The following is a 230,044-nucleotide window of genomic DNA, read 5'->3' as shown; positions in this document are numbered from 1 at the left end:
ACCGTGGCAGAGTGTCACGAATTCGCCACCCTGGACCTCCCTGCCGGAGAGTACGAACTCGAGATCACGGCACCGATAAAGCTCTTTCTCCGCGTTTCAGGGGCTGTTAGTATTGAATCGACGAGCGACGGAATGGCGATCACGTTTGAAGGGACCGAATCGGTCGACATCGCGGCTCGTTCCTATCACGAGCGTCCGGCGACAACGGTTACGACTACCTCCACACCGGAGGATCTGATGACGGCGGTTTCGACGTTCGGGTCCGCGCTCAAAACGACCAGCCCGGAGCGGTCGTTACCGTCTCTCAGAGGCCATCCACCGACGATTCAACTCGGTGAGACGGTATCCGTCCCGGACGAAATCGAACCCCCCGAAACCGGGCTTCAAATCGAGATCCCTCGCGATCGGGAATCTGTGTACACGGTCGCGACGTTGGCCCACTATCTCGGAGCTCGCGTGATCCCGGGCGACGACGCCAAGTTGCTCGCCGACGGCGAGGTAATACGGACCCTGGACGGGCGGGATGGACTACAAGGGGCCGCGACCGAGACGCTGCAACAAACACTGCTGTTCGATTGTGCCACCAGAACGGTCGGAAAGTATCCGATGGAGCTCCACGAGGAACGAAAACTCGCCGAGCGAGTTTCGCTCCCGCTTCGGGATCTTTACGACGCACCGATCGCCGAACGCGTCACCAGATACCTCGACGTTCCGTTCGAAACGGTGGCTGATCTCGTTCCGAGGTGGTACCTCTCGACGCACCTTTCTCCGGAACCCGACTCCGCAGAACTGCTATCGTACGCGGCAAACGCGCTTTCGACCGTCCACGTCGAACACCAAGAGACGAGTGGACCGCAAGCGGACCAACCGCCGGGGTACGAGACGTTTATCAGATCGACGACAGCACCGCCGGATCCCGCCGAACGTTCATCGGATTCGACGTACGTTCGGGTTTCGGAAACCGATACCCTCGAGAGCGCGTGGTTCGGAGACGATAGAGCGGTCAACGCTAACGATCTGTCCCTGAAAGGAGTGCGAAACCGAGACAGTTCCCGATCGACCGGCGGCCCCATCGAAATCGTCGTCGTTTGTAACGACAAACGAATGACTGCCGAGTTAGACGACGGCAATCTGTACGGTAATCGTGACGAGCTTCCGTTCGACGTGACGATTCGAAGAGATCTTACGCGCGAGGAACTCCGAACGCTCCTGACGATGGATCTGGATTTCGTTCACTACATCGGCCACGTCGACCGAGGAGGGTTCGTGTGTCGCGACGGGACGCTCGACGCGAACGAACTCGAGACGGTTGGTGTTGACACGTTTTTGCTGAACGGCTGTCGGTCCTACGACCAGGGACAATCGCTGATCGACAGGGGAGGCGTCGGCGGTATCGTGACTCACGGAGCCGTCGACAACAAAAACGCAACTGCAGTCGGTCGAACAGTCGCGGGTCTCCTCGATACGGGTTACTCGCTGCGCTCCTCGCTCGGCGTTGCTAGACGACTCCGCCTCGTCAACGGAAATTATTCCGTAATCGGTGATGGTGGCATCCAACTCGCACAATCGGAGAGCGGGACCCCGAACTTGCTCGAGATCAGCAAAGCAACCGACGGGCAAGGGTACAAAGTCGAAATCACAACGTATCCGACGCTCGGAACGGCGATGGGTGCGTGTTACACACCCTACGCTCCGTCCATCGATCGGTACTTCCTCGCGGGCGGCACGTTGCCGACGATAACGCTCTCTCTGCCGGAGGTGGTCAACCTCCTTGCCCTGGAGTGCGTTCCGACAATTATCGACGAAGAATTTTGGTGGTCAGTTGATGTCTCTCCTGGCGATCTTCCCTAGGCGACGGTCCCGCCGTTAGCGGCGGCAGCGGTGCCGGCTTGGGAGAGCAGCAGGCAGATCGTGAACAGTACGCCGAGTAATCGCGGGTTATCGGTTACGAACTTCGGAATGGTTTTTGTCTCGGACATCACTACCATTCATGGTAACAACATATTATGGGCTTTTTGGAACTACTAGAAGATCTTGAATTAATAGCTAATATATACTTTCACCCGTAAAATGCTATTACGACAAACGAAAATAACGTTTTACGGCCAGCACACTGCTCCGAGCAAAATCGTCTTATACAGGTGTGCGGTAAACATATCTTACGAACATAGAGTCACGTGTTTCGGCGGTCTCATATGGTGCTAAAAAGAGATACCGGACGGTTTTGGTAACTGATTGTATCACTCACTTACGACAGTATTACGTCATCAATCCTGATTTTCTTGAGAAGCTACGTTTTAAAAGAGATGCACAAGCAAGCCAAACAGCTACCCTGAAAAAGCGAGTACGTGTGCTATGGTCAGACTGTCGACGGTCGTAATCATCCTCGCTATCGTCCTCGCAATCGGCCTCATCCCGATTCCCGTTATCCCGGGCGTCGGCCTGTTGGTTGGTCTCTCGGGAATTATACTCGGCATCATCCTTCGAGTGCTCGGTCACTAACACGAAGTGCTACGGAGATCTCCACAAGCTATTTGTGCGATACTCACCCTATTATGAGTCGAGACTGATGGAGACCTCTTCTTTCCACTGAGCCGAGTGCTGTGCCGTCTGTAGATCGACGTTGTGGGACCGCTACGACGAGTACCGTCGGTTCGCCTTTCGACGACTAGCGCCAGCGCTGGACCGTTTGATCCCGGGGCTGAGTATCACTGTGAAACCGCTATCTCACCACGAAATCACCGAGTAAATGACGCGAATACCAAACAACAGTCAACGTACAGTTGTCGCAAATCGTTCTACGACCACCCCGGTCGAAACCGGCGAAATCAGCGAACTCGTTTCCGGGGCCGGACACGAAACCGTCGCAGAAATAACCCAGGTTGGGCCCGAAGACCCTGGAACGTATTTCGGACGCGGCAAAGTCGACGAACTCGCCGAAGCGGTCATCGAACACGACGCACAGCGTGTGGTCGTCGACGGAGAACTCACCCCGAGTCAACACCACACCCTCGAGACAGCAATGCCGAACGGGACGGCTGTAACCGACCGCTATCGGCTCGTCCTCGAGGTGTTCGAGAACGGTGCTGGAACACGCAGAGCGCAGTTGCAGGTCGAACTCGCACAGCTCCGATACGATCTGCCGCGGCTAATCGAATCCGCGGACGAGGGTGCGCTCAACAAACAGACGGAGAAAGGCTCGCCCGTTTACGATGTCCGAAATCAAATCGATCGCCTCGAGCGGAAACTCGAGGAGCTTCCGAATCCAGCCGATCAATTTCGCGAACGCCGCCGCGAGGAGGGGTTCGATCTCGTGACGATTGCGGGATACACGAATGCCGGGAAATCGTCGTTACTGCACCGACTCGCGGACGAACTCTCGATAGATCGCCAGCAGCCGGATACGAGTACGTCGGCGTCACATTCGAACAAAAACGCCACGGCGGCCATCGAAGACCGACTCTTCAAAACGCTCGAGACGACGACGAGACGGGCAACTATCGCTGACCGTCCGGTCCTCGTGACGGACACGGTCGGATTCGTCGACGACCTTCCTCACGATCTCGTCGAATCCTTTAGTTCGACGCTATCAGAAGCGGCAGCAGCCGACGTCGTCCTTCTCGTCGCCGACGCGAGCGATCCGCCCGACCAATTCCGAGAGCGATTCGAGGTTGCCCTCGAGGTACTCACGGCACAAGACGTCGATCCCGGCCACATTATTCCCGTGTTGAACAAAGTCGATCTCCTCTCGAGCGACGTCCAGACACGACGGCAAGCAGTTGCAAACGACTGCCTGCCGGACGCAGCTTCGACGCCGATTCCGGTCAGCGTCCTTTCCGATACGAGCCTCGAAACCCTACGAACGGCACTCCGAGAGCTGTTGCCGTCGGAGCACATGTGCGTTACGATGCCAAATTGTGACGAGGCAATGAGCGTCATCTCGAACGCCTACGATCGAACGGCAGTGGAGTCCGTCGATTACGAGGACACGTACGTGACTCTCGAGTGTCGAGGTCGACCCTCCGTTCTCCGCCAGTTGCGAAATCGGGCCGAGTCGATCGAGAAATCGGAACAGTAGGTCCCCACCCGGATTCAGACCTCCTGTTCAAATTCGTTTTTGGAACTCCTGTGCCCCATCGACGACCAGTTGGTAAACCCCGAGGACTATCTCGCGAAGCACCGGAGCACCGTCGTAGAGCCACAGTAGCGCGGCGAACAGCCCGATCCCGAACTGTGCGAGGATATACAGCGACGGATCTCCCGAAAACAGTTCGTGATAGTACGTGCCCAAGAGCGAGAAGAAATGCTCGAAAAAGTCGACGCTCTGGTCGTGGGGCCTTGCCGAACCGAACGGCCAGAGGACGATGCCGAAATCGAGGTAGCCGTCTCTCACGACGCGATCAACGATGTCCGACGGGAGGTGTACCAGGTATCCGGCCGCGAACGCCGCTCCCGCTTGGGTGCGCCCGTACGATCTGGCGATCAGTCCGACGGCAATCGAGAGCGGGATCGCGAAGAATATCGAGTGCCCGAGCGCATACCCCGACTCGAAGACGCCGTACTGCCACGCGAGCGGTTTGTCGATGAGATCGGGCAGCACCGAAGCGAAGACGACGGCGAACGCCTCGAGGCCTCCCGGTGGAGCTCGATAATAGGCGTGACAGAACAGCGAATAGATGACGTAGCCCATGATCGCGTGCTCCCACGGCCACATATTACGTTCTCACCGTTTTATTCGACTTGCGGAGGGCGACCGGTAGATTCCGTCGCAACGCGACAGTTCCCGACGCCGAAGGAGGACCCATTGATCGAGACGTGGGTCCAACCGGCTAAAAGATTTCCGAGAGCGAGAGTGTCTATTGGTTGCTAAATTACCAAACGGTTGAACGAGGGGGTTCAAGCTGGTCCGCCGGTCCGACGCTCGCGTGCCGAAACGGCCAAACGGCTCGCCCTCGTCGGAACCCGTATGAAGTTCGCGCCAGGTGCCTGGAAGTACGCGATCGTGCCGCTCATCGTCGCGCCGTTCGCGTTTCTGGTTAGCGTCGGTGCGAGCGCTGTTTCGCTCGCTCTCGGGCTCGCGACGCTCGCGTTCTTTCGCGATCCCGACCGAACGCCACCGGTGGCGGGAACGGTCGCGCCCGCCGACGGCAATGTATCCGTGCTGCGAACCGAGGGCGACAGAACTCGGCTCGGGACCTTCATGAACGTCTGGCACGTCCACGTGGTCCGCTGCCCCTTCGACGCCACCGTGATCGACGTCGAGCACATCGACGGCGCGAACAAACCCGCCTTCTCGAAGGACTCGGATCGGAACGAACGGGTTCACGTCACCCTCGAACTCGAGGATCCCGGAGCTGTTATCGGCGACTGGGAACCGGCATCGGTCGACTCTCCGGGCGGAGAGTCGGCCGAAGGGACGGAAACTCCCTCCGAAACAGCAACGGCCGCCACGGACCCTGAAACGGAACCGACCGCCACGGTCACCTTCGTCGCCGGAGCGTTCGCCCGACGAATTCATCCCTACGTTGAACCGGGAGAGACACTCGAGCGCGGGCAACGACTCGGCCACATCGCCTTCGGCAGTCGCGTCGACGTCTTGTTCCCGCCCGGCGTCTCGAAGGGAGACATCGGCGTCGAACTCGGCGATTCAATGACTGCGGGCGAAACCGTCGTCCTCGACTCACTCGAGACAGGCGCTTGAGGAGTCAGTTCCGCTCAAATCGAGGATGTTAGGTTTACAACTGCAGGAAAAGTAGGCTGCGTATCCTCGTGTCGTCAGGCTGGACGGAATCGAGTCAAACGGGCTTGAAACGTGTCAAACGCATTTCGGCGTGGTTTCGCCGTCCGTGCTGGCCAAGCTACGACTCCGCCATCTCGAGTAACGGGGGGCCAGCGCCCGCTTATAGCGGTTGTGGAACCGTGACGACCGATCACCGCTCCGCGTCCACTTCGCTCTTTGCCGACTCGAGATGCGAGTGCTCGATAACGACGTCGCCCGCTCTCTCGTTAGCTTCGTCCGGTCCGTACTCCATCGCAACCTCCCGAATTGCCTTCATCGAGGCGTCCCGAACGAGCGCCTCGAGGTCGGCCCCAGTGTATCCCTCCAGTCCGTCCGCGAAGGCGTCGATATCCACGTCATCTGCGAAGGGCTTGCCTCGGGTATGGACCTCGAGGATCTTCCGTCTCGCTTCGGTGTCCGGTTCGGGGACGAGCACGTGCGTGTCGAGCCGTCCCGGGCGGAGCAACGCGGGGTCGATGAAGTCCCGGCGGTTGGTCGCGGCGAGCACGACGAGATTCGGGTTCTCGCTCATCCCGTCGAGCTCCGTCAGCAGCTGCGAGACGACGCGTTCGGTGACCTCGTGGCTCTCGCCTCGAGTGCCCGCGATGGCGTCGATCTCGTCGAAGAACACGATCGAGGGCGCGGCCTGTCGAGCGCGTTCGAAGACCTTTCGGATCGCCTTCTCCGACTCGCCGACGTACCGGTCGATGATTTCCGGGCCGTCAACCCTGACGAAGTTCACGTCCGTTTCACCAGCGAGTGCGCGTGCGAGAAGCGTTTTTCCCGTCCCCGGCGGGCCGTGGAGCAAGACGCCCGAGGGCGGCTCCGTGTTCGTCTCCTCGAACAGTCTATCGTAGGTCAGCGGCCACTCGACGGACTCACGAAGGGTTCGTTTGGCGTCCTCGAGCCCGCCGACGTCCGAGAAGTCCGTGGTCGGCGATTCGGCGACGTACTCGCGCATCGCGGAGGGTTCGACGGAGGCTAGCGCGGCGTCGAAGTGCGATTTCGTCACCTTCGGGTCCTGGTTCCAGGCCGTTCGGCCGTCGGCGTCGGTCGGCCTGGCCCGGATGGCGGCCATAGCAGCTTCGCTCGCTACGGCGTCTAGATCTGCACCCACGAACCCGTGCGTTCGGCTCGCGATTTTGTCGATTCGAACGTCGTCCGCGAGCGGCATTCCGCGGGTGTGAACCTGCAGAATTTCCTTTCGGCCTTCCGCGTCGGGAACACCGATCTGAATCTCGCGATCGAACCGACCGCCCCGCCTGAGCGCTGGGTCGATCGAATCCACGCGGTTGGTCGCACCGATGACGATTACCTCGCCACGGGCGTCGAGGCCGTCCATCAGCGTCAGCAGTTGCCCGACGATCCTGTTTTCGGCGTCCCCGTCGTCGTCTCGAGTGCCGGCGATCGAATCGATCTCGTCGAAGAAGATGATCGTCGGCGAATTTTCTCGGGCTTTCTCGAACGTCTCCCGGAGCTGCTCCTCGGATTCGCCCTTGTACTTCGACATGATCTCCGGGCCGGAGACGGTTTCGAAATTCGCGTCGACCTCGTTCGCGACGGCTCTGGCGATCAGGGTCTTCCCTGTTCCGGGCGGTCCGTAGAGCAACACGCCCGACGGTGGTTCGACACCCAATCGCTGGAAGAGATCGGGTTCCGAGAGCGGTAACTCGATCATCTCCCGGACGAGCTCGAGTTCCTCGTCGAGCCCACCGATATCTTCGTAGGTAACACCGGAGGGCGATTCTGGCTCGGATTCGGCGGCGGGTTCGGACTGAGACGCACCGCTCCCGGACTCGTCGATTGGGGACGGACGTGCTCTGGTGACGTCGATCGAGGTCGAACTCGTAATTCGAACGTCGCCGTCGGGATCGGTGTCGAGCACGGTGAACGGTTCGGGCGCGACGCCCTCGACTCTGATCTGTTCGCCGGCTCGGATCGGCCGGTTGCGAAGCTTCTTGGTCGCGACTCGCTCGGCCAATCGCGATTCGGCCTCCGCGAGCTCCGTCGGGGCTCCGAGCGTGACCCGCTCGGCCTGGCTGATGGCCGACGTGTCCTTCGTTCGAACGACGACGGTATCTCCTACGTGGACGCCCGCGTTGGCTCGAGTGTCGCCGTCGATCTGGATGACGGACTCGGGAATCGACGGGTCCGCCGGCCACATCTTGGCGATCGTCGTCTCCTCGCCGTCGATGACGACCGTATCGCCGCTCAACACACCGAGTTTCCGCCTGGCAAGTTCCGGGATTCGAGCCACACCGCGGCCCGCGTCGCGTTTCTCGGCGGCCCGAACGGTCAGGGAAACCTGGACGGAATCCGACTCACTCATACCTCATCGTTTCAGCCGTACCGTCTTGAGAATTGCCCCCTGGAACTGCAGTGGCACGGACGGGTACGAGGGCAATCGGCACCGGACGGTCGGTCGTGCCGGAGAAACGCCTTTGAGTTCAGGCACTCCTAGACGAGGTATGGTTGTCGAGACCGAACGCGACAACGCGACGTGGTACGAGTGTGAAACCTGCGGGTTGCTCTTTACCGACGAAACCGAAGCTGGCGAGCACGAAAAGCAGTGCGACGATACGGATCCGTCGTACATCCAGTGAACGAGCGAAGCTTCCCCCACCAAGCACTCTTCCGCCGAAGATACCCTCTCGCCGAAGCGACCCTCTCACTGTAGATACTCTCCCGAACGTTATTCGAGGCGTTCGCGGTGTTCATCGGCCAGTTCCGCGGCCTGCTCACGCGTCTGGGTTGCCGTCCATCGGACGCGATCCCCGTCATCGTAGGCGAGCGCGGTTTTGAGTTCGTCTCGGAGGATTCCGGATCCGATACTCCGCACCGTTCCGTCCTCGTCGCCGAGTTCGTAGACGCCGGGTCGGTCGGGAACGCGTCCGATCGTTTTCCGGTCTAGCTCGTGCCACTGTTTCTGGAGGGGCATCATTCCTCCCCCTCGACAAGTTCGTAGGCGTGTTCGCTCATCTCGTCCTCGGCGAACACGAACACGCGTCCGTCGACGGTCGAGGGGTCAGCGTCGACGCGGATCGAGTACGCCTCCGTCGAGACCCTGACGCCGGGGAACAGATCCTCCTCGTCTTTCCCCTCGAGCATCACGCGTCCCACGCCGGTCGTCTCGAGGATCTCGTCGTGGGTGTTCCGGTCGTTGACGTAGGTCATCACGCCCTCGATTCCGTCCGGGTCGGTGACGAGGACGTGAACTTCCTTCCCCGGCGGCGTCTTGATCGATCCCTCGACAGGCTCTGGGGGACCGTGATAGAACGCTTCGCGACCGTCGAGATAGTGAACGACGATCCCGCCGTCGACGAGGTCGACCTCTAACGTACTCGGGGCGACGTTACTTCGCATGCTCATAGCAGAACTGACGTGACGGACTCGCAAAAACGAACCGCTCTCCACCCCGTCGATCGCTTCGGCCAAAACGGCGCGGACCGCCAGCCGTAAATAGTCGCTCTGAATGGTGGTAGATATGGACGGCCGTGCTGTTGCACCCGCCGCAGGAACGGTGCTGAACGCGCTCGCAACCGGAACCGGTTCAGCCTTCGCTATCGACCTCGAGACGACGGCAACGGTCGATCTGACGAACGACGGCGGAATCGAGGCAACGATCGCCGATCAGCCCGATGCCGATACGGGACTCATCGAACACTGTGTCGAAATGACCGTAGAGCGCTACGCCGAGGACGCCGGGCTCACCCCGGAAACGGTCGGAGCGCGCGTTCACACCGAAAGCGAAATTCCGATGGCCGCCGGGTTGAAAAGCTCGAGTGCGGCGGCGAACGCGACGGTGCTTGCGACCCTCGACGCGCTCGAGATAGCCGACGCCGTCGAGCGCGTCGACGCGTGCAGGCTCGGCGTGCAGGCGGCTCGAGAGGCCGGCGTGACCGCGACGGGTGCGTTCGACGACGCGAGCGCGAGCATGCTCGGCGGCGTAACGATAACCGACAACACCGCCGACGAAGTGCGCTCGCGCGATGCCGTCGACTGGCACGCACTGGTTTATACGCCGCCCGAACAGGCCTTCAGCGCGGACGCGGATATCTCGGATTGCGAACGCGTCGCACCGATGGCGAATCTCGTCGCCGAACTCGCACACGAGGGCCGCTACGGCGAGGCGATGACCGTCAACGGATTCGCGTTCTGTGGCGCACTCGGGTTTTCCACCGACCCGATGCTCGACGTGCTTCCGGCGGTCGAGGGAGTCTCGCTGTCGGGAACCGGCTCGAGTTTCGTGGCGATCGGCGACCGCGAGCAACTCGAGGCCGTACGAGACAACTGGGAGGCTCGAGACGGATCGACGCGTTTGCTACGGACACGAAACGACGGAACACGAACTACATGACTCGAAAAACACCACCGGACGGGGAGAATCGGAAGCCAGAGGAAATGGATCTCGAAGAACTTCGCCAAGAAATTCAGACGATCGATCAAGAATTGGTCGAACTGATCGCCCAGCGAACGTACGTCGCGGATACTATCGCCGCGGTCAAAGAAGAACGGGACCTTCCGACGACCGACGAGAAACAGGAAGAACAGGTCATGGAACGAGCGGGGGAAAACGCAGAGCAGTTCGACCTCGACCGGAATCTCGTGAAAGCGACGTTCCGAATGTTGATCGAACTGAACAAGGTTCACCAGCGCGAGAATCGGTGACTGACGCGTTTTCACAGAGGAAAGCCATTTGAACTCGCTTCGATGACAACGATCCACGAGTGACAACGACCATCGAAATCGGCCACGTTCGTCGGAGTCTTCTATCTCAAGTGCCGTCTTCGTACCGAACGTCAGCCCGCACAGTCTCCTCGGGAGCCGAATCGAGCGCAGGAGGGAAGCGGATTTCGTCGACGAGACTCGTTCGAACGCACTCTTTCCACGCCGCCACCGCAGTCGTATGATACTCCTCGATAGTTTCCTCGTCGACGTTCCCATCGTGATCGTTACGAGCGATCGATCGCGACTCCTCCCTCGAGGGGGCCGGAATGAGAGTTCGGTTCGGATCGTACTCTCCGCGGACGTTGACGAAGGCCTCGGGACCGAGATCGATTGGTGCCGGCTCGCCGTCCGGCACAGCAGTTGAAGAATCCTCCAAAAAGTACGGTATAGCCTGTTTCTCCTCCGCAAAGGGAAGAGAAATCCGAAGAACGTGACGACGGCCGTCGATTTCATCTCGACCGTTTCGTTCAAACGCCGCAATGATGTCCTCGATATCGACGACGACGGTTTCGATTTGCTTCGGCGTCGTTCGGGGCTCGGTCTGTGTCATCTTGGTAGTACGTGTGCCCCACACCAGTTTATACTCACGGTCGTCTTCTGTACGTTTCGACCGGAATCACTACGATCGGTTACCCAGCTCGAGAAAACGTATTCGAGCGATACAAGCGGCCGTCAGGTGGGATGAGATCGAGACGATTTCGACGGATTTGATGGGGTATTTATCCGAGGGGCTACGAGTGGCCATCGTGCCCGTCACGAACGAACTCCTCCTCGTGTTTACCGCGGGGCTCGTTACTGGCCTCACAACGGGGTTGGGAGTTCTCCCCTTCTTCCTGGTTCGAGAGGTCACGGACCGATGGTTGGTCGTGCTGTGGGGGGTCGCAGCTGGCGTCCTGTTCTCGGCCTCAACGGTCGGCCTCTTGGCCGAGGGGATCGCCGACGGAAGTATCAGTCACGTGATCGGCGGCTGTCTCGCGGGAGCCGGGTTCGTATTCGTCGCCGACCACATAATAGCTGATTGGAATTTTCCCGCCCAGCAGGATTCGACGGTCGATTATCGGATGGTGGTATTAGCCGTCGGCGTGTTGACCCTCCACAGCATCCCCGAAGGGATCGCTGTCGGGGTCGCGTTCGCCGACATCGGCCACGAACCGGGGGTCGTGCTCGGAGATGTTGCGGTGTCGACGCTGGCAGTCTACATGACCCTCGCGATTTCGATCATCAACGTCCCCGAGGGACTGGCAATCGCGATTCCGCTCATCGCCTACGGAATGAATCGGTGGAAAGTGGTCGGGTGGGCGGTAGTCTCCGGGCTTCCACAACCCATCGGCGCCGTAATCGCGTACCAACTGGCCACCACCGTCGAGGCACTCCTCCCGGTGAGCTTCGGATTTGCGGCCGGGGCACTGCTTTACCTCGTGTTCTCGGAGTATCTCCCTGCAGGGGTGGCCAACGGAACAGCCCTTCCTCACGAGGGCCGACCCGAACTCGTCTGCGGCGTTGCCAGCGGGTTCGTCGCCATGCTTGCACTCCTCGTGATGATCGAATAACGAAATGTTGGATCCCGCGTTCGGTATCCCCCTTCAGGATGACAGGTCGCGGGCTGTCTAAACCGTCGTCGATACCGACTCGCGAACGACCAAACATGACCGTATTCGAGGAACACGCGCCATATTTCGTAACGAGCCGCGCCTGCGTCGACTACCGCCCTGACGAAGTATTCGCTCTGAACACGTGGCCGGTTCTCGAGAGGCGGAGCAACACCGGCAGTAATAGTCACGCTACTCGTTCGGATCCATTCGACGTTCATGCCAAATAGTAATCATACATACTGTCTAGATTCACATCTTATTTGGCAACCCTCTATGACGGAGGGTTGCCAATATTCAACCAGGCGCGTTACGGTGGTAGGAGAGACGATCACATAACCGTGGAGACGGCCTAAGAGCCTATTAGATGGCGTGAATGTGCGCGTTAGATGAGTCAAATTCTCGAGTAATCGAGAGAGGAACTCGATTGCCGATCAATCCCGCACTGACCGTCAACGTCGAGAAGTGCGGAACTAATTTCTCAGTGATTCCGTCCGTTCCACTTGCATCGCCCGCAGGTGTGGTCTCGTCAGCAATAATTCACGACTTTGAAGGCACAAAGTACGAGAAACACCGGTGGTACACACAAAATTTCGAGGACGAACGAGACCTACCCAAAATACGGATCACACAGTTATGTAATTCAGGATATGAAAGTTAATCGGGAGTGGATTGATAAAATTCTAGTATATATCACCTCTAAATCACTCTGATCTGGCCGTCCACCACTCAAAGTGCCGTGGAAATAGAAGTGAATTTGAGATACCGTTCGAAGTAACGTTCCGTAAGCGAACCACGTTGAAGGAAACATGGACGAGAACGAACTGTTCTCCGCCTTGAAGGGCGTTGGAAAACGGATCGGTACGAAGACGCAGTATACTTAAGACAGTTGCTATACAAATACTGTACGATGATTGAGACTGTCATGCTCGCAATTGGACCCGACGACGGTAATCGAGTTGATGACCTTGCAAAGCAAGCAATTGATCTGGCTCAACCCGCAGACGCAACGGTTATTTTGGGACATATTCTCTCTCAAAATACGCTCGAAGAGGAGAGACAAGAGTACAACGAGGCGATTGATCAGGTTGGCCAAGACGTGAGAAGAGAAGATTTGACCCCGGAGCGATTAGCCAAAAACGTCGACCCCGTCAGCAAAGCTGTCGATCAGTTAGAAGCAGCGACGGTCGAATACGAAATTCGTGCTGCTACTGGGGACAAAGCGGAAGAACTCGGCCGAATTGCCGAGAGCAATAACGTAGATAATCTGATTATTGGCGGTCAAAAACGTTCACCAGCAGGGAAAGCGATGTTTGGGAGTACCGCACAACGACTGCTGCTCAACGCGCCATGTCCGGTAACGTACGTCCGCGACCGAGACGAATAACGAAACGAACGACAGCGACGTTCTCGTAACCGACGATCGAAGTAACCCGTGACTGTCGAGAATCTCGAGGCCAATCGTGAAGTCTGTGAAATTAACCGGCGGGTCGATGACGGAAACGAATACGCTGTGGGTCGATCAGTGGAACGGGGTTATAACTTTGCAGGGTGCTCTTCGGCGCCCTCGATACCGCAAACCCCACCGGGCGAGTACGGGTGGTTTAGTTTAGACATCCACTCTGCACCGGTTTCGAGCGACTCGAGTGGATTCGGTGCTTGGTCGTACTCGTACACGAGGTAATCAACGTCCGCGGCGTTCCGGGCAGCGGTCGCGACGGCCCGCATGTTGACGTGGCCCTCGTCGACTTCCACGAAGTCACCGCTCGCGGTCATGTTCTTCATGTGTATCGACTGGACGTTATCGCTGTATTCGATTACGTAATCGATCGGATCTTCGCCGCCGACGAGAACCCAGCCTGCGTCGAGTTGAAGGTGAACGTTGTCGTTGATATTTTCGGCAAAAATATCGTACGCGGTGGTATCCCCGATTTGCTGGAATTCGTGATCGTGGTTGTGGTACCCGAACTCTAATCCTTCATCGGCGACGCGGTCTGCCATCTCGTTGCACCGTTCGGCAAATTCGATAACGGAGTCTTCGTCGCTCCAAGTGCCGTCGCCTACCATCGGTTCGACGAGCGCGGGACTGCCGAAGTCCGAGTACGTCTCTATCGTCCCGTCGAAGTCTTCCTCGAGTTCGTCGATGCCGACGTGAGCACTACCCATGTGAACGTCAGTCTCATCGAGGGCAGCTGCAATCTCGTCCGCATCGTCGATCATGAACGGTTCGACGGCGTCGTATCCAGCATCGGCGCATTCGTGAATCAGCTCTGCGGTCGAAAGACCCGCTTCGGTAAACGACCAGAATTGGGCAGAGGTTTCGATCGCATCCGATGACTGAGCTTCGGAAGTGGATCCAGATACATTGGTTCGAAATTGCGTCGATTGAGCTGCTTGCGTGGTCCCGATGGCAGCACTACCGACACCGATTGCACCGATCCCCTGTAGGACGCGTCGTCGGTTCGCATTGTAACCCGATTCAGTAGATGTCCGTTCGTGCTCCTGGTCTGTCTGTGTTGAGTCGCTCATAGTGATGTAGTTTGAAAGGCAATTGCTTTTTGTGGTCTGCTATCTCCTACCACAGCACAATTGTGGTAGCCTGTCTGTGAGTGAAAGTTAGCACACCTTAATGATTTTGGTATGGTACTTATCAAATTACCCTGCCTTTCAACACGGACCGAACGGTTACACCAAACAGCGGAAACCTGTTTCCACGGGCCTACGCCGTTAGGGCGAGTAAGATAGAAGATTGTCGCTACGCAGTAAACGGCGTCGCACAGGGAAATACCGTTCATAAATTACTTGTTGAGTGACAATAATTCCATGTCGTGTGCCCCCTACAGACCCCACTCCGGACAGCAACTTGTCCACTCCTTTGAACGCTTACCAGTTCAAATCAGTATCAGACTCTCGCCGAGAGAGTTGTTCTTTGTTTTTGCTGAAATCGAGATTTCTGTCGAGAATCGTTTCCTCTGGATGACGCCACTCCTCGTCACAGTCCTCACATTGCCACACTTCGTAGGGGCGTCCCTGGTCTGGCTCCGTTCGCCTCGAGCTCACGGGAGCGCTACAGTGGGGACAGTATTCCGGCATACTAGCATTTACTCGAGGAAACCAAATATATCTATCCCCCGCGATCACTCCGGTTTTCTTTCCGTCTCAGCGATAGAAATGACAATTGGGAAGCGTATTTTCCACCCAATCAGAACATACTTTAATGTACTTTCAATACGACTACCCGAATATGTCGATTCCGATAATTGACCCGCACATGCATATGGTTTCGCGGTCGATCAACGATTACGAACGCGCGCGGCTGGCCGGTATCGAGTGCTGTATCGAGCCGGCGTTCTGGAGCGGAACGGACAAACAACACGCCGAATCGTTTTTCGATTACTTCGAGCGACTCATCGGCTTCGAAACCAAACGCGCCGAGCGCGCCGCCGGTATCGACCACTACGCCACCATCGGCCTCGAACCGAAGGAAGCGAACTACCCGGAGATGGCTCAGCGAGTGCTGGACGAGCTTCCGGAATACCTCGAGCGCGAGCACGTCGTCGGCCTCGGCGAAATCGGGTTCGACCAGGGGACCAGCGACGAGGAGTACGCCTTCAGAGAGCAACTCCAGATGGCCGAAGAACGCGAACTCCCAGTTATCGTCCACACTCCGCACACGAACAAGCCCGACGGAACCGAGCGACTCGTCGAGATCATCCGAGACGAAGGGGTCACCCAAGAGCGGATCATCCTCGATCACAACACTGAGAACACGATCGAGATCTCGGCCCAGACCGACTGCTGGATCGGCTTTACCCTTTACCCCGGGAAGATAACCGACGAAACCGCGATCGATATCCTTGAGGAGTACGGCACCGACAAGATGTTGCTTAACAGTGCCGCCGACTGGGACCCGTCCGATCCCCTCGCCGTCCCAAAGGCTCGAGACAAGATGCTCGATCGGGGCTGGGATCGCGAGGAGGTCAAAAAGGTCGTCTTCGACAACCCCTACGAGTTTTTCGATCAGTCGCCGAACTTCACCTACGAGGCCTAATTCATGGACTTTGGCTTCTCACTCAACGCATTCCGGCAGTACGAGTTGGACGAATCGATCGAAATCCTCGCCGACATCGGCTACGACGGGATCGAAATACTGCTCGACGAACCGCACCTGTTCCCGCCGAACGCGGACGATAGCGACATCGAGCACGTACGGAACGTGCTCGCGGACAACGACGTCGCCGTCAGTAACTGTAACGCGTTCATGCTCAGCGCGATCGAACGCTCTGAAAAGAGCAAAGCTGCGGAGTACGACCGCGAAATACAGGGATTCCAGCATCCATCCTTCATCGAACCAGATCCGGCTGATCGTCGCGAACGGATCGAACACACGAAAAACGCCCTCGAGACGGCCGACGCCCTCGGGGCGGACCACATCTCGATCACGCCGGGCGGTCCGGTTCCGAACGGTACCTCGAGAGAAGACGCACTGGACACGTTCGTCGAGGGAATCCGAGATGTCACGGACACCGCAGAGGACGTCGGCGTCGACGTACTGGTCGAACCCGAACCGGATCTGTTGATCGAAACGTCCGACCAATTCCTCGAGTTCGTCGATCGGATCGACTCGCCTCGAGTCGGCTGTAACTTCGACGCCGGTCACTTCTATTGCGTCGACGAAGATCCCGTCGAACTGATCGATAAACTAGCGCCGTACTCGAATCACTACCACCTCGAGGACATTCCCGCCGACGGCACCCACGAACACACCCAACTCGGAGACGGCGGAATGGACATCGACGGCTTCCTGCAAGCAATCGAAGACAGCGAGTACGACGGGTTCGTCACGATCGAACTCTATCCGTACGAAGAAACCGCCCAGGAGACGGCCCGCGAGGCGATGGACTACTTAGTGGAACAAGGGTGGGCCTGAGCGAATGGCAAACGCACCGAATTCGTAGGCCATGTACGAAACTAGTGGAACCGGCATATCAGCCACTTCCTACGCTAAATTAGTCAGGCTTCCGAACCTGTTTACGGCGCCGCCGGATATCGTTCTCGGCGCTGCGATCGTCGCTGGTGCCGGACACTCCGTCTCGATCGATGCCGTCGTCGGTCTGTCGCTCGCTTCGATCCTGTTGTACGCGGCCGGAACGACGCTCAACGATTACTTCGACGCCGACGAAGACGCTCGTTCGCGTCCTGAACGCCCGATCCCCTCCGGCGAGGTTACGAAACAGCGAGCGCTCGCATTCGGCGCAGTCCTCCTCGGGGGCGGTGTTTTGCTCGCGCTGGTAACCGCCGGTCTCAGCGCCGGAATCGTTGCCGCCGTGCTCGCTCTCACGATCCTGCTCTACGACGGCGTGTTCAAGGGGTCGTCCATCGGCTACCTCTTCATGGGCGGAAGCCGGGGGCTGAATGTCCTCCTCGGAACGATGGTCGCAGTGTCCCCCACTGTGATTCCGTCGTGGGGGGTCGCCGTCTGTGCGATCGTCGCCCTCTATATCGCTGCCGTCACCTTTCTCGCGGAGAGCGAGACGGGAGAGACAAACTCGTTCTCGATACCGGTCGCGATAGCGGGAACGCTACTCGCTATGGTGGGAGTTGTCGGCCTCTTGCTCGTTCGGACTCCCTCTCCGATGGCCTTCGCGCTCTCGATAGCGCTTCTCGTCGGGTTTGGCGCGTGGACCGGGCGGGCACTATCGAAAGCCTACGCGGCCCCCTCACCGGCCACGATCGGACCGGCAATCGGGACGTGCGTGTTGGCGCTCATCGTGCTGAACGCGGCGTTTGCTGCGGCCATCGGCATCCAGTGGGCACTCGCTGCGTTCGTATTCCTCGTCCCTGCCAAGGGTCTCTCGCGGGTGTTCGACGTTACTTGATGGAGATGGCAAGCAAATTACTTGTGGGAATAGCAAGCGGAATGAAACTACACGGGTGTGGTACTGTAGAAAACGTTAGCCGTCGAGATCATCGATGCGGTGCTCGAAAAGTCGTTCGCCCGTCTCTTCGCAGGTGACGGCGATAACGTTCTGGGACCGACAGCACGATTCGACGAGCTCCTCGCTCATCTCCACGCCGCCGCCCGTCGTCGGACACGTCTCGAGGAACATTCTGAGCCCGTTGAGCAGTTTCCCCTTCGCCTGCGGGTCGTACGTCTCCCAGTCGGACACCCGCGAACTGAACACGCGACTGGCTGCGATGTCCGCGACGAGTGCGGGGCGGGAAGGCCACCTCCCGACCTGGGCCACCTCGGACCGGAGACGGTGCGTATCGCCGTGAACGACGAGTTCGAACGTCTCGGGGTCGTCCTCGAACCCAAACGCATCGGCGATCTGTGACGCGGAGATGTCCGAGTCAGCGATCGGTTCGATCGCCGCGAACCAATCGGCTTCGAACGTCCCGGTAAGACAGAGATCGTCTGCGTCCGAACAGGACTCGAGCACGTCGTGTTCGAGAAAATACGTCTCGAGATCGAGCGGTTCTGCGTTCGGTACATCGGCTATCGATTCGCCGCCGTCGGAATCAGCTTGACTGGTACCGGTGGGGTCCTCGTCTAACGACGATTCCGTCGCGGGATCGAGTCCGCTCGCGACGACGGCTTCGGGCCCCTTGCCGAACCACCGGAGGACGGTCGGTGGAAGATATCGTTTCGTCATCGTCGGTGTGCCGGGGACGAGATACCCCCGCAAATAAATCGCGGTGACCGATACGATGGCAACGAATAGTCCTGCGACCTTTGATTTTCGTGCGAGGAGTGCGCTGACTACCACTCCAATACCGAGGTTCAGTATCGTACACGGATTGCATCGGTTCTCGCCGGTGTATTCCGGCTGACGAAGGCTATCGAGTATCGATTTCGCCATTCTGTATTCGCCAAGACGGGTGGACGGTATCTCTCTTTTGTTTACGGTCGATTCCATGTGACGTTGGTGAGATCGCTCAGACAACGGTCTCGAACAGCAGCGACGGAGGCAGATTCTGATCAGTGATGCGAAGCTATTTCATTGTTTGAATAAATTCCCATGTATGACCCAACTCGCGTTCTCTACGAATGCATACACCAACATCGAACTTCCCGAGGCCGTTCGCCAAATTTCTGAACACGGGTATGACGGCGTCGAAATCCTGGCCGACACCCCACACGCGTTCCTCACCGAGTTCGACGAATCCGATCGCGCGGAACTCAAAACTGCACTCGACGAAACGGGACTCGAGGTGTCGAACATCAACGCGAACACAGCAACAGGGTATTACGACGACGCTCCCCCGTCGGCGTTTTTCGATCCGACGATTATCACGGCCGACGACGAGGATCGAGCTTGGCGCGTCGAGTACACGAAGCGGGCGATCGATCTCGCAGTAGCGGTCGACTCCCCGGCAGTCTGTGTCGCGACGGGCCGTCCACTGCCTGGAAACCCTCCTGAAGACGCCAGAGAATACCTTCTCGAGTCGCTCGAAGAGATCACGGCGTATGCCGAATCGGCCGATGTATCGGTCGGAATTGAATTCGAACCCGAACTTCTCATCGAGTGTACCGACGAAGTGCTTGAGCTCTGTCAAGCGGTCGACAGTGATGCACTCGGTGTCAATCTTGACCTCGGCCACGTCGCAGTCTACGGTGACGAACCAGCCGAGAGTATTCGACGATGTGCCGGCCAGATTACCGGCATTCACCTTGAGGATATTATCGGCGGTCGCCGGGGAAAGCACTACCACCGAATTCCCGGCGAGGGGGACATCGACTTCCGTGCAATTTTCGATGCGCTCGAGGACGTTGGATACGATGGATTCGCAACGATGGAGTTGTACACTTATCCCCACGCTCCCGACCGAGCGGCAGCAGTATCTTATGAGGCGTTAGAACAGTACGTTTCGTAAGGAAACGACGGTCACTTTCCGGGATTTGCATATTTCCGTGGTCGCTTTCTCGCTGTACGTTCCGTTAGGTAGACTCACGTCCTTCATGGGTCGCGACAAATCCTGGAAGACCGATGTGCGCGAATACCCGTGTGCTCATGGTGGATACTCATTAGTATAACTAACACATCGAGGACAATTTTATATCGAAGCGGACTCTCATTCTCACTTCTATCGTTGAGAACTACAGAACGGATTTATGAAGACTGTATTGTATGATTTGAGTAGTTTGTCTAATTATCCCTCCGCGATGTGTCGGGCGATACTGGAAGAGATGTAACTCGATATAGCACAAATAATAGGGTTTATATTGTGCGAGAATTCACTCACATGTGAGAAAGAAACATACATAACACCATTACGTTTGTACCTTTGTAATGATATCCTACGATTTCAGTGAAAAACCTGAAAATACCGGCAGTATATTTATTGGTCTAGTAGTAAATTTGTTTGGAAGTTTTATAGCTATCTTCTCTTCCATATAACGATCTTAAGATATTATTAGACAATTCTGTAATACACAAAATGCGATCTTTACTGGTGATTGATTTAGAACTATCACACCAAACCATGGTAGGGTTTTTATGTATGCGATTGGAGTTGCCAAATATGGTAACTGGCGTTTGGATAGTCGGTGCGAGGGGAAACGTAGCAAGCATGGCGATAGTAGGGGCCAGAGCTATCGCACGGGGTGTTGTCGATACGACGGGAATGGTGACGGCGCGGGATCCAGTAACGTCCCTCGACCTCCCCGACGTCGATCAACTGGTCTTCGGCGGCCACGACATCCGAACCCAGAGTATCGAACAAACGGCCCAAGCGGCACACGAAGCAGGGTCCGTCCCGAAACGAGAGACGCTAGAGGCGGTTCGTGAAGACCTTCGCGAGGTGGACGAACGGGTTACTATCGGAACCGCACAGCAATGTGGCCGAGTAGTCGAAGAACTTTCAGACGAGCAATCGACAGAGGAGACAACGATAAGTGACGTTATCTCGCAAATACGCGACGACTACACCGATTTTATCGAAAAACAGGACGTGGACCGATTAGTTGTCGTCAACGCCGCCTCGACCGAACCGATGATCGAGGCACCAGAGCAGTACAAAACGCTGGCGGACTTCGAAACTGCGATCGAGAACGACGACCGGAATCTCCCTGCGAGTACGCTTTATGCATACGCAGCACTGGTCGATGAACACCCGTACATAAACTTCACGCCCAGTACTGGATCAGCACTGGGCGGACTTCGAGAGTTAGCCGATAGGAAAAACGTTCCACACATGGGCCGAGACGGGAAGACCGGCGAGACGCTGGTCAAATCGGCACTCGCACCGATGTTTGCCGGCCGAAACCTTCGGGTCCTCTCGTGGGAAGGACACAACATCCTCGGCAATACTGACGGTCAGGTTCTCGAGGACGATGCGAACGCCGCCGGAAAGCTTTCGACGAAAGGCGACGTCCTCGAGTCGATCCTCCCGGAGATCGGTCACAATCGGGTCCGAATCGATTACACGCCGTCTCTCGGAGATTGGAAGACAGCCTGGGATCACATCCACTTCGAGGGCTTTCTGGAAACGGAGATGAAAATGCAGTTTACCTGGGACGGGTCCGATTCGGCGCTCGCCGCGCCGCTCGTTCTCGATCTGATTCGTCTCGCCGCCCACGCTGACGAACACGGTGAGGGCGGACTCCAACCCCACCTGGCGTCGTTCTTCAAAGCGCCGATTGGGGTTGAGGAACACGATTTCTCCCGACAGATGAGCCGATTGTACGAGTACGCTGAGCGCCATACCGAGTTGGAGTAATCGAATACGCATGACAGACACTACCCACTCAGGTTCCGATTACGAAGAGGAGACGACGAACAGCAACGACGATTCGAACAGTGCCGATCGGATGATCGTTCTCGACATCGTCGGCCTACAACCGCATCATATCGACACCGAACGAACGCCGACACTTCGCTCGCTCTTCCCCAAAGAGAACGTGACTGATCTTCGGCCGGAGTTCCCCGCCGTGACGATCCCTGCTCAGACCACACTCGCGACCGGGCAAGGGCCTCGAACGCACGGAGACGTTTCGAACGGAGAATACGACCGCGAGCGCGACGCAGCCGAACTGTGGGAACGCGACCGCGCCGATCGTAACCGGATCTGGGAGGCCGCGAGCGACGATGCCGGACTGACGACCGGCGTCTTGTTCTTCCAGCACCTGATCGGGACGAGTGCCGATGTCGCGGTCACCCCTTCACCGATCGAAGACGAGGACAACAATATCCTCGAGATGAACTGTTGGACGAACCCCGATGAGTTCTACGACGAACTTCGAGAGGAGTACAACCACTTCCCGCTGCACAACTACTGGGGTCCCGGTGCGAGCGCGGAGAGCACCGAGTGGATTCTCTCGGCCGCAACTGAAGCCATCGAACGAGCGGATCCCGACCTCCTCTGGATATACGTTCCACACCTCGATTACGCCGGCCAGAGCGACGGCCCCGGATCCGACGCGTTCGAGGAGGAACTAACAGTCGTCGACGATCTCATCGAGGAGTTCCTGTCCGGACTCACCGGGACGGATCGCTGGGATGAGACCATCGTGAACCTCGTCAGCGAGTACGGCTTTCACGACGTGGAACGGCCGATATTCCCCAACCGCGCGTTTCGCGAGGCGGGCCTCCTCGAGACGGACGCGGACGACGACGTCGATCTGTCACGATCGGACGCCTTCGCCATGGTCGATCACCAGATCGCTCACGTCTACGTCGCGGAGGAGGCGATGGACGAGGCACGCGATGTCGTCGCCGACCTCGAGGGAATCGACGTCGTCCTCGAAGAATCCGGAAAGGCCGAGTACGGAATCGATCACCCCGACTCGGGCGAGTTCGTCCTGATCGCCGATACCGACGCGTGGTTCCAGTATTACTGGTGGGACGACCGCGAGGATGCACCGCCGTACGCGGGCGACATGGACATCCACAAAAAGCCGGGATTCGACCCCTGCGAACTGTTCTTCGGCGACGAGGGGTTAGTGTCGCTCGATCCGACGAAGGTGAGCGGGTCCCACGGGCGCGTCGACGAGTCGGCGTACGGTTGCTACGGGCTCGGCGGTCCAGCAGCACCCACGCTCGAGTTGGACGAACCCGCCGATGCGTTGGATGTGACGCCGACCATTACGGATCTACTCGGGATCACCGACGCAGTTTCCATCCCGTTCGAACGGTCGTCGCTCCTCGACTAATCGACGCCGTGTAGTTGCCACCTCCTACTTCCGTATGAATTGACGTCGATGCCCGATTCAGTAGGACCGGTTTTCCGTCGATATCGATAACGACGTGTTTTCAACTGATTGAAAGACGCGACGGAAAAGAGGATGCAAATCCGGTCACAGGGCGGTTCTGATAACTAGATAGATAATTGAACTATGATGCGGTGTCTCACCACAAGGCTTTTTTAGGTTGGTTCTGCAGTAAGGGGTATATGTCTGATCAGAGGACTGGAGAAGAGAGTGCATCTAACAGCAGTAACAAACGTCGTCTCCTGCAGGGGATTGGAGGACTCGGCGCTATCGGATTAGCCGGTTGTGCGGACGAGACTGACGAGGAGGAAGACGAAAACGGGGAAACCGAACCGGATCCGGACGCCGCAACTAATTGGGATAACTACGCCGTCACCGAATTGGACGTCCACGACAACATGATGTCGATGGATATCGCCCCAGACGGACGTGTCTTCTACATTACTCGTGGAGCTACGTTCGGTGAGGAGGGAGACGGGACCGCTCGAGTCAATTACGTCGATCCGGACTCCGAGGAGACGGGAACCGCGCTCGAGCTTCCCGTTCGTATTACAGACGAAGACGGCGGACAAGGGCTCGTCTTCGATCCGGACTTCGAGGAGAACAACTACGTCTACATCTTCTACACGCCGACGGAGGACGCCACCGAGGACATCGGTGAGAGTCCGTACGCTGAATGGTACGATCCCAGCGAGGACGAAGAGCACGACGGAATCGATCACTCGTACATGCTGGTGTCCCGATTCGAGATGGAAGACAGTGAGATCGACGCCGACACTGAAGAGGAAATCATCCGAATCCCGTATCAGCGCGATCTCTGTTGTCACCTCGGTGGCTACCTCGAGTTCGGTCCGGAAGGGGAACTCTACATTTCGACCGGCGACGACTCCAACACGTTCGAATCGGACGGATTCATTCCGATCGACGATCAGGAAGCACGACACCCGGCGTTCGACGCCCAACGTACCTCCGGAAACACGGCTGACCTCCGCGGGAAGATACTCCGAATCATCCCGGAAGACGACGGTTCGTACTCGATCCCGGACGACAACTTGTTCACCGAGGATCAGGGCTACGGTGACGAAATCGAGGAAGGGGTCGTCAAACCGGAAATTTACGTGATGGGACTGCGGAACCCATACACCATTGCTGTCGACGAAGAGACCGGCTTTCTTCACGTCGCTGACTACGGACCGGACGGCGAAGACTGGGATAGCGATCGTGGACCCATGGGGCTCGTCGAGTATCGACAGATCTGCGAAGCGAGCAACGCCGGTTGGCCGTTCTTCCACGCGTACTATCCGTACCGACGGTACGATTTCGAGACGGAGGAATCCGGTCAGCCGTTCTGGCCCGACAACCTCAGAAACGACTCCGCGAACAATACGGGACTCGAAAAGCTTCCGCCGGTTACGCCGGCCGACGTCTGGTTCCCGGAGAGTTCGGACAGCTACGTCGAAGCCCCGGACTGGGTCGACATGCCGAAGCCCGGCGAAGTCTCGTGGCCTGAGTTCCCGGACGGTGGGTCCGCAAACACGGGACCACGCTACCGGCACTCCGACGAGTACGGAGAGGGTGCATTGGATCCATACTTCGACGGTAAGCAGTTCATCATGGCACCGTTCAACGACAACTGGATGGGATACCTCACGTACAACGACGACGGGAGTATCGACGTGAACGAATTCCTGCCGGACGAAGAGTTCGAGACGCCGAACGACATGGAGTACGGTCCAGACGGTCGGTTGTTCCTCCAGACGTACGGTCCGGGATTCAGCGGCGAGGACGGCCGCATATTCATGATCGAATACGAGGCCTAACCAGTTGAACGATAGCGGCAACTGAAGAGTCGGACAAACCGGACGAGAAACGCCCATAAACGGGAAAGCACCTCTTTCTCGCGGCCGAAGCGATCGTCAGCCTGATTTCGGTCGTGACAAACTAACAGCGTTCGGTGGCGACAAGAATCTCAACGAGACACAGAGCTACGGGACACGCCAAATCATCCGAGAAACCGACAGAACACAACCAAAACGCCACCAGATCCGATCGAACTCGAGCGGATCAGTAGCGAGGATTTCGAACCGCGAACTCGGTCAGGACGTCTCGATCCACTCGTTCCGTTCGTCGGCGCGTTCGATCGCATCGAGGAGTTCCTGAACGCGGTACCCTTCTTCGAACGACGGCGTATGCTCGGTCCCCTGTGCGACCGACGAGAGGAACTCGTAGTTCGTATGAACGAACGTGTGTTCCCAGCCGAGGATGTGTCCTGCGGGCCACCAGTGATCGACATACGGATCGCTTTCGTCGGTAACGAGAATCGTCTGGTACCCTCGATCGTCGACGCCCTTGTACTCGAGTTCGTTGAGGCTCTCGAGCGAGAACCGCAGACTTCCTTTCGAGCCGTTCACCTCAATGCTGAGATCGTTCTTGTGACCGCTCGCGTAGCGACTCGCTTCGATGTTCGCCGTCGCACCGTTCTCGAGTTGCGCCTGTGCGGTGAACGCGTCGTCGACGGTCACGTCCCGGACTTCTGACCCGTCAGCCGTTGGCCGCTCCGAAACGAACGTCTGTAGGTTGCCACTAATTCGTTGGAAGTCGCCGGCTTGCTCGCCGACGAGAAAGCGGACCAGATCGATCGCGTGCGATCCGAGGTCGCCGAGCACGCCGCTGCCCGCCATCTCCTCGTCCAGTCGCCAGCTCCACGGCGCGGTCGGATCGGTCAACCAGTCCTGAAGGTACGTCCCGCGGACGTGACGGATCTCACCGAGGTCGCCCGATTCGATCAGCTCTTTGGCGTACTGGATCGCGGGAATGAAGCGGTAGTTGAACGTGACGCCGGAGATTCCCGAGGATTGACTCGCCGCGTCGCGCATTCGAGTCGCGTCCTCGAACGTGTGTGCGAGCGGTTTTTCACAGAAAACCGACGTTCCGGCCTCGAGTGCTTCGATCGAGGGGTCGGCGTGAACGTGATTCGGACCGAGGTTGTAGAAGACATCGACCTCGTCGATGACCGCTCGCCAATCGGTGCTCGTTCGTGCGAACCCGAGTTGGTCAGCGGCGTCGTCCAATGCTTCCTGGTCCCGTCCGACCAGTACGTCCCGTTCGACTGTCGGTGCATCCGGAAAGAACATCGGCAGTCGTTCGAGTGCGTTCGAGTGTGCTTTTCCCATGAATCGATACCCCAGCATTCCGATGGATAGTTCGTCGGTCATTGTTGTATTACGTCCAGTAGACTTCGCCAGGTGTCGTTTCGAAGACTGTTCGGTCGAGTAGCTCGATCGCTTTCTCTAACCCTTCTCGGGAGGAGGTAAGCGAGTCCTCGTGTTCGATCGAAAGCGCACCGTCGTACTCCACCATCCGCAAGGTGGAGACGACGTCCTTCCAGAACTCCTCACCGTGGCCGTACCCGATGGATCGGAACAGCCACGACCGATCGACTTCGTCAGTGTACGGCGTCGTGTCGAGAATTCCTTTTTCGCGGACCTGTGACGCGTACGTCTTGACGTCCTTTGCGTGGAAGTGATGAATCGCATCGGCGTCGCCGAGAAGGCGAATAGCGTCGGTGGTGTCTATTCCCTGCCAAATCAGATGCGACGGATCGAAGTTCGCGCCGATCCGGTCGTTCGTCGCCTCTCGGAGCCTGAGTAAGCCGCGAGGCTCGTGGACGAGCATGTTGGGATGCATCTCGATTCCCACGTTGACTCCGTGATCGTCCGCGAACGCCGCGAGTTCCGACCAGTACGGAATCGCAACCTCGTTCCACTGGTACTCGTGGGCGTCGTGGTGTTCGTTCGGCCACGGTGCGGTAATCCAGTTCGGCACTTCGTCGTTCGGGCCGCCGGCGGGCAGGCCCGAGAACGTGTTTACGGTGTCGACACCCAACTGCGATGCGAGTCGAATCGCTTCGCGGAGTTCGTCGTCGGCCTCGGCACCCTTCTCCTCGTCCGGATGGATCGGGTTGTTATGAACTGACAACGCCGAGACGTATAGGTCGTGTTCGTCAAGCGCTGTTTGTAGCTCTCGTTGTGCTTGCTCGTCGTCGAGATACTCGTCTCGAGGGAGATGTGCGTCGCCGGGAAACCCGCCGCAACCGAGTTCCACCGCACCCACACCGTGATCGGAAAGGTACGCGAGCGCGTCTGACAGTGATTCATCGGCAAGCGCTACGGTTAGAACACCTATGTCCATAGCTACACTGTTAGGAACAACTACCTAAAATATGACGATCTAGTCATTTGCTAGCACGGTAGTAGCTGATTTGTAGCTTCCAGACGGAGTGTAACGGAACGAGCAACTAATCGAACTATCGCTTCGCAGGTCCATCGACCGCTAACAGAGCGGTGTGAAAAGTGGTGAAAGCTATCTCGAACATGAGTAATTTTATAATGTATGAAAACTACCTGGGTAGTGTAATGGTACCAAACATGGATACGCGGAACGGATCCGATGATACGCAACGCCATTCGTCGACGACTGGGGTTAGTCGACGGACGGTTCTCGCATCCGGGGCGGCCGGAATCGGAACTGCAGCGCTGGCCGGATGTATGGATGGCGCCTCCGGGGGAGGAGAAACGAACATCGCCGTCATCTCGAGTCCTGCCGGCTTCGGTGACAACGCGTTCAACGACAATGCGGTAAGCGGTCTCGAGGACGCCGAGGACGACTTCGATCTCGAATTTACGCAGGTCGAGGAGCGAAGCGAATCCAATTATCCGTCAGTGCAGGCCAACACCGCCGAGGGCGACTACGATCTCATCATCTGTATCGGTGACAACCACACGGACGCACTCGTGGAGAACGCCGACGAGTATCCGGACCAAAACTGGATGCTGATCAACAACGTTGTCGAAGGTGCCGATAACGTTTCCGGATGGATCGAGATGAACAACGAGATGTCGTTCCTGGCCGGCGTCGCAGCCGGAACGCTCACGCAGGAAGACATACAGCACGAGGATAGCTCCACCGATCCGGACGAAAGCATCGTCGGGTTCGTCGGTGGCGAAGAGATCGACTTGATCGAAGCGTACGAAGTCTCGTACATCGAAGGCGCCGAGTGGGTCGACGAAGACATCGAGGTTCTCGACGGCTACGGCGGGAGTTTCGACGACGCCTCAGCAGCGGCGAATGCGGCGGAGTCCCAGATGGACGCCGGAGCCGACATCGTTTGGCACGCCGCTTCGTCCGCCGGGCAGGGTGTTTTCTCGGCCGCACAGGACAACGATCGCTTCGCGCTGGGCGTCGACACCGATCAGTCCGAGTCGGATGATTATCAAGACGTCATCCTCGGTTCCGCGGTGAAGGCCCTCAACGAGGCGACCTACGACATGGCGGAAGCAGTCGCCGAAGACAACTTCGGAGACTTCGTCGGCGAACAGAACCTCAGCCTCGAAAACGGTGGAATCGATTTCGTCGTCGGTCGAGCCTTCGACGGCGAACTTCCCGACGCTCTCGACGAGAATATCGAAGAAGCGATTCAGGCGTTCGAAGACGACGAGATCGACCTCGAGTGCGGACCAACCGGCTGTTAACGCCGCCGTCTTTTCAGTCCATATTTATGGGTGAGTTTCCAATAACAGACCATGACTACAAGTAACGCACCTCCAGCCGTCCAACTCGAGGGAATCACCAAACGCTTCGGGGATGTCGTCGCCAACGACGAGGTCGATCTCACGCTCGAGCAGGGCTCGATTCACGCGCTGCTCGGTGAGAACGGATCGGGAAAGACGACCCTGATGAGCGTACTCTACGGATTGTACGATCAAAACGAGGGGACGATCATCGTCAACGGCGAAGAACAAACGTTCCATTCGCCGCGAGACGCGATGAGCGTCGGAGTCGGAATGATCCACCAGCACTTCCAACTCGTCGAGCCGATGACCGTTCTGCAGAACATCATTTTAGGTCACGAGCCGACTGAAAACGGATTAATCGACGAGTCCGTCGCCAGAGACGAAATCAAGGATATTTGTTCTCGATACGGATTCAGTATCGACGAGGAGTTAGATACGCAGATCCGCGATCTCGATCTCGGCGACCGACAGCGCGTCGAAATCGTCAAAACACTGTACCGGGGAGCGGAAATTCTCATTTTCGACGAACCGACGGCGGTTCTCACTCCACAGGAGGTCGAGGGGTTAATCGACCTGCTGAACGATCTCGCGGATGCCGGCCACTCGATGATATTCATCTCGCACAAACTGGATGAAGCGCTGACGGCGGCCGACGACATCACCGTTCTCCGGGATGGAGAGTCGGTCGGAACCGTCAAGGCCGCGGATACTACCGAACAAGATCTAGCGCGGATGATGGTCGGTCGAGAGGTAATGTTCGATCGACAGCCCCGGGAAGCGACCTCCGGCGAACCCGTTCTCGAGGCGAACGAGGTCCACGTTCGGGACGACCGTGATATCGAGAAGGTTGCCGGCGTCGACCTCACCGTTCGATCTGGAGAAATTCTGGGCATCGCGGGCGTCCAGGGGAACGGCCAGACCGAACTGGTCGAAGGATGTACCGGACTGCGATCGCTCGAGTCGGGATCCGTCCGGTTTGCTGGCGAAGACGTCACGAAAATGAGTCGCCGGCAACGTATCGAGGAAGGAATCGCGTACATCCCCGAGGATCGACAAACGGAAGGGCTCGTCCAGGATTACAGCCTCGTCCGAAACGCACTGCTCGGGAACCAGACCATCGAACCGTACGTCAGTGACGGCATTATCGATTGGGCGGCCGTCCGGGAGCACGCGGAAGATATAATCGAGGAGTTCAACGTTCGCCCACCGAACACCGATGCCGAAGCGGCATCTCTGTCCGGCGGCAACCAACAGAAGTTCATCGTCGGCAGAGAGATCGGCCACGATCCGGATCTCATATTCGCGTCGCATCCGACGCGCGGTGTCGACATCGGCTCGATCGAGTTCATCCACAACCGGCTACTCGAACTCCGCGAGGACGGATTGGCGATCGTCGTCGTCTCGTCGAAGCTCGAAGAAATTCAAAAACTCTCCGATAGAATTGCAGTCATGTACGAAGGCGAATTTATCGACATCGTCGATCCGGACAACGTAACGGAAGAGCAACTCGGCCTCCTGATGGCCGGCCAGCGTCTCGAAAATGAAGGAGAACTATCGGAACAAGAATCGAAGGGAGGAGCACAGGCATGAGCAGCGCTGACTCGAGCGGAGCCAGAGCGGTACTCGACCGCGCCGCAGATCGGATGCTAGACGCGGGCGTACTCGAGCGGGTCGGGATCGCGATTGCCTCGACGACCCTGGCGCTTTTGATCGGCCTGGGTATCGTCGCCCTGGCCGGGTACAATCCTGCGTTGTTCGCCAACCAGTTGATTATCGGCGCGATCGGAAGCGAGGCGGCGATGGCACGAACGTTACGGTTATCGACCCTGTTTATTCTGACCGGCGTCGCCGTGGCAGTCGCGTTCCGAGCGGGCGTGTTTAACATCGGCGTACAGGGCCAGTTCATCGTCGGCGGGATCGCCACCGTCATGCCGATCGTCTGGCTCGCACCACTACTACCGAGTGGACCACTCGCGGGTGTTGTACTGATGCTCATCGGAACGATTTCGGGCATTATCGCAGGTGGGTTGTACGCGGCACTTCCCGGCGCGTTGAAAGCCTACGCCGGGGCGAACGAGATCATCACCACCATTATGCTGAACTTCATCGCGATCGGTGTCGTCGGCTGGCTCGTTATGGGCTGGTTCCAAGATCCGAACGCGCCATCGACGAGAACGGAACAACTTCCGGAGTACGTCGGACTCCCGCAGATCGTCTTTAGCAGTTCGAGTTTCTCCATCATCGGTCTCGGTATCACGATCGCTGTGGTCATACTCGTCGCAATCGTCATCGAACGAACCGGTTTCGGATACGACATGGTGACGAGCGGTCACCAGCAGTCGGCGGCGACGTACTCCGGCGTGGACGCCAAACGAACCATCGTCGCAACCATGACCTTCTCCGGGATGATCGCCGGTCTCGCCGGAGCTATCTTCGTAATCATGATAACTGGAACATTCACTAATCCGGACGGAATTAGTACGTACGGGTTCGACGCCATCGCCGTGAGTCTCCTCGCGGCGAACAACCCGATCGGCGTCATCCCGGCAGGGCTTTTGTTCGGCGGGCTCGATTCCGCCGGATCGCACATCCAAATTCACAGCGACGTCCCGGCTCAAATGATCGACGGTATCGTCGGACTCGTCGTTCTGTTCGTCGCCGCGCCGGAACTGTTCCGTATGGCCGCTGCTCGGACGGGTCTCGGAGGTGACGACCGATGAGCGTCGCTAGTTACACCAGTCAACGACGGGTTCAGATCGGTGCCCTCGGGCTCGTTGTTCTCATCCCTCTCATCGCCATCGGCATCGAGACGTCCCTCTTTACCTACGGGTTCGTCAACCGAGCGTTAGCGGTCGCGTCTCCGATCGCGATCGCGGCTATCGGGGGACTGTACGCCGAGAAAAGCGGCGTGTTTAACATTGGTCTTGAGGGCTTCATGATCTTCGGAGCGCTGACCGCGGCGGTGACGATGTTCAGACTCGGCGGCAGTTCGCCGGGACAGGGTTATATTTGGTTCGCTCTCGTCGCTTCGGTACTGGTGACGGTGATACTGGCCGCCATTTTCGCCGTGTTGCTCATCCGGTACAAAGCGGATCAGATCGTCGCCGGGTTAGCGGTCTGGTTTATTGGCCTCGGCTTCGCGCCGGTCATTGCAAACCTAATCTGGGAGAGCAGAAGCAGTGGCGGCCTCTCGAGTATTAACAATGTCGTCGTCCCGGGACTCGCTGAGGTTCCCGTTATCGGGCCGATCTTCTTCAACCAATCGCCGCTCATCCTATTGACCTTCGTTTTCGTCGCCGTTTCCTGGCTCTTCCTTTACCGAACTCAGTACGGCTATTGGATTCAGGCTGCCGGCGAAAACCCGGAAGCGTTGGATACCGCCGGTATCGACGTCAATCGCGTCCGGTACGCGGCGACGATTTTCTCCGGCGCGATGGCGGGATTAGCAGGTGCAGTGTTGCTCGCTCACCTCGGTAGCTTCAACGCTGCCGGAGACACGACGGTTGACGGCCGCGGCTGGCTCGGTATCGTCGCGTACCTCTTCGGGAACTACAATCCGATCGGGGCAGCTCTCGCAGCGCTCCTGTTCGGTGGACTGGATATGATAAGCGTTCAACTCCAAACGCTCGGAATCAACGTCTCGAGCAGGATCGTCAACCTGTTCCCGTACGTCATCGTGGTCGTCGTGCTCACCGTCTGGGGGAAAACGCAGATGCCTTCCTCCGTCGGAGAACCTTACGAAAGCGAAGACTAGCCAGCGAACGATTTTCGCTATTGCTGAAGCAATGTTCCGGGACAGGGCCGCGGTATCGGCATTTCGATACTAAAAGAAGGCGTTGGTCGTCTTTTCGGTTGCCCAGCGACGACTAGTGGCGATCCAAGCCTGAACTGATGAGTGAACCCGATAGCGGTCGACCGGTTTTACTCATCAGTCGACGCTTGGATCGGTACTAGGGGGTTTGCTTATTCGATCTGGATTTCACCGACCATTGCACTGGAGTGAGGTTCGCACACGTATTCGCTCATCTCGTCCGTCGCTTCAATTTCGAGCGTTTGTTCGTCGCCGAGATCCCGGATGATTTCCGTTTCGTAGTCTCGGACAGTGTCACCGTCGTCATCTCGAACGACGATGTTGTGCGGACCTGCGTCGTCGTTTTCCCACGTGAGATCGTACTCGTCGTCCTCGAAGAGAATCAACGTCGGATTTTGAACGTCGGCGATCATCTCAGGCTCTACGCCGACCCAACCGGAGGCGTCACCGAGCAATTTGATCGATTCAACGTCTTCCCACTCAGCCGGGTCGAGATCTTGTTCTACTTCACCGTTATCGTCACCGTTGTCCTCGCTTTCGTTGCCGTTCTCATCATCGTCACCGTTCGCTTCGTCACCGTTTTCCTCATCAGTTTCTTCGTCGTCATTCAGACATCCTGCTAGAAACGCTACAGAAGTGATTCCTCCGGCGAGTTTCAATGCTGTACGGCGAGATGTATGCTTAGCCATCAGTAAATTACCAGCTTCCGTGGATTATAAACGTTTTGTTGTGGCTGAGCCCGGTTTAGCGATGAGAACCCGGCACCGTGAGCGCATCCGTCAGCGTCCTGTTTAGAAAAGGAAGTAACACGAATGACCGTTCAGAACCACTATTAGCGATTAATTATGATATTGGTTATTGGTATGAGATAACATGCGAAAAGAGTGTATGATATCCATATATAACTACCGTGAAGAGTATATATCTGAAAATGCTAACATAAAATATTCCCTGATCCAAGATAGACGTATCGAATAAAATTGTGTAAGAAGAATCCATAGAGAGATGCCACCATATTCGAGAACGTATTACGCCTACAATTACATTATTTATAATTATGGCAATAGCGCGCTCCCATTCGAAGGCTTGTGTCTCTTATATTGTATTACAGAGAACGTCTCTTATAACGAAGATATCACCCGAGGAATCTCTTAGACTACTTCGATTTCACCGATCATCAATCCCTCGTGAGGTGCACAGACGTACTGAGCCATCTCAGTGGTCGCGACGAACTCGAGCCACTGGTCTTCGTCGGGGTCGTTCGTCATTTCGGTGGAGAGATCGTCGACGACGGTGCCGTCTTCATCTCGCACTTCGATGTTGTGAGAGCCGCCGTCGCCCGTCGTCCAGCCGAGTTCGTACGTTTCGCCTTCGACGAGGGTGAGCGTCGGGTTCTCCTCGCCGTCGATTTCCTCGGGTTGGATACCGATCCATCCGGCCGTCTGACCGTCGAGTTCGATGGCCGTGCCCGGTTCGATCGCTTCGTCCGGAACCGTGCCCTCGTCCTCGTCGCCGTCCTCGAGTTCGTCCGATTCCTCTGGACGTACCCACGTGTTTCGGAACTCCACATCGCTTCCGTCCTCGCGAAGCCGAAGCGGCTGTTCGCCGTGGGGCTGATACGACTCGAGTTCGCCCCCACCGTTCGGTCCGTCGACCTCGAGGCGAGTCTGGACGGCTACCCCGTTCAGCAGGGCAGTCACCTGTGCCGGCTTCTCGAGCTCTCCGTCCTCGAACCTCGGGGATTGCCAGAGAATGTCGAGTTGCTGCCACTCGCCGGGTTCTCGGACCGCGTCGTGATGCGGCGCAGCCTGGTGGGTGTAGGCGCCAGCCCATTCGTCGGGCTCGACGGGGTTTTCCCACGTATCCACGATGTTGATTTCGTAGTCGCCCATCATCAGGACGCCGCTCGAGCCGCGTTGGGTTCCTTCACCGTCGACATCCTCCGGGGTGCGATATTCCACGTGGAACTGTGCGTCGCCGTACTCGTCGTCGCTCTCCCAGTCGCCTTCGCCCGACTCGAGCGTGAACGCGTCGTCGATGAGGACATCGGCGTCTTCGGGCGGCTGGCCCGTCGTTCCGAATCCGCCGGGCCCGACCTGTTCGGGCTCCTCCCAACCGCCGCCGGACGTATCGTATTCGGGAATTACGTCCGGATGCTCGGAGTCCTCGACCGGCCGCTCGGGCAGGTCGCGATACCAGATGTTCCGGAAGTGAACGTGGTCGTCCTCGCCACCGTGGTCCTGAAGGGCGAATGGGACCTCCTCGAGGAACTCGCCGTCCTCGTTCTGTGGATGTCCGAACTCGTCGTCGTCGAAGTCATAAAGCGTGTCGTACCAGACGGGACCCGGGATGTCGAGGTGCATCTGGACGGCCACGCCGTTGAAGAACACCGACGTCTGCGGATATCGAACCACTTCGCCGTCCTCGAATCGCGGGCCGCGCCAAATGATGTCGAACTCTTGCCACTCTCCCGGCGGACGAATCGGAAGATCGAGCGGGGCGCTGCCGCCGCCCTCCTCCGCCATGTAGTACGACCCGGCGTAGCCGCTCGGATAGGTCGGGTTGTCGTAACTCTGGAGGATCTGGATCTCGTAGGTTTCCATCATGAAGACGCCGCTGTTTCCTGGCCCCTGGCCCTCGCCCTCGAGACCCTCGGGAACGCGCCACTCGAGGTGGAGGTGGACGTCACCCATCTCCGCTTGCGGTCGCAGGTCGCCAGTCCCTAACTCGACTTCGAAGTAGTCGTCGTGTTCGATCCACTCGGCGTCCTCTCCGTCGGGGTAGTGCTCCCAGTCCTCGAGCGTGGCGTCGTCACCGTTCCAGAGAACCGTCGCGTCTGCCGGCGGATCGCCGCTGAGTCCGCTTGCACCGGGTTCGACGCGTTCCGGTATCTCCGCTTCCGGCGAATCGCCCAGGTATTCGACAACGTGGATTCCGGAGTACATTCCCATCGTGACGAGACGACCGTCCGGAAGAAGGTCCATGTCGTACGCGCCTTCGATGGGATTGTCGGGAAGGAATTCGTCGATTTCGAGACTCCCGTCTTCGTTGTACGTGAAGTAACGAATGACGTCCTCGTTGCTCGGGTTCATGAAGAACTGTTTGCCCTCGAAGTACGGATCGAGGGCACCATCTCCGTAGTCGTCGGAGTAGCGGTAGGCGATGCCCGCGTCAGCCGAACCGCCAGCGTCCAACTGCGGCCAAGTGGTTTCACCGGGTCGTGGCATATCCGCCCAGGGGGCGACGTCCTCGTACGTTTCGAAATCCTGGGGATGCCAAGCGAGCGCCGGTGTCACGTTCGGAATGTTCTCGATTCCGGTGTTGTTCCGCGACCGGTTGCGGAGGTTGTCGAACCAGAACGGCTGTCCCGGCTCGCCGGCCTCGAAGTCGTACTGGCGGTTCGGGTAGTACCCCTTGAAGAACGGATGCCCGGCGTTGCCCGGCTTATCGAACAGGTGGTACGTCGCCTGACCCACCGTTCCGAGGTCCGGATCCCACTCGGTGGCGTCGTTGCCGTAATCGCCGATGAACAGGAATCCGGTGTGATGGTCGACGGTGATCGTGAAGGGGTTTCGAAGCCCCATCACGTAGAGTTCCGGGAGGAATTGCTCGTCGTCGTACGCCTCGCCGGTTTCTCCTTCCCACCATTCTTTGAGGTTTCCATCCGGAATCTCGTAATCGCCGTCATCCGTGGGCGTAATCCGCAGCACGCTCCCACGTAGATCAGCCGTATTTCCGGAGGTCCGCTGGGCGTCAGAGACGGCGGCGGGCCGGCCGCCGACGTGGCCCTCGCGTTCGTCGGTCATCGACCAGTTGACCTCGTCGTCGGGCGCGCCGACGTTGTTGGAGTCGTCGCCCGTCGTGATATAGAGGTCGCCCTCGGGCCCGAACTCGAGGTAGCCGCCGATGTGACAGCACGTCTCGAGCTGGAGCGGGATCTCGATGATGACTTCCTCGGACTCCGGATCGAGAACGTCCCCGTCCATTTCGAATCTGGAAACACGCTGAAGCATCGTCGTAATATCCTCGTGATACGGATTGTCGACGAGGTCGAAATCCTCGCTGGAAGGATGGTAGTAGACGTACACGTAGCCGTTTTGCTCGAAATCCGGATCGATAGCGACGCTCTGACCACCGAGCTCGCGGGCGTTCCCGCCCGTTACCTCCTCCGAACCGACGATAACGTCGAGTTCGAGCGCGACTTCGTGCTCGCCGGTGTCGGGGTCGACGTAACAGACCTCAGCCACGTCGTTTCCGTGGTCGACGAAATCAGCACCGCGTCCGATGTACCAGATTTGGCCGTCAGGATCGACTTCCATCGCCATCGCTTCGCCGCTCGCTTCCTGACCGAGGTCGTGGACATCGTAATTAGACCAGTCGGTGGCCGCATCCGCATCGATCTCCCACTCGTGTTCGCGGTGCCAGAGAACCTCGTCGTCGACCTCCCCGACCGTCAGCGTTGCGCTCCGTTCGTCGTCTTCGGTAGCGACGGTGACGGTGTGCTCACCCGGATCGAGTTCACTCGTCTCGACACCTTCGAAGGTGACGGTATCGAACTCGCCGGACTCGAGGCAAAGATCCTGTGAGTCGACGGTCTCATCGGCGACGAGCAACGAAACTTCCTGAGATACCTCGACGTTCCCGATATTAGTGATCGTCGCGCTGATGTCGACAGATTCGCCTTGGTCGACCGTCGTCTCAGAGAGTTCGAGATCGTCCACCTCGAAGAATGCTTCTTCGGGCGCGTCGACATCGATCTCCCCCTCCATATCCTCCGGATGTGGTTCACAGAGGTACGTCGACATCGCTTCGGTCGCCGTAAACTCGACGGTCTCCGTCTCGCCCGACTCCGAAATTCCGTCGGATGCGATGATTTCCTCACCGTCGTCGTCTACGATCGCGAAGTTGTGAAAGACACCGTCGGTGTTCGTCCACTCGAGGGTGTACGCTTCGTCTGCAACCACCGAGAGGTCCGGATTCGTTTCCCCTTCTATCGCCTCCGGCGAAACCCCTACCCACGCGTACTCGAGGTCTTCGTCACCCTCCGGCGGTCCGGCGTGATCCGGCGGTCCAGCATGGTCCGGTGCGTTGGCATGGTCCGGTGGTCCGGCGTGATCCGGCGGCCCCTGTCCGTTCTCATCCTGTATGGCTACTGCTTCGAGTTCGATTGTGTTAGTGCTCATTATCTTGTATAGTTACTGACTCGAGTCTCCGATTGCGATTGCCAATTCGTTCACAGCGACGACCGGCCGTCCATCGAAAAGCGAAGTCGATGGGAGCTCGCTCTGGATAACCGGTTGCGTACTGCTATTGGTTTCCATTCCACGACTGGCTCTGTCTCTCATGGTCCCATTCCAATAGTACCATCGAGACCATATCATAAATAATTACCTACTAATATAATGGGTCCTATTGTGTTGCTTACATTAAGATATCACGTACTGATTTGACCGGTTCAGTACGAAATGTGCCGAGGTAATCGCGTGCGTCAGTGATGCCGCCAATCGGTAGGTGTCAATCGGGGCTGCCCAATTACGGCCCATCCGTGCTCGAGTACTACATCACCGGGAAATTCACTTAGACAGTCGGTGGCGATAGTCAGTCAGCGAGCTTTGCGGGGTGGGTGTCAGCAGTCGGAATACCGGGGATACCGGCGGGATCCCACGGGTGGTTGATTCTGTTGAGCCACTCGCCAGCGTACTCGAACGAGTCGTACGGCTGCGGTGAGTTGTCGTACTCGTACACGAGGTGATCAACTTGGGATGCCTTGCGTGCAGCGGTCGCAATTGCTCGTTGGTTTAGATCGCCTCTGTGGATCTCCGTGAGAGCATCGTCGGCTTCGGACCAGTTCTTCATGTGTAGCGATTTGATCTTGTCCCCGTGTTCGACGATGTAGTTGAGCGGATCAGGACGATCGACGCCCGCGTAGACCCACGCCACATCGAGTTGGAGATAGACGTGATCTTCGATGTTCTCGATGAACACGTCGTAGGCTCGTTCGTCCGCATCGTCAAGGTACTCGAATTCGAACTCGTGGTTGTGGTACCCGAACTCGAAGCCGTGTTCGGCCATCAGATCCGCGGCCCCGTTAATGCGCTGTGCGAGTTCGATAACACTTTCTTCGGTATCCCACCCATCACGAATCGCAGGCTCGATGAGCGGCGGATTGCGACCGTCGTCGGCGAATTGTTCGTAGGTTTCGGCCATCCCCTCCGGATCGGCCTCGATATCGTCAATACTCACGTGTGCGCTACTCATGTGAAGGCCCGTCTCGTTTTGGGCCTCGAGCATCGCATCCGCGTCGTCGATCATGAACGGTTCGTACGAATCGAGGCCGGCGTCGGCACTCAGGTGGATCAGATCGGCGTTCGAGTACCCCTCGAGTTCGTTGAACGAGAAGAACTGGGAGCCGGTCGGGATTTCTCGCTCCTGATCCAGTTCTTCGAGGTCGGCCTGTACTCGTCGGATGGTTCGGGAATTGGTTCCGCCGTGAACCGATCCCGTCATGACGGCGCTCGCGACACCCGTCGCGCCGATACCCTGAAGCACTTGCCTTCGTTTGACGCTAAAATCATCGTCGTCTGAACCATTCCGTTCCCGTGACTTACGTGCCATAGAATAACAATTAGCAACAGATGTCTTAATGGTTTGGGTGAATTTACGGAGCGGATTTAGATAAGATTGTTTCGCTAGGATCAAACTGCTCGCAACAGCCTTTGGCGATTTCCAGACAGTATGGCGGAGTAGCTGTCTACTCGAGTCCCTCATGTCGCAACCATTGCTTCAACGTCTCTATTCCCCCGCCATAAAGTACGATAACGCGTGCCCACTAGAACGAGTGGACATCGGGTGCTGTCGAAGACGTATCACTCACGCTCGCAATAGAGATGCGTTTGACTACTATCACCAATTATCTTCCCGTTGTCTCCACACTGAGAATCATTGCGATCACTATGAACGATCAGAACCCGTCTTCGGAAGAAAATATCACGGAAGACAACGTCGGACCAACTAAAGGACAGCTTCTGTTGTAAGTCAGTATCGCTCCAAGAGATCGGGAACGGCTAATATATACGCAAGTGAGAGAGTTTATGTCTCATGAGTGAATATCACAAACACAATAAGGAATTTCATACAATCGGCATTACAATTGTATATTTGTAATGGAAAAGAGAGCGTTCCCCTATAGACGAACAAAACTGAGAATTATATTGAGTATGTTGATAGTGAATTGTTATTCCAAGATCGGTTCGAGGAAAACCCCGCTACAGCGAAGGCGGCAGTATCGATGTGGGTGGCCCCACCTCAGCAATAGCCACAATATTGAGAGAGAAACGAATGCCCGAAAATTGGTTACTAGAGCGCTACTGACGGACATTCCCGTTGCGTGCGATTGGGTAGACACGCCGCTTCCCGTGCGAGAAAAATCGCGGCTTCGGGGAACGACCGGTGGTTCCGCCTCAATTAGTCAACCTCGATATCACCCTGCATCGATTGAGGGTGGGGCTGACAGACGTAGCTCGCCATCTCCTCGGTCGCCGTGAATTCGATGGTTTCCGATTCGCCCTCGTACGGCGTCCCTTCGGACGAGAGTATCTCCCCACCGCTGTCGTTCTCGATCGCAAAGTTGTGAAATACGTCATCGGCGTTCGTCCACTCGACGGTGTACTCCTCATCTGCGATCAACGAAAAGGTTGGATTCTCCTCGCCCTCGATTGCCTCGGGGGAGACGCCGACCCATCCGCTGGTACTCCCTTCGAGTTCGATCACATTGCCGTCACTCCCGTCCTCACCGTCGCCATCACGGATCTCTATCCCGCAGAACATCGTCGCGTCCTCGAGTGAGACCGACTCGACCGACAGGCTCTCGTCGTCGACCTCGACGCCCTCAACGGTGTGGGAAACCGCGGTTCCGGTGTCCCCTGCCTCCGCGTAGATGTCGAACGCTTCGAGGACCGTCTCACCCTGTACCAGCACGTCAAAGACGCGCTCACCTACTTCATCTTGATTGCCGATTTCGGCCCAGTGCAACGTCACGTCGTACGTTCCGTTCTCGAAGTCGAACTCGAAGGAAAGGTCCTCCGCCCACAACTCCGTCTGGTACAGCGCGTCGTAGTCGGTGTTTTCGATCGAACCGTACGAATCGGAGTTATCCTCGGCAGACGCCGGCGGGTCGAACCAGGATTCGTCGGCAAACTCACCGTCTTCGTCGTAACTCGCCGATAGCTGTGGGACATCGTCGACGTCGTCTATGGCCTCGAACTCGAGATCGTCGATGACCACCGGCGTCTCCGAACCGGGATTTGACGGGTCACCGCCCGCGTTCATCCCGTACGGTGCCGACAGCGGATCTTCGGGTTCGGGTTCGGGCTCCCCGTCGGTCATGTACTCGATGAGGTGTATTCCGCCGTCGTCACCGGTGAAGCTTCCGGGGGTGGAGTCGTAGTCCATCAGGACGAGCCGTCCGTCGGGCAACACCTCCATGTCGGTCGGCGTCCCGAAGTCGTGATCGGGGAAGAACTCTTCGATATCGAGCGTCCCGTCCTCGTTGTACGTGAAGTACCCCATCCAACTGTCGTTGTACGGTGCCAGTACGAATTGTTTCCCTTCGAAGTACGGGTCGAGAGCGCCCTCGCCGAAGGAATCGGAGTACCGATAGGACGGGCCAGCATTCGCCGAACCGAGAGCCGGAATCTCCGGCCAGGTCGTTTCCCCTCGCCGCGGCATCTCCGCCCACTCGGGGACGTCTTCGTACGTCTCGTAATCTTGGGGAACCCAGACCAGCGCCGGCGTTGCGTTCGGAACGTTTTCGATACCGGTGTTGTTCGGCGATCGATTCCGAAGGTTTCCGGGCCAGAACGGCGGCCCGGACGTCCGGATGTCGAAGTCGTAGTAGCGATTCGGGTAGAACCCTTTGAAGTACGGAAACCCAGCGTTAGCCGGTTCATCTAACAAGTGGTACGTAGCCTGTCCGATGGTTCCGAGGTTGGGATCCCAGCTCGGCGCGTCGTTTCCGTAATCGGCGACGAACAGGAATCCGGTGTGATCGTCGACGTGGACGACGTACGGATTTCGGAATCCCATCGCGTAGATCTCCGGGAGTATCTCGTCCTCTCCGTACTCTTCGTCGGTCTCCCCCTCGTACCATTCTTTGAGGTTCCCGCTGGGGATTTCGTAGCCACCGTCCTCCGTCGGAGCGATTCGTAACACCTTCCCGCGGAGATCCGCCGTGTTTTGTGACGTCCGTTGTGCGTCGGAAATCGCGGCCGGACGATCGTTTACGTACCCCTCGCGTTCGTCTCCCGTAAAGTGGTGGATCTGGGGAGTGTCCTCGGACGGAACCCCGTCCTGATTCGTGTCGTCGCCGGTCGTCACGTAGAGGTCGCCCTCGGGACCGAATTCGAGGTAGCCACCGATATGACAGCAGCCGTCGATCTGCAGGGGTATCTCGAGGATAACCTCTTCGGAGTCGGGGTCGAGGACATCACCGTCCATCTCGAACCGCGAGACGTACTGGAGCATCCGCGTGATGTCCTCGTGGTACGGACTGTCGACGATTTCCATGTCTTCGCTCGAGGGGTGGTAGTAGACGTACACGTAGCCGTTGTCCTCGAAGTCGGGATCGATCGCGACGCTCTGAGCGCCCAACTCTCGAGGCGCGGTCCCGCCGCCGTGGTCCGCCGGCGTATCATCGGTGCCGCCGACGATAACGTCGAGTTCGAGCGCGATCTGTTGTTCGTCAGTAGCGGGATCGACCCAGCCGACTTCAGCCACACCGTCACCGTCGGTCGAGAAATTCGCACCGCGAGTTACGTACCAGATACGACTATCCGGATCGACGTCGATCGCCATCAGGCTGTCAATGTTGGATCCGATTTGTCTGGTGTGGTAATTGTCCCAGTCGGTAGCTTCGGACGGGTCCGTCTCCCATTCGTGATCGCGGTGCCAGAGCACCTCCGACGCTTCCGCCTCGACGGTGAGCGTGCCCTCCTGAGAGTCGTCGTCGCTGGAGACGGCGTAAATGTACTCGCCTTCTTCGAGGTCGCTCGTGTCGAAGTCCTCGAAGGTGACGGTTTCATCGGCGCCCGCCTCGAGACAGAGCTCCTGTGAATCGACGACCTCGTCGTCGAGAAGGAGGTTGATCTCCTGCGTGTCTTTCCGGTCGTCGACGTTCGTTATCGTGGCCGAGACGTCGAGCGCATCACCCTGTTCGACGGTCGTCTCTGCGGGATCGAGGTCGCTTACCTCGAAGACGGCTTCTTCCGGAGCGTCTACGTCGAGCTCACCCTGCATGTCGTCGGAATGAGGGTCGGAGCGGTACTCGGCCATCTCCTCGGTTGCGGTAAACTCGACACTCTCAGTTTCGCCCTCCGTTGCGGTTCCCTCGGATGCGAGGACCTCGTCACCGTCGTCGTCCGCGATTGCGAAGTTGTGATACTCCCCATCGGTATTCGTCCACTCGACGGTGTACGCTTCGCCCGCAGTTAGCGAAAGGCTCGGATTCGTTTCGCCCTCGATTTCCGCCGGTGAAATGCCTACCCACGCGTACTCGACATCACCGTCGTCATCAGGCGGACCGGCGTGATCCGGCGGCCCCTGTTCGCCCGCGTGATCCGGTGGACCTTGTTCGCCCGCGTGATCCGGTGGACCGTGCCCGCTAGTGTCATCTTGTACGGTTACTGCTTCGAGTTCGATTGTGCTGTTGATCATCGTTTTGTGTAATTACTGCTTCGCGTCCGATCGTGCGGTTAAAATCGCGCGCGCTTCTACACCATCGATCGCGTTTGCGCTCGGGAGTTCAGCTCCACTACCGTCTCCCGTTTGTTTGGTGAACGAATGGATACCGTTGCTCGTTTGCGCACATTGGTTGTCTTTATCTCTCATGCTGCCGTCTCCGGTAGCACTATTGAGAGCATGTTATAAATATCTAACTAGTAATGTAATGTATATATTACATACACGCTATAGGATACGTGTTCGCGCGATATTATCTACGCTCAACGGAGCGAGGAATGTACCGCAGTTCGGAGCACCACGGTATCGGTGGACACACCCTCTTCCCGACAAACCGCTTCATCGAACAGTACTATCGTCGCTAGCGGTGCTCTCGATAGTCTGTGAGTACTCCTCGAGCGACTGCGTTGAGCTATCGAGATCCAACTAGGACGAAGGAGATGAGGGGTATTCGGCGCGTATCTCGATTCTTCGACGTAGGCGAACAGCCCTCCTCGGGAGCAGTGTGTCCCCGTGCGTATCGCTCGCGCGAAGAGAAAAACATCAATACGTGCTCGCCGTTAGTCGATGTTTGGATCGTCGACAAATCGGTGATTTGGCTGTCGTGGTGTACCACTCAGAAATCGGATGCTGTCGAACGGCCTTTCCGGATGGTAGTACACGGTCTCCATCTATTGTGGAACCGGTCCAGTTGTACCCCAGTGGTCAACGCCGTCACTTATTGCGCTTGGTTGCTTTCCACGAAGGCGACAGATACCTCCCGTATGCCACCAAAACAATTAAGATGATAGTTGTTAATTGTTATTCTATGCCACGAAAGTCAAGCAGGCAGGATAGTTCAGGTAATGGAGGGCTCAACGTAAATCGCCGCCAGGTTCTCCAGGGTATCGGCGCGACGGGTGTCGCGAGCGCTGTCATGACGGGGTCAGCATATACTCGTAGTAGCCCGCAGACCGTCCAGCAGATACAGACCGATCTCACCGACTTGAACCCTGACAGGGAAATCCCGACCGGCGCCCAGTTCTTCTCGTTCAACGAACTCGAGGGGTACTCGAACGCCGATTTAATTCACCTGAGCGCCGACGCCGGCCTCGATTCGTACGAGCCACCCTCGATCGACGACGCGGATGCAATGCTCGAGGCCCAAAACGAGACGGGCGTGTACATGAGCAGCGCCCACGTCGATATCGAGGACATCGAGGAGGACCCGGAAGGGGTCGCCGAGACCTACGAGCAGTTCGCCCACGAGGGCGACAATCCGGCCCTCATCGATCCGTACTACGGGGGCGAAGAGTTCTGGTCCGACGAGGATAACGTCCTCGAGTTCGCCGAGCGCGTCAACGCGGTCGCCGACGAAATGGCCGACCACGGCTTCGAGTTCGGCTACCACAACCACGAGTTCGAGTTCCAACTCATCGGGGACGAGTACGCCTACGACATATTCGCTCAGGAGCTCGAGGACCACGTTCACCTCCAGCTCGACGTGGCGTGGGTGTTCGCCGGTGAGGAACGGCCGGATCCAATCCAGTTCATCCTCGAGTACGGCGAGAAGATCCGCTCACTGCACATGAAAAACTGGGAGGCTGACGATTCGCGTACCCACGGCGTTGGCGAGATGGGGAACGGCTCGCTGACGGAGATCCACGAAGGAGACCTCAGCATGCGCTCGATCGCCACCGTGGCGCGCAACGCCTCGAACGTCGAGCACCTCATCTACGAGTACGATAATTCGCCACAGCCGTATGACTCGTTCGAATACGCCGGGGAGTGGCTCAACGAGGTCAACAGTCCGTGGCGGCCCGACGGTATCCCGGGCATTCCTGGCGGGACGGTTCACCCCGCGATAGCCGAAGCAGAGGGAGACGGCGACTGGATCGATCTGTTCGACGGCGAGTCTCTCGACGACTGGACACCCAAAATTCAGGGTCACGAAGCCGGCGAGGACCCTCACGATACCTTCCGGGTCGAAGACGGATTGCTCAAAGTGCGGTACGACGAGTACGACGACTTCGACAACGAGTTCGGTCACCTGTTTTACGACGACGAGTTCTCGCACTACATCCTCCACGCCGAGTGGCGATTCCCCGAGGGTGAACAACAGGTGGACGGAGGTGACGCGTGGGCCTACAAAAATAACGGGCTAATGCTTCACGGTGAACTACCGAGCGAGATGGGGATCGACCAGGACTTCCCTCGTTCCGTCGAGTACCAGCTCGTCGGACCGAACGAAGACGGGTCGGACCGACCCCTCGGCGACGTCTGTACGCCCGATATGCAAGTCGAGGACCTAGACGGTGATATCGTCGACGCGCACTGTTGGCACGAGGCGACGGGCGATGCGCTGTACGCCGAAGAGACCTACGACGGTCACGATTGGGTGAGTACAACAGCCGTCGTTCGCGGTAACGAACTCGTCCAACACATCATTCGCGATCAGGGCATCGTCTTAGAGTATCAAAATCCGCAGCTGGAAGCCGATGGCACGATTATCGACGAGGGGACAATCTCCGTCCAGTCCGAAAGCCACCCCACCGATTTCCGAACGATCGAGGTGCTCGAACTCGATCCCGACGATGAGTTCGAACCAGGCGAAATCCCTGAGGAAGCTCAACGCCTGGTCGAGTAACCCCATTCCGATCACTTCCACACTCACACTACTCAGCTTGATCAGGTTGCCTTCGCATCGCTAACCTATCGAGCGTTGTGAACACCTCGAGTCACCCGCGGTGTTCACGTGGGAGACTCAGCATTCGAATACCCCTCGAGTTCGTTGAACGAGAAGAACTGGGCGCCGATCGGGTTTTCTCGGTCCTAATCCAGTTCTTCGAGGTCGGTCTGCACTCGCCGGATATTTCGGGAACTAGTTCCGCCGTGAACCGATTCAGTCATAATAGCGCTTGCGACACCTGTCGCGCCGATACCCTGTACACCCGCCTTCGTTTGACGCTGAAATCACTACCGTCTGGACTATCCCGTTTGCGCGTCTTTCGTGCCATGAAGTAACACTACCACAGCCAACGGAATTATTTTGGTGGGTTGCCGTCATCTTCACACAAACCGGTTCGGAGCGAATGCACCACCCGTGATGGCGTTTCCTGCGCTCCGAGTGGCTAACCGGTGTTGAGACACTCAGGGGATATTCAGCTCATCACGAGCATTCGAAGTACTCGTTCCAATCCGTGTTTCAGAATAACGTCAGCCAGTTAAACGGAACGGGAGAGAGATGACAGCGAGATTGGATTTGTTTCGACATCGTAAACGCTTACTTGTTTGCCAATGTATCGAATTCGCATGAGTAAAGAAACGAAAATTGAAACGGTTGAGGCTACGAAGACATCGTTCCAAGTACTAGAAGTGTTGATTGATAGCGTCGAGCCGTTAGGAGTCACCGCTATCGCTCGGCGAACAGATGCTCATAAGAGCACCGTGTACAAACATCTAGATACGCTCCGTCAATTAGGATACGTCGAGAAAACCAACAGCACGTACACACCGTCGATTCGTTTCGTCGACTTTAGCCGTCACATCGAAGAGCAAAATCCCGTGCCCCAACCGGTTAAGACCCATCTAGATGAGCTGACTGATACCCTCGGTGAAACGACCGGATTCGTGATCGAACGGGGCGGAATCGCGGTGGATGTATACGCTACACACAACCGGTCGAGAACAGATATTCCACCCCGAAATAAGCGTTTTCTCCACTGCAGCGCCGCCGGTAAAACACTGCTCGCTGAGTGGTCTATGGATTCGGCGCGAAGGTACATCACGACCGAGAAGTTGCCGAGGATAACCGCTCACACGTTAACCGATTGCCAGACGGTGCTCGACGAAATTTCTCGTGTCCGTGATCACGGATTTGCCTTCGATCGGGAAGAACAGTACGAAGGAGTCAACAGCGTAGCGACGAGCGTCAACCACCCCGATTGGAACGCTTCAGTATACGTCTCCGGAAAAAGTGACGAACTCATCGGGAAACGATTTAAAGACGTTATTCCGGGCAGCCTTCAGAGCACTGTTCGAAAAATCGAATCCGCGCTTCGTTAGTTTTCGATTTGCAACGAACGATTCATCTGTTTACCGTATCGAAACGCATGATAGCGATGTATACCTGGCCTCTATTTACACAAGTATGTATGTAATACGTTGGGCCATTGTGAGGGGATGACAAGCAATACAGGCAGACTTGCACACCAATTGAATCGGGAACCCGTTTTTGTTTCGATTATCGAAACAAATAACCGGTGGGTAAATTCGATGTGACACGATGCCGACTGCGGGGACAGGCAACGGTCAAAAAACGATGTACACAGATCAACCACGGAGAATCAGTACCGCTCAAGTTGACCACCTCGGGTTGTTACCAATCGGTGATACTCCCATCGTCCTGTCGCCAGATTGGATTGTACCAGTCTAAGTCCTCTACTGCTTTTTTTCGGACCACCGACTCGTCGATCTCGATCCCCAGTCCTGGCCCCTCTGGAAGGTCCAGATAGCCATCCTCGAACCGGAACGTCGACGAATCAACCAGGTATTCGTCCGCCGAACTTTTCGATGCCGGCTGGCTATCGAATGCGTGATCCTGAACCAGTAAGTTCGGAGCGTACGCACCGACCTGTAGCGATGCCGCGAGCGCAATCGGGCCCAACGGGCAGTTCGGCGCAATCGCCACGTCGTGTGCTTCGGCCATCGAAGCGATTCGAACGAGTTCCGAAATCCCTCCCGCATGAGAGACATCCGGCTGGACGACATCGATTCCGCCGCTCGCGAAGAGAGGCTTGAAATCCCACCGAGAATACAGTCGCTCGCCTGCAGCCAGCGGAGTGGTCGTGTGAGCTGCGAGATTCGGGAGGTGCTCGAGGTTCTCGGGTAAGACTGGCTCTTCGATGAACAGAAGGTTACTATCGTCGAGAGCGTTCACGAGGCGTTTCGAAAGGGATTGTGAGACCCGTCCACGGAAGTCAACGCCAATATCGACAGTCTCTCCGACGATATCTCGAACGTGCTCAACGCGGTCGACGACCGTTCGAATCGTCTTCGGCGGTTCGACGTGGCAAGTCTGCGTAACAGCGTCCATCTTGATTGCCGTATAGCCGGCATCCACCAACCGTCTCGCTTCCGCTCCAACATCCTCGATTCGATCGCCTCCGACCCACTGATAGACACGGATTCGGTCCCGACTCGGCCCACCGAGGAGTTCGTAGATCGGAACACCGAGTTGTTTTCCCTTGAGATCCCACAGTGCCTGATCTACACCCGCAATTGCGCTCATTAAGACCGGTCCGCCACGATAAAAATTACCGCGGTACATAGCTTGCCAGTGGTCTTCGATCCGGCGTGCGTCCTTCCCAAGGAGATAACTATCCATAATCTCGGCGACAGCCGTACGAACCGTCTGCGCTCGTCCCTCAACCACCGGTTCCCCCCATCCGACGAGTCCACAGTCAGTCTCGATCTTCAGAAAAAGCCATCGCGGTGGGAGTTCATATAATTCGTAATTCGTAATCAGCATGGAGGATATAGACTTGTGGAAAGTAATAAACCCCGCTATAGAAAGCAGATTTCGAACAGTCAAATGACGGACTGTAGTACTTTTCGGTCATTCGGTAGCACTTTGTGACTGTTAATCTAGCTGTCCGTTCGCCGTCGAGTATGTCGGCGAACGGCTTCCCTCGAGACACGCTTCCTGCCAGTTATTAGACCGGTCTCCGAGAACGAGCAGTTTCGGTCCGTCACTCACAGCCGCGGTTTCTCAGACGTTCTACATTGTCAAATACCAGCCAGACAACTAGTCAATTTCTCTGTACTCTAGCGAATTAGATGAATGTAACGTACCGTCGGCGCTGTCAACACAGAGAAGGTGGTATCTCGAGGAAACAGGAATTGGACACTCCACTAAATTAGTAGGGTGAAGAACCGCGTGGTGTGTAGGGAGTTAAGTTGAGTCGATGGCGGAGTACTTAAGGGGAAGGACAAAGTCGTTTCGTCATTGCTAGAAATACATCAAAGGTGATAGTTAGGCGTACGTACCCATATAGAAAGCTATCAGCTAGGCAATCATTGTGGCCCGAGAACTACAATGTGAGTCTCACAATGGGATCATGTGGCGTACTATTAGATTTTATATAAGTAGACAGCTATCAATCCAAGCTCGTATTATGCCGGGGATTAGTAGAACTGATCTGGAATCTGCGCCCCAGTCTGCATTAACTGCTCGCGTTCCGCGGTCGTAAACTCATACGAGTTGGGTTTAGCAATTCCAATCGTTCCCGCAAGTTCACCGTCCGAGTCGATAATCGGAGCAGCGATAGAACCCTCCATCCCGGTGTCTCGCGCACGGGATTCCGCGACACCCGAATCGTCCGTCTGTAAGTTACAGACTTCCACCGGTTCCATACGCTCCGCCGCAATTCCTGCCATCCCTTTTCCGATCGGAATCGTTTTCGTCCGTGCAAGAACGGATTCCGGGATTCCTTTATGCGCGACCAGTTTCAAATTGTCTTCTTCCTTGCGATGAAGCGTTCCAGAAGTACAGTCGAACTCCTCGATAGTTTCGTGAAGAAAGGTCGTCAATTCCTCGTCTTCTTCCGAGACGCGGTCAGCACGAGTTTGTTCGTCATTCATCGGTGATATAGTATAAATTGGCTTCAGCTTACTTGAGTTTTGGGAGAATAGACCGGTTATACGAAGTTCGAGAGAAGACAAACGTGGTAGTTCTTTCCTTGGAACGAAATTTCCCCTCTCGATGGGGGGACCGAATTATCTATTATTACATACGATCATTTGAGTACTACCAACCTCAAAAATCGACGACGGTGAATCCGTCGCGTGTAGAAGGCATATACTATAACGATCCATCCTCAAGCGCATTATATTGTGTTAACAACACACGTTCAGTACTCAGCTGAATCAGCGATATCAAGGAATTAGAACAGGGACTAATTCAGCTGTACCGATTCAGCGTAGATTATTTAAGCGGCACGAGAGTTACACGTACAGATACTTATCGAGTAACAATCGCCACCTGCACTCATCATCGATTGATTTCGACGGGAGGATAGTAGGTACCGATGCGACGCGGAGCGACCGCTCTACACACAGCGTTCGGGCCGACCGTTTCTGCAGACCGTGAACTGAAATCGGACAAGTTTGAGATTGTATTGGTATCTTTGCACACGACCATAATAGGAAGTGTCCAATGGTTTCACCCCATGATATGTGTTTAACAGTAGTAGTTCTACAGTCGGAAATGCAACCTTCGCAAACATCTTATGTTTTAAACCCGTCATGGATTTTCCCGTGGGTATTGTTTTATCCCAACATTCGCCCAAGATCGTGCGGCTGTTTTGTATTTCAACTCAGTCTCGTCAGCGCTTACAACCTCTTCCCGAAGGGTATTTGGGGCGTTCTTCTTGTAGATTAGATATACCCGGCCGTTCGAACAAGTAGGAACAAGACGGAGGCGACAATATTCACAGTATGGCCAGGTGAGGGTTTTATCTTCCCGTCTCGGAACCGTGACTTACGCACTTGATCATCTCACAGTGGCCAGTGACAACAGCGTCTATATACGTCCCACGGAAAGAGCCACTCATGCAAACAATCTCATTGGCAGGACCGTGGGATCTCCGACTCGACCCGGAAGGCGACGGAAGTATCGAAGCCCTCTCTGAAGACGCCATCGACGGGACGATATTCCTCCCCGGAACGACCGACGAATACGGTTACGGGACCGAAATCGATGATCGGCCACGAGATCACCTCCAGCGCACGCATCGGTACGAGGGGGCCGCGTGGTACAGACGCACCGTCTCCGTCCCCGACTCCTGGGCGGACGAGCGCGTGACGGTAACGCTCGAGCGAACCCGACCGACCGAGCTCTGGGTAGACGGGGAACGAATCGGGTCACGAGAGTGTTTGAGCACCCCACACGTCTACGACCTCACGGAAACGATCGAACCCGGCGAGCACGAGATCGGTATTCGGGTGGACAACACGGACGAATCCATGGACCGCCCGGGGGTAGATCGATCACACGCGAGCACCGAACACACGCAGACGAACTGGAACGGCGTCATCGGCGACCTCCGATTGGAAGCAACGCCACGGGTTCGGATCGAGGATGTCCGGACCGATCCAGAACCGAACGAGAATGCAGTCGACCTCGAGGTTACCCTCACAAACACCACGGGGACCGAGCTCGACGGAACACTCACGGCCGCCGCTCGGTGCGTGAATACCGACGAAGTACACGTACCGAAAACGGCCACCCACCCCGTCTCGATCGACGCCGATGAGAGAACGGAGTCGAGTCAAACGACCGTCGAATTCACATATACCCTCGGTTCCGACGCGCTCACGTGGGACGAGTTCTCACCTGCGGTCTATGAGTTAACCGTCTCGCTCGAGGCAGCGAGCGATGAGAAGACCCACGGCGACGAGTTCGAGACGACGGTCGGCCTCCGAGAGTTCGAAACCGACGGTACGCAGTTTTCGATCAACGGAACAACCATCTTTCTCCGCGGTCGGACCGACTGCTGTGTCTTTCCAGACACCGCCTACCCACCGACGACGACCGCCGACTGGGTCGAACACATGGAGACCGCGAAGGAATACGGGATCAACCACTACCGCTTTCACAGCTGGTGTCCGCCGAAGGCGGCCTTCGAGGCGGCCGACCGGGTCGGGATATACATGCAACCGGAGTGTTCCCAGTGGAACTTCGGCACCTCGTTCGCCGAGGACGAGGATTTCGAATACTTCAAGCGAGAGGCCGAGCGCATTCTCGACGCCTACGGCAACCATCCCTCGTTCGTCTGCTTTACCCTCGGAAACGAAAACAAAGGCGACGAGGAGCGGATGAACGAACTCGTCCGCCACTGTCGAGCGATCGACGACCGTCGGCTGTACGCCTACGGGGCGAACAACTTCCTCACCTCGCCTCACCCCGGAGCGGCTGACGACTTCTTTATCACCGCCAACGTTCCCGAGGACCCCGAAGCCAGCCACTGGGATGTCGACCGAACACCCATCCGCGGAACCGGACACGTCAACGACTCCCCGCCGTCGACGACCGTCGACTACGAGAAGAAACTCGAGCCCTACGACCTCCCCGTCGTCGGTCACGAAATCGGCCAGTATCAGATCCATCCGAACTACGACGAGACGCGCAAGTATCGCGGGATGCTCCAGGCCCGTAATCTCAAGCGGTTCGAACGCTCGCTCGCCGATCGCTACATGGAAGGCTCGGACAAGGACTTCCAGAACGCTTCCGGAGAACTCTCGATTACCTGCTACCGCGAAGACATCGAGGCCGCGTTCCGAACGGCCGGTTTCGGCGGCTTCCAACTCCTCGGCCTCGACGATTTTCCAGGGCAGGGAACAGCCATGGTCGGCATTCTCGACTCGTTCATGGAGTCGAAAGGATTGATCGAGCCCCACGAGTGGCGGCGCTTTTGTGATGCACGCGTTGCGCTCCTCTCGTTCGACCGGTACACCTACACGGCTGACGACGACTTCGCTGCCGAAGCGACGATCGCTAACTACGGACCGGGATCGATAGCGGACGCGACAACGAACTGGTCGATCACCGAACCTGACGGGACGGAACTCGCGACTGGAGACCTAAACCACGGCGACATCGCACAGGGAGATCTGGCAACGCTCGGAACGATCGACGCCTCATTGGACGACGTCTCCGCACCCAGCCGACTCGAGGTAACGCTCGATATCAAAGGGAGAGATACCGAGGACGGTTCAGCCGTTGACTTGCGGACGTCCTACCCGATCTGGGTCTATCCCGAGGTGTTCGAATCTGCCAGCGAGACGGACGAGTTCAGTGTTTCCCGGCGTTTCGACGAGGAGACGCGGGAGCGATTAGAGGGCGGCGAGACGATTCTCATGCTCCCGGAACCGAGTGCGATCCGCTACGCTCTCGAGGGATCGTTCCAGCCGGACTTCTGGAACTACGAAATTTTCAAGCGAAACGGAAAGCCGGGAACCCTCGGAATGACGACGGATGCGGACCATCCGTTGTTCGACACCTTCCCCACCGAGGGTTACGCCGATTGGCAGTGGTGGCCCCTCCTACGGCACTCGCGGCCAATCGTTCTCGACGATGCGCCCGCCGAATTCGAACCCGTAGTACAGATCATCGACACGATCTACCGAAATCACAAGCTCGGCGTCTACTTCGAAACCGCGGTGGGCGACGGGGCGCTCGCCGTCTGTACGCTGGACCTCTCCGGAGACGAGCCCGCGGTCCGCCAGTTTCGTCGCAGTCTCGAGTCCTATCTCGCTTCCGATACGTTCGACCCTGCGAGCGAGCTTTCGACCGGCGTCCTCGATAGCCTGTTGAATTCTGGACAAGAAGACGACCGCGCGTACGGCGATAACGCCGGCGCGTGGGTCGAACACGAGTAAAGAAACGAACGAATAGCCACCGTGGTGAGGCGAGCGGCGGTGGTTAATTATCCCTCGGCTGTCACTCGAGTATCGTCACCTTCCTCGTACTTGTCCTCGAACTCCTGAATGAGCTGCCCCATCTTCGCATACCAGTCGTTCAGCTTTCGTTGCATCCCGTTTGCAATTTGGCTCGAGTCGTTCGGGTAGTAGACGTGATAGTACCCGCCCTGATCGTAGTTTATCTGTTCTTTCTGTATAAAGCCACTTTGTAGTAGTCGCTGGATGGAGCGGTAGGCAGTCGAGCGTTCGCGATCGACCAAATCGGCGACCTCGTCGATGGTGAGCGGTTCGTCACTTTCGACCATCGCTCGGAAACACTCCTTGTCGAGTTGTTTCAGTCCGTGAATGCACTCGAGTAGGCCCTCACACTCCATATCCTGTTGCAGTAGTTCAGCCATCGATCGTGCCATATTCTTGTCTCGACAGAAGTACCGTAACTGTATAAGGATTGTGTGAGTATTGTACAACTTCACTGGACGATCGTGTAACTGATAGAGGCGGAATCCCTATCGTAGCGCAATCTTTCGGTTGTTGGTTTCAGCCGGTGCTCAAAAAGCATCGAAAGGGACTCCCGCTGGTACTAAAGAATGAGATAGACCCGAGGTATATTGTTAATATCTTACAAGGTTAGACTACGGAGCAGAATCGATGAGTACTGCATATACCTTAGTGTTAGATCGGAGCTTACACAGTACCACAGATCGGCCGTAGTAGGTCAATTCATGAATACTCAAGCAGTGTGAAAGTAGTATAGGAATAGAGGCCCGTTCGGGTTAGATTGTTTTAAAATCCCACCGGTAAAATCCCACATTATAATGTATAGTGTTGGGATTTGAACACATTATGAGTAGAGTGAAAAACAGATCAATATTGTATGATATATGAAAATACAAATCGATAGCGTTCGATTCCATCACCAATCATCCAAATGACTTCATCGCGCTCTTGGAGCATCTCTATGTGGTTGATTTTCTTCGGGGAGTAACGCGATACAATGTTTGATTGAGCAGTTGTAGTGAGGCTATAAAAGAGCCCAATCGGCCAGTTATCATGGATTTTTCAAGTCGTAGCTGGAATTTCTCGAGGAGAGTGTCCCACGATGCCGGATGTCGCGCTGAAGGTCAACGCTACCGGGTGACCCACCAGAGCCACGAAAAGCGGAGAGAAGCCGGTTTCAAACGCTACGCCGCCGAAGCTACGCTGCTTGCAACCCGAGGAACGAAAAGGGGTCGGCGTCTGAGAATTCAGTCGAAACCTCACTCGAGAAGACTTCGGACTGATCTGGCCCCAACTGGAGGGTCTGAGCGTCGGCTTCGGACGAGAAATCGAGACTGTCGAGTTCGACCCAGAACACGTTAGGCGTGAGCGCCGATTCGAAGTAGTAGATTCCGTCCTTGTGATCCGCGACCGTCCGCCAGCGCGTCGAGGAAATGTGCGGCGCGTCAGGCGTGCTAATGCCGTGGGGCACAGACACGTTGCGGATCACGCTGAACACGTTGGCCGTCGCGTCCCGGCGATCCTCAACTTGGGGGATGGCGTCCGTATAGAACTGGGCTCGAACGAACCGGTCGGCCGGTCGGTTCGTTCCCGGGAGCATGACCGTGCCGCCGATCTGATTCCAGTACTCAGCCAGCGCACGCTGCTTGTCGAAGGTCGGCGAGTTCGTCATGATCTGGTAGTCGCGGTCGTGGTGGACGACCAACTCGCCATCGACGTACTCCATGATCGCGCTGTCTCCGGTAGCATCCGAGAGGGACAGATGCAGTGCAGCCAGCCGGTCTTCTCCCGGGACGTTCTGAGAGACGACCACGAAGTTTTCGTCCCGAACGGCGTCCACGGCTTCGGAAACCGTGGCAAAATTGTCGAGCATATACTGGGCCCACAGCGAGATCGACACGGCGGGTTCGTCGCCGTCCCAATCCGGATACTCCGACTCGGGGAGCCACAGCAGGTTGGCAACCAGACCGGATTCGTTCATGCCGTCGGTGGTCGCAATATCGTAAGCGGTGGCGACGACGCTTCCGTACTCTGCCGTCCACTCGATAGAATCCGGACCGACCTCGCCACTGCGGTCGATACCGCGAGGGAGTGCCCAAATATTGGTCCCGATATCTACTTTCCAGTCCATAGAACGGGCCGTGATCGTACGCCCTTCCGGTCCACGATAGACCAAACGGGTACACATTTAGGATCGACCTCCTGCGAAACGGACGAACAACGTAGTGTTAGACATCATAGCAGTGATCTCACCCCGCCAACTGGGATAAAGTCATAGCTCTCCGGTTGCGGGACACGATAGTCAATCCAGCATGAGGGTTCAATCAACGTACGAGGAAACCGCCACTCTCGAGACGAACCGACTACGCTCAGTGACTCACCTCGGGATTACTTCCGAGGCAGCAGGCTGATCCACCGGTAGTAGATACCGACACGAACGGTGCAAAGACAATTGGTGTCTCCCGAGAACCCGCGGGAGGCGTCCCTCGTTTCGGACCGACGACGACCGATCGAGTGAGAGACCCGCGAGTAACGGGACCGGGCTATCGCCGGGGTCGGGGTGGGAAACGCAGGTTATGAGAGAGTGGAGCGACCTTCTCAGGGAAACTTGCGACCGGTGACAGTCTCTGCCGGTGACGTCAGTCGTCTTCGGATCGCCCACTCGAGGCGGCCAATTCACCGGGGATGTCGGCGTCGCGCATCACCACGACGCGGCGTTCGGCGTACTCGAGGCCGTTTTTTCGCTGGCGTTTCTTTCTGATCGCGAGGCGGTTCTTCGAGAGGTCGAGCAGGGCGTCGATCATCCGCGAGACGAGTTTCTTGGCGTAGGTTTCGCTGATGCCACTCTCCTGACGGCGGATCCAGTGACGCATATCGCTCGCGGTAACGTACTCCCGAACGTCCTTACAGCCGCTTCGCCAGGGGTTGTCACCGACGCTCGAGTCGGCGCGGGCCTTCCAGAGCTTGGCGGCGAGTCTCGAGGGGAGCGAAGAGGTTGTCGCTCGGAGCATGTCGTCGTCCAGCTTCGAGAGTTGCTGGATGGGGAGGAGGTCTCCGTGGGAGAGGGAGACGTTCGCGCCTCTCTCGAGCGGGTCGTCGCTTTCGGGGAGTCGTAAGTAGCCGTTGCCGTCGTCCTTGCGAATCCGCTCGAGGCGACCGTCACCGACCTCGACGGTGCGCTCGTCCACGTTTCCCTCAAGGAGGTGCGCTCCCTTCTCGAATTCGCGGGCCTGGAGTTCGCCGACGCGGCTCTTGTTCGCCTCGAGTTTTTTCGCGTGGGCGTCGAGCCTCGCCTCCGTCGAGGAGTCGGCTCGCTCGAGCGTTTTGAAGCGCTCTTCGAGGAGCTCGTTCTCGGAGTGGAGAGACTGAAGTTGGTTCTCGAGGGACTCGAGACGATCGTCTTTGCGCTGGAGTTCTGACTCGAGGGTGTCGACGCGTTCGCGGAGCGTTTCGAGTTCGGCGGCGAGTGTCTGGACAGTCGATGCGTCGGATCGAGGGCGGGATTGGTCGGAGCTCATGTCTGATGTGAAAGTTTGGGAGTTGGATTCGGGCGATGCGGCTCGCTGGCGGGCTCGAGTGCGTTGGACTCGAGTCGAGTGTTCTCAACTCGAGTCAAACAGTGCCAACTCGAGACGAACAGGTGCATCCCCCGGAGTCAGTGGGTCCTCGAGGGATAGTGGTCACTGGAGGACGCGACATCGGTCCCGTCGAATGTAAAACCGCCGTCGGTCGCAATCCTAGGGTCGTCGTCCGCATCGACCAACAGCAGGCCGTCGCGGCCGTCGACAACCTCGAGATCGTAGACGCGGATTTCGTCACCGGGTTCGCACTCGAGCTTTTCCGTCGCGTCCTGTCCGGCGGCGATTCGAGAGCCGGTGTGGCTCTGGGTGACGCCGTAATCGGCGAAGGTGTCCTCGGCGTGGTCGCGAACGAGGGCGACACCGGACTCGTGCTCGAGGGCGTGGACCCTCGAGCCGATGATCCAGTCTCGGTCACCCAATGCGGCCGTGGAGATGGTGACCTTGCGAGTCGCGTCGACGGAATAGGTCCCGAGGTAGCCACTTCCCGTGGGAACGACGTACTTCGAGGGGGTCGTGGCTATAGGCTCCTCTGGGTCGGTGAGGTTGTCGGGATCGGTCCCATCGCCGGTCATCGCTGGTCACCTGGGATGGGTTCGAGGAGTACTGCATCCTGGCCAGCGACGATGATCTCGTCGTGGTCGGACGGGGCTACGATTTCGACACCCTCGTCGTCGAGGTGCGCTCGAATGACGGCAGAATAGCTGGGGTTCCCGTCTGGGAGCTGGTTTTGGTTGGGTGGCGATGTTCGAGGCTCGTGAACCCTACAGTTATGGGTCCGGGATGTGTTTTTTCGCATGGGTCTTACCGCTCAGGTGAAACCCAGCCCGCGTGCACTAACACGCGGGTACTCTGTCAAGAATACCCTCTAAGAGCTAGGTCCCATTCTATTCTATACAATCAGCATACATGAATTTAACTAATAGTAAAGGTCCTGTGTGAGCTGTTGTAGTAAATGTAGGTGTCGTGAGGAGGAAATAAGAGGCATGCACAAACATATAGCAACAAAATGCCTCTCAAGATAGACGATAATACTGAGAAAGTGATAGACGAATTCGTTCAGAATGGGAATCTAACCACAGGTGCACTTGTAGATTTTACCGATCTTTCTCGCCCAACAGTGACGAAACGACTCGATCGATTACATGCCGCAGAGTCTATTGAATATCTGCATGAACCGACTGCACTTTGGCGATTGATCGAAGATCCACGAGAATAACTCATTCTAAAAACTCAATCTCAGTATAGCAGTCGGCGGTGAAGTATTTGACCATCCCGAATAAAACACCCATATTACTAAACGTGTTTTAATACTATCAACAATCGTGGTACGACAACGAGCAGAGTGGATGCGCCCAGCGACGAAAAATCCTCGAGGTTCTGCGACGAGGGTAATATGACTCCGAGCGCACCCGAGCAGATGGACGTAACCGTCGCAAACTACGCGAGCAATCGTCTTTCTCTGATGGACGATTACGGACTCGTCGAGCGTGTTGCGCAAGGCCTCTATCGAATTACTGATGAGGGTAAGGGGTTCCTCGACGAAGAAGTTGATGCGGATGCACTCGAGTCTAGTGGATCGTAGTACGTGTCTAGTCGACACTGGGTTAGATGATTCTGATTGGGTAACAGCGATTCTATATCACTGATTCGGTCTGTCGTCGTACCTTTGCGCGCAACTTGGTCCGCGAAATCGCCCCACGATCGGCTTTGCTGTGGCAGTCAGGGCAGAGAGCGATCAGATTCGAGGATCTGTTTGGACCGCCTTCACTCCGAGGCTTGATGTGGTGGACCTCTGGATGATCCGTGCGGTTGTCACACCATTCGCAATGTTGGTCCGCGCGATCGAAATACAGCTCGTCTTTTAGAGATTGTGGTGTAGACGGTGTTCGCTCTGCGTTATTCGCGCTGTCACTGTCAGTATTTGATTTGGAATCGGATTCAATGTCTGTGTCAACTGTGGTGAGGAAAGCCCAGGCCTCGTCACCACCCTTTTGATTGTAAAGTGCGATCGCCCAGCCGAAGATCCCAAGGCCGCCAAGGAGCAACACCGTGCTGATGTAGAACATCGGCGTTCCAAACTCGAACGACGAAGAAAATGGGATTAGGGCCCCAACGAACAACATCGCTAGCGCAATCCCTCCTGGTGGGACGTTTTCTATCCCATCCGACTGAGTTCCATCGGACGATCCAGATGGATATCTGAGCTCGATTCCGCCATCAGCCGGCCCAGGATTTGGCAGGACAGACGCCGAATCGTTCTCGACGATATCTTCGAACACTGTTCGTGCTTCGGCCGCCGAATCGGCTTCGTACGTCGGAACTCCAGCAACCGTTCCTTCGTCGTACATGACAGGATTATACTCTGGCGTAGTGATAACCGCCTCTATTCCCTCATCATATGTGACATCATAGAGGCCAGTGTCCTGTTTTTCGAGTCTCCAGTGCCCTTCGCGGCGTACAACACCCATACGTGCGATACATAATCCAATCGAAAAATGATTTCGGCTGAAAGCAATGTCGACTGGGTGGCAGAGACGTTTAGAGACGAACATTTGATAGCGAGCCACCGAATCTCAAAAACACCTATCAAAGATAAATCGTAAATGTTGCTCTCGAGAGTAAGAACGCTGGAGGAGTTATCTACAAATACATTCGTGATGCTGACCGGCCAAGTGAACGATTTGCGTGTGGATTCGGGTTGCGAGTGTTAGCATTGTCTCCGCTCGTTTCCGTGTCGCCATACCGTCTTGATAGTACGTTTGTGCGCGATTGTCGGTCCAGAGATCATCGAGCCGAGAGGCGACTTCTTCACTAATGAAACCGACATTAGCACTTCGATTGATCGCCGTCGTGTGAGACTGTGGCGGGTTCGCTGGATCCTGATGACCCTCGTCGATCAACCAGAACAAGAATGTCTTCTCAATTGACGTAAACGCTGCTTCGATTGTCAGAGTGTAGTAGCCGTCCGCCAGTAACTGGTCTGCACCCGAAAGCGACCGACAGGCCTTCCGAAGCTGAACTAACCCAGCATCAGAAACATCGAGCCCCGCTTCCGAATTTTGACCGCCGTGACGAAACGCCGTCTCGGCATCGGTGAGCTCCGGTTCGACATCATCGAGCGTGATCGGCATTACTCGTTCCCCCCTTTGTCGCTTTGGTAGACGGCCTCTCGAGCGCTCTCGAGTGACTCAGTTCGCTCGAGAACGATACCTTCGTCGAAGATCTCTCGTAGTTTTTCTCCGTGGGAAGCGACAGATTCGATCGTCTCAGCCAGAACCTCGAACTGATAGCGTTCCCCCCGGAACGCTTGGTCTTCCAACTCTCTGGCGAGTTTCGAGGCGACGCGTCGCCCAACCGTCGGATCACCGTCAACGATAACGAGAAGATCGATATCGCTGCTCCGGTCGGCACTCCCTCGTGCGACGCTTCCGAAGAGGATCACGCCAACTAATTCGTCGACGTCGTCAGCGGCTTCGATGTCGTCGGTAAGTTCATCGAGGAATTTCTTGACCGGCTTTCGAAACTCCTGTTGGGGAATCGCAAAGAGCGGATTAGTGCCGGTGAGGTGGTCCTGATCCATTGCAATTTCTGCGGGTTTCCCCCCGCTAATAGTGAGGACGCCAAGTTGCTCGAGAAGATCGACAGACCGAGAGACTGATGAGACATCCGCCCCGGTGATCGTCGCCAACTCTTTTTGCGTGAATTCTTCGAACGGGTTGGTAACGAGGTGATGGAGGATATCCTGCATCGCCTGATACCGGAAGATCCGTTCCTCGGGAAAGGGGTAGTCGAGGAGGATACGCGTTTGTTCTTGCATAATAGGCAAGTTATTGCAGAATATGCAAAAGTGTTGTGCTACATAGTAGTTAGCACCTGTCGGCTCCGTTGAGTCATCCCCCGATGGCACACTTGAAAGCCATGCTGAATACACAGTTCCCAGTCACCAGCTGTGACCGCTCACGAATTGAATCGGAAACGAGGGGCGCGTAATCCAGACGGGTACAGCCAGTTTGATAGTACCAGCATAGGCGCTAGTTTGAACACGTCAGGCCAGAATATACATTACGACAACAAATAATATATTTGTAATGTATCTCTACACGCCGGACGAAATAGACAGAGAGCGAGGGCATCATCAGGCAGTCATTCAAGGAGCAAACGATTTGGACGTGAAACGGATTGGAAACCTCGGCGAACTCGCCTTCGAGCAATTCTGTCGCGAATACCTCCCCGTCGAGATGTGGGAATGGGAAAACGAAGCGGCTATTCGTCGCTGTAATTCCGAGAGTTTCTCCGGCCACGACTTCGAGGTCTTCGGCTACGAAATCGACGTGAAAACCTCGAGAGACGTCTCTGCGTTTCAGCCGGCGAACATCCTCGAGAACGATCCGGACGACGACATCGTCGTGATGGTCTGGCACCGCGATAACGAAGACGCGCTTATCCTCCTCGGCTGGGAGCGAACCGAAACGCTCGAGTCGAAAGTCGAGACCCAAGAGGCCTATTCCGGTGATGAGCCGGAGAAGCTCGCCCATCTCGCTGCTCGCCCCATGAACGAGTTACAGAATTTAGGCCCGAACACGGCCTACATGAATCAGAAGCCCCAGAACCCGTTCAAGCCCGGCGATCGAGTAGTAAAGACGGGCGACGACGAACCATCAGTAGCAGTTGTCGTGGAAAGCTTACCACCCGAGAAAGATGTCGACCTTTACGGGCAGACGATGGACGGTGAAGCCGTCAGCGTTGCCTTTCCGAATATGCTCGACGACGGACCCGGAAACTGGCGCGAAATCCATCCCGCAAAGCTCGCCTCCTACTGTGACGACCAGGATATCAAACTCTACACCTACAAACACACGAATCTCGAGCGCGCCGACAATCCGTTCACGCCCGGCGATTACGTCATCAAACCGGATTACGACGATCCGGATCTCGCGGTGGTCCTCGAGGCCGCAGACGATTTCGACGACCGTGAAATCACGGTCGCCTTTTGCAAACACCTCGAGAAGGAGTTCGGCAGCCAATCGTACGTGCGACCGGCAGACCTCGAGTCACGCTGTGACGAAGCCGGAATCAAATCGTACGCGTACGAATACGACGAACTCTCGTTCGAACCGCAGTACTACTGAACTGCTCGAGAGCTGCGATAGCGACTGGCCGAGTTACTGTCTCCAGCGGTCGATACCGAGAATCGCACTCCCGATACCGAATAGTCCGACTGCGATAGTCACGACCGGGGTATCGCACCGATTGACGCCTCCGTCTGGTGAATAGCCGATCCATCCGAGGTAGAAGTCATAGAACTCGAACCCTCCGGGCGGTTCATCACTGGTGTATCCAACGTCGGTGCAAGACGAAAGCGGCAACTCAGGGAAAGAGATGGCGATCAGGGCAGCTATAACCACGCCACTCAGTAGAAACGCGGCTCCAATCGCTGTCAATCGGGTTGGCATAGAGTGTGCTTATAACTCAGCAAACATATCTCTGTGGTGTCCAGTACGTATGCGACGAACCGAATCGCGTGCTTCAGTTGTTATCGACAACCGACGATCGGAATGCCTGTTTGCAGGAAGAGAATCATACGAGGAAAAACGCACTCGTTCTTGCATGATAGGCAAGTTATTGCAGTATGTGCAAAAAACTCTGCTGCATAGTGTGGACTGACTTATCGCAGGTCCGAAACCTCGAGAGGTGGCTCACCCGGCGACGATTTCTCGCGCCTGCGACCACGAGCGGGACCGAACACGCGCCAGATGACTCGAGGCCGAAACAACACCGACGGCGGTTGCTCGAGCATGAAGACAGTCCACATGAGATTCGATAACCACGTATCGGTGTGGGCACGACGGGTGAGGCGGTTCAGGTACCAGTCGAAGACGGCCGTCCGTCGAGGAAGCGAACCGTCAGTCTGTGGAAACGCGAGGTCGCCGCTGACCGATAGGTCCCACGCGATATCGATGACGTTCGAAGCATCCTCGAAAAAGCGGTGTGCCAGTCCATCGCGTTCGCCCCTCGAGAGGACGTGGTGGAGTACCAACGCCTCTAACGCGGCGACCGACATTCCCTGTCCGTTGACCGGATTGAAGCTGGCGATCGCATCGCCGATCACGACCAACCCGTCCGGAAACCGCTCCAGATCGTCGTACCGGTATCGGCGATTCGACTGGAAGGGATAGAAGGCGATGTTCTCGTCCGTCATCGGGTGCTCGTCCAAGAGGTCCGTTACCGTCGTGGTCGGCAGGCTCGTCGAGAACTCCCTGAAGCCCTCGGGGTCCGTCGGCGGGTAGTCGCCGTGTACCCCGTGAAGGTTGAACAGCCATCGATCGCCTTCGACCGGAAAGACGAACGCACCACGGGTCCGAGGTGCCTCGGCTTCCATCGAGATCCCGAGGTGATCGTCCGCGGGCCGCTCGAGAAACGTCGAAGCGTACCCGATGTCGATGGAAACCTCTTCGAGAGCTGGTGGCGGGTATCCGTGGTTCTCGAGCCAAGCGGGCGTTCGGCTCGTCCGACCCGTGGCGTCGACGACGAGGTCGGCGGTGAGGATCTCCTGTTCGGACTGTTGATTTCGAATCACCACACCTTCGACTGTCGTCGTATCCTCGTCAGCGACGTAATCGACGAATTGACATCCCGACCGCATAGCAACCTGATCGAGTGAATCGACGTGTCGGCGGACCAAGTGTTCGTAGAGGGCTCGCGTGGCGAGGTGTAACGATTGGTGGTCCGTGGTCACGAGATTGTCGCCTTGCACGTAGATCTGGAACTCCTCCCCGCTGGCCATCACGCCACCGGCAGCCAATAATTTGTCGCAAAAGCCTGGGCACAGGTCCTCTATAGTCGCCCGGCCGCCTTCCAAGAGCACGTGCACGTGGTCGCCCTGCGGGACCCCAGGCCGTGACTCGATCTCATCGGTCAGCGGATCGCGTTCGATCACCGTTACCCGGTCGAACGCATCCGCGAGGACACGTGTTGTGAACAACCCGGCCATGCTCGCGCCGATTACGATCGCGTGCTCACCCTGAGAACCGATTTGATCACCGTCGTACCTCGGGACTGTTGCTACGGTCATTGCTATCAACCAATGTATCGTCTACTCGCCCCACAATGTTAATTGTTACCAATTATCGATTCGGCGAACTCGTACTGCACGAGCACATTGGAATCGATACTCCGTCCAGTATACCACTATTCTAGATGAAACAACGGCTGGAGCGTGTCTCGAGCGGCTGATGTATTCGAAGAAGTCGGTCGGAGACGACGAAGGTTAGTCATCAAGACGGGAAAGTTCGCCGCGGCGCTCCCGGTGCATGATCCCTCCCGCAAACCGGCGAAGTTTGGTGACAAGTTCGTCCTCCGTTTCGTACGTTACGATTCGCAAGTCCCACCGGACGCGCGCCGAACGGATCATCGCACTGGTTACGTCGTCTTCGTGAGCGAAGACGAGTCGATCGCCATGCGTCTCCGAAAGCGACTCGAGGATACTCCCCGCTTCTTCTCCGACGCCGAAGTTGTGGCCGAGGAACGGAAGAACGAACGCCGTTGCATTACTACACCGGGTGTACGCTATGCTTTGCGTTGCAGCATCGATCTCTGCAATATCGACCCCGAGATCCAACGCCAAGAAAGCGTTCACACCAGGGTCAGTTCGTAATGATCCTTGCACCCTTCTCAAGAGCGCCTTGGCCTCGTCGATTTCGTCTTTGCTCCGAAAAAGCCGACGCAGTGGACCGGGCAGGTCGTCGACGTCGATCCGTTTGCGTTCCGTTTCACTCAATACGTAATTGAGGTTGAACGACTTGTACGGTCCCATCAAATAAAAGAGAAATTTATCGTATTTTACCCTCCCTAGTTGACTGCCGATAAAATTGCGCGTAATTTCAGTGGTCATACCTACTGGTAACCAACTAATATTATAAAAAGATGTGTTTTCAGTATTCTTCGGCTTGACAAAAGCTAAATAACCGGTGAGCATAGTACGACACAAGATGTCGGCCGACAGCGAACGACCAACCGAGGAGAAGGTCCCGGACAACCCGGAGGACCTCCTCCCGGAGAACAGCGTCCTTACTCTTGCGGAGTACATCCAGATGCACGCCGCTGTCGGCCACCGAACTAGGTACGAGATTTGCTATCGGCTCGTCCACGGCGGCGATATGAGTCCCAAGCAACTCGAGGAGGCCCTCGACGTGGACGACAGCACGCTCCACTATCACCTAAACGAGCTTCTCGACGTGGGTCTCGTCGAAAAACGACAGCGCACCGAACGGGACCAGGATGGGCTGTACACGTACTACCGGGCCACCGTGTTCGGCTCGGTGACCCTCACGGACGGCGTCGACGAGCTAATCCGGGGCGAACGAGAATTCGACTCGATGTACGATAGCTCGAGCGAGTCGTAGCCGTCCTCCGTCTTCGTATTCTTCGCAATAGCTAACAGGTTCATCGACTGGATTTCACGACCTTCTTAACGGTCGGGAGTAAGGAATGATCGATGAGTATTCCCTCGTTCGTCATCGCCATCGCCGGCGGAACCGGGGCCGGCAAGACGACGGTGTCCCGAGAAATCGCCGATACCGTCGGCGAGGCCGTGACGCGTATTCCGCTCGACAACTACTACAAGGATCTCTCCCACCTCGAGTACGAGGAACGAAAATCCGTCAACTACGACCATCCGTCGGCGTTCGAATGGGAGCTGCTGCGGAGTCACCTCGATTCGCTCTCGATGGGACAAGCGGTCGAGATGCCCCAGTACGATTTCGAGGATCACAACCGAAAGACGGAGACGGTTACGGTCGAGCCGACTGACGTGTTGATACTCGAGGGCATCCTCGCGCTATACAACGAGGAAATCCTCGAGATGCTCGATCTCCGCGTCTACGTGATGACCGATGCGGACGTCCGCATTCTCCGACGGATTCAGCGGGACGTCATCGAACGCGAACGGGAACTCGAGGGCGTCATCGATCAGTATCTGGGGACGGTCAAGCCGATGCACGAGCAATTCGTCGAACCGACGAAATCCGACGCCGACGTCATTATCCCGGAAGGGGCAAACCGCGTTGCGGTCGATCTCCTCACCGAGAAGGTGCAGGCGGAACTCGAGACGGAGCCCGGCGATCGAAGCGACGCCGTGTCGTTCGACGGTCTGGACGGTCGGACGGAGGCGGTCGACACCGAACCCGACCACTCCGATTGAGACTCCTACCACGGTCAACCGGGTTATGAGTGCGGTATCTTACATGTAGGGCACCATTATTCTCGCTAGGAGGAACCATTGACAGCGGACGATAGATACCTCAGCGACTGTCACTCGTTTTTCCCAAACAGACACGGATATTCGACACTCAATCGGAGTAGGTAGTTGCTACTGATGACGGTCATTAGTTTCTAAAAAATGATTGATACGCCGGCTAACGGAGAGGACTCGTATGGTAGGGTACGACCGACGGCGATTTCTCGCGGCGACAGCGTCCGCAGCAGCTCTTTCGTCGATAACCGGATCGGCGATGGCTCACGACGCATCGGAAGACACAGCGGACGCACCTGCATCGGGTTGGGAATATCTCGCTGCATCCAGTAGTCTGTACGAAAACTCCCTGCAGACCGACGACGGCTACGTGCTGGTCGGCGGGAGCGACGTTCCAGACGATTTCGGAACACAGGGATTGGCGACCAAACTCGCTCGAACGGGTGAACCGGAGTGGGAGCAAACGTACCAGTCGAGCGTTCAACAGGAGGACCGAGAGATGGAGCCACCGGTAGGGCCGATTCCCGAAGACTGGCTCACGCTCCCGCTCGAGACCAGTGACGGATTCCTCCTGGTCGGCTGGACGTATTTCGATGGGGCCGCCGTCTACGTCACTCGCATCTACGACGTGGACGAAGACGGAGCGGTTCAAAGCGAGCAATCACTCGGCGAACTCGAGGACGCCTCCGCGTTTAGCTATCTCCGAGACGGTATCGAAACCGAGGACGGCTTTCTCTGCTGTGGGGCCGAATCGCCAGGGATCATGCTCGGGAGTGCGGGTTGGCTCGTCGAACTCGAGGAGGACGGTTCAGTCGCAGGGTTTAGAAGGTATCCGGCGACGGAGCGCGATCTCGAGACCACGAGCAGGTCCGACGTGTTCAACGCCATTACGCCGGCTCCGGATGGCTACGTTCTCGCCGGCTCGTACGAACCGGATCCGGAAGAACCGCCCCGGGGATGGGTACTCGGTATCGACGACAACCGAGACGAGCGCTGGGACGACCGCTTCGCTCTCGAGGAAGACGAGCCCACGATCGTCTACGATGTCGTTCGAAGCGACGTCGACAATTACGATTTCCTCACCGTCGGTGTTAGTGGCGCGATAGACCGGTTCGGACGATCGGTGCTCGCCGACCCAGACGTAACTGGTGACGGATTCGTCGCGGCATATACGGACGACGGGACTCAACAGTGGCTCGAAACGCTCGAAGACACGCCGCTGTTCTGTGCACAACGGACTCCATCGGGCATCGTCGCCGGGGGCGCTCGGAACGGAAACGGCTGGGTCGGCACGATCGAACGAACTGATTTCGAGGCCGATCAGTCCAGTATCGTCAGCTCCCTCTCTCGAGGACCCGAGGGTGAAGTCGTCGCCGCGGGGAGACGTGTTGACGGGGAACAGCCCGCAGCCTGGGCGCGAACGATTTCAATTTTGGATGGCGATAAACCGCCGAAAGAGCCTCCGGAAGATGAAACGGTCGAGTATCTCGACTGTCAACGCGTCCGCGTCGTCGGCGATTATACGGATATTATCTTGAACATCACTTTCGACCCCGGTGACGGCCAGGTTGGGACGATTAGCGAACCGGTCGGCGGTGTCGACGGAGAACGACGTATCGACGCCGCAGCGGAGTTCGGACTCGATCCTGACAATACCGTCCTCGCGTCCGTCGAACTCTTTATCACCGACGAACCCGCAACGCCGGGGCTCGGGGAAGAGGTGGTCATAAACCCGGATATCGAGGCCTGTATCGAGGAACAACTCGGCCATCTCGATATCGATCCCGAAGCATAAGTTCGAGTTGCAGTATGCAAATCGATGTTCCTGCAACAACGTCAGACGCATAGCAGACAGGCGTCATCGAAGGATCACCGAGATTTATATGACCCAACGTGGCAGCGAATTACATGACACGCAAGGAATTGATGAGCCTTCGAGTGGTCGAGAAAATCGCGGATCGTGAAGGTGTGCCATCGTCCGAACTCTCCCCACCGATTTATAACGTGATCGACACGGACGCTCTCGACTCGCTTTACGACTCGATGTCCTCGGACCGAGTGCAGCCGACCCTCGAGTTCACGTACAAGGATTACTTCATCCGAATCGACTCGACGGGGCAGGTTCACGTCAAAGAGGCCGGACCAGTCGTCGATCCGGATACACACGGTCTGAGTTGCTAAGTAGGGTCGATTACCGAGTCCTCCGTCGTCCGTTGTGAACGCAGTTCATCGCGCCACCGGGTTTAGCCGGTCGTGAGATGTACACCAATTCTGGGATATGCACCAGTCCTGTGGTGTGCGCTGGAAACACGGTAAACAACCGATTTACTGGGTATCGATCCAGTAGTCGGGAGCCGACTACCTGAGAACCGTCACCGGAACCGGAGCGCGACGAACGACGATTTCGGCGACGCTTCCGAGGTGAAGCTGTGACGCTCCGCCGCGGCCGTAGCTACCGACGACCACGTGATCGGCGTCGGATTCCTCCGCGCACGCGACGATCGATTCTGCCGGGGAGCCAACCGACGTTTCCCGTTCGATGGGATTTGGAACATCGTGCCCCTCGAGAGCCCGGTCGAACAGTTCAGACGCGCGTCGTTGTTCGGTCTCGAGCCAGTCGTCCGTCAATGGTTCGGCGTCAACGCCATCGGGGTTCGGATCGAACGGATCGATAGCGTGGAAACAAAGGATCGTGGCTTCAGGAAACCGTTCGAGAGCGTACTCGAGACCGTGTTCGGACTGTTCGGAACCGTCGAGTGCGACCAGAACGCGTTCGTCGGTCGTCATATCCAGTCTTACGAGAACGAGTACAATAATGACCAGCCCCGATAGCGACCGGGTGAGAATGTTCGCACAAACGCGGTCGAAATCCGGCCGGCCAAACCGTTATCTTCGACCGATCGAAATGAGGGACGTGATGGACGACAACTGTCAGACCACGGTCAACGCCTTTCTCGAGGAACACAATCTCGAGAGCCCGCCCGAAAATCGCGTCCTGGATCTGTCCGCGGAAGTGGGCGAAATAGCGGGTGCGATCAATGCCTCCACGGAGTACGGCTCGGAACCCGAGCGGGCACACGTTCCGAGGGACGAACTCGGCGACGCGATGTTTTCGTTGCTCGCGGTCTGTTCGTCGTTCGATATCGATGCGACCGCCGCGCTCGAGGAGTCGATGGAGAAGTACGAGCGCCGGATCGAAGAGACGGGAGATCCGGGTTCGAATTAAGAAGGGCGAGACTGTTCAAAAGAGCCCGTTGAACACCGTAGCGAGCGATGGGCATCGATTTCCTTCGAAAAGAGAGTGCGTAACCGGTAGCGTCAGGTGCTGACGGTCAACCGGACCATCTCCGAAGGGACTAACCCGATTGCATGAATTGGTACGGGTGACAGAAACAGAGAGCCCGGTTTACCGTGAGGTATGGTGTCGAACCGGAACCGGTTTTCCCTGCCGCGTCGGGAACGTCTTTTCCGAGGGGTCGTCTAACCGTTATCGATTCCGTTGGCACGACGTATTCCGAACCCGTTTCGACAACTCATCCTGTGGATCGGGCTCGCGCTCGCCCGCCTCGGTCTCATAGACCGCAAGCGAGCGCGCCGGACAACGGATCTCGCGTGGCCCAGAATCGTCACCGGGCTCGCGCGGATGTCGAAAAACGCGGTCGATGTTGCGATGGTCGGCGTCGCCGTCGGTTCGGGTGCCATCGCCGGCGTCGGTTTTGCTGCACCCTACTGGGGACTCGCCTTCGCCCTCGGCGGCGGCGTCGCGGGCGGGACGATCGCACTGGTCTCACAGCGCTACGGAGCCGACCGGTTCGATCAGATGGGGCAAGCAGTTCGCTCGAGCGTCGTCTGCGTCCTCGCAGTTACGGTGCCGGTCGCGGCCGTGTTCTGGGCGTTTCCCGTCGAACTCATCTCGCTTATCAGCAACAACGAGGAGGCGATCGAACACGGGGCCGATTACCTGCAGATCGTGGCCCTGGGAATCCCCTTCGCGGGGCTGAACCTGATCGGTAGTCGGACGTTCGTCGGAATGGACGACTCGTGGACCCCGATGGTCGTCCGAGCGGGTGGCGCAGTCGCGAACATCGTCCTCAACGCCGTCCTCATCTTCGGCCTCGATATGGGCGTCGTCGGCGCGGCGCTGGGGACCGTCAGCGCGAACATCGTCGTGACAGTCACGTTCGGGGTCGGACTGGTCACGGGGCGGCTACCCGGGCTCGAGCCGTTTGACGTCAGCATCAGTCCCGTCGGAAGCTACCTCGACGGGGAAACGATCTGGGACCTGACCACGATCGGACTCCCCGTCCTCGGATCGAAGCTCGTCTGGACCATCGCCGAGTTCCCGATGCTCGCCATCGTCGACATCTTCGGCCAGGATACCGTCGCCGCTTACGTCATCGCCCGCCGAATCTGGGGACTGATGAACACGCCCGGCTGGGGATTCGGCCTCGCCGCCTCGAGTCTCGTCGGACAGAACCTCGGAACGGGCGACGAGTACACCGCCGAGCGCTACGGCAGGGAGATCGTCTACTTTTCTGCCTCGGTGTATCTGCTCGCGGCGGTGATCGTCTTCGCCTTCGCGGAACCGATCGCGCTGGCGTTTACCGACGATCCGGCGGAGCTATCGATACCGACGGCCGTCGGGCTCATACGGGCGGCGTGTGGGGCGATCGTCTTCAAGGGAGTGTACACGGCGGCCGCGGGAGCGCTCAACGGAAGCGGCGACACGCGGTGGCCGTTCTACAGCCAGCTGCTCGGGATGTTCGGGCTCTCGATTCCCGTCGCGTATCTCGGCGCAACGGCCGTGTCGGTCCCGGATATCGGTCCGACTCCGATCCTCGAGCTGACGCTCTCGGGCGCAACGATACCCGCACTGGGACTGACCGGGCTCTATCTCACCTTCTTCGCGGAGGCGCTTACACCCGCAGTGATCAACTACTATCGCTTCTCGACCGGCAAGTGGAAGGCGATCAGTCGAAGTTACCGGCCGGATAAAGCGCCCGCTGACGACTGATCACGAACGGCGACGCCGTGAGTTGCGAAAGTGGGAAGACGAGAACGATTACCGACCTAGAAGCCGGGAACGCCGACGGCATCGAATCCGGTCACGCCGATCGCGGCAAGCGCATAGAGCACGATCAGGACCGTCAACCACGCGAGGAGCCCGATCATCGCGGCAGCCGTCCACTCTCCCGGGTAGCGGAAATTGATGACCGCGATGTACGCGAGGAGCGCCAACAACGGACCCAGTAACGGAATCCACCCGACCAGAAAGCCGACGACGCTCCAGATTATCGCACCGATCAGCGCAGTGACGATCGCGTGATCGTAATCGCCGGCACCGACGATGACGCGGGCGCCGACGTATATTCCGGCTGCACCGATCAGGAGGCTCACGACGAAAACGATTGCTGAGGCGACTACCATAGCCGAACTGTTAACTGGGGTGCCGAAGGGGATAATGCTTGCAAACGATGGAACGATGCCATAAGCAACGTCGGCGAATCTCGAGTCGACTGTAGGGTCAGCTTACGGGACGGTTCCGAGTTGTGCAAACCACACCCGGCGAGGAGTACGTCCGATACCACTCGAAAACTCGAAATGATAGTCACGAGTTTGGAACGATGATCTCGGCCTCGAGGGAGGCGAACAACTCGAGGCGGGTACGTCGCTCTTCGGGGCTACGTTGACGTACGTGGAGCCTCGAGTGTACGTATGTTCGATACGATCTTGATCCCGACTGACGGCAGCGAATACGCCGAGGCTGCCGCCAAAAAAGGGCTCGAACTCGCACAGACACATTCTGGCCGGGTACACGTCGTTTCCGTGGCCGACACTGGACCGCTCGGGGACATTCGATTACCGGGTGACGCCTCGAGCGCCGAAGACGCGATGAGCGGAAGAGCCACGGAGTACGTCGACGGAATCGCGACGAAAGCACAGGAACAGGATCTCGAGGTGACGACTGCAGTTCGAACGGGGTCTCCGGGGAAACAGATACTCGAGGCCGCCGACGAAGTCGATGCCGACGTGATCGTCATGGGAACCCGCGGCCGGGGCGGAGTACACCGAATGGCGGTCGGGAGCGTCACGGATCACGTTATTCGATTCGGTGACGTTCCCGTCTTCGTCGCCGATTCGGGACCCGAGGCGGACCCGGAAGATTAGCCCGAAATTCGGTTGATCGCTTTCGTTCGACGACCGATCGACCACCCGAGCAGCGCGAGACCGGCGTAAATACCGATTGCAGGGATAACGAAGGCCTCGAGCACTGCGTTCAGAGTGAATCCCAACGAGTCCATAAAGAGCGCGATCAACAGTGAAACGAGAAAGAGCCCTAATCCGAGGTCTGCAGCGCGCATCGTCGGTAACTCCCCGGGCGTCGAAAAGATTCGACCGGAGAGATACCAGACGATCGTGAACGTGGCCCAGCCAGCTACCAGCGTGAGCGCGGTCATGAACACGTCACCGGGATAGTATCTCGGGAGTACCGAGAGGTGAACGAGAACCGTAACGAGCAACGCGATCCCCAAAAGCACGTACAACATCGGCGACTGACTGCTCCGGTCCATTCGTAGGTAAAAATACGAGGTGACCGGGTTAAAGCGTTCGGCTCGGCGGAAATACACGCTGGTTTGTAGTGAGACAGCTTCACCAACGGGGCGAACGTCCGATCTCGGTCCGATCGATCCTTCGACAACGCAGACCCTCGAGCAGTCGGAGTTTCGAAATTCGATCGCCGAATCGGACACTGGCTCGAAGCGACAATCCGAGAGACTGACCTGTCCCTGCAGTTTCGTAACGCCTGTAAAGCTATCTTCGTTGGCGACGAACCGCACATATGGCAAATACACCTCCCGCAATCGAGGAAGTGACGATCAACCAAATTCATCGAGCGTTCGAAGCGGGCACGCTCTCGAGCGAGGCGCTCGTCGAGGAATACCTCGAGCGGATCGACGCGTACGACCGAAACGGACCCGAGCTTAACTCGATCGTGACGGTCAACGAGAACGCGCCGGAGCGGGCCGCCGAACTCGACGACGGGTTCGCCGAGTCGGGAACGTTCGAGGGACCCCTCCACGGAATCCCGATCGTCGTAAAAGACCATATCGAAACGACGGATCTCCCAACGACGTACGGGTCGGAAGCGTTCGAGGAGTATTACCCCGAATCGGAGTCGGGCGTCACACAGCGCCTGCGAGACGCGGGAGCGATTATCCTGGCGAAGACGACCATGCCGGACTGGGCAACGTCCTGGTTCGGGTTTTCCTCGCTCACCGGCCGAACGAAAAATCCCTACGAGCTAACTCGGGATCCCGGCGGCTCGAGCAGCGGAACCGGCGCGGCCGTCGCTGCGAACCTCGGCACGGTCGGCATCGGCACGGACTGTGGCGGCTCTATTCGCGTTCCCGCATCGTTCGACAACCTCGTCGGATTCCGCGTCACGCCGGGTTTGATCAGCCGAGACGGGATGAGCCCGTTAGTTTCACAGCAAGACACCGCAGGTCCGATGACGCGAACGGTCCGCGATACGGCTACGCTCCTCGACGTACTCGTCGACTACGACGAACGCGACCCGCTCACGGGGAAGACCGAACTCGTCCCGGACCGAGGCTCGTACACCGACGCGCTCCTCGAGGACGGCCTGAACGGCGCTCGAGTCGGCGTCCTTCGGGACGGGTTCGGTGACGATGACGACGAGGCTTCCGGGCCGGTTACCGAGGTCGTCGAGCGAGCGCTGACGACGATGGAAAACGTCGGCGCGAACGTCGTCGATCCCGTGGAGATTCCGCGCCGAGAGCAGTACCTCGAGGAGACAATGTTGTACATTCTCCAGTCGAAACGCGACCTCAACGATTTCCTCGGCGACCGAGACGGCCCGGTCGACTCCGTCGACGAACTCTACGAGAACGAGCAGTACCACGACCTCCTGGACCTGTTCATCGGCTTCGCCGAAGACGGGCCGAGCGACCTCACCGATCACCTCGAGTACTGGAAGCGCCGAAACGCCCATCAGGACTTTCAGGAGGAAATCCTGAACGTCTTCGCGGCTCACGATCTCGACGCGATCGTCTATCCCGACGTGCAGGTCGTCCCGCCGACGGAGGACGAAATACGGGACGGAAAGTACGAGACGATGACGTTCGCGACCAACACGATCATCGCCTCGCAATCGCTGTGTAGTGCCGTCTCTATCCCCGCCGGATTCACCGACGACGGCTTGCCCGTCGGTATCGAATTCCTCGGGAAGCCGTTCGACGAAGCGACGCTCCTCGAGTTGGGGTACTCCTTCGAACAGGCGACTAACAACCGCCAACCGCCAGAAACTGCGCCTCCGCTGTCGGAATGACGCGATAGCGTGCGATTCGATCCTGTTGATGGTCTTTCGACTGCAGGCGGAGAGTGAAGGGAGAAACGACAGAACAGACGCGCGGTTACAGTGATTCCAACTCCGTCACTCGAGTAAACAACCCTGTTTCGATTGGACAGCGTTTTTGAGCACCGGGCCGTCTATCCCCGTATATGCATACGTATTCCGTCTGGTCCAGTGAACGCGGTCCCGAAACCACTGCCATCACCGCGAGCCTCGCTCGAGCGCAGGCCGAACGCGGTGATCGCGTGCTCGTCGTCGATTTCACACCGCCGGGCGACGGTCTGACGGAGTACTTCGGGCTCGAGAAACAAGATCGATACGAGGAGAATATCGTCTCTCACTTGCTCGAAGAGGATACCGAGCCGTTCGACGAACTCGTTCGATCGGCCGAACCCGGCGTCGACGTCGTTCCAACCCACGACTATCTCGCGGAACTCGATTCCATCCTCGAACAAAACGCCGTCCTTTCGGAACAGTCCGCACCGCGGATCGGGTACGAGTACCCGAAAACGGAACAGCTCCACCGCGTTCTCTCCGATTCCAAAGTATTCTATCAGTACGACATTATCCTCATCGATGCGGGTGTCGGAACCGACCTTCGCGTCTGCAACGGCGTGTACGCCGCCCCGAGCGTCCTTATTCCGTTCGACGCAGGCACAGCAATCGAGAGGCTCGAGAACGAATTCCAAGCCATCGATGAGACGCTCGATTCGATCGGCGTGGACGCCCTCGGAACGGTTCCTGTCGGCCTCGAGTCGGGCGAAGCGGAGGAGCGAGACAGCGCCGACAGGCCATCCGACCTCCCAGCGACGGGAATCGGAATCGAAGACTGCCCGTCGCTGTTCGAAGATGTGCGAGTCGCACACAAGAGCTTTCACGAGTTCGAATCGAACGAGGAGTATCGACAACTCGAGGACCACGAACGGGGCGTCCTGGGATCGATCGAAGAACTCGCCGAGTACGTCTCGACGAAGCTGAAGCCCCCGTATTGAGCAGGTGGCGGAATAACTGCGAGCGTACTCGATCCCTCGTTCGATTGACGGCCGTTCACGGCGAATATAATTCGTTGGTATGCACGCGTTGGCATAGCGGATATAAGTAGTACAACAGATATGAGTTGTTCGAGAAATGGTCGTATTTCGTATATAATCAGGAAACGACGCAATCGACCACAAAACGGTGAGCTATATCGGTCCCGAAGCGGGATCGAACCAGGGAGACTCAGTCCAGTTCGCTGTCCGGTTTGACGACGACCTTGCCGAACCCTTCGCGATCCTGTAACATTTCGTGGGCTCGAGCGGCCTCGCTCATCGGAAGCACGTCACGGATAGCCGGTTCGAACGTTCCGTCCCAGACGAGTTCCATCACGTCGTCGACCTCGCCGGGCGTCGCCATGGTCGAACCCAAGATATTCAGCTGGTTCCAGAAAATACGATTGATGTCCGTTTCGGGAGCACCGCCCGCAGTGCCGCCGCAGGTGACGAGCCGGCCGCCTTTGGCGAGGCTCTTGATCGAATCGCGCCAGGTCGGCTCCCCGACGTGTTCGACGACGACGTCGACGCCGCGACCGTCGGTCTCGTCGTGAATCCAGTCGGCGAAGTTCGTTTCTTCGTAGTTGCAGACATGATCTGCACCGTGTTCTCGCGCGTACGCTAACTTTTCATCGGTGCTTCCCGTCGCGTAAACCTCCGCGCCGGCGTAGTCGGCGATCTGGAGGGCCGCGTGACCGACGCCGCCGCTCGCACCGAGGACCAGCACCGTCTCGCCCGCCTTGAGTTCGGCGCGTTCGATCAGCATCCGCCAGGCCGTCTGAAAGACCAGCGTCGCCGACCCCGCCGTCTCCCAGTCGACGTGATCTGGAACCCGAATCAGGTTTTCTTCCGGAATCGTGGCGTACTCACCGTGAACGCCCGTGACGTGTTCGCCGATGATGTGAAAGGTCTCACAGAGCGAGGCCTCGCCGTCGCGACAGAACTCACAGTCGCCACAGGAAACCCCTGCCGAGAGGGCGACCCGATTACCTGGCTCGTACTGCGTGACCGTTTCTCCAACCTCCTCGACGACGCCCGCCGCGTCGCTACCCGGAACGTGAGGTAACTCGAGATCCAGTCCGGGGAGCCCGCGGCGCACCCAAACGTCGAGGTGATTGAGCGCACCCGCTTTGATGTCGACCAGTACCTCGTCGGCGGCGGGTTCCGGATCCGGAACCGTTCCGTACTCGAGTCCCTCGATACCCCCGTGCTCCGTGACTTTGACGGCGTCCATACACTGACAGTCGTGTACGCGGGGGATAGTTCTGATGAAACCGGCGACGAACGAAACGCGGTTTTCTCTACCCAACGGAAGAGAGACGCTCTCAGGCGAGACTCACGGTCTCCTGATACGAGCCGTAGGTCTCCTCGAAGACCTGCATAATTTCGCCCATCGTCGCGTAGACCTTCACGGCATCGACGATCGGCGGCATGACGTTTGCGTCTTCCTCGAGACACCGCGACAGTTCTTCGAGGGCCGCCTCGACCTCGCCGTCGTCTCGCTCGTCTTTCACGCGCTCGAGTCGCTCGAGTTGGTGCTCGCGGGTCGTCTCGTCGACGTGGAGAATATCCGGCGAAGTATCCTCCTCGATCGTGTACTCGTTGACGCCGACGACGACCTCCTCGCCGCGTTCGACGCGCTGTTGATACTCGTAACTCGACTCTTGAATCTCCCGGTGGAAGTACCCCTCTTCGATACCCTGAAGGATTCCGTCCCGGACCGATCCATCGCCGATTTCCTTGATTTCCTCGAGATAAACCATGATCTCCGATTCCACCTCGTTGGTCAGCGCCTCGATCGCGAAGCTCCCGCCCATTGGGTCGACGATATCCGCGGCACCGGATTCCTCGGCGATGATCTGCTGCGTTCGGAGCGCGACGCGAACGGCATCCTCGCTCGGCAAGGCGAGCGCCTCGTCGAAGCTGTTGGTGTGCAACGACTGCGTCCCGCCGAGGACGCCGGCGAGCGCCTGGATCGTGACTCGAACGATGTTGTTCAGCGGCTGTTGGGCCGTCAACGACTGCCCGGCGGTCTGCGTGTGGAACTTCAGGCGTTTCGATTCCGCCTTCTCGGCGTCGTACCAGTCCTCCATCACGCGGGCGTACAGGCGACGCGACGCGCGGAACTTCGCTACCTCCTCGAATATCGAGTTGTGCGAGTTAAAGAAAAAGGAGAGGAGGGGGGCGAACTCGTCGACGTCCAGGCCCCGCTCGAGACAGTCCTCGACGTACGCGAAGCCGTCGGCCAGCGTAAACGCCGCCTCCTGGGCCGCCGTCGAGCCGGCTTCTCGAATGTGATAGCCCGAGATCGAGACCGGGTGGAACTTCGGCGTTTCGTCGACGGCGAACTCGATCGTATCCGTGACGATCGAAAGCGACGGCTCGGGAGGGATCACCCACTCCTTCTGGGCGATGAACTCTTTGAACATATCGTTCTGGAGCGTTCCGCGGAGCTCCGAACGGGGAACGCCTTGCTGATCGGCGAGCGCGACGTACATCGCGTAAATGACGGCGGCCGAGGGGTTAATCGTAAACGAGGTGGATATTTCGTCGATATCGATCCCCTCGAAGAGGATTTCGAAGTCCGCAAGCGTGTCGACTGCGACGCCTTCTTTCCCGACCTCGCCCTCGCTCATCGGATCGTCGGAGTCGATTCCCATCAACGTCGGCATATCGAAGGCGACCGAGAGCCCCGTTTGCCCCTGGTCGATCAGGTATCGGAACCGCTCGTTCGTCTCTTCGGCGGTCCCGAATCCGGCGAACTGTCGCATCGTCCACGTTCTACCGCGGTACATCGTCGGATAGGGACCGCGCGTATAGGGCGGTTCGCCGGGAAAGCCGAGATCCGACTCGTACTCCGTGTCAGCAACGTCTTCGGGCGTGTAGAGGCGATCGACCTCGTGGTTCGACACCGTGGCGAATCGATCCTTTCGCTCACCACCCTCGAGTGACTGTTCGAGGGGCCCCTCCTCCCAGCGCTCGCGGCTATTGCGAACCGTCTCGAGGTCGTCCGGGTCGTACATGGTCATCAATGAGGGTGTCGATATCCTAAACTCTTGCTCCAATTTTCGGATGATTCTTCGAAGAGAATTGCTGCAAAGAGAGAGATTCTAACAGGTCCTCGAGACTGCGATTAGTCCTTCAAATTCCTCGCGATGATCTTCTTTTGAATCTCGGATGTTCCCTCGTATATCGTGGTTATCTTCGCGTCTCGATAGTACCGCTCGACATCGAAGTCCTTCGTGTATCCGTACCCGCCGTGGACCTGTATCGCGTCGTTGGCGACGTCGACGGCCGTCTCGCTCGCGAAGTACTTCGCCATACTCGCGGCCATCGAATCGACGCCGTCCTCGTTTTTGCGTGCGGCGTCTCGAGTGAGCAAGCGAGCGGCCTGAACGTCGGTCTGCATATCCGCAAGTTTCTGGCCGATCGCCTGGTGTTCGATGATGGGCTCGTCGAACTGTTCGCGCTCGTTCGCGTACTCGACCGCGTCCTCGAGGGCCGCCCGTGCGACGCCGACGGCCTGACTCGCAATCGCGATTCGGCCACCGGTGAGAATCGAAAAGGCGGCTTTGAGTCCCTCGCCAACGGGAGTGAGACGATTTTCCGCGGGAATTCGGACGTCGTCGAAAAGCAGCGTCGTCGTATCGCTGGCACGGAGTCCGAGTTTATCCTCTTTCTTGCCGACCTCCAACCCCTCGACATCTTTGGGCACGAGAAACTGGGTGATGGTTTCGGGATCGTCAGGATCCGTTTTAGCGAACAGAACGATAACACCGCTTCGCTCGCCGTTCGTGATCCACTGTTTCTTTCCGTTGATCACGTACTCCGCGTCCCGTTCCCCACTCGCTCCCGTATCGAGACGGGCCGAAGTCGACAGTGCGGCCGGGTTCGAACCGGCGTGGGGTTCGGATAACGCGAACGCGCCGACAGGACGGCCGGCGGCCATTTCCGGGAGCCACCGCTCTTTGTGTGCGTCCGAGCCAAATTTTCGAATGCAGGAGGTCGCCAGACAGTGGACGGAAAGTGCAGTCGCTACCGCGAGATGTCCCGCCGCGAGCTCCTCGTTGACGATGCTGTAGGTGAGCTGATTGACATCGATTCCACCGTGTTCCTCCGGGACGGTGAGGCCGGTAAGGTCGAGTTCTGCGAGCCCGTCCCAGACGGTTTCGGGAAACTGCTGCGTTTCGTCCGCCTCCGAAGCGCCGTCGGTGACTTCCGATTCGACGAACTCCCGGACGGTATCCCGGATAAGCTGTTGTTCGTTCGTGATATCCATACCCACACAATGGAGGTGTAGATAGTAAAATGACGGGTCAGTGCCGAACGAGTCAACCACGTAAAATGACGGGTCAACCACGGTCTTTCGCTCACGCGACACGCAAAAGTGACTTGATAGCTCCCGAGTGGCGACAGGTCGGATTCGAGTGACCGCACGAACCATTACGCACATATCGATGTAATCAAAATAGGGCCTCTAACTCACCAGGCTTCGATAGAATCCCGGAGCTATCACAAATTGGAACGATTACATCACGAAAACGCCGTTCGGTTCCCCGTCGAAACGGGACAGTGTAAGCGAGAAGAACGTTCCGAGTACCACAAACGCCAAGCAAACAGCCACCATTCGGAACATTTGTATCGCCGGAATGCAATGGTAGTCGTATGACAGTTGAGTCGGACAGTCGTCGACGAACGAAAGTCGAACGGGTGATCGACACCTACGAACTCGAAGAGTGGGGTGCCCGACTCGAGGCCGAGTGGCTCGGCGAAGGTGGAAACCGGACGAGTCTACGCGATCTCGCGACGGAGTTCAATATTGCCGTTCTGCAGGAAGCGCTCCGTGAAGCCGGTGGGACGCCAACTCAACGCGACGTAGAAAACACGTACGAGATTTTGACCGACGACGATGCGACGTCCTCCGAGCGAATTCGAAAACGACGGTCGCTCGAACGGACAGGGGTCGAAATCGACGACGTTCGCTCTGATTTCGTCACTCATCAGGCTATTCATACGTATTTGACGACGGTTCGCGAAGCGGAGCTCCCGAAAAACGACGATGACGAATCCCGACGGGAGCGAAAGAAAGAAACGATTCAGCGATTGGCGAGTCGCACGCAGGTCGTTACCGACTCGACGATAGAGGAACTGGTTCGGGCCGAACTGCTCACCGAACAGAACTACGACGTGCTCGTTTCCGTGACGGTCGTCTGTGAAAACTGCGGGACGACCTACACCGTCGGCGAACTCATCGATTCCGGCGGCTGTGACTGCTCTTCGTAACGATAGCGGTCCTCGGTGAAAGGGGTAGCGAACGAACAATATCCTCCGCTGGTGGTGGTTATTTATACAGGGAACACAAACCTCTCTGTAATGTCAACAGCGAAGTCACTCGAATCGGCAATCGATCTTACTGCGAAAAATATCGGTGGGATCGACGAAACTGCTGTCACACTCCACCCCGGTGTTAACGTCCTCACGGGACGGAACGCGACCAACCGGACATCATTTCTCCAAGCGATTATGGCCGCACTGGGAAGCGACCAATCGTCTTTAAAGGGAGATGCAAACGAAGGGGACGTCGAGTTAACGTTCGAGGACAACGAATTCACTCGTTCATTGCATCGACAGAACGGAACAGTCTCGTTCGACGGAAATCCGTACCTCGAGGACCCAGAACTCGCCGATCTCTTTGCGTTCCTTCTGGAGTCCAACGAGGCTCGACGAGCCGTCGGTCGCGGCGACGATCTTCGCGAAATCATCATGCGACCGATCGACACCGACGAAATCGAAGCCGAAATTTCGGCTCTCGAAAACGAAAAACGGGAGTTAGACGAACGAATCACAGAACTCCAGCGACTCGAAGACGAGCTCCCCGAACTCGAATCCGAGCGAGTCTCGCTCGAAGCAGAGATCGAAGACGTCTCGGCCCAAATCGACGAACTCGAAACGGAACTCGAGGAACACGAGATCAACGTCGACGAAAGCCGGACGAGAAAGGAGGAGTTAGAAGACGCCTTCGCGGAACTCCGAAGCGCGCGCAAGGAGTTCGAGTCGGTCGAATACGATCTCGATACCGAGCGGGAGAGCCTCCGGGAACTCAAACGGGAACGGGATGAACTCGAGGAAGCCATCGAGGAACACACCGCGGAAGATACCGAGTCTCCCGACCGACTCGACGGGCGCATCTCGGAACTACGAGAGCGAAAACGATCGCTCGATTCGAAACTAACTGAACTGCAAAACGTCATCCAGTTCAACGAGAACCGGCTGTCGGGTGACGGGATCGATCTCGACGGGGAGTTATCCGACGACGACTCGACGGAACTGACCGACCAGTTGGTCGAAGAATCGGACGAAATCGTTTGCTGGACGTGTGGATCGAACGTCGAACGGGACCGCATCGAATCGACGCTCGAACGCCTCCAGTCACTACACCAAGACACGCTCGCCGAGCGAAACGACGTACAGGACCAGATCGACGAACTCTCGGAGCGAAAGTCGGAGATCAAAGAAAACGCCCAACGACGAAGCCGACTCAAACGGAAACTCTCGTCCACCGAAGACGAGATCGAAATGCGAGAGGACCAGATCGACGATCTCGAAGCGCAACTGGACGAGTTAGGTGCACGCGTCGACAGTCTCGAGGCGGACGCGGAATCGTTCGAGGATACCGATTACAGCGACGTTCTCGAGACCCACCGCGAACTCAACCGCGTCGAACTCGAACTCGAGGAACTGGAATCGGATCGAAGCGATGTCGACGACCGAATCGAGGAACTCGAGGCGACGATCGACGACCGGGACGAACTCAAAGACCGCCGCGAGGAAATCGAATCGGAGCTTACCGAGCTTCGAACACGCGTCGACCGAATCGAAGAGGACGCAATCGATGCCTTCAACGACCACATGGAATCGATCCTGTCGGTCCTTCAGTACGGAAACATCGATCGGATCTGGATCGAACGCCGGGAAACGAACGTTCGGGATGGACGACAAACCGTTTCGAAAACGGCGTTCGACCTTCACGTGGTCCGAACGACCGACGAGGGGGCGACCTACGAGGACACTATTTCACACCTCTCCGAAAGTGAGCGGGAGGTAACGGGGCTTGTCTTCGCGCTCGCCGGCTACCTCGTCCACAACGTCTACGAGGACGTTCCGTTCATGCTGCTTGACTCACTCGAAGCCATCGATTCGGATCGAATCGCGTCGGTCGTCGAGTACTTCGAAGAGTACGTCGATTGCCTCGTCGTCGCCTTACTTCCGGAGGACGCCCAACCCCTCCCCGAATCGCATCACTACGTGACCGAAATCTAAACTCCGATTGGTTTTCACCGACTCGAGTACTCTCACCGACAGTGAAAGCAGACCATACCCGAAACGAGCGTTACACAGATATGTGTGTAACAGGTACACTGAAAATCCAAACTGGAGTGATAATGACGGACGAACACGAATCCATAAACGAGGAATTAGATACGAACTAGTACGAGCAGTAGACGCCTTCACAAAGGGAAAAGGACGAAACCCCAAGCAGCCAGTGAGCATTCGAATGATGAGGGAAAGTGAACGAATGTATTAGTTAGAAGGGACTTCAGCAATCAGAGAAACTGTTGAGAGCACATGTAAATCTCACAAACAGATACTAATTGAGACAATAGTTTAGCAACCGTTCTATTTCGAGAACTGTAATATGCGTGGCCTACGAAGCTTCACGAAGCCGATCGAGAAGCGAATCGAGATCGATCGTTGTGACTGCCAGGGAGATATTCTCTCCGCGAGCGAGTTCGGGAGCGAACTCCCACAGTTCGTCTTCGCTCACACCGTGGAGAACGACGGCATTTGGAGTCGGGTTGATAACTCGAAGGGCAATGAGCGCACCCTTTCCCGACGTGTTGTTCGTAAACACCAGCGCACGGTTTGTGCTCTGACCGTACAGGTTGTAAAATTCCCGGCTAGAAAGGTGGCGAATAGCCTGGACGCTGTCGACGACGGTATGTCCCGCAACAGTATCGTGGTTTCCCGCTGCCAACTCCGTCGCCTCAATGCTGTCGTAACACTCCTGAAGCGAGACGTTCGCGCGATACTCGTGAAGGTCCAGAATGATATCGCTATCCAGACCGGCCGACAACGCTCGAGCGTGTTGGCGAATGTGTTTCCCACCTCGGTATTCGTCGATATCGAGCAACGCGTTGACGGTCCGTCGGATCGTTCCGCTTCCGGGATTCTCCCTGCGGCCCGTTTCGTAATCGGAAATCACCGAGACCGAAACATCGAGTTCAGCGGCGAGATCGTTCTGGGCGATTTCGAAATCCGTTCGCCACTTCCGGAGCGTCGCCCCGGGGTTCTCGCTCAACGCGATTTCTCCTGCAATTTTTTCGGCTAGTTTGTCCCGCGCTTCGACCATCATATGTAAGTAATGTGCCAATCAGTACTTAACGATGCCGAAAGAGCAGTTCTACGACCGAGTTGCTATCCGTAGTTCTCGAGAAAGACAACTGAGAAACCAGGTGCATGTCGGGATAAAAGCCAAAACAGAGATCGTCATCTGTCCAATGAGACAAATAGTATAGATTCTCTATCAACGGCTTACCTACTGTATCGTTCCAAGCGTCGGTTGATGAGAAAAACAGACGACACCATCGATCTCACCCATCAGTTCAGACTTGGAACGTCACCAGTACAGACGACGACGTCTTTGTATCTAACGCGGTTGATTGTTGCAAGGAGTACCAATGAGCGGCGCTTCCACTTACTAATGCTAAACCCGAAACGACAGCGAAAATCCGTTTTACCTTGCAGACAAATGAAGTCATTGATCCATGTCGTAATCGTAAAACAACGAATTTATGATTATTGGGTTGAGATACTTCAATGAATGTACGACCTCACTGGATTCCAACGTGATTTGCTGTTAGTAATCGAAGGACTGGACGAACCTCACGGATTAGCGATCAAGGACGAACTCGAGAAATACTACGAAAAAGAGATCCACCACGGCCGGTTGTATCCGAATCTGGACACGCTCGTCGAGAAAGGATTAGTCGAAAAAGGGGAACTCGATCAACGGACGAACTTCTACTCGACCACCCGACGCGGTCGCCGAGAGATCGAAGCACGGCGCGAGTGGGAGAACCAGTACATCGGTTCCTAAGTTTCCGAACCGGTGAACGTTCACCACGTTCTTTTGTCGGGAGGTCACTGACAGTTGTCACAGAACGCTGTCCGACGTTTTTCTCAAAGATAGTGTGTGAAAGTACGTTTCCGCTGTCGAAGACAGCATCGGGACGATGAAAAGTACTGCACTAAACTGGGCTTTAGTGCAGTGTACTCCAAAACGGCCAAATACGGCGAATAACCGCGTACAAATGCTTGTACCGCACGTATAGTATCTTATACATCTTATGACGCTATATAGAATTTTTGTGGAGCCAATAAACCCTTATTAACGCAAAGCAGAGACGTACGCGATATATACCGGCTGAATCCGAGCCGCCACATCGAATGTCTTCGCTAAAACACGTCGTCAGTTCCACAATCACAGCACACTTACTCCAATAGTCCCTATCGAATCGATATGAATACGATAATCACGGAGAATAGTGAGAATCCGTGAAGCGAGAGTGCGCCACCCAACTCGTCCGCCGACGGCGAATCGACCACCGACAGCGAGCAGCATTCGAGAATAACCAGAAGAATGCTCATTGACGCACTCAAATACCCAACTAGAGGGACCCCATCCCTCGGCGTCGCGGGAATCGTCGTAGCCCTCGCGATCGGCTACCGCTACACCGTGGAGTTTCTCCCGTCGATAGTCGCACTTGTTCCCGGCGCCGCGACGGTGACCGTCTTCGCCGTGTTGGTTGGATACCTGTCTCGCGTCCTCGTCGATGACGACCACGCACCCCCACCCCTTGAGGTGGGGTCATCACTGCTGTCCGGTTTCAAATCGCTGGGAATCGCAGTTGCCTTTCTCGTGGTCCCTGTCGCACTGATGCTCACGACGGTGTCATCGTTCGTCGAGGCGGGAGCCGACGGCGGTGAGATACCGCCGGTGTTTATGATAAGTTCAACAGCGATGTTGTTCCTCTTCCTCGCGAGCGTCTACGCCCTCCCTGCCGCGGTGGCAGCCACAACGAAAACTCAAACGATGCGCGCTGCGTTCGATCGCGAACGAGTGTTCCCGGTTCTCAGAGAGCTGCCCTACGTCACCGCGTGGGTCACAGGCTTTACGCTGTTCGTCGTCGGACTCGTTCCAGTCTCGATTACGATCGGGTCAGCAGACGTTGCCGGACTACTCGCTTCGCTATTCGGTGCGTATCTCGTCCTCGCGGGCAGCCGTATCATCGCCACGGGGTACAGGAGATCGACGACGAACAACGAACACGGCTGAGATCGGTTTTACGGTGGCAAAAAAACGAACAGCGAGACGGTCGGAAACGTCAAACGGATCGAATTCGGTGCCTGTCTCAGAGCTGTGGTGTCTGGGATTCGGCCGTTTCGAGACGACGATTGTGCAACGCCTCACCGGTCTCATCGTCGAAGAGATGGATCGCCTCTTCAGGAATGTGTGCGGTCACCGTCTGGCCGCTTTCGAACTGGCGCATCCCGCCGATCGTCGCGATTATGGGTTCGGCTTCTACCGCCGAATCCTCGCTTTCGAACTGAAGGTACACAATGTTCTCGTCGCCCATCGGTTCGATGACATCGATGGTCGCCGAAACGTCGTGTTTGTCCGTTGGAGGGTCCTGAGAGACGCCGATATCCTCGGGACGGATCCCGAGCACCGGATTCGACGAATCCGAAACCTTGTTCGCGATCCCGTCGGAAATCGGATAATCGAAGCGATCGGCTTTCAGGACTGTTTCACCAGCATCAGTTCGACGGTCCGTATCGATGAAGTTCATCGACGGCTCTCCGACGAATCCAGCAACGAACAGATTCGATGGCCGGTGGTAACAATCGAGCGGTGTCCCAACCTGCTGAAGCGTTCCGTCGTTGAGGATCGCAACGCGATCTCCCATAGTCATCGCCTCGGTCTGATCGTGGGTCACGTAGACCGTCGTGGTATCGAGTTCCTCCTGGAGGCGCTGGAGTTCCGTTCGCATTTCCGCCCGAAGTTTCGCATCCAGATTGGACAGCGGTTCGTCCATGAGGAACACCGACGGGTCGCGAACGATCGCTCTACCGAGTGCAACTCGCTGTTGTTGACCGCCCGAGAGTTCTCCGGGTTTTCGATCCAGTAACTCTTTGATACCCATCATTCCGGCCGTCTCTTCGACGCGTTCGTCGATCTCGTCGTCGGGCATGTCCGTCGATTCCTCGAGCCCGAACGACATATTCTCTCGAACGGTCATGTGCGGGTAGAGAGCGTACGACTGGAACACCATCGCGATGTCCCTGTTCTTGGCTGGAATGTCGTTTATCACTCGGTCGTCCAGACTGATCTCACCCGAGCTAATCGACTCGAGCCCGGCGACCATCCGCAGCGTCGTCGACTTCCCGCACCCGGACGGACCGACGAGGACGAGGAACTCGCCGTCGTCGATATCGATCGATACCTCGTCGACGGCAACGATTTCGTTCCCGTCGTCTTCCGTGAATACTTTCGTAACGTCGTTGAGTTTCGTTTGAGCCATTGTTAGAACCTCCGTGTGAGTAGATCCATCTGTCTACCGATCATACGCGAACCCCCTCCGCGAATTTGTCGGCAAAGAGGAGGTACACGATCAACGTCGGGAGTGCCGTAATCAATGCTCCCGCCATTCGAAGCGGATAGTCGACACCCTCGAGTGCCTCACCGAGTCCCGACAGGATCAGTGTCGCCGATGCGGCGGGATCGTTGACGCTCCCGATGATCGTCAGCGAGAACAGGAACTCGTTCCAGATCTGGGTGAACTGGAAGATGAACACGACCGCGAACATCGGTATCGACAGCGGCAACACGATGCGTCTGTAGATGCGCCAGACTGACGCACCATCGAGTCGTGCGGCCTCGATCATCTCCCAGGACATCGTCTTGTACTGAGACCGGAACAACAACGTACAGATCGGAATCCCGTACGCGGTGTGAGTAATGATGAGCTCGATAATCGTCGCGTGGTGTGACGAGAGGATCAACCCGAGCCTGTGGTCGAGCATCGCGTACTGCGACCAGAACTGGGTGAGCGGAACGATGACGGCCTGGTACGGGATGAAGATTCCCGCGATAAAGAGGACGAAGACCGCGACCTGCCCACGCCAGTTGACGAGGGTTAGTCCGTATGCGGCCATACTTCCGAACACCGCACAGAGAATCGTTGCGGGGATGGTGAACGCGAGACTGTTCACTAATCCCATCGAGAGCGCGTTGAACGCGAACTCCCACTTTTCTATCGTCGCTCCGTCGAGTCCGGGTGGAGCGAACGGCTGCGTGTTGATCAACGCATCCGAAGTCTTGATCGACGTGACGAAGCCGGATTGGACCGGTATCAGGTAAAAGATAACCAATCCTACCAGGGACGCGTACAACCCTACCTGAGTGAGAGTGATACGGTCGAGTATGCGCTCGTCTGCAGTGCTTCGTCCGGCCGAAAGTGTTTCCTCGCTCATAGATTACCTCGCTTGTACTGCGTGTACAGGTACGGTGCGATCACGGCCAGCGAAAGGACGAAGAGTGTCAACCCGATCGCTGAACTGTAAGCCCACTCGGAGTTGTTGAACCCCTCGCGCATCATCTTGGTCGCAAGGATATCAGCCCCTTGGCGAGGCCGATAGCCGTCGAAGACGGCGTACAGGAAGTCAAAGGCCTTCAGTGCGAACAACACCAGAACGACCGTCGCACTGACGATTGCGGGCCGCAACTGCGGAATAATTACGCGCCAATACATCCGGAACGTTCCCGCGCCGTCGACTCTCGCGGCTTCGTACTGCTCGGTCGGAATCGACCGAAGCGCGGCGAGATAAATAACCATGGTGTACCCGCTGAACTGCCAGACGAGAGCGAATATAACCGAACCGAGTACTAACCGTGGGTCGCCCAACCAGCTGTACGGCCCGAGACCGAACAGACCGATGAACTGGTTGACGATCCCGTCGTTGACGTTGTACATCCACCGCCAGAACTGAGCGGTAACGATGAACGACAGGGCAAACGGAAGGAGGTAGATCGTCCTGAACGCTCGACCGAATCGGATCTCGCGGTCGAGCAAAATGGCCAATGCGAGCCCTAGCGCCAGACACGCGATCGTAAAGACGACGAGGAGAACGACCGTGTTCCAGGTGGCTTCCCAAATAGATGGGTCCTGAACCATCCGCCAGTAATTATGCAGTCCAAGGTTTGTGTAGTCTGGACCACCAAATCCGGAGTAATCCGTCAGCGAAAGGAGGAAATTCCACCCGATCGCCGCGTAGACGAACAGGCCCATGAGGATGAGCGGCGGTCCCCAGAACGGGGCCGACTGAACGAAGTCACTATCGAGCCACCGCTTGGCGGACGAGCGCTCGTCTGCCGTACCACCGTCCGTCCGGATACGTTGCTTGTTTCGTACGGTACGTAAAAATGCTACAAGACGTTTCATATAGGTTGTGAATTATACTGCGTCCATGAACCCGTCGGTCGCGTCGTCGACATCGAAGGGATCTGCGAAGTTGTTGTTAAGAACTTGCTCGAGGGAGGACTGCGTACTCTGGTCCACGGCGAGTCCGTGGGCGAGCGTCGGCGGTTTCTCGGAGGCAGTCTCGAAGTCTTCGATGGTTTCCGTGAGGTAGTCGTTGAAGTCGTCGGTCGGCACGCCTTCTCGAGTCGGAATCGAACCTTTGTACTGGTTGAACGCAACCTGTGCCGTTTCTCCACCGACGAACTGGAGGAACGTTGCGGTTTCTTCGGGGCTCGGGTTATCGCCCGGGTAAATGAACGAATCGATGTGCAATCCGTACATGTCCTCGGTACCCGGGTATCGAATCGCGTTCCACTCCTCGCCGTACTCGATATCTTCGTTGATGTACGCACCCGCGACCCAGTTACCTTCGTGGATGAAGGCGGCGTCACCACTCATGATATCCTGGTTGACTTCGGTGAAATCGACCGAAGCGGCGTCGTCATTGATGTAGTTGTCGAGGATTTCTTCGAGCGTTTCGAAGGTATCGCGGACTGCATCCTCGTCACCGTTGCCCTCGATGAAGTCCATGTAGGCGTCGTAGCCCTGCGTGCTGAGCATGACGACCGCCCAGGTCTGCAAGATCGCCCACGCCTCGAGCGACATTGCAAGCGGCGTCGCGTCCGTTTCGGAATCGATCGTGTCGAGCGCGTCAATCAGCGCGTCGGCGTCGTCGAGCGATTCGGGATCGACGCCTGCATCTTCGAGAACCTCGACGTTGTAGAAGAGGTCGTTCATTCGGTGGGAGCCGATCGGGACGGCAGAGTACCCCCCATCGAACTGACAGGCTTCGACAGCCTCGTCAACGTGTGCGTCCGCGAGGTCAGCTTCGTCCCAAACCTCGGATTCGATATCCCCGAGCACATCGTCGTACTGCTCGAGATTCGCTCCTGGCCAACCAGCGAACGAACTCGGTGGATCGTCACTTTGGAACCGAGTTGCAACCGTTTGATCGAGGTTTTCGTTTCCGCCACCACCGATCGGCTGATCGTCGAGATCGATATCCGGATGCTCCTCTTCGAACGCGGAGAAGAGCGCTTCCTCTGCTTCTTTACCGTCGCCACCGGTCCATCCGTGAAGGACTTCTAGCGTGGTTTCACCGTCGTCGTCTCCCGTGAGACAGCCCGCGAGTGCCATCATCCCTGTGGCACCTGTTACCCCTGCACCCTTTAGCACCCGTCGTCGCGAATGCGTGTTATTATTGGACATAATACGCTCATCTGTGCTGAGGGATCAATCTTACTTAACGTTTATGATAATGTTCGTATTCATCACCTTTTATAAAGCGAGACGAACGTGCGCTGGAGCGGACCGATCAGCGAACTAGCCGCCCCTCACCACTCTGCAATGCTTCCATCGTCGTGGCGCCAGATCGGATTGTGCCAATCGACGTCGTTTTCTGCCTGTTCGCGAATGTACTCCTCGTCCAGTTCGATACCGAGACCGGGCTCGTCGGGAACGGTTACGTACCCCTGTTCGTACTCGAAAATATCGCTATCAGTCAGATAGTCAAGGACGTCGTTCGTTTCGTTGTAGTGAATGTTCAGGCTTTGTTCCTGAATCAGGGCGTTCGGTGCACACATATCCACCTGCATACAGGAAGCGAGCGCGATCGGCCCGAGCGGGCAGTGCGGAGCGAGCGCGACATCGTAGGCCTCTGCCATCGACGCGATTTTATTCACTTCGGTGATCCCGCCGGCGTGGGAGAGATCGGGTTGAATCACGTCGACAGCACCGTCTTCGAACACCGACTTGAAGTCCCACCGGGAGAACATTCGCTCTCCCGTTGCGATCGGAATCGTCGTGTGCGAAGCGATTTCGGGTAGCGCGTCGTTGTGTTCTGGAAGAACGGGTTCCTCGATGAACATCGGCTCGTGAGGTTCGAGTGCTTTGACGAGCCGTTTGGCCATCGGTTTCGAAACGCGCCCGTGGAAATCGACACCGATATCGATTTCGGGGCCAACGCTTTCTCGAACTTCTCGAAGTCGATCGACGGCCGACTGCACGGCGGCCGGATCGTCGAGGCGTTGAATTTCTGACGTTGCATTCATCTTCAGCGCGGTAAAGCCCTGCTCGACTTTTTCGGCCGCCGCTTCGCCGACATCTGATGGTCGATCGCCACCGATCCACTGGTAGACCCTGATTCGGTCTCGAGTCGCACCGCCGAGCAGTTCGTACACGGGGGCGTCGTAGTGTTTCCCTTTAATATCCCACAATGCCTGGTCGATTCCGGCAATCGCACTCATGAGAATCGGACCGCCCCGATAAAATCCGCCGCGGTACATCGTTTGCCAGTGGTCTTCGATTTCGAAGGGACTCTCGTTTAGGATATACGTATCCATCAGTTCTTCTACTGCGGATCGAACTGTCTTGGCACGCCCCTCGATGACCGGTTCTCCCCACCCGACGAGACCATCGTCTGTCTCGACGCGCAAGAACAGCCATCGTGGCGGAACCTCGTACAGTTCGTAGTCGACGATTTCGGTCATGATAGTACGACTCGTCCTGAAGGTCATAAGCGCATCACATGTACTTGTCGGTCGAATTCGGCGAACTGGGGCCATAGGAATAGTCGCCCACCGAAGGAAAGACACTACAAGAGAAAGGCCACGGAACCGAGGTGAGAGTTCTCGAGAGGAGAACAAATTTATCACGTCGGGCGCCAATCGAACTGTACGATGGGAGATGAAACGTACACTATCAACGCAACGCAGACAAGTTTCGAAATCCTGGAACTCGTCCGAGACGAAGGAGGACTGACGACGACGGAAATCGCCGACGAGATCGGCCTCGCAAAGAGTGCCGCTCACAAGCACCTCCAGACGTTATCCGATCTCCAGTATTTGACCCGAACCGAGTACAAATACTCGCTTGGACTCCGATGTTTTACGCTTGGAATCGCCTCACGAGATGCTCATTTGCTCTTCGAGCCTGCGATTCCTGCGATCGAAAACCTGGCGAGCGTAACCGGCGAGCACGCGAGTATTGTCGTCGTCCAAAACGACGCGGGGTACTATCTCTACTCGTTTACGGGAGAGAACCAACAGAGTCAGGCCGAACGAGACGGAGAAATGATCGATCCGTACCGGTCGGCCGCCGGCCACGCGATCATCGAACGTGATTCACGGACGGAGTACACTCCCGAAAACCAGACACGTCCAGACGCGAGGATCACCCACGAGCAGGGAATCACGTTCTCAATTCAAACTGGGGAATCACCACAGAACGCCATTGCAGTCCCCGTTATCGGACCCGATGAACAACCGGTCGGTGCTGTCGAGGTCACAGGTCCAGCTCGACGACTCAGCGGCAAGCGACTGAAAGAAGATTTCGCAGGCTTAGTCATCAGTGCTGGGACAGCAATCGAAAAGGCCATTCGAGAGGTGACGATCGGAAGTGATTCGAAATAATAACTATTATAGTTGTTCTCGTTAAGAGAACATGTAGCAGCGGCGGCGTGGGGAGAAGAGCCCCTCGCTTATCGTTACATATATATGATTGTAATAGATACCAATGCTACCGCCTTCGAAACGGGTTCGAGAACGAATGTTCTCGCCTCGAGAACACAGTACCTACTCGAGAGATAGGTTTTATTAGGATTAACACCATATGAATCATATACACTATAGCTATATATAATACAATACTGTAAAAATACCAAATAGCGAAGGGCTCTAATAGAGCAATTTACAGGTAAATAGGCCTTCTAGCGGAAGTCAATAAGTTCTATGCCATATTACCAATATGAAAGAAGAATTTATGAATATAACACCACAAATTTGGCGAAGTGCTTCTTCACAGACCGCACATGATTGGATTTTAATAGTATGGGATCCGATCCGAGAAGCGAGTGAAATCAGCTATTACGAAACGGATGAAGACACCGAAACACAAATTTATAGGAAAGAGAGACTAGGAAAACGTACGAATGAGTGGAGAGGGATATTCGAATCTCGATCTCCGCTTGAAATCTACACCGGGGAACTCAAAACAACACCCCCGAGCGAGGCAAGACGAACACCGGTGGTCATAAATCCATGGCAACAGTCAGCATCTCGGATGCGGTCGATGCCTATCTCCAACGGAAATCGATTGGAAACAGCGGTGATTCGGGATCCGGTGCCTACGCGTCGAACGCCGAGTCCATACTCCGACGGTGGGCAACGTGGCTTGAGACAACCCGAAAAACGACCGCTCTCATCGCACTCGATCAACCCGATTTCGAGGCGTATGCCCGGGAATTGTCAAAGCGAACGGAACAGGGGAAATACGCCCCGTCCACCGCTCGAACGTACTACGCCGTCGTCCGCGCGTTCTTGTCGTGGTGTGTCCGCGGCGGATTGCTTGAGGAAAATCCAGCGGCCACCCAGGACGCACAGGCGATTCTTCCGGTCGAAACTGACACGCGTACGGACGAGTTTTGGACGGACAACCAGCGGCAAACGCTCGAACAGTACGTTCGGGAACGAGCACTCGAGTCGCTCCACGAAGACCGGAAAACCAGACGCAGCCGGCTTCGAGAGTACGCTGTCGTCGCACTGTTAGCACACACGGAAATTCGGGGCTCCGAACTGTTCCGCGCACCGGATGACAATCGCCGGACCGGTGCGACGTGGGACGACGTCGACTTTTATACCGGAACGATACAGGTTCTCGGAAAATCACGACAGTTCGAAGCCGTGTCGCTCCCGGCACAGGCCCGTACTCCCCTCCGACGTTACCGAATCGCACTCGATCCGCCGACGAACGAGTGGCCGCTGTTCCCGACACGACACGCGCCGTCGATCGGCAACCACGTCCGATCGGAACTCTCCGAACGCGGATACGGCGAGACCGAAATCGACTCGCTGTTCGAGGACTCGACGGCAAAATCGCTCCTTCGTGAACACGCCATCACGCCACCCGCGATTACGACCGAAGGCGCACGAACGATTCTCAAACGGCTCTGCAAGGACGCGGGTATCGACGTCGACGGTGAGTATCTCACTCCGAGCGGCGTCAGTCGCGACCTCGAGACCTCCCGTCGCCGAGCCGCGACATCACCGACGAATTCGCTTCGGGTTTCCTTTCTCGAGCAGTCGATCGCCCTCCGAGAGGATCACCATCGAATAATCGATGTCACCTCATCCAGCGAGTCACGAGACAACTGATCGCAAGACGAATCGTAGGTGGTACAACTCGCCGAGTTGGCCGTGGGCTGTTTTCCGCAGAAAGCGACAACGAAGACGATAACGGACGATTCCTGCCGATCTAGACGAGAAGGAGCAACATGATCGTCAGAATCACCGTCAGTACCAACACGGTGAGACCGATACCCGCTCGGAGATGGATCGTCGACGGACGGCCGCCGTCCGCCGGTTGGCGTTCCTCGAGATCGACCACCCAGTTCGGCAAGCGGTGGCCGAAGGCATCGACCGCCAGCACGGGATTGTTTCCGATCCAGTAAACGTGGCGAACGAGGCCGACCGCGGCGGCGTCGACGGCGCGGTAGGTTTCCGTGACAGCCACCATCGATCCGCGACCGATGTAGTAGGTCGCCGGGTTGACGAGCATTGCAGGATCACCGAAGTCGATTTTCGAGAGCGGCTTGCGGATGAGCTTGAATCCAACTACCGAAATAGTAAACAACATCACGAAGTCCCAGAGGTGGCCGGGGCTGTACGGATCCAACGTATCTTCCGTCCCAGCAACGGTTATCGCAGAGCCGTCAACTAATGGGAGAAGATCCGTGAAGACCGGCCATCCGATCGCAGGGAGACCGAGAACGAGACAGGCTCCGCCGACGGAGAACATTGCGACAGTCTGGCCCGATTTTGCGTCTTTGACCTCGCGATCGCTTGGCCCGTGAAGGAAGACGTAGTACCCGAGCTTAATGAACGAGAGGAACGTTCCGATTGCACCGATGAAGAGTAACCAATAGAGCGCTTGATACTCGGGGCCGCCAAAGTACCCCGAGGAAGCGTCAAGCACCATTCCTTTACTCACAAATCCACTGAACCCGGGAACGGCGGTAATCGAGAGCGCACCGACGAGGAAGGCGATGGCAGTGAGTGGCATCTCTTTCCAGAGCCCGCCGAGTTTGTACAGGTCGTTCTCACCGGTTCGGTAGATGACGACACCGACGGCCATGAACAGCAGACTCTTGTAGAGAATATTGTTGAACAGGTGGCCCATCGCACCGGCGATCCCGATCGCGGACCCGATTCCGATCCCCGCAACCATATAGCCAAGCTGGGCTTGGATGTGGTACGAAAGCAGGGCTCGCATATCGTGCTGGAGTAAGGCGAAGACGACGCCGTAGACCGCCATCAGTCCGCCCATGTAGGCGAGATAGAGATGTCCGTCGGGGAACGCGCGATAGAGGATCAACGCGCTCGTTTTCGTCGTGAACGCCGCGAGGAACACCGACGTCGCGAAGTGTGGCTTTGGATACGTGTCCGGAAGCCAGGTGTGAAACCCGATGAACGCCACGTTCACACCGATTCCGAGGACCGCAAGTAGTGCGGGTACTGTGTGTGCGATCCCGACGCCGTCGGCGACACCGGCACCGTACGTGAACGATCCGACCTGCGCGTAGTGGGCTGTAACGGCGAACAGCAGAAGGCTCCCGCCGATACCGTGGGCGATGGCGTACCGGTAGCCCGAACGGATGGCGTCACCGCCGTAGTTCCAGATCAACAGGGTGCTCGTTACGGCCATCAGTTCCCACATGAACACCAACACGAGCCAGTCGCCCGCAAACGTCGCACCGATCGCCGAAGCGACGTACGCGAGGGCGAAGGCTCCCTGCACTCGAGACGCGTCACTCGAGTAGGCGTAGATCACGGCGAAGGTTCCGAGAAAGCCGAGCCCGAGCCCGACAAGTCTGCTAAAGTCGTCGACGAAGAACGGCTGAACGTCCGCGAATCCGAGGAATGTCGTCGTGAGGTACTCGCCCTCGGGAACGAGGTACGCGATAGCCGTCACGGCTGCGAGACTCAACGCCCCGACTGCGTAGCCGAGCACTCTCGGCAAGACGAGCATGAGAAGCGCTGCTGTGAAGACGATCAGCGGTGGATACGCGTGTGTGAGAATATCGAGTTCTGTCATGGTAGCACCTCTCCGGTGACTTCTTCGACGACAAAGCTAACCAGTTCGAGGAAGACCGCGTAGTCCGGAACGACCCCGAGTACGACCGCGCCGGTCACGATCACGGAAATCGGCATCAGCATGAGCCACGTGCTCTCGCTGAACGGCGAGTGGCGTTTCCAGCCGCCCGGCGGCGCGCCGCCGTGATGGTGATCGTCGTGGTCGTCATCGTCGTGGTGATCAGCTTCGCCGTGGTGGTCGACGTGGTCCCCTCGAGCGTCCGAACTCGAATCGTCGTTGTCGGCCGACGGACCGAACGGAACGTCCGCATCGCTCGGGTTCATGTCGACCGCGAATCCGTCGTCTTCATCGGTTGTTTCGTCGCTCTCGTCGCCTTCATCTGCGCGGTCACCGCCGTCGGTCGCGACGCCTTGCTCGCCGGGCATTACGCCGTAGGATTCGCGCTTGCCACCCGGCGGGAACTCGAGCAACGGTTTCGCGTCGTGGCGATCCTCGCTCTCGAAGAACGCGGTGTAGACGACCGGCCACAGGTACGCGATGTTGAGGATTCCCGAAATGATGAGCGCGAGCGCGAAGGGCCAGTAACCGACGTCCATCGCCCCGATGAGCATGTAGAACTTGCTCACGAAGCCGGCGACGAGCGGAATACCGGCCATCCCTGCCGCTCCGATAGCGAACGCCGACATCGTAAGCGGCATGCGTTTGCCGATGCCAGCCATCTCACTAACGTAATCGGTGTGCGTCTCGACGTGGACCGCACCGGCACAGAAGAACAGGGTGAGCTTTCCAAACGCGTGGGCAGGGATATGGAACAACGCTCCCAAAATCGCGAAGGGGTGAAGCATCGAGAGCCCGAGCACGATGTAGGAAAGCTGTGCGGTGGTCGAGTACGCCAGCCGACGCTTGAGGTGATCCTTTCGGAGCGCGATGATACTCGCGGCGAGTAACGTAAACGCCGCCAGTATCGCGACGGGAACGTTCAGCCCGACTTCGCCGACCGCTGGGACCGAGAGCGGCAGGTCCCGAATCGTCTCGACGCCGTAGACGTCGAGGATCACGCGTGCGACACCGAACGCACCGGACTTGACGACCGCCACAGCGTGAAGCAGTCCGGAAACGGGTGTCGGCGCAACCATCGCGTCGGCGAGCCAGGAGTGAAGCGGCATTACTGCCGCCTTCACGCCGAATCCGGCGATCAGAAGGAAGAACGCGGCCTGTGCATAGATTTGGTTGTCTTCCTCACCGGCGGCTTCGGCGACCGCTTCCATGCCTCCCGTCTGGAAGGCGACGGTGGGATCACCGACGCCCGACGTGAGCCAGTAGATCAGAACGGTGCCGGCCAAGAGGAAGACGCCCCCGCCAAAGAACGTGTACGTGAGGTACTTTCGACCGGCGATACGAGCCTCGTCGTCCTCGTTGTGAGCGACCAGCGGGTAGGTCACCAGCGAGAGGAGTTCGTAGAAGACGAAGATCGTCACCAGATTCGCCGAGAACGCGATCCCGACCGCGGTCGACAAACTCGCCGCGAAGGCGGCGAAGAACCTCGTCTGGGCGTGTTCGTCGAGCCCGCGCATGTAGCCGGTCGCGTAAAAGGAGGTGAAGATCCAAAGGAAACTCGCGAGCAACGCGAACAGCATGCCGAGTCCGTCCGCCTCGAGAGCGAAGTCGATCCCCGCGACGAATTCCACGCCGGTCGAGTCCGAAAGACTCCACCGGTAGGTGTCGCCGCCGAGTACGCCGGGAAGCATACTCACGACGATTCCAAATTTCGCGAGGGCGGCCAGAACGGACCAGCTTTCACGAACGTTCGGATGGCGATACGACGCAATAATCAACACCATCGCGATCGCCGAGACCAAGACGGCCGCGAGCGGACGAATGGAAGTAATCGGATCAGTCATCAGTTAAACACCTCCTCGACGAACGGATCGAGCAGTTCGAAGAGTACATCACCAGCGAATCCGAGGACGACTGCGATGATCGCAACGGAAACCACCAGTGCGAGCATCCCCAGAGAAACTGCCTCCGGTGAGCCTCGAGTTCGCGAACTGGCTCCACCGTCGGTTGCGATCGGGGAGGGCGACCCCGAATTGCTCGGATGATGCGAACCGGGATCGGCATCCGGAGCCGGTGTAAAGTACATCTTCTCGAGCAGCCGAGCGGCGTACGCCAGCGTCAGCATGGTGCTAAGGAAGATGACGGCCGCGACCGACCAGGCCTGAGCTTCGACCGCACCGACGGCGATGTACCACTTGCCGATGAAGCCGGCTGACGGTGGGATACCGATAAGGGCGATGAGCAAGACGGCCATCCCGGCGGACGGGATCGGTCGATTGTGTGCTAGTCCGGCGTATTCGTTGACGGTCCGTGCGCCGTAGCCGATCGCGATGACGCCTGCGGCGACGAACAATCCAGCTTTCATCACGCCGTGACCGATCAGGTGGATAATCGCTCCGGTCAACGCCGTTTCGGTGACGACGCCGTAGGCGGCGACGACGAGACCGAACTGGGAGACCGACGAGTACGCCAGCATCCGCTTTATGTCCTGTTGAATAACGGCGAGCGTACTCCCCGCGATAACGCTAATCGATCCGACGGTGACGACTGCTTCCCTCGCGTACGGCGTCTGAATCAAGAACTCGGGTCCGAAGACATCGAACATGATTCGTGCGAGCGCGTACGCGGAAGCCGTCGAAACCAGTGCGGCGATCAGCGGCGTCACGCCGTCGGGTGCGTGTTGATAGGCGTCGGGCTGCCAAGTGTGAAGCGGCCACTGGGCGACCTTGATCGCGAAGCCGACGAAGATAAAGGCGAAGGCGGCCCGAACGAGGGTCAGTTGTTGCTCGTCGAGTCCGCCGTTCTGAATGACGTCGGCCAACTCCATCATGTTCAGCGTCCCTGTCGCCATAAACAGGAAGCCGACACCGATCAGGTAGATCGATGCGCCAACGGTACCGAGGATGAGGTACTTGAGCGCCGCGACGGCCGATTCGGGGCCGTCGCCGCTCGAGATCAAAGCGTACGTTCCGAGCCCGACGATCTCGAGGAAGACGAACATGTTGAACACGTCGCCGGTGAGCGTGAGTCCGAGAAGGCCACCGACGAGTAACAGGTAGCCGGTGTAAAACGTGTTCCCGCGCGGGCCGCCCAAACGGGTAAACGCGAGCAAACCGGCCGCAGTCGCCGTGATCAGGACGATGATGAGCATCGAAAGCTGATCCGCGACGAGGACGATCCCGAACTGCTCGTCCCACCCGCCGAGTCCGTAAATTTCTGCCGACTGGGTGCGATAGACGTGATGGGCCAGGTAGACGCTCGCTGCGAAGAGACCGGTCGTCGTAAGTGCGGTAACGGACCAGCCCGTTCGCTCGAATCGAAGACCGAGCACGATAGGGAGCGTGGCCAAGAGGATCGGAGCGACGACGAGCAACACCGGGATCAGTTCGACGTTACTCATCGGATCGCACCTCCCGAAGGGTGTCCTCGCGGAGCGTGCCGTACTCCGAATAGATTCGAACGATCAGCGCGAGACCGACCGCGGTGAGCGCGACCCCGACGACGATCGCCGTGAGCACGATCACGTGTGGAAGTGGACTGGAAACGAGGAGCTCCCCTCCCGGGTTCGCATCTGCCGGGACGACGGGCGAGTCTCCGCCCTCGACGTACGCCACCGAAACGAAGAACAGGAATATCGCCGTCTGGAACAGATTGACGCCGATTAGCTTCTTGACCAAATTCTCGTTGGCGATCATCATGTAAAGTCCCACACCGAGCAGGACGAACATCAGGACGTAGGCGTACCGTGTAGCAAGTAAGTCAATCATCGTCAATCACCTCAGCGGGGTCTCGAGTACGGCGTTCGGGCGTGAATCCTGCCGCGGTCGCGAAGAACAGCGTGACGACGACACCAGCGACGATCAGCGCGATTCCGCCGATCTCGATCGCTTCCATCCCCCAGACCGTTCCGTCGGGGATGCCGAGTTCCGTCTCAAACAGTCTGTACTCGAGGAACGAGCCCCCGAGGGCGATGGTCGCGAGACCGACGCCGACGAAAATGGCAACACCGCCCGCGATCAGACCGACGATCGCGGAATTACTGAGCCATTTTCGAGTCGGCTCGATACCGAAGGCGAAAGCGAGCATCAGGACCGTAACCCCGATAATCGCACCACCTTGGAAACTCCCGCCGGGCGTGTCAGCCCCGTGAAGAGCCATGAACATGCCGTACGTGAACGTAAACGGAGCGATGATCTTCACGGAGGTTAGGATAACCTGACTCTCCGTGTAGGTGTCATCGTACTGGTCCGCCATCAGACGAACACCTCCCGTTTGAGGACCACCAAAACGGCGATCCCCGCGGCGAAGACGACGACCGCCTCACCGAACGTGTCGAATCCACGGTAGGATGCGAGAACGGCAGTAACAGCGTTTTGAACGCCAGTATCATCGTAGGCGTTCTGGATATAATACTGGGTAACATCCTCGTTTGCCCACGCCGGGGCGCTCTGGGATCCGACCTCGTACATTTCGGGCAACACGGTTGCCAACATGACGAGGACGAAGCCGCTCACGACGACGACCGCCGGGACGTTGACACGTTCGAACAGTTGATCCGTGGGCGGGCGCGACGTTCGCGCGATAGTCAGCAACAACAAAATCGTCGTCACACCGGCGCCGATCGCGGCCTCGGTCATGGCGACGTCCGGCGCGAGCAGGTACGTGTACAAGATTGCCATCCCCAGGCTGTAGGCTCCGAAGACGACGATAGCAGAAAGGACGTCACGGAACAATGCAGTCACGACGGCGGCGAGCAGGATAAACACCGCGAGCGTGTAGGCGACTGCGCTCATTGCTCATCACCTTCTGTTTCCTCATCGTCTTGCTCCCACGGCGTGACGCCCGATTCGGCCGCAGAACGCGCTATCGCGTGGGCCGCTGTCGGGTTCGTGATGAACACGAAAAACAACAACAGGACGGTGTAGGCCGTTGCGTTCTGCCAGCCAAGCGCCAGCGCGACGGCCGCGAGTGCCAGTCCCGCTCCGAGGGTGTCAGTCTGGGACGCCGTGTGAGCACGCGCGAAGATATCCGGTAATCGAAGCACGCCCACCGTCGAGACGAACGTGAAAAACAGCCCGAAGGCTAACAAGATAACGATAGCCATGAACTGCACGTCCGTCAATAGGGAGACGATGTCCGTCATAGCACCCCACCTCGTTCGACCGTAAACTTCGAGATGGCGATAGCCATCAGGAAGTTGAGCAACGCGTAGATCAGTGCAACGTCGAGGAACCACGGTTGATCGAGCCCGGCTGCGAGCAGGGCGAGGATCACGACCGTGTTCGTCCCGAGAACGTTCACGGCAAGCAATCGGTCCTGCGTCGTCGGCCCCGCGATGGCGCGATAGAACATCGCGATCGCGAGAACGACGAACAGGGCCGCCGTCACGAGAAAGATGTCATTAATGAGTTCAGTTGTCACAGTTCATCACTCTCGATTATTTCGGTGTCACCGCGTTCTTTTGGCGTCGCGATGGACGCGGAATCGCGTCCGTGGAACACGAACCGGACCGCACGCTCGAGACTGCCGTCGAACAGATCCTCGCGGGCGCTCGGGATCAGCGTGTGAACGATCAGCCGTTGATCGTTCGCTCGCACGGCGAGCGTTCCTGGCGTGAGCGTGATGCTGTTTGCGAGCGCGAGCAACGGAAGGCCACTGCGAACGCGGGCGTTGACCCGCGTTAGCGAGGGATCGATCGGCATTGACGGTCGCAGGATAACGACCGAAATAGCCAGGTTGGCCTTGACGATCTCGAAGATCAAATACGGCACATAGAGACCGAATCGGAGGGTCCGAAGCGGAGACTTGATCCGATCGGGAGCGACAGTGAAGGTGATATTTGAGAGCGTAAGAGAGACGATACCCGCGACGGCCGCACCCGTTACGAGATCGAACCAGTACGTCGGGTCGCCCAGAACGAGGTAAAAGCCGTAAGAAATCCAGAAAAGGGCGAACATTCGGTCGAAACTCGCCTGTCCGACGAGTCGTTCGTGCTTTGCCGGTCGTTCGACCGGGGCTTCGTCGTACTCGAGGCCGACGTTCGACAGCTCGCGCTCCAGCGGCTGGAGCATCGGTGCCGTCACGCCGGGGCGATATTCCGGATCGAGGACGACGCAGTCGATGCCGTGCTCCTCGGCGTACGCCGCAAATTCTTCAGCGTAGTCTCGGGGACCGAAGAGGTATTCCGTCGTTCCGAGAACGGCCGTTTCGACCGAAACGCTCGCACTGCCGGCGTCCTCGTGGACCCAACTGGCCGCCCGCTCGAGGAGCTGTTCGGCCTCGTCGATAATCGATTCCCCTGCTGGGCCGTCACCGTCGTGTGGAATCGCGACAACGAGGTGACAGTCGAGTTCGTCAGCGTCCTCGAGAGCGGACTGGACGGCATACCCGACCGTCTGACGGACAGTGACCGTGTCCGACAGCGGAACGAGTATCTTGTTACCCGCCACAGCACGTCCCTCCGGAAGCCCGTCGTGTGTTTGTCATGGCGTTACTGTTGTTACTCGACTCAAGCGGTACCCGTAGGAAAACTATTTCGTTATGAACCGGATACGGAGGCGGCTTAGCGGAATAATTGCATTATTCATCACGGGACGGAAACCGCGTCGGAGAATTGTATTGACCGAATGTATTGGTTAAAGTCGAAATGAGCAACATCTGTCAATATATGGCGGTGAGGTAGTATGGCTGGGAGGGCGATGAAAGCGTCGCAACAATCCGGAACATCAAGTAAGCTTTTAGTAGATAAATTATAATTGTTTACTGTGTCTATGAATCGAGGACGGCCAGCGGCAAGGGAGAAGAAATGAAGCGACGAACGGCCGAACAGCGTGAGCGACTCGAGCAGTTCATCTTCGTCTGTACGAACGATCGAGATTCGGAGTACGCCTGTTGTGGTGATGTCGGCGCAACGGAAACGCTCGAGGCCATCAAGTCCTGGCTCCGAGAACGAAACGCCTTCTGGTCGCCGATCGGCGTTACCACGACGGCCTGTCTCGCACTCTGTAGCGACGGGGGGACGGCGATAACGATTCAACCTCGAAACGAGTGGTACTCCGACATCCAACCCGAAGACGTTCCGGCGTTGCTCGAAGCCGAGTTCGGACCGGACGCTGATCGAGTTGGCGAGTTTCGTAGCGACGAGAGTCAAAACGAACTTTGAGTGTCCAAAATTCGTATTCTACGGGTCATGGATACAGATCCGCGAAAACTGCTGTCCGCTGGCCAACTCAATGGAAATCACGAACGACATCTCCAGCCGACAAATTTCGAGGGATAACCGGGTGTTCGATATAGCACCTCGAGACGGCTCTCGACTCCGAAGGGAACGTTCCTTCGAGAGGTTTACTTATCCGGCGTTCGCATCGAGATCTATGAGCATCTACTCGAGGGTTCGGCCGCTCGCGTTCAAACTTCCGGCCGAGACAGCCCACGAACTCGGAAAGGGGGCACTCCGGGTGGCACAATCGACGCGGCCGACAAAAGCCGGGCTCGCCGCCGCGTATCGGTACGAGGATCCCGCTCTCGAGATCGAACGGTTCGGGACGCAGTTTTCGAACCCGGTCGGCGTCGCGGCCGGGTTCGACAAGAACGCGGAAGTTACCCACGCGCTCTCTGCGCTCGGGTTCGGGTTCGTCGAAATCGGAACCGTCACGCCGTACCCACAGGAGGGCAACCGGCGACCGCGGCTGTTTCGCCTCCGAGAAGACGAGGCGATGGTCAATCGAATGGGATTCAACGGTCACGGAATGGAACGCGTCACGGAACGACTCCAGCGAGACGGGCTTCCGTCGATTCCACTCGGCGTCAATATCGGCAAAATGAACACGTCGGGTGAGCGCGAGGCGATCGAAGATTATCGGCGCGTTTTCGACCGACTCTCGCCGTTTGCGGACTACGTCGTCGTCAACGTTTCCTGTCCGAACACGCCGGAGGAGTTCGACGAATCCTCCCCCGAACACCTACGGGCGGTTTTCGAAACGATCGAAGCCGAAAACGACCGCAACGTTCCGATCCTCGTCAAAATCGGCCCCGATTCCCCCGACGAATCGATACTCGAGCTGGTCGACATCGTCGAGGAGTTCGATCTCGACGGCATCATCGCAACGAACACGACGACCACCCGAGACGGACTCGAGTCGCCGAACCAACAAGAGTGGGGCGGGCTGAGCGGCGCGCCGCTCGAGGATCGGTCGACCGAAATTATTCGAACGATCGCCGGACACACCGACTTACCGATCGTCGGCGTCGGTGGCGTGGATTCGGCCGAAAGCGCCTACGAAAAGATTAGAACCGGCGCTTCGCTGGTCCAATTATACACCGGTTTCGTCTACAACGGCCCGTCAACTGCCAAGGAAATCAACAGGGGACTGGTCGGATTGCTCGCACGCGATGGCTTCCGATCCGTCGAAGAAGCGGTAGGCGCAGATGTTTCGTAACGGTGATTGGAAAGACACGTTCGTTGTGGGGAATGAGGGACGAAATCAGTTCCCGAGAACTTCATCAGTTATCTGGATTCCCCGGGTGAGAGAATAACTTCGGTATCGAAGGCACCAAATAGTGAAGGTTTCGAGGACACCAAGTCGAAAACTACAGTTTGTGACGGAATGCTCGCAATGCATTGTGACCAGTGTCCGTCAGAGAGACCTGTTTGGATCTGCCGACGGATTCGACCTGAACGTATCCGTTGTCGACGAGCGGCGTAATCACCCGATTGTTCAGCAGTGCAAATTTCGCTTTGTCGTTTGCAGGCTCGGATCTCGTGATAAAGTCGAGTTCGGCTTCCTCTGCGAACGTAATGAGATCGCTCTTTTTCGGCGTGTACGTCGAATCGTCCGTATCGTCGACGTAGTTCAGTATCTGCACCTGATCTTTCGTCGGCGTTTCGAGGGGATAGGAGGGGAGCTGCTCGGCCATCCGCATCCCCTCCGTTCGTGGCGTCTCTGCAACGGGGTGAGATCTGGACTCCGGATGGACGTGATACCCGCTCGCGTCGGTGGCCATACAGGCCAATGCAGCGCCGATCGCAGCCAGTTTCGGGCCGCTCGAGACGTTGATTCGAACGATGTCGTCGGTATAACTATCGGCGATCGTCGTGATTTCGCCCAAAACATCGTACATATCCCCGAGGTCGATTTCCTGGAAATGGACGGACACACCGCGTTCAGTGAGCGTCGTTTCCAATGCCCTGTGGTAATCGAGCGGTTCCTGTTTGGTGTCACGAAGTAGATAGAGTATATCTGCGTTGTACTCCAGAACTGGCTCTTTGATTCGATCGAATTCGTACCCCAACGGAGCGATGTGAACTTCGACGATGGACCGAAGTTCCGTCTCTCGTGTCATTGTAAATAGTATAGATAGTACAGATACTATAGTAGTATCGATTGTTTCGATAGTTTCGTGATAGAATTGAATATACGATGGGCTGTACGACCAGATATGAGACAAACAACCGACACACCCGAAACCGAGATCGACTTTGCTGACGTCATATCCCTCTTTAGTGACGAATACGCGGCAGAGATTCTCGAGGCGATCAAAGAGAGTCCGTCAACAGCGGCCGAACTCCGAGAGCGTTGTGAGGGATCGAAGGTCACGATCTATCGGCGGCTGAACAGCCTCGAGGACGCCGGCCTCATCACGTCCGGCGTGAAAGTCCAGGTTGACGGTAATCACTGTAAGGTCTACCACCCGGTTGTCGACCGAGTCACAATCACGATTACCGACGACGGATTCGACGCGGAGATCGATCGGCGGTAGACTCCCTCTCGAAGTCGTGTTCCGATACGAAGTTTGATCGCAATACAAGCCAGTAAACGGCTTTCAAAGCGGGCGTCTCAGTGGAAAAGTTCGGTCGACAGGCAGGCTACTGAAAGTCCCACAAGAGCTCTGCCGTCTCTTTTCGTTCTCGATACTCCCTCCGGGCCCACGATACCGCGTTCGGGGTGTCGTTAGAAATAACGCCCTCGAGGCCAGCGGAACTGTAAACGGTGATTCCAGCGTACTCCCCGTCCGGGAGATCGAAAATCCAGACCGCGAACGAATCGCTCAAATCCGTCAGAAAGAGGGAGCCGTTGTCGGCTTGTATCAATTCGCGCAACTTCTGAACGCGACTCGCGTCGAGTGAATCAAATACCGTATTATCTAGTACGAGCTCACAGAACAGTCCATTATTATCTACCGACTGTGAAATGTCGTCGAAGAACTTCGGAAAAACAGCAGGGCCCGTCCCGTGTAGTGCATTCGCGGCGTTGACAGTATCGCTGCTCTCGTCGAGTATTTTCCACGGGTGTTTGGGATCAGCAACGTCGATCGTTGCGCCACGGAGAAGATCGATCGAGACAGAGTCGAGGCCGATAACGTCCAATAGCGGTGTCGCCTCCTGAATTTGACTGATGGTTGTCCTAAATTCGCATCGGGCTTCGAGTGCCAGTCGACCGGTCTCAGTCAGTTGAAATCGAGAATCGACTTTTTCGACGCAATCTCGGTCCAATAAATCAGAAATACCACGATCGATTGTCGATCGAGAAACGCCAGTATGGTCGACGAGTTCCGGTTTCGTACTTGGAGCGTCGACCAGCGCCTCGAGTAATTCCTGTCGCTGAAGGAGTGCCCGTTCCATTGTATCTTCGACCACCAACCTTACTTCTACCGTGGACAGGGACTCGTATATATCCCGTGGCCGAGAGACGGTACGTCTCGAAAACCGACGGAAGGAAGGAGAACAACCGGCGGATATTCTATTGTAATGAGTCACGAATACCTGCTGTATACAGGGGAATTTCGATACCGCCCTTCCGACCACCGATGTGCGGTGAGCGGCCGATTAAGTCCTCTTCGGCCCTATATCGAGTCTGACACCGCTGAAACCGGTAATCCCCGGTCTGGCGATCGAATCAGTGCCATCTTCCTGGCGGTCACGTGGACGGCTGTTTCCGAAAGGATGCGAAGTGAACGACAGTGACCATCCGCTCTTAGCCGAACGTCACAACAGGTGACTGCCTAGTGCCGAATTGTTTTACGAACCACACTAAGGAGAGGCCAAACCGCATGCGCGTCCAAAGAGCACCCCCTCCGAGGAGGTGTCCGCTCGAGTACAATCACGCCGCGTCGTCGAACAGCCCCATATCGTCGGCGATTAGATTGGCCAGCGAATCCGCCACATCGGGATCGACGACCGCCAGTTCTTCGCCGTCGTGTAATCGCTCGTTGTGGCCCGTGAGCGTCTCCGCCAGATCGGGAAGGGCCACTCGAGCCGTCGTATCGCACTGTTCGCAAACGATCGGGACGTGAGGCTGGTCCTCGGAGTCGTTCGGCATAATCAGGTAGGATCTTCACCGGTACCCATCAAAACGTCCCCGATTTCCTGTTTGGAAGGGCAGGACATTGGATTCTTTACTGAACGCGTTAGAAGTCGTGTATGCACGTCGTCGTCAACGCTGCGATGAGCGCGGATGGAAAACTCTCCTCGAGACGCCGCGAACAGGTGCGAATCAGCGGAGACGAAGATTTCGCCCGCGTCGACCGCCTCCGTGCGGACAGCGATGCAATCGTCGTCGGCGTCGGAACGGTGCTCGCGGACGACCCTCGGCTTACCGTCAAACAGAGCGAACACCGGAAGCGCCGCGTCGAGGCCGGAGAGCCGGCAAATCCCGCACGCGTTGTCGTCGACTCGAACGCCAGAACCCCACCGGACGCGCGGGTCGTCGACGACGAGGCTCAGACGTATCTCTGCGTCGCTGAAAGCGCGCCGGTCGAGCGCCGAATGGACCTCTCCGAGCGAACAACGCTCATCACGGCCGGTGACGACCGCGTCGACCTCCTCCGGGCCTTCGCCACGCTCCAGCAAGACGGCCTCGAGGAAATTATGGTCGAAGGCGGCGGCGAGCTTATCTTTTCCCTCCTCGACGACGGGCTGGTCGACGAGCTACTGGTCTTCGTCGGCCCACAGATCATCGGCGGGCGCGACGCCCCTTCGCTCGCCGACGGAGACGGCTTCGTCGAAAACTATCCGGAACTATCCCTCGAAGGGATCGAGAAACTCGACGACGGCGTCCTGTTGAAATGGGCCGTTCAGTACTGAAGGAAATTTGATTCGACGATGAACGGATACCGAATCGATCGCTCGGAGACGAGGTTCCCGCCACACCTTTCCTCGTCGACCACCGAGTAGGGGTATGGCTCAAGCGACATTCGGTGGCGGATGTTTCTGGTGCGTCGAAGCGGCGTTCGAGCAACTCGAGGGAGTAGCGTCGGCGACGTCGGGCTACGCCGGTGGCGACACCGATAACCCGACCTATCGAGAGGTCTGTTCGGGAACGACGGGTCACGCCGAAGTCGTCCAACTGGAGTACGACCCGGAGACGGTTAGCTACGAGAAACTGCTCGAGGTGTTCTTTACGATTCACAATCCGACGACTCGCGACCGAGAGGGACCCGACGTCGGGTCGCAGTATCGGTCGGCTATCTACGCTCACGACGACGGCCAACTCGAACTCGCGGAGTCGTTCGTCGAGGCCCTCGAGGCCGAAGGCGGTTACGACGACCCCATCGTCACGGAGATAGAACCGCTGGAGACCTTCTACGAGGCCGAGGAGAAACACCAAAATTACTTCGAGAAGAACCCGAACGACGCGTACTGTTCGATGCACGCGGCTCCCAAAATGGAGAAGGTTCGCGAACGGTTCGCCAAACAGGACGCGTAACGTTCTTTCGTTCACGAAAAGCGAACGGCTCTCGTTGAGGTTCGTGGTGTTTGCATCCCCATCACGAGGGACAGATATCTCTCGAACAGCAGCGAGGGCAGGTCTCTCAAGCATACCGCTGATACTTTCGGCTGTAAATCGTTCACGATTCTCACCGCCCCGGGGATGCGGGATTATTCACATAGTTATAGCTGAGGGGAGAAACACAGTAGTTTCCCTGCCAGTGCAATAATAGAAAATCCGTCCCCTTCTATGAAGTGGGTTTTATCAGAAATGGGATGCATCTACATAGTCCTGATAAATCCGACATGTATGACGACGGGCGGAAACTACTCCCCGTGTTGGAGGTACTGACGGCCCTCTTCAGTTTCTGCAAGGATATCGTCAAAAATCGCCGCCTCGGTCTGGAACTTGTGGACGCTGTGGAGCATCGTGTTATGAAACTCGGCGATGAGTTCGCCGTGGGCTTTGAAAAACTCGTGGACCCAGCGTTCCATCTGATCGTTCGTCCTGAACTGCGTGATACAGTGCCAGTGATAGTTGCTGTCTGCGGTGAAAAACATCAAGATATGCGGATCGTTCATCAGATCTTGGTAGCACGCTCTCCAGTTGTCCTCGAAGTTCGGAAAGTTGAACGCGATTCGAAACTGATAATGCATGAAAATTTCACGGTTCGGAAGGATCGTTTCCCGAAATATTTCTTCCTCGGACATCGTCCGAAGGATTTCGTTGATACGGTTATGAGAAAGGGTTATTCCGTACTCGGACTCCAGAACCTGGCTGAGTTTTCGGGTCGATGCCGTGGGATGGTCCACTCTCGCCTTGAGGATAACGATGTCGCGCGGTGCGACATCGAACGAATCGTCTTCTACCATTGTAGTTCTATGTAGTCCAGTCGTAATAAAAAGCTATCTACAACAAGAGAGGGCATTGTTCAGGTTAGCTGATTCCAGCAGTGCTCGAAGCTCTAAAGCCATTTTTCGGCCGTTTTCGGATCGGCGGTTTTGGAGGGATTTCTCAACTGGTACGTTGACGTTTACTTCTGGAAGACACGTTCAACGCTGTTGGGTCAACCGTGACGTTCGTACCGAAACTCACAGCCTTGGCAGGTGAGCGCAGCTTTCAGCTACTCGGCGGAATCACTGGGAAACACTGCCTCGTCGACGTCGTGTTTTCCGCTGAGTTCGTCGGACTCGAGTTCAGAGTCCGATTCATAACGGCCACAGTGCCGTGCGTATGGAAGCCGACTCACTCGAGGGCCATGCCACGCAGTCGGGACAGTGGCCCTTCGGGGAACAGCTGAAAGAACGCGGCCCGTCCCAGCGCGAGGACACCCAGCACACCGCCGAACAACGGCGGCCAGATCGACGGGGAAACACCGCCGACCGAGGCTAGGTAGTGGACGTACACGGTTGCGCCGACCCAAAACAGGACGTACGCGGCGAGTGATCCGAGGACGACCGAGGCGAGGACTCGAGTCACCGCCGTGTCACCGGGCCGAATCCGATCGCCGGCACCGAGAACTGCCGACCCGAGTCGGATGCCGTGTGCCAGCGCACCGACCAGCACGGACAGGGCGAGGAGTCCGGGAACGAGTATCGCGACTGGGAGCCAAACCAGTCCGAGGACCGACTCGAAAAGAATCGGGGATTCGGTTACGACCCCGGCCGCCAACAGGACTGCGAGGACGGCCAGGACGGGTTCAGCTACTCGTCTTTTTGTTGGACTCTCGAGGTGAGCGGTACTCATGACGTGTGACCTAGATTATGTTTTGGGGATAATGAATGTACTGTCGATTGGGGGTTGGTGGGTGTCTCGAGGGAGAGAGTGTCATATAACGGGTCTCACACCTACTATGTGGGCACCCAGATTCGACAAGCACAGGGAACTCACAGTTCGCACAACCCAGTGTCACTACCTATTTATTATTCTTCGCCAGATTGAGTGTATGTTGAGAGATAACGGAACGGAAAATGGACTTCTCAAAAGGGAGACTGTATTGTATCTCGTCTCTGTTGGGTATATCCTCATCTTGGCTGGCTTACTTTACAGTATTACCACTCAATCATGGAACGTATTCTCTGCACTCGTAATTATCGGGGTTTTCCTCACAATCCCGTTGAGGTTACTAACGTAGCCGGTCAGTTCGCACACCTACTCATCGACTAATTCACCGTAGAAGTGGATGTAATCATCAACGTGGGAAGACTTCTACGACACCCTCTCGAGGGAGCTAACGAATTACGGAGATCGGCGGGAAGACAGTCTCGTCGCAATCGCACTAGGTGGCTCACGGCAGTACGGCAGGCTTCGACCACCTTGATGGTACGATGGAGTGTGAGTGGGGCGACTCGAGGTATCTCGTGTAGATTGCTGTGTTGGAAAAAGGAAGTGTCGGAACACGTGGAACCGTGATTGGATGGGGGTGTGATTAACATCACCCAATCAAAATACACCGCACCGCTCCGCGCCAGCGGAGCAGAAACAACAGACACCCCGCCCCGTTGGGGGAAGAAAGTTTGAGCAAAGAGGTATACAGTTAATAAATCAAGATGCCTGTTGTTTTTCTAATTCATCATTCAATTCGGGTTTTTTCGCATCACAACCTCTATTTCTGTTCATAATATCATGGTTTATCACTACTTTCGGTTGTTGTCGATGGTCTCCGTAAATCAGCCTGAATGTAAACAGCAGAAAGCTGAACAAGAGTATTACCGCTATTGTAAAGAAAAAGGTTGGCCCCAAGTCCATATTTGTGCTTGGTTCGCGGCTACACCTGCAAGACCTGCAGTAAAAAGGCGTAATGCTTCGTGAACATCCCGGGGTGCATATTCTCTTATTGACTCTAATTTACTCTTGATCATATATTAGCTATATTGTGACGTTTTATAGAAAAGGTCTGGTTCTATATTTTGAATGATTGTTCCATCCTCATGGTGCCTTAGAAGTTACACCCCTGTGCCCGGAGGTCACACGCTGACAAAATCCGTTCCGCATATCTGTACACGAAGGAGGACTGATCGTGTGCATAACTGGAATCCACTATACAACTACCTATAGAGTAGCTTTGCTCCATCTTTCACATGGAGTAAAGACTAGATCATTGCGAGATATAGAGTCCGTGTTCACTAGCAGGTAACTGCGTCCTGAGTAGATAGCCGGAACAAAGATCCATGACACCAATCAATAATATGGGTTCTTTATTTAGAAGTGTACTGACACTGGAATGGGTTGTTCGGTAAGTACACCTGCGAACTGACCAGGAAAGAAACTAATACCGCGATAGTATCTGTTTATCGTATGGGAAAGTGGCTTCGAGTGTGGACAAAGATATACCACTATCACTACCCAATTATCGGGTTTTTTGGACTGATTGCGACAGTGATGTTATCCCGCCCGGGAATTCACCTGATTACTGTTGGACCACTACGTTTCGATGTCTTCTACGTCGCAATTGTTTCGTTCGGTGTTCTACTGGTATTGTTCGAGGAATACGACCTCGAAGACTACAATCTCGAGTCACTTGGGTCGGATAAGTGATTCACCAATATTGAACGCGAGTTTTACGTCCCACTCTGAATAAAGAAACCGTACTACCAACTACTGTTATTCGGTATCTCCAACTGGCTCGAGTGCGCTCGAATCAAGTTCTCGTTAAGAAAGACTCCCGCCGTCAGTGATCCGATAGAGGCCTTGAGCGACACGCTCGACAAGCCCATCGGTAGCCACCTTCGAGAGACGATTGCCTGTGTAGTTGGCGACTGTGACGTCCAGTTGCTCGAGGGCTCGAGCATCGCGGATCATACGTTAGTGATAGTTTGGTTTTCCGGCAAGTCATAAAAACGTGTGACTGGGTCGTTTCCGGAAAGTGTCTCGATAATATTGGATAATAGTTGGCTTAGAGGCTTCTACCGGCTAACTATCTCTCGTGAAGAGAACTCGTTAGGACTGTCTCCGGAAATTCCTGGTTTCCTAGGCTGAGACTGCGGTGATCAGACCGATGGACGAACATCGTGTTTTCGAGTACCGTTGATAGTGATCCGAGAGGACTCTGACTGCTGTTAGCCCAGTTGTGTGACTTGCGCAGACAGATACTCTTGCAGGGCTGTGACCGTCTCTGTTGAGACAGCTGACGCCCCGAAATCACTCCGATATCCGTGCTTGAGATCTTCGCTTTCTAAAATCTCGAGGCCACGCTCGAGTTGGTCCCGAAGGCCATCTTCGTCTCCCCGCTGCAGGTGGGGTGTGACGGTTTCCAAGTCAATCTCTTCTGCGACCGCTAAGACGTCTCGAAGATCTGTCTCGCGGCCACTGTGAAGCTTTGCTGCCACGAGAACGGCCCCATCGATAACTCTGGCACTCGTCGTAACTGTCCCGCCGTTTACTTCTTGTTCGTGGCTGTGGTCGAACAGATACTCGAACGACCACTGTGCCTCCGTCTGTCGACAGCCAAGTCCGTTCACCAGCAAATCGAAGCCGATCGGTTGCTGGGGTGCAAGTCTCTTTTCGTACTCGATCACTTCTGTGTCGTAAAACCACTCCTTGGCGTGACTGTCCGTTTCCTCGAATCCACGGGTTTCGAGAAACTCGGCAAACGCCGCTTTGGAATTCGGTGCAACGACGATATCGAGGTCTGTCGAAAAGCGCGCGTTGAACGCTGACACAGCGTAGCCGCCGACAAGTACGTACCCGTGGTCACTCTGGGTGAGTTCTTCGAGGAGTTCGATGAGCGCATCACTCCGATTGTGGAAACTCATGATTGGGCCCGCTCACTCTCTCGGTAGGCAACACCGAGGTCGAGATCATCGTACATCCGGTCGACCATCGCGAGGGCAGACTGGAACTGCGCGTAATGTTCTCGCATATACTCGATCGTTTCCGCTCGTGGAATGACCGGATAGCCTTCGACATGGTCGATCTCGAGTGATGGCTGAGGATCGAGCACAATCTGCAGCGGCTCTGTGAGCTCGTCTCTCGGTTGACGCTCAAACGCGGTGGGGAGATCGAATGACTCGAAGAATGCCTCCCAGTGGTGGACGTCTTGCTCGCGAACGGCAAGGAACAACGGATAGTCGTCGGGATCACGTCCAACCTGGTACCCGCCCTGCGTCCACACGTAGACGGCGTCGATCCGTGTGAACGCGTACGGCCACGCTCCGAATTGTGGGATGACGTATGCCTCTTCGATCGATGGTGGACTGACGCTGGCACTCGCGGCTACCAGTTCGCGGGCCGCGTCACGTACGCGGTCGTCAACGACGGAGAGGCCGTCATCGTACTGGACGTACCCAGCTTCCTCGAGCCGGTTAACGGCCTGTCTGACCGTCTCGTAGGGCATGTGGAGATGCTGTGCGACACGGCGGATGGAGTCGTCACTCTCTATAGCGAGGATGGCTCGTGCCGCCGTGTCGTCGAGTACCTCGTACATCTGTTAGTTACCAATAATCCGGTTACAGTTAAATATCTTACTCGAGGATGCCTTCTCTCGTGGTGAACTGCGGACCAATTCATGTAGCTCTCTCAGAACGGATTCTCATTACAGGTGCCTATAACAGATTTCTGTTACAGAGATACAGCACGGATATTCGTTAGTTCTGTTCGTATGATTGGTCGCCCCACCAGCCCACCCGAGCTGCCGATGTAGAGGGCGTATCGTAGCCACCCGGAGCAATCGCGGTCGCTTCGCATTCACCGTGTTTCGGTGTGAGTGGGGCGACTCGAAACCGTGAATGAGCGTGTCAATAATCCTTGCGAAGACCTCTCCGGAGAGCCCACTGACGGCCAGTAGGTATGATCAACGCTGTTCGAATGGTCCACCGCATGCCAGGGTAATTGCGCGGCGCGCAGAGCCCGTGCCGCGCTAGCGAAAAATTTGGCTGGCCGATGTTGGACGTTACAGCGACGCTAAACTACTGATAGAACGTAGTGGGTCCTCGATAACTGTGATTGTCGAATATGCCTACGAGGGTTTATCAATAAAGCCGTGGCCAGACGTGAGCGTCATGCGAAATCCACAAGATGATTTACTGATCGTCCACGCGCTGGCACTGCATATGAGTACAGAGGGATAGAGAGAGAAGACTGGGCCTTGAACCTTGCAGCTGAGATCGCGGACCAGCACGGACTTACAGTGAGTGACGCAATTTGCCAGCTTGAATAGCTGTTGCTGGGCTCACAAACTAACCGCCTAGCCTCCGCAGCGTACCCAAGGGACAGCGCAATAATTACACCGCCCCGCTTCTGCAGTGGTTGTTCCACCTAATTCACTCGAAACGGTAGTTATCCAGCCTTCGTCAAAAGTGATTATCGTTACGTCTCAAACCAGACGATCGCTATGGAAAGTAGAAGACCAAAATGGGGCATCCATTTTATAAATAAACGCCATTCTGGCCACAGATCATGTTTAGTTGACAAGACAACCTCTCGAATCCTAAATAAATATATCAAGTTTCTAGTTCCAATAGCGATCAACACAAGTGGAATAGCGATAATAAAATATCCAAATAAGTCTGGAGCAGAAATGAACTCTGAAAGTAGAGTTAGATCGCTAATTATTGGGAGATCCATTCCATATGAGGATAGCTGGCCTAGGAATGAGGGTATTGGCCATTCGAAATATCTGATATATCCGCGACGGAAAGGTGTGAAACCAAAGATAAGAGGTAGGCAATACGCAAATACAACTCCGGCTATGAGAAACCAAAAACAATTCCGTTCTGCTTCTTTGATCTTTTCCTCGCTCGCATCTTGATTACTTAATTCAATCTCCTTCGCAAATGGTGGAGTAAAACGGTTCCAAGTATATGGTATGATTTTGCGTAGTAAATTCAGAGAAAGGATAAAATATGCGGAGAGGAACCCGAGAAGCAAAATATTATAGCCCGTTTGAATTGAGAAAAGCAATTGGACTGGTATCTTTCCTATCAAGACAGAAAAGATTACCCTTGTAAGTCCTTTTTCTATCAAATAAGCGGTGGCGATTATAGATACAGGTCCAAATACTACAAAATAGATTCTGAACACCGAAGGACTCACCCTGGTTTTCAATTTCAGAAGTAGGGCGGAAAATATCAGTCTCATCTACTGTCTACCGAGATAGATATATTATTAATTCCTTGTGTTTGTCCACCACATACTCATAAACACGAGAGTTTCCGACTAACCTTCTCATCCCCCCTTGGGGCCACACGCTAACAAAATCCGTTCCGCATATATGCACACGAATGAGGGCAAATCGTGTGCAGAACTGGATTCAACTACACAGATACCTAGATTTTGCACCAGTTTGTACATAGAATGAAGACTATATCATTGTGAGGTAGTGCGGAATATAGAGTCCGTGTTCACCAACAGGTAACTGCGTCCTGACTAGATTGCCGGAGCAAAGATCATCATTCAGAATCACCAACTGGCTCGAGCTCGCTGGCATCGAGTTCCTCATCGAGATATGCGTCCCCTGTGTCAGTGATTCGATAGAGTCCTCGAGATATCTTCGTGACGAGACCATATTTGGCCAACACAGGGAGCCGATCACTTGCGTGCCCAGCGACGGGTCCCCCAAAATCCTCAACAGCCTGTGGCGTGAGATTTCCTTCCGCTCGAAGCAATTCGAGTATTCGATCATCACTGGGGACCATCCAATCCGCAGGCTTTCGCATCTTGTATTCAGTATTCACTGGTAAACTCATAGTATTCCCGGTTAGATGGTGTTGGTCCGATATCCACATTAATCATTCTACTATCCCCAGCATTTACTGCGTAATTCACAGTAAGTATTATGTAACTGGCGTTACCAGATGTGAATAGGAAGCCAAGTCGTTACAGGTACGAAAAGTGCCCGGCGTGCCTCTACACGCCGAACTTGGCTTCCGATCCCTGCACGGGTTTCAGAAGCCATGAAATACGAGCAACCGGAGGGCAATGAATATTGCCCACTAGACGACAGTACAGCCGGCCAGTCGACTGGCCTCGAGAACACCACGCAGAACCCACACCCCTCTACACGAACCAAAGACAGTACATCCCCTCCCAACCCGTCCGAACAGTTCCCCGCAAAGACACCAAAACACCACACCACCGCCCGCTACGACGAGATCATCGTCGCGGACGACGACGCGATTCTTTTCGAACTCGAGTCAGACCCCGCACCAGGTGATCCCGATGCGTAACGCCGACCGAACCGCGATCGGCGTCGACCTCGGTGAATACAACCTCTACACCGCGTCTCCGGTGAAAATGCCGGACTCGAGCGGTGCTTCCACGATCTGCGGCGAGGAGATCTGCGCTCACCTCGACGAGCTTCGCGACCGAGTTACCGCGCTGTTCTACGAGGGAGCGGACCGCGAGACGATCGTCTCGTACGTAACGCGCCGTCGCGACGGCCTCCTCGAGGAAATCGACGCGGCCGCGCGGGAGATCTGCGAGTACGCGAGCGCGTACGACCGGCCCGTGCTGGTCACCGAGGACAGCCACTACCAGCCGGACCTGTGGACGTGGTTGACCGCTCCCAACGCCCACCGAGGAACGGCATGGCTACTCCCGACGGCCCACCTGCACCTTCGCGAAATTGCAGGCGACTGCGGCCTCGAGGTCGCGACGGTGCCCGAAGCGTACTCCTCCCAGGAGTGTCACGCCTGCGGCGTCATCGGCGATCGACCGGACGGTGAGACGTTCTGCTGTACCAACCCGAACTGCCACGTCGGGACGCTCTGTGCGGATTACAACGCCGCGAAGGTCCTCGCACGGCGGTACTACCCCGGCCGGCGATGTGCGTACCGGTCCCCGTCTTCGTTCTCGAGGGGAGCGCCTCCCACGCTCGTCGCTGAGCGGCGGTCCCAACGGCTGCAACGGCCGCCATAGGAGCGGTCGCCCGTCTCCTGTCCCCGACCGTCCGTCTGCCCACCGAGCTCCAGCTGTATCGGCGTGCCTACCACCCCATCCCAACCCCGACGACATGACCACGAATTCCGAGAACTCCGATACCGACGGTTTCGCTTCCAACCACTCCGAATCGAACGCATCGACCACCAACGCGCTGGCTACCGAACTCGAGTCCCTTCGCAAGCGGACCGCCGCGCTCGAATCCGCCCTCGAGCGAAAGGACGAGCGTCTGGACCGCCTCGAAAACGAACTCGAACGCGCCCGGACGGAAACCGATCGTCTCGAGAGCAAATTCGAACGCACCCGCGAAGAAAACGAACGCCTCGAGGCCCGAATCGACGAACTCGAGGACGCACGACCGCCGATCGAGGCGCGACTGGACGCCCACGAAAAGAAACTCGAGGCGAACAAAGGTCGCGTCGGCGAGCTCCAGGCCCGCGAACTCGAGAAGGGCGCGCATCTGCTCGAGGAGAACGTCGACGAAAGCCAAATCGACGTCCCCGATGGCCGCCTCGAGCGGATCAGCAAGGACGACGGCAGGCGGTACTTCCGACTTCCCGAGAGCGACGACCCGCTCGAGCGCGGCGGTGACATCGCGCTGGCACACGCCGATCTGCTCCCGATCCAGCAACTCGCGAAGCTGGACGACGACATGCTTCACGCGACGACGTCATCGCTGCCTTCGCGGCTCGCCGCGAAGCTCTGGAAGGCACGCACCGATCCCGGAATCGGCGACGACCCGTGGAAGAACGGCAGTGCAGACATCCGCGAGTACGTCACGGCGAGCGATATGAAACACTGGATCCGCCGGCAAGAGACGGGCATCAGCGACGACTACGCGAAGAAGCTCGTCTCCAGAACGATCGATGCGATGCCCGATCTCTCGAAGAACCGGCTCGCGATCAAGCGGAAACGACAGCGCAAGAACGGGCTCGAGTACACCGAGCGCCGCGTCCTGCTGCTGGCGGATGCAGAGATTCCCGGTGAAGGAACGGAATCGGGCGGGGATTCCGGGTGAAGGACCGAAAGCGGCTGCGGAGCACGCCCTGGTGACAGGTGGCGTCGACGGGTGATGCTGTCCCCGGTATTCCCACACCTCTCTGAGAAGGGGTTCGCTCTCTACGGCTAACACAAATTCGCACGCTCGCGGTTGATTGCGCGTCCCGGTACTCGCGTGTCCGTCGCTCGATCGGTCGTCGCCGGTCCCGAGCCGAGGACGGGCTGAGAACGGTCACTGAAGACGTCAGGTGTCACCGGAACGATCGTAGCCGCTGTGAGTCATTCCACGCTGGTTCGTATTGCTGCGATGCCACGACGTGCGTAGTTTGAGTCGCTTACGGTGGAGTAACAGTTACCGGGCGGTCGAACTGGGCGGTCGAACGCGGTCAGTCGGCACTCCTCTGTGCGGTTTCCGAGGCGGCGCGCTGGCTGCGCCAGTAGCCCTGGTCGTAGGCTCCAACGAAGAGCATAGCTGGCGAATGCGCCGCCACCTTCCGGGCGGCGGATTCTTCGCTCGCACGATCAGCCCCTACTAGTCGGTGTCATTGCACCAGTCAGCCCCGGCGCTGTTCAGATGAGAGTTCGAAGGTGTAAGGCAGTGGGATTCGTGGCTACCATGCCCGAATGCATCCGCCTCACGTTACCTAGCACCGACATTCAGTTAGAATTTGTAGAGCGAGAAGCGACACCGCGCGAGCTGATGCGGCTCAGTATCCTCCTTCATAGCGCCGATATATCGATTTTGGATACTATTTGTGTTTTAGAGATTTTTGGTGTCGACCGTGCTCGATCTCCCGTTCACAAGTGGGTGCAAAACACGGAGTTACAGTCCGAGAATAACAAGTCACCGAATCACGTTGCGAGTGACGAAACTGTGATCCAACGTAACGACGACGGGACTGGCTGTTTGCGGCGGTTGAACCCGAAACGAACGAATGTCTCCATCTTCGGCTGTCCGACGAGAAATACTGACTTCACCGGAATATTTCTCGACGACCGCAGCGAGAAACGCGACGACGAGGCAGTGGTACCCAGTGACTCCGCCGAGTCGCTGAAATCCGGGCTCCACCGGCGAGGCTACGAGTTTCGGTACGACCGCCGCAGTTGACCCAACAGCGTTGAACGTGTTTTCCAAGAAGCAAAACGTAACGTTCCAGTTCAGTATCTGCTTCAAAAACACCGATCCGAAAAACGGCCGAAACATGGTTTCAGAGCGTCGCATACTGCTGTAACCAGCTAATCTAAACAATTCCACGGAAGATCGTGGCTCACCTGAAAATATATGGCGAAATAGTGAGATATTAAAATACAGATATCGAATTTGTTATTTTCGAAGGAGCGGTCATTTGCTGTCTGCTCTCGAGCGTTCGGCGACGATCCAACGAACATCATACGACATATATACTGCGCGGGAACACGTCTACAGTACGTTACCAATGAGTTTCACGCGCACCTGGACAGTGCGATTCTCGGATACGGATCCGTTCGGGATCGCTCACTATCCTCGCATGATCGACGCAGTTCACGAAACCTCGGATATGCTCATGGAATCTATCGGCTGGCCGTTTTGGGAGTTGTCCCAGGATCACGAGTTCGGCTTACCGCTCGTTTCGTTGGACTTCGATTTCAACCGGCAGATAGAAGCCGGCGATGACGTCGCAATCGAACTGACCCCAACCGTGGGCGAAACGAGCGTGCAGTTCGAATACACCGCTACCCACGACGGCGATGTCGTGTTCGAAGGAATCGAACATCGGGTCTGCGTTCCAGTCGGCGGCGATAGCGGGATCGAGATCCCCGACGGGCTTCGAAATTCGCTGGAAACCGTCGATATTCGTCACGGGGATGACTAAGTAGTTTTGCCGGATAGTTTCGGAGGCATTCCGACAGCCAAGCGTGAATAGACCGATACTAATCAGTGATATCGGAAGCCATTGTCTCCTTCGAGTCGGGTTGTACATTACAAATAACGACAGAAATGCATATAACTCAGTAGAATAAATACATTAGTAGGACAAAACGTGTGGGAAAACGAATTTCGGTCGATCAACCGACCCACCGAAATGACTACCGATAACGAGACCACGGAATTATGAACACGATACTGCTGTGCATCGACACGAGCGTCGAACGAACAAAGACCCAAGTCGCATCCATTACGAGACAATCATTCGACAGGAGTCAAACAACGGTTCACATCTATCACGTCTTTCGCTCCGACGGCGACGACGCAGCTGTCGAGAGTCTGAGTTCGGTAAAGAAGGCAACCGAACTACTCGAGAACGAGGGGTTCACCGTCGAGGTGTCACAATCGAGCGGTGATGCAGCGCGAGATATTATCGAAAAGGGAAAGACCTTAGATGCCGACTCGATTAGCCTCGTCAGCCGAAAGCGAACGCCGACTGGGAAAGCGCTCTTTGGAAGCGTGACACAACAGGTTATCCTCGAATCGGAGAGTCCAGTGTTGGTCTGTACGCCGAAGTGAGCAGGGATCCTGTCACGTAACGTTTGTGACCTCGGAGACGGTTAGACGATTCGTTTAACGGCGTTTCCGGGCAGATTCGACGTCGCTACTGTTCGTCCATGACGGCAACGACGGGTGAGGGCGAACTCAATAATATCGATTGGGTTACGCTTCCAAACAGCGCTTTGCCGACGGGCGAGCGTTTCCGTCCGCCCACCACGAGATATCGGGCGGGCAACCGCTCTGCGACCTCGAGAATTTCTTCGGTCGGATCACCGACTCGGCCGCGAGCGACGACCCGTTCGGTGGTTTCGAGAACGTCGGCCGCGGCTTCGCGAGCGCTCGTTTGAGCTTCTCGAGCGGCATCGTCAACGTAGTACTCGGGTTGGTTCTCGGATCGAGTCTCGAAGCGCTCTTCGGTCATAACGGAAAGGACGACCAGTTCATCGTCGAATGCTCGAGCGAGTTCATCGGCCGTCGTCAGGACGGATTCGTGTGAATTGTCGTCGTCGATCGCACAGAGGATTGCCATGTAGTAGCATTCGAGTGATACCTACTAAACGTTTAGGCGAACGGTCCCGTCAATCGATGTGACACCACACGTACAGAATCGACCGTAGGAGTTACGACGGCGGAACATGAGAGACGCCGCGGGCGTGAATCGGCGCGAATATCGGTTCCGATTGCAAGAATGTGCTACGGGTCACTGTCAGTCAGTGCCGGCGCACCCGCACGCGGGTCGCGAGTGTAGCGGTAAACAGGGACAGCAGACCGCCTGACACTAACTATAACTTCCAGGAGTGAGAGTAGCTCTGTATGGGAAAGGAGAACTCAGACCACGATACAGACCCGCATATCCCGATGCTCGAGCAGGTCCTCGAGCTCGACATCGAAGTCGACGACCCCATCGAGATCGGTGATACTGGCGATGGTCGACGGCGTATCATCCCAATTACCGGGGGAACTGTTTCCGGGCGTTGTGAGGGGACGGTGTTGCAAGCGGGAGCCGACTACCAACTGTACCGAACAGAACGCGCGACCGAACTCGTCGCCAAGTACGCGTTCGAAACGGACGATGGCTCCCGCGTCTACGTCGAAAACGAGGGCATTCGATACGCCCCGCCGGAAACCAGCAAACGCCTCCGGGACGGAAAAAACGTCGATCCCGACGAGGTTTACTTCCAATCGGTACCCTCGTTCGAAACCGCCGATCCCGATCTCGAGTGGTTGACACAGAGCGTGTTCGTCGCGTCTGGAACTCGACAACCGAACGGGGTGAAGTTATTCGTGTACCGGGTCGGCTAACCTCGATCCACGTGTTCGATCGCCGGCTTCAAACGAAGGTGGCAACTGCCGAGTCAGATGTTCAGCGGAATGAGAACGCGTCTAATCACGAGTGGGTGAGCGACAGTTTCGAATCGGTCGAGCCTTCGTGAAGGACAGTTTCGAATCGCTCACCTGCCGCCGTCGACGTACACGATACCGTCTTCGACGATCACGTCGTACGACGGCAGAACGATACTGTCGTCGGCGACGTTTTCACCCGTCTCGAGGTCGAACGACCAGCCGTGCCACGGACAGGAGATGATCTTCTCGTCGCTGAACGACCGTTCGACCCGTTCGCCGGGGCCGACGAACTCGCCGACGAGTTTCTGCGAGACGGACCCCTTACACACCGGACCGCCGTCGTGCGGACAGGTGTTTCGAAACGCGTAGAACTCGTCTTCGTCCCGGATGACACCGACCTCGACGCCGCGAACGTCGACCAGTTCGTGGTCGCCGTCCTCGAACGAGTCGGCCGCCTTGACCTCGATGAGTCCCTCGCCGCTCATAAGTCGAACACCTCCACGGCGTTCCCTGCCAGAATCGCTTTCCGCTCCTCGTCCGAGATGAAGTTCAAATCGGTGATCGTCGACGGACTATCGAAGTCCCAGTGGGGGTAATCCGACGCGTAGAGCAACCGATCGGTCCCCAACATATCGAAACACAACTCGAGGAGGTCGGGGCTGGCCGAGACCTCGAGCGGTTGGGTACCGAAGTAGTAGTCGGTAATGTACTCGCTCGGTCGCTTCTCGAGCAGCGGCGCCTCTTCGGGCCGTTTCAGGTACTCCTCCTCGAGGCGACTGATCAGTCCAGGAACGTACGTGACACCCGATTCCATGAACACGATATCGAGGTCCGGGAACTTTTCGGGGACTCCCTGACACGTCACGCTGACGAGTTGGGACATGTTTGACTCGAGGAATCCCAGCGTGTGCGTCTCGAGCATCTCCTGGTAGCCCGCTCGGACGTAATCGTCCAGGCCTGATCCGCCGGTGTGGAAGACGACGGGGTAACCGATTTCTTCACACCGTTTGTACAACGGGTCGTACTTCCGATTCCCGAGGGGCGGATTCGCACCGGCGGTGATGAAACAGGCTCCCTTTATCGCCGGTTCGTTTTCGACTCGATCGAGGATCTCGAGAGAGGTCTCGATGTCGCTGTAGGGAAGCGGTGCGAGTCCGTAGACGCCGTCGTCCGCATCGAGTACCTCCTCGATCATGTACTCGATGTGGGCCTTCGCGAACGCTTGCGTGCGTTCATCGTCCGTCTGGACGCCGCCCATCGCGAGTGCGAGATGGGAGATCTGGATGCTCTGGTCGACGTCTAGAAACTCCATTCCTTCCCGAACTCTCTCCGGTGTTTCGGCTTCCTCCGGGTAGTTCGAGTGTTCGCGTTCGATTTTTCCGTACGCCTGTCGGTCGCCGGTCGACGTCGGGAAAAACGAACTTAAATTTTGCTTGACACCCGCCGCGTCCCAGTTGCTTTTCTCGTATTTCGTCTTCCATGGCTCTTCCATGTACTCGACGATATCCGTAAACGAGTCCTGATAGTGCCAATCGCAGTCGACGACGCGGTGCTCCGCGGCATCAATCATCCTAGTTCACCCATGGTTGGTAGTACCACACATATAACGAGTCTCCATTTGACTATAAAGATTGTGCAGGTCCAAAGCGAACCCCGTGTCCGCCGACACCTGCCGGATCGCTCACTCTACGCAGCGATCGGCTGGGACTGGTTTCGTTCTCGGCAGGACGGTTCAGAACGTCTCGAGATCCGCGCGAACCGACTCGAACGCGTTGGCGAGTTGGGCGTGTTCCGAGTCGGCGAGTTCCCACTCGTGGATCGCCGTGACGCCGCCGGAGTCGAGGGTAACCGGAACGCTGAGACAGCCGTCGTCGAAACCGTATTCACCCGCCAGCGGTGTCGAGAGACATCCCGGCGAAGTTGTCTCCCCGGATAGCATAGAACGGACCACTCTCGTCACACCGGCGCTCGTGACCCATCTCGACGTCTCGGACGCACCTCGGCGCGACGCGATTTCGAACGGAATCGATCGAACGTACTCGAGGATATCGGACCGCTGTTCGTCGGTCAACGAAACCGGATCGTCGCCGATTCGAGCTCTCGAGAAGACGGGAACGATTCCTTCGCCGTGTTCGCCCATCACCGGACAGGAAACGCGGCTCGGATGAACGTTTTTGAGATCCGCTATCGCGTACGCAACGCGGGCCGTCTCCGAAAGCGAGTAGCCGATGAATTTCTCGCGGGGCCAGCCCGTTTGCCTCCAGAGCCTGTAGGTGATCCGATCGATCGGGTTCGTCAACACCATCACCGGAACCGGATCGATCGATTGCAACTGCGAGGCGACATCGTCGGCGATGGACAGATTGGCCTCGAGTTCCGCCTCGCGGGCCCCCCGATCTGCGGCGTCGTCCGGTCGGGGTGCTGCTGCGGTCAGGACGACGATATCCGGATCGAGGGAGTCCAGTTCGTCGGTTCCGATGCCCCGAATCGTTCCGTACGATTCGGCCGCAGCTTCGTCGACCGGGGCGTTCGTCACGTGATACAGCGAGTGCGTGATATCCATCGCGTGGGCCCACGCCGGTTCCGGTGCTTTGTCGACGAGCGAAATATCCAGCGTCGGGTCCATCGACGCTAACGTATACGCAACCGTCGAGCCGATCGTACTCGCGCCACCGATTATTGCAACGTGCATTGTTCTCAATACTCATTCAAAACAGCGGGCGCAGGCTACTTATAGGGTTTCATCCGACGAACCGGATCACCGCGAAAACCCGGCTCGATCGACGGATTCGACACTGGTTCACGTCCACGAGAGGATTCGCAACCGAACCAATCGGAGTGCTCGATCGAGAACGAACCCGAGGATCATGATCGCGATCAGCGTCGCGTACACCTGCACCGAATCGAACGATCGAACGCCCTGGATTTCGATGTGACCCAGCCCACCACCGCCTGCGACCATTTCGAAGACGAACGTGATGATGAGCGAAATCGGTAACGCGATCTGAATGCCGGAGATGATACCGGGAGCCGATGCGGGTACGATTACTTTCCTGAGGAGTTGCCGATCCGACGTCCCCATCATTCGGGCCGACCAGATGAGGTTCTCGTCGACGTCTCGAGTCGCATTACGGACGTTGATCGCGACGGGCCAGAAACAGCCGATAGCGACGAGGATAATCTTCGCGAGGTCACCCGTTCCAAACCAGAAGAGAAAGACCGGAACGAGTGCGATGACCGGGACCGGGTAGCCGACTTCAATAATTGGATCCCAGAACCAGCTCGCGAGACGGTTCCGTGCACTCAATACCCCGACGAGAATTCCAAACACGCAGGCGATGACGAGCCCGACGAGCGCCCGTCTAACGGTCAGATAGCCGTGATAGACGAGCGTTCCGTCCAGCGTCATCTCGTAGAACCGAACGATGATATCCGAAAGCGGCGGCAGGAAGTAATAGTGAACCATCCCGAGTTGGGTCACGACTTCCCAGAGCACGAGCACGATGACGAGCGAGTAGATCGACTTTCCGACGTTTATGGCATCGCTGCGATCGACTGCGAGTTTGTTACTTACGTCCATCGAACCACCTTCCGTTCTAACCACTCGTAGCCACGGACGGCGAAGAACGCGGCCGCCGAAATGATCACGAGGACGGCGAACATTTGCGTGTACGCACCGACTTCACTGTACCGAAGGATTTCGAATCCGACACCCTCGTTCGAGGCGATCAGCTCAGCACTCACAAGCGCGATGAACGCGATCGGAATGGCCTGGCGGATCCCGGTGAGGATGCTCGGAATCGTCGCCGGAATAACGACCTTCAGCGGGATCTTCCACGAGGGCATGCCCATCATCTGAGCCGACCAGATGAGGTTCTGGTCGACGTTCTGGGCCGCGTTGTAACTATTCAAAACGATCGGAAGCAAGCAGGCGAGGAAGACGATCAGGATCGCCGTTTCCGTCCCGACGCCCAGCCAAAGGATGGCCAGCGGGACGAGCGCCGCTTTCGGAATGGGGTAGATGAGTGCCAGAAAGACCTCGAAGAAGTCCTCGACTGGGTCCGACCTCGCCATCCCAACACCCAGTAACACACCGATCGAGATACTCAGTGCGAGTCCAACGCCAACGCGGTACAGCGAGATCTGTAAGTGGGGAATAACGTCACCGGCCGCGAGCAACTCCCAAGTGACGTACGCAACCTCAGACGGCGGCGGGAGGATCGCGCTGGGGACGAACGTTCCGCTGGCGAACTCCCAAAACCCTGCTGCGATCAAAAGCGGGATCCACTCGAAGACGAACCAGACGAACCGCTGGAACGGGGCGGGCAGCGTTTCCTCGAGGTCCGTCAATCGAAAGTCGGCGTAAGACATGGTCTAGAGCTGTGCCTCCGGTTGTGTCTCTTCCCGTAGCGATTGCCAGACCTTATTTTTTGTCTCGGTATACGCGTCCGACAGAATGATATCTTCTCTGTCCTGCGTTCGGTCGACGTCGATCTCGACGGACGTCTTTTTCGTCCCTGGATGGCGCGTCATTATCATGACCCGTTCCGAGAGATACACCGCCTCCTCGACGTCGTGGGTAATGAATATCACCGTCTTCTCGAGGTCGCGCCAGATCTCGAGGAGGTGATCCTGAAGCAGTTCGCGGAGCGGTTGGTCGAGGGCACCGAACGGTTCGTCCATCAGGAGGATCTTCGGATCGTACGCGAGCGTTCGCGCGAGTGCGACGCGCTGTTTCATCCCGCCAGACAGCTCCTTCGGATACTTGTCCTCGAAGCCGTCGAGATCCATCATGTCGATAAATTCTTGGGCCGTCGCCCGTCGTTCTTCCTTCGGAACGCCGTCCTGTTCGAGCCCGTACGTGACGTTCCCCATGACCGTTCGCCACGGAAACAGGGCGTAATCCTGAAAGACGACACCGCGATCGGTTCCGGGCCCGTCGATCGGTTGTTCGTCGACGGCAATCGTGCCTGTCGACTCCTCGAGGAACCCGGCGATAAGATAGAGAAGAGTGCTTTTTCCGCACCCGCTCGGACCGACGACGCTGAGAAACTCGCCACTTGGCACTTCCAGCGAGAGATCGTCGATCGCCTTCGTTCGTTCGTCCCCCGACTCGTACACTTTTTCCAGATTCGAGATTGTTACGTGTCCTTCGACCATTTTGCGTGATAGTAGTATAACATCCTATTTGAATATTGTGCGACTCGGTAACAGAGACCTAGTACCTACGTGATATACTCGTTAGTGATGTGATCATCAACGTCGAACTGCTCGTCGAGGATGTCGAGGTCGGCCAACTCATCCATGATACCCTGCAGGGCCTCGTCGTCGATTTCGATCTGCTCTCTGTAGTAATCGTTCTCCGTCATGAAGAACTCGTCTAGCTGCCCCTCGTCGATTTCGAAGTGGTCCGACGCGAGCGAAATTACCTCGTCTCGGTTCGCTTCGATGTAGTCGACGATGTCGAGGTAATCGTTGGCCCACGCCTGAATCTGATCTTCCTTTTCGTCGAGTGCATCGCCGGTCGCGACCGTGTACGCGAACGGGTAGCCGTTCTCGAAGTCGTCGCCGAAAGCGTCCTGACTGTCGAACACGAGGTTGAATCCTTCGTTTCGCGGTGCGACCGCGTACAGCCCCGGGAAGATTGCAGCGTCGAAAATGCCGTCTTGCAGCCCTTCGACGAACGTCGCGAATCCCTGCTCGTTGTACTCGACGTCCTGATCCGAATCCAGCCCGAGGTTATCCAGCTGTTTTTCGAACACCGCGTGGATCCCCGTTCCGGTCGCGTTCACACCGAGGGTCGCCCCCTCGAGGTCCTCCGGTTCGGTTACATCCGAATCTGGCAACGAGTAGATTTCGAAACCGAAGTGATCCGGATGAGCGTCCCAGAAGTCGGTCGCGATCGCGGTCAGGCCACTCGGAACGGCGTCCCCGACGACAGCACCCCCGAAACTTTCGGTCGTCACCAGGGACATGTCCGCTTCACCCGCCGCAAGTGCGTTGATCGAGTCCGGCGTGCTCGAGTCCTGTGAAACCTCGAGTTCGTACTCTTCGCCGAGTCCGTCGAGTTCGTCCTGGATTTCCGGAATGTCGAGTAACGATCCCAGGTTCTCGACCGGCACGACGAAGTTAAACCGAAGCGTGTCCTCGTCGTCTCCCCCGAGACAACCCGCTAATCCCGTCAACCCAACGGTTGTGACTGCTGCACCAGTCTTGAGGATAGTCCTCCTGCTATGTGGTGGCATATCGAGGGTATTACCCCCAGTACGATAAAAAGATTGTGGTGAATTACCATGTCAGATGGTGATGAACACCATACCCTTGTCACATTGATTTGCTTCGAACTGGTCGAAAACCAGCGATACCGCGCCTCGAGGCGTGAAAGCTCATCTCCTCGTGATAGACGCGCATTCGAAGCCGGCTCGTCCCAAATCTCCGCCAGCAACGTCGTCCAGAGAATCCGGAAAAAATAGCCACTATAGACAGGCATATTAAACTGATTAGGCCAAGTTCAGGCATACCATGGACAACAGTCCGCGATCAGTTCCACCTGTGTCGGAAGACGTTGGTGTCGATCCACTCTCTCAGGGAGACCTCGAGGTCGAGACGTACCAGGTGATACGTCCAGACGGGACGTTCAATTCCGACCGGGTACCGGATCTAGACGACGAGACACTCCGTGATCTGTACCGCTGGATGCTACTTCAACGCGTGTACGACAACCGAGCGACGAAACTCCAACGGCGGGGCAAACTCGGGACGGTCGCCTCGGGACGGGGACAGGAAGCCGCAATCATCGGCAGCGGGTTTGCCCTCTCGGACGACGACTGGATCTTCCCATACGGGCGCGAAGCCGGAGCGATGTTGATGCACGGGCTCTCGATGCGGGACCTGCTCCTGTACTGGCGTGGCATCGAAGACGCATCCAAAATGGAGGGAGCCAACGTGTTCGGACTGGCAATCTCGATCGGCTCGCACATTCCGCTCGCGACGGGCAAAGCCTGGGGAATGCAACTCGGGGGCGAAGACAACATTGCGTTCGCAAACCTCGGGGACGGCGCAACGTCGACCGGTGCGTTTCACGAAGGGATCAACTTCGCCGGCGTGCTCGGGGTACCCGCCGTCTTCTTCTGTCAGAACAACCAGTACGCGATCTCGCTTCCGTTCGACGGACAGACGAACTCCGAAACGGTCGCCCAGAAGGCGCTGGCCTACGGAATGGACGGCATTCGCGTCGACGGAAACGACGTCCTCGCCGTCTACAACGCTGTCTCGAAAGCACGAGAGCGAGCACTCGAGGGGAATCCGGTACTGGTCGAAGCCGTTACGTACCGGCGCGGTGCCCACACGACGAGCGACGATCCAACTCGGTACCGAAGCGACGACGAAGTTGCGGAGTGGAAAGATCGAGATCCGCTCGAGCGCTATCAGTCGTTCCTCGAGGAAACCGGCCGCTGGGATGCGATCGACGAAGAGGCAATCGAACAGGAGGTCGAAGCCGAGTTCGCCGAGGCGGTCGAGGCTGCGGACGCCTTCGAAGAGCGCGGCATCGAGGAGATCTTCGACTACCTTTACGAAGAGAAACCTCCCGAACTCGAACGCCAACTCGATGAGCTCCGAGAGCTCCTCGAGGAACGACCGGACATGTACGAGTACATCGAACACCGACCGAAGGGATAAGAGAGGGGACACTATGAACGCGACAATTATCGAAGCCGTCAACGACGCATTGCACGAAGAGATGACCACCGACGACAAAACGGTCGTCTTCGGACAGGACGTCGCCGAATCCGGCGGCGTCTTCCGAGCCACCGAGGGCCTGCTCGAGGAATTCGGCGAAGAGCGCGTCCTCGACACGCCGCTCTCGGAGATCGCCATCGCCGGCGCGGCCGTCGGACTCGCAACACACGGCTACAAACCGATCGCCGAGATCCAGTTCTCGGGCTTTCTCCCGCCGGCGTTCGACCAGCTCGTCACCAACGCCAGCCGCATCCGCTGGCGGACGCGCGGCGAACTCACCGCACCGATGGTCATTCGAACGCCCTACGGTGCCGGCGTCCGGGCGCTCGAGCACCACGGTGAGAGCCTCGAGGGAGCCTACGGGCACATTCCAGGCCTGAAGTTAGCGATTCCCTCGACGCCACACGACGCGAAGGGGATGCTCATCAGCGCCATCCGCGATCCCGATCCGGTGTTGTTCATGGAGCCCAAACACGTCTATCGCTCCATCCGCGACGAGGTTCCTGAAGGCTCCTACACCGAACCGCTCGGCGAGGCGGCCGTCCGCGAAGAAGGCGAGGACGTTACCGTCATCTCCTGGGGCGCGATGATGCACAACACCCTCGAGGCCGTCGACAACCTCGAGGGAGTCGACGCCGAAGTGATCGACCTACGGACCATCTCGCCGTTCGACAAGGAGACCGTCATCGAGTCGGTCGAAAAGACGGGCCGTTGTGTCGTCGTCCACGAGGCGGCCAAAACCGGCGGCTTCGGCGGCGAAGTCATCGCCACGATCAACGACGAAGCGCTCATCTACCTCGAGGCCCCCGTCGAGCGAGTCACCGGCTTCGACGTTCCCGTTCCGCTCCTCTCGATGGAAGACTATTACATCCCGCATCCGCCGAAAATCGAAGAAGCGATCAAAGAAACGCTCAGCCACTGATTTTTCCTCCCGATTCAGCGTGTGATGTCGGTTCGGCCAACCGATATCGAATCAACGGATTCCTATCGATTCAGCGTGTGAATCGCCTTCCCCTGTGCGTGTTCGGCCGCCTCCATCACCGCCTCTGAAAGCGTCGGATGGGAGTGAACCGTTCCGGCGATATCCTCGAGTTTCGCGCCCATCTCGATCGCGAGGCCGAGTTCGGCGACGAGTTCGGAGGCTTCCGGCGCGACGATCTGGCTCCCGAGCACGAACTCGGTTTCCTCGTCGGCGACGATCCGGACGAAGCCGTCGGATTCGTCCATCGAAAGCGCCCGCCCGCTCGCACGGAGCGGCATCGTTCCGACGACAGGGTCGAACCCTGCGTCGTCGGCCTCGGCTTCGGTCATCCCGACCGTCCCGATTTCGGGATCCGTGAACACGGCAGCCGGGATCGCCTGGTGGTCGAGCGCCGACGGTTCGCCCGCCGCAACCGCGGCCGCCACCAATCCTTCGGCGCTGGCTTTGTGCGCCAACATCGGTTCCCCCGCCACGTCACCCACCGCGAGGACGTGCTCGAGGTCCGTTCGAGTAAACTCGTCCGTTTCAAGGAAACCGCGATCGTCGGTCTCGAGGCCGAGTTCGTCCACCTCGAGTGCTTCGGTCACGGGTTCGCGACCCACCGCGACGAGCACGCGGTCGGCGTCGAACACCGACTCTTCGCCGTCTTCGTCCTCGGCGACAACTTCGATTCCCTCGTCGGTCTCGCGCCACTCGCTCGCGCCGAGGCCGAACTCGAAGTCGATGCCGAGAGCTTCGGCTCGATCCTTGACGACTCGTGCGATATCGTCCTCGTACGTTGGGAGCGCGTCGTCTAACATTTCGACGACCGTTACGTCAGCGCCGGCTTTCGCGAAGACCGTCGAGAGCTCCATCCCGATGTAGCCAGCGCCCACGACGACCAATTTGTCGGGTATCTCCTCGGCCTCGAGCGCCTCGCGCGAGGACCAGACCGGTTCATCCGCAAAGTCGAAGCCGGGAATCGACATTGCCCGGCTCCCCGTGGCGATGATGGCGTGTTCGAACTCGATCGATTCGCTGCCCTGGCCCTCGCCGCCGTGGGCGACCCGAACGGCGTCCTCGTCGATGAACGTCGCGGTTCCCTCGATCAGCGAGACGCCGTTTGCCTTACAGAGCTTTTCGACGCCGCCGGTGAGTTGGTCGACCACGCCATCCTTCCACCCGACGAGCGCTCGCATGTCGATCGACGGGTCGGCGTGGACGCCCATCTCCTCGGCGGTAGCCGCGTCGTGTGCGATATCGGTCGCGGTGATCATCGCTTTCGAGGGGATACAGCCGTAGTTCAGACAGGTTCCGCCGTAGGCGTCTCGCTCGACGAGCGTCGCGTCGAGGCCGTGTTGGGCGGCCCGAATCGCGGCCACGTAGCCGCCGGGACCGCCGCCGATTACCAGTACATCCGTCGCCGTCCGCACATCTCCCATCACCATTATTCGAGTAGTAGCAGTTCAGGATTGTTCAGGTATCGCTTGACCTCGTTCGTAAACTGTGCCGCCTCCGCGCCGTCGACGATCCGGTGGTCGACCGACATCGAAATCGGCATCGTCTCGCGAACCACCAGCTCGCCGTCCTCGGCCCACGGCCGCTCTTTCATCGCCCCGAGCGCGAGAATCCCCGCCTCGGGATGGTTGATGATCGGCGACGCGTACTCGCCGCCGATCGCACCCACGTTCGTGATCGTAAACGTCCCACCCTGCATCTCCTCGAGTCCGATCGACCGATCTCGAGCCCGTTCGGCCTTATCGTTGATCTCTCTGGCGAGCTCGAGCAGGCTTTTCTGATCCGCATCGTCGATCACCGGCACCATGAGCCCGGCATCGCTCGCCACCGCGATGCCGATGTTGTACTCGTCGTGGAGGATGATCTCTTCGTTCTCCTCGTCGAGTTCGGCGTTGATCGCCGGAACCTCTTTCAGCGCTGCAACGACGGCTTTGACCGCGAACGGCATGTACGTGAGTTTCGTCTCACGCGCTTTGGCCTCCGACTTGAGACGGCTCCGCGCGGCGACGAGTTCCGAGACGTCGACTTCGTCGTGGTGGCTCACGTGTGGCGCGGTGTACTTCGAGGTCGCCATCTGCTCGCCGATGGTTTTTCTCACCCCGCTGTAGGGGATCCGGTCGCCGGGTCGATCTCGGTCGGATTCGCTGGAACTCGGCTCGGTCCGGGCCGCCTCGGTCGATGCCGACGTATCGCGCTGTACGTATTGCTGTACATCGTCGGGAGTAACGAACGGTTCGCCGTCCCGTCGTTCGCTCGCCGGGACGTCGTCCAGGGAAACGTCTTCTTCACGGGCGAGCTGACGAGTCGCCGGCATCGCCAGCGTTCGCTCTCGACCGGCGGCCTCGACTCGCTCGGTTGGTATCGAAGCGGATTCACCGGGGACGCGGTCGGGTGTAGACGACTCCGCTTCCTGCTCGGCTGGGTCAGTTCCCGCTGGATCCGTCCCAGATTGAGAACCAGACGGTTCCATCTCCGTTCGTCCGTCCGCGACGGCGTATACGTCGGATTCGGAAAGGCGTCTGTCCGTGGCACCCACCTGCCGTTGGGCCGTGGACAGTTCGACCCCTAGTTCTCGAGCGAGCGCACGAACGCTCGGCGGGGCGAACACGCGTCCGTCGGGAACCGCTGAATCGGGACCGCTACCGGTTCCGGCGTCGGTGACCGCGGCCGCTTCGGTTTCATCGGCTAGTTCGGCCGACCGCTCGCTTCCCGCGGCCGAGGCCGCCTCTGCCGACCCTTCTGCGTCGTCGGCAGAACCGCCGCTCGAGGACGAGTCGTCGGCGAGATTCGAATCGTCGACGTCGAACACGACGAAAACTTCGTCGACCTCGATTATCTCGCCTTCCTCCGCCCGTTGCTCCGCGATAACACCGTCGTACGAGGAGGGAATTTCTACCAGCGCCTTGTCCGTCTCCACCTCGGCGATGGGTTGGTCCTCTTGGACCTGATCGCCGGGTTCGACGAGCCACGTCACGAGTTCGCCCTCGGCGACACCTTCGCCGACGTCAGGGAGTTCAAACTCCTTTCTAACCATGCGTGATATCATCTCTCGTGTAGAGGACTATACGCTCTTCGGTGAAACGCGCGTGCGTCGATTAGACAACGTCCGCCGAACGATCGGAGTAATATCGGAGCAGTCGAACGAACCACGGACGAATCACTACACGATCCGTTCGAACAGCGGCCGTATGCTCGTTCGCAGCTGTAGCCGAAAGGAAAGATATCACGTCCCGATCACCGAATGTTCGACAGAGGAGGACAATATATCGAGAATGGTAAACAGGAACGGATGAGCAAAACTACCGGATACGCAGCGGAGCGGAGATCAGACGGAAAGAGTGGCCCGTACAAAGGGGGTCACGCCCATTCTACCCATTACAGTTGTAGCGTTGTGAGTCGAAAACAAATCGATTGCCGTTGGTGAGGAAGTATGGCACATTCAGTTAAATGTGGAAAATCCGATCATATAGTCGAATCGTTCGACTCTGGAAAACAAAGTGCTCGAGGAGAGCGAACAATTTGTCAGGAAAAGACGAACTGCAGTTCGATGACGTTCGCGATTTCTTCGACCGCTTCACACAATTCACCTTTTCGAGGATCGGTTGTAAAGCGGCTAACAGGCCCCGAAACGCTAATCGAACCGATAGCCCGTTCGTCGACGACGATCGGGGCTGCAATACAGAAGAGTCCGTTGATCGTCTCCTGACGATCGAACGAGAGGCCGCGTTCGCGAATCGTCTCGAGTTCCGAAAAAAGCTCCTCCCGCGACGTTATCGTGTGTTGGGTTAGCTTCGGAAGTCCGTGCCGATCGATGATCGCTTCGACGTCCGATTTCGGCCTGTGGGCGAGAATTGCCTTCCCGGTCGCGGTCGCGTGAATGTAGTTTTTCTCCCCAGCGGACATGTAGACATCGGGCGAATCCTTGGGGTTCGTCGCGTACAGACATGTTCCCATGCCGCCCTCCTCAATAACGAGATTCGACGATTCGCCCGTCTCGTGGGCCATTTCGTCGACGTGCTGTTTGGCCAGACGATAGAGCCGAAAACGGTCCTGAATGGACGAGCCGATGCTCAAAAACTTACAGCTCAGCCGATACTCGTCCCCGTCTCGAATGAGGTAGCCCTCGTCGGCGAGCGTCACCAGATGCGTGTGAACCGTGCTCTTCGAAACAGAGACGTTTCGGGCGATTTCCGACACACCCGCCGGCTCGAGTTCGCTAATCGTCTCGATAATCTCGAGGGTTCGCTGAACTGCGTGTATTTTCTTCGTGTCTTTAGCCATTGTCGGACAAACGTTCTCCGCTGTATAACATCTTTCCCTCTAATTCGAATGAGATGGCGTCCTATCAGGGCTGGTCGACGCGTCGAAACCGAAAATAGTGATTAGTTACGACTCGATCTTCAGAGCATTCCGAGCGCGGCCGCGCCGTGAGTCAACACAGCGGCGACGGGGATGAGGACGATCGTTCGCTGGACGAACAGGACGAACAGATCGCGGAACCGAATCGGAATGTCGTCGAACATATCGACCATCATCGGCGCCGACGCGGCGAAGAAAATCGCCTGTGAGCTGACGACGATCACGATGAAGACTTGCGTAATTGTTTCAGCACCGACGACGAGCGTCGCCGCGATGAACATCTCCGCGCCACCGATAATGATCGCTGAAGCGGCTAGCTGCGGGTCGGGAATACCAAACGCAGTCATCACTGGGACCAGCGGGATCGCGATAAGTTCGAAGAAAGCCGTGTACTCGTTGAGTAGAACGACACCCATCCCGATGGAGAGAATCGTTCCGAGCATCATCGCAGTGAGCTTCATTCCGTCGATGAGCCCGACGACGGCCGCCCGCGTGATCGACGAACCTTGTTCGGCCGTTTTGACCGCTTCGTTGAACGCGAAGCGGAAGTAATCGGAAACGCTACCGGTGAACACCGGTTCCGGATCCGGTTCGGCGATGAACTCGTTCGGAATCGTCGACAGGGGCGGAACGCGAACGAGAATCGCTGCCGTGATCAGCACGCTGAGTAAGTACAGCAAGACGACGACGGGGAATATGTGGAGAATACCCAATACGGCGGCGATGGCACCGACGGTTCCGAGGTTCCCGGTCGCGAAACAGGTGCAGATAACGAATACTTCCCGTTTGTTGTATCCTCCGCGGTCGAAGACGTTTCGGGTCAGGTAGTAGCCGATACTGAACGAGCCGAGCCACGATGCGGAGCCGTCGAGGGCCGCTCGTCCGGGAAGATTGAACAGCGGTTTCATGATCGGCTGTGCGAGCGTGCCGACGAACTGGAGCCCGCCGAGTTCGGCGAGCAGATTGACGAAAATCGCACCGATCGGAATGACAAGCGCGATCGTTAGCAACAACGCCCCCCAGACGACACCCGAGGTAGCATCGCTGAGAAGCCACTCCGGGCCGAACCGAAAGAGAATTGGAATCGCGACGATAATACCGAATACTCGAAGCGCCCAGAAGAGATTAGACGTCTTCCAGTAGTCTAACTCGAGGCGATCAACGGTAGCTTGGTCCAGTGAGAGTATGCCCTGATAGTGAACCATCGACAACGTCGTAAAGAGACCACCTGCCGCGATCAACAGGAACGTAAACACTTCGACGGGGTACAGCGCCGCGTCCTGAATAATGGTGACGACGACATCGAGTGGAATCGTCGTCTGGCCGTCCCATTCCATCGGAAAGAGGAAAAAGAACGCCCCGATGGTAAACGCGGCGATGAACTTTGCCGTCGGTCTAACCCGCTTTTTGATAATATCGACATCATTGATAGTCTTCTTCTCAGGGTTGACAGACTCCTCTGAGATGTGATCGTCATCTTCCCAATCGCTTCTACCGAACATAGAACGAGAATAACACACACATATAATAAAATTATCGATCATAGACGAAATAGTGCACCGGGCGTCTCGAGGGCTAAGCGGCAGTTTTGTCATTTTGTCCGTACACACCTATGAGCGTATCGGCCGTCGCGATGCCAGTTGGAGAGAGGTTTGGTCGAAGATAGCATGCTCCGTGTACAGGTTGGCATGACACAGAGAGTCATTAAAATACTAAGATATTACATAGAACGATACACAGGGCTAAATAAATTAGTTCAGTCTCTTTTACTACAATAGACAATGAATGTGGATTTGTCCCAAGAAGTGTGCTGATATTGTCCACCTTTTGTTGGCAATAGAACCCAATGAGTCGAATTTTACGGACCTTCATTTAGGAGCATGAAATGTGACCATCGAAGTTACTACTTGCCACTGCGAGATACCCATTACAGGAGTAGGTTCGTAATCTTATTGCTGTTTCTCCACGAGACAGGGTTCGTTTGAATGATAAATGCCCGTTCAATCTGACGGAGTCGGCGGCAAACAACAAACCAACTTCGATTGCGTTCAAAACAGCACGTAGTTTTCCGTGGAGTTTCTCGAACTCCCACTCAGTCTCAAGACGGTGTTCGGGACCGGTGATGGTAACGGAGCCAGGAACGGTCCCTCGGTCCACGTTATCGTCGATTCGGTAAAGCGAAGAGCCTCACTCGTCGGTTACCCAGTCGACCTTCGGTTGGGAAAAGTGGGCCAACATCGCTTTCCCACCGACCGAATAATGGAGGGACGCATGCGTGCCAACGTCGATTCCGGTCGATACGGATCCGCACCACCGGCAGCACGAACGACGGATTCGAAGCCGTTCTGTTCGGTGACACAGGGAACTCGTTCACCGGTTCGGGCGGCGCGACTGGTAATCGATGACGCCGCGGAAGAATAGAGCGGTTGTTCGTGTTTGACGTGCGCTGAATCCTCACCACGGTCGTAGTTCAACTCAGTCGTTCTGGGCGCTCAATTCCCGTAATTGCACGTGGGTCGTCGTCTTGTCGTGATATTCGATTGCGATCAAACGCCGTGATGGCGAGCCGTCTCGTCGTGGAGCCGCGCAACGTTCCCCTCGCTGGCGTCCACAGACACGGCTAACATATTCATGTTCACAAACAGCACGGTATAGTACTAAAGCGTATCCCTCGGAGAAATAGTGGTGAGAATCACCACATTCCCGAGAATTTGGACAGAGAGTACCTCAGAAAGTGATTGATCGGGTTTACGACAGCTACAGCAACACACACCATTCTAACACTGGTTAATTTCTGAAGGGTATAGATTTACAATGGCCGGGGAGAATGTCAATGCATGGAATACCACGATTCCGACACGGCGAAAGCGGTCGCGGGCCGGGTAGAGTCGTTCATGGAAGAAATAGTCCTTCCGCGCGAACGAGAGGCGCTCGCGACCGGCGAGACGATTACGACGGACGAACTCGAGGGGCTCTGGGAGGAGGCAAAGGATCGAGACCTGTTCGCGCCGCAAGTGCCTGAAGAGTACGGCGGACAAGGCCTCGACTTCCAGGATATGCTCCCGTCGTTCGAACAGGTAGGTCGTTCGATCATTGGCGCACACGCGATCAGAGCGAACGCGCCCCAAGAGGGGAACATGCACACGCTCGAGATGGTCGGCACGGAAGAACAGAAAGAGGAGTGGCTCCGACCGCTCGTTCAGGGCGAAATCTCCTCGGCGTTCTCGATGACCGAGCCGATGCAGGGCGGCGGTTCGGATCCGAAGATGCTCCAGACGACCGCGATTCGAGACGGAGACGAGTGGGTCGTCAACGGCCACAAGTGGTGGACCTCCGACGGCCTCGACGCCGACTTTTATCTAGTGATGGCCCGAACCGACCTGGACGCTCATCCGTACGAAGGGACCTCCATCATCCTCGTTCCGGCGGATGCAGACGGTGTCAACGTCGTCCGGAACGTGCCACACCTCGGCGGACACGGCATCACCGAACGAGAAGGCGGCCACGCGGAGATCAAGTACGAGAACGTCCGCGTCCCCGTCGAAAATACGGTCGGCGAGGAAAACAACGGGTTCCACGTCGCACAGAAGCGACTGGGCGGGGGACGGCTCACGCACTGCATGCGCTACTCCGGAATGGCACAACGATCCCTCGAGATCGCGAAAGCCTACCTCAGCGAGCGCGAAGCGTTCGGAACAGCTCTCGAGGACAAACAGGCACTCCGACATCGAATCGCCGACGCGGAAACGCGACTACACGCCGCGCGGACGATGGTTCGACACGCCGCGCGGGAACTCGATCGGAGCGACGCGCGCATCGAAGTTGCGATGGCGAAGATGTTCACGGCGAACGTCACGAACGACACCATCGACCTCGCGCTCCAGTGTTGCGGCGGGAACGGTATCGGCAAGGACCTGCCGCTAGCGTACTTCTACGAACACGTCCGGGCGTTCCGGATCGTCGACGGTGCCGACGAAGTTCACCGGCGGTCGATCGCCCGTCACGCGTTCGAAGACATCGACGAGAACGAAGTCGAGAACGTCCTGCGCTTCGACGAAGATCGCCGTATCGACGCGTTAGACGACTGAGCTACGAGGAATCGCCGTTTCCCGTCTCCCGTTACACCCGTTCGATGATCGTCGCGACGCCCTGTCCGAACCCGATACACATCGTCGACAGTGCGGTGTCTTTGCCCGTGCGCTCGAGTTCGTGGACCAGTTTCGTCAGCAACATCGCACCCGTCGCACCGAGCGGATGGCCGTGAGCGATCGCGCCGCCGTTGACGTTGACGTTCTCCCAGGAGACGCCCGTCTCCTCGAGCCAGGCGGCGACGACGGATGCGAACGCCTCGTTGACCTCGAACAGGTCGATATCGGCGAGGCTCATGTCGGCGGCCTCGAGAACCCGTTCGGTCGCCGGGATCGGTCCCGTGAGCATGGTCACCGGATCGACGCCGACGACTTCGGTTTGGACGATTCGGGCCATGGGTTCCCAACCGTGGGCGGCCGCGACTTCTTCGCTCGCGATAAGCAAGGCCGAGGAGCCGTCGACGATCCCGGAGGAGTTTCCGGGATGGTGAACGCCGTCGCCATCCTCGCGAAACGAGAGGGGCAGACCCGAGAGCGTCTCGAGGTCGGTATCCGGACGCGGGTGTTCGTCCTGCTCGACGACGACCGTCTCGGGGGACGTTTCATCCCCAGTACGATTACTCGAAGCACTCTCATCACCCTCGAGTGCTACCTCGACGGGAACGACCTGGTCGTCGTAGTAGCCGTTCTCCCAGGCGTTCGCCCAGCGCCGTTGTGAGTCGACGGCCAGTTCGTCGACCTCGCGGCGGGAAAGGTCGTACTCCTCGGCGATCCGTTCGGCACCTTCCCCTTGGGTCGTCAGTTCGTCGAAGTACTCGAAGTAGGTGTCTGAGACGCCGCTTCCGTCCGATCCCATCGGCACGCGGGTCATGTGCTCGACGCCGCCGGCGACGAGCACGTCGTGTTGGCCGGCCATGACGTTCGCCGCGGCGAAGTTGACCGCCTGCTGTCCGGAGCCACACATCCGATTGAGCTGAACGCCGGGGACGATATCGCCCCAGCCGGCGACCATCGGCGCGATCCGACCGATGTTGAGCCCCTGCTCGTCGACGGGCGTGACACAACCGTAGATGACGTCCTCGACCGTCTCCGGCGAGAATTCGTTTCGGTCTTCGAGCGCCTCGAGCGGTTTCGCGGCCAAATCCTGCGGGTGTATCTCGCTAAACGAGCCCCCTCGTTTTCCGAACGGGGTTCGAACGGCGTCGACGATAACTGCTGATTTCATGGATACGAGTACCACTACTTCGAGGAGCGTGATAGTAGTTGTGTGTCTTGCTAGTTCTGGTAATATCGTAAAATAACCCGTTAGTTCCCCCGTTAGGGCCCAAAAGGAGAGAATACAGAGATTTTGCTCCGAGAGTATACGTCCTCAAGATTAGCACACGTAGTATTATCTGTGTGCTCGCTAAACACTGGTAGAAATGAAGCGACCACGAACGGCTCACGAACCGGGTGCGACGGCGGGCGGGAAAAAGCGCGACTCACGATTGGCGGCTCATCGAGGGATCTACCGTGCCAACTAAACCGCTGTCGGAGCTCGAGTCGATGATCGGCGATTCGCGGGTTACCGTCGAGGAGTTCCGGGTCGAAGCCGGGAAGGTAGCCGAGTTCGCTCGAGCGGTCACGGAACCGAACCCCGTCTTCCGGTCGTCGGAGACCGCAGCGCACAACGGGCACGAGCGGATTCCCGCGCCGCCGACGTACGCTCGAGTCGGGAACTTTCCGCGATACACGCCCGATGATCTCGAGGGCCACGGCTTCGACCTCGGCTTTCACCCGGAGTACATCCTCCACGGCGAACACGCCTACGAGTACGAACGACCGGTTTTCGTTGGCGACGTCCTGACTGGAACCACGACGCTCGCGGATTGCTACGAGCGAGACGGCGGCCGGGCCGGCACGATGACCTTCGCGATTCTCGAAACGGCGTACCGAGATCAGCGCGGCGAGGTCGTGCTCACCGAACGAGCGACGGTGATCGAAACCGACGGTGCGGTGGAGACGGATACGGAGAGCGACGGTGGAACGAGCGAGGACGCAGCAAGCTCGTCGAACGATTCCCGCCAGACCGACAATCCCCCCGCTTCGAACAGCGACGGTGAACTCGTACGGGTGGACGTCGGCGTCGACCCGGCGACGAGACAGGAGAACCGAGTCGAATCGGTCGACGACCTTGAGGTGGGTTCCAACGCCCCACAGATCATCGTCGAGGATATCGAACGACAGGATTTCGTCCGCTACGCCGGTGCCAGCGGCGATTTCAATCCGATTCACTACGACGAACCGTACGCTCGAGAGGCCGGCAACGAGACCGTTTTCGGGCCGGGAATGTTCACCGCCGGAATCACGTCGCGAGTCGTAACGGATTGGTTCGGTGTGGAGGCGCTCGAGTCGTTCGGCGTCCGATTCCGATCGCAGCTGTTCCCCGGTGAAACCGTCAGTGCAGGTGGAACGGTCACGGAAATCGATCGGAACGCGGGCGTGGTCGACGTGGAACTCGAGGCGACGACGCAGAACGGTGAGACGTTGCTCACCGGAACGGCGACCGTGACGCTTTCGGGTGAGAACTAAAACGCGTCAAGCATCGGTGTAGCCGTTGTAGTACACAATCGTTATAAGATACGCAGTAATACCCGAAAACGGACGATGACAGAACCCGACGCCGAAGAGATCCGACGACAGTTGGTCGACGCGTTCGACGGTGCCGACTATCCCGTCTCGAATCCGATGGAGCTCTTGCCCGCACTTCCGAACGGGCCCGCAACGACGTTCGAATCCGGCAATTTCTCGATGTCTGTGATGGACCTTCGTAACGCCGCCCAAGGGACGGACGATACCGAAGATCGGTTCCCCTACGAGACGCCCGAAGCGCTCGCCGACGATATCGTCGAGGGACTACGGGACGCGAACAAACTCCCCGAGTAGTCGGCGCGGGTCCGTTTTCCGTTCGTTCGGTCGAGGCTGAATTCGATGAACGACAATTCGTAAACGTTCTTGGCGATAGTTCACAAACAGCAATGGCATGTGAGATAATGCGAATTCTCCGACGATTTGGATCCTGGCCTATCGGATCGAACCGCGGTCGTTACGGGTAGTGCCGGTCGAATCGGAAGCGAAGATTCCGCGTTCTCGCCGACGAAGGTGCCGAACTCGTTGTTTTGGAGAGTAAGTTCCGAGTTCAGCGGGGAGTTCGTCGCGGGATAGCTTCAGTTCCTCGGTGACCAGTCGACCGAGTGGATAGACGGCATTCGGACGGTGCGATAACCGTTCAGTCCCCTGGTGGCAACTTTCATAGTATATATTTATGTAAATAGGAAGGCGATCATAGAGGTCTCAGATTAGTATCCGGGTGAACACGAGATCACTGATCGGACCGGGAAAGTAGTCCGGTCTGGGTCGATAGGTCAGAAAAGATAGATCGAGCGATAGCGCCGATCGGTACGGTTTCAGCCTCGTTCCGGCCAACGCGGTGAGTGTGCGATGCGTACGGATAGTAAAATCCTGATCGAGACACGGGGAAACGTCTAGTTACGATGGAAAGTGTCGGTTGAGACGAAGGTGACGATCGGCGACGCACCGCCAGTTGATGCGTGTGACCGGTCTGGAGCTCTCCAATCCAACGGGGAAAGCTACGGGGATCTTTGAAATCTGCTCTACAATATACAGAGTCGTGGGCGAAGGCTAGTCGTTCAGTTCGTGTTGAATAGTCAACCAGTTTGTTCCGTTAATTCGCTCGAGAGTGCCTTCAACCGCCGGAAAACGCATCGAAAACTCGCAGCTATCGACCAGCCGATTACCGACAACGAATCAAGTAGGTGTTACGCGACGACACCGATAGAGACGCCACCGGCACCCAAGAGTCGCGAAAACGAGACGAGAACAGTTCGACCGAAGTGTCGGTTTCAATATCATACATCACAGTACCCAATGTTATTATATTTCTTAACGCCTCGCACGCTACCGGTTCACCACCGTTCGAAGAACGAATCCGCGGAAACAGAGTAATCGAAACGATCGAGCCCTCGAGGGCTCGAGGCCGTTTACAGACAAAAAGGGACGTGACACAGAGTAGCTGAGCTAATCCGAGTATTCGATATTGAGTTCGATGACGTTCGCAGTGCTACGGACGAGATCCGGTAGCTCTCGTTCGAACGTCTCCCCCTGAAGCCGCGTCATCGGACCGGAGACGCTGATCGCCCCGGCGACGTCGCCGTTGTTTTTCTTGATCGGCGCGGCTACGCACCGCAATCCGGGGAGTCGTTCCTCTCGGTCGAAGGCGACGCCGCGCTCGCGGACCTGCTCGAGCTCCGAGAACAGCGCATCCGTGTCCGCAATCGACTGACTGGTCGATTGGGCCATACCGTGGACGTCGATGATCCGTTCGACGCGTTCGTCGGGAAGGTGCGCGAGGATCGATTTCCCGAGGGCTGTGTTGTGCAACGGCGGCCGGCAGCCGGCGTGGATGTCCACTTCGACCGACTGTTCGCCCCTCGAGAGATGCAGGTACACGCACCGTCCGTGTTCTTCCGTGGCGAGGTTGACCAGTTCGCCGGTTTCGGACGCGAGTTCCTCGACGTGTTCTCTCCCGATCGAATACAACCGAGTCTGGTTTCGTTGATACTCGCCGAGTTCGAGAAACCGCAACGAGAGCCGATACTCGTCGGCTTCTTTGACGACGTACTCGGCCGCCTCGAGCGTGTTCAAGTGGTTGTGAACCACCCCTTTGCTCATATCGAGTGCGTCGGCCGTCTCGGTTATTCCCGCCCCGTGATTCTCTTTGAGGAACTCCAGGATCTCGAACGATCGGGCGGTCGTGCGGACCGGATATTTCGGTTCTGATTCCATATTCATGCGGTATGCACTCAATGTACAAAATTGTTGTTCTAGCATGTAGAACTCGAGTGCCAGTATCGTTCGGAGGATGTGTAATCCACTTACAGAGATGAACGTGTCCAATCTTGTCGAGACGAACAGTCCCGAACCGCGCGACGATCGGTTTCACTCGCCTCACACCGGAATCGTGGACCAACGTGCTCTCCCTCGAGACAGTGAAACCGAACCGCGTTGAACGCGCGTAACAACAGTTCGACACAGTACAGACTAGTCGTCCGTCAGCGCATCCGTCGAAGACGATCGGCGATAGAGGGGGCGGAATCGTCGTTCACACATATAGAATTCCGTTCGTAAGTGGCTCTCGGCGGCGTATTCGAGCCTGTCGGTGAGAGTGTGTGGTTTCCCACCAGTTACCTGCCGAGGATATTACATACATACATTTGTAATTATCCAGCGAGCCGGAGGGCGGTCTTTTCTGCAGCCATCCTTCCACGGGTTCGGGCCGATGTATGGACGCCGTCCTGCGTTCTATATGTCTGAACAGTTTTTCGTTATCGAGTAGTGACACGAAGAGCGCTCAGGACCGAGGAGTAGTAGGTTAGTCGACAGTTTCAGAGAGGTTTATATTGCTGGTGTGTAGAACATGTCGTATGGCACCGACGATAACCCGAATAGAGAGTCGGGAGTTTGAGTATCCCCTCGAGGATCTCGGAACGGACCAGAACGGATTCAATCTCGTCTACGAACCCGGTGAGACGACGTGGCGGAAACTGTTCGGAATTAAGATTCACACCGACGAAGGAATCACCGGAGAGTACGTCGGCGGGAACTCCCCCGCCGCGGCTCAGATTAACATGTTTGCGGACTTTCTCATCGGAAAGAACCCGCTCAAGCGCGAAAAACACTGGAGCGAGATCAAGCGAGCGCTCCGAAAGTACGATCGGATGGGCATCGGACCGATCGACATCGCCCTCTGGGACTTCGCTGGGAAGTACTACGACGCGCCGATTCACGAACTGCTCGGGACCTACCGCGAATCGATTCCGGCCTACGCGTCTACCTACCACGGTGACGAGAACGGAGGGCTCGACTCGCCGGAAGCCTTCGCGGACTTCGCCGAAGAGTGTCTCGAGATGGGGTATCCGGGCTACAAGATCCACGGTTGGGGGGGCGGCGACGCGAGCCGCAATATCGAGCGCGAAATCGAGTCAATCGCCGCCGTCGGCGAGCGCGTCGGCGACGAGATGGACCTCATGTTCGACCCCGCCTGCGAGTACGAAACGTTCGGTGACGCGCTGAAAGTCGGACGCGCGCTCGACGAACAGGAGTTCTTCTGGTACGAGGACCCCTACCGCGACGGCGGGATCTCACAGCAGGGGCACCGCCGACTGCGCGAAAAGCTCGAAACGCCGATCCTCCAGACCGAACACGTTCGCGGCCTCGAGGCTCACGCGGATTTCGTCGTCGGCGACGGGACCGACTTCGTCCGCGCCGATCCCGAGTACGACGCGGGAATCACCGGCGCGATGAAGATCGTGCACATGGCGGAGTCGTTCGGGCTCGACGTCGAGTTCCACGCGCCGGGTCCGGCACAGCGCCAGTGCATCGCCGCGACGCGGAACACGAACTACTACGAGCTTGCGCTCGTCCATCCGAAGTGTGAGAACACGCAACCGCCGGTGTACCGGGGAGAATACTCCGATATGATCGAAACGGTCGACGAAAACGGTCACGTCACTATTCCGGACGGTCCCGGGCTCGGCGTCGACTACGACTGGGAGTACATCGAAGAGAACCAGACCGGCTCCCTCCACGTCTACGAGTGAAAAACATGACATACAAGGCTGGAATCATCGGTACCGGCGGCATCGCCGGGATGGGAATCCTCGGAATGCACGACGAATCGAGGATCGGGCGAGAGAAGATCAAGGCCAGTCACGCCGGCGGCTTCGACGCCCAGAAGGAAGTCGAAACCGTCGCAGTCGCGGATATCGACGAAGAGAAACTCGAGCGCTTCGGGGAGGCGTGGGATATCGACCCGGATCGCCGATACGTCGGTCACGAGGCCATGCTCGAGGCCGAATCGCTCGACATCGTTTCCGTCTGTACGCCGTCGTACCTCCACGACCGTCACGTTCTCGACGCGGCACGATCGGCCTCGAATCCCGATCTGATCTGGTGTGAGAAGCCGATCGCGTCCGAGGTCACCGCCGCCCGCGAGATGATCGACGTCTGCGCGGAGACGGACACCGAACTGCTCGTGAACCACTCGTTCCGGTTCACCGACAAACTCCGGCGGTTGCACACCCTTATCCAAGAAGAGGAGATACTCGGAGAGATCCAGTCCGTGACGAGTCAGTTCCGAATGGAGTTGCTTCGTAACTCGACGCACTTGCTCGACACCCTCGTCTATCTGCTCGACACTCGCCCGGAGACCGTTTCGGGATACATCACGGGCGAAAACGAAGCCGTCGACAGCCTCGACGCCGATCGCCAGGTCGACGACGCCGGCGGCGGCGGCTTCGTCGTGATGGACGATGGGACGTTCGTAACGATCGATTGTACGATCCCTCGAGAGAGTTCCTCGATGACGCTGCAGTTCATCGGGAGCGAAGGGAAATTGTACATGAACAACGACGACGGGGAATGGCGATACTGGCGGTTGGAGGACGGTGAACACATCGAAGAACCGCTCCCGGGGATCGACGGCGCGTGGACGTGGGAAGACGATTATCAGCGATCCTTCGAAAACGCGGCATCGCACATCGTCGACGTCCTCGACGGCGACGCCGAAAACGGCTCGCCCGGCGAAGAAGCGATGCGGTCGATCGAGATCATCATCGGATTCTACCTCTCTCATCACACTGGTTCACAGATCGACGTTCCGGTGGCGAGACCGCTTCAGGACGTGTGCGTCACCTCGTGGTGAACTCTCTCGAGGGCTGTTGATCGGCGCGGGTACCCCGTTCGAATCGGATCGAGTGGGTGAGGCGAGCGGGTCTAACAGATGCAACCGTAGCCGTTCTCGAACGGTCGCGAACGCCGAAAGTGATTTTCGAGTTACTAGATACCCCCATTGTTAAGTGACGGTCCGTGGAACGGGAGTATATTATGTGAGAGACATTCACTCACGATAAACAGTACCGAGAGAGCCAGACAGCCACTTCGACGATTAACAGTAGAGCATGAGCTCCGACAACACAAAATTTCCGCGGCGAACGAACAGGGACACAACCAATGCGAGTAGACGAGCGGTGTTGCAATCGACAGGTGCGTTCGCGGCTCTCTCCGCGTTTTCGGGAGTCGCCGCCGGCACGGACGACAGCGAACGCGACGAGTTGGATTACGACGCCAAGCGAGGGACGACGGCGTGGCGCGACGGCGAATTCGCGATCGACGATCGAGCGGTCGTCGAGCGGTCCGATATCGTCCTCGAGACGCCGCCGCTCGAGGCCGAGTGGTCGATGGGTGTCGGGAACGGACGGGTCGGCGCGGCCGTCTGGGCAGCGGACGGATTCACCGCGCAACTCAATCCGAACCACACCGTCGGCGTCGAGTGGAAATCGGCCGGCCAACTGCGAATCGACGGCCTAGAGGATCTCGCGGACGCCGACGATTACGACGGGCGAGTCGCCCTCTACGACGGAGTGTTCGAACAGTCGGGCGGTGAAACGACCGTCGAAACCTACGTTCACGCGGCGAACAACGAGAACCTGTACGTCGTCGATATCGACGGGGTGGATCCCGATTCCGAACTCACCGTCGCACTCGAACTCGAGGACGACCGCGATCCGGAGATCACCACGACGGATACCGTGGCGGCCTACACCGAAACGTGGGAGGGCGAGGGGGACGACCGGTTCGTCGGCGAACCCGACGAGGAGGACTGGACGTGGAGCCTCGCGGCCGCGTTGACGACCGACGGTCGAGAGAGATCCGCAGAACGGGTCGACGAGACGACGATCGCGGTACACTGTTCTCCCGACGAAAACGGAGCCCTCCGAGTGTTCGTTTCGCTCCCGCCGTATCCCGGAGACGAGGTCGAGGCGGCGAAAGACGACGCGATTGACGCGGTCGAGGACGCGACCGAGCAGTCGTCCTCGTCGCTCCGGTCCACGCACGAAGCGTGGTGGCACGAGTTCTGGGAGCGAGCGAATCTGCTGAGACTCGAGTCCGACGACGGCGCCGCGTCGTTCTATGAGAACGCTCGGACGCTGAACCTCTACTATCAGGCATCGATGAACAGAGGCGTTGTACCCGGCCACCACGCTGGGGAGGGACACCTCTTCCGGTACCAGGGAGATCACATCGATTGGCTCGGGTTTTCGAACGGCTACTGGCACTTCAACGTCCGGTTACAGGTGCTCGCGAGCTTCGCCGCGGGGATCACCGACCTCAACGAGCCGCTCTTTCGGTTGTATCGGGAGAACATCGACAAACGAAAGGAGGTGACGAGCGCGGAGATGGAAGCGGCGCGGGATCAGTCGGAAAACGTCGGCGCGGCGATTCCGGAGGTCATGACCCAGGCCGGAGAGGGAGACTGGCAGTTGACCGGCGACCCGTGGTTCACGGGCCGGATCAACTCCTCCGGCGGAGAGCTCACGCACCTGATCTGGGATCACTATCGCTACACGCAGGACGATGCGTTTCTCGAGGAGCAGTTCCCGGTCATGGCGGAGACGACGCGGTTTATGCTCGCCTACGCACGGGAGGACGACGACGGCGTTCTCTACACCGAACCCTCGAACGCTCACGAAACGCAGTGGGATACCCGTAACCCCTCGACCGACGTCGCGGTGATGAAATCGACGTTCCCCCTCGTCGCCGATCTCGCCGATCGGTTCGACGACGACGAACTCGCGGCCGACTTAGAGGAGGCGATCCCCAAGATTCCCGAGTTCCCTCGAGACGACGACGGAACGATCGCATGGTCCGAGCTGGATCTGGAGTGGGAAAACACCGTCAACGTCGAACTCGAGCCGATCTACCCGTGGGGGCTCTTCGACGACGACGGCGACGACGGTACGGAGCTGGCCCGCTCCACCTTCGAGAATCGGACGTTCATCCTCGGCGGAAACGTCGAGGACCACCCGCCGAAGGCGTGGACGCTCGAGCCGGCTCAGGCTGCGCGCCTCGGCATGACCGACACGTTCCAATCGCTCCTTTGGGATTCGGCGCAGGCGTTTCACGCCTACCAGTCCGACGGCAGCTTGCCGTCCGGCCTTCCGTCGGGAATGATCGCGCAGACGCAGGGGAATCCCTACGTCGAGTGGCTCGGCGCACACACGTGTGCGCTACAGGAGGCGGCAGTCCAATCCCACGACGGGCTCATCCGGATCTGTCCGTCGTGGCCAACCGAGTGGGACGGCGACGTCGAACTCGACGTGGTCGGGAACCACCGAGTCGTCACGCAGATTCGGGACGGTGTCCCCCAGTACGTTGGCGTGCAAGCGGGGGAAGACGACGAGCTTCGTATCCGGAACCCGTGGCCCGACCGCCGAGTTCGGGTAGTCGGCGGCGCGGCGCGCTCGCACGGCAACGGCGGGGGATCGGCGGCTCCGGTCGTCGGACCGACGGACGACGAGCTGCTTGAATTCGAGGTCGATGCGGGAGACTCGTACGTTCTCGAGCGAATCGGCGCGCCCCTGCCGTCCTACGACTTCGAGGAGGTGACCGGCGAGCGAAACCAGTCGCCGCGCCTTGTCGGCGACGCGCAGATCGGGCTTCCGAGCGTCCTCGAGCTGATTCCGTCTCGACCGCAGGTGACGAACATGGATCCCGGAGAGACGGCAACGCTTCGACTCGACGTGGAAAACGCCGGGACGACTACATCGGATCGAATCACGATTCGGTTGCTCGACACGACGGACGAGGGTGCAGAGCCGATCGACGACATCGAGCTTCCGCGGATTCCGCCCGAATCGTCGGAAAGCGTCACGTACGCCTGGGACGTCGACGAGTTTGAACTCGGCACGACTCGAGACGTTCGAGCGGTCGTCGATCCGGACGACGAACACGGCCAGCGAAGCGAGTCGGAATCGACGGCGGTACGGCTGTACCATCCGTTGCCCGAGGAGTACGAGTCGTTCGCGTCGACCGACGCCGTGTTCGGAACCTGGGACGAGCAACTCGTCATCAGCGCGAACGGCGATGAAGTCTGGAGCGAGACGGACGAGTACGGCGCGCTCTACCGACCCGACGAACCGGTCGAGGGCGGCGTCGTTGCAACCGTCGAGGTGACGTCCCAGGAGAACACGAGCGACTGGGCGAACGCGGGACTGCTGATTCGAAACGACGTCACGGCGAACGGCGAATCGACCGGCTACGCACACATTTCGGCGACCCCGACGCACGGGTTCATGTTCGAGTGGGACGACAGCGGTGACGGGTACGTCAACGATCGAGAGACCGCGGGCGATCCAACCTACCCGTGCTGGTTGCGCCTCGAGAAGGAGGGCGAAACGATCACCGGGTCCTACAGCACCGACGGCGAATCGTGGTCCGAAGTCGGTTCGGCGGACGTCCCGGGGATCGAAGAGACTCAGGACGTAGCGCTGTTTACCACCTCGGCAAACGACGAGGAGTTGTCGACCGCGATGTTCGATTCCTTCGAGTACGGCTCGAGCTAGGGTATCGACGAGACGACTTCTCGGCGCGATTTCCGATTCGTCTTTTTTCGCCGTCTCCGGGTCGCAGGTGGACGCCTCGAGAAGAGCAAAACAGCGACAGCCGGCTCAGGCTCGATCGATCACGTCCGCGTCGTCGAGCGATCGGCGTTCCGATTCGTCGTAGCCGAGTTCCTCGAGAATTTCGTCCGTGTCCTCGCCCGCAGTCGGCGGGTCGTACCGAACGGTCGCCGGCGTCTTCGAGTGCTCGACGGGGAACCCGGTCGTGGTGAACGTACCGCCCTCGGGGTGTTCGAGCTCGATGAGCATGTCGTTGTGCTCGACTTGCGGATCCGCCGCGATATCCTGGAAATCGTTGACTGGAGCGGCCCAGATATCTGCCTCGAGCAGCGTCTCGAGAAGATCGTCGGTCGGTTGCTCCCGCGTGTAGGCCTCTAGCGTCCGCTTGATCTCGTCGCGGTGTTCGTACACAGCCTTCGGCGAGGTGTACTCGGCGAGCTCCTCGAGTCCGATCGTTTCGGCGAGCGCCTCCATCGGAGCCATCGCGATGGCCAGATAGCCGTCGACCGTCTCGTAGATGCCGTAGGGGCCGCCGAGCCACGCCTGACCGATTCCCTCCTCGCTGCGTTCGAACGTTTCGTCCATGTTGAGCGCGGCGGTGATCTCTTGACACTGGAGATCGAGCGCGGCGTTGAGGAGGTTAGCTTCGATGCGCTGGCCTTCGCCGGTTCGTTCTCGGTGAAAGAGCGCGATCACGGTGTGAAGCGCGATCAGCGTCGCGGAGTGTTCGTCGACGACCGCGGTGCCGACCGGGGTGGGTGGATCGTCGCGCCGACCGGTGTAGCCGGCGAGACCGCTCATCGACTGCAACAGCAAGTCTTGACCGGGCCGGTCCGCGTAGGGGCCGTCGCTCCCGAACCCGTAGCCCGAGACGTAGACGACCTCGGGGTTGACCTCGCTGACGTCATCGTACCCGAGCCCGAACCGATCCATGACGCCGGGGCGGAAGTTCTCGACGACCACGTCGGCCTCGGCCGCGATTTCCAAGGCGATCTGTCGGCCCCGGTCGGATTTGAGATCGAGCGCGACGCTTCGTTTGTTGCGATTCATCGCGAGGAAGAACGGACTGATCCCGTCGTAGAGTTCGCCGCCCGCCTCGAGCGAGCGTTCCCATTCACCCCCGAGACGCTCGATCTTGATCACGTCCGCGCCCATATCGGCGAGTTTCTGCGTCGCCCACGGACCCTGCATCATCTGTGTGAAATCGGCGATTCGAACGTCTTCGAGTGCGCGCTCCATGGCTCGTTCTCGTCGGGGCGGGTGATAAATATTATCGTGGTCGCGATACTCGAGGACGGTATGAGCGTTTCAACGAAGACACTGCGGGACGCGGCGGACGCGATAGCCGCTCGAGTCGACCGGACCCTCGACGAAACGGAGACGGCGTTTCCGTACTTCGTCGACGACGGCGGATCGTGGGTAACGACGCCGAACGGGAACTGGTGTGGCGGTCACTGGATCGGGTTGTTGTGGTTCGCCCGCGATCACGTTGTGGACGGCCGATCCGATCGGTTCGAACGCGCCGCGCGCGAACACACGGAGACGATGCGTTCGTACATGCCCCGAGAATCGATGTTCTGCGGGATGAACTTCTGTTACGCGGGCTTCGAGGGATACGATCGGACCGGCGACCGCGACCTGTTCGCGCTCGGCCTCGAGGGTGCCGATGCGATGACCGATCTCTACCACGAACGGGCCAGACAGATCGCACTCGGCGGACTCGACATCGCCGGCCCGGAGCAGTTTCGCGGCCCCGAAAGCGATCACGGACCCTCCGGAGACCGAATCGGCGCCGTCGACAACGTGTACACCGCGCTTCCGGTTCTCTGGCGAGCGTACGAGGAGACCGACGACGCCAGCTTTCGCGACGTCGCCGTCTCGCACGCCGACCGGCACCTCGACTGGTACGTCCGCGATGACGGTCGCACGTGGCACCACGTCGTCTTCGACCTCGAGACGGGAGCGCTCGAGCGACAGTACAACGAACTCGCCCACAGCGACGAGACGTGCTGGGCGCGCGGACAGGGGTGGAACGTCGCCGGCTTGGCTCGGGTGTACGACGAGACCCGCGCCGAACGGTATCTCGACGCGCTCGAGCGGACGGTGACCTACTACCGAGCCAACTCGCCCGACGACGGGGTCCCCTACTGGGATTTCGAGGCGCCGGTCGACGACGAGTCCCCGCGAGACACGAGCGCGGCGGCCCTCGTCGCCTACGGATTAGGGCGGCTACCCGACGCCGACGAGACGGGTGAGCTCCGTTCCTACGGGGGCGACGTGCTCGAGACGCTCCTCGACACGTACCTCGTGACGGATCAGGACGCGTCGAATTACGGCGCGGTCGAACACAGTTGCTTCAACAAGCCGGGCGAGTACGCGACCGATACGGAACACGTCTGGACGGACTACTACGTCGCTCGAGCCGTCGAACGCGAACTCGACGAACGACGATGATCGGGTACGAGCTCTCGGATCCGGCGACCGACGGCGGGTGGCCGACCTTCAGGTGGGACGTCCCCGCGAAATTCAACATCGCGGAGGTCTGTCTCGACTCGCCGGCGGAGAACACGGCGGTCCGGTACGTCGACGTCGACGGCGGCGAAACGGCGCTGACCTACGGCGAACTCGAGCGAGCGGTCTCGGCGACCATTGGGGCGCTGTCGAACCGGGGCGTCAGCAAGGGCGATGCCGTCGGCGTCTGTCTCCCGCAGTGTCCGGAACTGCTCGTCGTCCATCTGGCGACGCTGGCCCGCGGCGGCGTCGTCGTTCCGCTCTCGATGCTCCTTAGCGACGATCACCTCGAACACGCGCTCGAGCACGGCGGCGCGTCCGCGCTGGTCGTCGACCGCGCGAAGGCGGGCCGCCTCTCGGTTCGAACGCCGTCGGAAACGTTCGTCGTCGAACCGGCGTCGACGCGAAGTCGCGACGCGCTGGGCGACCTTGCCGGCTCGCTCGTGACTGACCCGAACGACGGGACGGACGAAACGCTCCGCATAACCGAAACGACTCCGAAGGACCCCGCGTTCGTGCTCTACACCTCCGGGACGACCGGGACGCCGAAAGGGGTCGTGCAAGGTCACCGGTACCTCATCGGGTCGTTGCCGGGCTACCAGTGTTGGTTCGAGCTGTTTGACCGGGAGACCGCACGCGGGAGTCGCGTGTGGACCCCGGCCGAGTGGGCCTGGGCGGGCGCACTCTTCGACGTCGTCTATCCGACGCTCGCGCTGGGCGGAACCGTCGTGGCGCAGGAGCGCCGGAGCGGATTCGATCCCGAACGAGCGACGAAAGTTATGAATCGGACGGGCGTCACGCACACCTTCATGCCGCCGACGGCGCTCGGCAAGCTTCGGACCCACGGCGTCGACGGATCCCTCGAGTCGCTCGCGGTCGTCAACTGCGGCGGCGAGTCCCTCTCGGAAGACGTGCGGCGATGGGCGGGTGAAACCCTCGAGGTGACCGTCAACGAGGCGTACGGACAGACCGAGGCGAACGCGCTCGTGGGCGACTGCGAGGCGGCCTATCCCGCACGCGAGGGGACGATGGGGAAACCCTATCCCGGCCACGACGTCCGCCTCGTCGACGAGGACGGCGAACCGGTCGCCAACGGCGAGGTCGGCCGCATCGCGCTCGATCCGGCCGACCCGGCGCTCTTTCTCGAGTACCTCGGCGATCCCGACGCGACGGCGGATGCGTACTTCGAGAACGGCCTGTTCGATACCGGCGATCTGGCCGTCCGGGACGACGAGGGGTACCTGGCCCACCGCGGCCGAGCGGACGACCTCATCATCACCTCGGGCTACCGCGTCAGCCCCGTCGAAATCGAGAACTCCCTCGCGGATCATCCGAACGTCGCGGAGACCGTCGTCGCCGGCGTCCCCGACGAGAAACGAGGGCAACGAGTCGCCGCGGCGGTCGTCCCGGACGGTAGAGCGGGTGACGAGACCTTCCGCGAGGGAGCTCGAGCGCTCGGTACGAGAACGAGTCGGGCCGCACAAAGCGCCACGAGAGATTCGGTTCAGGTCGTCGATCCCGGAAACGAGGACGGGGAAAGCCGACCGGGATGCGGTGTTCGATCGATAGCTCCGCAACGATTATTATCGTCTCGCCCTACGGGAGTGGTATGCCAACGCTTCGATTCGTCGGCCGCCCGTTCGAGGGATTCGAACGAGCGCTCGAGCGACAGATGGATTCGTTCGTCGAACAACGCGACGAAGACGTCGAGTTCGTCCGCGATCACCGACCGCTTCCGGAGATCCACGAAGAACTGATCGAAACCGGTGATATCGCCGACGGCACGTACGATCTGTTTCTCTGTCTCAGCGACTGGTTGCCCGCGGCGGCCGACGCCGGCGACCTCCGGGCGCTCGACGATTTGATCGAGACCACCCCTCCCGCGGGATGGCCCGACGGGTGGGCCGATAGCATGCGAACGCTCGTCAGCTACGACGGGGCTACCTACGGCGTTCCTTACCACGACGGCCCCGAACTGTTCCACTACCGGGAGGACCTCTTCGAAAGCGTCTCCGAACAGCGGGCATTCCGCGAGGAGTACGGCAGGGCGCTGTCGGTGCCCCGGACCTGGGACGAGTTCCTTGAGGTTGCCGAATTCTTCACGCGCCCGCAAGAGGATCTCTGGGGAACCGTCGTCGCCGCACTGCCTGATGGACACAACAACGTCTACGACTTCCTGATCCACCTCTGGAGTCGCGGCGGAGAAGTCCTCGACGACGCGGGACGACCGGCGTTCGATAGCGACGCGGGCCGGGATGCACTGACGTACTATCACGATCTGATTCACGAACGCGAGGTCGCGCCGCCGGAGTCCGTCGACCTCGAGAGCGTCGAAGCCGGGCAGTTCTACGCCGACGGGAAGGCGGCGATGATGTGGAACTGGGCGGGTTTCGGCGCGATGGCCGAAGCCGAGGGCTCCGAAGTGTTCGGGCACACGAACTACGGACTGATTCCGCGAGTGGAGACCGAAAACGGAGAACACGCCTCGTTGACGGTCCTCTACGGGCTGACGGTGCCCGCCGGGAGCAACCACCCGGAACTCGCCTACGACTTCATCAGACACGCGACGACGCCCGAAAGCGACAAGATCACCACGCTCGAGGGTGCCTCGGGAACCAGATTCTCAAGTTGGCGAGACCCCGAAATCCTGCGGACGAACTCGTTCTACTCGGTCGCAGAGGAGATGAACACGAACGCCGTCAACACGTTACCCCAGATTCCCGAGTACGTCGAACTCAACGAGATCCTGAACGAGATGGTCGAGTCCGTCGTCGTCGACCGCCAAAAGTCGCCGTCAGAAGCGCTTTCGGACGCGAACAGGCGCGCCGAATCGCTCCTCGAGTAGGTGAAGTTTTTCGAAAAGTGAAGTTTTTCGAGTAGCTGTTGTCCTCTCGAGCAACTACGGCTCGCGCTCGACCAGCGTGATGTGTTTACAGACGAGCAGCGTCTCGCCGCCTTCGTCCTCCACCTCGTACTCGTAGACGACCCGGCCGAGGTCGTCGTCGTACGGTTCCGTCTCGACGACCTCCCGGTACGCGGAAATGGTCGTATCGACGAGGACGGGATTGACGAACCGGAGATCGTCGTATCCGTACGAGAAGGAGCGGGGATTCATGTCCGCGACCATCGCCTCGGCGATCGAGAAGACGAGGTTTCCGTGGGCGATTCGTCCCCCGAAGTCGGATTCGGCCGCGACCGTCTTGCTCATGTGAAGCGGATGGAAGTCCGAGGAGATCCCCGCGAAGTTGACGACGTCCGCCTCGGTTATCGTCCGCTGTTGTTCCGCGCTGAACCGTTCTCCCTCGTCGATCGCTTCGAAGTACCGTTCGGTGTCTTTAGCTGGAGCGTCCATGCGAGTAGGAAACACTCTACCGGAAGAGAACTTAAACGTACGGTTGGGTGCACGCCGAACCGCACAAACATATATGGAGGTCGGTGGCAATCGGTCGGTATGGTCGCTCCGAACTACGACTACGTCGAAGAGTACGGCAGTTACGATCGCTACGACATCGGTATCGTCGGCTGCGGCGAGATCGTCCAGAGCGCCCACCTTCCGGCGTACGACGACGCCGGCTTTTCCGTGGTCGGGGTTACGGACGTGGACGAGCGACGAGCGAACGAGGTCGCGGCCGCGTTCGATCTCGAGGCGTACCCGAGCGTCGAGGCGATGGCCGAACGGGTGGACGTCGTCGACGTCGCGGTGCCGCCGCAGTATCAACGCGAGATCGTCGAGACCGTCGTCGACGCCGGCTGTCACGTCCTGTGTCAGAAACCGCTAGCGATGGAATTCGACGACGCGAACGCGATCCGCGAGACGATCGCTGAGGCGGACGTGGTCGCGGCCGTCAACCAGCAGATGCGCTGGGAGAAGTCCATCAGAGCGGTGAACGAACTCCTCGAAGACGGCGCGCTCGGGACGCCGCTACGGGGAACGATCGACGCCAATATCGAAACCGACTGGTCGAACTGGGGGTGGATGCTCGAGGCCCCGCGACTCGAAGTGCTGTTTCACAGCGTCCACTACCTGGACGCGTTGCGGTACCTGTTCGGCGATCCCGGGGGCGTCTACTCGCTGATGGCTCGGGATCCGGAGCAGGCCGCAAACGGCGAGACGCGGACGACGCACACCCTGACCTATCCGGATCAACTTCGCGCGGTCGTCGACGTAAACCACAACAACTGGGCCGATCCGTACGCGCGCTTTCGCTTTGAGGGGACCGAAGGGGTCGTTCGCGGAACGATCGGGCTCTTCGATTACTATCCCGACAGCGGTCCGGATACGTTCGAGTACCGGTCTCGATCGGACGAAACGTGGGAGAGCCACGACGTTCCCGACGCGTGGTTCCCCGACGCGTTCATCGGAACGATGGGATCGTTGTTACGCGCGATCGACGAGGGAACGACTCCGCCGACACACCCCGACGACAATATTCGGACGCTTCAGCTCGCGAACGCGACGTACCGGTCGTGGAACGAGGGTCGAGCGGTCGATCCGGCAACCATTGAGGACGATCACGTTCCGGACCTCTAACAGACGTGGCTGGTCGAATAACTCGAAACGAACGGGCTCGGCGCGGAGAAAAGCTCTTGTCGGTGGCCTTCGGTTCGTTACGTGTGTCCGAGAAAACCGAGCGAACGGTCTATCTCCAGCGAATCGATCCCGATCGGCGGGAAGACTATCTTCGAGCCCACGGCGACGTTCCCGAGGGCGTCACGGACGCGATGGAACGGGCCGGCGTCGAGGAATTCCAACTGTTCGTCCGCGACGATATCGCGGTCTGCATTCTCGAGGCCGAGGACCTCGAGGCCTACGACGAGGTGATGGCCGAGGACGACGCCGTTCAATCGTGGGAACGTCACGTGGCTCAATTCAAACGCGAAGGCGTCGATGTCGATGCCGACGCGGGTGAACAGGTGCCGTACATGGAAGAGCTCTGGTCGTTCGAGTCGTGATCACCGATCGTTCGGACGTTGGGTCTGGGACCGCGGCGACTCTCTCTCGTCGATTTTAGCTGTGGAGACGCCTGAACGTCCGATAGGAAAGGAAGGCTCTGTCGCGCCGCGAAAGCGAATCGACGGTCTCGAGCCACGAGAGACAGTCATCGTAGCTCGCCCACTTGTCCATCCAGGGGTAATCCGAACCCAGCAGTAGTCGTTCGGGGCCGAACCACTCGAGGAGGTTCGCCACGTATCCGTGCATGTCCTCGTAGGGCCACGGTTCCGTCGACGACCGCGGAACGGAACTCACCTTGACGAAGACGTTATCGTGGGTCGCGAGTTCCGAAAAATAGGTCCACGGTTCGTCGTTCGGATCGGTCGTCTCGTCCGGCCACGCCATGTGATCGACGACGATGGTCGTCTCCGGATAGCGGCCGGCGAGTTCGATCAGGTGCTCGAGTTGCTGGGCCTTCGGGAAGACGAAAATGCAGGTATCGAGTTCCGCCGCTGTCCGCCACACGGGGTCGAGGCGCTCGTCGAGTATCCAATCGCCGTGGCGGTCCATCGTCGTTGGAATCCGCTCGTACTCCAAAGCCGCGTGCATGCGAACGCCGAGCATTCGCGGATGGCCCGTGACGCGTTTGAGCGCCGCGAGAACGTCGTCGGTGTCCGACTGGAAAAATTCCACCAATCCGACGCCGTAAAGTCGATCGGGATGGGCCTCGATGCTTCGCATCGTGTACTCGTTCGCGCGGACGCCGCGGCCGTACAGCGGCGTCGTGACGAGTACCGACTCGGAGACCTCCGCGGCGTTCATATCGCCAACGAGATCGTTGTGCGTGTACGAACCTGACCACTCGGGCGGGAGGACCTCGGCTTGCCAAGGGAGTTCGTCGCTCGAGACGCCCCACGCATGGGTGTGCGTATCGATCACGTCCATACCGTACGATCGAACGAGTTCCACATAAAGATAGGTGGACGCTCGAGCGGCGAAAGAAACTGAAACCGGTCGATCGCTCGCGACGAATTACTCGTGGGCCGCCTCGGTGGGTTGTAGGTCGACGTCTTCGAACGCGACCACGATTGCGATGTCGGTGGATTGGTCCGACTCCGACAGCTCGGGGACGACGACGGCGGGATGATCGTCGTCCGAAACGAAGTACGGTACCGCGCCGTGACCGAGCAGTCGAACCGAATGAGGAGACTCGGCGGGAGGCGTCTCGCCCTGTCCCGGGGAGGCGTCCACATCGAATTCGGGGGCTTCGGTGCCGTCCTCGCACGTCTCGTCGTGTCCGGATGGCGTTTCGCCGTGTCCGGGTGGCGTTCCACCGTGTCCAGGCGGCGTCGTAGGTGCGTTCGTCGGGTTGCAGACCGCCATCCCTTCGAACGTGAGTTCGCCGGGGACTGGACGTCCCATCACGATGGCGTACACCGTGTCCCCGTCTTTCGAACGCGTGTATCGGACGTCTTCGGGGCCGTACTCGACGTCCTCGATGAACTCGCCACCTTCCTCGAGCCTGGTCGGCCCCTCGCCGAACGCGTCCCACGGGCGCGTTTCGTAGATCGCCTCGCCGTTCGTCTCGAGCCAGTCGCCGATCGCCAGCAGGCGATCGCGCTCGGCCTGTTCGATCGTCCCGTCGACTTTGGGGCCGATGCTCAACAAGAGCTGCCCGTTCTTGCTCACGCAATCGATCAACACGTGGACGAGGTGTGACGCGGAATGGAAGGTGCGGTCTTCGACGTATCCCCACCCGCCTTCGTCGGCCACTTTGAACTCGGCGTTCCAGGCCTGATCTTGCATGTGCCGAGGCCGTCCGAGTTCGAAATCGGCCACGCTGACGTCCGTCGGCATGGTGTCTTCCTTGTTCGTGGTGACGACGGTCCGGCCCCACTCCGTCGCCTCGTTGTGGTAGTACGCAAGAAAGCGCTGTTGGTATTCGTCGGGGATCTCGGAGAGTCCCCAGTCGAACCAGACGAAGTCGGGACGATATCCCGAAACGACTTCGGAGAGTTTCGCAAACCACGTGTCGTACTGCAACGTTTCGGGAAGATTGCCGTACATCACTCGATCCGGGTACCCCTCAGTTACCGATTCGTAGTTTTCGTACGCGAAAGAGAAGTAGCCGTCCTCCCCGATCAGATTGTACGAGTGGTGGAACGTCGCGACGAAACGCATGTCTCGATCTCGGATCGCCGACTCGAGTTCGCCGGTGAGATCTCGCTCGGGGCCGGTATCGCCGGCGTTCCAAGGGGTGATAGCGGAGTCCCAAAGCGACCAGCCGTCGTGGTGTTCGACCACCGGTCCCGCATATTTCGCCCCCGCCCGTTCGAAGAGGTCGACCCACTCCGCTGCGTCGAACGATTCGGCGGTGAATTCCGGAACAAACTCCTGATATGGAGACTCGTCGGGCTCACCGTACGTTTCGGTGTGATAATCGTTGATGCCGTCCTCGAGGTTGTACATCTGGCGAGGGTACCACTCGTGGGCGTAGGCCGGCACCGAGTACGGCCCCCAGTGACAGAAAATCCCGAACTTTCCGTCGCGGAACCACTCCGGGACGTGGGTAACGTCGGATAGTGAGTCCCAATCTGGGTCGAGCGGTCCATCTTCGACGACCGATTGTGCGTTCGAAACCGTTTCTTCGATCCCGTCTTCGAACTCCTCGAAGCTCCGGGGAGACGACTGCGCCTGTCCGGCAGCCCCGGGAACCACCCCGATCGTAGAGCCGATCGCGACCGCACCGCTAGCGGCGAGAAATCGTCGCCGCGGAGTTTCGCTTCCTTCGGGGAGATCGTTCGTTTCCGCATCGTCGGTTCTCTCGTCGGACGAGTCTTTGTCAATCATTCTCTAGGCCACAGGTACTCGATCAATATTTCGGTAAATAAAACTTTCCCATTAATTGAACTTGCACAGAACCACCAACACACCATTGGCCGACGGCGATTCATTCCGAATTCTTTGGATAGCTTGCGGAAATCGTCGCATCGCTCCCCCGTATCACGTTTGAACTCGAACGGAACGCGAATTCGACTCGAGCGTTCTACGCGAAACGAGGATTACGAATCGATTACGAGGCCGCGCCGACGGCTTGATCTCGAGTGGCAACGACGACGAGGCGACCAAACGACGAGGAAGGCAAAAGAACGGAAAGAAGTGTACGCTACCCTCCACAACGTTTATTATGGTAGCTGGCAGTGATTTCACTTGTATGCACATCACTAGCAGACGTGGCTACCTAGCGTCCATCGCTGGCGCAAGTGCGATAGGGGTCGCCGGCTGTATGGGGGAAGACGACGACGATTCGCTTCGGGTAGGAGTGTCACAACATCTCGTCGGCGGAGACTGGGTTACTGCCTTTTACGAGGCGGGGGAGATGTATGCCGAAGAACAGGGGATATCCTACAACGTCGTCAGCCACGACGAGGACTCAGCCGAGCAGGTGACTGATATTCAACAGTTCGTCGCGGAGGGCTACGACGCGATCATCGCCGCGCCGTTCGACGAGGCGGTCGACGAAGCGATAAACGAAGCTGATGATGCAGATATTCCCGTCTTCACCGTCAACGACCCCGGGACAACGGACGCGATCAAGACGTTCACCGCGTTCGGGAACGCCGAGGCCGGGGAAACCTGCGGTGAACTGATGGTCGAGAGTCTCGAGGAGCAATACTCGGATCAAGACGAGTACACAGTACTTCACGTTCGCGGAGATTTTAACCAGGCGTCGAACGCCCGGACGGACGGCTTCGACGAGTACATCGACGCGCAGGATAACGTCGACGTCGTCGACACGATCCAGACGAACTGGAGCATCGAAGACTCACAGTCGACGACCGAAGACTACCTGAGCGCGAACGACGCGCCCGACGGAATTTACGCGACGAACATGACGTGTGGGATCGGGGTCCAAAATGCGCTCGACCGGCTGGATCTCGACGCTCCGGCGGGAGACGACGATCACATCGTCCACACGCAGCCGGACGCCGGACCGGACGTGAATCCCCTCATCGAGGACGGGTACATCGACGCCGCCGTCGACCAACCGGCACACTTCTACATTCCACTGGCGATTCAACAGATGCTCGATTACTTCGAGGACGGCGACGATGCGTTGCCCCAACCTGGCGACACGGTCGACGAAGACGACTACCCGTTCGATCCCATCGAATACGAAGGGACCCAACTCTGGGAGAACCCCATTTGGGCCCCGGCGGAGGTCGAAGAACACGACGGACACACGCACGTCTTGACCGCCGGTATCGTCGTTACCGACGAAAACGTCGACGACCCGGGTCTTTGGGGGAATATTTGGGGCTAACAGCATTTTTCCATGAGTACTTCTACCATCATCGACAACCAACTCGAGCGAATACCCGAACGCCCGGTACTGATCCTGCTCGACAACATGATCTGGCCGATCCTGGCCGTCATCTCAGTACTGGTATTGCTCGCCGTTCCGCGCGTCTTTACGAACACGGCGACGCTCAGACTGATGTTGTTCGCAGCGGTCCCGCTCGGACTGATCGTCCTGGCGGAAAGTATCTGCCTGTTATCCGGGCACTTCGACCTCTCTGTCGGAGCCATCGCAGGATTCTCCGCGGTGTTTACCGCGATGGTGCTCGCCGAGTGGAGTCTCGTCTCTAACCCCATCCTCGGTGTGCTGATCATCATCGGGGTCGGATGTGCGATCGGCGCGACAAATGGAGTCATGATCGCAAAATTCGGCATGAATCCGTTCCTCCAGACGCTGGCGTTCTTCATCATCTTCGGCGGCGGAAAGCTCGCATTGACGACACAACCCATCTCAGGTCTTCCCGACGGCTACACTGCACCGGGAAATAATGCGGTCGTCGCAATCGGAATCTTACTCGCCTCGTTTGCATTGATGGCGGGTATCTTCCGATACACGCAGTTCGGACAGGCCGTGTACGCGGTCGGCAGCGACGAGGAATCCGCACGTGCGGTCGGGATCAACACCGAACGAACGATTATCCTCGTGTATACGCTGAGTGGCTTCTTCTGTGCGATTGCGGGATTGATGTTGACCGGCTACACGGGTATCGTGTCTCCGAATATTGCAGACGATATGGTGTTTCCCGCGTTCGCGGCCGCAATCATCGGCGGAATCAGCCTCTTCGGTGGTCGCGGTAAATTGCTCGGCGCACTCGGTGGGGTATTGTTGTTGAGCATCATCGAAACCTCCCTCAACGTCGGCGGGTTCGATCCGACGCTCATCGAGGTCGTCAACGGGATCGTACTCCTGATCGCGATCTTGCTGTACAACATGAAGGCAAACATCCGGAAACAAGTCCTTTCGGCGGGGGCCGGTACATGAACGGCGAATCACCCGACGTCACCGGTGATATCGAATCCTCCCAAAACCCGACGGAGAAAATCGCAGTCGAAAACGTCCGAAAACTATTCGGCCGGATCATCGCGCTCGAGGACGTCAACATGACCGTCCACGAAAACGAAATTCTGGCGATCGTCGGCGACAACGGGGCGGGGAAATCGACCTTGATGAACGTTCTGTGTGGCGTTCACAAACCGACCAAGGGCCAGATGTATCTCGACGGTGAGCCGGTCGAGTTCGAGAGTCCCGAAAACGCCCGCAATCGCGGCATCGAAACCGTCTACCAGAATCTGGCGCTGATGGACGACCTGGACGTAGCGACCAACATCTTCATGGGGAACTTTCCCAACAAGAAGATCGGACCCGTAAAGTCGATCAACTGGAACGAAACGTACGAACGGGCCGAGTCGATCATCGATACGCACCTCAAACGAGACATCGACCCGCGCGCCGAAGTCGCGTTCCACTCCGGCGGGGAACGCCAACTGGTCGCCATCGCTCGAGCGCTCGCGTTCGATCCGGACATCGTTATTCTGGACGAGCCGACGAGTGCGCTCTCGGTCGACGCGACCCAGCTCGTCCAAGACACGGTTCGGAACCTACAGGAAAACGGGAAGACGATAATCATCGTCAGTCACAGTCTCGACGAGATTTTCGAGCTCGCCGATCGGGTCGGCGTCCTCTATCAGGGGAAAATAGCCGAGATGGCGGATACGGACTCGGTAACCAAAGAGGAACTCAGTTCGTTGATGGTAACCGGTCAACGATCGTAATCCGGTCGACCGCTCACACCGTTTTCGGTACCCACCGAGTCAAATCCTCGGCTCCACAGTCACTCAATAACCCTGACAGCGAGCGTTACGAGACATAGATTTTTACGGTGGCTGTTCCTATTACTGTACAATATGGCCGGACACACGACGTTCGATTACAGCGGTGAGTCAGCTATCGTTACCGGATCGACCAGTGGAATCGGCCGCGGGATCGCCGAAGGATTCGCTCGAGCGGACGCTAACGTCGTCGTCAACTCGCGGACCGAGTCCGCCGTCGACGAGACGGTCTCGGAACTCGAGGACTGTGGCGAGGGAACGGTAATCGGAGTGACGGCCGATCTCTCCAATCCCGAAGAAATCGAAGCGGTGATCAATCGAGCGAGTTCGGCGTTCGACGAAATTTCCGTTCTCGTCAACAACGCCGCCGTCTGGCCCGACGAAGCGTCGATGGTCGATGCATCGCTTGAGGATTGGGAATTCACCATGAACGTCAACGTTCGATCCCAGTACTATGCATCGAAACTCGTTGCACGACACATGATCGATCACGGCGTTGACGGCTCGATTGTGAATATCGGTAGTCAGACCGGTGATCGCCGAACGGGAAGGCGAGGATTGTATGGAACCTCGAAGACCGCTATTAATGGGCTTACATGGCGAATGGCCCACGAATTAGCCGAAGAAGAAATTCGAATGAACGCCGTCTCCACCGACGTAACGTCATCCAGACAACTCCGATACGAAGCGGCCCAAATCGCGGACGGCGATCCGGACCTGACGGCGGACGACGTGCTCGAACGCTGGGGAAACGAGCGGCCGCTCGGGCGACTCGGCGAGCCCGAAGACATCGCCGATACCGTGTTGTATCTCTGTAGCGACGCCGCGTCGTACGTCGTCGGGACGATCGTTCGAGTTAGCGGCGGTGGTAATCTTCAGTAACGTGCGATTCGAACGCTCGTGTCACAGGCGCTATTCGAACGAGAACGAAGTGAACGATGACGATCGAATTCGAGACCGGGTTCGGTTCCAGAAACGTTTCGAACGTTGACTGAGCTGCCCAGACAGAATAACGAGAAGGTGTCTTCTCAGGTTTGTTCCTTATCTTACTATTACTCATTTTCACTGTAGAGGAGACTATTACCGACAATAGTGATACTAGATAGATCTGCGATATAGTATTGGTATATAAATACAATATCGTAGAGAGATGCCGTATATATCCTGGAGGAAGTATACTATTTCGTGAGTCTCGTATTTCCTCCAATAGTCGATCTCTCTTTCACAGTGACGTAGCTGGGCTATTTCCTCAAGAAGATACTATTCTTGTGTAATACTTCGTTAGCTTGGTTCAGGTGGGACGGATTCCCCTGACAATGAACGCGAGAAGATGATGAGGCCGAATAGTAACTGGTATTCAGCCACTCATAATCGTAATATTCGACTTTGTTATCGCTACAATTGATCACAAACTCTTGGTTTGACGACCGCAATAGAGGTTCAAACTACTCACAATACTATACTCACTAGCGATTCGAAAGAAGTTCTACGCCCAGGATTTGAAAAGGAGTAAATCGATAGTGTCACTTTCACATATATGTATTAAGTGTGATTCGTTGACTTCGATCAGGAGGATCTCGACCTTGGCACTCGATCGCGGTACGATCAGCGTTCGAAGAAATTGACTCGGAATACGACAGCGAATCCCTACAATTCAGGGGACCAAATTTCTGTGTGACGGGAATCCGACCGTTCGATCGACAGCTGTAAGTCCTGCTCGTCGTCGAGATCGATCGCGATTTCGCTGAAATCGGCAATATACCTGGATTCACGATGTCGACCCTGCCGAATCCCGACCGTCTCGCGCACGAGTGACGCCTCCGTCAATCTATCCAATTTTTTGTACGTCGTCGAAAGCGGTAGCTCCGTTTTCGTTGCGATCTCGCTTGCGGTCATCGGCACCTCGAGTGTCGAGATTATCTTCCGGCAGGCGGCATCGTCCAGAACGGTGACGACACGCTCGAAATCGGCGTCGTCTTCGACCGGCGGAAACTCGACTGGCATTACCGTCCGTTTGGAGCGGAGCCTAATGACGTATTTGGTAGTCGGATCGAGATAGTTCCACCTCGACGCGAGCGAACCCCCGAGACAATACGTCGATACTGACCGCCATCAATTACGAAGCGATAGTATAACTACGTTCAGTTACAAAGTCGGCCGAACGATGACCACGGACCGAACACCCGAGAAGACGCTCGAGAACACCCCCGGTCAGGGGCGTTCCCCCGAAGCCGACGAAATCGAGCCGGCCGCGCCGGACGAGTTCGGCCTCGTACAGGTTTGGTGGGGCGATGGAAAAGGGAAAACGACCGCAACGCTCGGCATGGGGATGCGAGCCGCAGGCCACGGCTATCGCGTCCACATGCTCCAGTTCATGAAAGGGGGTGCCTCGAGCGTCGATGCGGTCCGGGGCGAGTACAACGCTATTGCTGCCCTGCCGGGTATTTCTTACGAAAACCTCGGCCACTACGGCTGGCACGGGATGGAAGACGGCAGTGACGAAACTGACCACGAAGCCGAGGCCCAAGCGGGTCTCGAGCGAACCCACGAACTTCTCGAAGCCGCTCAAACGGCCGACATTTCGACGCCGTTCTCCTTATCAGGGGAACCCAGTGATGGCGTTCACATGCTTATTCTCGACGAGATGCTCTACGCCGCAGATCGCGGGTTGATCGAGGAATCTGACGTTCTAGACGTAATCGACGCCAAACCCGACGATCTCGAGTTAGTGCTTTCGGGAAGCCACACTCGCCCCGAGTATCTGGTCGACGAAGCCGACCTCGTGACGAACGTCCGCAAAGAGAAACATCCAATCGACAATAACCAGCGTGCCAGACGCGGAACCGAATTTTAACTGTTTGGTGGAAAGTGGGGAGTTCAGCGACTTGTATTTGCAAGCCAAGCTCAGAATAGTTTAACCTTTCTACGCATCGATATGCGAGTTATCTACAAACCTGGGAATACGTACGAAGAGATCAACTGCTACGACTTTCGAGAGTACGAACAGGGAATCGTCCTCCACAACGAAGAAGGGTACAACATCGGGTATATTCCACACGAGACGCTTAGCCATATCGAACCACACCCCAACGAACGCGTCGCATTCGACGATGACGGCGACGCAGAACAGTCGGAATAGGTTCCGTCGTCCAGTCGGCTGGGCTCGAGAAACCGATAGGACGATATCACGGCAGTACGGAGTCGGCGTACGCGGATGACACGAACGATTCTCGTCGCCGGGACCGCTAGCCACGTCGGGAAATCGACCGTGGCGGCGGGATTGTGTCGATATCTTGCGGATCGCGACGTCTCCGTCGCGCCGTTTAAAGGACAAAACATGAGCAACAACGCTCGCGTCGTTATCCAACCGTCGGGTTTTTGCGGATCGGATTTAGGTAGTCACGAATCCGTCGAACGAAATCGAGAAAGCGGCTCGTCACACTGGGGCGAAATCGGAGTATCCCAGTATGTCCAGGCGCAGGCCGCTGAGAGGACGCCAACGACCGATATGAATCCAGTCCTGTTGAAGCCGCGCGGAAACGGAGAGAGTCAGCTCGTCGTTCACGGAAACCCACTCGAGCACCTCTCGGCAAGCGAGTACTACGAGGAACACTGGGACGACGCACGAGATGCGTCGAAAGAATCGTATCGCCGACTCGCGGCCGATCACGACGTTATTATCGCCGAAGGCGCGGGGAGTATCGCGGAAATTAACCTACACGATCGAGATCTGGCCAACGTCGAAACCGCACGCATCGCAGATGCAGAAATCCTCCTGCTCGTCGATATCGAACGCGGCGGTGCGTTCGCCAGTCTCTATGGAACGCTCGAGTTGCTACCCGAACCGCTCCGCGAACGGGTCGTCGGCGCGGTCATCACCAAATTCCGCGGTGATAGCTCCCTCCTCGAGCCCGGGATCACGGAAATCGAAAATCGAACCGGCGTTCCGATACTCGGCGTGATTCCGTACGACGATCCGGGCCTCCCGGAAGAAGACAGCGTGGGGCTGCCAGCAACCGACGAACGAGAAGCCATCGGTATCGGCGACGATCACGCACTCGAACAACACCTGCTGATCGCCGTTCCCCGCTTGCCACACATTTCGAATGCGACCGATTTGGAGGCACTCGCCGCCCATCCCGGCGTAGCCGTCGAGTACATCCCCGTCGAGAAGGGGACCGCAATACCCGAATCTGCGGACGCACTCGTTGTTCCCGGGACTAAGAACACGGTCGACGACCTCCTCGCGCTTCGTCGAGCGAACTTCCACGAGAAGATTTCGGCGTTTTCCGGACCGATAGTCGGCATCTGTGGCGGCTATCAGCTCCTCGGCGAGCGGATCACGAACGCGTCGGTCGAGGGGACCGGCGAAACTGATTTCGTCGAAGGGATCGGCTTGCTTCCGGTCGAGACGTCCTTCGAGGGTGAAAAGGTGCTCGAGCAGACCACCACCTCGGTTGACGGGAGCGAATCGCCACTGCTCGCCGACGTTACCGGAACTGCATCGGGGTACGAGATACACGTCGGCAAAACCACGATGCTCGAACCCGTCGGCCATCCGCTGGGCGACTCGAGTGCTGCACGGGGAACCGTTCTTGGAACGTATCTACACGGGCTCTTCGACAACACGAACGTCCGAGCAGGTTTTCTCGAATACCTCGCAGCCGAAGCGGGCTGTTCGAAGGTCAAAAACGTCGTTCGTGAGTCCCAGAAAAACGATTTAGACGACCACCAGTCGACGAACGGAACGCCGTACGACCGAGCCGCAACGCTCGTCGAAGAACACGTCGATCTATCGGTTCTTGGACCGCCGTTCGAGTGAAAAGTGTGTTGTCCGCTGAATTACCCACAAAAGACAGTGGACGTTACGATGAACTTGGATCCGACTGTCGGCGATACGTCCCCAACAGCTCCTCGAGAATAATGCACTCCTGGTCTGTTTGATCGTAATGGGTATCGATAAATTGCTCTGCGGCCTCAAAATTACCCCTGAGACCCTGTTTTCGAACGGTGATCACTGACTCGAGGAAGAAGGTTCCGCCGTCCGGATTCGCAATCGCGGTGTGGCCCGTGTCCGTTATGTCCAATTCGGATTTGATTTCGTCGAAGTTGAACGTCTCAACCTCGTGGTCAGGGTCGATCAGCGTTAGAACGTACTCCGCAGAAAACCGGTAGAATTCGGATTTGCTCTCGAACATACCGTCTGCGACGAGCCCATCTATCTCGTCGACGACGTCGTCCGGATATCTGACGGTATCTTTCGCCATAACGAACATGTTGTAGTGAGAGGTCATTATAGTTGGGGAATTACTGAGCAGTTTGGGAACCACTGATCGCAGACGGAAGACTGAGGTCGTCGAAACCGCCGTAAATGGCTTGAAACAGAGCGAATACCAGACACCGATTGGAACGTCCAGATACCGAGTGAAAAGAAGACAGTAGCACGCCCGCAGAAGCCCTAGTATTGTCTATATATCTATAAGATGCATAAACAGGTTTATTATTTATCATACGTAACTAGCGACTGCAATGGCAGATGAAGCTGAACTCCGAGACCAGATGACCGAGGCGTTCGAAGGCGCAGATTACCCAATTTCGAGTCCAATGGACCTCGTCCCAGCACTTCCAAACGGCCCTGGAACGAAATTCGAGTCGGGCGACTTCTCGATGACCGCAATGGAAATGAACACAAAACTCTCGAGCGGGGACTTCCCCTACGAGACCGTCGACGCGTTCGTCGACGACGTTATCGAGGATTTGAAAGAACAGGGAGAAATTTAGACACGCCGTGACGTCTCAGTTGGGGATCGGGGTGCCCCAACGGTGTCGATATTTTTCGAGTCACTCGAGATCGGGATCCTGGATAGTGTCTCCAATGACTAACCCACAATCGATTCGCACATTCACGAGCAGTCACTCACGTCCGTCGGCTGTAATCACGTTCGTCCGACAGCTGCCTGTTCGTCGAGGCGCGTCGCCGAGAGCAGTGCCCGACACAGATGTGAGAATTATATCACTACATTTTTGTTTCAGCACAACAACCTATTGATGGAAATGACCGATAAGACAGTGTTCTTCACTTATCTCCGGTCAGAGAACATCCGATTTGTATGAGTGACTCTCCCCACAACAACGATGTCATCCTGATTTCCCCAACGGACAGCAATAGATTGCAAACGGCTCTCCACAAAGATGATCGTGTGAATTTACAGCGCGTACTCGATCCACAGAACATCCCCCCGACGTTTGATAGCACCGGGACGACAGGGATCGTTCTCGGACTCGAGGACCCAACGACCGTTGAATCGGTGCTCGATCAAATCCGAACAGCCACTACAATACTCGTTGCTCCACCAAACGGAAGCGAACGACTCGCAACGGTATCTTTTCGAGCCGGTGCATCCGATTATCTCTCCAGAGAGTCCCCATCGGGCGTCGTCGATCGGATCGTCACGGAACTCCAAAAAATCGCTACCCCGGCCGCTCAGTCAGAATCACGTTTAGATCAAATAGACGAAAGCTACGAAGAACTGTTTGGACGCGCGTTACCGGAAGAAGCCTTCATCATCGGCGAAAACGGGACGTATCTCGATGCCCAGATCAGCGTAAACTCCTCGAAATTATACGAGTACCCTGCGGATGATTTACTTGGGCTCGAACTCGACGATGTCTTTCCGGCACCGGTAGCATCCAGTCTCCAGGAGTGTATTACTCGAACTATCGAAAGCGAACGCATTCAGTCGATCAAATATGAGACACAAACGTCAAAAGGGCTTCGGACGTTCGAAGCGCGGGTTATACTCCTAGACGAACACGTTGGAGGAAAGCGTGCCGTCGTCTGGCTTGCCAGAGATATTACGGATCGGAGAGAGAAAGAGCAACGCCTCCGATCTCGCCATAAACGACTTGAACGTACCAACGAGATCAACGCAGTTGTCAAAGAGGTTATTAAAACGATTGTCGAAGCCCCAACCCGCCCGGCGATTGAAGAAAACGTCTGTAATCGCCTCGTCGAGTCGGAACTCTACAGTTGTGCGTTCATCGGAGGCGGGGACTCCAACGCACTCTATCGAGTTGGATGTGGTGCCCCCGACACGGAGTTAGCGAAGTTAATCGAGCAGGACTTGAAATACGAGCGAGCCATCGAAACGGGGGACATCCAGACGTTCAGCGATAAGACCCACATCAACCAGCCTCCCGTCCCACTCGAGGGAGTCGACCTCGGTTCCGACATCAATTCTGCGATGGTGGTCCCACTCATCCACGATGGCCTCGTCTACGGCGTTCTCGCCGTCTTTGCGACCCGATCAAATGCATTTGGCTCGAGGGAGCGAGATAGCTTTCGATTGCTCGGCGAATCGATCGGGTTTTCGATTAATGCGGTGAAAAACCGCCGTTTGCTCTTTTCCGACGCAGTCGTCGAACTCGAGATTCGAATCGACGGCGGCGACTCCATCTCGTTTCACCTGTCGGAAAAATACGACTGTACGTGCTCGCTGAAGTGGGCGGGAACAACAGCGAGCGGGAAGACGTATCAGTACGTGCTAGTCGACGGAATCGACGGTGATACCGTTCGTACCGAGGCTGACCAGCACGAATCCGTTCAGGAATGTCGCGTGGTTCACGACGGTGCGGAACACTGTATCGTCGAACTTCGACTCGTTGAATCAGGTGTCAGAGCACTGTCTAACCTCGGCGTAACTATCCGTGAAATAACCGTCGAGGATAACGTCACGACGTGTCTCCTCGATGTTCCACGAGACGCAGACGTACGAGAAATCCTGAATAACCTCGGACAGATATACCAGAATACAGAACTCGTTGCGAGACGGGAAGTGGATCGGTCCGTCCAAACAGTCTCGGAGCAGAGAGACCAGATACTCGATCAGTTGACCGAAAAACAGCTGACAACGCTTCGATTGGCGTACTACGGGGGGTATTTCGATTGGCCGCGAGGAAGTACGGGTGAAGAGATTGCACAAGCGATGGATGTCGCACCACCAACGATGCACCAGCATCTCCGAAAGGCGTTACAGGAACTTCTCTTCGAATTCTTAGAAGAAGAGACGCGGACAGTCTTCGACCGGGAACAGACGTAACACTCTCTGTCGAGACCAGATGAAACGTTCTTCGTTGAGATTACGTGTCTATTCGCGATGTCCTGACTGTGGCGGGTCTAGAAAGGAGAGAACTCCGAGACAGTAGTATCACCAAACGTTCATTTGATCTCTGTGCGAGTCGTTGTTTCAACGGCTACCGAGACGTTCGTCTCGTCAAATAGTGGTATAGCACCGAGACACGAATGCAAAACCGCTGTCTCCTGAGAAAGTCAACGAAAGCGACCAACGATACACTACAGAAACGACCAACGATACACTACAGAAACGACCAACGATACACTACAGAAACGACCAACGGACACGTTAAATACTGCTATCGCGCTTGAACTCACTGTTAGGAACAGTCAGTGAATTCCTTATTCGTCGTCAGCGTCTTCTTCGCCGCGAGCGAAACTGGCTGCCGAGTCGCCCGCTGAATCTGCAGTACCAGCAGACGGTCCTTCGATGAGTTCCTCGAAATCGTCTACTTCGTCGTACTGATCCTGGTAGACGAGTGCGGCTTTTCCGAGTGACGTGATTTCGTAGAGTCCCGAGCGTTTGGCGGGACCGATTTTTTCCACGAGACCGTAATCTTCCAGAACCGGCAGTCGTGTGTTGATGTTCTTTCGGCTTTTATCCGTGTGCGCTGAAAGATTCGTTGCGACGTTACGTCCCTTGTCCTCGAGCGCCTCGAGAATCAGGAAGTCGGTAGGTTGTCTGAGTTTCATCTCTGATTGCTCTTGTACTCTACTCTATTTCCAGTGGTAACTAATACTTTCGGCTTCGATCCATACATTTGTAATGGTAATTAGTTTCGGGGTGAAAAGTGGCTGCTCTCGATAAACGGTTCGTAAGCCAACTTGCTGAGTGGATTGTAAGCCAGTTCGATTGGTATTCGGGGAGCAGAGCTAACAAATAACTCATGTTAAGTGGCTCTCCTCATCAAGACCGTGTCTTATACTCCTGAACGCCTGCTTGGCTGTGAGTGGTTATGTCATATATTCGTGTCGTACAACCTATGAATACTCTAGTTTCTGGATGGCTTGGCAAAACTCCGAACTGAACGGCTCACAGCTCCCTCCATTTCGTAGTCGGTGATCGACGATCTGACCGTTCCGATCCAATGCAAGAGGGACGCGACCTCGTCTGGAGACCGAACTCGACACGAAGCCCAAGATTCGGTTTCATCGCCGACTCGAATACCGATTCCATCCGGTTCGACCGCTTCGAACGCTGATTCGTCCGTCGTATCGTCACCGATATAGAGAACGAGCGGCTCCGTCGGCAGTGACGAGCGAAGCAACTCCACAGCGTTTCCTTTTCCCCACGGTATCTGTGGCGAGATTTCTATCACTCTCTTCCCGCTCGAACGCTTCAGTACGCCGTTACCGATTCGGTCCATCACCGACCCCACTATGTTATCCACTGTCTCGTGATAGCGATTAGGGACAGATCGCAGATGAACTGTTCCTGTTAGCCGTTTGTTTTCTACCCAGCACTGCGGGACCGAGTCAAGTTCCGACTCGAGCCTCGAACAAACGTCGTCGACGAGCGACGCTCGTTTCTGGGCGATCGGATGCACCGAAACCGTCCCACTGCGTTGGATTTCGAGCCCGTGATTACCCGCAAAGAGGGTCGGTCCATCGATGCGAGTGCGAACGTCAGCAAGACTACGACCGCTGATTACCGCCGTCGTAATCGCAGGGTCTGACGTGATTCGATCGAGCGCATCTACGGCTGAATCCTTCGGCGACGCCTCTGTTGGGTCAGCTACGATCGGAGCAAGTGTTCCGTCGAAATCGAGACACAACAACACGGAATCTGCGACACGCAACGTCGTTCGTAACTGTGGCAATCGCTCGTGCACCGGGGTTGGAGTATCGATCGACATCCGTTAGGACACCGGCGATTGCTGTTCGTTTGGACGTTCATCCATCGAATCCCCACTCGAATGGAGTCGTTGGATTTCGACGAACTGGTCTCGCATCCACGATTCGAGATCTCCGTCGAAGACGCGGTCTCGAAGGATCGACATTCGTCGCTGTTTTTCACCCTGATCCGTCGTTAATGCGCACTCGAGTGTGTTTGCAAAGTGATCCGTTCGATCGGGCGCGATCGTATACGCGTGGGAACCGAACGTTTCGTGAGCGCCGGCCCGGTTGCTCAGCAACAACGCTCCCGACTCTTCGACGCTCGAGGCGAGATATTCCTGTGCAACGAGATTCATCCCGTCATTGACTGGGCTGACAATCATAACGTCGGCTTGACGGTACAACGCACACAGTTCCTCCTGCGGAAGGATATCCTCGGTATACACAATCGGTGTCCAATCAGCAGAACCGTATCGTGCATTGATCCGATCTACCTGCTGTCGGACCGCCTCGCCCAATTGCTCGTAGGCAGGGATATCCGTGCGGGATGGCGTCGCTTTCTGAACGAACGTGAACTCCCCTCGCCAATCCGGGTTCCGATCGAAGAACGTCTCGATCGCGGTAAGTCGCTGTGGGATCCCTTTCGTGTAATCGAGCCGGTCGACGCCCAGTCCGATCGTGCTCGTCCGTGAAATATCGTATCTCGAGCAAATCGACTCCCACTGACTCTCGTCGGTGGCTGCCGATTCCTCGGCGTACGACGATGCATCGACACCCATCGGTGTTGCAACAACGCGCGTCGTGTTCCCGTTGTAGTCGACAGTCCGAGTGCTTCTATTGACAGTTGCGTCGTCGACGAAGGTATCGACACACTCGAGAAAGAGATCTGCATACTGATCGACGTGAAACCCCAACAGATCGTTTCCTAATAGCCCTTCTAACAGTTCCTGGCCCCCCGGACAAGTGGTAAACGTCTCCGGTGACGGCCACGGGATGTGCCAAAAGTGGGCAATCGTTACCGAGTCCGGAACTCGTTCTCGAATCAGTTTCGGTGCCAAGCCGAGGTGGTAGTCCTGCAACCAGACCACCGTCTTCTCCGAGGCGTGTTCGGAGACAGCGCTCGCGAACTGTTCATTGATAGTTCGATACCACTCGAGGTCACCGGGCCGATCGTCGATCAGATGGGAGAAGCCGTGACAGAGCGGCCAGAGGACGCGGTTGCTCCAACCGTAATAGTAGGAGTCTACTGCCTCATCTGAGAGCCAGAGACGACGAAGCGTATACGATTCGTCATCGGGTGGGACTCGCACACAATCGTTTGTATCGGTTACCTGTCTGTCAGCGTCACCGTCACCCCACGCGATCCAGGTCCCGTTAGATCGACAGAGGACGGGATCCAGGCCTGCAGTGAGCCCGCCGGTCGGTTCGTCAACCGTAATTGACTCGTCGTCCGAATCGTCGTATTCGTGACGGTACGGTTGTCGGTTCGAAACGACGATCAGCGATTCGGGACAGACATCCGAGACGGCGGGTGGTTCGGTACCGGTGGTAGCGGTCTCGTGGGTGGAATTAGAAGTACTCGTGTCGGTTGAATCGGAGCCGCTGGTGTTGGGAGAACTTGCGTTACTGACGAGGGTGGTGTTGGAGTCAATTTCTTTGGGGGACTGAGATGTAGGGTCTGTGCGGTTGGTAGTAGAGACATCTCGACGATCAATCGGCGGTCCTTGCTCCTCGAAATTTCGCATTCGGTGGTGAGAGACAGTTCCCCTACGGGTTGGGTCGTCGCCTGCAACCTCAGGGTAGTCTAATGCGACCCGATAGTAGTCGTTACCAAAGACTGGTCAGTACGCACTTAGAGTCTCGATTTGCAGGATAATTCTCGAGTCCGAATATCCCTGAATTGCGTCCGAGCATCACTGAGTTGGAACTGAACGGAGAACCATCGTTCGGTTACACACCGGGTTTCCGGTGAATAGTCCCGTGTCGACGGTTACTATTCGGAAGAACGGACGTCAAAGCGAGAATTACCGGGAAATCGAGATCATGCAGATGAGCCCAAGTGGTTCACTCAGAGTCGACCGTCTCGACGAGAACTTTTTGCACCACATCCGGATCTTCGAGAAGTTGATGTTCGGTATAACTTCCTTCGGCGCTCCCACCACTCTGTCGTGACTGTTCGATAATATCGAGGAACGCGTGTTCTTTCAGAAGGTCCCGAACACGTCGGAGCGAAAGCGTATCCGAACCTTCCTGACGACAGATCTCTTCGTAGACGTCGAAAATTCTCGTCGTTCGAAAGCCGTCTTCGTCGGATTCGTTGAGCGAAAGCACTGCAAGCGCCTGAAGCACGTATCGTGAATGTGGCGTCGAACCACGTATCAATTCACGGAACCGGTCAGTTTCGGCACGTTCGCGTGCCTGTACGACGAACTCTTCTCTAACGGTTTCGCTCGAGTTCGATTGTGCGATTTCGCCGGCGTACCGAAGAATGTCGATCGCCTTTCGTGCGTCCCCGTGTTCTCGCGCGGCAAGCGCCGCTGCGCGTGGAATCACCGATGCCTCGAGTACGCCGTCTTTGAAAGCGTCACTCCGCGCTTGCATGATATCGCGGAGCTGATTTGCGTCGTACGGTGGGAAGACGAACTCTCGCTCGCAAAGCGAGGACTTGACCCGTTCATCCATCCGATCTTTATACTTGATCTTGTTACTGATACCGATGACGCCGATCTTGCAATCGGTGAGTTTTCCGGCCTCGCCCGCGCGCGAAAGTTGCATAAGAATATCATCGTCGTCGAGTTTGTCGACCTCGTCGAGGATGATGAGAACGACACCATACTGCTCGTCGAGAACCTGCCAGAGACGTTTGTAGTAGGTCGAGGTGCTGAGCCCTTTATCAGGGATTTTGATGTCGGTAGCCTCCGAATTATTCATCGAATGGGCGATCGTCTGGACGGCTTGGGTTTCCGTGTTATCCTGTGCACAATCGACGTAAGCGAACTCCGCGGTGACACCCTCTTCTTTCGCGACCCGGACGAGCCGTTCCGAGATGTGTTTCGCACAGAGCGATTTCCCGGTTCCCGTCTTTCCGTAGATGAGAAGGTTACTGGGGCTCTGCCCGAAAATAGCGGGATTCACTGCGTTCGCGAGATCCGCAATCTCATCATCGCGACCAACAATACGACCCTCCTCTGGTAAGTGATTGATCTCGAGAAGCTCTTTGTTCTCGAATATGTGATCGTCTCGAGTGAATAGATCGTCACCGGAACTCGACATAGGTATTGACACCACGTTTCCGGTGAATTATCTTTACTGTTTGGATCGGTATTTACTGTTTGTTCGGTACTACTCAAAGCAATAGCAAGTGGTGATCAGATAGTTGTGGGAGAGATAATCGTGTGAGGGATGTGATTGACATGATATGATGGGTGCGCGCGGGAGCGCGCACACACCACGTTTCCGGTGAATTGTGGCGGCGGGTAGGGTGGTGTTGGGAAGACAGGCACACCGGGTTTCCGGTGAACCAGCGGAAAGGGTGGTTCGGTTTTTGAGTTTTGAAGCGAGAAGGGTAGAATGAGAACAGACTGTACTTGGTAACGAGTGAGCGGAATAGTACTCAGCAGACGGTACAACACTCAGTAAGCGGAATAACATTTCCACATTCTTTCCACATTTCATCCCCATTTTAATTTATTAATTTCGTTTGCTTAGACTTGGCTTGCTTAGATCTGATTCAAGTCTATCCGTTGATAGATCCAAAACTGCATTCAAAGAATAGAAGAGTATTAATAGTAGAGGAGTCAATAGTCCATTAACTTAATCGATTTAGCTATAAGACTACAGTCGATTTAGCGGAATTTCACCGGAAATCGGCTGAGGTGCTCCTCAGTTGGTGAGTAACTCGGCAACTGACCTATTTTGGAGACAGTGTGCTGTTTGTCGGATCGGAATCTTTGTCTACCAACCGTCCAGTAAAATAGGTCTTTGAAGGATTCTTTGTGCGATAAGTTCCAGACCATCATCATAACCATCGTAAAATATAACCATATTACCTGATCTTTCACACGCTTACTGGTACCTCTCACACACCATCTTTCCGGTGAAAACCCCTCATTCTCAACCACCCCCACCCCTTCACACCCCGTTTCACCGGAAACGTGGTGTGTGCGCGCTCACCCCCATTTCTATAATCTCGCTTCTTCGATCCTCTCATCTCTATTTACTGACCCTTCTTCTTCTAAACCGACAATCCACTTCTTCCAGAGTATCACTCTCCCCTCAACCCCATTCTCTTCGAACACTTTCGAATCTCGTAGATACACTTTCTCTTCGTTATTTCACTGGAAACCCGGTGTCCCCCAATTCACTCGGTTCGACTTCTCGAGATTCACCGGAAATCCGGTGTGTTCTTTTCAATATCGCGGTTGTGGTACTCCGTATTTCCACCCAGTGGTACGGATATCGCCCGAGTTGTTACACGCAACTCGAGCTGTGTGTACTGCGAGCTGGATATACCACGAGTTGCGTATACCAATTAAAGGCGTCTCATTCAGAACGAGTACGCCGGCTCTCGTTGATCCGCCGACTGTTCTCTCCTTGTGTCTTCACCGGAAACCCGGTGTGTTTGTTTCCGATATTAGATCCCAGGTCAATAGTGGTTCCCGAACTAATAGTAGTAGAATCCCGGACAAATAATAGTAGAATCTCGGACTAATAGTAGTAGAACTCGAGTTCATGACCGCAGTTACGACAATCCGTTTCCGTCCCCTGGAGATAATTCATTCCGCCGGATTCAATGGGTTGAATTCCCATTCCTCGTGGAATATTCGCGTTGATCGTCGCTTGACATTCCGGACAGCCAATCTGCATATTCGTCTGATTTGAACTCGACATGCCCCTCCGTAATTCACACTCGGGGTTAGTTATCCCAACCGTACTCCACCCCTCCAATCGAGTCTGACGACGAGACGGGTTCTCGTTCACTGTTTCCACGAGTTTCTGGCCTCGAGACGTTCGTTGTGATTTCCTTGTTCGTCGTTTGCAACGGATGAGGAAGTCCGTCGAGAGCGGTTTAGGTCGAATTGATTTGAGGGCGGTTTACGGCGTATTAATTTTCGAATCCGGAGCCTTCTCGAGAGCAACGGTTACGTATCTCCGACGCTTCTCGTTGGCTCGAGTGTTTCCCCTCTCAGAATCGATCCCAATTCTCCATGCCAGCCTATCGTGCGCTGGCAAGCGGACGACCATTGCAACGCGACGTACTCACGGACGGCCATTGCAACGCGACTGTCCTATACGGCTTCACCAATCGTACTACTCTCTAATTTGGCAATTATTCTTTGGGTTGTCGAGCCGATACTCGTCTTGTTCCCAGTTTTCAGTAATGAACCAACGAGCATTTCATAGTGCACTCCTTCACTCCTTATATGGACAGACGTTCGTATCTTGGTTCGCTGGCGGGAGTTGGATCTATCGGCCTCGCTGGTTGTCTTGACACCGTCAATTTTTTTGACGACAGCGAAACGGCGCTGAATCCTCCTGACCGGGAGCAGGATCTATCCCAAGCGATCCATCCTACACACGGCGACGAGTTTCCATCGTTTTCTATTCCGGACCCGATTGCGGACGAAACGATTACTAGAGACGATTTCGTCGGCGACCGATCGTTTCTCATGACCTTTATCTTTACTTCGTGCACGGACGAGTGTGGCACGCTCGTGAATTTGCTTCGGCTCGTTCAAGAGGATGCCGTCGAAGAGGGGTACGAAGATGATGTTGCATTTCTTTCGATGACGTTCGATCCCGAAACCGATGATGCCGACGCGCTTCGCGAGTACGGACAACGATACGACGTTGATATCGAAGCGGAGAATTGGCGATTCCTCCGGCCCGAGACGCAGGATAAGGCACTCGAGTTGGTAAACGAAACGTTTGGCGCACCGATCGAGGTTCAACCGCCAGAAGAGGGCGAACACCATCACGACGACGGCGAAGGAGACAGTGATGGCAACGAGAGCGCCGAGGGGGACGAGACAGAATCGTCCGGTGAGCATAATGAGTCCGACCATGGCGGCGAGGAGAACCACGACGACACCGATGGCGAGGACGAGCACGAGGGGGATGCTCACCGTGAGGATGACGGTGAGGACCACGACGATGAGGACGAGGAAACCACCACGCACTATTATATGATCTTCCTCGTCAATCAGGACGGCATCGTCGAACGGTCGTATCCATTTGCGCACACGGAAACGCCCACCGATATCATTGACGACGTTAGAACGGTGGTCGAATAACGATGCGTCGCCGCGATCTCCTCGCTGGGCTGGGAAGCGTGGGGGTACTCGCCAGCGCTGGCGCAGCGGCAGTGTACGGCGTCCCGTCAGCATCCGACCTATTCGGAGACGACGAAGGCGAGATGCGTCACGATCCGGTGTCGATACAGACGCTCGAGGCGACCGGAAGCGAGCCCGGTGAGATTACCGTTCCGGACGAAAATCAGGTCACCTTCGTCGATCTGTTTGCGACTGACTGTAGCCCCTGTCAGGCGCAGATGCCGGATCTCCGCGAAGCGCACGATCGACTCGGTAACGACGTCCAGTTCATCTCGGTCACCAACCAGAGCGAGGAGGTCGTCGATGACGACGACATCGCCGAGTGGTGGGACGAGTACGACGCAAATTGGACCGTCGGACGAGATAGCACGTCCGATCTGATCGTTCATTACGGCGCGGGAACACCTATCGGCCTCGCGTTCGACTCGGCTGGCTACCTTCGGTGGGAGGAGTCTGGCCAGAAGACGACGGACCAGGTCGTTACCGAACTCGAGGCAATTCTCGAGGACGACGAATAATCACGCCAGAAATATACCTACAGTTGACAAATCCTAACATTCGATGATCGACCCTGCCCTCGCGTCCGCGATCGGGTTTGCGTTTACGGCGGGTATCGCGACGTTCTTTTCGCCGTGTGCGTATCCGCTTCTTCCGGGATACGTCGGATTCTACGTGAGTCAAACCGACGGGAACCGCTCGTCGCTGAGCGGCTCCGTTCTCCGAGGGATCGTCGCAGGGACCGGCGTTTTGGCGACGTTCGCCGTCCTCTTCGGTGCAGCGTACTGGATCGGTCAAAACGTCCTCAGTAGTATGACTGTACTCGAGCCCTTAGTCGGGGGACTTCTCGTCGTCTTCGGACTCGTCGTTTTGCTGGATCTCGCACCGTCGTTATCCGTGGCGCTCCCCGAACGCCCGACCGGGCTCTCCGGTTTCGGAATCTTTGGCGCCGGGTATGCGCTGGCAGCGGCTGGCTGTGTTGCACCGGTATTTCTCGGGGTCGTCACGCAAGCGATGGCCATGAATCCGGTCCCGGCGACCCTCGTCGTCGGTTCCTACGTCGGAATCGTTGTCGTTTTGATGGTCGCGCTCACCGTCGCCACAGGTGTCGGACTCGTCGCGAATGCCGGGTGGATTGCAAGGCATACGAAAACGATAGAGCGACTCGCCGGTGTCGTCATGATCATTGCGGGACTCGGACAAATATATTTGGCATTTTTCGTCAATACATACTGAATACGAATTTGATCGCGGTATTTTCTCCCCATCGTACTCACCCCGATCGGAACACACCTCGCTTCCGGTGAATATTGGCTGTTTAACGATTGTCGATGGCTTCTACGACAGTAGCTATTTGAAGATATGTGTGAGCAACTACAGTGTAGTAATAAGTTGCTACTTTCGATTACGGTGGTTATAATTAATCGCTTAGCGGAAGAACGGGGAACCGTGCTCGTCGGATGCGTTGTCTGGGCCGAGAACGTTCGGAAATCAATATGTAGAATCGGGGGTTGCAACCGGTGACAACCGGTCGGACGGTGTCGGCAGGAGGGAGTACCGTTGTGTTAGTCGGTCATTTCCCACCGACAGTAGACATCGAGAGCGGTTTACACACGTGTCCAGACGCCGGGTCGGTTATCAGTGTCGAATCAGTCGATACTGCGCTCGATGTACTCGAACGTGTTCCCGTACAATGTCTCGTGTATGGTTTTTCACGAACCGGTCCTACTGATCACCCAGGAGATGAGTCTGGATCCGAGGACGCCTTCGAACGTTCAATCGAATCGATAGAGAGGCTCGTCGATGCCGCTGGCGACCGACCAGTAATCGCGGTTGCGGAGGATATTCCCGAACGGGCCCTCGAAGCCGGCGCTTACGACGTTATCGGGCCACACACATCGCTCGAGGTGGCTGTCGCTCGCATCCTGAACGCGGCTGCACGATATCAACTCGAGTCGATTCTTTCGGAGCCTCGATATCAGCCGTCTCTCGAGGATGTCGTTCACCAGGTATCGACCGCTTACGATACTTTCCAAACGGAACGTGGTAGCCTCGAATCGGTGTTGCATTGTATGTATGCGACGTGTTGGCGGTTGACGCGTGCAGAATCCCGAACACAGATCGAAAAGCGCCTTTGCGAGGAACTTTCTTTGCTGGAGGACGTCGACTTGGTCTGGGTCGGGCGTCTCACTACCGAAGTATTGGAACTCACGCCAGAAACGCGGGTTGGCGACCGCGATGAATACCTCAAAGACCAGTCGTATTCTCTCGAAGGCGACGATCTGTCTCCAGCAGCAAAAACGGCAACATCCGGAACACGGACGGTAATCGAGGATACGACGGCGCACCCATCTGAGTCAAGGTGGGCGCGCACGGCACTCGAGCACGGTATCCGCTCGATTTGTAGTGTCCCCATCAATTTTCAGGGCATCAACTACGGATGTTTGACGGTCTGTTCGGCCGATCCGGTAGCGTTCGACAGGTGGACGGTCGACGGCGTCTCGGCGCTCGCTGAGGTAAGTGCCGTTCTGGTCAACCGACTCGAGTTGCGCGCTGGGATCTACGCCGATCGAACGGTCGAACTGGAGGTCCTTCTCGACGGCGGTGATGATCCGCTGATCGCTCTCACTGCGTCTCTCGAACAACGCGTCGATATCGAGAGCGTTGTGCCGCGATCGACGCTCGGATCCGTGGGAACGGTCTCGGTTCCATCGATATCGCAGGAGGTCGAAACTGACCTGATTGGCGCACTTGCGGGCGTTCGGTCGGTACAGACGATACCTTCTGATCCCGGTTCCGCGAGACTGCAGGTGCAGTTTTCCGAACGAACGATTGCAGATGTGCTTTCCGAGCGCGGCGCAGTGGTTCGGTCGCTGGACCCGGTTGGAAACCGCCTTCGAGTCACGATCGAAATCCCTGCGGACCGATCGGTACGGCGAGTAGTACAACTGCTCGAAAACGAGGTACCGAACACGGAACTGATCACCCGTCGATCCGAACGTTCACCTCGGGATCGGTCTGAATCATTCAAGGATAAAGTCACGGAGGAGCTTACAGAACGGCAGCGCCAGACGCTGGAGACGGCCTATTATAATGGCTACTTCGATTGGCCTCGAGAACGAACCGGCGAAGAAATAGCCGACGCATTGGGTGTTTCCCAGCCGACATTTACCCGTCACTTCAGAACCGCCCAGCGAAAATTGTTCGACTTGTTGTACGACCAGTAGTGACGCTCTTTCGCGTCAGTGATCCTCTCTTATCCTCTACCGGGCAGTCACACAGTGACTACAACTCGTGTAATACCGTATTTCCTTCAGATTGAAATATACACGAAATAGCGAGAATGAATAGGTATAGCGTCTAGATAATGCTGTATTTCCCTGTATAGCAGGCGGACCTTTTGCCGAGGAATCGAATCGTTCGATAGATGAGTACACGCTCAGTAATATGGTCTTACGACTACCGGTCAATATTTTTTGTTTCTCGACTGACTCGAACGACGGTGATCGGATGACCGCTCACGTGGCGGAGGCTGAACGGACGTCGATTTCGTCTCGAGCGGAAGGGGGTGTCACCGCGAAAATTCATCTCAGACACCAGAAATTACTGTGCGTTCCGACTATCAAGCGCGTTTCGACGCTCTCTATCGAACAGGACTATACGACGGATTCTCCGACCGGTCGAACGCGTACGTATCTCACCGTGTTCGGTGAGGATTTCGACGCGTTTGAATCCGCACTCGAGATAGATGACACGGTGATCAACCCCGTCCTCTACGAGCGTTGCTCCGACCACCGGGTCTACCGAGTCACGTTTTCGGAATCGGTTATTGAGTTCACTCCAATTGCGGCGGCCGTCGAAGGCCGGGTTCGCGATGTCCGAAGCTCACGCGATGGATGGACCGTTACCATTCGGTTCCCGTCTCGCGATGCACTTATCGGATTTAATCAGCGGTGTCGCGAGCAGGACATTCGGGTATCAGTCAACAACATTCGGGGTTCGGATGGCGGTACCGCTAGCCTACTCCCGTTAACACGAAAACAAGCTGATTTGCTTGTAGTAGCGTACAATGAAGGCTATTTTGACGTTCCCAGAGGAATTTCACAGGAAGAGTTGGCCGCGAAGATCGGTGTTTCAAAATCCGCCGTCTCCCAACGGCTCCGGCGGGCCTTGACTGGACTCTGTCAGTCGTCGATACCGACCGCGGAGTGAACCCTATTCGTCGTCTTTCATGTCGCCGAGCTGTGAGATGAGCTCGTCGGTCGATGCGCTAGATTCGACGGTCATCTCCCCGTCGTGGTCGTGTTCATGGACGCTGACCGTTTCACCGTCGTCTTCCTCTGCTGTGTCTTGCTGTTGCTCGGACTCGTCGTAGCTTCCAAAACCCATGTATTGGAGTTTCACCGGTACTTAAAAGGTGTGCCGATTCGAATCGGTCGTGAGACGACCTGGCGTACCACGGTGGCGTTCTCAACGAGATTACCCATTCTTCGATCTCACTTCGTCGAGTTCATCCTCGGACTGTCTGTCTTCTCCGTCAGACCCAACCCTGTATCCTAATGGACATACATGTAACGGCTGTCCAAGTCGGTCTTTTGAGGCCTTATTCGAGCGGGTTTCATCGGAACTCCGGTGTGATCCGTACCCGCTATTCGATTCGGAGATACTGACGGTCGTATTCCGGTTCTCCCTGCCGCGGATGGATGGTGACAAACGATTCTGGGGGCATGTTTGCCAGTCGTGCAGGCAGATCTTCGAGCTCCGATTGCCAACCGACGTCGCCACGACGCGGGGAAATAGCAATGATAAGGTCGTCTTCATCCGTTTTCTCCTCGAGCGTCGGCAGGAGTTCTCCCCATTCGTCGACGGACTCAAATTCGGTTGTGGCTTCTACCTCCACGAGATCGAACAGTCGCTCGAACTGGTGTGATCTTCCTTCGACGACGAGGACCGTTATCTGGACGCCGAGACTTGCGGCGAGGCGTTTGGTCATGTGGACCGCCTCGTTGAAGCCCTCGTGATGATCCGCTCCCATCGGGACCACGACGAAGATTCGGTTTGTCGTATTGATGGGGTGGCCGAGTCGCGAGATCAAGACGGGAAGCGGCGTCCGCTCGAGCACCTGGTCGATAATGCTGCCGAATATTCGGTGGCTGAACGTTTCGTTGGCGTCCCATCCCATAAGTATTTGATTCGCCTGTACTTCGATCGCTCCTTGGACGATGCCCGACGCGACGTTGTGGTTAACTCGAGCTTCCGTCTGAACGGGAACCTCCGCGGCCCCACCGAAATCCGCGACTTCGTCGAGTTCGGCCCTGACCGAAGCGACCTGTTCTTCGGTCGGCTGTTCGGTGTCCGGTTGGACCACGGTCATGACGTGGATCGGTTCCGTTCCACGCTCTCCCTTGATGACGAACGCGAGTTCCATCAGCCGCCGTTGTAACTCGGCGTTGTGTGAAAGCGGGAGCAAAATGTTGGGATCCTTGGGACTGTCGTCGCCCGCTCCGACATCGCGTTCGAGTGCGAGTTGCGTTCCAGCCCGTTCGGTGAGCCACGGACTGAGTAACGCGGTCACCACGAGCATCAAGACGACTGCATTGAGGACTTCGTCGCCGAACAGCCCTGCGTCGACGCCGATGAGTGTAATCGCGAGTGCGGCTGCGGCTTGTCCGATCGAAAGGCCGAAGATGACGTTTCGCTCGTTGTTCGTGTACCCCTGAACTTCCGAGACAAGCCAGGCTGCGGCGCCCTTACAGGCGATCATCACAACGATAATGACGGCTGCGATTTCCAGTGTTTGGAAGCCGTCGAAGATGATCCCGATGTCGACTTGCATGCCGACGTGAAGGAGGAAAAACGGAATGAAAAAGGCGTTTCCGACGAACTCGACCCGGTTCATGAGGGTCCCTCCCTGTGGGATCTGTCGGTTGAGTGCAAGTCCGGCGACGAATGCGCCGAGAATCCCCGAAATCCCGAGCATCTCTGCGAGGCTCGCGGACGCGAAAATTGCGACCATAACGAACAGGAACTCGAAGTAACTCTCTTGACTGAAGTTCTGGAAGAACCGTCTGGAAATCGGCGGGAGAACGAACCAGACTGCACCGAAGAGAATCGCAAGCGAGGCGAAGATCGTGGCGAACAACCAGACCGAAAGGCCGTCCGCGATAGCGCCGGTAACGACAGCGAGCACGATCAGTGCGAGCGTGTCTGTAAAGAGAATACCGCCGAAAACCGCGGTGACGGCTCTGTTTTTCGTGACGTTGAGCCGATTAGCCACGGGATATGCGAGCAACGTGTGCGAAGCGAAAACCGACGAGAGCAAGAGTGCGGCAAGCGGGTCGAAGTTGAGGACCGTCGTAAGTGTTATCGTCCCCACTACGAACGGGAGGAAGAAACTAGCGAGACCGAACAATGCCGCGTTTTCGGGCGCCTCTTTGAACCCCTGTAAGTCGAGCTCCAGCCCGACGGTAAAGAGGAGGTAGATAAGACCGACCTCGCCGAGGAGGATAATCGCGTCGGAGTGTTCGACGATGTCGAGGACGCCTGGCCCGATGAGCGCACCGAAAACGACGATACCAACGATTCCCGGCTGTCCTAGTCGCTTGATGAGTAACGGCCCGACCAGGAAGACGGCCATCGCTATCGTAAAGACGAGGACTGGGTCCTCGAGTGAAAGTGCAGCGTCGGTCAGGACGAGCTGTGACAGAGACATTCGTTAGATCACTCCTCGGGAAAACGGTAATCGCTTATCGGGGGTCGTTGTGAGCTGCACCTGATCGCGATATCGACCGCTCGATTAGCGCCTTTCTTCTCAGCGAACGGGACAGACATCAGTTTCAGTATTTACCGGCAATTTTCAGTGGTTCATTCACTTCTCGCTTCAATCTACTCAATCATTGGAAGAAATGGACGGGTGGGTAATAAGTCGTAGGATTTCTCTGAGAGATTTCCTATAACTGGCAACTTTTCAGGCTAACATCGGGCTGAGAAATTGACAATCTCGAACTCTTCTGACGATTACCGCTGTAATTGTGTTGTGTTTCTCAACAACTCGAGTCAGGTGATAATCCATTGCTACTTCTCACCATGCTATCGTCTCCTCCCGAAGGTAATACTCGTGCGTGCGTTCTCCATGCTAGTCGGTGCGTTCAGTGGAGTCGCCCGCACCGAAACCACACCCAACAGGTGAGTAGGCCGGCAAAACATCTTTTCTAGACGATTCTTTGTCTGGTTTGTCACGACATACTCCGTTTCCCCGTCGGTGCACAAATTCCCGCTACCGAGGCTCGAATCAACCGTTAAGCCGAACGGGACGGCAGTTCTCCCATTGGATCAAACGGTTACATTTCGACTCGCGAATAGCCTGTTCGTCGATATATTGAGAGCGATGGAAACCATCCCGTTCGAATCGAACGATCGATAGGCGCACGTTACAGATGCGCTACGTACGGAGTTAGAGGATCTATAGTAATGGGTTGGGCTGGACTGTGCTATAGTCATGTCCGTGTCACGCTTGCCGTCCCGAATAAATGCCGCGGACGACTATCCGATTATGAAACGAACGAACGTTGCTGGCGATCGAGCGTTCGGGCTTGATCCCGGAAAGACCCTTGCAAACTGGTGTCCGTCTTCGCGACTGTATTCCCCTTCCGAGTTTACCCAACAGGTCGTCCCCGAGGTGAGCGGCTGATGTGTGGAATAATCGCCCGCGTGGGCGATGGCAGTGCGATAGATCCGTTGCTCACAGGCCTCGAGAATCTCGAGTACCGCGGCTACGATTCGGCGGGAGTTGCAGTCCAGAACGGCAGTGGTATCGATGTCCAGAAACGATCCGGGAAGGTTGCGGATCTCAAACAATCGATCGACGACGTCCCGCTCGAAGGTGCTGTCGGGATCGGCCACACTCGCTGGAGTACGCACGGCCCGCCGACTGACGAAAACGCCCATCCGCACACGGACCACGTCGGTGATATTGCCGTTGTTCATAACGGTATCATCGAAAATCACGCATCGCTCAAGGCCGAACTCGCCGAGGCGGGACACGAATTTATGAGCGAGACCGATACCGAGGTCATCCCCCACCTCATTCAGTCCTATATCGACGAGGGAATGGCCACCGAGCCCGCATTTCGGCGTGCGATCGACGCCCTCGAGGGAAGTTATGCTGTTGCGGCGATGCGGTCGGGCGAGCACGTTCTCTACGCCGCCCGTCAGGGATCGCCGCTGGTCGTCGGTATCGAGGACGACGGCTTTTTCCTCGCGAGCGACGTGCCCGCGTTTCTCGAGTACACGGATACCGTCGTCTATCTCGAGGACGGAGACGTCGTCATCGTCGACGAAAGCGGTATCGAGTACACGGACTTGTCGGGTAATAAAATCGACCGCGAACGCGAAACTGTCGAATGGGACCCCGAACAGGCTGGAAAGGGTGAGTACGAACACTTCATGCTCAAAGAGATCCACGAACAGCCGATCTCGATCGCTCAAGCGATCGAGGGACGGATCGATCCCGACCAGGGCTCGATCGACCTCGAAGGATTCGAACCCGGGACGTTCGAGAACGTCGACAGCGTTCAGTTCGTCGCTTGCGGGACGTCGTACCACGCGGCATTGTACGGGTCCACGGCACTCAACCAGGCGGGAGTACCATCGACCGCATTGCTCGCCAACGAGTACTCGGTTTCTGCGCCGCCGATCGACGAAGACACCCTCGTCGTGGCGGTGACTCAGAGCGGCGAGACCGCGGACACGTTGAATGCGCTTCGGAGTGCGGGGGCTGCCGGAGCCCAGACGCTGACCGTCACCAACGTTATCGGTTCGACGGCCTCCCGCGTTGCGGACGAGACGCTTCTCATCAGGGCCGGTCCGGAAATCGGCGTGGCAGCCACGAAGACGTTCTCTTCCCAGGCCGTGATGCTCGTGTTGTTGGCCCAACGAATCACGTCTGATATGACAGGTGTCCCTCAGGCGGATCTCCAGTCACTCCTCGAGGAACTACACTCGATGTCGGCGCGGATCGAGACCCTTCTCGATCGATCTGGGGCCGAATCGATCGCCCGCCGGTACGGTGACTCCCAATCGTACTTTTTCATCGGGAGAGGGCTCGGATACTCCGTCGCGCTCGAGGGCGCCCTGAAGTTCAAAGAGATCACGTACGAACACGCCGAAGGTTTCGCCTCCGGTGAGCTAAAACACGGTCCGCTCGCCCTCGTTACGCCGGATACGCCGCTGTTCGCCGTCTTCACGGGGACAGAGGACGAAAAAACGCTGAAAAATGCGGCGGAAGCACAAACCCGCGGCTCGCCGGTGATTGCACTCTGTCCGCCGGACCACGAGGCGGTTGCGATGGCCGACGACCACCTCGAAATCCCCGAAACGGACCCTGCATTGGCCGGGCTTCTCGCAAACGTCCAACTTCAACTCGTTTCTTACTATGCGGCTGATCAGTTGGATCGACCGATCGACAAACCCAGAAACCTCGCAAAGAGCGTTACCGTCGAGTAACCTGGACGGGTTCGAATTATCTCCGCTATGGTGTCTCTTCCCTTGTTTTGCGGTCCGTCGGTTCTCGATTCCGACACGTAGCATTCCGTTTCACGGCGCGGAGAACGTTGTTGCTATCGCTCACCTGGGCTGGATAGCGTTCTCTTTCAGCACAGTGAATTCGTCGTTCTGCCGAATCGAATCGAGGACGTTCGACCACAGCGTGACTCGAGACTACCCCCATAGTCTCGGTCCGTGCTGTGGGTGTGTGCGGGGTTTACGTCCCCGGTCGACGTCGGAATCGGTACTGGAGGTCTCCCGTCAATAGATCTGGGACTGCCCTCCACTTCTAAAAGGTAACCGGTACGGTATAAATTCGACACCTGATAAACACGACGGTCGGCGTAACCGAGCGCATCGGTAGCGCCGACCGGATGAACTCGAGTCTGAGCGAACTCGAGCGAATGTGTTCTACTTCGTGAGTACACCGAATATAGTGGGACTGTTGGTCCAAAAACCGAGCTGAAATAACATATTACGGTTCGGAAATATTGAATTTCTGCAGATAGGGACGGTAACGAGCCGGAATTCTGGAAACTGTTTTGGTGCTATTAACGACCGCAGAAATAAAATCCCTCGGAACCCGTACCCGTTATGCAGCCTATAGTAAATAGTATCCTGTAGAAATGGAGGGATGATGTCGACGGAATCAACCGAAACCAAGTGGACGCCGATGACCGCTGGTCAACAGACGACAGCACCCCGTTGTGTCACCTGTGGTAATCAGGTCACACGTCAGTTCGCCCGTGTCTTCGGGGATAACCGAGACGTCGTTCACGCCTGCCCCGATTGCTCTACGTATCGAGAGATGAAGACGTCCGATTACATTCCAAAAGAAGTTCGCTGACTCTGATCCTGGCCGAATGGTCCATACGCCGCTGTCGTCTTGTAGAGTCGAGCACCGAGACGGTTCCCGCAGAGCCGAGCATCGAAGCGATACCCGAAGGGTCGAATCTCGACGCGAGTCCCTTCCGAAGTGAGACCTCGATCCGAATTCGTGGCGACTCGAGAACCCAACGGAGTGGAACTCGGTTCTCGAGCCCAATAGTGGTGAACTCGTTAGGCAGTTCGGACTAGCTCGGTTGCCTCGTCGAACAACTCCGCGGCCCGTTCGGTTCTGCGGGCCTGTGCCGTGACTCGAACGATAGGTTGTGTTCCGCTCGCCCGAAGCAGAAACCACCCGTCCGCCGTTTCGACGCGGACGCCGTCGCGATTGTCGACGTCGTCGTAGTCGTCGACAACACGCCGTTCGACTCGTTCCATGAGGGTCGCTTTTTCGTCGGATTCGATGGTCCCCCGTCGAATCGGATACGTCTCTATCTCAGCCTCGAGTTCCGAGAGCGAGCCGCCGTTTGCGACCAACTCGACGAGTTTGCACGCGGCCAGCGGTCCGTCGGGGCAGAGCGTTTCCTCGGGCCAGATCCACGCACCACTCGGTTCTCCCCCGAAAACGACGTCGTCGTCGGTTGCTCGTTGAGCGACGAACACGTCTCCGACCTTCGTTCGAACCAGAGAGGCCCCCTGATCGGCGAGTGCATCCTCTACGGCCAGGCTCGTGTCGACCGGAGCCGCGACGCGGTCGCCGTCGCCCGCTTCCTCTCGAGCGAACAGTGCCAGTAACGAATCTTTCGGAACGAACGTTCCGGTTTCGTCGACGGCCATCATCCGGTCGGCGTCTCCGTCGTGGCCGATCCCGAGATCCGCGTCGCTTTCGCCGACCAGCGTCTCGAGCGCCTCGAGCGTCTCGGCCGTCGGCTCGCTCGGTCGTCCGGGGAACGCGCCGTCGGGTTGGGCGTTTAGCGTCTGGACCGAACACCCGAGATCGCTGAGAACGCGGGCCGTAATTTGTCCCGCTCCGTTTCCGACGTCGACTACGACGGATACCGGCTCCGAAACGTCGACGCTCGAGCGGATCGCCGAGGCGTGCGATTCGATCGCTCCCGAAAGCACCGTTCGGCTTCCAGTCTCGTCCCACTGCCCAAACTCGTATCCCTCCGATTCGATCCGATCGACGATAGCCGCCCGTCGGTCAGGACCGAACGCCTTCCCCGACGATGTCCAAAGTTTGATTCCGTTGTCTTCGGGCGGATTGTGCGAAGCGGTGACGACGACTCCGGCGTCGGCATCTGCCCAGCCGACCGCCCGGGCGATCGTCGGCGTGGACGCGATCTCGCCCTCGATCTCGAGGGCGTCGGAACCACATTCACAGATTCCGGCGGCGAGCGCGTCGAGCAACATCGTACCGCTCGCTCTACTGTCACGGCCGATGACGATTCGATCGTATCCATTCGAGCCGAGCGCGCGGCCGATTTCGAGGGCGAGCCCGGCTGTCACGTCCTCGCCGACGCGGCCGCGAATGCCACTGGTTCCGAACATATACTAAACTGTGTTCGTACAGCCGTTACTATGTTCTGACTACTCGACGCTCGCGTGTCGCTTCGGTTTCACGGTCGAGTTCTTGCTGGTCGGTAGACGGTAGCAACCGATAGCCGGGATCGATCCCGTCGGGCAGTTTTGGCTCGTGGTTCCGTTTACGGTCCGGTTTCCGTCGGTGGAATCGATGCCATGTCCGCTGGGCGATGTGCTTGCTGTGACCCAGGCCTCGAGAGAACTCGCGTACGTATTCCACGACTGTCCCGCATACCGCATTGGACACACCACAAATTTGTAGTTGACTCCTACGGATCGGAACGACCACAGCTGTATTATTCTCCCATGTTGGTGTTTCTCTCAAGCGGACGGGTCGGACGAGAACGCTCTCAGTAGCGGATGGTTCGCCCGTCGACCGACAACACAATGACTTCATCCAAAACCACGGACGTTCGAGAGGGAGTAGCGGACGGCGACACCACGAGCGGCGAGTCGGCCCTCACAGCGCTTTCACCGAGTGCGAAATTGGTCTACAAGGTACTCGAGTACGAGGGCCCGATGACCCAAGAGGAAATCGTCGCCGAATCGCGTCTCTGTTCACGGACGGTCCGATACGGGTTGCGAAAACTCGAGAACGAGGCGATCGTCGATAGTCGAGTCAGCCTCGACGACGCACGGCAGTCGGTGTATCAAATCACCGAGTGCTAACCGATAATTTGTCTGTGTACGGGATTGCTCGTCTTGTTCTGAACGCACCCGGCGAAAAGGATAGAGAAACTGATAAGCTGACCGCTACCGGAATTTGCGGTACCGATCGATCAGGAGGTCCATTCCGTAGGACCCATCGGTAATAGTGTACTGCAATTGAAGTTCTGGATTGAATTTCGCCTTGTATCTGTTGATGCTTGGCACGCCCGCACCGACGAGGTCGTACCACTCGAGGCCGTTTTCGGCACCGTCTCGGATCACGTGCCAGTCGAGGACGTCGTTGATCGAGACGTCCACGTCCATATCGGGTTTCACACCGCCTTGCCATCTGTACCGCGTCGTCTGGGACTCGACGACCAGGATACCCCCGACGAACTCCCCCTCGATACGGCAGACGTATGGCCGTATCGAGCCGTCTGGAAGCAGTTCGTACAGCGAGCGCGCGAAGTCGTTGTTCATCTGGTAGGATTGGCCCTGACTTTCGTAGCGTGACCGGACTTGATCGACGATGCGGTCGATATCGTCGATCGTTCCCTCTTCGACGACGTACTGGTCTTCCGGGGCGTTTCGAATATTGCTTCGTGCGTCGCTGCTGAACTGGTCTAACAGGTCGTCGGTCGACTGCTCGAGATCGAGGACGTACGTGTACCCGGGTTCGACATCGTAGCCGTTCCAGGTGAACGGACGAACGTCGGGAAACTCCGCGGCGACGAATTTGTTGTAGACGGGCGAGAGCTCGGTTTCGATCCACTCGAGACAGCCGTCCAGAAACCGTTTCGTTCGCCGGTCGGCTTTGCGCTGTTTGAGTTTGTCGACGTTCAACAGCGCTGGGCCGAGGTAACACGACCAGGAGAACGGAGCTGGCGAGAATACCCCTGTAATCGGGCCCTTATTGTATTCGAACACCGGAAAGAGTCCGACGGCCTCCTGCCCTTTGAATCCGGCCAGGAGGTGCGGCGTCGTCCCCGAATCCGCCGCCTGCAACTCGAGAGCTTCGGCCCGAAAGAACGGGTTCGTTCCTGGGGATCGCTCGACGTAGCGGTTCCACTCGGACGCGTCTTCCTCCGGATCGAGGACGTTGATTTCGATGCTCATCTTAGAGATAACCGAGATCGGAGAGTCGATCTTCGACGGCTCCGTTTTCGGTCGCCGTGATCGCTTCCGGTTCGTACGCCGGATATTCCGTCTCCTCGCCGGGATCGACGACGGGGAGGACTTCACCGTCCATCGCCGCGTCGATGGAGATGTCGAACAGCGTACATATTGTCGGGGCAACATCGAAAATCGTCGCGTCCTCGAGCGTGACGCTTTCGTCGAACGCCGAACCCGCAGCCGCGACGATGCCGGTCCGCTTGTGGTTCCACGGCTCCATCGGCTCGCCGAACTCGGCCTTCTCGAGGTCGGCGACGATGGCGTTGTCGAAACCGGCTGGAACGGTAAGGACGTCCGGTGCGTTCTCGATTTCCGGGCCGTGGAAGTACGTTTCCCGCGGTTCCACCGCCTCGAACATCGGTTCGCCGTCGGGCGTTCGCAGGGCTCGCAACTCGTCGATTAGCTCGGATCGGAACGACTCGTACTCGTCAGCCGGTACCTGTCCGTTCGGCTCGCGTCCCTCGAGATTAATTCTGAGACCGAGTTCGCTTTTGGACCTGACGTAGACGGTCGAGTTCGGGAAATCAACTTGCTCGCTGGCTGCACGAATCATATCGTTGGGGACCCGCTTCCCGATCGGTTCTTTCAGCCCGACCGTCTCGAGGGTGTTCGCGACCCGCTGCGTGGTAATTCCGAACTTGGCGGCGAGATTCATCGAGCGTTCGATCGCACCGGGCGTATGATCTCCGGCCTCGTCCCCGTCCAGAAGGTCGTTTCGCCAGGCTTGTGACCAGTCCGGCATCCCTTCGCCGCCACTCCGGCCGACCACGTCTCCGCGATCCCGGAGAAACTCGTTGACGCGGAATTCGTGGCCCTCGACGGTTCCCATTCCGTGGTCGCTGACGAGCAACACGTTCTCGGGGTCGACCGCCTCCAGCGTCTTTTCGATCTCCCGATCGACCGCGCCGTAAACCGCCTCGATCGCCTCCGTGTCACCTGGTCGTTCGTGGAAGACGGAATCCGTTTGCTGGAACTGAACGAACCCGAACCCGGGCTCGAACCGGTCACAGAGATACCGAAATGCCGCTCCCCGCCGTTCGATCGTTTCTTCGTATCCCGCTATTTCTCCGTCCGAATAGTTCCCTCCCTGGGGATACACCTGATAGCCGCCACACTCCGCTTTGACGTCCTCGAGGATTCCGTCCGGGTGACAGTCCGGATCTTCCGGCGCCGTCATTCCCGGAATGAGTGCACCGTCGAACTCGCGCGGCGGATGCGTAACGGGCACGTTGACGACCACACTCGAGATATCACTGTCGCTCAGGAGTTCCCACACCGCTCGCTCTCGAACGTGCGTCGAGTTGACGACGTCCCAATCGTAGCCGTCGAACGAGAGAAAATCGAAAACGCCGTGTTTGCCCGGGTTCTTCCCGGTGTAGATCGACGGCCACGCGCTGGCCGTCCAGGGCGGGATCTGTGACTCGAGGGGGCCGCTCGCCCCTCCTTCGACAAGTCGTTGTAGAGTCGGTGCAGTTCCGGAATCGAATAACGGCTGCAATACCGGGAGACAGCCGGCGTCAATGCCGATGACGAGGAGTTTACAATCGTCGTCTGTACCTTCCATACCCTCGCAGATAACCGTTTTCGGCTTTGTTATGCGATTGCTGGGAAGGGGTAGGGACACGCTTCTCGGCGGCTTTCCTTCAATCCATGGGAAGAGCCTACGACAGTAGGGAGTGCCTGTGTAAATTGAAAACTCGGTACCCACAGCATCACTAAGGAGGTGACCGTTCAGTTTTCCATACGTGGTGGGACCGCGTATGATCGCAGACAGTCTGGTGCCCGATTTATGATCAGTGCAACACCGTCGCTTTCCGTCTGGTCGCTCTCCAGTCACCGTCCGGCGGATTTTGAATCACTCCTCGAACAGTACGCAACCGAATACGCTTTTTACGGGGCGGGGAAGGTAGCGCTTCGGGACGGTCTGGAGACGGTTTCGAAGGCCAGCCAAAACGTCTTAATACCTGCCTATCTCCCCGATGCAGTCGCTGAACCGATCGTCGAAATCGGTCTCGAGCCGCGGTTTTATGCCGTCACTGAGTCACTCGGTCCCGATGTCTCCGATCTTCGAGAGCGAATCGATTCGGAGACTGCAGCGATCGTTTCGGTCAACTATTTCGGGTTTCCACAACCCGGCCTCGAGACGATTGCGGCGTTAGCCGATAAGTACAATTGTTACCATGTCGACGATAACGCCCACTCCCCATTGAGTATGGACGAGGGAACATTACTCGGGACCTACGGTGATATCGGGATAACGAGCCTTTGGAAGCAGCTCCCAGTTCCGAACGGTGCCGTCCTCTATCTCAACGATGAGACGATCGTCGATGATTACGCACCATCAGCGTACGAAGGCGTTCGCGATCACATCGACGTGAGCGACTGTCAATTTCTCCTCAAATCGGTCGCGTTCGAACTGTTCGACCGAAACGCGCGTGTTCGAGAGTCGATAGACACGCTCGTTTCTGGAAGCGGGTTGGGACGGGTGACGGCTTCTCCTCGAAACCGCTACGAAAGCGAAAAATCACAGATGTCCAAACTGACCCATCGGGTGTTCGCGGATGCAGACCCCGAGTCGATTCGATCAAACCGCCGTGAGAATTTTAACGCGTGGAATCGCGTCCTCGATTCCCGAGCCGACACCGTCCCAGTTTTCGATTCGATGCCGAAGGGCGTTTGTCCACAGGTGTTTCCCGTCCGTGCTATGGATCCATCCGGGTTCATCCGGGAACTCGAGCAACTGGGTGTCGACGGTGCCCACACGTGGCCGCGACTATCGGAATCGGTTCGAGACAATTCGACGTACGAAACGTCGAACGCACTTTCGCGGTCGACGGTCGTTCTTCCGGTCCACCAGCACATCGAGACGGCCGCCATCGAGGCGGTCGGTGACGGCCTTCGGTGACGGCCTTCGGCGACGACCCTCGGTAGCCGGCCGAGGCCTTGTTCGTCCCTCTTTGTCTCTATCGCTCTCATCTCACAGCGACGACGACCCGACTGCCCTGAAAAGTACGTCTTCTTCGCACCGAGCTAATCGTTGTCACTCGTCTTGTGCCGTCGATGTTAGCGCCGCAAGAATTTCGTCCTCTAATTGATACGTTCGTTCGGACGGCCGAGCGAGCACTCCCTGGGTTCTGAGTTCGGAGAGCAGACTTTGTACTGCGACGGGTGATCGATCGACGCGGTTTCCGACTTCGAGTGTCGTTAACGGACCAAATTCCGCAAGGGCCTTGATCACCATTCTACTCGTCTCGAGTGAACATCGCGATTGATCGCAGGCGGCGGCAAGGCGGTCGTCGATGGGTGTCGTCTCGAGCAGTTCGTCGACGTCTTGGTCATCGTTTGCGACGATGATCTGAGAGTCTGCAACAGTTAATCCGTCTTCGACGTCCGCGTAGCCGAATTCAAAGTCGTCCGCATCCGCTTGAACGATCGATTTCTCCTGTGGATTCCCGTCGATGTCCGCTTCGAGTTCGTCGATCCGGTCTTTCAGCGCGCTATTTCGTTTGGCAAGGTTTTCCGTTCGACCCCGTTGGGCTTGCAGTTTGTCCTCGAGGATCTCGATCACGTGGTTTTTGTCCTGAATTTCGTCCTCGAGCTCCTCGTGTTTCGTCTCGAGTTCGACCAGTTCGTCGTGCAACCGCCGAATTTCGTCGTTCGACTGGGGGAGCTCCGTCTGAACGGAGTCCGGATTTTGTAATGCGTCTGCCATCTGCTGGGCGACGCTCGAGATATCGCGTGCGTTGGCGAGTTCCTCCTCGAGCTCTTCGATTCGGTCGTCGCGCTTGTCGAGTTTCCGCTCGAGTTCTTCGACGCGGTTTTCCTCTCGTTGCTTTCGCTCGGATATCTGCTGGAGGTCACCGACGAGTGCATCGGAGACGGACTTGAGTTCGGGGCGTTCGAAATCGTCGAGGCCGGGTGTCGCACCCGCGTCGAAGGTCCGCTTGCGCCGGAACTGGATCTTCCGAACGTCGACATCGTTCCAATCGGTTTGGACGTACGCCTGACCGTCGCCCAGTTCGGAGACGAGTTCGGAGTACTCGCTGTCGATAATTCGACCGACGACTTTGGTGTCGTTCTCCCAGGTTAGCCGGTGCCAGACGAGCCAGTTCGCCTGCGTGATGAAGTCTTTCTTGACGTCGGCGGGCCGTTGGCTGATCCCCAGGATACCCAGCCCGTGTTTTCGCCCGCGTTTGCCGATCTTGATCAGGAGTTTTCCGGTTTCCCCCATTCCGCCGCCTTCGGGGATGTACTCGTGGACCTCCTCAACGACGAGCAAGAACGGTTTCTTCAGTTTCTTCTCCTTGACGAACAACTGGCGAGCCGTCTCCCGGAGCAGTTCGCTCGCCACGTCTTCGTCGAGGTAGCCGGACACGTCCAGAATAACGGGAACGTTCTCCTCGAGTGCGAGCGACGCCATTTGCTCTGCGTGTTCCGGCCCGATTTGGATGTCACACTCTTCGTCCGCGCCAGCGTGGAGCATTTCGTACTCCTCTTTGAGTCCGTAGTACTCCCCGTCCGTGTCGACGATCAACAGCGGAAATCCGGCCTCGAGTAACTCCTCGGCGATCACCGACGCCGTGTTCGATTTTCCACTGCCGGACTTTCCGGTCACGAACCCTCGACCGGTCAGGAGTTCGACGACGGGAATCGTGACGTCCGTTCCATCGGACGCCTCTCCGACGACGACTTCTCGAGTCGTTTCCTCACTCACTGTAGTACACCCCCATTCGCGCACGCCTCGTTCATTATGTGAATAAGTTTGTCACGGAACCTTGAATATTCGCCTCGAGCCCTAGTTGTTCTGGTTCTCTAAGGTGTTCGTCGTGTTGGTGATGTGTTGTCGATGGTGCTGTTGCTTTGATGGCCAACGTGTTCTGGTGGATGGTCGGTTATCGGGACGAAACAGATACTGTTCGCGAAGCGTATGCAGCGGAAGATTCGTACAATGTGTGGACTGTTCGGAATGTGTGAAATGTTCGAAATGTGTGGCGTGTTTGGGATGCGTAAAGCTTTCAGAACGTGTGCGGGTGCAAACGTCTAATTTGCCAACTTTCGATCGGGTACGTTATCCGGTCATATCGGGGCATTTTGACTGTCAGCATCGGTGTGGATTGCGTACACATTGTGAACCGTTTAGAATGTGTAAACGACCCCCCATTAGCCGCGACATTTCGATGTGGTAGTCTGAACGAACTCGCTCGATTAGATGGTGACCGAAAACTGTCTTCGCTGTCTTTGCTGTGTACGTGGTTTACAATGTTTACACATTCTACACTGTCCATATTGTCTATACTTTGTGGACGTTCCGATTATAAGCGGGCTGAATTCCCGACCAATCTCGGTCGGCAGGTAGAACGAACCGGCCCAACACAGTGTAAAACGTGTAAAATTCTTAGACAGTGTAATCACTTTAGTCAGTCCTCCGTCTTTGATTCATTCCTAGATCGGGGTGACGATTTTCTCGTTGTTGTAACCTCTCCCAGATCCCATGGGGTCGAGGGATGGGACAAACGGTGTACACATTCTAAACTGTGTATGTAGATTTTTGTGATCCACTCGGTTATCGAGTCCCCGTCCTGGGTGGAATGGCACGGCTGTTCTGTAACAGATCTGCACGTTAGAGTGACGATGGGGGAGTGAGACAATGTAATCGAAGAACACCAGCAGTAGAATTCTCACACTGTCTACACAGTTTACACTGTGCTCACTTTCGTTTGCTCGCCACTCGTCGTACTGCGAGCGAATATGAGCGATTCACACTGTGGAGGAGGTTAGAACCGTGCAAAATGTTTGGTCGGTGCACACTGTTCTAACTGTTTACAATGTGTAGAATGCGTTGGGGTTCCATAGGCTCAGTGTTCGTCACTTTGCCGCCTTTTGGAACGTGTGTCTCGCGCCAAATCTAAACGGTGTACACTGTTTAGACGGTGTACAAAGTGTACAATTTTGAAACACTGTATACAGTTTAGACTGTTTCCGGTACTGTTAAGTCCTCACACTGTGAGGATTTCGCTGTTATTCGACGTCTCCACCGATTTCGTTCGAATTACCACTCGAGACATCAGCACAATGTTCACACTGTGTACACATCGCCAACGGTTGAAGGGAGGTACGCCCGCCGTTCAGGCTATTCTCTGGACTGTGTTTGCACTCCGTCTCTCATCACAGACCGCTAGACCGTCTACAATGTTCACACGGTGTAAACGCCTTCAACTGCTTGAACCGTTTGAGCGGTGCATACCGTCGGTAGTTGGGACAGGGGACAGGCCATCGCCAATCTGGCAAGACCCGACGAGTCACCCCAAAAATCTGCACGAACTGAAAGCGAACCCCAACCCCTGCTTTCTAAACCTCTCTCACATTCTACACAGTGTACACTTTGTAGATTGTTTGAAATGTGCATGCGCTGTAGGCGGCTCGAGAGGTGCACACACTGTAGACTCCTCACACTGTCTGAACCGTCTACGGATTCGCAAGTGCGGGCTTTCGAACGCTTTCGACGGTGGAGACGGCGAACAAGGTGTTCAACGACATGAGTAATTCACGTGCCGTAAGCGTCGCTCTTCAGAAAGGCGGCGTCGGCAAGACGACGGTCGCGATTAATCTCGCAGAACGGCTCGCTAACCGATCGAACGACGTCCTGTTGGTCGACCTCGATCAGCAAGGGAACGCGACGGAAGGCGTCGGCCTCGCCGATGCCTATCAAAACGATGTCCACATCGGCCACGTTCTCGAGGACGGTTCCGAAACGACGCTCGGGGACGTCATCCGGGAGGCGGGTTCCATCGATGTGCTTCCCGCGAACGAGGACTTAGATAGCGTCGAAAACAGCATTCGAAGCGCCACGTTCGGCGAACTCTGGATCAGAAACGAGATCATCGATCCGGTCCTCGAGGACACGTACGATTACGTCGTCGTCGACTCCCCGCCGAACCTCGGCCCCCTCGCGGATGCATCGCTCATTTCCACGCAGAACGTTATCGTTCCGCTTCGGATGAGCGAACCCAGTGTGAGCGGATTCGAGCGGATGTACACCCAACAGATTACCCCGATCAGAAAGGAAATCGATCTCGATATCATGGCGATCGTTCCGAACGCGCTCTCGGGTGATAACGAGGAAAAACGAATTATCGGCAACTTAGAGGAGTCCGAGTTCGGTCAATATCTCCCCGACTTCGCCCGAACCGACCACTTCGATGATCCGGACTCGCCGGGTCCCGGACTTCGCGAGCGAATCGCGTTCCGGCGCGCGTGGCGCGAAGGAGTGGCGCTCGCGGAGCACGATCCGGAGAGCGACATGCTCGAGCGGTTGGATGCGCTTGCCGGAATCGTCGAACAGGGAGGTGTCGTCGATGCCTGATGACAATCGGTTCGCCGGGTTGAGCGATGCCGTCGAGGACGATGATTCGGCGTCAGATTCGACGACCGAACAGAAACTCGAGTCGAACGACGGCTCGGAGACGGCCGATTCGGGAACAGTTGAATCGAAGGCAGCCGACTCGGAAACGGCTGAATCGACTCCGGACGACGGAGGGGTCGAACTCGAGCACGGGCAGGCGGAGACGGAACCGGAACCAGAGCCCGATCCGACGGCGTTTCCCTTCGACGATGCGACGAAAAAGACCGTCTACGTCAGGCCCGAGACGGTGGACGGCCTCGAGGACGCACAGGCGTTAGTCGACGCCCAACTCCGAACTGACCACGACGTGCGAAATCTGACGGGGAGAGAGTTCTACGACGCGGCGTTCCGACTCGCCGCCTCCGATACGGAGGGTCTCATCGACGAAATTTTGGATGCTCGAGACCGATCAGACGGAGAATAGGATCTCGAGCCGACCTCGTCCGTTGATTCCTCCGAAATCGATACGGTCGTATAGCAGCTTGTAAACACAATATCGCTATATCCAGTTGTCCGTTCCACGTTCCGATCACCGATGATGTGGACCTCGACGAACTGACCGAAATGACGGGGGAGTTCACCGGCAGTGGCGTCGAAGCCCGCGCCGATCAACTCGAAATCACGCGAGATTACTTCGAGCAAGCGTTCGAGAAGATCGAACCATCGGTCACGAAGGAGATGCACGAGTTTCACGATGAGATGATGGACGGCCCCGGCGGCGGCGCGGACGCGGAAGACGGGGCCGAGACTGTCGATACTCAGTGAATCAACACAACCCAGTCGATACGCGGACGCCCGATTCGTTCGGTCGATCCGACCGAGTTAGCGTGTTCGAATTAAGTATCTCGTCGTCCTCGAGAGTCCTGTGAGTTCGAACACGCTCGATTCGTTCGGCCGGGCCATCCTCAAGGCGCTCGAGGACGACCAACTGACCGCCGACACGCTCGAGGCCACGTTCGAGACGTCTCGAGAGACGCTCGAGGAGCGCCTCTCGCAACTGGTCGATAACGCTCTGGTGCGAAAGGGAAACGGCGGGCAGTACCAGTTGACGGACAATGGACGCCGAGTCCTTCGCGCGACGTCCGTCGGGAAGCGAGACGACCGCATCGATACTCCCGCCGCGGTGGAGACGTCGATCGAGGAGTTTTCGCTCCCGCCGGACGAGGAGGACGCCGTTCGAAAGGCGTTTTCGTTTCTCCAGTACTGGGGAGACGCGACGACCGCGGAGCTCGTCGACGGCTGTTACAGCGAGTCTCCCGCCGGGTACGATACGGCCACCCGGTGGTGGGATGACTGCGTTGAGAAACGGCTCCGTTCGCTTTCGCTCGTCGATCCTCCCCGAACCGAATCGATTGAATCGGCCGATTTGGCCGACGTACTGTGGCGGTACGAGAATATTCCTATCGTCGAAACACCCGACGACGAAGACGGACGGGACGTTCCCGACCCCCAACCCGGGCCGTCGTTCGGAAGCGTGCGTCACGGCATCGAAAAGATCGAGATGAGCGACGACGAACGAACGGCGGCTCGAGTCGCGTTCGCGGTTCTGTTCGACCGGGAGTCGGCAACTGCGGATGAGTTGGTCCAACGCACGTACGACGAGTATCCGGCTGGGTACGACTCGGGCGACGACTGGGTCGCTTGGCTCGCGGGCGTGTTCGATGCCCTCCCCGGTATCGAACAGGATTCGGAGACGGTTTCCGAAGTTGCCTGGAGTTACCGGCCGTTTCTCGATCAGGAAACGGATCGGGACTGACTCGCCGTGAGGCGATATCGACTACCCAGTACGGACGCGGCTCGAGCACCCCGTCGTGTCGTCACGTGAATGCCCGTGGTATGACACACTCGGCGATAATTTTGCAGTCGGTGGCCGCGTTTCTGGAGTGATACTGTGAAGCTCGTAAAAAGTGTGTGCGGACCAAAACGGATAGAACGTATAGAAAGTGTAGAGCGTGTAAGATGTCCAGGACGTTTGAAATGTGTGAAATGTATGAATTCCCTCACTCGTCTTGACGTTTGTCTCGGTCGCAGTTGTCTCTGGGATTCGCTTGTACTTAGACCCAGTTCGAGACGTGCCCGACAGAAACCCACGGACGTACCTGTTACTCAGCGTGTTCGGTGGGATTGGGGCGTTGAGATTGTTTCTCGAGTTCTCCTACGTTAATCTGCCTTCTCCTCGAGCCCGCGGTGTCGCTTCTCGCTCCACAAATTCTAACTGAATGTCGGTGCTAGGTAGAGTGAAGCGGCTGAATTCTGGTATAGGCACCACGAATTCCACCGCCTCACTCCTTCAAACTCTAATCTGAACAGCGCCCCTCGAGCCATTTCCGGGATTGAAATCAGTGCTTCGCGGACGTTTTGTGACCCATATTGTGGGATGCACATCTCCCGAATTTTGATTATCGGGCAGTCAGACGAGGGACGGTTGCGGAGGACGTTGGCTCGGGAGATTGATCTGCAAGTCGACCGAGAACGAGTTGACATCTCGAATGCTGAAACTGCCGTGCCTTTTGGCCGTGACCTCCGGACATCCTCGGCGTCCTCGTCCGCGACGACCCTAAGTATAATACTCTGCCCGTGAGTTCTCTTCGGTGTTATGCTTACGGAGTCGGTTGAAGACGCGCTGAACGAACAGATCAACGCCGAACTCTACTCGTCGTACGTCTACCTCTCGATGGCGGCCTACTACGAGGACGAAGGCCTTCCCGGGTTCGCCTCGTGGATGCGTTCTCAGTCCGACGAGGAACACGAACACGCGATGCGTCTCTACGAGTTCGTCCACGACCGCGACGGGCGGATTACGCTTGCGGGGATCGACAGTCCGCCGACGGAGTGGGACAGCCCGGCAGACGCCTTCGAGACGGCCTACGAGCACGAGGTCGAAATTACCGAGATGATCGACGATCTGGTCGCTCTCGCTCGAGAAGAAAACGACAACGCGACGGAGAACATGCTCCAGTGGTTTGTCGCGGAGCAGGTCGAGGAGGAAGCGACCGCACAGGCCATCCTCGACAAACTGAAACACGTCGGGGACGACGGTCCCGGCCTCCTGATGATCGACCAGGAACTCGGCGAGCGCGGTAGCGGGAGCGAGGAGGGTGCGGACGAGGCTCTCGAGTTTGGGGAGTAGGTAGCCTTCTCGACGGATTTTGGATCTCGCTGTTCGAACAAGTTACTGCACGAAGTCGGGGAGTTCTTTCTCTCCTTCTGCGTTTGGATCAAGTCTCCGCTCCTCGAGATCCTCGGTGATGATTGGTTTGTCACCACCCCCGTGCACCTCGAGTGCGTTCGCGAGCATTCCTGCGCTTCGGGCATGGAATTGCCGAAGGAGCCGATACCCGTCCCGAGGGCTGTTACGGTACTGCGACCGTCGTCCCCTCGAGAGAGTGTCTTATAGAGCTCCTCTTCGCTTTCATCCCCTCGAGATCACGATCCGTTTTGGCTAGTATCGTTCCAACCGTCGACTGCAGGGTCGACCCGACCGCAACAATCGGGTTCGACCCTACAGCTCAGGCTTGGATCGCCACTAGTGACCCACCCGTCCGTTGACCGCGGACTTATCTCCTATCCTCTCAAATCAATGGTATGAGCGTTATCGCGGAGTTCAGCGTTGAATCAGACGATTTTGCACTGAGCAACTCGCTGACCGCCGCTCCGGAGATGATCGTGGAGATCGAGCGCGTCGTCGCGACGCTCGAGGATAAAGTCATGCCCTATTTCTGGGTCAGCGGTGGTGATCAAACGGTGTTCGAAGACGCGTTTCGCGATGACGAATCCGTCCACAACATCGCCGCCATCGATGAGATAGAGGATGCCAGACTGTATCGGGCCGAGTGGACCGAAAACGTCGAGACGATCGTTTACGCGTACGTCGAAATCGGCGCGACGATTTTGCAGGCCATCGGGAGAAATGAAAACTGGGAGCTCCGAATGCGGTTCGACGACCAGAATAAACTGTCCGACTTTCAGGACTATTGTGCTGCACAAGAGATTTCGTTCGAACTCAACAGTCTCAAAGATCAGGAGCAACCGATGGCGAGTGCGCAGTACGATCTCACAACGAAGCAACGCGAGACGCTGGTCACTGCACTCGAGGCGGGATATTACGACGTTCCCCAAGCGGTGACCATGAGCGAGTTAGCAGATAGTCTGGGGATTAGTCAGCAGGGCCTCTCAAAACGATTTCATAACGGTCACAAGAACCTCATCCAGAGTACCTTGACCGTTAGTCATCCGAAAGACGAGTGATTTCTGCCGTTGGCTTCGCGAGCAACGACCCAGAGTTGTCAATACAACCCCTTCGCCTATTGAAGAAGAGTCGTTCTAGAGAGATGTGACTGAGCCTCAGCAAGCCCAGGCGAACATCAGTACGGTGTTCGAGCTTTTCGCTCACCATCGCCGTCGGTACGCCCTTCGAGTGCTCCGGGATCACAAGAACCCGATGGCGCTAGCCGATTTGGCTGACGAAGTCGCGGTTCGAGAGAACGACAGCCGGATTACGGATATTCCAGCCGACGAGGTGAAACGAACCTACCTCTCGCTGTACCACTCCCATATCCCGAAATTAGCGGATGCACGGGTGGTCCAGTACGATCAAGAGCGAGACACCGTCTCGCTTTCCGAATGCGCCGATGAGCTCGACCAGTATCAAGAACTTCTCACAGTAGCATAAATGAGCAAGATAGACGATCGGATGAAAACGGCCGCACGATGCAATGAATGTGGTGCAATCTATTCGGCGTGGCTCCTCCCCGATAGTTCGATTCGTATCATCGGGCGAAAAGACGGCTGTCAGTGCGGAGAATCGTCGTTTGAAGCGCTCTCAAAGGAAACTGACCTGGATGAGCGCTCGCCGAACGAAGAAAGCGGTTGATCGATACGCGACTGTCGTGGGTAGCTAGCTCAGTTTGAGACTTGTTGGATTAGGGCGGAAATCAGTTGGTTTGTGTTTGTCTAAGGCTCTCTGTATTGAAGGTGGACTTCGGTTTCACAGGGGTTCTGCGATTTTTGTGGTGGTGCTCTCGAGAGTGGTACCGATGTCATCTATCCACCGATACCAGTCATAAAAGTCGTCTGCCCCGCATTCGTCACCGCATAAACTCAGGAAATGCAAGTCTTGCGAGTCGTGGAAGACGACTTCATCGTCGGGATCGGTATACAACTATGCGAAGGTCCTCCAACAGCTCGGTGCAGCGGAACAACTGGACGAGAAACGAAATCGAGCCCACCTCTGGGAAGCAAAGCCAGTGTCGGGTATCTGGAACGGAGCAGAGCCCATCGGTCCGGTCACGATCGCCGTGTACGGCGCGATCGAGTTAAACGAAGATATCGAACTCTTCGTCGAGCGTCACGGGAAGTCGAAACTTAGCTCCGCTATCGCACAAACCATCGAGTACCTCCGTGGGAACACGAGCCGTCGCGGAGCAGCGGACGCCCTCGAGGTTCCTGCTGTCGAAGGGATCGCGATCACGCAGGCGATCGAGAAGATCGTCTACCTGCTGAAGGATCTCGATCCTTCCATCCCGGCTGCTGAATTCGAGGTTTCGCTTCCGGATAGGGCACTCGAAGAAGCCCCGTATACGCACGATCTGGCTCTTCGGTAGCGATACTCTGAAATCCATACATACGTCTGGACACCATCATTCTCACACACAATTTTATATGATTCAAATACAATTGTAGAGTCATATTCAAAATGGAACTTAAGGATCTTTTTGATAAACAATGGAAAAGTCATGAGCGAAAACGATTCGTGAAAGACAATACGAAATCGAAAACTGAAAATTTTGACCCAGATACATTCAAACATGATGGCTTTGAGGATCAAGAGAAGTATCTCAAAGAGTATGTTCCGGCACTAGCGGAAGTAGAACGGCTAGAATTAGAACTCAACGAATTTGAGCCACCTCGAATCGAGGCAATCAATAATTCTCCCTATCAAACATTGGTTCTTCGATATGGTATTCTTCGCATACTAATCCAACAGCCAAACTATCAAATGAAAAAACAGGATTTGTTGGAGAGCGTGCAATCGTGGCAAAGAGGGCTCGTTGAGGACTTTACTGAAGAGGAGTTCACTGACGATCTCCTTCATTTGGCGAAAGCGGCGGTTGATTATGGTTCGGATGTTGATGACTCGGAGTTGCACATGATCCACAGCTACTTTGACCTTCACAACAACGCCCAGGATCAGAAACACGAATACTTCACCTGGCTTGACTTTTTCAAACGTCTCTCAGCAATTAACCGCTTCCCGAAGGTTTCTCGGTCGGAAAGTCCGGAGCACGCACTTGACACAATCGAAAAAGGTCTCTGGTCGCTACAAGAACAGGCGATAGTTTATGAAATCGTCGACTCAGAAAAAGGAGACATAGCGGGACTCCCTGAAGATTATATTAACTACATCCAGAACTGGTTGTACTATGAAATGTCGGAAGAAAACCACCTGAAAATGCTTGGAACGCTTGAACCGTTTGACGAACAAGCACGGTTGGTCAATGCCCGTGATCGGTTTGGAGTGGAGTCGCCGACGAAAGGGCTCAATGAAAATAGACGGGAGAGTTTAGTGAAAGCAGGGGTCTATCCAAGCGAAATCCTTGAATCGATGCTCACAAAGGACGAATTGAAGGAAATTGTTGACAGGTATGGTATTGATGCTCATAAACGGAGAACAGACGAGATGATCGAAAAGACAATCGAGTATTTTGAGCAATCACAGAAGAACGTCACGGAAGATGAGATAAATGTCGAACTCTATCTTAATTGCTTCGAAGGGCCGTGGTGAATCGCCAGACGGAGCGTTATTTCACTGTTTCACCGCCTGCTTGATGTTATGAACCGTACACATCAGGACGAGTTCACGAAATTCACCGTACCAGGATCGCGCACGCACGGCGTCGCCGAGCGTGCGCTTGATCGTCGAGAAGACGGTCTCACACATCGCTCGTTGCCGGTAGCGAGGTCCATCGATCCGCGCGTTGTGCGCGTGATCGATGGGCCGGAACTCACGATGCTTGATCAACGGTCTCACGCCATTGTCGCGGAGCTTTTCGCGTAATTCCATCCAATCGTAGCCTTTGTCGGCGGCGAGGCTGGCGAGGTCGCCCGCGTTGCGGCGGGCGACCTGCCAGCCGAGCTGTGTGTCGTGGCGTTTCTCTGTCGTACAGTGAACGTCCAGAATGGCTTGGGTTTCTGTATCGACGAGAGCTGTTGTTTTGAGCGTCTGCACGCGGTAATTCGTCCGACGGCAGTAGTGTTTGCTCGCGTTTTCGCGGTCGAAAAACGTCGCGTCGATGGCGGCGTGTCCGCTCGGCTCGTGCAACTGCGCCGACAGGCGCAGTAGCACTCGCCAGAGTGCTGTCTTAATCTTATCAAACCACTTGACTAGCGTGGAGTGGTCGGGGAGATCGGACGGTTCAAGGCCGATCTCCCCGAGAATATGTGGCATCTCGCTCAGCAAATCTAGCGCTTCTCGATACGATTTCTCTAGGTAAACCCGCAGACAGTGCAGCGACACAACAGCGTAATCGGCGAAGCCGCCACCCCCTTCGGGGGCGGCGACTTCGCCTCGACCACCAACAGCATTTTTAGCTAACTGAACCACTTTGCTCGTGAAGCGGGAGATCTTCGACATAGAGCATCGGCGGTTTCCCGCTTCATCTTCCTAGTTCTAACGGTCGAAGCCGACGCAGTATGGCGATTCACCAGAGCCCTTCGAAGACATATCCGATGGCAATGTCCAGCTCGTTCCACCACAACTTCAGGAGATTGTTGATGAGGAGGACCAATCTAAGAAACTCGACATTCTCTTTGAGGAGGCAACTGCAGAGATATTCTCAAAAATATTCAATATAGAGAAAACGACTCTTTTGGGTCAACAGGCCAATGGTGTGGTCACTGATGGAGAAATTGAACAAGACGGAAAATGGCTTCTCTGGGATAACAAGCGGCGTTCAGGAGAATTCAAATTAGATTCTAACACTCGGAGTAAGATCAAGAATTATATTGATACGAAAAACCAGCAACACGATGTTGAGTGGTTCCTCATTATTGCACCAGACTTCGCTGAATCTGCTAAAAAGAACGCTACCCACCTTGAAATGCAAGTTGGTGGAATCGACATTCGTTTAGTGAAATCTGCCGATTTCGTTCAATTTGCACAATATTGGAAAGAAGATTATGGCAAAGAGGGGCAAGAGCTTCCACTATCCAGCTTCTATGGTTCAGATGAATTTAATGTGGAAACTGCGAAGGAAGCTTTAGATATCCAATTCGCCTAAAGCTGACTTAGTCAATTTTCTCGCCGCAATGTGGACAGTATTCTTTCGCGTCTGTTTCCTCATCTGCCCACTCAATGAACCCTGCTGCAAGGATTGACGCTGGCAGTGCAAAGAGACCAATGCCAAGTACAGCCACGATCGCGCCGACAAATTGACCTAGCGGCGTAACTGGGTGGATGTCACCGTATCCGACCGTTGTCAATGTCGCAACACCCCACCAGAAGGCGTGGGGAATTGATGCAAACGCTTCAGGTTGGTGTGGGTGTTCGATATAATACATCATACTGGACGCAAGAACGAGAAGGATACCGTTCGCAAACACTGCGATCAATAATTTCTCTTTTTTCTGGTTGATGACGAAGACGAATGACTGCATTGCCGTCGAATAGCGGGCAAGTTTGAGAAGACGAAACAGTCGAACCAATCGAAGCGCACGCAAGTATCGAAGATCGAGTTGAATGCCTGCGGTGGCCAAGTAGAATGGGAGGATAGCGAGTAAGTCAACGACCACTAGTGGCTTGCGTGCGAACTGCAGACGTCCGGTGAGGATACCCGTATAGTCGGGATCATCAATGGAAGCCCACATTCGCATGATATATTCGACTGTGAAAATTGCGACTGAAACACCTTCTAGCCAGAAGAAGAAAATCGAATACTGTGCCCCGAGTGAGTCGACAGTCTCCAAAATGACTGCAGAGACGTTGACCGCAATAAGTATCATAATAAACCAATCGGTATATATACCCATTTTACCACCCAATCCTGGTGAGAACAGTTCATACGCCCATCGTCGTGCACTTTGATACTTGTCGGCAAACCCCCGGTTCATCCTTGATGGACGAGATAGACCCATACCAAAGATGCTCTCACCAGCATATAATGAAGATTCCTCAAACTGTCTTTCGTCCATAGAGGAAAAACCTTGATAACCGTTTGTTCCGACTCAAGGTATTTTCCCGGGGATACTGATCAAGTGGAGTGGTTTCGGCGTGCTACGCGCTTACCCCGGTGTCCACGTCGTCTTCGCTACCTTGTTCGTACGCACCGATCCCTCGGAATAGCACGTAGAACCAGCACCACAGTCCGAGAGCCCAGACGGAGAGACCCGTACCGAGTATCGGCTCGACGAAAAGCGTGATATGGTACGAAAATACGACTATGAGAAGCGTCCGTGTGAAGACCCAGTTTGCGATTTTAGAGGACGAATGCGTTGAATCGGGCGTAAACGCCTGCATAAAATCACAACAAAATCACAGATATCTTACTTTTCCAATCGTTCTTTTTTGGGCACAGTGCAAAATCACCGAGGGAGTCCGTCTCCAGAGCGGCTCATATCCGGCTAGCTACGATAGTGCGGTGGTCAGTAAGCGCGGCCGGTACTCACATGTATTCCTGGTGGCATCGATTGGCCGTCCGCTTGACGGATCATCGTTCAATCAATAACTCTTATTGCAATTTGCGTGCAATTCGCTACTAGGATGGCAACCAGAGAAGCGGACTGGGGGACGCCGCTTACTACCGGCGGCGAATTGTTCGAATTGCTCGAAAATCCCCGAAAGGCGTGGATATACACCTATCTTCGGCATAACCCGGAAACGACGATCGAGGAGATCGTCGAGACGCTCGAAATACCGCAGCGAACGGTCTACGAGTACATCGATAACCTCGAAGCGACTGGGTTTATCGAGCAGTCAAACGAGGGACGGCCAGCGGAGTACGTGGCTCAGGAGATTGATCTCCAAGTAGTCCACGGGGACGCTGAACGACAAATTACGCCAGCCTTAGTCGAGGCGGTCGCCCGCCGAACGCGGGATGAGGACATCGATACGTACGTCGATCGACACGGACTCGACGGACTCGCCGTTGCTCTCGAGTACGCTCGCGAATACGTCGACGGATCAGTGACGCATCGGATCATGGCCCGCGAGCAAGATCTTTCCCCGTTGGAGGCGGGCGTCATTTTGGATGCACTCCGGCCCGTCGTCGAGGGCTGAGCAGGATGGGGAGTGATAGCGACGTTGTTTTTATCGATTCGTCGGTGCTCATCAGTTGTGGCCGGCGAAACGGAACGCGATTTCAGGCATTGGCTCGTGAAGCGCGTAGACGTAATGCCGTCTTGCGCATTCCTCCACAGGTGTACGCTGAAGTGACCGGTGACGCGTCACTTGACGAGTATACTACCAGCGATTCTGCCGTCGATGAGGCGTTACAGGAGGGATGGATGAAAGTTACCGAAAGCCCGTCGTATACGGAATCATCCGTCTCGAACGTCATGGACAAGGCACGGAACTTCATTGCTAACTCCAGCAATCGATCGGAAGATGCCGTCGAAAAAGCAGACACTGAAATTGTCGGGTTGGCTCTCGAAACGCTTCTCGATGGAACAGCAACGCGAGTCACAGTTGTGACGAACGATATCCCGCTTGGTGAGGCAACCGTGTCGCTGCTCCCGCAGTATGGATTTGATGACCAGCAAGTGACTTGGCTTACCGGTGGTGAACTTGCCGAGGAACTTGCTTCGGATTTTGTTCCGGAATTCGATTGAGGTGCGCTTCTCGGAGAAGTAGTTCCAAACGTGCCAATGGTTCTGCAGCCCGCGACAGGTATCTCAGCCAGAGTGCTGTAATGCCTCGAGTATGAGCAAGGATGCAGTTCGGTCGGCCTTCCCGAGCTCGAGGCGATCGAAGATAGCGACCTCCGAGGCGACGTCGTCGATGCGTGGGTGATGGAGATAGCGGAGAACGAAATCGACTATTTCGCCGCAGCCTCACGGTCCTTCAGAAGTTGCTCCTCGGACTGGCCGGTGGTTTCGGCGAGTTCATCTACGTGGGGATATCTTTCAGGGCCATCTTCTCACCCCTAGATTCTCCGTCGGCCAACTATACTTTTCGCACTGCCAGATACCGTTTTGACGCCGAACGATTTCACTCTCGTTCACGAATCACTCGCCAGACCCGAGATCATCTGCATCGAGGTCACCGGAGAGGTATTGTTTCCCGAGTTCAGTGATCTCGTAGTAGCCTTCCTCTGGGCGTTCGACAAGTCCGTACTCTTTGAGGGTTCGAAGCCGATCGCTAACCGTCACGCGGTGTTTATCAATATTCTTGCCAATCGTAGTGGGACCCAATTTCAACCCGGTATCGAGAATTTCTAGAATCCGCTCATCGGTCGGATTCTGCATCCAAGATCCGGGTTTTCTCATTATCTCCAAATTGCTAATCTCGTTCTTACATCTATCGAAGTGTCAGAAATACACTTCAATATCGGAGTTATTATTTTACGATATCGCAGTCAGCTTTATTACGGTACAGGAGAGATGGATCTATCAACGCGAGTTTCACGCGGATCTGATTGTCGTCGGATCCATTCAGAAAATGCGGTCCGGTGCTGACACACCGGGGTCCGCGCGGCTCGCGTAAGCCAGCTACGCAAGCCATGTTCAACGATGATATGTGGGGTATTGAATGCCCCGAACGACCAGTAGACTCGAGTCCAACTACCCAGCGCCTGCTCACCGACGGCGGCACCGATTGCGATCTTTCTCGAGACGACACCACTGACTCCGCCACCTCAGACGAAACCGACTCTCGAGAATCCACCCCCTCAAAATACGTCGTTCCCACGGGCCCCGGCTACCTTGCGCGGTACACCATCGACGACGCCGGCAAGGTTACCATCTCCACCGCTGCCCTGAGCGACCGCGACTGGCCGACCGGTACTCGAGTCCACGCGACCACCCACGAGGACGGCGTCGCACTGCTTCTAACCCCCGGCGAGTACGACGCCGTTGCCGAGTACGGAATCACCCAAAGCCACTCCGGCGCTCGAGTCGCCGCCGGACGCGACGTCGTCTCCGAACTCGAGCTCGAGTCCGGCGACGACATTCGAATCTACGATCTCGAGGCGGTCGACGGACGCGAGGGTCTGTTGATCGTCGACGCTGAGAACGACCCCCGACTCGAGGCCGAGGACGAGATCCCACCGGCCTGAGCCGGGTGATGGGGCTCGTTCGAGCCACTGGCTCGAGCAGTTCGCCTCTTCGAGCCGCCATCTGCTCGTATCCCCGCCTCCTCACGAATCGCTTCCCCAGTTGCACCGCCAGCCAGCCGCCCCGAAGCCAGCGACACCGAACCCAGCGATAGCAGACATGAGCACGAATCCAGCACGACCCGACGCCGACGCCGACGCATCGACGCTCGAACACCTCGCCGACGAACTCGAGACCCTCCGCGATCGCGTCGCAAGCCTCGAGGCAGACCGCCAACGGAAAGCCGAGCGAATCGAGGATCTCGAGACCCAACTCGAGCGAACGACAACCAAACTCGAGCAAACCACGGACGAAAACGACCGACTCGAGGATCGCGTCGCGGAACTCGAGCAGTCCCGAACGTCCGACGAAGATCGAACCCCGTTCGAGGCGCGCCTCGACGCGCACGCGAAGAAACTCGAGGCGAACAAGACCCGCCTCGGCGAGCTACAGGCCCGTGAACTCGAGAAGGGTGCCCACCTCCGCGAGACGAACGTCGACCCGAGCGAACTCGAGCTAGCGGACAGTCGTCTCGAGCGGATCCGGAAGGACGACGGAAACGCGTACGTCCGGGTGCCCGAGAGCGACGACCCGCTCGAGCGTGGCGGGACCGTCTCGCTCGCCCACGGGGACCTTCTCCCGATCCAGCAACTCGCGAGGATGGACGAGGACATGCTCCGGTCGACGACCTCCTCGCTCCCCTCGAGACTCGCCGCGAAATTGTGGAAGGCACGGGCCGACTCGAGTGTCGGTGACAACCCGTGGCGGAGGGGAAGCAAAGAGATACGGGAGTACGTCACCGCCGGCGACATGAAACACTGGATCCGCAGGAAGGAAAGCGGCGTCAGCGATTCCTACGCGAAAAAACTTGTCTCGAGGACCATCGACGCGTTACTCGAGCTTTCGAAGAACCGCCTCGCGATCACGAAGAAGCGCCAACGAAAAAACGGCCTCGAGTACACCGAACGTCGCGTCCTGCTGACGGCCGATGCGGAGATTCCGGGTGAGAATACGCTACCGGCATGAGCAGCCTGCGGATCGACTGACGAGTCCCGTCGACAGCTGATGTCGGCGGACAAGCCTGTCGACGGCGCGGTCCGCATCTCGGCCGGAGCCGTCCGCCCCTCGGGTGGGTTCATCCTCACCTCGAGATCGAAGCTGAAGCCCCGAGACCGAAACCAGAATCTCGTCTCGAGCGAGTCTCGCTGTCGCCGCGAGCACCGTTCGCCCGCCGGCTACTCACGAGTCCGTCGCTCGATCGGTCGTCGTCGGTCCAAGATCGAGGACTACTCGAGCACGGTCACTGCGGACAACAGCTGTCACCCGGATACCCATGCGACAGAGCGGATACCCGGAATCGAACCGTGCAGAACGTGTACACCGTTTAGAATGTGCTCGACATCCAAATCCCTGAACGTCGGGAAGACGCTTCTCGGCCGTTCGAAATCGCGCCAAATTCACGTTACCTATCGAAAACGCCGTAATTAATGACTCAACACGTGCTTCTATTGAACAGCAATGGTAATAACCAAATATATTTTCTGCCTAAATTATATGGAATTATTAGATATATTCATACTTGCTAAGATAATTGTATACTTACGAGGTCTAAATAGAATTAATGACCGAAGAAAAATCGAAACCGATGATGCGGAGAACGGTATTGCGGAGTGCCGCGGCTGCTGGCGTTGCGGGTGCGATCGGGACGAGCGCCATCGGGAGCGTCGCCGGTGAAGAAGTGGAAGACGAAACCGAGGTCAGGGAAGCGATCGAAGAGCACGCCGGCAAGATACTCGAGCAACTGGCCGAGAGCGGCGTCTTGTCCTCGGCATCCGTCGATGAACTTCCCACTGACGAAGTCACGACGGACTTCGATGACGAAGGCGTCGAACGAGTGGCCGACGACGGCGACAATGCGTACATCGTTCGCAAAGAAACCGACGACGGGCTGCTTGCCCTCTTCGTAGACGCCGACGGGACCGAATCCGTCGCGGCGTTTAGAGAAGACACCGAGTCGGACGTCTCTCCAGATGGAGGACACATCGATACCTTCAGCGAAGGCGTCAGTAGGGATGTAGAGCCCCAGAGCTGTGAACAAACTGAAGCCTGCCCCGGGCAACCAGGCGTTCCAGGGTACGGGTTCTACGCAGGTGGATACATGCTCTTCTGTTGCTGAACTGACCCGGAGAACGATTGCCGAAGGCGATCGAGCCGGTGTGTGGGATCCACAGCTGATGACCACCGATTTCTCGGCCCGTTTTTGTGTGCGTGCCGCCGGCCCCTTCGAAACGGAGCTCGTTTACGAGGCCACGAGCCGTTTGTCGGACGCCGGGTCCGATATTTGCTAGTGTTGTCTGTTCGGAGGACTGGGTACGTGAGAGAGCGCGAGCAGGAACGCGATCGCCGAGACGAGGAGCAGTGCCAATCCGACGACCGACGAGACGGTGATCGGAATCCAGGCTGCGACGATTGCCGTTCCGACCCCGATAAATCCAACGAGCGCGCTCGTTCCCGCCCCGACCAGTTCGATCGACGCCGTATTGGCGGCGGTTCCGACCTCGGCACCGAGTCCGATCGCTCGCTCCGATACGTCCCACGTCAGGACGACCAGCGCCACCGCGGTCGCCGACCGCCAGATCGTCGGTTCGGCGATGACGGCGTTCGCGAGCACGCCGGCGAGTACCAGCGATATCCCGGCGAGGACTACCGTTCGTGCCGCTATCCCGGATAGGAAGTAAATGCCGATCGCCAGTGCGACGAGCCCGACACCACACGAGAGGAACGCGATCAGTAGCACGATCGGCAACCCGAACGCCAGCGCGGCGACGAACGTCGACATCGCAACGGCGAGTCCTGCGACCGATAGACTTCGACCGACGAACTGTCGCCCTCGTCGACTGGCCACGACGCCGATCGAAAGGAGGACGAGTCCGATCGTCTCGAGGGCCAACGGTGCGGTCTGTAACGTCCCCGCGGATCCGATGAAACACGCGCTGGTGCCCATGGCGAGCGCGAGGATACCGCTGAGGGTCGGCGGTTGCTGGTTCGCCGGGCGACCCGGAAGGCCCTGACCGTTCATTTCCGTGCCCCGCGTTGTATCGCCGTCTCGAGAGGCGTTTCGGGGTCCCAGTCGACGACGGTCACGTTTGACCGGCGGAGCGCGTCGATCCGATTCTCGCGCTCGAGTCGAGCCATCGATCGGCCGGACGAGTCCGTCGCGGTCACGTCAGGTGAGAGAACGGTGATCTGGCGGCCTGCTCCTCGTAGCGTTCGCGCGGTTTCGACCGACTTCTCATCGAGTAACGGAGAAACGTAGACGAGTTCTGGCCCGTGCTCGAGCCGCGATCGGAGGATCGAGGCGTGTCCGTCCTCGCCCTCGCCACGTACTCCGTCAGGTGGCGTGAGCGGGAGCGCTTCGGAATCGGCGAGCGTTCGCCGGATAGTCTCCGTGTGGTGTTTCCCGGCCTGGGGGGCGATCCAGGTCACGTCGGGACCGAGGATTCCGAGGCCGATCCGTCCGTTCGTCTCCGAGACGGCCTCGAGTAGTTCGCGCCCGATAGTCCGTTCGTAGAACACGGCGTGGGGTTCGTCCCGATCGGCGGACCGATAGCAACGGGCCCGTGCGTCGAGGCAGAGAACCACTGTTCGAAGTCGATCCTCGTGGAAGGTAACGGTCGTCAGTTCTCGCTCTCGAGCGTAGCGGTTCCAATCGATACGTCCCGGCGGGTCGCCGGGACGATAGGCGCGAACCCGCGAGAATTCGATCCCGCTTTCGCCGAGACTCGTGTCCGATCCCCCCGTTCGTCGCGGCGATCGGGGAAACGGAAGGGTCCGAACCGGCGAGCGACAGGAGAGCTCCGTCGTCTCCGCAGCGGTGGTCTCGACGACGGTGCTGGCGCTCGCGTCCCTGCAGACGACCGAAGCCGACTCGAAGCGGTGGACGCCGTGCGTTGGGACGACCGTATAGGAGTAGGTCGTTTTCCGATGCGGACCGAGTACCGCCGCGTGCCGGGCCGACCCCTCTACGACCGGAAGCATCGGTGCGACGCCGTCCGCGATTCTGATGTCGAAGGACGTTCGATCGCTCGTATTCCGAACCGTGACTGTGACGTCGACTTCGTGGCCGTGTTCGGGATCAGTTTCGCTGAGCGAGCGTTCGATTTTGATCGCGGGATCGGGTGTCGCCGTCGCGTGGGAGTAGCCCGCTAGGACGAGGGGCGGGATCGCGCTCAGTAGCAATATCGGCTCTTCGAACAGGACGCCGGTCGCGCTCGTAAACAGTGCGGCGGCAAGTGCGACGTTCCATCGCGTCGCGGACCGAGTCTTCATCGTCGATCACCGCTCTCCTCGCTTCGGCTCAGGATCTCCCTCGCCGTCCGCCGAGCGCCGTGCTGAAAGCGCAGCAGGACGCGGATTCGCTGGAAACGCGACAGCTCCGAGTCGGTGCGGAGAAACGCCGCGGCAACCGCATCGTCTGTCCACGTACCCTGATCGATCCGCTCTCGGGCGACGGCCGCCGAGCAGCCGTCCGTTCGGACGATGGACCTCATCGCCGTCCGCTGAAACTGATCCCGGATACGCTGGCGTTGGCCTGGTGAAGGCGGTAGCGGCCACCAGCGTCGATCTAGTATTCGTTCGAGCTCGTGACCGGGGGGCGACTTCGAGGCAACTCGCTCGGGCCGCTTCGTCGGTTTTTCGCTCGTTTCTCTGCTCACTTCTCCCGTGAGGAATTCGAACGAACCGACGAAAGAAGCCAGCACGAACGCAACGGTGAAGAAACCGACCAGGAGCGCGTCGTCGGCCCACGGCCATCCGGCTGCCCCTTCGATTGCCGGACTTGCCAGAACGACGAGCCCGATGACGAGCGAGAGCACACCTGCCACGACGAGCACCAGACGAGCGCTCCTCGTCACTCTCGTCATTCTATATCATCTTCGAGCTGATCCAGAGCGCGGTTTGCTCGTCGGCGATGCTCGGGTGTTTCGGCGTTTTCTCCGTACTGTACGTCTCGAAAGGTACTCGTCAGGTCGTCCACGGCATCGGCGTCGAGTCCGTCGTCGATAGCCTCTTCGGCCCACTCTACCGGCGTTCTGGTGGTTGGATGTTCCAGGTCGACACTCGCCGTCATTTTGGTCCACGCTTCGGCGACGCCGGGATCGGGCTCGGCGGGCGGCCAGGTTTCGCTCGTCGACGATCGAGAAGCGGACTCCTCCGATTGAGACTGATCGAGCAGATAGGAGAGGACCACTCCCGTCGGTGAGTACGAGAACCGACGGCCCGCAAGGTAGAAGGCACCGATGACGAGACCAACTACCAGAAGGGGAACGACGAACAGGAGTAGCCCGCCCGAAGCGCCGGACGCGCCGGCGAGATCGATCTGCTCGAGTTCGACGCCGAAAACGAATTCGACGAACGCGGACACGAATAGCAACATCATAGCCATGAACGAGAGCCCGCCCGCGCCGGCGTCGGTGTCGGCCGACAGATCGTATGGCGACGAAATCGCCGTCGACTCGAGAACTGGAGCGGCGGTCGCAAGGACGAGAATTGCAAAGAGAGTGGTGATAAGCGGAAGAAGCCGAGCCCGACGCATTACTCCAAATTCTTGTTGTATGGATAAAAATCTATTCTTTGGCTTGGCTCGATACTTGCTTCACGATCTTGGGCGTATCGCGGGAAGTTCATCCCGCCCTGGCTCTATTCACCTCGAATCCAGCGCTCGTACTGACCGCGTTGTCCACCTTGCTGTGTCAGCTTTCGAAGCATCCACCCCTCGAGTACGAGGTCTACGCGACCGACTGGTTTGTTCCGATCGCTGGCTCGAGGATCCCGTGAACCTCCCGTACGACGGTGTTACAAACCCCCTCGAGCGAGCCACCCGTGCCGTGTGAGCCATACGCCTCAATCGGCTCGCCAGCACCGGTATTCAGTAGCCGACAACCTTGAATTCCGAACGATAGCGCCACTGCCTACAGTTCCCGGTAGGGTAACCCCTCGAGGGCGGGGCCCGAGAGAACGTTGCCTTCGTAGGAAAAGCGCGAGCCGTGACACGGGCAGTCCCAGGTTCGCTCGGCGTCGTTCCACCGGACGAGACAGGCCATGTGTGGACACGTCGCCGAAACGGCGTGGACCGATCCGTCCTCGTCGTGATAGACGCCCATCGGTCGACCCGTTCGTCGAACGATACGCGCGTCGCCGGGTGCCGGAAGCTCGCTCGACACCTTCGATTTGCCCACCGTCTTCGATCCGCTCGACTCCTCCGATTCGCCCGATTCGCTTGCTCCGTTTCGCCCGCCAAACTGACCGGCGTCGATCGACGCGAGGAACGACTTGATCCGATCGCCGACAAAGCTTCCGCCAACTTTCGCGTTTTCCTCGAGGAAACTCTTCACGGACGCTCCGGGCGTGAATCGCTGCGGGTCGAACACGTCTGCCCATGGATTCGACCCCTCGACGATCAGATCGGCGAGGATCATCCCCGCGGCGGTTCCATTCGTCATTCCCCAGCCCTTGAATCCGGTACCGACGTAGACGTTTTTAGCCAGTGGGTCGATCTTCCCGATGAACGGGACCTTGTCGACGGGAGAGTAGTCCATCGTCGACCACCGGTATTCGATAGCGTTGACGGTGAAGTGTTCTCGGGCGAACTCCTCGCAGCGTCGATACCGCTCGGAGGTCGGCGCGCCGTCGAGTCCCGGTTTGTGGCTTTGGCCACCGACGATAAGGAGTTCGTCTTCGCCGTTCGAGTCAGTCGTCTCACTACTGTCTCCGATTTCGACCCTGTCTTCTTCCGGGACCGGATGCGTTCGCATCGTCTCGGGTGGCGAGGCGGAGCTGTAGTACATTCCGTCGGGCGGCGTCTCCTCGATATCGACCGCGAGGAGGTACGCACGATGAGGGTGCATCCGCGCGAAGTAGCCGGCCCGATCGAAAAACGGGAAGTGCGTCGCGACGACGACGTCGCCGGCGACGATCTCCCCTCGAGTCGTCTCGACGCGACAGGGGGTTCCCGGGTCGACGTCGAGCGCCCGGGTTTCCTCCAAGACGTAGCTTCCGTCGCCGAGGACCTCCTCGAGGATTGCGAGCAGGTACTTTCTCGGGTGGAACTCCGCCTGGTCGTCGAAGCGAACCGCCCCCGGAACGTCGTACGGGAGCGGCGTTTCCTCGACGAAGGACGCGGGCAACCCGAGCCGCTGAGCCGCCGCTACTTCGTCGTGAATCTGCTCGAGATCGTCCGACGACTTCGCGTAGGTGTAGGCCTCGGTCCGCCGGAAATCGCAGTCGATGTCGTTCTCTTCGACGCGTCCGGCGATCTCCTCGATTGCGGCCTCGTTCGCGTCGGCGTACTGTCTCGCACCCTTCTCGTCGAATTTCGAGAGCAGCGTGTCGTAGATGAGCCCGTGCTGCGAGGTGACCTTCGCGGTCGTGTGACCGGTGACGCCTTCGACCACGCGGTCGGACTCGACGACCGCTACAGTTCGGCCCGCTTCTTTCAGGTTGATCGCGGCGGTCAATCCAGTAATTCCGCCGCCGACAATCGCCACGTCGACGTCCAATCCGTTTTCAAGCGGTTCGTACTCCGTCGTCGGTGTCGTCGCCAACCACAACGACTCGGCACGCGGAGATTCGGGGGTGATCTCGTCTACCATGTGAATCAGCACCCGTCGCTATCCACAGCGGGTGGGAAAGTGGGACGGGGTGATAGTGCCGCTTGAGGGTCGGAACTTCGATCGTGACTACCGAAATCGAAAAACAACCGCTTTCGATTCACTGAGAGGAGGGTCATCGGGCCATTTCGGTTCGGACTCGGTAGCCGTGGATCTATCAGGAGATCGTCGCACGCGTTATCATTCAGATCAAATTCTGAAACTCGTGATCTGTACAGGTGACGCACATATTGTCACTCCAGAATAGTATGGCACGTAACGACAGATTCATCACACATTCTAAAAACAGGTTATTATAATGGGAATCCAGCCTATGGAGATATTTTCTGAGCCAAGCGGGTGGAAAATGGCTCGAATACAGCTTGTTACCTCACTCGCTTTCTTCAGTATGTACGCATATTTTGAACTCCTTCATTCTAGTGGGTTAGTCGCTATACTTGCTCTAGGAATCGCTACGGGCATATCTGGGGTCGCTGAAATGCTTCCAAATGACCGACGATACTTAGCGAGCGTATTGCGAATCATTGCGATAGGAATACCCGTAGCTCTGCTAGTACTATTACTCCACAGACTGGTTTCATATTAGCAGAGGGTGGGAGTCGTCAATAAGCAGCCACATTGAACGATCCAAGTGATGATTTTTGCCGTAACTAACTTCTAAACCAGTACAGACTCCGAATCGGAAACGATACGTTCTGCGACGGGTATCTCGCATTCGTTACAGGCAGCCGTCACGACGGTTGCAGGCCGTCGGCAACAGTGCTCGTCGTGTTCGACGGTTCGCTCGAGTGCTCCGCCACACGCCGGACAGCGTTCGAGGAGCAGTCGAACGCGTTCGAGCAGGTCACGTCGGTCTCCGGCCTCGAGTGTCGTCCAGTCGGTCACCCGTTCGCGAATACAGTCGGCAGCGGCGACGTCGGCCGCGAGAGCGGCCGCAGAGGGCCATCGAAGGCGGCGTGAACCGTCGACCGTGACGGCGAGATCGCCCAACCTCCGAATGTCTCCGCCGACCATCGCGGCGATCTCCTCGTCGGACGGTGGCGAGTTCCGGTAGCGTCTGGCCTCCAAATACAGCCGCTCCCGGACATCTGCGTCAAGGCGAAGACGCTCCGAGTCCCGGCTTTCGAGCAACCCGGCGGCCGCCAGCGTGTCCCAGTCAATCTCGGCGGTGTCGATCGATCGATCGACTGAACGCTTTCCGAACAAGGAGAGAACTGGTTCTGGAAGGTATTCCCTGGTAAGCGTCGGCGTTCCGGGAACGAGATAGCCGCGGATCACGATTACGGTAACGAACGCCGTGAATGCGGCGACACCGACCGCAATCGTTGCAATAAATCCGATCGCGGTTGCGAGGACGGCCGTGATCAGGAGGTTTACGACCGTACACGGGAGACATCGATTCTCTCCCGTATGTCGGGGATTTCGGACGCTCGAGATCGATTCGAGGGGGAGACGCATACGCGGTCGTTGTTCTCTAGCACGCTACGGATTATAAATCCGAAACCCGCTGGTTCCGGCTGGCCGGTTTCGATGATGGTTCCCGACGGGATCGTAACCGACGAGCGGTGCGCGACCAGCGGTACGCGACCTGTGGCGTTCGACGGCAGTAAGAAAGCGGTTCACGAGCCGGTAGCGGATCACGCCGAACGGACCCAGTAACGGGATCGAGGGCCGTATTCAGGTTCGGTCTCCGTCGAAGAGTACACCGCGTCCCTCGCGGCCTGTCGGTTGGTAGCCGTTCGGCACGAGGTTGATCTGGCGACGGTCTCCCGTGTGTTGTGGCGTCTCTCGACGGACTGACTACGGGACCTGATCAACACTCGTCGCCGTCATCGAATGGTTCTGACACAGACAACTCTCTTCCCAGTACTGTCTTCGGAGCGATCCGCCTATTGTCAGCAATAACTGCCGGTTGATTTTTCATAACTCCCGCAACTGTAATCACAACAACGTTTACAAACACGAGGGTGGTCAAACTCCTGAGGCTTGATACCAAATGTCAATGGACGCTGTCGTCTACCAGGAACCACACGAAGTTGCCGTCGAAGCGGTTGACGAACCCGAAATCGAGCACGAAAACGATGTTCTCGTGGATATCACGACGACGTGTATCTGCGGGTCGGACCTCCACATGTACGAGGGTCGAACCGGTGCCGATCCGGGAATCGTCTTCGGCCACGAGAACATGGGACTCGTGAGTGAGGTCGGAGACGCGGTCACGACCCTTGAGGAGGGGGATCGCGTCGTGATGCCGTTTAACGTTGCCTGCGGATTCTGTCGGAACTGTGAGAACGGCTATACCGGCTTCTGTACGAACGTCAACCCCGGCTTTGCGGGAGGTGCGTACGGATACGTCGCAATGGGGCCGTACAAGGGCGGGCAAGCCGAAAAGCTTCGAGTACCGTTCGCCGACTTCAACGCGTTAAAATTACCGGAGGGCGACGAACACGAGGACGCGTTCGCACTCCTCGCGGACATCTTCCCGACGGGGTGGCACGGCACCGAACTCGCGAACCTCCAGCCTGGCGAGTCGATCGCCATCTTCGGGGCTGGTCCCGTCGGGCTGATGGCCGCCTACAGCGCCAAGATCAAGGGGGCTGCCGAGATCTACGTCGTCGACCGCGTGGAGAGTCGCCTCGAGATGGCCGAAGATCACTGCGACGCTCAGGGCATCAACTTCGAGGAAGACGATCCCGTCGACCAGATCGTCGACGCACACGGCGACGAGGTCGACAAGGGCGTCGACGCAGTCGGCTACCAGGCGATCGACCCCGAGACGGATCCGGGCGACGACGCCTACGATCCGGCTCGAGAGAACCCCGCGATCGTCCTCAACCAGCTCATCCAGACCGTGCGCCCGACCGGCGAAATCGGCGTTCCGGGACTGTACGTCCCGTCGGACCCCGGTGCGCCGGACGAGATGGCCTCTCAGGGCCGGCTCGGCATCGACTTCGGGAAGCTCTTTGAGAAGGGCCACAAGTTCGGGACCGGCCAGTGTAACGTCAAGGAGTACAATCGCCAGCTCCGGGACATGATCATCGAGGGTCGCGCCGACCCCAGTTGGGTCGTCTCACACCGAGTCGACCTGGATCGCGCACCGGAGATGTACGAACGATTCGACGACCGAGAGGAGGGGGTCATCAAGGTCCTGCTCGAGCCTTGACAACTCCCCGCGCTGGAGCGCGAGGATTACGGAACATATTGGGATTATCGTCGGAGTTCATAGATTCTCCGACCGGGGATCGAAACACGGCATCAATCCCTGCGAGGCGAACCATCCGGCTGGCTACGATAATCCCTAATAGTATGGTAGTGAACGGCCAGTCTGTTTTGTGAAACTACGATACCTATAGACGGGTGTCACCTGAGCGTTTATGTACGCCGAGAACGTGGTTTCCGATAATGAGGACCAGTAAGGAAGCTGCTCTCGATGAATCCGTCCCGATCGAGCCCCTCCGAGAGGTCCTTCACGAGCATTCGGTACAACTGGCAATTCTGTTTGGTTCTCACGTGCAGGGAGAGACTCACGCTGAGAGTGATATCGATATCGCAGTTGCGTTTGAGACGGTTTGTCCCAGTGAGCCAGCGTATAACGACATCTTTTTCGAATTAAGTGCTGACCTCAGTGCTACACTCGAGACTGACGATGTCGATCTGGTTGACCTCCAGACGGTGTCACCAGACCTCGCGGAGAGCATCTTCACTCGGGGCGTCCTTCTTCTCGGTGAGCAGGAGGACGTGGCTTCCATCCGACGTCAACTACGAACATCTGAATCGACCGACCGCTCACCACGTGAACGGTTCGATGCAGCACTAGCGAGAATTGATAAGCATCTCGGTAGTTCCGCTGTCACGGCAACTGATGGCGAGACTCGAGATCGATGACAGACGAGGCGTTTCCGTCTGATCGGCTTAGTAGAATACTCAACGCTGTCGAGACGATCGAAGCGAGTTTAGGTGTCCTCGCCCGGAAGCAGTCCACGAGTCGTGAGGCGTATCATGCTGACTCAGATACACAGGACATCGTTGAACGTCGGTTCGTGAAGATGACCGAGGCAGCCATCGATATCGGCGAAGAATTGGTCAAACACGAGCGTGGAACCCCGCCAGCGAGTAATCCGGAATCGATGCGAGCCCTCGACGAACTCGATATACTGTCTGGTCCAAGCTGACGCAATGGCACAGGGCGCTCGATTCCGTAATGTTCTCGCACACACCTACGGTGACATTATCGAACACGATGTGGTGTACAATGCACTACAGGATCTCGAGCGGTACCGGCAGTTCGTCATCGAAATCCGCGACTACCTCGAGTCCATCAGAGCACTTGACGAATAACTAGTCTGTGCTGCTATCCTTAACGTCGAAGTAGCCGCTCATCCCGTCAGAGCGGGGGTGAACTTCGAACGTGTCGGAACGTTACCTGATGGAACTGTTCTGATGCATTTTAAAACTAGTAACGTTACGGTAAACGGCGAGGCATTGTGACTATTCTCTAGTAACCGGGTCGCTGAGCGTCTTGAAACGCCATTTCGCGTATCTTCTCGAGGCGAAACGCTGCGACGGACGACTCTCTCCTTAGCTACGCATCCACACCGTCGGATGGTCCTCGCGCAGGTGGTCCTGATACCGCTTGATCAGCGTCGGATACGATTGCGCGACCGCGTGCCACTCGCAATGGTCGCACTCGCGCTCGACGGTGTCGTCACCGCTGTGGACGTATCCCCCCGTTCGATCCATGCTCACCGTCGGGTGCTCGTTCGTGATGACTCTTTTGCCCACCCGACGACCGTCGCGTTCGGTTCCCCGTAAGTACTCCGTACTGCTCGCGACCGCTTCGAGGAATCGCCCGCGCCAGCGGAGAAAACCGTATGTCGATGTCGACCGTATTCGGGGTATGTGCAAGTACTGTAGCTACTCCTACCACGACGGCTGGACGCAACTACTCGAGTACGACGACGTGTACCAGGATGCACGCTACGGTCAAGTTGAATCCGAGTCGACCCACGGCTTCCACGAATCGTGGGAAGAACTCAGCGAGGAACTCGAGTAGCTCACCTACCAGGACTTTCTCACTCGAGCGGGAACGGATCCGAAGCGTTCGTCGCGTTGAATTCCGCCGGGTCCGCCGCATCCGACTCCGCCGCGTCAGATTCCGCTACGTTCTCGAGCAGGCACTCCTCCAGTTCTTCGCGAATGCGCGCCTCGTTCATCTCCCGGCCGATGAACACCAGTCGCGTTCGGCGTTCGTCGTCGGGTCGCCAGCTGCCGAGCGGCCCCGCCTGAACGGACGGCCCCGCCTGACTTACGCCGATGACCTCCTCGTAACCTGCGACGAAACAGACGCCCTTGGCACGAACGATTGCGCCGTCCCAGTCCTCGAGCCACGCTGCCAGCCGTTCCGGGTGAAACGGGCGATCGGATCTGAAGACGAACGTCGAGATCCCGTGTCTTTCTGCGGCGCTCGGCGTCTCGTGGTCGTGCTGGTGATCGTCGTCCTGCTGGTGATCGTGGTCACCGTGACCATCGTGATCGGAATGTGGATCGTCGGCGTCGCGACCCGCTTCGCGCAGATGCCGCTTCCACCCCTGCGATCGCTTCGCCTCCTCGAAGTCGAATCGACCAGTCTCGAGCACCAGTTCCGGGTCGACGTCGCAGTAGCTCGTTCGCACCCGCTCGGCTCGCGGCTGCAGTTCCTCGACGACCGCCTCGAGGTCCTCGAGGGCGTCGTCGGGCACCATATCGGCCTTGTTGAGCAACAGGACGTCGCAGAACTCGATCCCCTCGACGAACACCTCGCTCAGCGGACGGTCCGGCGTCGACGCGGCTTCCGCCGAGAGCCGATCCTCGGCGTCGAACTCCTTCCAGAAGCCGTAGGTGTCGAGCACCGTCACCATCGTGTCGAGCCTGAACGGATCGGGTGAGTCGACGGAGTCGCTTTCGCCACTCTCGTCGCCCCCGGTGAACACTCGAGCGACCGGGATCGGTTCGCTGATCCCCGAGGACTCGATCACCAGGGCGTCTATCTCGCGGTTCTCGGCCAGACGCGTCGCTTCGTCGCGGAGATTCCCCTGCAACCGACAGCAGATGCAACCGTTCGTGAGTTCGATGATGCCCTCGTCCTCGTTGGCTCGAGCGATCAGCTCCGCGTCGACGTTCACTTCGCCCACGTCGTTGACGATCACCGCAATCTGGCGTCCCCCCGGATCCGACAGTACGCGATTGACCAGGGTCGTTTTTCCGGCACCGAGGTAGCCGCTTACGACCGTTACGGGAATTGGCTCGGTACGGTTCATGTGGTATAACGTACCACGAGCCGGGCGGTACTAAATGACCGGCCGCCTTTCGCCGACAGTCTCGAACGTAGATAGGTTCCAACGCCGGCTCTCGGTCACCACGCTCGGTTCTGGCGTCAGTCGGTAAGCGTTCTCGTTCGCTCATTCGACGTCGTCGTGGGTCAGCAGGGCCCGCTCGCGGTCGCCGGGGGGCGGGTCGTACGTAATCACTTCGAGGAGGTTGCCGTCCGGATCGAGGAAATAGAACCCCTCGAACTCGTCCCAGTCGTAGGGCCCTTGGTTGGGAAACTGGCCGTCGAGGACGCCGACGAGGTCGTCGTAGTCCGCCCGCGAACTCTCGAACGCGAGGTGGGCCTTGTCCAGCGGGTGCTCGAGTTCTTTCGGCTCCCAGCCGTCGGCCCGTCCCGTCTCCACGAGGGTTATTACCGTCTCGCCCGCCTCGAACATCGCGTGCTCGCCCTGAAAATCGGACGGCGGACGCTTTACCGCGAGTCCGAGTTCGTCGCGGTAGAAGGCATAACACGACTCGAGGTCGTCGACGTCGATATTGATGTGATCGATCGCGCGCACGGTTACACGTCACCCGAAATTCGGTCGGCGTACTCCGTAAGCACCGTCGCGTCCGAGTCTAGGTACTCGTTCGTCCACGCGGCATCCGGCTCCACTGGCCCCTCGAGCAGGTC

General features: G+C 57.2%; 207 protein-coding genes and 2 pseudogenes (2 of these 209 running past the window's edge). 110 read left to right on the top strand and 99 right to left on the bottom strand.

Annotated elements, in window-relative coordinates; translation table 11 throughout:
- Positions 1-1,851, top strand: partial view of a hypothetical protein gene (locus tag ACZ5C7_RS23625; RefSeq protein WP_464378621.1) — the 3' portion only. Its footprint begins 216 nt before the window's first position; only the last 1,851 of its 2,067 coding nucleotides appear in the window; its start codon lies beyond the left edge, outside the window; its stop codon occupies positions 1,849-1,851.
- Here ACZ5C7_RS23625 and ACZ5C7_RS23620 read toward each other — a convergent pair.
- Positions 1,848-1,979, bottom strand: coding sequence for a DUF7503 family protein (locus ACZ5C7_RS23620; protein WP_464378620.1), 132 nt, complete (start codon positions 1,977-1,979; stop codon positions 1,848-1,850). The genes ACZ5C7_RS23625 and ACZ5C7_RS23620 overlap by 4 nt on opposite strands.
- Before the next feature lie 376 nt (positions 1,980-2,355).
- Here ACZ5C7_RS23620 and ACZ5C7_RS23615 point away from each other — a divergent pair, with 376 nt between their 5' ends.
- Complete coding sequence (locus ACZ5C7_RS23615; RefSeq protein ID WP_464378619.1) at positions 2,356-2,502, top strand: hypothetical protein; 147 nt, start codon at positions 2,356-2,358, stop codon at positions 2,500-2,502.
- Positions 2,503-2,749: 247 nt separating this feature from the next.
- Positions 2,750-4,078 (top strand): GTPase HflX, encoded by a 1,329-nt coding sequence (hflX, locus tag ACZ5C7_RS23610; RefSeq protein WP_464378618.1) that lies wholly within the window; start codon positions 2,750-2,752, stop codon positions 4,076-4,078.
- A 27-nt stretch (positions 4,079-4,105) separates the two neighbouring features.
- Here the strand turns inward: hflX and ACZ5C7_RS23605 are convergent, their stop codons facing one another.
- Positions 4,106-4,714 carry a metal-dependent hydrolase gene (locus ACZ5C7_RS23605; RefSeq protein ID WP_464378617.1) on the bottom strand — a complete coding sequence of 203 codons (609 nt, stop codon included), beginning with the start codon at positions 4,712-4,714 and terminating at the stop codon, positions 4,106-4,108.
- 252 nt (positions 4,715-4,966) lie between these two features.
- Here ACZ5C7_RS23605 and ACZ5C7_RS23600 point away from each other — a divergent pair, with 252 nt between their 5' ends.
- Positions 4,967-5,701: a protein sorting system archaetidylserine decarboxylase gene (locus ACZ5C7_RS23600; RefSeq protein ID WP_464378616.1), complete on the top strand. Its 735-nt coding sequence runs from the start codon at positions 4,967-4,969 to the stop codon at positions 5,699-5,701.
- A 229-nt stretch (positions 5,702-5,930) separates the two neighbouring features.
- Here the strand turns inward: ACZ5C7_RS23600 and ACZ5C7_RS23595 are convergent, their stop codons facing one another.
- Positions 5,931-8,108: a CDC48 family AAA ATPase gene (locus ACZ5C7_RS23595; protein WP_464378615.1), complete on the bottom strand. Its 2,178-nt coding sequence runs from the start codon at positions 8,106-8,108 to the stop codon at positions 5,931-5,933.
- A 139-nt stretch (positions 8,109-8,247) separates the two neighbouring features.
- Here ACZ5C7_RS23595 and ACZ5C7_RS23590 point away from each other — a divergent pair, with 139 nt between their 5' ends.
- Positions 8,248-8,382: a DUF7128 family protein gene (locus ACZ5C7_RS23590; RefSeq protein WP_464378614.1), complete on the top strand. Its 135-nt coding sequence runs from the start codon at positions 8,248-8,250 to the stop codon at positions 8,380-8,382.
- An 89-nt stretch (positions 8,383-8,471) separates the two neighbouring features.
- Here ACZ5C7_RS23590 and ACZ5C7_RS23585 read toward each other — a convergent pair whose 3' ends face one another.
- Entirely contained in the window at positions 8,472-8,717 is a 246-nt protein-coding gene (locus tag ACZ5C7_RS23585) for a DUF7508 domain-containing protein (protein ID WP_464378613.1), read from the bottom strand.
- Complete coding sequence (locus tag ACZ5C7_RS23580) at positions 8,717-9,148, bottom strand: DUF5796 family protein (protein ID WP_464378612.1); 432 nt, start codon at positions 9,146-9,148, stop codon at positions 8,717-8,719. Before ACZ5C7_RS23580 ends, ACZ5C7_RS23585 begins: the two co-directional genes overlap by 1 nt.
- Before the next feature lie 115 nt (positions 9,149-9,263).
- On the opposite strand from ACZ5C7_RS23580, the gene ACZ5C7_RS23575 reads away from it, so the two are divergent.
- Together ACZ5C7_RS23575 and ACZ5C7_RS23570 are read left to right on the top strand one after the other, a co-directional pair.
- The gene (locus ACZ5C7_RS23575; RefSeq protein WP_464378611.1) at positions 9,264-10,136 is read left to right on the top strand and encodes a shikimate kinase; all 873 of its coding nucleotides are present in this window, start codon (positions 9,264-9,266) and stop codon (positions 10,134-10,136) included.
- The gene (locus ACZ5C7_RS23570) at positions 10,133-10,447 is read left to right on the top strand and encodes a chorismate mutase (RefSeq protein ID WP_464378610.1); all 315 of its coding nucleotides are present in this window, start codon (positions 10,133-10,135) and stop codon (positions 10,445-10,447) included. The genes ACZ5C7_RS23575 and ACZ5C7_RS23570 overlap by 4 nt, the downstream gene beginning before the upstream one ends.
- Before the next feature lie 106 nt (positions 10,448-10,553).
- Here ACZ5C7_RS23570 and ACZ5C7_RS23565 read toward each other — a convergent pair whose 3' ends face one another.
- Positions 10,554-11,057 (bottom strand): DUF8009 family protein, encoded by a 504-nt coding sequence (locus tag ACZ5C7_RS23565; RefSeq protein ID WP_464378609.1) that lies wholly within the window; start codon positions 11,055-11,057, stop codon positions 10,554-10,556.
- Positions 11,058-11,217: 160 nt separating this feature from the next.
- On the opposite strand from ACZ5C7_RS23565, the gene ACZ5C7_RS23560 reads away from it, so the two are divergent.
- A complete protein-coding gene (locus ACZ5C7_RS23560) occupies positions 11,218-12,057 on the top strand; it encodes a ZIP family metal transporter (RefSeq protein ID WP_464378608.1) in 840 nt (279 codons plus the stop codon).
- A gap of 949 nt (positions 12,058-13,006) precedes the next feature.
- On the top strand, positions 13,007-13,483 hold the full coding sequence (locus tag ACZ5C7_RS23555) for a universal stress protein (protein ID WP_464378607.1): 477 nt from the start codon (positions 13,007-13,009) through the stop codon (positions 13,481-13,483).
- Positions 13,484-13,632: 149 nt separating this feature from the next.
- Here the strand turns inward: ACZ5C7_RS23555 and ACZ5C7_RS23550 are convergent, their stop codons facing one another.
- A complete protein-coding gene (locus ACZ5C7_RS23550) occupies positions 13,633-14,625 on the bottom strand; it encodes a sugar phosphate isomerase/epimerase family protein (protein WP_464378606.1) in 993 nt (330 codons plus the stop codon).
- 742 nt (positions 14,626-15,367) lie between these two features.
- Between ACZ5C7_RS23550 and ACZ5C7_RS23545 the strand changes: the two genes are divergently transcribed.
- From ACZ5C7_RS23545 to ACZ5C7_RS23535, 3 genes are read left to right on the top strand one after another with little or no spacing between them, the layout of a single operon-like run.
- A complete protein-coding gene (locus ACZ5C7_RS23545) occupies positions 15,368-16,147 on the top strand; it encodes a TatD family hydrolase (RefSeq protein WP_464378841.1) in 780 nt (259 codons plus the stop codon).
- Positions 16,148-16,150: 3 nt separating this feature from the next.
- Positions 16,151-17,026, top strand: coding sequence for a sugar phosphate isomerase/epimerase family protein (locus tag ACZ5C7_RS23540; RefSeq protein WP_464378605.1), 876 nt, complete (start codon positions 16,151-16,153; stop codon positions 17,024-17,026).
- Positions 17,027-17,057: 31 nt separating this feature from the next.
- The gene (locus ACZ5C7_RS23535) at positions 17,058-17,975 is read left to right on the top strand and encodes a UbiA family prenyltransferase (protein WP_464378604.1); all 918 of its coding nucleotides are present in this window, start codon (positions 17,058-17,060) and stop codon (positions 17,973-17,975) included.
- Between the two features lie 75 nt (positions 17,976-18,050).
- On the opposite strand, the gene ACZ5C7_RS23530 is transcribed toward ACZ5C7_RS23535, so the two are convergent.
- Positions 18,051-18,959: a DUF8054 domain-containing protein gene (locus ACZ5C7_RS23530; protein WP_464378603.1), complete on the bottom strand. Its 909-nt coding sequence runs from the start codon at positions 18,957-18,959 to the stop codon at positions 18,051-18,053.
- Between the two features lie 163 nt (positions 18,960-19,122).
- On the opposite strand from ACZ5C7_RS23530, the gene ACZ5C7_RS23525 reads away from it, so the two are divergent.
- The 4 genes from ACZ5C7_RS23525 to ACZ5C7_RS23510 all read left to right on the top strand — a co-directional run bounded on the left by ACZ5C7_RS23525 (position 19,123) and on the right by ACZ5C7_RS23510 (position 25,128).
- Entirely contained in the window at positions 19,123-19,974 is an 852-nt protein-coding gene (locus tag ACZ5C7_RS23525) for a sugar phosphate isomerase/epimerase family protein (RefSeq protein ID WP_464378602.1), read from the top strand.
- 648 nt (positions 19,975-20,622) lie between these two features.
- Positions 20,623-21,819, top strand: coding sequence for an inositol-3-phosphate synthase (locus ACZ5C7_RS23520; RefSeq protein ID WP_464378601.1), 1,197 nt, complete (start codon positions 20,623-20,625; stop codon positions 21,817-21,819).
- Between the two features lie 10 nt (positions 21,820-21,829).
- Positions 21,830-23,251, top strand: a complete 1,422-nt coding sequence (locus ACZ5C7_RS23515) for an alkaline phosphatase family protein (RefSeq protein ID WP_464378600.1) — start codon at positions 21,830-21,832, stop codon at positions 23,249-23,251.
- A 239-nt stretch (positions 23,252-23,490) separates the two neighbouring features.
- Entirely contained in the window at positions 23,491-25,128 is a 1,638-nt protein-coding gene (locus tag ACZ5C7_RS23510) for a PQQ-dependent sugar dehydrogenase (protein ID WP_464378599.1), read from the top strand.
- Between the two features lie 276 nt (positions 25,129-25,404).
- Here the strand turns inward: ACZ5C7_RS23510 and ACZ5C7_RS23505 are convergent, their stop codons facing one another.
- Positions 25,405-26,523 (bottom strand): Gfo/Idh/MocA family protein, encoded by a 1,119-nt coding sequence (locus ACZ5C7_RS23505; protein ID WP_464378598.1) that lies wholly within the window; start codon positions 26,521-26,523, stop codon positions 25,405-25,407.
- 7 nt (positions 26,524-26,530) lie between these two features.
- Complete coding sequence (locus ACZ5C7_RS23500; RefSeq protein WP_464378597.1) at positions 26,531-27,499, bottom strand: sugar phosphate isomerase/epimerase family protein; 969 nt, start codon at positions 27,497-27,499, stop codon at positions 26,531-26,533.
- Between the two features lie 236 nt (positions 27,500-27,735).
- On the opposite strand from ACZ5C7_RS23500, the gene ACZ5C7_RS23495 reads away from it, so the two are divergent.
- From ACZ5C7_RS23495 to ACZ5C7_RS23480, 4 genes are read left to right on the top strand one after another with little or no spacing between them, the layout of a single operon-like run.
- The gene (locus ACZ5C7_RS23495; RefSeq protein ID WP_464378596.1) at positions 27,736-28,839 is read left to right on the top strand and encodes a BMP family lipoprotein; all 1,104 of its coding nucleotides are present in this window, start codon (positions 27,736-27,738) and stop codon (positions 28,837-28,839) included.
- A gap of 51 nt (positions 28,840-28,890) precedes the next feature.
- Positions 28,891-30,471, top strand: a complete 1,581-nt coding sequence (locus ACZ5C7_RS23490) for an ABC transporter ATP-binding protein (protein WP_464378595.1) — start codon at positions 28,891-28,893, stop codon at positions 30,469-30,471.
- Between the two features lie 53 nt (positions 30,472-30,524).
- The gene (locus ACZ5C7_RS23485; RefSeq protein WP_464378840.1) at positions 30,525-31,601 is read left to right on the top strand and encodes an ABC transporter permease; all 1,077 of its coding nucleotides are present in this window, start codon (positions 30,525-30,527) and stop codon (positions 31,599-31,601) included.
- Positions 31,598-32,635 carry an ABC transporter permease gene (locus ACZ5C7_RS23480; RefSeq protein ID WP_464378594.1) on the top strand — a complete coding sequence of 346 codons (1,038 nt, stop codon included), beginning with the start codon at positions 31,598-31,600 and terminating at the stop codon, positions 32,633-32,635. The genes ACZ5C7_RS23485 and ACZ5C7_RS23480 overlap by 4 nt, the downstream gene beginning before the upstream one ends.
- A gap of 209 nt (positions 32,636-32,844) precedes the next feature.
- Here the strand turns inward: ACZ5C7_RS23480 and ACZ5C7_RS23475 are convergent, their stop codons facing one another.
- From ACZ5C7_RS23475 to ACZ5C7_RS23460, 4 genes are all read right to left on the bottom strand, one after another.
- Positions 32,845-33,381, bottom strand: coding sequence for a cupredoxin domain-containing protein (locus tag ACZ5C7_RS23475; protein WP_464378593.1), 537 nt, complete (start codon positions 33,379-33,381; stop codon positions 32,845-32,847).
- A 462-nt stretch (positions 33,382-33,843) separates the two neighbouring features.
- Positions 33,844-37,875 (bottom strand): 3-keto-alpha-glucoside-1,2-lyase-like domain-containing protein, encoded by a 4,032-nt coding sequence (locus tag ACZ5C7_RS23470; protein WP_464378592.1) that lies wholly within the window; start codon positions 37,873-37,875, stop codon positions 33,844-33,846.
- 415 nt (positions 37,876-38,290) lie between these two features.
- Entirely contained in the window at positions 38,291-39,307 is a 1,017-nt protein-coding gene (locus ACZ5C7_RS23465; protein ID WP_464378591.1) for a sugar phosphate isomerase/epimerase family protein, read from the bottom strand.
- A gap of 849 nt (positions 39,308-40,156) precedes the next feature.
- On the bottom strand, positions 40,157-43,402 hold the full coding sequence (locus ACZ5C7_RS23460; protein ID WP_464378590.1) for a malectin domain-containing carbohydrate-binding protein: 3,246 nt from the start codon (positions 43,400-43,402) through the stop codon (positions 40,157-40,159).
- Positions 43,403-44,234: 832 nt separating this feature from the next.
- Here ACZ5C7_RS23460 and ACZ5C7_RS23455 point away from each other — a divergent pair.
- Both ACZ5C7_RS23455 and ACZ5C7_RS23450 read left to right on the top strand, forming a co-directional pair.
- Positions 44,235-46,052 (top strand): 3-keto-alpha-glucoside-1,2-lyase-like domain-containing protein, encoded by a 1,818-nt coding sequence (locus ACZ5C7_RS23455; RefSeq protein ID WP_464378589.1) that lies wholly within the window; start codon positions 44,235-44,237, stop codon positions 46,050-46,052.
- A 665-nt stretch (positions 46,053-46,717) separates the two neighbouring features.
- Positions 46,718-47,470 (top strand): IclR family transcriptional regulator, encoded by a 753-nt coding sequence (locus ACZ5C7_RS23450; protein WP_464378588.1) that lies wholly within the window; start codon positions 46,718-46,720, stop codon positions 47,468-47,470.
- 313 nt (positions 47,471-47,783) lie between these two features.
- Here the strand turns inward: ACZ5C7_RS23450 and dgoD (ACZ5C7_RS23445) are convergent, their stop codons facing one another.
- A complete protein-coding gene (gene dgoD, locus ACZ5C7_RS23445) occupies positions 47,784-48,935 on the bottom strand; it encodes a galactonate dehydratase (RefSeq protein ID WP_464378587.1) in 1,152 nt (383 codons plus the stop codon).
- 656 nt (positions 48,936-49,591) lie between these two features.
- Complete coding sequence (locus ACZ5C7_RS23440; protein ID WP_464378586.1) at positions 49,592-50,047, bottom strand: GAF domain-containing protein; 456 nt, start codon at positions 50,045-50,047, stop codon at positions 49,592-49,594.
- A gap of 969 nt (positions 50,048-51,016) precedes the next feature.
- Here ACZ5C7_RS23440 and ACZ5C7_RS23435 point away from each other — a divergent pair.
- Positions 51,017-53,845: a glycoside hydrolase family 2 TIM barrel-domain containing protein gene (locus tag ACZ5C7_RS23435; RefSeq protein WP_464378585.1), complete on the top strand. Its 2,829-nt coding sequence runs from the start codon at positions 51,017-51,019 to the stop codon at positions 53,843-53,845.
- Positions 53,846-53,892: 47 nt separating this feature from the next.
- On the opposite strand, the gene ACZ5C7_RS23430 is transcribed toward ACZ5C7_RS23435, so the two are convergent.
- The 4 genes from ACZ5C7_RS23430 to ACZ5C7_RS23415 form a co-directional block, all read right to left on the bottom strand.
- Entirely contained in the window at positions 53,893-54,297 is a 405-nt protein-coding gene (locus ACZ5C7_RS23430; protein WP_464378584.1) for a helix-turn-helix domain-containing protein, read from the bottom strand.
- 785 nt (positions 54,298-55,082) lie between these two features.
- Complete coding sequence (locus ACZ5C7_RS23425) at positions 55,083-56,072, bottom strand: linear amide C-N hydrolase (protein WP_464378583.1); 990 nt, start codon at positions 56,070-56,072, stop codon at positions 55,083-55,085.
- A gap of 451 nt (positions 56,073-56,523) precedes the next feature.
- On the bottom strand, positions 56,524-57,402 hold the full coding sequence (locus ACZ5C7_RS23420; protein WP_464378582.1) for a DUF8008 family protein: 879 nt from the start codon (positions 57,400-57,402) through the stop codon (positions 56,524-56,526).
- A gap of 137 nt (positions 57,403-57,539) precedes the next feature.
- Positions 57,540-58,037, bottom strand: a complete 498-nt coding sequence (locus ACZ5C7_RS23415) for a hypothetical protein (protein ID WP_464378581.1) — start codon at positions 58,035-58,037, stop codon at positions 57,540-57,542.
- Positions 58,038-58,471: 434 nt separating this feature from the next.
- Between ACZ5C7_RS23415 and ACZ5C7_RS23410 the strand changes: the two genes are divergently transcribed.
- Positions 58,472-58,681, top strand: a complete 210-nt coding sequence (locus ACZ5C7_RS23410; protein ID WP_464378580.1) for a winged helix-turn-helix transcriptional regulator — start codon at positions 58,472-58,474, stop codon at positions 58,679-58,681.
- Positions 58,682-58,858: 177 nt separating this feature from the next.
- A complete protein-coding gene (locus ACZ5C7_RS23405; protein ID WP_464378579.1) occupies positions 58,859-59,047 on the top strand; it encodes an ArsR family transcriptional regulator in 189 nt (62 codons plus the stop codon).
- Positions 59,048-59,099: 52 nt separating this feature from the next.
- On the opposite strand, the gene ACZ5C7_RS23400 is transcribed toward ACZ5C7_RS23405, so the two are convergent.
- The 3 genes from ACZ5C7_RS23400 to ACZ5C7_RS23390 form a co-directional block, all read right to left on the bottom strand.
- A complete protein-coding gene (locus ACZ5C7_RS23400; protein WP_464378578.1) occupies positions 59,100-59,933 on the bottom strand; it encodes an HNH endonuclease in 834 nt (277 codons plus the stop codon).
- A gap of 168 nt (positions 59,934-60,101) precedes the next feature.
- Positions 60,102-60,596 carry a hypothetical protein gene (locus tag ACZ5C7_RS23395; RefSeq protein WP_464378577.1) on the bottom strand — a complete coding sequence of 165 codons (495 nt, stop codon included), beginning with the start codon at positions 60,594-60,596 and terminating at the stop codon, positions 60,102-60,104.
- Entirely contained in the window at positions 60,596-61,282 is a 687-nt protein-coding gene (locus ACZ5C7_RS23390) for a nucleotidyltransferase domain-containing protein (protein ID WP_464378576.1), read from the bottom strand. The genes ACZ5C7_RS23395 and ACZ5C7_RS23390 overlap by 1 nt, the downstream gene beginning before the upstream one ends.
- A 271-nt stretch (positions 61,283-61,553) precedes the next feature.
- Here ACZ5C7_RS23390 and ACZ5C7_RS23385 point away from each other — a divergent pair, with 271 nt between their 5' ends.
- Positions 61,554-62,594: a DUF7961 domain-containing protein gene (locus tag ACZ5C7_RS23385; RefSeq protein WP_464378575.1), complete on the top strand. Its 1,041-nt coding sequence runs from the start codon at positions 61,554-61,556 to the stop codon at positions 62,592-62,594.
- Between the two features lie 536 nt (positions 62,595-63,130).
- Here the strand turns inward: ACZ5C7_RS23385 and ACZ5C7_RS23380 are convergent.
- Both ACZ5C7_RS23380 and ACZ5C7_RS23375 read right to left on the bottom strand, forming a co-directional pair.
- Positions 63,131-64,537: an FAD-dependent oxidoreductase gene (locus tag ACZ5C7_RS23380; RefSeq protein WP_464378574.1), complete on the bottom strand. Its 1,407-nt coding sequence runs from the start codon at positions 64,535-64,537 to the stop codon at positions 63,131-63,133.
- A 195-nt stretch (positions 64,538-64,732) separates the two neighbouring features.
- The gene (locus ACZ5C7_RS23375; protein WP_464378573.1) at positions 64,733-65,356 is read right to left on the bottom strand and encodes a DUF7509 family protein; all 624 of its coding nucleotides are present in this window, start codon (positions 65,354-65,356) and stop codon (positions 64,733-64,735) included.
- Positions 65,357-65,453: 97 nt separating this feature from the next.
- On the opposite strand from ACZ5C7_RS23375, the gene ACZ5C7_RS23370 reads away from it, so the two are divergent.
- The 4 genes from ACZ5C7_RS23370 (at position 65,454) to ACZ5C7_RS23355 (ending at position 68,896) form a co-directional block, all read left to right on the top strand.
- Entirely contained in the window at positions 65,454-65,867 is a 414-nt protein-coding gene (locus ACZ5C7_RS23370; protein ID WP_464378572.1) for an ArsR/SmtB family transcription factor, read from the top strand.
- A gap of 92 nt (positions 65,868-65,959) precedes the next feature.
- The gene (gene udk / locus ACZ5C7_RS23365; protein WP_464378571.1) at positions 65,960-66,664 is read left to right on the top strand and encodes a uridine kinase; all 705 of its coding nucleotides are present in this window, start codon (positions 65,960-65,962) and stop codon (positions 66,662-66,664) included.
- A gap of 232 nt (positions 66,665-66,896) precedes the next feature.
- Complete coding sequence (locus tag ACZ5C7_RS23360; protein ID WP_464378570.1) at positions 66,897-68,510, top strand: hypothetical protein; 1,614 nt, start codon at positions 66,897-66,899, stop codon at positions 68,508-68,510.
- A 113-nt stretch (positions 68,511-68,623) separates the two neighbouring features.
- The gene (locus ACZ5C7_RS23355; protein ID WP_464378569.1) at positions 68,624-68,896 is read left to right on the top strand and encodes a HalOD1 output domain-containing protein; all 273 of its coding nucleotides are present in this window, start codon (positions 68,624-68,626) and stop codon (positions 68,894-68,896) included.
- Between the two features lie 177 nt (positions 68,897-69,073).
- On the opposite strand, the gene ACZ5C7_RS23350 is transcribed toward ACZ5C7_RS23355, so the two are convergent.
- On the bottom strand, positions 69,074-69,502 hold the full coding sequence (locus ACZ5C7_RS23350) for a universal stress protein (protein ID WP_464378568.1): 429 nt from the start codon (positions 69,500-69,502) through the stop codon (positions 69,074-69,076).
- A gap of 130 nt (positions 69,503-69,632) precedes the next feature.
- On the opposite strand from ACZ5C7_RS23350, the gene ACZ5C7_RS23345 reads away from it, so the two are divergent.
- Together ACZ5C7_RS23345 and ACZ5C7_RS23340 are read left to right on the top strand one after the other, a co-directional pair.
- On the top strand, positions 69,633-69,941 hold the full coding sequence (locus ACZ5C7_RS23345; protein ID WP_464378567.1) for a MazG nucleotide pyrophosphohydrolase domain-containing protein: 309 nt from the start codon (positions 69,633-69,635) through the stop codon (positions 69,939-69,941).
- A gap of 273 nt (positions 69,942-70,214) precedes the next feature.
- Positions 70,215-71,729 (top strand): MATE family efflux transporter, encoded by a 1,515-nt coding sequence (locus tag ACZ5C7_RS23340; protein ID WP_464378566.1) that lies wholly within the window; start codon positions 70,215-70,217, stop codon positions 71,727-71,729.
- A 56-nt stretch (positions 71,730-71,785) separates the two neighbouring features.
- Here ACZ5C7_RS23340 and ACZ5C7_RS23335 read toward each other — a convergent pair whose 3' ends face one another.
- A complete protein-coding gene (locus ACZ5C7_RS23335) occupies positions 71,786-72,142 on the bottom strand; it encodes a hypothetical protein (RefSeq protein ID WP_283838214.1) in 357 nt (118 codons plus the stop codon).
- Between the two features lie 288 nt (positions 72,143-72,430).
- On the opposite strand from ACZ5C7_RS23335, the gene ACZ5C7_RS23330 reads away from it, so the two are divergent.
- A complete protein-coding gene (locus tag ACZ5C7_RS23330; RefSeq protein ID WP_464378565.1) occupies positions 72,431-72,883 on the top strand; it encodes a universal stress protein in 453 nt (150 codons plus the stop codon).
- Here the strand turns inward: ACZ5C7_RS23330 and ACZ5C7_RS23325 are convergent.
- Complete coding sequence (locus ACZ5C7_RS23325; RefSeq protein ID WP_464378564.1) at positions 72,880-73,287, bottom strand: hypothetical protein; 408 nt, start codon at positions 73,285-73,287, stop codon at positions 72,880-72,882. The genes ACZ5C7_RS23330 and ACZ5C7_RS23325 overlap by 4 nt on opposite strands.
- Positions 73,288-73,556: 269 nt before the next feature.
- Between ACZ5C7_RS23325 and ACZ5C7_RS23320 the strand changes: the two genes are divergently transcribed.
- Together ACZ5C7_RS23320 and ACZ5C7_RS23315 are read left to right on the top strand one after the other, a co-directional pair.
- On the top strand, positions 73,557-75,065 hold the full coding sequence (locus tag ACZ5C7_RS23320) for an amidase (protein ID WP_464378563.1): 1,509 nt from the start codon (positions 73,557-73,559) through the stop codon (positions 75,063-75,065).
- Positions 75,066-75,238: 173 nt separating this feature from the next.
- Entirely contained in the window at positions 75,239-76,081 is an 843-nt protein-coding gene (locus tag ACZ5C7_RS23315; RefSeq protein ID WP_464378562.1) for a ParA family protein, read from the top strand.
- Between the two features lie 229 nt (positions 76,082-76,310).
- Here ACZ5C7_RS23315 and ACZ5C7_RS23310 read toward each other — a convergent pair whose 3' ends face one another.
- The 3 genes from ACZ5C7_RS23310 to ACZ5C7_RS23300 all read right to left on the bottom strand — a co-directional run bounded on the left by ACZ5C7_RS23310 (position 76,311) and on the right by ACZ5C7_RS23300 (position 80,399).
- Positions 76,311-77,354: a zinc-binding dehydrogenase gene (locus tag ACZ5C7_RS23310; protein ID WP_464378561.1), complete on the bottom strand. Its 1,044-nt coding sequence runs from the start codon at positions 77,352-77,354 to the stop codon at positions 76,311-76,313.
- A 91-nt stretch (positions 77,355-77,445) separates the two neighbouring features.
- Entirely contained in the window at positions 77,446-79,143 is a 1,698-nt protein-coding gene (locus tag ACZ5C7_RS23305) for an acyl-CoA mutase large subunit family protein (protein ID WP_464378560.1), read from the bottom strand.
- 110 nt (positions 79,144-79,253) lie between these two features.
- On the bottom strand, positions 79,254-80,399 hold the full coding sequence (locus ACZ5C7_RS23300; RefSeq protein WP_464378559.1) for an acyl-CoA dehydrogenase family protein: 1,146 nt from the start codon (positions 80,397-80,399) through the stop codon (positions 79,254-79,256).
- A gap of 386 nt (positions 80,400-80,785) precedes the next feature.
- On the opposite strand from ACZ5C7_RS23300, the gene rdfA reads away from it, so the two are divergent.
- Entirely contained in the window at positions 80,786-81,403 is a 618-nt protein-coding gene (gene rdfA / locus ACZ5C7_RS23295; RefSeq protein ID WP_464378558.1) for a rod-determining factor RdfA, read from the top strand.
- 90 nt (positions 81,404-81,493) lie between these two features.
- On the top strand, positions 81,494-83,440 hold the full coding sequence (locus ACZ5C7_RS23290) for an archaea-specific SMC-related protein (RefSeq protein ID WP_464378557.1): 1,947 nt from the start codon (positions 81,494-81,496) through the stop codon (positions 83,438-83,440).
- A 385-nt stretch (positions 83,441-83,825) separates the two neighbouring features.
- Here the strand turns inward: ACZ5C7_RS23290 and ACZ5C7_RS23285 are convergent, their stop codons facing one another.
- A complete protein-coding gene (locus ACZ5C7_RS23285; protein WP_464378556.1) occupies positions 83,826-84,533 on the bottom strand; it encodes a helix-turn-helix domain-containing protein in 708 nt (235 codons plus the stop codon).
- A gap of 468 nt (positions 84,534-85,001) precedes the next feature.
- Between ACZ5C7_RS23285 and ACZ5C7_RS23280 the strand changes: the two genes are divergently transcribed.
- Together ACZ5C7_RS23280 and ACZ5C7_RS23275 are read left to right on the top strand one after the other, a co-directional pair.
- Positions 85,002-85,277 carry a helix-turn-helix transcriptional regulator gene (locus ACZ5C7_RS23280; protein WP_464378555.1) on the top strand — a complete coding sequence of 92 codons (276 nt, stop codon included), beginning with the start codon at positions 85,002-85,004 and terminating at the stop codon, positions 85,275-85,277.
- Between the two features lie 543 nt (positions 85,278-85,820).
- Positions 85,821-86,516 carry a DUF4013 domain-containing protein gene (locus ACZ5C7_RS23275; protein WP_464378554.1) on the top strand — a complete coding sequence of 232 codons (696 nt, stop codon included), beginning with the start codon at positions 85,821-85,823 and terminating at the stop codon, positions 86,514-86,516.
- Positions 86,517-86,592: 76 nt separating this feature from the next.
- Here ACZ5C7_RS23275 and ACZ5C7_RS23270 read toward each other — a convergent pair whose 3' ends face one another.
- The 5 genes from ACZ5C7_RS23270 to dgoD (ACZ5C7_RS23250) form a co-directional block, all read right to left on the bottom strand.
- The gene (locus tag ACZ5C7_RS23270; protein WP_464378553.1) at positions 86,593-87,762 is read right to left on the bottom strand and encodes an ABC transporter ATP-binding protein; all 1,170 of its coding nucleotides are present in this window, start codon (positions 87,760-87,762) and stop codon (positions 86,593-86,595) included.
- Between the two features lie 40 nt (positions 87,763-87,802).
- The gene (locus tag ACZ5C7_RS23265; protein WP_464378552.1) at positions 87,803-88,714 is read right to left on the bottom strand and encodes a carbohydrate ABC transporter permease; all 912 of its coding nucleotides are present in this window, start codon (positions 88,712-88,714) and stop codon (positions 87,803-87,805) included.
- Positions 88,711-89,682 (bottom strand): carbohydrate ABC transporter permease, encoded by a 972-nt coding sequence (locus ACZ5C7_RS23260; protein WP_464378551.1) that lies wholly within the window; start codon positions 89,680-89,682, stop codon positions 88,711-88,713. The genes ACZ5C7_RS23265 and ACZ5C7_RS23260 overlap by 4 nt, the downstream gene beginning before the upstream one ends.
- Positions 89,683-89,694: 12 nt before the next feature.
- The gene (locus ACZ5C7_RS23255) at positions 89,695-90,969 is read right to left on the bottom strand and encodes an ABC transporter substrate-binding protein (protein WP_464378550.1); all 1,275 of its coding nucleotides are present in this window, start codon (positions 90,967-90,969) and stop codon (positions 89,695-89,697) included.
- Between the two features lie 125 nt (positions 90,970-91,094).
- Positions 91,095-92,249: a galactonate dehydratase gene (dgoD, locus tag ACZ5C7_RS23250; RefSeq protein WP_464378549.1), complete on the bottom strand. Its 1,155-nt coding sequence runs from the start codon at positions 92,247-92,249 to the stop codon at positions 91,095-91,097.
- A gap of 189 nt (positions 92,250-92,438) precedes the next feature.
- Between dgoD (ACZ5C7_RS23250) and ACZ5C7_RS23245 the strand changes: the two genes are divergently transcribed.
- Entirely contained in the window at positions 92,439-93,170 is a 732-nt protein-coding gene (locus ACZ5C7_RS23245; protein WP_464378548.1) for an IclR family transcriptional regulator, read from the top strand.
- 627 nt (positions 93,171-93,797) lie between these two features.
- A complete protein-coding gene (locus tag ACZ5C7_RS23240) occupies positions 93,798-94,910 on the top strand; it encodes a tyrosine-type recombinase/integrase (protein WP_464378547.1) in 1,113 nt (370 codons plus the stop codon).
- Between the two features lie 100 nt (positions 94,911-95,010).
- On the opposite strand, the gene ACZ5C7_RS23235 is transcribed toward ACZ5C7_RS23240, so the two are convergent.
- The 9 genes from ACZ5C7_RS23235 to ACZ5C7_RS23195 are packed head-to-tail and all read right to left on the bottom strand — an operon-like array spanning position 95,011 to position 103,355.
- Positions 95,011-96,849 (bottom strand): Na(+)/H(+) antiporter subunit D, encoded by a 1,839-nt coding sequence (locus ACZ5C7_RS23235; protein ID WP_464378546.1) that lies wholly within the window; start codon positions 96,847-96,849, stop codon positions 95,011-95,013.
- On the bottom strand, positions 96,846-98,750 hold the full coding sequence (locus ACZ5C7_RS23230; RefSeq protein WP_464378545.1) for a proton-conducting transporter transmembrane domain-containing protein: 1,905 nt from the start codon (positions 98,748-98,750) through the stop codon (positions 96,846-96,848). Before ACZ5C7_RS23230 ends, ACZ5C7_RS23235 begins: the two co-directional genes overlap by 4 nt.
- Positions 98,750-100,306, bottom strand: coding sequence for a proton-conducting transporter transmembrane domain-containing protein (locus tag ACZ5C7_RS23225; RefSeq protein WP_464378544.1), 1,557 nt, complete (start codon positions 100,304-100,306; stop codon positions 98,750-98,752). Before ACZ5C7_RS23225 ends, ACZ5C7_RS23230 begins: the two co-directional genes overlap by 1 nt.
- Entirely contained in the window at positions 100,299-100,673 is a 375-nt protein-coding gene (locus tag ACZ5C7_RS23220; RefSeq protein ID WP_464378543.1) for a cation:proton antiporter subunit C, read from the bottom strand. The genes ACZ5C7_RS23225 and ACZ5C7_RS23220 overlap by 8 nt, the downstream gene beginning before the upstream one ends.
- Positions 100,666-101,160: an MnhB domain-containing protein gene (locus tag ACZ5C7_RS23215; RefSeq protein WP_464378542.1), complete on the bottom strand. Its 495-nt coding sequence runs from the start codon at positions 101,158-101,160 to the stop codon at positions 100,666-100,668. The genes ACZ5C7_RS23220 and ACZ5C7_RS23215 overlap by 8 nt, the downstream gene beginning before the upstream one ends.
- Positions 101,160-101,699 (bottom strand): DUF4040 domain-containing protein, encoded by a 540-nt coding sequence (locus tag ACZ5C7_RS23210; protein ID WP_464378541.1) that lies wholly within the window; start codon positions 101,697-101,699, stop codon positions 101,160-101,162. Before ACZ5C7_RS23210 ends, ACZ5C7_RS23215 begins: the two co-directional genes overlap by 1 nt.
- Positions 101,696-102,049, bottom strand: coding sequence for a monovalent cation/H(+) antiporter subunit G (gene mnhG / locus ACZ5C7_RS23205; protein WP_464378540.1), 354 nt, complete (start codon positions 102,047-102,049; stop codon positions 101,696-101,698). The genes ACZ5C7_RS23210 and mnhG overlap by 4 nt, the downstream gene beginning before the upstream one ends.
- Positions 102,046-102,327, bottom strand: coding sequence for a cation:proton antiporter (locus ACZ5C7_RS23200; RefSeq protein WP_464378539.1), 282 nt, complete (start codon positions 102,325-102,327; stop codon positions 102,046-102,048). Before ACZ5C7_RS23200 ends, mnhG begins: the two co-directional genes overlap by 4 nt.
- Positions 102,324-103,355, bottom strand: coding sequence for a monovalent cation/H+ antiporter subunit E (locus ACZ5C7_RS23195; protein WP_464378538.1), 1,032 nt, complete (start codon positions 103,353-103,355; stop codon positions 102,324-102,326). Before ACZ5C7_RS23195 ends, ACZ5C7_RS23200 begins: the two co-directional genes overlap by 4 nt.
- Positions 103,356-103,711: 356 nt before the next feature.
- Here ACZ5C7_RS23195 and ACZ5C7_RS23190 point away from each other — a divergent pair, with 356 nt between their 5' ends.
- Complete coding sequence (locus tag ACZ5C7_RS23190) at positions 103,712-104,068, top strand: (2Fe-2S) ferredoxin domain-containing protein (RefSeq protein WP_464378537.1); 357 nt, start codon at positions 103,712-103,714, stop codon at positions 104,066-104,068.
- Between the two features lie 211 nt (positions 104,069-104,279).
- Positions 104,280-105,344, top strand: a complete 1,065-nt coding sequence (locus ACZ5C7_RS23185) for a quinone-dependent dihydroorotate dehydrogenase (RefSeq protein ID WP_464378536.1) — start codon at positions 104,280-104,282, stop codon at positions 105,342-105,344.
- Between the two features lie 151 nt (positions 105,345-105,495).
- Here the strand turns inward: ACZ5C7_RS23185 and ACZ5C7_RS23180 are convergent, their stop codons facing one another.
- Complete coding sequence (locus ACZ5C7_RS23180) at positions 105,496-106,248, bottom strand: HFX_2341 family transcriptional regulator domain-containing protein (RefSeq protein ID WP_464378535.1); 753 nt, start codon at positions 106,246-106,248, stop codon at positions 105,496-105,498.
- 96 nt (positions 106,249-106,344) lie between these two features.
- Between ACZ5C7_RS23180 and ACZ5C7_RS23175 the strand changes: the two genes are divergently transcribed.
- On the top strand, positions 106,345-106,665 hold the full coding sequence (locus ACZ5C7_RS23175; protein ID WP_464378534.1) for an ArsR/SmtB family transcription factor: 321 nt from the start codon (positions 106,345-106,347) through the stop codon (positions 106,663-106,665).
- 106 nt (positions 106,666-106,771) lie between these two features.
- On the opposite strand, the gene ACZ5C7_RS23170 is transcribed toward ACZ5C7_RS23175, so the two are convergent.
- Together ACZ5C7_RS23170 and ACZ5C7_RS23165 are read right to left on the bottom strand one after the other, a co-directional pair.
- Positions 106,772-107,527 (bottom strand): helix-turn-helix transcriptional regulator, encoded by a 756-nt coding sequence (locus ACZ5C7_RS23170; protein ID WP_464378533.1) that lies wholly within the window; start codon positions 107,525-107,527, stop codon positions 106,772-106,774.
- Positions 107,528-108,005: 478 nt separating this feature from the next.
- Positions 108,006-108,224: a hypothetical protein gene (locus tag ACZ5C7_RS23165; RefSeq protein WP_464378532.1), complete on the bottom strand. Its 219-nt coding sequence runs from the start codon at positions 108,222-108,224 to the stop codon at positions 108,006-108,008.
- Positions 108,225-108,325: 101 nt separating this feature from the next.
- Between ACZ5C7_RS23165 and ACZ5C7_RS23160 the strand changes: the two genes are divergently transcribed.
- Entirely contained in the window at positions 108,326-108,988 is a 663-nt protein-coding gene (locus tag ACZ5C7_RS23160) for a 2,5-diamino-6-(ribosylamino)-4(3H)-pyrimidinone 5'-phosphate reductase (protein WP_464378531.1), read from the top strand.
- Between the two features lie 94 nt (positions 108,989-109,082).
- Positions 109,083-109,610, top strand: coding sequence for a peptide-methionine (S)-S-oxide reductase MsrA (msrA, locus tag ACZ5C7_RS23155; protein ID WP_464378530.1), 528 nt, complete (start codon positions 109,083-109,085; stop codon positions 109,608-109,610).
- Positions 109,611-109,939: 329 nt separating this feature from the next.
- Here msrA and ACZ5C7_RS23150 read toward each other — a convergent pair whose 3' ends face one another.
- The 6 genes from ACZ5C7_RS23150 to ACZ5C7_RS23125 form a co-directional block, all read right to left on the bottom strand.
- Positions 109,940-110,485: a helix-turn-helix domain-containing protein gene (locus ACZ5C7_RS23150; protein WP_464378529.1), complete on the bottom strand. Its 546-nt coding sequence runs from the start codon at positions 110,483-110,485 to the stop codon at positions 109,940-109,942.
- Between the two features lie 373 nt (positions 110,486-110,858).
- Positions 110,859-111,359, bottom strand: a complete 501-nt coding sequence (locus ACZ5C7_RS23145) for a hypothetical protein (protein ID WP_464378528.1) — start codon at positions 111,357-111,359, stop codon at positions 110,859-110,861.
- Between the two features lie 2,312 nt (positions 111,360-113,671).
- The gene (locus ACZ5C7_RS23140) at positions 113,672-114,367 is read right to left on the bottom strand and encodes a hypothetical protein (RefSeq protein ID WP_464378527.1); all 696 of its coding nucleotides are present in this window, start codon (positions 114,365-114,367) and stop codon (positions 113,672-113,674) included.
- Positions 114,364-115,038, bottom strand: a complete 675-nt coding sequence (locus tag ACZ5C7_RS23135; RefSeq protein WP_464378526.1) for a helix-turn-helix domain-containing protein — start codon at positions 115,036-115,038, stop codon at positions 114,364-114,366. Before ACZ5C7_RS23135 ends, ACZ5C7_RS23140 begins: the two co-directional genes overlap by 4 nt.
- A gap of 881 nt (positions 115,039-115,919) precedes the next feature.
- Complete coding sequence (locus ACZ5C7_RS23130) at positions 115,920-116,690, bottom strand: hypothetical protein (RefSeq protein WP_464378525.1); 771 nt, start codon at positions 116,688-116,690, stop codon at positions 115,920-115,922.
- Positions 116,691-117,001: 311 nt separating this feature from the next.
- Complete coding sequence (locus ACZ5C7_RS23125) at positions 117,002-117,298, bottom strand: PhiH1 repressor (protein WP_464378839.1); 297 nt, start codon at positions 117,296-117,298, stop codon at positions 117,002-117,004.
- A gap of 207 nt (positions 117,299-117,505) precedes the next feature.
- Between ACZ5C7_RS23125 and ACZ5C7_RS23120 the strand changes: the two genes are divergently transcribed.
- From ACZ5C7_RS23120 to ACZ5C7_RS23095, 6 genes and pseudogenes are all read left to right on the top strand, one after another.
- A complete protein-coding gene (locus tag ACZ5C7_RS23120; RefSeq protein ID WP_464378524.1) occupies positions 117,506-117,778 on the top strand; it encodes a hypothetical protein in 273 nt (90 codons plus the stop codon).
- Positions 117,771-118,469 carry a zinc ribbon domain-containing protein gene (locus ACZ5C7_RS23115; RefSeq protein WP_464378523.1) on the top strand — a complete coding sequence of 233 codons (699 nt, stop codon included), beginning with the start codon at positions 117,771-117,773 and terminating at the stop codon, positions 118,467-118,469. The genes ACZ5C7_RS23120 and ACZ5C7_RS23115 overlap by 8 nt, the downstream gene beginning before the upstream one ends.
- Before the next feature lie 94 nt (positions 118,470-118,563).
- Entirely contained in the window at positions 118,564-119,508 is a 945-nt protein-coding gene (locus tag ACZ5C7_RS23110) for a DUF8008 family protein (RefSeq protein ID WP_464378522.1), read from the top strand.
- Positions 119,509-120,105: 597 nt separating this feature from the next.
- Positions 120,106-120,734, top strand: a pseudogene (locus ACZ5C7_RS23105) (IS6 family transposase).
- 191 nt (positions 120,735-120,925) lie between these two features.
- Positions 120,926-121,342, top strand: coding sequence for an acyl-CoA thioesterase (locus tag ACZ5C7_RS23100; protein WP_464378521.1), 417 nt, complete (start codon positions 120,926-120,928; stop codon positions 121,340-121,342).
- Positions 121,343-121,581: 239 nt separating this feature from the next.
- On the top strand, positions 121,582-121,974 hold the full coding sequence (locus tag ACZ5C7_RS23095) for a universal stress protein (protein ID WP_464378520.1): 393 nt from the start codon (positions 121,582-121,584) through the stop codon (positions 121,972-121,974).
- Between the two features lie 85 nt (positions 121,975-122,059).
- Here the strand turns inward: ACZ5C7_RS23095 and ACZ5C7_RS23090 are convergent, their stop codons facing one another.
- Positions 122,060-122,485 carry a universal stress protein gene (locus ACZ5C7_RS23090; RefSeq protein WP_464378519.1) on the bottom strand — a complete coding sequence of 142 codons (426 nt, stop codon included), beginning with the start codon at positions 122,483-122,485 and terminating at the stop codon, positions 122,060-122,062.
- A 284-nt stretch (positions 122,486-122,769) separates the two neighbouring features.
- Between ACZ5C7_RS23090 and ACZ5C7_RS23085 the strand changes: the two genes are divergently transcribed.
- On the top strand, positions 122,770-123,258 hold the full coding sequence (locus tag ACZ5C7_RS23085) for a DUF3237 domain-containing protein (RefSeq protein WP_464378518.1): 489 nt from the start codon (positions 122,770-122,772) through the stop codon (positions 123,256-123,258).
- 149 nt (positions 123,259-123,407) lie between these two features.
- Here ACZ5C7_RS23085 and ACZ5C7_RS23080 read toward each other — a convergent pair whose 3' ends face one another.
- The 7 genes from ACZ5C7_RS23080 to ACZ5C7_RS23050 all read right to left on the bottom strand — a co-directional run bounded on the left by ACZ5C7_RS23080 (position 123,408) and on the right by ACZ5C7_RS23050 (position 129,545).
- On the bottom strand, positions 123,408-123,785 hold the full coding sequence (locus ACZ5C7_RS23080) for a Rieske (2Fe-2S) protein (protein WP_464378517.1): 378 nt from the start codon (positions 123,783-123,785) through the stop codon (positions 123,408-123,410).
- Complete coding sequence (locus ACZ5C7_RS23075; protein ID WP_464378516.1) at positions 123,782-124,870, bottom strand: amidohydrolase family protein; 1,089 nt, start codon at positions 124,868-124,870, stop codon at positions 123,782-123,784. The genes ACZ5C7_RS23080 and ACZ5C7_RS23075 overlap by 4 nt, the downstream gene beginning before the upstream one ends.
- A gap of 162 nt (positions 124,871-125,032) precedes the next feature.
- Positions 125,033-125,992 carry a malate dehydrogenase gene (locus ACZ5C7_RS23070; protein WP_464378515.1) on the bottom strand — a complete coding sequence of 320 codons (960 nt, stop codon included), beginning with the start codon at positions 125,990-125,992 and terminating at the stop codon, positions 125,033-125,035.
- A 108-nt stretch (positions 125,993-126,100) separates the two neighbouring features.
- Positions 126,101-126,880, bottom strand: coding sequence for an ABC transporter permease (locus ACZ5C7_RS23065; protein ID WP_464378514.1), 780 nt, complete (start codon positions 126,878-126,880; stop codon positions 126,101-126,103).
- On the bottom strand, positions 126,871-127,671 hold the full coding sequence (locus ACZ5C7_RS23060; RefSeq protein WP_464378513.1) for an ABC transporter permease: 801 nt from the start codon (positions 127,669-127,671) through the stop codon (positions 126,871-126,873). Before ACZ5C7_RS23060 ends, ACZ5C7_RS23065 begins: the two co-directional genes overlap by 10 nt.
- 3 nt (positions 127,672-127,674) lie before the next feature.
- On the bottom strand, positions 127,675-128,460 hold the full coding sequence (locus ACZ5C7_RS23055) for an ABC transporter ATP-binding protein (RefSeq protein ID WP_464378512.1): 786 nt from the start codon (positions 128,458-128,460) through the stop codon (positions 127,675-127,677).
- Between the two features lie 65 nt (positions 128,461-128,525).
- Positions 128,526-129,545 (bottom strand): ABC transporter substrate-binding protein, encoded by a 1,020-nt coding sequence (locus ACZ5C7_RS23050; RefSeq protein ID WP_464378511.1) that lies wholly within the window; start codon positions 129,543-129,545, stop codon positions 128,526-128,528.
- A gap of 277 nt (positions 129,546-129,822) precedes the next feature.
- On the opposite strand from ACZ5C7_RS23050, the gene pdhA reads away from it, so the two are divergent.
- Entirely contained in the window at positions 129,823-130,980 is a 1,158-nt protein-coding gene (pdhA, locus tag ACZ5C7_RS23045; RefSeq protein WP_464378510.1) for a pyruvate dehydrogenase (acetyl-transferring) E1 component subunit alpha, read from the top strand.
- 13 nt (positions 130,981-130,993) lie between these two features.
- A complete protein-coding gene (locus ACZ5C7_RS23040) occupies positions 130,994-131,962 on the top strand; it encodes an alpha-ketoacid dehydrogenase subunit beta (protein WP_464378509.1) in 969 nt (322 codons plus the stop codon).
- Positions 131,963-132,024: 62 nt separating this feature from the next.
- Here the strand turns inward: ACZ5C7_RS23040 and lpdA are convergent, their stop codons facing one another.
- From lpdA to ACZ5C7_RS23020, 4 genes are all read right to left on the bottom strand, one after another.
- A complete protein-coding gene (gene lpdA / locus ACZ5C7_RS23035) occupies positions 132,025-133,449 on the bottom strand; it encodes a dihydrolipoyl dehydrogenase (RefSeq protein ID WP_464378508.1) in 1,425 nt (474 codons plus the stop codon).
- Complete coding sequence (locus tag ACZ5C7_RS23030) at positions 133,449-135,053, bottom strand: dihydrolipoamide acetyltransferase family protein (protein ID WP_464378507.1); 1,605 nt, start codon at positions 135,051-135,053, stop codon at positions 133,449-133,451. The genes lpdA and ACZ5C7_RS23030 overlap by 1 nt, the downstream gene beginning before the upstream one ends.
- A gap of 488 nt (positions 135,054-135,541) precedes the next feature.
- Complete coding sequence (locus ACZ5C7_RS23025) at positions 135,542-136,300, bottom strand: IclR family transcriptional regulator (RefSeq protein ID WP_464378506.1); 759 nt, start codon at positions 136,298-136,300, stop codon at positions 135,542-135,544.
- A 119-nt stretch (positions 136,301-136,419) separates the two neighbouring features.
- Entirely contained in the window at positions 136,420-137,880 is a 1,461-nt protein-coding gene (locus ACZ5C7_RS23020; RefSeq protein WP_464378505.1) for a YjiH family protein, read from the bottom strand.
- A gap of 769 nt (positions 137,881-138,649) precedes the next feature.
- Here ACZ5C7_RS23020 and ACZ5C7_RS23015 point away from each other — a divergent pair.
- The gene (locus ACZ5C7_RS23015; protein ID WP_464378504.1) at positions 138,650-138,799 is read left to right on the top strand and encodes a hypothetical protein; all 150 of its coding nucleotides are present in this window, start codon (positions 138,650-138,652) and stop codon (positions 138,797-138,799) included.
- Positions 138,800-139,215: 416 nt separating this feature from the next.
- Positions 139,216-140,466, top strand: a complete 1,251-nt coding sequence (locus ACZ5C7_RS23010; protein WP_464378503.1) for an acyl-CoA dehydrogenase family protein — start codon at positions 139,216-139,218, stop codon at positions 140,464-140,466.
- 31 nt (positions 140,467-140,497) lie between these two features.
- Here ACZ5C7_RS23010 and ACZ5C7_RS23005 read toward each other — a convergent pair whose 3' ends face one another.
- Positions 140,498-141,691 carry a thiolase family protein gene (locus ACZ5C7_RS23005; protein WP_464378502.1) on the bottom strand — a complete coding sequence of 398 codons (1,194 nt, stop codon included), beginning with the start codon at positions 141,689-141,691 and terminating at the stop codon, positions 140,498-140,500.
- A gap of 287 nt (positions 141,692-141,978) precedes the next feature.
- Here ACZ5C7_RS23005 and ACZ5C7_RS23000 point away from each other — a divergent pair, with 287 nt between their 5' ends.
- Positions 141,979-143,037, top strand: a complete 1,059-nt coding sequence (locus ACZ5C7_RS23000; protein ID WP_464378501.1) for an FAS1-like dehydratase domain-containing protein — start codon at positions 141,979-141,981, stop codon at positions 143,035-143,037.
- Between the two features lie 75 nt (positions 143,038-143,112).
- Positions 143,113-143,391, top strand: coding sequence for an MTH865 family protein (locus ACZ5C7_RS22995; RefSeq protein WP_464378500.1), 279 nt, complete (start codon positions 143,113-143,115; stop codon positions 143,389-143,391).
- A gap of 1,152 nt (positions 143,392-144,543) precedes the next feature.
- Here the strand turns inward: ACZ5C7_RS22995 and ACZ5C7_RS22990 are convergent.
- On the bottom strand, positions 144,544-145,311 hold the full coding sequence (locus tag ACZ5C7_RS22990; protein WP_464378499.1) for an IclR family transcriptional regulator: 768 nt from the start codon (positions 145,309-145,311) through the stop codon (positions 144,544-144,546).
- Between the two features lie 638 nt (positions 145,312-145,949).
- Here ACZ5C7_RS22990 and ACZ5C7_RS22985 point away from each other — a divergent pair.
- The 3 genes from ACZ5C7_RS22985 (at position 145,950) to ACZ5C7_RS22975 (ending at position 151,928) form a co-directional block, all read left to right on the top strand.
- On the top strand, positions 145,950-147,125 hold the full coding sequence (locus ACZ5C7_RS22985) for a mandelate racemase family protein (RefSeq protein ID WP_464378498.1): 1,176 nt from the start codon (positions 145,950-145,952) through the stop codon (positions 147,123-147,125).
- Positions 147,126-147,130: 5 nt separating this feature from the next.
- Positions 147,131-148,228: a Gfo/Idh/MocA family protein gene (locus tag ACZ5C7_RS22980; protein WP_464378497.1), complete on the top strand. Its 1,098-nt coding sequence runs from the start codon at positions 147,131-147,133 to the stop codon at positions 148,226-148,228.
- 325 nt (positions 148,229-148,553) lie between these two features.
- Positions 148,554-151,928, top strand: a complete 3,375-nt coding sequence (locus ACZ5C7_RS22975) for a glycosyl hydrolase family 95 catalytic domain-containing protein (protein ID WP_464378832.1) — start codon at positions 148,554-148,556, stop codon at positions 151,926-151,928.
- Positions 151,929-152,033: 105 nt separating this feature from the next.
- Here ACZ5C7_RS22975 and ACZ5C7_RS22970 read toward each other — a convergent pair whose 3' ends face one another.
- Entirely contained in the window at positions 152,034-153,224 is a 1,191-nt protein-coding gene (locus tag ACZ5C7_RS22970; protein WP_464378831.1) for a CaiB/BaiF CoA transferase family protein, read from the bottom strand.
- A gap of 60 nt (positions 153,225-153,284) precedes the next feature.
- On the opposite strand from ACZ5C7_RS22970, the gene ACZ5C7_RS22965 reads away from it, so the two are divergent.
- The 4 genes and pseudogenes from ACZ5C7_RS22965 to ACZ5C7_RS22950 all read left to right on the top strand — a co-directional run bounded on the left by ACZ5C7_RS22965 (position 153,285) and on the right by ACZ5C7_RS22950 (position 157,341).
- On the top strand, positions 153,285-154,439 hold the full coding sequence (locus ACZ5C7_RS22965; protein WP_464378830.1) for a glycoside hydrolase family 88 protein: 1,155 nt from the start codon (positions 153,285-153,287) through the stop codon (positions 154,437-154,439).
- Positions 154,436-155,905: pseudogene (locus tag ACZ5C7_RS22960) on the top strand (acyl-CoA synthetase); the annotation flags it as partial. The gene ACZ5C7_RS22965 and the pseudogene ACZ5C7_RS22960, both read left to right, overlap by 4 nt.
- Before the next feature lie 13 nt (positions 155,906-155,918).
- Entirely contained in the window at positions 155,919-156,065 is a 147-nt protein-coding gene (locus ACZ5C7_RS22955; RefSeq protein ID WP_464378838.1) for an AMP-binding enzyme, read from the top strand.
- A gap of 40 nt (positions 156,066-156,105) precedes the next feature.
- Positions 156,106-157,341 carry an ABC transporter substrate-binding protein gene (locus ACZ5C7_RS22950; RefSeq protein WP_464378829.1) on the top strand — a complete coding sequence of 412 codons (1,236 nt, stop codon included), beginning with the start codon at positions 156,106-156,108 and terminating at the stop codon, positions 157,339-157,341.
- 54 nt (positions 157,342-157,395) lie between these two features.
- Here ACZ5C7_RS22950 and ACZ5C7_RS22945 read toward each other — a convergent pair whose 3' ends face one another.
- Positions 157,396-157,848 (bottom strand): MaoC family dehydratase, encoded by a 453-nt coding sequence (locus tag ACZ5C7_RS22945; protein WP_464378828.1) that lies wholly within the window; start codon positions 157,846-157,848, stop codon positions 157,396-157,398.
- A 99-nt stretch (positions 157,849-157,947) separates the two neighbouring features.
- Between ACZ5C7_RS22945 and ACZ5C7_RS22940 the strand changes: the two genes are divergently transcribed.
- Both ACZ5C7_RS22940 and ACZ5C7_RS22935 read left to right on the top strand, forming a co-directional pair.
- Positions 157,948-159,027 (top strand): Gfo/Idh/MocA family protein, encoded by a 1,080-nt coding sequence (locus ACZ5C7_RS22940; RefSeq protein WP_464378827.1) that lies wholly within the window; start codon positions 157,948-157,950, stop codon positions 159,025-159,027.
- Between the two features lie 83 nt (positions 159,028-159,110).
- Positions 159,111-159,449 (top strand): L-rhamnose mutarotase, encoded by a 339-nt coding sequence (locus ACZ5C7_RS22935; RefSeq protein ID WP_464378826.1) that lies wholly within the window; start codon positions 159,111-159,113, stop codon positions 159,447-159,449.
- A 55-nt stretch (positions 159,450-159,504) separates the two neighbouring features.
- Here the strand turns inward: ACZ5C7_RS22935 and ACZ5C7_RS22930 are convergent, their stop codons facing one another.
- A complete protein-coding gene (locus tag ACZ5C7_RS22930; protein ID WP_464378825.1) occupies positions 159,505-160,374 on the bottom strand; it encodes an amidohydrolase family protein in 870 nt (289 codons plus the stop codon).
- An 87-nt stretch (positions 160,375-160,461) separates the two neighbouring features.
- A complete protein-coding gene (locus tag ACZ5C7_RS22925) occupies positions 160,462-162,279 on the bottom strand; it encodes an alpha-L-fucosidase (protein WP_464378824.1) in 1,818 nt (605 codons plus the stop codon).
- 364 nt (positions 162,280-162,643) lie between these two features.
- On the opposite strand from ACZ5C7_RS22925, the gene ACZ5C7_RS22920 reads away from it, so the two are divergent.
- From ACZ5C7_RS22920 to ACZ5C7_RS22905, 4 genes are all read left to right on the top strand, one after another.
- Positions 162,644-163,753 (top strand): sugar ABC transporter substrate-binding protein, encoded by a 1,110-nt coding sequence (locus ACZ5C7_RS22920; RefSeq protein WP_464378823.1) that lies wholly within the window; start codon positions 162,644-162,646, stop codon positions 163,751-163,753.
- A gap of 12 nt (positions 163,754-163,765) precedes the next feature.
- Entirely contained in the window at positions 163,766-164,770 is a 1,005-nt protein-coding gene (locus tag ACZ5C7_RS22915) for an ABC transporter permease (RefSeq protein WP_464378822.1), read from the top strand.
- A complete protein-coding gene (locus ACZ5C7_RS22910) occupies positions 164,767-165,561 on the top strand; it encodes an ATP-binding cassette domain-containing protein (protein WP_464378821.1) in 795 nt (264 codons plus the stop codon). The genes ACZ5C7_RS22915 and ACZ5C7_RS22910 overlap by 4 nt, the downstream gene beginning before the upstream one ends.
- Positions 165,562-165,693: 132 nt before the next feature.
- Positions 165,694-166,500: an SDR family NAD(P)-dependent oxidoreductase gene (locus tag ACZ5C7_RS22905; RefSeq protein ID WP_464378820.1), complete on the top strand. Its 807-nt coding sequence runs from the start codon at positions 165,694-165,696 to the stop codon at positions 166,498-166,500.
- A gap of 765 nt (positions 166,501-167,265) precedes the next feature.
- On the opposite strand, the gene ACZ5C7_RS22900 is transcribed toward ACZ5C7_RS22905, so the two are convergent.
- The gene (locus ACZ5C7_RS22900) at positions 167,266-167,622 is read right to left on the bottom strand and encodes a helix-turn-helix domain-containing protein (protein WP_464378819.1); all 357 of its coding nucleotides are present in this window, start codon (positions 167,620-167,622) and stop codon (positions 167,266-167,268) included.
- Between the two features lie 160 nt (positions 167,623-167,782).
- Here ACZ5C7_RS22900 and ACZ5C7_RS22895 point away from each other — a divergent pair, with 160 nt between their 5' ends.
- The 3 genes from ACZ5C7_RS22895 (at position 167,783) to ACZ5C7_RS22885 (ending at position 170,440) form a co-directional block, all read left to right on the top strand.
- Positions 167,783-168,472, top strand: coding sequence for a cob(I)yrinic acid a,c-diamide adenosyltransferase (locus tag ACZ5C7_RS22895; protein WP_464378818.1), 690 nt, complete (start codon positions 167,783-167,785; stop codon positions 168,470-168,472).
- A gap of 81 nt (positions 168,473-168,553) precedes the next feature.
- Complete coding sequence (locus ACZ5C7_RS22890) at positions 168,554-168,757, top strand: hypothetical protein (protein ID WP_464378817.1); 204 nt, start codon at positions 168,554-168,556, stop codon at positions 168,755-168,757.
- A 75-nt stretch (positions 168,758-168,832) separates the two neighbouring features.
- Positions 168,833-170,440: a cobyric acid synthase gene (locus ACZ5C7_RS22885; protein ID WP_464378816.1), complete on the top strand. Its 1,608-nt coding sequence runs from the start codon at positions 168,833-168,835 to the stop codon at positions 170,438-170,440.
- 43 nt (positions 170,441-170,483) lie between these two features.
- Here the strand turns inward: ACZ5C7_RS22885 and ACZ5C7_RS22880 are convergent, their stop codons facing one another.
- Complete coding sequence (locus ACZ5C7_RS22880; protein ID WP_464378815.1) at positions 170,484-170,885, bottom strand: ribbon-helix-helix domain-containing protein; 402 nt, start codon at positions 170,883-170,885, stop codon at positions 170,484-170,486.
- A gap of 262 nt (positions 170,886-171,147) precedes the next feature.
- Here ACZ5C7_RS22880 and ACZ5C7_RS22875 point away from each other — a divergent pair, with 262 nt between their 5' ends.
- Positions 171,148-171,399 (top strand): MTH865 family protein, encoded by a 252-nt coding sequence (locus tag ACZ5C7_RS22875; RefSeq protein ID WP_464378814.1) that lies wholly within the window; start codon positions 171,148-171,150, stop codon positions 171,397-171,399.
- 329 nt (positions 171,400-171,728) lie between these two features.
- Entirely contained in the window at positions 171,729-173,717 is a 1,989-nt protein-coding gene (locus ACZ5C7_RS22870; protein ID WP_464378813.1) for a bacterio-opsin activator domain-containing protein, read from the top strand.
- Between the two features lie 377 nt (positions 173,718-174,094).
- Here ACZ5C7_RS22870 and ACZ5C7_RS22865 read toward each other — a convergent pair whose 3' ends face one another.
- The 4 genes from ACZ5C7_RS22865 to ACZ5C7_RS22850 all read right to left on the bottom strand — a co-directional run bounded on the left by ACZ5C7_RS22865 (position 174,095) and on the right by ACZ5C7_RS22850 (position 178,861).
- Entirely contained in the window at positions 174,095-174,445 is a 351-nt protein-coding gene (locus ACZ5C7_RS22865) for a winged helix-turn-helix domain-containing protein (protein ID WP_464378812.1), read from the bottom strand.
- A gap of 299 nt (positions 174,446-174,744) precedes the next feature.
- Positions 174,745-175,608, bottom strand: coding sequence for a trehalose-phosphatase (gene otsB, locus ACZ5C7_RS22860; protein ID WP_464378811.1), 864 nt, complete (start codon positions 175,606-175,608; stop codon positions 174,745-174,747).
- Positions 175,609-175,611: 3 nt separating this feature from the next.
- Positions 175,612-177,333 (bottom strand): alpha,alpha-trehalose-phosphate synthase (UDP-forming), encoded by a 1,722-nt coding sequence (locus ACZ5C7_RS22855; protein WP_464378810.1) that lies wholly within the window; start codon positions 177,331-177,333, stop codon positions 175,612-175,614.
- 319 nt (positions 177,334-177,652) lie between these two features.
- Positions 177,653-178,861 (bottom strand): Cdc6/Cdc18 family protein, encoded by a 1,209-nt coding sequence (locus ACZ5C7_RS22850; RefSeq protein ID WP_464378809.1) that lies wholly within the window; start codon positions 178,859-178,861, stop codon positions 177,653-177,655.
- Positions 178,862-181,011: 2,150 nt separating this feature from the next.
- Between ACZ5C7_RS22850 and ACZ5C7_RS22845 the strand changes: the two genes are divergently transcribed.
- The 5 genes from ACZ5C7_RS22845 (at position 181,012) to ACZ5C7_RS22825 (ending at position 186,129) form a co-directional block, all read left to right on the top strand.
- On the top strand, positions 181,012-181,881 hold the full coding sequence (locus tag ACZ5C7_RS22845) for an SCO family protein (protein WP_464378808.1): 870 nt from the start codon (positions 181,012-181,014) through the stop codon (positions 181,879-181,881).
- A gap of 2 nt (positions 181,882-181,883) precedes the next feature.
- Complete coding sequence (locus tag ACZ5C7_RS22840) at positions 181,884-182,438, top strand: TlpA family protein disulfide reductase (protein WP_464378807.1); 555 nt, start codon at positions 181,884-181,886, stop codon at positions 182,436-182,438.
- Between the two features lie 43 nt (positions 182,439-182,481).
- A complete protein-coding gene (locus ACZ5C7_RS22835; RefSeq protein ID WP_464378806.1) occupies positions 182,482-183,153 on the top strand; it encodes a cytochrome C biogenesis protein in 672 nt (223 codons plus the stop codon).
- A 464-nt stretch (positions 183,154-183,617) separates the two neighbouring features.
- Positions 183,618-185,144, top strand: coding sequence for a bacterio-opsin activator domain-containing protein (locus ACZ5C7_RS22830; RefSeq protein ID WP_464378805.1), 1,527 nt, complete (start codon positions 183,618-183,620; stop codon positions 185,142-185,144).
- Positions 185,145-185,427: 283 nt separating this feature from the next.
- Positions 185,428-186,129, top strand: coding sequence for a helix-turn-helix domain-containing protein (locus tag ACZ5C7_RS22825; RefSeq protein WP_464378804.1), 702 nt, complete (start codon positions 185,428-185,430; stop codon positions 186,127-186,129).
- A 3-nt stretch (positions 186,130-186,132) separates the two neighbouring features.
- On the opposite strand, the gene ACZ5C7_RS22820 is transcribed toward ACZ5C7_RS22825, so the two are convergent.
- Together ACZ5C7_RS22820 and ACZ5C7_RS22815 are read right to left on the bottom strand one after the other, a co-directional pair.
- Positions 186,133-186,306 carry a DUF5786 family protein gene (locus tag ACZ5C7_RS22820; RefSeq protein ID WP_464378803.1) on the bottom strand — a complete coding sequence of 58 codons (174 nt, stop codon included), beginning with the start codon at positions 186,304-186,306 and terminating at the stop codon, positions 186,133-186,135.
- Between the two features lie 259 nt (positions 186,307-186,565).
- On the bottom strand, positions 186,566-188,629 hold the full coding sequence (locus ACZ5C7_RS22815) for a cation:proton antiporter domain-containing protein (protein WP_464378802.1): 2,064 nt from the start codon (positions 188,627-188,629) through the stop codon (positions 186,566-186,568).
- Between the two features lie 840 nt (positions 188,630-189,469).
- On the opposite strand from ACZ5C7_RS22815, the gene ACZ5C7_RS22810 reads away from it, so the two are divergent.
- The 3 genes from ACZ5C7_RS22810 (at position 189,470) to ACZ5C7_RS22800 (ending at position 192,307) form a co-directional block, all read left to right on the top strand.
- Positions 189,470-189,607 (top strand): hypothetical protein, encoded by a 138-nt coding sequence (locus tag ACZ5C7_RS22810; RefSeq protein ID WP_464378801.1) that lies wholly within the window; start codon positions 189,470-189,472, stop codon positions 189,605-189,607.
- Positions 189,607-191,421 (top strand): glutamine--fructose-6-phosphate transaminase (isomerizing), encoded by a 1,815-nt coding sequence (gene glmS / locus ACZ5C7_RS22805; RefSeq protein ID WP_464378800.1) that lies wholly within the window; start codon positions 189,607-189,609, stop codon positions 191,419-191,421. The genes ACZ5C7_RS22810 and glmS overlap by 1 nt, the downstream gene beginning before the upstream one ends.
- A gap of 676 nt (positions 191,422-192,097) precedes the next feature.
- Positions 192,098-192,307, top strand: a complete 210-nt coding sequence (locus ACZ5C7_RS22800; protein ID WP_464378799.1) for a DUF7563 family protein — start codon at positions 192,098-192,100, stop codon at positions 192,305-192,307.
- 212 nt (positions 192,308-192,519) lie between these two features.
- Here the strand turns inward: ACZ5C7_RS22800 and glmM are convergent, their stop codons facing one another.
- Positions 192,520-193,836, bottom strand: a complete 1,317-nt coding sequence (gene glmM / locus ACZ5C7_RS22795) for a phosphoglucosamine mutase (RefSeq protein WP_464378798.1) — start codon at positions 193,834-193,836, stop codon at positions 192,520-192,522.
- Positions 193,837-194,256: 420 nt separating this feature from the next.
- On the opposite strand from glmM, the gene ACZ5C7_RS22790 reads away from it, so the two are divergent.
- Positions 194,257-194,538: a MarR family transcriptional regulator gene (locus ACZ5C7_RS22790; protein ID WP_464378797.1), complete on the top strand. Its 282-nt coding sequence runs from the start codon at positions 194,257-194,259 to the stop codon at positions 194,536-194,538.
- 84 nt (positions 194,539-194,622) lie between these two features.
- Here the strand turns inward: ACZ5C7_RS22790 and ACZ5C7_RS22785 are convergent, their stop codons facing one another.
- Both ACZ5C7_RS22785 and ACZ5C7_RS22780 read right to left on the bottom strand, forming a co-directional pair.
- Positions 194,623-195,633, bottom strand: coding sequence for a lipid II:glycine glycyltransferase FemX (locus tag ACZ5C7_RS22785; RefSeq protein ID WP_464378796.1), 1,011 nt, complete (start codon positions 195,631-195,633; stop codon positions 194,623-194,625).
- A 1-nt stretch (position 195,634) separates the two neighbouring features.
- Positions 195,635-197,254 carry an alkaline phosphatase family protein gene (locus tag ACZ5C7_RS22780; protein WP_464378795.1) on the bottom strand — a complete coding sequence of 540 codons (1,620 nt, stop codon included), beginning with the start codon at positions 197,252-197,254 and terminating at the stop codon, positions 195,635-195,637.
- Between the two features lie 225 nt (positions 197,255-197,479).
- Between ACZ5C7_RS22780 and ACZ5C7_RS22775 the strand changes: the two genes are divergently transcribed.
- Positions 197,480-198,595, top strand: a complete 1,116-nt coding sequence (locus tag ACZ5C7_RS22775; RefSeq protein WP_464378794.1) for a DegT/DnrJ/EryC1/StrS family aminotransferase — start codon at positions 197,480-197,482, stop codon at positions 198,593-198,595.
- 135 nt (positions 198,596-198,730) lie between these two features.
- Here the strand turns inward: ACZ5C7_RS22775 and ACZ5C7_RS22770 are convergent, their stop codons facing one another.
- Positions 198,731-200,404 carry an ATP-binding protein gene (locus ACZ5C7_RS22770; RefSeq protein ID WP_464378793.1) on the bottom strand — a complete coding sequence of 558 codons (1,674 nt, stop codon included), beginning with the start codon at positions 200,402-200,404 and terminating at the stop codon, positions 198,731-198,733.
- Between the two features lie 1,821 nt (positions 200,405-202,225).
- Between ACZ5C7_RS22770 and ACZ5C7_RS22765 the strand changes: the two genes are divergently transcribed.
- The 5 genes from ACZ5C7_RS22765 (at position 202,226) to ACZ5C7_RS22745 (ending at position 206,222) form a co-directional block, all read left to right on the top strand.
- Positions 202,226-203,053, top strand: coding sequence for a ParA family protein (locus tag ACZ5C7_RS22765; RefSeq protein ID WP_464378792.1), 828 nt, complete (start codon positions 202,226-202,228; stop codon positions 203,051-203,053).
- A complete protein-coding gene (locus tag ACZ5C7_RS22760) occupies positions 203,046-203,516 on the top strand; it encodes a DUF7970 domain-containing protein (protein ID WP_464378791.1) in 471 nt (156 codons plus the stop codon). Before ACZ5C7_RS22765 ends, ACZ5C7_RS22760 begins: the two co-directional genes overlap by 8 nt.
- Before the next feature lie 116 nt (positions 203,517-203,632).
- Positions 203,633-203,857, top strand: coding sequence for a hypothetical protein (locus tag ACZ5C7_RS22755; protein ID WP_464378790.1), 225 nt, complete (start codon positions 203,633-203,635; stop codon positions 203,855-203,857).
- A 100-nt stretch (positions 203,858-203,957) separates the two neighbouring features.
- Entirely contained in the window at positions 203,958-204,848 is an 891-nt protein-coding gene (locus tag ACZ5C7_RS22750; RefSeq protein ID WP_464378789.1) for a hypothetical protein, read from the top strand.
- 840 nt (positions 204,849-205,688) lie between these two features.
- Positions 205,689-206,222 (top strand): ferritin, encoded by a 534-nt coding sequence (locus ACZ5C7_RS22745; RefSeq protein ID WP_464378788.1) that lies wholly within the window; start codon positions 205,689-205,691, stop codon positions 206,220-206,222.
- A 42-nt stretch (positions 206,223-206,264) separates the two neighbouring features.
- Here ACZ5C7_RS22745 and ACZ5C7_RS22740 read toward each other — a convergent pair whose 3' ends face one another.
- Entirely contained in the window at positions 206,265-206,390 is a 126-nt protein-coding gene (locus ACZ5C7_RS22740) for a type II toxin-antitoxin system HicB family antitoxin (RefSeq protein WP_464378787.1), read from the bottom strand.
- A gap of 287 nt (positions 206,391-206,677) precedes the next feature.
- Here ACZ5C7_RS22740 and ACZ5C7_RS22735 point away from each other — a divergent pair, with 287 nt between their 5' ends.
- From ACZ5C7_RS22735 to ACZ5C7_RS22715, 5 genes are all read left to right on the top strand, one after another.
- Positions 206,678-207,340 carry a helix-turn-helix domain-containing protein gene (locus ACZ5C7_RS22735; protein ID WP_464378786.1) on the top strand — a complete coding sequence of 221 codons (663 nt, stop codon included), beginning with the start codon at positions 206,678-206,680 and terminating at the stop codon, positions 207,338-207,340.
- Between the two features lie 85 nt (positions 207,341-207,425).
- Complete coding sequence (locus ACZ5C7_RS22730) at positions 207,426-207,764, top strand: DUF7344 domain-containing protein (RefSeq protein ID WP_464378785.1); 339 nt, start codon at positions 207,426-207,428, stop codon at positions 207,762-207,764.
- Positions 207,765-207,965, top strand: coding sequence for a hypothetical protein (locus ACZ5C7_RS22725; RefSeq protein WP_464378784.1), 201 nt, complete (start codon positions 207,765-207,767; stop codon positions 207,963-207,965).
- A 373-nt stretch (positions 207,966-208,338) separates the two neighbouring features.
- A complete protein-coding gene (locus tag ACZ5C7_RS22720; RefSeq protein WP_464378783.1) occupies positions 208,339-208,695 on the top strand; it encodes a DUF7437 domain-containing protein in 357 nt (118 codons plus the stop codon).
- 92 nt (positions 208,696-208,787) lie between these two features.
- Positions 208,788-209,876 carry a hypothetical protein gene (locus ACZ5C7_RS22715; protein WP_464378782.1) on the top strand — a complete coding sequence of 363 codons (1,089 nt, stop codon included), beginning with the start codon at positions 208,788-208,790 and terminating at the stop codon, positions 209,874-209,876.
- 21 nt (positions 209,877-209,897) lie between these two features.
- Here ACZ5C7_RS22715 and ACZ5C7_RS22710 read toward each other — a convergent pair whose 3' ends face one another.
- A complete protein-coding gene (locus ACZ5C7_RS22710; protein ID WP_464376045.1) occupies positions 209,898-210,725 on the bottom strand; it encodes an IS5 family transposase in 828 nt (275 codons plus the stop codon).
- A 235-nt stretch (positions 210,726-210,960) separates the two neighbouring features.
- Here ACZ5C7_RS22710 and ACZ5C7_RS22705 point away from each other — a divergent pair, with 235 nt between their 5' ends.
- Positions 210,961-211,371 (top strand): hypothetical protein, encoded by a 411-nt coding sequence (locus ACZ5C7_RS22705; protein WP_464378781.1) that lies wholly within the window; start codon positions 210,961-210,963, stop codon positions 211,369-211,371.
- Between the two features lie 7 nt (positions 211,372-211,378).
- On the opposite strand, the gene ACZ5C7_RS22700 is transcribed toward ACZ5C7_RS22705, so the two are convergent.
- Positions 211,379-212,281 carry an ion transporter gene (locus tag ACZ5C7_RS22700; RefSeq protein ID WP_464378780.1) on the bottom strand — a complete coding sequence of 301 codons (903 nt, stop codon included), beginning with the start codon at positions 212,279-212,281 and terminating at the stop codon, positions 211,379-211,381.
- A 568-nt stretch (positions 212,282-212,849) separates the two neighbouring features.
- Between ACZ5C7_RS22700 and ACZ5C7_RS22695 the strand changes: the two genes are divergently transcribed.
- Entirely contained in the window at positions 212,850-213,365 is a 516-nt protein-coding gene (locus tag ACZ5C7_RS22695) for a DUF7437 domain-containing protein (RefSeq protein ID WP_464378779.1), read from the top strand.
- A 5-nt stretch (positions 213,366-213,370) separates the two neighbouring features.
- Positions 213,371-213,916: a hypothetical protein gene (locus tag ACZ5C7_RS22690; protein ID WP_464378778.1), complete on the top strand. Its 546-nt coding sequence runs from the start codon at positions 213,371-213,373 to the stop codon at positions 213,914-213,916.
- 396 nt (positions 213,917-214,312) lie between these two features.
- On the opposite strand, the gene ACZ5C7_RS22685 is transcribed toward ACZ5C7_RS22690, so the two are convergent.
- Positions 214,313-214,552 carry a transcriptional regulator gene (locus tag ACZ5C7_RS22685; protein ID WP_464378777.1) on the bottom strand — a complete coding sequence of 80 codons (240 nt, stop codon included), beginning with the start codon at positions 214,550-214,552 and terminating at the stop codon, positions 214,313-214,315.
- Positions 214,553-214,806: 254 nt separating this feature from the next.
- Here ACZ5C7_RS22685 and ACZ5C7_RS22680 point away from each other — a divergent pair, with 254 nt between their 5' ends.
- The 3 genes from ACZ5C7_RS22680 to ACZ5C7_RS22670 all read left to right on the top strand — a co-directional run bounded on the left by ACZ5C7_RS22680 (position 214,807) and on the right by ACZ5C7_RS22670 (position 217,574).
- On the top strand, positions 214,807-215,361 hold the full coding sequence (locus tag ACZ5C7_RS22680) for a hypothetical protein (protein ID WP_464378776.1): 555 nt from the start codon (positions 214,807-214,809) through the stop codon (positions 215,359-215,361).
- Between the two features lie 157 nt (positions 215,362-215,518).
- Positions 215,519-216,424: a DUF8008 family protein gene (locus ACZ5C7_RS22675; RefSeq protein WP_464378775.1), complete on the top strand. Its 906-nt coding sequence runs from the start codon at positions 215,519-215,521 to the stop codon at positions 216,422-216,424.
- Positions 216,425-217,019: 595 nt separating this feature from the next.
- Positions 217,020-217,574 carry a hypothetical protein gene (locus ACZ5C7_RS22670; RefSeq protein ID WP_464378774.1) on the top strand — a complete coding sequence of 185 codons (555 nt, stop codon included), beginning with the start codon at positions 217,020-217,022 and terminating at the stop codon, positions 217,572-217,574.
- A 168-nt stretch (positions 217,575-217,742) separates the two neighbouring features.
- Here ACZ5C7_RS22670 and ACZ5C7_RS22665 read toward each other — a convergent pair whose 3' ends face one another.
- The 5 genes from ACZ5C7_RS22665 to ACZ5C7_RS22645 all read right to left on the bottom strand — a co-directional run bounded on the left by ACZ5C7_RS22665 (position 217,743) and on the right by ACZ5C7_RS22645 (position 223,047).
- Positions 217,743-218,477: a DUF7519 family protein gene (locus ACZ5C7_RS22665; protein ID WP_464378773.1), complete on the bottom strand. Its 735-nt coding sequence runs from the start codon at positions 218,475-218,477 to the stop codon at positions 217,743-217,745.
- Positions 218,474-219,727: a DUF58 domain-containing protein gene (locus ACZ5C7_RS22660; protein ID WP_464378772.1), complete on the bottom strand. Its 1,254-nt coding sequence runs from the start codon at positions 219,725-219,727 to the stop codon at positions 218,474-218,476. Before ACZ5C7_RS22660 ends, ACZ5C7_RS22665 begins: the two co-directional genes overlap by 4 nt.
- Positions 219,724-220,320, bottom strand: a complete 597-nt coding sequence (locus ACZ5C7_RS22655; RefSeq protein WP_464378771.1) for a DUF7269 family protein — start codon at positions 220,318-220,320, stop codon at positions 219,724-219,726. Before ACZ5C7_RS22655 ends, ACZ5C7_RS22660 begins: the two co-directional genes overlap by 4 nt.
- Entirely contained in the window at positions 220,317-220,991 is a 675-nt protein-coding gene (locus ACZ5C7_RS22650; protein ID WP_464378770.1) for a DUF4129 domain-containing protein, read from the bottom strand. Before ACZ5C7_RS22650 ends, ACZ5C7_RS22655 begins: the two co-directional genes overlap by 4 nt.
- A gap of 376 nt (positions 220,992-221,367) precedes the next feature.
- Positions 221,368-223,047 carry an FAD-dependent oxidoreductase gene (locus ACZ5C7_RS22645; protein ID WP_464378769.1) on the bottom strand — a complete coding sequence of 560 codons (1,680 nt, stop codon included), beginning with the start codon at positions 223,045-223,047 and terminating at the stop codon, positions 221,368-221,370.
- Between the two features lie 316 nt (positions 223,048-223,363).
- Between ACZ5C7_RS22645 and ACZ5C7_RS22640 the strand changes: the two genes are divergently transcribed.
- On the top strand, positions 223,364-223,651 hold the full coding sequence (locus ACZ5C7_RS22640; RefSeq protein WP_464378768.1) for a hypothetical protein: 288 nt from the start codon (positions 223,364-223,366) through the stop codon (positions 223,649-223,651).
- 71 nt (positions 223,652-223,722) lie between these two features.
- Here ACZ5C7_RS22640 and ACZ5C7_RS22635 read toward each other — a convergent pair whose 3' ends face one another.
- Positions 223,723-224,523, bottom strand: a complete 801-nt coding sequence (locus ACZ5C7_RS22635; RefSeq protein WP_464378767.1) for a DUF8054 domain-containing protein — start codon at positions 224,521-224,523, stop codon at positions 223,723-223,725.
- 72 nt (positions 224,524-224,595) lie between these two features.
- Between ACZ5C7_RS22635 and ACZ5C7_RS22630 the strand changes: the two genes are divergently transcribed.
- From ACZ5C7_RS22630 to ACZ5C7_RS22610, 5 genes are all read left to right on the top strand, one after another.
- On the top strand, positions 224,596-224,724 hold the full coding sequence (locus tag ACZ5C7_RS22630) for a hypothetical protein (protein ID WP_464378766.1): 129 nt from the start codon (positions 224,596-224,598) through the stop codon (positions 224,722-224,724).
- A 343-nt stretch (positions 224,725-225,067) separates the two neighbouring features.
- On the top strand, positions 225,068-226,228 hold the full coding sequence (locus ACZ5C7_RS22625; RefSeq protein ID WP_464378837.1) for a glutathione-independent formaldehyde dehydrogenase: 1,161 nt from the start codon (positions 225,068-225,070) through the stop codon (positions 226,226-226,228).
- 239 nt (positions 226,229-226,467) lie between these two features.
- Positions 226,468-226,950 carry a type VII toxin-antitoxin system MntA family adenylyltransferase antitoxin gene (mntA, locus tag ACZ5C7_RS22620; RefSeq protein ID WP_464378765.1) on the top strand — a complete coding sequence of 161 codons (483 nt, stop codon included), beginning with the start codon at positions 226,468-226,470 and terminating at the stop codon, positions 226,948-226,950.
- Complete coding sequence (locus tag ACZ5C7_RS22615) at positions 226,947-227,237, top strand: HepT-like ribonuclease domain-containing protein (RefSeq protein ID WP_464378764.1); 291 nt, start codon at positions 226,947-226,949, stop codon at positions 227,235-227,237. Before mntA ends, ACZ5C7_RS22615 begins: the two co-directional genes overlap by 4 nt.
- A gap of 4 nt (positions 227,238-227,241) precedes the next feature.
- On the top strand, positions 227,242-227,403 hold the full coding sequence (locus tag ACZ5C7_RS22610) for a hypothetical protein (RefSeq protein WP_464378763.1): 162 nt from the start codon (positions 227,242-227,244) through the stop codon (positions 227,401-227,403).
- Between the two features lie 240 nt (positions 227,404-227,643).
- Here ACZ5C7_RS22610 and ACZ5C7_RS22605 read toward each other — a convergent pair whose 3' ends face one another.
- The gene (locus tag ACZ5C7_RS22605) at positions 227,644-227,805 is read right to left on the bottom strand and encodes a hypothetical protein (protein ID WP_464378762.1); all 162 of its coding nucleotides are present in this window, start codon (positions 227,803-227,805) and stop codon (positions 227,644-227,646) included.
- Positions 227,806-227,962: 157 nt separating this feature from the next.
- Here ACZ5C7_RS22605 and ACZ5C7_RS22600 point away from each other — a divergent pair, with 157 nt between their 5' ends.
- Complete coding sequence (locus ACZ5C7_RS22600; protein WP_464378761.1) at positions 227,963-228,118, top strand: hypothetical protein; 156 nt, start codon at positions 227,963-227,965, stop codon at positions 228,116-228,118.
- 19 nt (positions 228,119-228,137) lie between these two features.
- Here the strand turns inward: ACZ5C7_RS22600 and ACZ5C7_RS22595 are convergent, their stop codons facing one another.
- The 3 genes from ACZ5C7_RS22595 to ACZ5C7_RS22585 form a co-directional block, all read right to left on the bottom strand.
- Positions 228,138-229,361: a CobW family GTP-binding protein gene (locus tag ACZ5C7_RS22595; protein ID WP_464378760.1), complete on the bottom strand. Its 1,224-nt coding sequence runs from the start codon at positions 229,359-229,361 to the stop codon at positions 228,138-228,140.
- A gap of 141 nt (positions 229,362-229,502) precedes the next feature.
- On the bottom strand, positions 229,503-229,931 hold the full coding sequence (locus ACZ5C7_RS22590; protein WP_464378759.1) for a VOC family protein: 429 nt from the start codon (positions 229,929-229,931) through the stop codon (positions 229,503-229,505).
- Between the two features lie 2 nt (positions 229,932-229,933).
- Positions 229,934-230,044: the end of an ABC transporter substrate-binding protein gene (locus ACZ5C7_RS22585; protein ID WP_464378758.1), read on the bottom strand. 861 nt of this gene lie beyond the right edge of the window; only the last 111 of its 972 coding nucleotides appear in the window; its start codon lies off the right edge, out of view; it ends in the stop codon at positions 229,934-229,936.

It is taken from the genome of Halostagnicola alkaliphila (assembly GCF_055379965.1).
This window is presented reverse-complemented; position numbering and strand designations above follow the sequence as displayed.

What these genes read in the sequence shown, in the direction of transcription:
- ACZ5C7_RS23620 (WP_464378620.1), bottom strand. Translation starts at nt 1,979, where the DNA reads ATGTCCGAGACAAAAACCATTCCGAAGTTCGTAACCGATAACCCGCGA.
- ACZ5C7_RS23615 (WP_464378619.1), top strand. Translation starts at nt 2,356, where the DNA reads ATGGTCAGACTGTCGACGGTCGTAATCATCCTCGCTATCGTCCTCGCA.
- hflX (WP_464378618.1), top strand. Translation starts at nt 2,750, where the DNA reads ATGACGCGAATACCAAACAACAGTCAACGTACAGTTGTCGCAAATCGT.
- ACZ5C7_RS23605 (WP_464378617.1), bottom strand. Translation starts at nt 4,714, where the DNA reads ATGTGGCCGTGGGAGCACGCGATCATGGGCTACGTCATCTATTCGCTG.
- ACZ5C7_RS23600 (WP_464378616.1), top strand. Translation starts at nt 4,967, where the DNA reads ATGAAGTTCGCGCCAGGTGCCTGGAAGTACGCGATCGTGCCGCTCATC.
- ACZ5C7_RS23595 (WP_464378615.1), bottom strand. Translation starts at nt 8,108, where the DNA reads ATGAGTGAGTCGGATTCCGTCCAGGTTTCCCTGACCGTTCGGGCCGCC.
- ACZ5C7_RS23590 (WP_464378614.1), top strand. Translation starts at nt 8,248, where the DNA reads ATGGTTGTCGAGACCGAACGCGACAACGCGACGTGGTACGAGTGTGAA.
- ACZ5C7_RS23585 (WP_464378613.1), bottom strand. Translation starts at nt 8,717, where the DNA reads ATGCCCCTCCAGAAACAGTGGCACGAGCTAGACCGGAAAACGATCGGA.
- ACZ5C7_RS23580 (WP_464378612.1), bottom strand. Translation starts at nt 9,148, where the DNA reads ATGAGCATGCGAAGTAACGTCGCCCCGAGTACGTTAGAGGTCGACCTC.
- ACZ5C7_RS23575 (WP_464378611.1), top strand. Translation starts at nt 9,264, where the DNA reads ATGGACGGCCGTGCTGTTGCACCCGCCGCAGGAACGGTGCTGAACGCG.
- ACZ5C7_RS23570 (WP_464378610.1), top strand. Translation starts at nt 10,133, where the DNA reads ATGACTCGAAAAACACCACCGGACGGGGAGAATCGGAAGCCAGAGGAA.
- ACZ5C7_RS23565 (WP_464378609.1), bottom strand. Translation starts at nt 11,057, where the DNA reads ATGACACAGACCGAGCCCCGAACGACGCCGAAGCAAATCGAAACCGTC.
- ACZ5C7_RS23560 (WP_464378608.1), top strand. Translation starts at nt 11,218, where the DNA reads ATGGGGTATTTATCCGAGGGGCTACGAGTGGCCATCGTGCCCGTCACG.
- ACZ5C7_RS23555 (WP_464378607.1), top strand. Translation starts at nt 13,007, where the DNA reads ATGATTGAGACTGTCATGCTCGCAATTGGACCCGACGACGGTAATCGA.
- ACZ5C7_RS23550 (WP_464378606.1), bottom strand. Translation starts at nt 14,625, where the DNA reads ATGAGCGACTCAACACAGACAGACCAGGAGCACGAACGGACATCTACT.
- ACZ5C7_RS23545 (WP_464378841.1), top strand. Translation starts at nt 15,368, where the DNA reads ATGCATATGGTTTCGCGGTCGATCAACGATTACGAACGCGCGCGGCTG.
- ACZ5C7_RS23540 (WP_464378605.1), top strand. Translation starts at nt 16,151, where the DNA reads ATGGACTTTGGCTTCTCACTCAACGCATTCCGGCAGTACGAGTTGGAC.
- ACZ5C7_RS23535 (WP_464378604.1), top strand. Translation starts at nt 17,058, where the DNA reads ATGTACGAAACTAGTGGAACCGGCATATCAGCCACTTCCTACGCTAAA.
- ACZ5C7_RS23530 (WP_464378603.1), bottom strand. Translation starts at nt 18,959, where the DNA reads ATGGCGAAATCGATACTCGATAGCCTTCGTCAGCCGGAATACACCGGC.
- ACZ5C7_RS23525 (WP_464378602.1), top strand. Translation starts at nt 19,123, where the DNA reads ATGACCCAACTCGCGTTCTCTACGAATGCATACACCAACATCGAACTT.
- ACZ5C7_RS23520 (WP_464378601.1), top strand. Translation starts at nt 20,623, where the DNA reads ATGGTAACTGGCGTTTGGATAGTCGGTGCGAGGGGAAACGTAGCAAGC.
- ACZ5C7_RS23515 (WP_464378600.1), top strand. Translation starts at nt 21,830, where the DNA reads ATGACAGACACTACCCACTCAGGTTCCGATTACGAAGAGGAGACGACG.
- ACZ5C7_RS23510 (WP_464378599.1), top strand. Translation starts at nt 23,491, where the DNA reads ATGTCTGATCAGAGGACTGGAGAAGAGAGTGCATCTAACAGCAGTAAC.
- ACZ5C7_RS23505 (WP_464378598.1), bottom strand. Translation starts at nt 26,523, where the DNA reads ATGACCGACGAACTATCCATCGGAATGCTGGGGTATCGATTCATGGGA.
- ACZ5C7_RS23500 (WP_464378597.1), bottom strand. Translation starts at nt 27,499, where the DNA reads ATGGACATAGGTGTTCTAACCGTAGCGCTTGCCGATGAATCACTGTCA.
- ACZ5C7_RS23495 (WP_464378596.1), top strand. Translation starts at nt 27,736, where the DNA reads ATGGATACGCGGAACGGATCCGATGATACGCAACGCCATTCGTCGACG.
- ACZ5C7_RS23490 (WP_464378595.1), top strand. Translation starts at nt 28,891, where the DNA reads ATGACTACAAGTAACGCACCTCCAGCCGTCCAACTCGAGGGAATCACC.
- ACZ5C7_RS23485 (WP_464378840.1), top strand. Translation starts at nt 30,525, where the DNA reads ATGCTAGACGCGGGCGTACTCGAGCGGGTCGGGATCGCGATTGCCTCG.
- ACZ5C7_RS23480 (WP_464378594.1), top strand. Translation starts at nt 31,598, where the DNA reads ATGAGCGTCGCTAGTTACACCAGTCAACGACGGGTTCAGATCGGTGCC.
- ACZ5C7_RS23475 (WP_464378593.1), bottom strand. Translation starts at nt 33,381, where the DNA reads ATGGCTAAGCATACATCTCGCCGTACAGCATTGAAACTCGCCGGAGGA.
- ACZ5C7_RS23470 (WP_464378592.1), bottom strand. Translation starts at nt 37,875, where the DNA reads ATGAGCACTAACACAATCGAACTCGAAGCAGTAGCCATACAGGATGAG.
- ACZ5C7_RS23465 (WP_464378591.1), bottom strand. Translation starts at nt 39,307, where the DNA reads ATGGCACGTAAGTCACGGGAACGGAATGGTTCAGACGACGATGATTTT.
- ACZ5C7_RS23460 (WP_464378590.1), bottom strand. Translation starts at nt 43,402, where the DNA reads ATGATCAACAGCACAATCGAACTCGAAGCAGTAACCGTACAAGATGAC.
- ACZ5C7_RS23455 (WP_464378589.1), top strand. Translation starts at nt 44,235, where the DNA reads ATGCCACGAAAGTCAAGCAGGCAGGATAGTTCAGGTAATGGAGGGCTC.
- ACZ5C7_RS23450 (WP_464378588.1), top strand. Translation starts at nt 46,718, where the DNA reads ATGAGTAAAGAAACGAAAATTGAAACGGTTGAGGCTACGAAGACATCG.
- dgoD (WP_464378587.1), bottom strand. Translation starts at nt 48,935, where the DNA reads ATGCTGATTACGAATTACGAATTATATGAACTCCCACCGCGATGGCTT.
- ACZ5C7_RS23440 (WP_464378586.1), bottom strand. Translation starts at nt 50,047, where the DNA reads ATGAATGACGAACAAACTCGTGCTGACCGCGTCTCGGAAGAAGACGAG.
- ACZ5C7_RS23435 (WP_464378585.1), top strand. Translation starts at nt 51,017, where the DNA reads ATGCAAACAATCTCATTGGCAGGACCGTGGGATCTCCGACTCGACCCG.
- ACZ5C7_RS23430 (WP_464378584.1), bottom strand. Translation starts at nt 54,297, where the DNA reads ATGGCACGATCGATGGCTGAACTACTGCAACAGGATATGGAGTGTGAG.
- ACZ5C7_RS23425 (WP_464378583.1), bottom strand. Translation starts at nt 56,072, where the DNA reads ATGTGTACCCGTTTGGTCTATCGTGGACCGGAAGGGCGTACGATCACG.
- ACZ5C7_RS23420 (WP_464378582.1), bottom strand. Translation starts at nt 57,402, where the DNA reads ATGAGCTCCGACCAATCCCGCCCTCGATCCGACGCATCGACTGTCCAG.
- ACZ5C7_RS23415 (WP_464378581.1), bottom strand. Translation starts at nt 58,037, where the DNA reads ATGACCGGCGATGGGACCGATCCCGACAACCTCACCGACCCAGAGGAG.
- ACZ5C7_RS23410 (WP_464378580.1), top strand. Translation starts at nt 58,472, where the DNA reads ATGCCTCTCAAGATAGACGATAATACTGAGAAAGTGATAGACGAATTC.
- ACZ5C7_RS23405 (WP_464378579.1), top strand. Translation starts at nt 58,859, where the DNA reads ATGACTCCGAGCGCACCCGAGCAGATGGACGTAACCGTCGCAAACTAC.
- ACZ5C7_RS23400 (WP_464378578.1), bottom strand. Translation starts at nt 59,933, where the DNA reads ATGGGTGTTGTACGCCGCGAAGGGCACTGGAGACTCGAAAAACAGGAC.
- ACZ5C7_RS23395 (WP_464378577.1), bottom strand. Translation starts at nt 60,596, where the DNA reads ATGCCGATCACGCTCGATGATGTCGAACCGGAGCTCACCGATGCCGAG.
- ACZ5C7_RS23390 (WP_464378576.1), bottom strand. Translation starts at nt 61,282, where the DNA reads ATGCAAGAACAAACGCGTATCCTCCTCGACTACCCCTTTCCCGAGGAA.
- ACZ5C7_RS23385 (WP_464378575.1), top strand. Translation starts at nt 61,554, where the DNA reads ATGTATCTCTACACGCCGGACGAAATAGACAGAGAGCGAGGGCATCAT.
- ACZ5C7_RS23380 (WP_464378574.1), bottom strand. Translation starts at nt 64,537, where the DNA reads ATGACCGTAGCAACAGTCCCGAGGTACGACGGTGATCAAATCGGTTCT.
- ACZ5C7_RS23375 (WP_464378573.1), bottom strand. Translation starts at nt 65,356, where the DNA reads ATGACCACTGAAATTACGCGCAATTTTATCGGCAGTCAACTAGGGAGG.
- ACZ5C7_RS23370 (WP_464378572.1), top strand. Translation starts at nt 65,454, where the DNA reads ATGTCGGCCGACAGCGAACGACCAACCGAGGAGAAGGTCCCGGACAAC.
- udk (WP_464378571.1), top strand. Translation starts at nt 65,960, where the DNA reads ATGAGTATTCCCTCGTTCGTCATCGCCATCGCCGGCGGAACCGGGGCC.
- ACZ5C7_RS23360 (WP_464378570.1), top strand. Translation starts at nt 66,897, where the DNA reads ATGGTAGGGTACGACCGACGGCGATTTCTCGCGGCGACAGCGTCCGCA.
- ACZ5C7_RS23355 (WP_464378569.1), top strand. Translation starts at nt 68,624, where the DNA reads ATGACACGCAAGGAATTGATGAGCCTTCGAGTGGTCGAGAAAATCGCG.
- ACZ5C7_RS23350 (WP_464378568.1), bottom strand. Translation starts at nt 69,502, where the DNA reads ATGACGACCGACGAACGCGTTCTGGTCGCACTCGACGGTTCCGAACAG.
- ACZ5C7_RS23345 (WP_464378567.1), top strand. Translation starts at nt 69,633, where the DNA reads ATGGACGACAACTGTCAGACCACGGTCAACGCCTTTCTCGAGGAACAC.
- ACZ5C7_RS23335 (WP_283838214.1), bottom strand. Translation starts at nt 72,142, where the DNA reads ATGGTAGTCGCCTCAGCAATCGTTTTCGTCGTGAGCCTCCTGATCGGT.
- ACZ5C7_RS23330 (WP_464378565.1), top strand. Translation starts at nt 72,431, where the DNA reads ATGTTCGATACGATCTTGATCCCGACTGACGGCAGCGAATACGCCGAG.
- ACZ5C7_RS23325 (WP_464378564.1), bottom strand. Translation starts at nt 73,287, where the DNA reads ATGGACCGGAGCAGTCAGTCGCCGATGTTGTACGTGCTTTTGGGGATC.
- ACZ5C7_RS23320 (WP_464378563.1), top strand. Translation starts at nt 73,557, where the DNA reads ATGGCAAATACACCTCCCGCAATCGAGGAAGTGACGATCAACCAAATT.
- ACZ5C7_RS23315 (WP_464378562.1), top strand. Translation starts at nt 75,239, where the DNA reads ATGCATACGTATTCCGTCTGGTCCAGTGAACGCGGTCCCGAAACCACT.
- ACZ5C7_RS23310 (WP_464378561.1), bottom strand. Translation starts at nt 77,354, where the DNA reads ATGGACGCCGTCAAAGTCACGGAGCACGGGGGTATCGAGGGACTCGAG.
- ACZ5C7_RS23305 (WP_464378560.1), bottom strand. Translation starts at nt 79,143, where the DNA reads ATGTACGACCCGGACGACCTCGAGACGGTTCGCAATAGCCGCGAGCGC.
- ACZ5C7_RS23300 (WP_464378559.1), bottom strand. Translation starts at nt 80,399, where the DNA reads ATGGATATCACGAACGAACAACAGCTTATCCGGGATACCGTCCGGGAG.
- rdfA (WP_464378558.1), top strand. Translation starts at nt 80,786, where the DNA reads ATGACAGTTGAGTCGGACAGTCGTCGACGAACGAAAGTCGAACGGGTG.
- ACZ5C7_RS23290 (WP_464378557.1), top strand. Translation starts at nt 81,494, where the DNA reads ATGTCAACAGCGAAGTCACTCGAATCGGCAATCGATCTTACTGCGAAA.
- ACZ5C7_RS23285 (WP_464378556.1), bottom strand. Translation starts at nt 84,533, where the DNA reads ATGATGGTCGAAGCGCGGGACAAACTAGCCGAAAAAATTGCAGGAGAA.
- ACZ5C7_RS23280 (WP_464378555.1), top strand. Translation starts at nt 85,002, where the DNA reads ATGTACGACCTCACTGGATTCCAACGTGATTTGCTGTTAGTAATCGAA.
- ACZ5C7_RS23275 (WP_464378554.1), top strand. Translation starts at nt 85,821, where the DNA reads ATGCTCATTGACGCACTCAAATACCCAACTAGAGGGACCCCATCCCTC.
- ACZ5C7_RS23270 (WP_464378553.1), bottom strand. Translation starts at nt 87,762, where the DNA reads ATGGCTCAAACGAAACTCAACGACGTTACGAAAGTATTCACGGAAGAC.
- ACZ5C7_RS23265 (WP_464378552.1), bottom strand. Translation starts at nt 88,714, where the DNA reads ATGAGCGAGGAAACACTTTCGGCCGGACGAAGCACTGCAGACGAGCGC.
- ACZ5C7_RS23260 (WP_464378551.1), bottom strand. Translation starts at nt 89,682, where the DNA reads ATGAAACGTCTTGTAGCATTTTTACGTACCGTACGAAACAAGCAACGT.
- ACZ5C7_RS23255 (WP_464378550.1), bottom strand. Translation starts at nt 90,969, where the DNA reads ATGTCCAATAATAACACGCATTCGCGACGACGGGTGCTAAAGGGTGCA.
- dgoD (WP_464378549.1), bottom strand. Translation starts at nt 92,249, where the DNA reads ATGACCGAAATCGTCGACTACGAACTGTACGAGGTTCCGCCACGATGG.
- ACZ5C7_RS23245 (WP_464378548.1), top strand. Translation starts at nt 92,439, where the DNA reads ATGGGAGATGAAACGTACACTATCAACGCAACGCAGACAAGTTTCGAA.
- ACZ5C7_RS23240 (WP_464378547.1), top strand. Translation starts at nt 93,798, where the DNA reads ATGGCAACAGTCAGCATCTCGGATGCGGTCGATGCCTATCTCCAACGG.
- ACZ5C7_RS23235 (WP_464378546.1), bottom strand. Translation starts at nt 96,849, where the DNA reads ATGACAGAACTCGATATTCTCACACACGCGTATCCACCGCTGATCGTC.
- ACZ5C7_RS23230 (WP_464378545.1), bottom strand. Translation starts at nt 98,750, where the DNA reads ATGACTGATCCGATTACTTCCATTCGTCCGCTCGCGGCCGTCTTGGTC.
- ACZ5C7_RS23225 (WP_464378544.1), bottom strand. Translation starts at nt 100,306, where the DNA reads ATGAGTAACGTCGAACTGATCCCGGTGTTGCTCGTCGTCGCTCCGATC.
- ACZ5C7_RS23220 (WP_464378543.1), bottom strand. Translation starts at nt 100,673, where the DNA reads ATGATTGACTTACTTGCTACACGGTACGCCTACGTCCTGATGTTCGTC.
- ACZ5C7_RS23215 (WP_464378542.1), bottom strand. Translation starts at nt 101,160, where the DNA reads ATGGCGGACCAGTACGATGACACCTACACGGAGAGTCAGGTTATCCTA.
- ACZ5C7_RS23210 (WP_464378541.1), bottom strand. Translation starts at nt 101,699, where the DNA reads ATGAGCGCAGTCGCCTACACGCTCGCGGTGTTTATCCTGCTCGCCGCC.
- mnhG (WP_464378540.1), bottom strand. Translation starts at nt 102,049, where the DNA reads ATGACGGACATCGTCTCCCTATTGACGGACGTGCAGTTCATGGCTATC.
- ACZ5C7_RS23190 (WP_464378537.1), top strand. Translation starts at nt 103,712, where the DNA reads ATGAAGCGACGAACGGCCGAACAGCGTGAGCGACTCGAGCAGTTCATC.
- ACZ5C7_RS23185 (WP_464378536.1), top strand. Translation starts at nt 104,280, where the DNA reads ATGAGCATCTACTCGAGGGTTCGGCCGCTCGCGTTCAAACTTCCGGCC.
- ACZ5C7_RS23180 (WP_464378535.1), bottom strand. Translation starts at nt 106,248, where the DNA reads ATGACACGAGAGACGGAACTTCGGTCCATCGTCGAAGTTCACATCGCT.
- ACZ5C7_RS23175 (WP_464378534.1), top strand. Translation starts at nt 106,345, where the DNA reads ATGAGACAAACAACCGACACACCCGAAACCGAGATCGACTTTGCTGAC.
- ACZ5C7_RS23170 (WP_464378533.1), bottom strand. Translation starts at nt 107,527, where the DNA reads ATGGAACGGGCACTCCTTCAGCGACAGGAATTACTCGAGGCGCTGGTC.
- ACZ5C7_RS23165 (WP_464378532.1), bottom strand. Translation starts at nt 108,224, where the DNA reads ATGCCGAACGACTCCGAGGACCAGCCTCACGTCCCGATCGTTTGCGAA.
- ACZ5C7_RS23160 (WP_464378531.1), top strand. Translation starts at nt 108,326, where the DNA reads ATGCACGTCGTCGTCAACGCTGCGATGAGCGCGGATGGAAAACTCTCC.
- msrA (WP_464378530.1), top strand. Translation starts at nt 109,083, where the DNA reads ATGGCTCAAGCGACATTCGGTGGCGGATGTTTCTGGTGCGTCGAAGCG.
- ACZ5C7_RS23150 (WP_464378529.1), bottom strand. Translation starts at nt 110,485, where the DNA reads ATGGTAGAAGACGATTCGTTCGATGTCGCACCGCGCGACATCGTTATC.
- ACZ5C7_RS23145 (WP_464378528.1), bottom strand. Translation starts at nt 111,359, where the DNA reads ATGAGTACCGCTCACCTCGAGAGTCCAACAAAAAGACGAGTAGCTGAA.
- ACZ5C7_RS23140 (WP_464378527.1), bottom strand. Translation starts at nt 114,367, where the DNA reads ATGAGTTTCCACAATCGGAGTGATGCGCTCATCGAACTCCTCGAAGAA.
- ACZ5C7_RS23135 (WP_464378526.1), bottom strand. Translation starts at nt 115,038, where the DNA reads ATGTACGAGGTACTCGACGACACGGCGGCACGAGCCATCCTCGCTATA.
- ACZ5C7_RS23130 (WP_464378525.1), bottom strand. Translation starts at nt 116,690, where the DNA reads ATGAGACTGATATTTTCCGCCCTACTTCTGAAATTGAAAACCAGGGTG.
- ACZ5C7_RS23125 (WP_464378839.1), bottom strand. Translation starts at nt 117,298, where the DNA reads ATGAGTTTACCAGTGAATACTGAATACAAGATGCGAAAGCCTGCGGAT.
- ACZ5C7_RS23120 (WP_464378524.1), top strand. Translation starts at nt 117,506, where the DNA reads ATGAAATACGAGCAACCGGAGGGCAATGAATATTGCCCACTAGACGAC.
- ACZ5C7_RS23115 (WP_464378523.1), top strand. Translation starts at nt 117,771, where the DNA reads ATGCGTAACGCCGACCGAACCGCGATCGGCGTCGACCTCGGTGAATAC.
- ACZ5C7_RS23110 (WP_464378522.1), top strand. Translation starts at nt 118,564, where the DNA reads ATGACCACGAATTCCGAGAACTCCGATACCGACGGTTTCGCTTCCAAC.
- ACZ5C7_RS23100 (WP_464378521.1), top strand. Translation starts at nt 120,926, where the DNA reads ATGAGTTTCACGCGCACCTGGACAGTGCGATTCTCGGATACGGATCCG.
- ACZ5C7_RS23095 (WP_464378520.1), top strand. Translation starts at nt 121,582, where the DNA reads ATGAACACGATACTGCTGTGCATCGACACGAGCGTCGAACGAACAAAG.
- ACZ5C7_RS23090 (WP_464378519.1), bottom strand. Translation starts at nt 122,485, where the DNA reads ATGGCAATCCTCTGTGCGATCGACGACGACAATTCACACGAATCCGTC.
- ACZ5C7_RS23085 (WP_464378518.1), top strand. Translation starts at nt 122,770, where the DNA reads ATGGGAAAGGAGAACTCAGACCACGATACAGACCCGCATATCCCGATG.
- ACZ5C7_RS23080 (WP_464378517.1), bottom strand. Translation starts at nt 123,785, where the DNA reads ATGAGCGGCGAGGGACTCATCGAGGTCAAGGCGGCCGACTCGTTCGAG.
- ACZ5C7_RS23075 (WP_464378516.1), bottom strand. Translation starts at nt 124,870, where the DNA reads ATGATTGATGCCGCGGAGCACCGCGTCGTCGACTGCGATTGGCACTAT.
- ACZ5C7_RS23070 (WP_464378515.1), bottom strand. Translation starts at nt 125,992, where the DNA reads ATGCACGTTGCAATAATCGGTGGCGCGAGTACGATCGGCTCGACGGTT.
- ACZ5C7_RS23065 (WP_464378514.1), bottom strand. Translation starts at nt 126,880, where the DNA reads ATGGACGTAAGTAACAAACTCGCAGTCGATCGCAGCGATGCCATAAAC.
- ACZ5C7_RS23060 (WP_464378513.1), bottom strand. Translation starts at nt 127,671, where the DNA reads ATGTCTTACGCCGACTTTCGATTGACGGACCTCGAGGAAACGCTGCCC.
- ACZ5C7_RS23055 (WP_464378512.1), bottom strand. Translation starts at nt 128,460, where the DNA reads ATGGTCGAAGGACACGTAACAATCTCGAATCTGGAAAAAGTGTACGAG.
- ACZ5C7_RS23050 (WP_464378511.1), bottom strand. Translation starts at nt 129,545, where the DNA reads ATGCCACCACATAGCAGGAGGACTATCCTCAAGACTGGTGCAGCAGTC.
- pdhA (WP_464378510.1), top strand. Translation starts at nt 129,823, where the DNA reads ATGGACAACAGTCCGCGATCAGTTCCACCTGTGTCGGAAGACGTTGGT.
- ACZ5C7_RS23040 (WP_464378509.1), top strand. Translation starts at nt 130,994, where the DNA reads ATGAACGCGACAATTATCGAAGCCGTCAACGACGCATTGCACGAAGAG.
- lpdA (WP_464378508.1), bottom strand. Translation starts at nt 133,449, where the DNA reads ATGGTGATGGGAGATGTGCGGACGGCGACGGATGTACTGGTAATCGGC.
- ACZ5C7_RS23030 (WP_464378507.1), bottom strand. Translation starts at nt 135,053, where the DNA reads ATGGTTAGAAAGGAGTTTGAACTCCCTGACGTCGGCGAAGGTGTCGCC.
- ACZ5C7_RS23025 (WP_464378506.1), bottom strand. Translation starts at nt 136,300, where the DNA reads ATGGCTAAAGACACGAAGAAAATACACGCAGTTCAGCGAACCCTCGAG.
- ACZ5C7_RS23020 (WP_464378505.1), bottom strand. Translation starts at nt 137,880, where the DNA reads ATGTTCGGTAGAAGCGATTGGGAAGATGACGATCACATCTCAGAGGAG.
- ACZ5C7_RS23015 (WP_464378504.1), top strand. Translation starts at nt 138,650, where the DNA reads ATGCGTGCCAACGTCGATTCCGGTCGATACGGATCCGCACCACCGGCA.
- ACZ5C7_RS23010 (WP_464378503.1), top strand. Translation starts at nt 139,216, where the DNA reads ATGGAATACCACGATTCCGACACGGCGAAAGCGGTCGCGGGCCGGGTA.
- ACZ5C7_RS23005 (WP_464378502.1), bottom strand. Translation starts at nt 141,691, where the DNA reads ATGAAATCAGCAGTTATCGTCGACGCCGTTCGAACCCCGTTCGGAAAA.
- ACZ5C7_RS22995 (WP_464378500.1), top strand. Translation starts at nt 143,113, where the DNA reads ATGACAGAACCCGACGCCGAAGAGATCCGACGACAGTTGGTCGACGCG.
- ACZ5C7_RS22990 (WP_464378499.1), bottom strand. Translation starts at nt 145,311, where the DNA reads ATGGAATCAGAACCGAAATATCCGGTCCGCACGACCGCCCGATCGTTC.
- ACZ5C7_RS22985 (WP_464378498.1), top strand. Translation starts at nt 145,950, where the DNA reads ATGGCACCGACGATAACCCGAATAGAGAGTCGGGAGTTTGAGTATCCC.
- ACZ5C7_RS22980 (WP_464378497.1), top strand. Translation starts at nt 147,131, where the DNA reads ATGACATACAAGGCTGGAATCATCGGTACCGGCGGCATCGCCGGGATG.
- ACZ5C7_RS22970 (WP_464378831.1), bottom strand. Translation starts at nt 153,224, where the DNA reads ATGGAGCGCGCACTCGAAGACGTTCGAATCGCCGATTTCACACAGATG.
- ACZ5C7_RS22965 (WP_464378830.1), top strand. Translation starts at nt 153,285, where the DNA reads ATGAGCGTTTCAACGAAGACACTGCGGGACGCGGCGGACGCGATAGCC.
- ACZ5C7_RS22950 (WP_464378829.1), top strand. Translation starts at nt 156,106, where the DNA reads ATGCCAACGCTTCGATTCGTCGGCCGCCCGTTCGAGGGATTCGAACGA.
- ACZ5C7_RS22945 (WP_464378828.1), bottom strand. Translation starts at nt 157,848, where the DNA reads ATGGACGCTCCAGCTAAAGACACCGAACGGTACTTCGAAGCGATCGAC.
- ACZ5C7_RS22940 (WP_464378827.1), top strand. Translation starts at nt 157,948, where the DNA reads ATGGTCGCTCCGAACTACGACTACGTCGAAGAGTACGGCAGTTACGAT.
- ACZ5C7_RS22930 (WP_464378825.1), bottom strand. Translation starts at nt 160,374, where the DNA reads ATGGACGTGATCGATACGCACACCCATGCGTGGGGCGTCTCGAGCGAC.
- ACZ5C7_RS22925 (WP_464378824.1), bottom strand. Translation starts at nt 162,279, where the DNA reads ATGATTGACAAAGACTCGTCCGACGAGAGAACCGACGATGCGGAAACG.
- ACZ5C7_RS22920 (WP_464378823.1), top strand. Translation starts at nt 162,644, where the DNA reads ATGCACATCACTAGCAGACGTGGCTACCTAGCGTCCATCGCTGGCGCA.
- ACZ5C7_RS22915 (WP_464378822.1), top strand. Translation starts at nt 163,766, where the DNA reads ATGAGTACTTCTACCATCATCGACAACCAACTCGAGCGAATACCCGAA.
- ACZ5C7_RS22910 (WP_464378821.1), top strand. Translation starts at nt 164,767, where the DNA reads ATGAACGGCGAATCACCCGACGTCACCGGTGATATCGAATCCTCCCAA.
- ACZ5C7_RS22905 (WP_464378820.1), top strand. Translation starts at nt 165,694, where the DNA reads ATGGCCGGACACACGACGTTCGATTACAGCGGTGAGTCAGCTATCGTT.
- ACZ5C7_RS22900 (WP_464378819.1), bottom strand. Translation starts at nt 167,622, where the DNA reads ATGCCAGTCGAGTTTCCGCCGGTCGAAGACGACGCCGATTTCGAGCGT.
- ACZ5C7_RS22895 (WP_464378818.1), top strand. Translation starts at nt 167,783, where the DNA reads ATGACCACGGACCGAACACCCGAGAAGACGCTCGAGAACACCCCCGGT.
- ACZ5C7_RS22890 (WP_464378817.1), top strand. Translation starts at nt 168,554, where the DNA reads ATGCGAGTTATCTACAAACCTGGGAATACGTACGAAGAGATCAACTGC.
- ACZ5C7_RS22885 (WP_464378816.1), top strand. Translation starts at nt 168,833, where the DNA reads ATGACACGAACGATTCTCGTCGCCGGGACCGCTAGCCACGTCGGGAAA.
- ACZ5C7_RS22880 (WP_464378815.1), bottom strand. Translation starts at nt 170,885, where the DNA reads ATGGCGAAAGATACCGTCAGATATCCGGACGACGTCGTCGACGAGATA.
- ACZ5C7_RS22875 (WP_464378814.1), top strand. Translation starts at nt 171,148, where the DNA reads ATGGCAGATGAAGCTGAACTCCGAGACCAGATGACCGAGGCGTTCGAA.
- ACZ5C7_RS22870 (WP_464378813.1), top strand. Translation starts at nt 171,729, where the DNA reads ATGAGTGACTCTCCCCACAACAACGATGTCATCCTGATTTCCCCAACG.
- ACZ5C7_RS22865 (WP_464378812.1), bottom strand. Translation starts at nt 174,445, where the DNA reads ATGAAACTCAGACAACCTACCGACTTCCTGATTCTCGAGGCGCTCGAG.
- otsB (WP_464378811.1), bottom strand. Translation starts at nt 175,608, where the DNA reads ATGTCGATCGATACTCCAACCCCGGTGCACGAGCGATTGCCACAGTTA.
- ACZ5C7_RS22855 (WP_464378810.1), bottom strand. Translation starts at nt 177,333, where the DNA reads ATGCGAAATTTCGAGGAGCAAGGACCGCCGATTGATCGTCGAGATGTC.
- ACZ5C7_RS22850 (WP_464378809.1), bottom strand. Translation starts at nt 178,861, where the DNA reads ATGTCGAGTTCCGGTGACGATCTATTCACTCGAGACGATCACATATTC.
- ACZ5C7_RS22845 (WP_464378808.1), top strand. Translation starts at nt 181,012, where the DNA reads ATGGACAGACGTTCGTATCTTGGTTCGCTGGCGGGAGTTGGATCTATC.
- ACZ5C7_RS22840 (WP_464378807.1), top strand. Translation starts at nt 181,884, where the DNA reads ATGCGTCGCCGCGATCTCCTCGCTGGGCTGGGAAGCGTGGGGGTACTC.
- ACZ5C7_RS22835 (WP_464378806.1), top strand. Translation starts at nt 182,482, where the DNA reads ATGATCGACCCTGCCCTCGCGTCCGCGATCGGGTTTGCGTTTACGGCG.
- ACZ5C7_RS22825 (WP_464378804.1), top strand. Translation starts at nt 185,428, where the DNA reads ATGACCGCTCACGTGGCGGAGGCTGAACGGACGTCGATTTCGTCTCGA.
- ACZ5C7_RS22820 (WP_464378803.1), bottom strand. Translation starts at nt 186,306, where the DNA reads ATGGGTTTTGGAAGCTACGACGAGTCCGAGCAACAGCAAGACACAGCA.
- ACZ5C7_RS22815 (WP_464378802.1), bottom strand. Translation starts at nt 188,629, where the DNA reads ATGTCTCTGTCACAGCTCGTCCTGACCGACGCTGCACTTTCACTCGAG.
- ACZ5C7_RS22810 (WP_464378801.1), top strand. Translation starts at nt 189,470, where the DNA reads ATGAAACGAACGAACGTTGCTGGCGATCGAGCGTTCGGGCTTGATCCC.
- glmS (WP_464378800.1), top strand. Translation starts at nt 189,607, where the DNA reads ATGTGTGGAATAATCGCCCGCGTGGGCGATGGCAGTGCGATAGATCCG.
- ACZ5C7_RS22800 (WP_464378799.1), top strand. Translation starts at nt 192,098, where the DNA reads ATGTCGACGGAATCAACCGAAACCAAGTGGACGCCGATGACCGCTGGT.
- glmM (WP_464378798.1), bottom strand. Translation starts at nt 193,836, where the DNA reads ATGTTCGGAACCAGTGGCATTCGCGGCCGCGTCGGCGAGGACGTGACA.
- ACZ5C7_RS22790 (WP_464378797.1), top strand. Translation starts at nt 194,257, where the DNA reads ATGACTTCATCCAAAACCACGGACGTTCGAGAGGGAGTAGCGGACGGC.
- ACZ5C7_RS22785 (WP_464378796.1), bottom strand. Translation starts at nt 195,633, where the DNA reads ATGAGCATCGAAATCAACGTCCTCGATCCGGAGGAAGACGCGTCCGAG.
- ACZ5C7_RS22780 (WP_464378795.1), bottom strand. Translation starts at nt 197,254, where the DNA reads ATGGAAGGTACAGACGACGATTGTAAACTCCTCGTCATCGGCATTGAC.
- ACZ5C7_RS22775 (WP_464378794.1), top strand. Translation starts at nt 197,480, where the DNA reads ATGATCAGTGCAACACCGTCGCTTTCCGTCTGGTCGCTCTCCAGTCAC.
- ACZ5C7_RS22765 (WP_464378792.1), top strand. Translation starts at nt 202,226, where the DNA reads ATGAGTAATTCACGTGCCGTAAGCGTCGCTCTTCAGAAAGGCGGCGTC.
- ACZ5C7_RS22760 (WP_464378791.1), top strand. Translation starts at nt 203,046, where the DNA reads ATGCCTGATGACAATCGGTTCGCCGGGTTGAGCGATGCCGTCGAGGAC.
- ACZ5C7_RS22745 (WP_464378788.1), top strand. Translation starts at nt 205,689, where the DNA reads ATGCTTACGGAGTCGGTTGAAGACGCGCTGAACGAACAGATCAACGCC.
- ACZ5C7_RS22740 (WP_464378787.1), bottom strand. Translation starts at nt 206,390, where the DNA reads ATGCTCGCGAACGCACTCGAGGTGCACGGGGGTGGTGACAAACCAATC.
- ACZ5C7_RS22735 (WP_464378786.1), top strand. Translation starts at nt 206,678, where the DNA reads ATGAGCGTTATCGCGGAGTTCAGCGTTGAATCAGACGATTTTGCACTG.
- ACZ5C7_RS22725 (WP_464378784.1), top strand. Translation starts at nt 207,765, where the DNA reads ATGAGCAAGATAGACGATCGGATGAAAACGGCCGCACGATGCAATGAA.
- ACZ5C7_RS22715 (WP_464378782.1), top strand. Translation starts at nt 208,788, where the DNA reads ATGGAACTTAAGGATCTTTTTGATAAACAATGGAAAAGTCATGAGCGA.
- ACZ5C7_RS22710 (WP_464376045.1), bottom strand. Translation starts at nt 210,725, where the DNA reads ATGTCGAAGATCTCCCGCTTCACGAGCAAAGTGGTTCAGTTAGCTAAA.
- ACZ5C7_RS22700 (WP_464378780.1), bottom strand. Translation starts at nt 212,281, where the DNA reads ATGGACGAAAGACAGTTTGAGGAATCTTCATTATATGCTGGTGAGAGC.
- ACZ5C7_RS22695 (WP_464378779.1), top strand. Translation starts at nt 212,850, where the DNA reads ATGGCAACCAGAGAAGCGGACTGGGGGACGCCGCTTACTACCGGCGGC.
- ACZ5C7_RS22690 (WP_464378778.1), top strand. Translation starts at nt 213,371, where the DNA reads ATGGGGAGTGATAGCGACGTTGTTTTTATCGATTCGTCGGTGCTCATC.
- ACZ5C7_RS22685 (WP_464378777.1), bottom strand. Translation starts at nt 214,552, where the DNA reads ATGCAGAATCCGACCGATGAGCGGATTCTAGAAATTCTCGATACCGGG.
- ACZ5C7_RS22680 (WP_464378776.1), top strand. Translation starts at nt 214,807, where the DNA reads ATGTTCAACGATGATATGTGGGGTATTGAATGCCCCGAACGACCAGTA.
- ACZ5C7_RS22675 (WP_464378775.1), top strand. Translation starts at nt 215,519, where the DNA reads ATGAGCACGAATCCAGCACGACCCGACGCCGACGCCGACGCATCGACG.
- ACZ5C7_RS22670 (WP_464378774.1), top strand. Translation starts at nt 217,020, where the DNA reads ATGACCGAAGAAAAATCGAAACCGATGATGCGGAGAACGGTATTGCGG.
- ACZ5C7_RS22665 (WP_464378773.1), bottom strand. Translation starts at nt 218,477, where the DNA reads ATGAACGGTCAGGGCCTTCCGGGTCGCCCGGCGAACCAGCAACCGCCG.
- ACZ5C7_RS22660 (WP_464378772.1), bottom strand. Translation starts at nt 219,727, where the DNA reads ATGAAGACTCGGTCCGCGACGCGATGGAACGTCGCACTTGCCGCCGCA.
- ACZ5C7_RS22655 (WP_464378771.1), bottom strand. Translation starts at nt 220,320, where the DNA reads ATGACGAGAGTGACGAGGAGCGCTCGTCTGGTGCTCGTCGTGGCAGGT.
- ACZ5C7_RS22650 (WP_464378770.1), bottom strand. Translation starts at nt 220,991, where the DNA reads ATGCGTCGGGCTCGGCTTCTTCCGCTTATCACCACTCTCTTTGCAATT.
- ACZ5C7_RS22645 (WP_464378769.1), bottom strand. Translation starts at nt 223,047, where the DNA reads ATGGTAGACGAGATCACCCCCGAATCTCCGCGTGCCGAGTCGTTGTGG.
- ACZ5C7_RS22640 (WP_464378768.1), top strand. Translation starts at nt 223,364, where the DNA reads ATGGGAATCCAGCCTATGGAGATATTTTCTGAGCCAAGCGGGTGGAAA.
- ACZ5C7_RS22635 (WP_464378767.1), bottom strand. Translation starts at nt 224,523, where the DNA reads ATGCGTCTCCCCCTCGAATCGATCTCGAGCGTCCGAAATCCCCGACAT.
- ACZ5C7_RS22630 (WP_464378766.1), top strand. Translation starts at nt 224,596, where the DNA reads ATGATGGTTCCCGACGGGATCGTAACCGACGAGCGGTGCGCGACCAGC.
- ACZ5C7_RS22625 (WP_464378837.1), top strand. Translation starts at nt 225,068, where the DNA reads ATGGACGCTGTCGTCTACCAGGAACCACACGAAGTTGCCGTCGAAGCG.
- mntA (WP_464378765.1), top strand. Translation starts at nt 226,468, where the DNA reads ATGAGGACCAGTAAGGAAGCTGCTCTCGATGAATCCGTCCCGATCGAG.
- ACZ5C7_RS22615 (WP_464378764.1), top strand. Translation starts at nt 226,947, where the DNA reads ATGACAGACGAGGCGTTTCCGTCTGATCGGCTTAGTAGAATACTCAAC.
- ACZ5C7_RS22610 (WP_464378763.1), top strand. Translation starts at nt 227,242, where the DNA reads ATGGCACAGGGCGCTCGATTCCGTAATGTTCTCGCACACACCTACGGT.
- ACZ5C7_RS22605 (WP_464378762.1), bottom strand. Translation starts at nt 227,805, where the DNA reads ATGGATCGAACGGGGGGATACGTCCACAGCGGTGACGACACCGTCGAG.
- ACZ5C7_RS22600 (WP_464378761.1), top strand. Translation starts at nt 227,963, where the DNA reads ATGTGCAAGTACTGTAGCTACTCCTACCACGACGGCTGGACGCAACTA.
- ACZ5C7_RS22595 (WP_464378760.1), bottom strand. Translation starts at nt 229,361, where the DNA reads ATGAACCGTACCGAGCCAATTCCCGTAACGGTCGTAAGCGGCTACCTC.